General features: G+C 32.9%; 204 protein-coding genes, 3 tRNA genes and 1 pseudogene (2 of these 208 cut by a window edge). 96 read left to right on the forward strand and 112 right to left on the reverse strand.

Features of this window, described 5'->3' with window-relative positions; all coding sequences use genetic code 11:
- The 3 genes from M4I23_RS00990 to M4I23_RS01000 all read right to left on the reverse strand — a co-directional run.
- Positions 1-1,493, reverse strand: the 5' portion of a protein-coding gene (locus tag M4I23_RS00990) for a ribonucleoside-diphosphate reductase subunit alpha (protein ID WP_158845996.1). 301 nt of this gene lie to the left of the window's left edge; only the first 1,493 of its 1,794 coding nucleotides appear in the window; it begins with the start codon at positions 1,491-1,493; its stop codon lies off the left edge, out of view.
- A gap of 3 nt (positions 1,494-1,496) precedes the next feature.
- The gene (locus tag M4I23_RS00995) at positions 1,497-2,771 is read right to left on the reverse strand and encodes a ribonucleotide-diphosphate reductase subunit beta (protein WP_249753136.1); all 1,275 of its coding nucleotides are present in this window, start codon (positions 2,769-2,771) and stop codon (positions 1,497-1,499) included.
- 614 nt (positions 2,772-3,385) lie between these two features.
- Complete coding sequence (locus M4I23_RS01000; RefSeq protein ID WP_158846000.1) at positions 3,386-3,949, reverse strand: DUF3109 family protein; 564 nt, start codon at positions 3,947-3,949, stop codon at positions 3,386-3,388.
- Between the two features lie 164 nt (positions 3,950-4,113).
- Between M4I23_RS01000 and M4I23_RS01005 the strand changes: the two genes are divergently transcribed.
- The 3 genes from M4I23_RS01005 to M4I23_RS01015 are packed head-to-tail and all read left to right on the forward strand — an operon-like array spanning position 4,114 to position 5,523.
- On the forward strand, positions 4,114-4,701 hold the full coding sequence (locus tag M4I23_RS01005; RefSeq protein WP_158846002.1) for a MarC family protein: 588 nt from the start codon (positions 4,114-4,116) through the stop codon (positions 4,699-4,701).
- Between the two features lie 10 nt (positions 4,702-4,711).
- Positions 4,712-4,915, forward strand: coding sequence for a hypothetical protein (locus tag M4I23_RS01010; RefSeq protein ID WP_158846005.1), 204 nt, complete (start codon positions 4,712-4,714; stop codon positions 4,913-4,915).
- 2 nt (positions 4,916-4,917) lie between these two features.
- Entirely contained in the window at positions 4,918-5,523 is a 606-nt protein-coding gene (locus M4I23_RS01015; protein WP_158846007.1) for an NAD(P)/FAD-dependent oxidoreductase, read from the forward strand.
- Between the two features lie 68 nt (positions 5,524-5,591).
- Here the strand turns inward: M4I23_RS01015 and pckA are convergent, their stop codons facing one another.
- Both pckA and M4I23_RS01025 read right to left on the reverse strand, forming a co-directional pair.
- Positions 5,592-7,208 carry a phosphoenolpyruvate carboxykinase (ATP) gene (gene pckA / locus M4I23_RS01020; protein ID WP_249753137.1) on the reverse strand — a complete coding sequence of 539 codons (1,617 nt, stop codon included), beginning with the start codon at positions 7,206-7,208 and terminating at the stop codon, positions 5,592-5,594.
- Positions 7,209-7,281: 73 nt separating this feature from the next.
- Positions 7,282-7,668 carry a DUF423 domain-containing protein gene (locus M4I23_RS01025; protein ID WP_158846011.1) on the reverse strand — a complete coding sequence of 129 codons (387 nt, stop codon included), beginning with the start codon at positions 7,666-7,668 and terminating at the stop codon, positions 7,282-7,284.
- A gap of 99 nt (positions 7,669-7,767) precedes the next feature.
- On the opposite strand from M4I23_RS01025, the gene M4I23_RS01030 reads away from it, so the two are divergent.
- Positions 7,768-9,132: a saccharopine dehydrogenase family protein gene (locus M4I23_RS01030; protein WP_158846013.1), complete on the forward strand. Its 1,365-nt coding sequence runs from the start codon at positions 7,768-7,770 to the stop codon at positions 9,130-9,132.
- A gap of 22 nt (positions 9,133-9,154) precedes the next feature.
- Here M4I23_RS01030 and M4I23_RS01035 read toward each other — a convergent pair whose 3' ends face one another.
- Positions 9,155-9,604: a nucleoside deaminase gene (locus M4I23_RS01035; RefSeq protein WP_042497806.1), complete on the reverse strand. Its 450-nt coding sequence runs from the start codon at positions 9,602-9,604 to the stop codon at positions 9,155-9,157.
- A gap of 114 nt (positions 9,605-9,718) precedes the next feature.
- Here M4I23_RS01035 and M4I23_RS01040 point away from each other — a divergent pair, with 114 nt between their 5' ends.
- The 5 genes from M4I23_RS01040 (at position 9,719) to M4I23_RS01060 (ending at position 15,856) form a co-directional block, all read left to right on the forward strand.
- Positions 9,719-10,690 carry an energy transducer TonB gene (locus tag M4I23_RS01040; protein ID WP_249753138.1) on the forward strand — a complete coding sequence of 324 codons (972 nt, stop codon included), beginning with the start codon at positions 9,719-9,721 and terminating at the stop codon, positions 10,688-10,690.
- An 8-nt stretch (positions 10,691-10,698) separates the two neighbouring features.
- Entirely contained in the window at positions 10,699-12,471 is a 1,773-nt protein-coding gene (gene dxs / locus M4I23_RS01045; protein WP_249753139.1) for a 1-deoxy-D-xylulose-5-phosphate synthase, read from the forward strand.
- 590 nt (positions 12,472-13,061) lie between these two features.
- Positions 13,062-14,582: a PAS domain-containing sensor histidine kinase gene (locus tag M4I23_RS01050; RefSeq protein WP_249753140.1), complete on the forward strand. Its 1,521-nt coding sequence runs from the start codon at positions 13,062-13,064 to the stop codon at positions 14,580-14,582.
- Between the two features lie 121 nt (positions 14,583-14,703).
- A complete protein-coding gene (locus M4I23_RS01055) occupies positions 14,704-15,483 on the forward strand; it encodes a HipA family kinase (protein WP_249753141.1) in 780 nt (259 codons plus the stop codon).
- The gene (locus M4I23_RS01060; protein ID WP_249753142.1) at positions 15,473-15,856 is read left to right on the forward strand and encodes a DUF3037 domain-containing protein; all 384 of its coding nucleotides are present in this window, start codon (positions 15,473-15,475) and stop codon (positions 15,854-15,856) included. Before M4I23_RS01055 ends, M4I23_RS01060 begins: the two co-directional genes overlap by 11 nt.
- Positions 15,857-16,014: 158 nt before the next feature.
- On the opposite strand, the gene mgtE is transcribed toward M4I23_RS01060, so the two are convergent.
- Positions 16,015-17,388 carry a magnesium transporter gene (gene mgtE, locus M4I23_RS01065; protein ID WP_158846024.1) on the reverse strand — a complete coding sequence of 458 codons (1,374 nt, stop codon included), beginning with the start codon at positions 17,386-17,388 and terminating at the stop codon, positions 16,015-16,017.
- 20 nt (positions 17,389-17,408) lie between these two features.
- Positions 17,409-18,203, reverse strand: a complete 795-nt coding sequence (gene rsmA, locus M4I23_RS01070) for a 16S rRNA (adenine(1518)-N(6)/adenine(1519)-N(6))-dimethyltransferase RsmA (RefSeq protein WP_158846026.1) — start codon at positions 18,201-18,203, stop codon at positions 17,409-17,411.
- 147 nt (positions 18,204-18,350) lie between these two features.
- On the opposite strand from rsmA, the gene M4I23_RS01075 reads away from it, so the two are divergent.
- From M4I23_RS01075 to M4I23_RS01090, 4 genes are all read left to right on the forward strand, one after another.
- On the forward strand, positions 18,351-19,193 hold the full coding sequence (locus M4I23_RS01075; RefSeq protein ID WP_249753143.1) for an AraC family transcriptional regulator: 843 nt from the start codon (positions 18,351-18,353) through the stop codon (positions 19,191-19,193).
- Between the two features lie 91 nt (positions 19,194-19,284).
- Entirely contained in the window at positions 19,285-19,440 is a 156-nt protein-coding gene (locus tag M4I23_RS01080) for a hypothetical protein (protein WP_158846030.1), read from the forward strand.
- Positions 19,441-19,574: 134 nt separating this feature from the next.
- Positions 19,575-20,129 carry a carboxymuconolactone decarboxylase family protein gene (locus M4I23_RS01085; protein WP_158846032.1) on the forward strand — a complete coding sequence of 185 codons (555 nt, stop codon included), beginning with the start codon at positions 19,575-19,577 and terminating at the stop codon, positions 20,127-20,129.
- A 101-nt stretch (positions 20,130-20,230) separates the two neighbouring features.
- Positions 20,231-20,605: a cupredoxin domain-containing protein gene (locus M4I23_RS01090; RefSeq protein ID WP_158846034.1), complete on the forward strand. Its 375-nt coding sequence runs from the start codon at positions 20,231-20,233 to the stop codon at positions 20,603-20,605.
- Between the two features lie 158 nt (positions 20,606-20,763).
- On the opposite strand, the gene M4I23_RS01095 is transcribed toward M4I23_RS01090, so the two are convergent.
- Positions 20,764-22,086, reverse strand: coding sequence for an aspartate kinase (locus M4I23_RS01095; RefSeq protein ID WP_249753144.1), 1,323 nt, complete (start codon positions 22,084-22,086; stop codon positions 20,764-20,766).
- A gap of 113 nt (positions 22,087-22,199) precedes the next feature.
- Here M4I23_RS01095 and M4I23_RS01100 point away from each other — a divergent pair, with 113 nt between their 5' ends.
- The 3 genes from M4I23_RS01100 to M4I23_RS01110 are packed head-to-tail and all read left to right on the forward strand — an operon-like array spanning position 22,200 to position 24,000.
- Positions 22,200-22,856 carry a hypothetical protein gene (locus M4I23_RS01100; protein WP_158846038.1) on the forward strand — a complete coding sequence of 219 codons (657 nt, stop codon included), beginning with the start codon at positions 22,200-22,202 and terminating at the stop codon, positions 22,854-22,856.
- Positions 22,857-22,905: 49 nt separating this feature from the next.
- Entirely contained in the window at positions 22,906-23,685 is a 780-nt protein-coding gene (locus M4I23_RS01105) for an alpha/beta fold hydrolase (protein ID WP_249753145.1), read from the forward strand.
- A 57-nt stretch (positions 23,686-23,742) separates the two neighbouring features.
- Positions 23,743-24,000 (forward strand): hypothetical protein, encoded by a 258-nt coding sequence (locus M4I23_RS01110; RefSeq protein ID WP_158846041.1) that lies wholly within the window; start codon positions 23,743-23,745, stop codon positions 23,998-24,000.
- A gap of 140 nt (positions 24,001-24,140) precedes the next feature.
- Here the strand turns inward: M4I23_RS01110 and thiL are convergent, their stop codons facing one another.
- Positions 24,141-25,184 carry a thiamine-phosphate kinase gene (thiL, locus tag M4I23_RS01115; RefSeq protein ID WP_249753591.1) on the reverse strand — a complete coding sequence of 348 codons (1,044 nt, stop codon included), beginning with the start codon at positions 25,182-25,184 and terminating at the stop codon, positions 24,141-24,143.
- Positions 25,185-25,931: 747 nt separating this feature from the next.
- On the opposite strand from thiL, the gene M4I23_RS01120 reads away from it, so the two are divergent.
- The 11 genes from M4I23_RS01120 to M4I23_RS01170 all read left to right on the forward strand — a co-directional run bounded on the left by M4I23_RS01120 (position 25,932) and on the right by M4I23_RS01170 (position 34,732).
- Positions 25,932-26,261 (forward strand): iron-sulfur cluster assembly accessory protein, encoded by a 330-nt coding sequence (locus tag M4I23_RS01120; RefSeq protein ID WP_158846052.1) that lies wholly within the window; start codon positions 25,932-25,934, stop codon positions 26,259-26,261.
- An 18-nt stretch (positions 26,262-26,279) separates the two neighbouring features.
- The gene (sufB, locus tag M4I23_RS01125; RefSeq protein WP_158846054.1) at positions 26,280-27,728 is read left to right on the forward strand and encodes a Fe-S cluster assembly protein SufB; all 1,449 of its coding nucleotides are present in this window, start codon (positions 26,280-26,282) and stop codon (positions 27,726-27,728) included.
- Positions 27,729-27,747: 19 nt separating this feature from the next.
- Positions 27,748-28,131, forward strand: coding sequence for a hypothetical protein (locus M4I23_RS01130; RefSeq protein ID WP_249753146.1), 384 nt, complete (start codon positions 27,748-27,750; stop codon positions 28,129-28,131).
- A gap of 73 nt (positions 28,132-28,204) precedes the next feature.
- Positions 28,205-28,957 carry a Fe-S cluster assembly ATPase SufC gene (gene sufC, locus M4I23_RS01135; RefSeq protein ID WP_158846058.1) on the forward strand — a complete coding sequence of 251 codons (753 nt, stop codon included), beginning with the start codon at positions 28,205-28,207 and terminating at the stop codon, positions 28,955-28,957.
- Positions 28,958-29,053: 96 nt separating this feature from the next.
- Positions 29,054-30,367, forward strand: a complete 1,314-nt coding sequence (sufD, locus tag M4I23_RS01140; protein ID WP_158846060.1) for a Fe-S cluster assembly protein SufD — start codon at positions 29,054-29,056, stop codon at positions 30,365-30,367.
- 178 nt (positions 30,368-30,545) lie between these two features.
- Entirely contained in the window at positions 30,546-31,760 is a 1,215-nt protein-coding gene (locus M4I23_RS01145) for an aminotransferase class V-fold PLP-dependent enzyme (protein ID WP_158846062.1), read from the forward strand.
- 46 nt (positions 31,761-31,806) lie between these two features.
- Entirely contained in the window at positions 31,807-32,208 is a 402-nt protein-coding gene (locus tag M4I23_RS01150; protein ID WP_158846064.1) for an META domain-containing protein, read from the forward strand.
- Between the two features lie 105 nt (positions 32,209-32,313).
- Positions 32,314-32,739 (forward strand): SufE family protein, encoded by a 426-nt coding sequence (locus M4I23_RS01155; RefSeq protein WP_158846066.1) that lies wholly within the window; start codon positions 32,314-32,316, stop codon positions 32,737-32,739.
- Positions 32,740-32,776: 37 nt separating this feature from the next.
- Positions 32,777-33,103: a DUF59 domain-containing protein gene (locus M4I23_RS01160; RefSeq protein ID WP_158846076.1), complete on the forward strand. Its 327-nt coding sequence runs from the start codon at positions 32,777-32,779 to the stop codon at positions 33,101-33,103.
- 39 nt (positions 33,104-33,142) lie between these two features.
- The gene (locus M4I23_RS01165) at positions 33,143-33,649 is read left to right on the forward strand and encodes a DUF2480 family protein (RefSeq protein ID WP_249753147.1); all 507 of its coding nucleotides are present in this window, start codon (positions 33,143-33,145) and stop codon (positions 33,647-33,649) included.
- 156 nt (positions 33,650-33,805) lie between these two features.
- Positions 33,806-34,732: a DUF3078 domain-containing protein gene (locus M4I23_RS01170; protein ID WP_249753148.1), complete on the forward strand. Its 927-nt coding sequence runs from the start codon at positions 33,806-33,808 to the stop codon at positions 34,730-34,732.
- A 66-nt stretch (positions 34,733-34,798) separates the two neighbouring features.
- Here the strand turns inward: M4I23_RS01170 and M4I23_RS01175 are convergent, their stop codons facing one another.
- Together M4I23_RS01175 and hflX are read right to left on the reverse strand one after the other, a co-directional pair.
- The gene (locus M4I23_RS01175) at positions 34,799-37,054 is read right to left on the reverse strand and encodes a transglycosylase domain-containing protein (RefSeq protein WP_249753149.1); all 2,256 of its coding nucleotides are present in this window, start codon (positions 37,052-37,054) and stop codon (positions 34,799-34,801) included.
- Between the two features lie 12 nt (positions 37,055-37,066).
- Positions 37,067-38,284: a GTPase HflX gene (gene hflX / locus M4I23_RS01180; RefSeq protein ID WP_158846085.1), complete on the reverse strand. Its 1,218-nt coding sequence runs from the start codon at positions 38,282-38,284 to the stop codon at positions 37,067-37,069.
- Between the two features lie 62 nt (positions 38,285-38,346).
- On the opposite strand from hflX, the gene M4I23_RS01185 reads away from it, so the two are divergent.
- Positions 38,347-39,315, forward strand: coding sequence for an endonuclease (locus M4I23_RS01185; RefSeq protein WP_249753150.1), 969 nt, complete (start codon positions 38,347-38,349; stop codon positions 39,313-39,315).
- A 9-nt stretch (positions 39,316-39,324) separates the two neighbouring features.
- Here the strand turns inward: M4I23_RS01185 and M4I23_RS01190 are convergent, their stop codons facing one another.
- From M4I23_RS01190 to M4I23_RS01200, 3 genes are all read right to left on the reverse strand, one after another.
- Positions 39,325-39,702 carry a hypothetical protein gene (locus M4I23_RS01190; RefSeq protein WP_158846089.1) on the reverse strand — a complete coding sequence of 126 codons (378 nt, stop codon included), beginning with the start codon at positions 39,700-39,702 and terminating at the stop codon, positions 39,325-39,327.
- Positions 39,703-39,752: 50 nt separating this feature from the next.
- A complete protein-coding gene (locus M4I23_RS01195; protein ID WP_249753151.1) occupies positions 39,753-41,192 on the reverse strand; it encodes a DUF5689 domain-containing protein in 1,440 nt (479 codons plus the stop codon).
- An 86-nt stretch (positions 41,193-41,278) separates the two neighbouring features.
- The gene (locus M4I23_RS01200) at positions 41,279-44,080 is read right to left on the reverse strand and encodes a TonB-dependent receptor (RefSeq protein WP_249753152.1); all 2,802 of its coding nucleotides are present in this window, start codon (positions 44,078-44,080) and stop codon (positions 41,279-41,281) included.
- A 127-nt stretch (positions 44,081-44,207) separates the two neighbouring features.
- On the opposite strand from M4I23_RS01200, the gene M4I23_RS01205 reads away from it, so the two are divergent.
- Positions 44,208-45,254 (forward strand): endonuclease/exonuclease/phosphatase family protein, encoded by a 1,047-nt coding sequence (locus tag M4I23_RS01205; RefSeq protein ID WP_249753153.1) that lies wholly within the window; start codon positions 44,208-44,210, stop codon positions 45,252-45,254.
- Positions 45,255-45,316: 62 nt separating this feature from the next.
- On the opposite strand, the gene M4I23_RS01210 is transcribed toward M4I23_RS01205, so the two are convergent.
- The 8 genes from M4I23_RS01210 to M4I23_RS01245 form a co-directional block, all read right to left on the reverse strand.
- Positions 45,317-45,754, reverse strand: coding sequence for a hypothetical protein (locus M4I23_RS01210; RefSeq protein WP_249753154.1), 438 nt, complete (start codon positions 45,752-45,754; stop codon positions 45,317-45,319).
- Between the two features lie 102 nt (positions 45,755-45,856).
- Positions 45,857-47,209: an endonuclease gene (locus M4I23_RS01215; RefSeq protein ID WP_249753155.1), complete on the reverse strand. Its 1,353-nt coding sequence runs from the start codon at positions 47,207-47,209 to the stop codon at positions 45,857-45,859.
- Between the two features lie 83 nt (positions 47,210-47,292).
- Positions 47,293-48,441, reverse strand: a complete 1,149-nt coding sequence (locus M4I23_RS01220; protein WP_249753156.1) for a hypothetical protein — start codon at positions 48,439-48,441, stop codon at positions 47,293-47,295.
- An 11-nt stretch (positions 48,442-48,452) separates the two neighbouring features.
- Complete coding sequence (locus M4I23_RS01225; protein WP_249753157.1) at positions 48,453-50,996, reverse strand: TonB-dependent receptor; 2,544 nt, start codon at positions 50,994-50,996, stop codon at positions 48,453-48,455.
- Between the two features lie 172 nt (positions 50,997-51,168).
- On the reverse strand, positions 51,169-52,788 hold the full coding sequence (pgi, locus tag M4I23_RS01230) for a glucose-6-phosphate isomerase (RefSeq protein WP_249753158.1): 1,620 nt from the start codon (positions 52,786-52,788) through the stop codon (positions 51,169-51,171).
- A gap of 4 nt (positions 52,789-52,792) precedes the next feature.
- Positions 52,793-54,133: a peptidoglycan DD-metalloendopeptidase family protein gene (locus M4I23_RS01235; RefSeq protein ID WP_249753159.1), complete on the reverse strand. Its 1,341-nt coding sequence runs from the start codon at positions 54,131-54,133 to the stop codon at positions 52,793-52,795.
- On the reverse strand, positions 54,091-55,008 hold the full coding sequence (locus M4I23_RS01240; protein WP_249753160.1) for a tryptophan 2,3-dioxygenase family protein: 918 nt from the start codon (positions 55,006-55,008) through the stop codon (positions 54,091-54,093). The genes M4I23_RS01235 and M4I23_RS01240 overlap by 43 nt, the downstream gene beginning before the upstream one ends.
- 3 nt (positions 55,009-55,011) lie before the next feature.
- On the reverse strand, positions 55,012-55,797 hold the full coding sequence (locus tag M4I23_RS01245; protein ID WP_158851599.1) for a DUF3108 domain-containing protein: 786 nt from the start codon (positions 55,795-55,797) through the stop codon (positions 55,012-55,014).
- Between the two features lie 383 nt (positions 55,798-56,180).
- On the opposite strand from M4I23_RS01245, the gene M4I23_RS01250 reads away from it, so the two are divergent.
- Entirely contained in the window at positions 56,181-57,674 is a 1,494-nt protein-coding gene (locus M4I23_RS01250; RefSeq protein WP_158846111.1) for an ATP-binding protein, read from the forward strand.
- A gap of 53 nt (positions 57,675-57,727) precedes the next feature.
- Positions 57,728-58,510 carry an enoyl-CoA hydratase/isomerase family protein gene (locus M4I23_RS01255; protein ID WP_249753161.1) on the forward strand — a complete coding sequence of 261 codons (783 nt, stop codon included), beginning with the start codon at positions 57,728-57,730 and terminating at the stop codon, positions 58,508-58,510.
- Positions 58,511-58,619: 109 nt separating this feature from the next.
- Here the strand turns inward: M4I23_RS01255 and M4I23_RS01260 are convergent, their stop codons facing one another.
- The 5 genes from M4I23_RS01260 to M4I23_RS01280 form a co-directional block, all read right to left on the reverse strand.
- Positions 58,620-58,916: a hypothetical protein gene (locus M4I23_RS01260; RefSeq protein ID WP_249753162.1), complete on the reverse strand. Its 297-nt coding sequence runs from the start codon at positions 58,914-58,916 to the stop codon at positions 58,620-58,622.
- Between the two features lie 66 nt (positions 58,917-58,982).
- On the reverse strand, positions 58,983-59,594 hold the full coding sequence (locus tag M4I23_RS01265) for a hypothetical protein (RefSeq protein WP_158846117.1): 612 nt from the start codon (positions 59,592-59,594) through the stop codon (positions 58,983-58,985).
- Between the two features lie 400 nt (positions 59,595-59,994).
- Complete coding sequence (locus M4I23_RS01270) at positions 59,995-60,588, reverse strand: hypothetical protein (protein WP_249753163.1); 594 nt, start codon at positions 60,586-60,588, stop codon at positions 59,995-59,997.
- A gap of 366 nt (positions 60,589-60,954) precedes the next feature.
- Positions 60,955-61,548: a hypothetical protein gene (locus tag M4I23_RS01275; RefSeq protein WP_249753164.1), complete on the reverse strand. Its 594-nt coding sequence runs from the start codon at positions 61,546-61,548 to the stop codon at positions 60,955-60,957.
- 396 nt (positions 61,549-61,944) lie between these two features.
- Positions 61,945-62,538, reverse strand: a complete 594-nt coding sequence (locus M4I23_RS01280; protein WP_249753165.1) for a hypothetical protein — start codon at positions 62,536-62,538, stop codon at positions 61,945-61,947.
- A gap of 201 nt (positions 62,539-62,739) precedes the next feature.
- Between M4I23_RS01280 and M4I23_RS01285 the strand changes: the two genes are divergently transcribed.
- Positions 62,740-63,612 carry an AraC family transcriptional regulator gene (locus M4I23_RS01285; RefSeq protein WP_158846125.1) on the forward strand — a complete coding sequence of 291 codons (873 nt, stop codon included), beginning with the start codon at positions 62,740-62,742 and terminating at the stop codon, positions 63,610-63,612.
- A 74-nt stretch (positions 63,613-63,686) separates the two neighbouring features.
- Here M4I23_RS01285 and M4I23_RS01290 read toward each other — a convergent pair whose 3' ends face one another.
- From M4I23_RS01290 to M4I23_RS01320, 7 genes are all read right to left on the reverse strand, one after another.
- Positions 63,687-65,096: an SGNH/GDSL hydrolase family protein gene (locus M4I23_RS01290; RefSeq protein ID WP_249753166.1), complete on the reverse strand. Its 1,410-nt coding sequence runs from the start codon at positions 65,094-65,096 to the stop codon at positions 63,687-63,689.
- A gap of 73 nt (positions 65,097-65,169) precedes the next feature.
- Positions 65,170-65,826, reverse strand: a complete 657-nt coding sequence (locus M4I23_RS01295) for an HD domain-containing protein (RefSeq protein ID WP_249753167.1) — start codon at positions 65,824-65,826, stop codon at positions 65,170-65,172.
- A 76-nt stretch (positions 65,827-65,902) separates the two neighbouring features.
- Positions 65,903-66,820, reverse strand: coding sequence for a GyrI-like domain-containing protein (locus M4I23_RS01300; protein WP_249753168.1), 918 nt, complete (start codon positions 66,818-66,820; stop codon positions 65,903-65,905).
- Between the two features lie 3 nt (positions 66,821-66,823).
- Complete coding sequence (locus M4I23_RS01305) at positions 66,824-67,123, reverse strand: n-acetylglutamate synthase (RefSeq protein WP_249753169.1); 300 nt, start codon at positions 67,121-67,123, stop codon at positions 66,824-66,826.
- Positions 67,124-67,174: 51 nt separating this feature from the next.
- Entirely contained in the window at positions 67,175-68,173 is a 999-nt protein-coding gene (locus tag M4I23_RS01310) for an acyl-ACP desaturase (protein ID WP_158846137.1), read from the reverse strand.
- Between the two features lie 12 nt (positions 68,174-68,185).
- On the reverse strand, positions 68,186-68,923 hold the full coding sequence (locus tag M4I23_RS01315; protein ID WP_249753170.1) for a 1-acyl-sn-glycerol-3-phosphate acyltransferase: 738 nt from the start codon (positions 68,921-68,923) through the stop codon (positions 68,186-68,188).
- Between the two features lie 314 nt (positions 68,924-69,237).
- On the reverse strand, positions 69,238-69,648 hold the full coding sequence (locus tag M4I23_RS01320) for a BrxA/BrxB family bacilliredoxin (RefSeq protein ID WP_158846141.1): 411 nt from the start codon (positions 69,646-69,648) through the stop codon (positions 69,238-69,240).
- 404 nt (positions 69,649-70,052) lie between these two features.
- Between M4I23_RS01320 and M4I23_RS01325 the strand changes: the two genes are divergently transcribed.
- The gene (locus tag M4I23_RS01325) at positions 70,053-70,832 is read left to right on the forward strand and encodes a TerB family tellurite resistance protein (protein ID WP_158846143.1); all 780 of its coding nucleotides are present in this window, start codon (positions 70,053-70,055) and stop codon (positions 70,830-70,832) included.
- Between the two features lie 350 nt (positions 70,833-71,182).
- Here M4I23_RS01325 and M4I23_RS01330 read toward each other — a convergent pair whose 3' ends face one another.
- The 5 genes from M4I23_RS01330 to M4I23_RS01350 form a co-directional block, all read right to left on the reverse strand.
- Positions 71,183-72,373 (reverse strand): DUF1501 domain-containing protein, encoded by a 1,191-nt coding sequence (locus M4I23_RS01330; protein WP_249753171.1) that lies wholly within the window; start codon positions 72,371-72,373, stop codon positions 71,183-71,185.
- Between the two features lie 2 nt (positions 72,374-72,375).
- Positions 72,376-73,755 (reverse strand): DUF1800 family protein, encoded by a 1,380-nt coding sequence (locus M4I23_RS01335; protein WP_249753172.1) that lies wholly within the window; start codon positions 73,753-73,755, stop codon positions 72,376-72,378.
- 319 nt (positions 73,756-74,074) lie between these two features.
- The gene (locus M4I23_RS01340) at positions 74,075-74,677 is read right to left on the reverse strand and encodes a hypothetical protein (RefSeq protein WP_249753173.1); all 603 of its coding nucleotides are present in this window, start codon (positions 74,675-74,677) and stop codon (positions 74,075-74,077) included.
- Positions 74,678-74,689: 12 nt separating this feature from the next.
- Positions 74,690-75,625, reverse strand: a complete 936-nt coding sequence (locus M4I23_RS01345; RefSeq protein WP_249753174.1) for an OmpA family protein — start codon at positions 75,623-75,625, stop codon at positions 74,690-74,692.
- Positions 75,626-75,759: 134 nt separating this feature from the next.
- Positions 75,760-77,322 carry an aldehyde dehydrogenase family protein gene (locus M4I23_RS01350; protein WP_249753175.1) on the reverse strand — a complete coding sequence of 521 codons (1,563 nt, stop codon included), beginning with the start codon at positions 77,320-77,322 and terminating at the stop codon, positions 75,760-75,762.
- A 267-nt stretch (positions 77,323-77,589) separates the two neighbouring features.
- Between M4I23_RS01350 and M4I23_RS01355 the strand changes: the two genes are divergently transcribed.
- Positions 77,590-83,160 (forward strand): MG2 domain-containing protein, encoded by a 5,571-nt coding sequence (locus M4I23_RS01355; RefSeq protein ID WP_249753176.1) that lies wholly within the window; start codon positions 77,590-77,592, stop codon positions 83,158-83,160.
- A gap of 77 nt (positions 83,161-83,237) precedes the next feature.
- On the opposite strand, the gene M4I23_RS01360 is transcribed toward M4I23_RS01355, so the two are convergent.
- The 15 genes from M4I23_RS01360 to M4I23_RS01425 all read right to left on the reverse strand — a co-directional run bounded on the left by M4I23_RS01360 (position 83,238) and on the right by M4I23_RS01425 (position 98,959).
- Entirely contained in the window at positions 83,238-83,864 is a 627-nt protein-coding gene (locus tag M4I23_RS01360) for a carbonic anhydrase (RefSeq protein WP_158846158.1), read from the reverse strand.
- Positions 83,865-83,902: 38 nt separating this feature from the next.
- Positions 83,903-85,765, reverse strand: coding sequence for a SulP family inorganic anion transporter (locus tag M4I23_RS01365; protein WP_249753177.1), 1,863 nt, complete (start codon positions 85,763-85,765; stop codon positions 83,903-83,905).
- A 101-nt stretch (positions 85,766-85,866) separates the two neighbouring features.
- On the reverse strand, positions 85,867-85,998 hold the full coding sequence (locus M4I23_RS19780; RefSeq protein ID WP_262922202.1) for a hypothetical protein: 132 nt from the start codon (positions 85,996-85,998) through the stop codon (positions 85,867-85,869).
- Between the two features lie 148 nt (positions 85,999-86,146).
- Entirely contained in the window at positions 86,147-86,773 is a 627-nt protein-coding gene (locus tag M4I23_RS01370; RefSeq protein ID WP_249753178.1) for a carbonic anhydrase family protein, read from the reverse strand.
- A 21-nt stretch (positions 86,774-86,794) separates the two neighbouring features.
- Positions 86,795-87,616: a universal stress protein gene (locus tag M4I23_RS01375; RefSeq protein WP_158846164.1), complete on the reverse strand. Its 822-nt coding sequence runs from the start codon at positions 87,614-87,616 to the stop codon at positions 86,795-86,797.
- Positions 87,617-87,622: 6 nt separating this feature from the next.
- The gene (locus tag M4I23_RS01380) at positions 87,623-89,215 is read right to left on the reverse strand and encodes a SulP family inorganic anion transporter (RefSeq protein WP_158846166.1); all 1,593 of its coding nucleotides are present in this window, start codon (positions 89,213-89,215) and stop codon (positions 87,623-87,625) included.
- Positions 89,216-89,310: 95 nt separating this feature from the next.
- The gene (locus M4I23_RS01385; protein WP_158846168.1) at positions 89,311-89,607 is read right to left on the reverse strand and encodes a hypothetical protein; all 297 of its coding nucleotides are present in this window, start codon (positions 89,605-89,607) and stop codon (positions 89,311-89,313) included.
- 63 nt (positions 89,608-89,670) lie between these two features.
- The gene (locus M4I23_RS01390) at positions 89,671-90,429 is read right to left on the reverse strand and encodes a tetratricopeptide repeat protein (RefSeq protein WP_249753179.1); all 759 of its coding nucleotides are present in this window, start codon (positions 90,427-90,429) and stop codon (positions 89,671-89,673) included.
- 1 nt (position 90,430) lies between these two features.
- Positions 90,431-92,203 carry a BatD family protein gene (locus M4I23_RS01395; RefSeq protein ID WP_249753180.1) on the reverse strand — a complete coding sequence of 591 codons (1,773 nt, stop codon included), beginning with the start codon at positions 92,201-92,203 and terminating at the stop codon, positions 90,431-90,433.
- Between the two features lie 64 nt (positions 92,204-92,267).
- Positions 92,268-93,125: a tetratricopeptide repeat protein gene (locus M4I23_RS01400; RefSeq protein ID WP_249753181.1), complete on the reverse strand. Its 858-nt coding sequence runs from the start codon at positions 93,123-93,125 to the stop codon at positions 92,268-92,270.
- A 55-nt stretch (positions 93,126-93,180) separates the two neighbouring features.
- Positions 93,181-94,218 (reverse strand): VWA domain-containing protein, encoded by a 1,038-nt coding sequence (locus tag M4I23_RS01405; RefSeq protein WP_249753182.1) that lies wholly within the window; start codon positions 94,216-94,218, stop codon positions 93,181-93,183.
- Positions 94,219-94,280: 62 nt separating this feature from the next.
- The gene (locus tag M4I23_RS01410) at positions 94,281-95,288 is read right to left on the reverse strand and encodes a VWA domain-containing protein (protein ID WP_249753183.1); all 1,008 of its coding nucleotides are present in this window, start codon (positions 95,286-95,288) and stop codon (positions 94,281-94,283) included.
- The gene (locus M4I23_RS01415) at positions 95,288-96,958 is read right to left on the reverse strand and encodes a hypothetical protein (RefSeq protein WP_249753184.1); all 1,671 of its coding nucleotides are present in this window, start codon (positions 96,956-96,958) and stop codon (positions 95,288-95,290) included. The genes M4I23_RS01410 and M4I23_RS01415 overlap by 1 nt, the downstream gene beginning before the upstream one ends.
- A 31-nt stretch (positions 96,959-96,989) precedes the next feature.
- Positions 96,990-97,856, reverse strand: coding sequence for a DUF58 domain-containing protein (locus M4I23_RS01420; protein ID WP_158846179.1), 867 nt, complete (start codon positions 97,854-97,856; stop codon positions 96,990-96,992).
- Between the two features lie 101 nt (positions 97,857-97,957).
- A complete protein-coding gene (locus M4I23_RS01425) occupies positions 97,958-98,959 on the reverse strand; it encodes a MoxR family ATPase (RefSeq protein ID WP_158846180.1) in 1,002 nt (333 codons plus the stop codon).
- 276 nt (positions 98,960-99,235) lie between these two features.
- On the opposite strand from M4I23_RS01425, the gene M4I23_RS01430 reads away from it, so the two are divergent.
- From M4I23_RS01430 to M4I23_RS19890, 3 genes are all read left to right on the forward strand, one after another.
- The gene (locus tag M4I23_RS01430; protein ID WP_249753185.1) at positions 99,236-99,988 is read left to right on the forward strand and encodes an SDR family NAD(P)-dependent oxidoreductase; all 753 of its coding nucleotides are present in this window, start codon (positions 99,236-99,238) and stop codon (positions 99,986-99,988) included.
- Positions 99,985-101,118 (forward strand): ATP-binding protein, encoded by a 1,134-nt coding sequence (locus tag M4I23_RS01435; protein ID WP_249753186.1) that lies wholly within the window; start codon positions 99,985-99,987, stop codon positions 101,116-101,118. Before M4I23_RS01430 ends, M4I23_RS01435 begins: the two co-directional genes overlap by 4 nt.
- Before the next feature lie 413 nt (positions 101,119-101,531).
- Complete coding sequence (locus tag M4I23_RS19890; RefSeq protein ID WP_368736169.1) at positions 101,532-101,648, forward strand: PID-CTERM protein-sorting domain-containing protein; 117 nt, start codon at positions 101,532-101,534, stop codon at positions 101,646-101,648.
- Here M4I23_RS19890 and M4I23_RS01440 read toward each other — a convergent pair.
- Entirely contained in the window at positions 101,634-102,221 is a 588-nt protein-coding gene (locus tag M4I23_RS01440; RefSeq protein ID WP_158846184.1) for a riboflavin synthase, read from the reverse strand. The two genes, M4I23_RS19890 and M4I23_RS01440, sit on opposite strands and share 15 nt — an antisense overlap.
- Before the next feature lie 76 nt (positions 102,222-102,297).
- Here M4I23_RS01440 and pdxA point away from each other — a divergent pair, with 76 nt between their 5' ends.
- The 7 genes from pdxA (at position 102,298) to M4I23_RS01475 (ending at position 108,188) form a co-directional block, all read left to right on the forward strand.
- Positions 102,298-103,368: a 4-hydroxythreonine-4-phosphate dehydrogenase PdxA gene (gene pdxA / locus M4I23_RS01445; protein ID WP_249753187.1), complete on the forward strand. Its 1,071-nt coding sequence runs from the start codon at positions 102,298-102,300 to the stop codon at positions 103,366-103,368.
- 129 nt (positions 103,369-103,497) lie between these two features.
- Positions 103,498-104,040: a DUF177 domain-containing protein gene (locus M4I23_RS01450; protein WP_158846186.1), complete on the forward strand. Its 543-nt coding sequence runs from the start codon at positions 103,498-103,500 to the stop codon at positions 104,038-104,040.
- Positions 104,041-104,049: 9 nt separating this feature from the next.
- Positions 104,050-104,250, forward strand: coding sequence for a 50S ribosomal protein L32 (gene rpmF / locus M4I23_RS01455; protein ID WP_158846187.1), 201 nt, complete (start codon positions 104,050-104,052; stop codon positions 104,248-104,250).
- Between the two features lie 178 nt (positions 104,251-104,428).
- A complete protein-coding gene (locus tag M4I23_RS01460) occupies positions 104,429-105,427 on the forward strand; it encodes a beta-ketoacyl-ACP synthase III (RefSeq protein ID WP_158846188.1) in 999 nt (332 codons plus the stop codon).
- Between the two features lie 24 nt (positions 105,428-105,451).
- Positions 105,452-105,934, forward strand: coding sequence for an acetyl-CoA carboxylase biotin carboxyl carrier protein (gene accB, locus M4I23_RS01465; RefSeq protein WP_249753188.1), 483 nt, complete (start codon positions 105,452-105,454; stop codon positions 105,932-105,934).
- Between the two features lie 91 nt (positions 105,935-106,025).
- Entirely contained in the window at positions 106,026-107,378 is a 1,353-nt protein-coding gene (gene accC, locus M4I23_RS01470) for an acetyl-CoA carboxylase biotin carboxylase subunit (RefSeq protein WP_158846190.1), read from the forward strand.
- Positions 107,379-107,738: 360 nt separating this feature from the next.
- Positions 107,739-108,188 (forward strand): 3-oxoacyl-ACP synthase, encoded by a 450-nt coding sequence (locus M4I23_RS01475; protein WP_158851605.1) that lies wholly within the window; start codon positions 107,739-107,741, stop codon positions 108,186-108,188.
- Here the strand turns inward: M4I23_RS01475 and M4I23_RS01480 are convergent.
- Complete coding sequence (locus M4I23_RS01480; RefSeq protein WP_249753189.1) at positions 108,183-108,803, reverse strand: HAD family phosphatase; 621 nt, start codon at positions 108,801-108,803, stop codon at positions 108,183-108,185. The genes M4I23_RS01475 and M4I23_RS01480 overlap by 6 nt on opposite strands.
- A gap of 230 nt (positions 108,804-109,033) precedes the next feature.
- Here M4I23_RS01480 and M4I23_RS01485 point away from each other — a divergent pair, with 230 nt between their 5' ends.
- A complete protein-coding gene (locus M4I23_RS01485; protein ID WP_158846194.1) occupies positions 109,034-109,288 on the forward strand; it encodes a hypothetical protein in 255 nt (84 codons plus the stop codon).
- A gap of 107 nt (positions 109,289-109,395) precedes the next feature.
- Here M4I23_RS01485 and M4I23_RS01490 read toward each other — a convergent pair whose 3' ends face one another.
- Positions 109,396-110,301: an ABC transporter ATP-binding protein gene (locus tag M4I23_RS01490; RefSeq protein WP_158846196.1), complete on the reverse strand. Its 906-nt coding sequence runs from the start codon at positions 110,299-110,301 to the stop codon at positions 109,396-109,398.
- A gap of 87 nt (positions 110,302-110,388) precedes the next feature.
- Positions 110,389-111,492, reverse strand: coding sequence for a DNA-processing protein DprA (gene dprA, locus M4I23_RS01495; protein ID WP_158846198.1), 1,104 nt, complete (start codon positions 111,490-111,492; stop codon positions 110,389-110,391).
- Positions 111,493-111,596: 104 nt separating this feature from the next.
- Between dprA and M4I23_RS01500 the strand changes: the two genes are divergently transcribed.
- The 3 genes from M4I23_RS01500 to M4I23_RS01510 all read left to right on the forward strand — a co-directional run bounded on the left by M4I23_RS01500 (position 111,597) and on the right by M4I23_RS01510 (position 114,110).
- Complete coding sequence (locus M4I23_RS01500; RefSeq protein ID WP_158846200.1) at positions 111,597-112,532, forward strand: SPOR domain-containing protein; 936 nt, start codon at positions 111,597-111,599, stop codon at positions 112,530-112,532.
- 75 nt (positions 112,533-112,607) lie between these two features.
- Positions 112,608-113,117: an acyl-CoA thioesterase gene (locus tag M4I23_RS01505; RefSeq protein WP_249753592.1), complete on the forward strand. Its 510-nt coding sequence runs from the start codon at positions 112,608-112,610 to the stop codon at positions 113,115-113,117.
- A 222-nt stretch (positions 113,118-113,339) separates the two neighbouring features.
- The gene (locus M4I23_RS01510) at positions 113,340-114,110 is read left to right on the forward strand and encodes a UDP-2,3-diacylglucosamine diphosphatase (RefSeq protein ID WP_158846204.1); all 771 of its coding nucleotides are present in this window, start codon (positions 113,340-113,342) and stop codon (positions 114,108-114,110) included.
- A 12-nt stretch (positions 114,111-114,122) separates the two neighbouring features.
- On the opposite strand, the gene M4I23_RS01515 is transcribed toward M4I23_RS01510, so the two are convergent.
- Positions 114,123-115,922 (reverse strand): T9SS type B sorting domain-containing protein, encoded by a 1,800-nt coding sequence (locus M4I23_RS01515; protein WP_249753190.1) that lies wholly within the window; start codon positions 115,920-115,922, stop codon positions 114,123-114,125.
- Between the two features lie 154 nt (positions 115,923-116,076).
- Here M4I23_RS01515 and M4I23_RS01520 point away from each other — a divergent pair.
- The 3 genes and pseudogenes from M4I23_RS01520 to M4I23_RS01530 all read left to right on the forward strand — a co-directional run bounded on the left by M4I23_RS01520 (position 116,077) and on the right by M4I23_RS01530 (position 124,753).
- A pseudogene (locus M4I23_RS01520) lies at positions 116,077-116,378 on the forward strand (antibiotic biosynthesis monooxygenase).
- Between the two features lie 63 nt (positions 116,379-116,441).
- Positions 116,442-118,790, forward strand: coding sequence for a penicillin-binding protein 1C (pbpC, locus tag M4I23_RS01525; protein WP_249753191.1), 2,349 nt, complete (start codon positions 116,442-116,444; stop codon positions 118,788-118,790).
- Between the two features lie 248 nt (positions 118,791-119,038).
- On the forward strand, positions 119,039-124,753 hold the full coding sequence (locus M4I23_RS01530; RefSeq protein ID WP_249753192.1) for a LamG-like jellyroll fold domain-containing protein: 5,715 nt from the start codon (positions 119,039-119,041) through the stop codon (positions 124,751-124,753).
- 68 nt (positions 124,754-124,821) lie between these two features.
- Here M4I23_RS01530 and M4I23_RS19850 read toward each other — a convergent pair whose 3' ends face one another.
- From M4I23_RS19850 to M4I23_RS01550, 4 genes are all read right to left on the reverse strand, one after another.
- Positions 124,822-126,717 (reverse strand): T9SS type B sorting domain-containing protein, encoded by a 1,896-nt coding sequence (locus M4I23_RS19850; RefSeq protein WP_249753193.1) that lies wholly within the window; start codon positions 126,715-126,717, stop codon positions 124,822-124,824.
- Positions 126,718-127,725: 1,008 nt separating this feature from the next.
- Positions 127,726-128,997, reverse strand: coding sequence for a serine--tRNA ligase (gene serS, locus M4I23_RS01540; protein WP_158846223.1), 1,272 nt, complete (start codon positions 128,995-128,997; stop codon positions 127,726-127,728).
- Positions 128,998-129,119: 122 nt separating this feature from the next.
- Entirely contained in the window at positions 129,120-130,442 is a 1,323-nt protein-coding gene (locus M4I23_RS01545) for an HTTM domain-containing protein (RefSeq protein ID WP_249753194.1), read from the reverse strand.
- Positions 130,435-131,367, reverse strand: a complete 933-nt coding sequence (locus M4I23_RS01550; protein ID WP_158846227.1) for a bifunctional riboflavin kinase/FAD synthetase — start codon at positions 131,365-131,367, stop codon at positions 130,435-130,437. Before M4I23_RS01550 ends, M4I23_RS01545 begins: the two co-directional genes overlap by 8 nt.
- Positions 131,368-131,589: 222 nt before the next feature.
- On the opposite strand from M4I23_RS01550, the gene M4I23_RS01555 reads away from it, so the two are divergent.
- Positions 131,590-134,307 carry a reprolysin-like metallopeptidase gene (locus tag M4I23_RS01555; RefSeq protein WP_249753195.1) on the forward strand — a complete coding sequence of 906 codons (2,718 nt, stop codon included), beginning with the start codon at positions 131,590-131,592 and terminating at the stop codon, positions 134,305-134,307.
- A gap of 14 nt (positions 134,308-134,321) precedes the next feature.
- Here M4I23_RS01555 and pth read toward each other — a convergent pair whose 3' ends face one another.
- The 3 genes from pth to M4I23_RS01570 all read right to left on the reverse strand — a co-directional run bounded on the left by pth (position 134,322) and on the right by M4I23_RS01570 (position 136,815).
- Positions 134,322-134,948: an aminoacyl-tRNA hydrolase gene (gene pth / locus M4I23_RS01560; protein ID WP_249753196.1), complete on the reverse strand. Its 627-nt coding sequence runs from the start codon at positions 134,946-134,948 to the stop codon at positions 134,322-134,324.
- 248 nt (positions 134,949-135,196) lie between these two features.
- Positions 135,197-135,817 carry a 50S ribosomal protein L25/general stress protein Ctc gene (locus M4I23_RS01565; protein WP_158846233.1) on the reverse strand — a complete coding sequence of 207 codons (621 nt, stop codon included), beginning with the start codon at positions 135,815-135,817 and terminating at the stop codon, positions 135,197-135,199.
- Between the two features lie 56 nt (positions 135,818-135,873).
- Positions 135,874-136,815: a ribose-phosphate pyrophosphokinase gene (locus tag M4I23_RS01570; protein ID WP_158846235.1), complete on the reverse strand. Its 942-nt coding sequence runs from the start codon at positions 136,813-136,815 to the stop codon at positions 135,874-135,876.
- 146 nt (positions 136,816-136,961) lie between these two features.
- On the opposite strand from M4I23_RS01570, the gene M4I23_RS01575 reads away from it, so the two are divergent.
- The 5 genes from M4I23_RS01575 to M4I23_RS01595 all read left to right on the forward strand — a co-directional run bounded on the left by M4I23_RS01575 (position 136,962) and on the right by M4I23_RS01595 (position 142,464).
- Positions 136,962-137,041 (forward strand) — tRNA-Leu (locus M4I23_RS01575).
- A gap of 308 nt (positions 137,042-137,349) precedes the next feature.
- Positions 137,350-138,240 (forward strand): hypothetical protein, encoded by an 891-nt coding sequence (locus M4I23_RS01580; RefSeq protein WP_249753197.1) that lies wholly within the window; start codon positions 137,350-137,352, stop codon positions 138,238-138,240.
- Positions 138,241-138,450: 210 nt separating this feature from the next.
- Positions 138,451-140,070: a sulfatase gene (locus M4I23_RS01585; RefSeq protein ID WP_249753198.1), complete on the forward strand. Its 1,620-nt coding sequence runs from the start codon at positions 138,451-138,453 to the stop codon at positions 140,068-140,070.
- Positions 140,067-141,632, forward strand: a complete 1,566-nt coding sequence (locus tag M4I23_RS01590) for a sulfatase (protein WP_158846241.1) — start codon at positions 140,067-140,069, stop codon at positions 141,630-141,632. Before M4I23_RS01585 ends, M4I23_RS01590 begins: the two co-directional genes overlap by 4 nt.
- Before the next feature lie 10 nt (positions 141,633-141,642).
- On the forward strand, positions 141,643-142,464 hold the full coding sequence (locus M4I23_RS01595; protein ID WP_158846243.1) for an aspartate/glutamate racemase family protein: 822 nt from the start codon (positions 141,643-141,645) through the stop codon (positions 142,462-142,464).
- Positions 142,465-142,491: 27 nt separating this feature from the next.
- Here M4I23_RS01595 and M4I23_RS01600 read toward each other — a convergent pair whose 3' ends face one another.
- The 5 genes from M4I23_RS01600 to M4I23_RS01620 form a co-directional block, all read right to left on the reverse strand.
- Entirely contained in the window at positions 142,492-142,941 is a 450-nt protein-coding gene (locus M4I23_RS01600) for a DUF3157 family protein (RefSeq protein ID WP_158846245.1), read from the reverse strand.
- 72 nt (positions 142,942-143,013) lie between these two features.
- Positions 143,014-143,220, reverse strand: a complete 207-nt coding sequence (locus M4I23_RS01605; RefSeq protein ID WP_158846247.1) for a helix-turn-helix transcriptional regulator — start codon at positions 143,218-143,220, stop codon at positions 143,014-143,016.
- A gap of 3 nt (positions 143,221-143,223) precedes the next feature.
- The gene (locus M4I23_RS01610; protein WP_249753200.1) at positions 143,224-143,793 is read right to left on the reverse strand and encodes a DUF2975 domain-containing protein; all 570 of its coding nucleotides are present in this window, start codon (positions 143,791-143,793) and stop codon (positions 143,224-143,226) included.
- A 251-nt stretch (positions 143,794-144,044) separates the two neighbouring features.
- The gene (gene bioB / locus M4I23_RS01615) at positions 144,045-145,139 is read right to left on the reverse strand and encodes a biotin synthase BioB (protein WP_249753201.1); all 1,095 of its coding nucleotides are present in this window, start codon (positions 145,137-145,139) and stop codon (positions 144,045-144,047) included.
- 33 nt (positions 145,140-145,172) lie between these two features.
- Positions 145,173-146,993, reverse strand: coding sequence for a TonB-dependent siderophore receptor (locus M4I23_RS01620; RefSeq protein ID WP_249753202.1), 1,821 nt, complete (start codon positions 146,991-146,993; stop codon positions 145,173-145,175).
- Between the two features lie 71 nt (positions 146,994-147,064).
- Here M4I23_RS01620 and M4I23_RS01625 point away from each other — a divergent pair, with 71 nt between their 5' ends.
- Positions 147,065-148,573, forward strand: coding sequence for a PLP-dependent aminotransferase family protein (locus M4I23_RS01625; protein ID WP_249753203.1), 1,509 nt, complete (start codon positions 147,065-147,067; stop codon positions 148,571-148,573).
- On the opposite strand, the gene M4I23_RS01630 is transcribed toward M4I23_RS01625, so the two are convergent.
- The 5 genes from M4I23_RS01630 to M4I23_RS01650 all read right to left on the reverse strand — a co-directional run bounded on the left by M4I23_RS01630 (position 148,552) and on the right by M4I23_RS01650 (position 152,854).
- On the reverse strand, positions 148,552-149,010 hold the full coding sequence (locus M4I23_RS01630) for a DUF2007 domain-containing protein (protein ID WP_158846257.1): 459 nt from the start codon (positions 149,008-149,010) through the stop codon (positions 148,552-148,554). The genes M4I23_RS01625 and M4I23_RS01630 overlap by 22 nt on opposite strands.
- A gap of 21 nt (positions 149,011-149,031) precedes the next feature.
- Positions 149,032-149,514, reverse strand: a complete 483-nt coding sequence (locus M4I23_RS01635; protein ID WP_249753204.1) for a hypothetical protein — start codon at positions 149,512-149,514, stop codon at positions 149,032-149,034.
- Positions 149,507-150,745, reverse strand: a complete 1,239-nt coding sequence (locus M4I23_RS01640; protein ID WP_249753205.1) for a S41 family peptidase — start codon at positions 150,743-150,745, stop codon at positions 149,507-149,509. The genes M4I23_RS01635 and M4I23_RS01640 overlap by 8 nt, the downstream gene beginning before the upstream one ends.
- A 123-nt stretch (positions 150,746-150,868) precedes the next feature.
- Positions 150,869-152,281, reverse strand: a complete 1,413-nt coding sequence (locus tag M4I23_RS01645) for a flotillin family protein (RefSeq protein WP_158846263.1) — start codon at positions 152,279-152,281, stop codon at positions 150,869-150,871.
- Positions 152,282-152,284: 3 nt separating this feature from the next.
- A complete protein-coding gene (locus M4I23_RS01650) occupies positions 152,285-152,854 on the reverse strand; it encodes a hypothetical protein (RefSeq protein ID WP_158846264.1) in 570 nt (189 codons plus the stop codon).
- Between the two features lie 567 nt (positions 152,855-153,421).
- Between M4I23_RS01650 and pheS the strand changes: the two genes are divergently transcribed.
- Positions 153,422-154,441: a phenylalanine--tRNA ligase subunit alpha gene (gene pheS / locus M4I23_RS01655; RefSeq protein ID WP_249753206.1), complete on the forward strand. Its 1,020-nt coding sequence runs from the start codon at positions 153,422-153,424 to the stop codon at positions 154,439-154,441.
- A gap of 71 nt (positions 154,442-154,512) precedes the next feature.
- Here pheS and M4I23_RS01660 read toward each other — a convergent pair whose 3' ends face one another.
- The 6 genes from M4I23_RS01660 to M4I23_RS01685 form a co-directional block, all read right to left on the reverse strand.
- Positions 154,513-154,836, reverse strand: coding sequence for a DUF4286 family protein (locus tag M4I23_RS01660; RefSeq protein ID WP_158846268.1), 324 nt, complete (start codon positions 154,834-154,836; stop codon positions 154,513-154,515).
- Positions 154,837-154,914: 78 nt separating this feature from the next.
- Entirely contained in the window at positions 154,915-156,690 is a 1,776-nt protein-coding gene (locus M4I23_RS01665) for a tetratricopeptide repeat protein (protein WP_249753207.1), read from the reverse strand.
- 221 nt (positions 156,691-156,911) lie between these two features.
- A complete protein-coding gene (locus tag M4I23_RS01670; protein ID WP_158846282.1) occupies positions 156,912-157,343 on the reverse strand; it encodes a TerB family tellurite resistance protein in 432 nt (143 codons plus the stop codon).
- Between the two features lie 221 nt (positions 157,344-157,564).
- Complete coding sequence (locus M4I23_RS01675; protein ID WP_249753208.1) at positions 157,565-159,361, reverse strand: YfiR/HmsC family protein; 1,797 nt, start codon at positions 159,359-159,361, stop codon at positions 157,565-157,567.
- A gap of 4 nt (positions 159,362-159,365) precedes the next feature.
- The gene (locus M4I23_RS01680; protein WP_249753209.1) at positions 159,366-162,017 is read right to left on the reverse strand and encodes a TonB-dependent receptor; all 2,652 of its coding nucleotides are present in this window, start codon (positions 162,015-162,017) and stop codon (positions 159,366-159,368) included.
- Positions 162,018-162,070: 53 nt separating this feature from the next.
- Positions 162,071-162,472, reverse strand: coding sequence for a response regulator (locus tag M4I23_RS01685; protein ID WP_249753210.1), 402 nt, complete (start codon positions 162,470-162,472; stop codon positions 162,071-162,073).
- A gap of 167 nt (positions 162,473-162,639) precedes the next feature.
- Between M4I23_RS01685 and mfd the strand changes: the two genes are divergently transcribed.
- Both mfd and M4I23_RS19895 read left to right on the forward strand, forming a co-directional pair.
- Positions 162,640-165,990, forward strand: a complete 3,351-nt coding sequence (gene mfd, locus M4I23_RS01690; protein WP_249753211.1) for a transcription-repair coupling factor — start codon at positions 162,640-162,642, stop codon at positions 165,988-165,990.
- 70 nt (positions 165,991-166,060) lie between these two features.
- Entirely contained in the window at positions 166,061-167,404 is a 1,344-nt protein-coding gene (locus M4I23_RS19895) for a TlpA disulfide reductase family protein (protein ID WP_249753212.1), read from the forward strand.
- 6 nt (positions 167,405-167,410) lie between these two features.
- Here M4I23_RS19895 and M4I23_RS01700 read toward each other — a convergent pair whose 3' ends face one another.
- The 3 genes from M4I23_RS01700 to M4I23_RS01710 form a co-directional block, all read right to left on the reverse strand.
- Positions 167,411-167,770: a YraN family protein gene (locus tag M4I23_RS01700; protein ID WP_249753213.1), complete on the reverse strand. Its 360-nt coding sequence runs from the start codon at positions 167,768-167,770 to the stop codon at positions 167,411-167,413.
- A gap of 48 nt (positions 167,771-167,818) precedes the next feature.
- The gene (locus M4I23_RS01705; protein WP_158846296.1) at positions 167,819-168,793 is read right to left on the reverse strand and encodes a phosphotransferase; all 975 of its coding nucleotides are present in this window, start codon (positions 168,791-168,793) and stop codon (positions 167,819-167,821) included.
- A 267-nt stretch (positions 168,794-169,060) separates the two neighbouring features.
- Positions 169,061-171,307, reverse strand: a complete 2,247-nt coding sequence (locus tag M4I23_RS01710; RefSeq protein WP_249753214.1) for a TonB-dependent receptor — start codon at positions 171,305-171,307, stop codon at positions 169,061-169,063.
- A 102-nt stretch (positions 171,308-171,409) separates the two neighbouring features.
- On the opposite strand from M4I23_RS01710, the gene M4I23_RS01715 reads away from it, so the two are divergent.
- Together M4I23_RS01715 and M4I23_RS01720 are read left to right on the forward strand one after the other, a co-directional pair.
- Positions 171,410-172,072 (forward strand): metal-dependent transcriptional regulator, encoded by a 663-nt coding sequence (locus M4I23_RS01715; protein ID WP_249753215.1) that lies wholly within the window; start codon positions 171,410-171,412, stop codon positions 172,070-172,072.
- 147 nt (positions 172,073-172,219) lie between these two features.
- On the forward strand, positions 172,220-172,759 hold the full coding sequence (locus M4I23_RS01720) for a hypothetical protein (protein ID WP_249753216.1): 540 nt from the start codon (positions 172,220-172,222) through the stop codon (positions 172,757-172,759).
- Between the two features lies 1 nt (position 172,760).
- On the opposite strand, the gene M4I23_RS01725 is transcribed toward M4I23_RS01720, so the two are convergent.
- The 5 genes from M4I23_RS01725 to M4I23_RS01745 form a co-directional block, all read right to left on the reverse strand.
- Entirely contained in the window at positions 172,761-173,639 is an 879-nt protein-coding gene (locus M4I23_RS01725) for a DUF1080 domain-containing protein (RefSeq protein WP_158846302.1), read from the reverse strand.
- 76 nt (positions 173,640-173,715) lie between these two features.
- On the reverse strand, positions 173,716-173,853 hold the full coding sequence (locus tag M4I23_RS01730) for a FeoB-associated Cys-rich membrane protein (RefSeq protein WP_199269910.1): 138 nt from the start codon (positions 173,851-173,853) through the stop codon (positions 173,716-173,718).
- 12 nt (positions 173,854-173,865) lie between these two features.
- Positions 173,866-175,965, reverse strand: a complete 2,100-nt coding sequence (gene feoB, locus M4I23_RS01735; protein WP_249753217.1) for a ferrous iron transport protein B — start codon at positions 175,963-175,965, stop codon at positions 173,866-173,868.
- Positions 175,958-176,194, reverse strand: a complete 237-nt coding sequence (locus tag M4I23_RS01740; protein ID WP_158846306.1) for a FeoA family protein — start codon at positions 176,192-176,194, stop codon at positions 175,958-175,960. The genes feoB and M4I23_RS01740 overlap by 8 nt, the downstream gene beginning before the upstream one ends.
- A gap of 155 nt (positions 176,195-176,349) precedes the next feature.
- Positions 176,350-177,018, reverse strand: a complete 669-nt coding sequence (locus M4I23_RS01745) for an SCO family protein (protein WP_249753218.1) — start codon at positions 177,016-177,018, stop codon at positions 176,350-176,352.
- 161 nt (positions 177,019-177,179) lie between these two features.
- Between M4I23_RS01745 and rseP the strand changes: the two genes are divergently transcribed.
- Complete coding sequence (gene rseP / locus M4I23_RS01750; protein WP_158851610.1) at positions 177,180-178,526, forward strand: RIP metalloprotease RseP; 1,347 nt, start codon at positions 177,180-177,182, stop codon at positions 178,524-178,526.
- Positions 178,527-178,606: 80 nt separating this feature from the next.
- A tRNA-Asn gene (locus M4I23_RS01755) sits at positions 178,607-178,680 on the forward strand.
- A 179-nt stretch (positions 178,681-178,859) separates the two neighbouring features.
- Here the strand turns inward: M4I23_RS01755 and M4I23_RS01760 are convergent.
- Positions 178,860-180,473, reverse strand: a complete 1,614-nt coding sequence (locus M4I23_RS01760; RefSeq protein ID WP_249753219.1) for a hypothetical protein — start codon at positions 180,471-180,473, stop codon at positions 178,860-178,862.
- Positions 180,474-180,563: 90 nt separating this feature from the next.
- Between M4I23_RS01760 and M4I23_RS01765 the strand changes: the two genes are divergently transcribed.
- A complete protein-coding gene (locus M4I23_RS01765) occupies positions 180,564-181,757 on the forward strand; it encodes a site-specific integrase (RefSeq protein WP_249753220.1) in 1,194 nt (397 codons plus the stop codon).
- Here M4I23_RS01765 and M4I23_RS01770 read toward each other — a convergent pair whose 3' ends face one another.
- Positions 181,758-182,009 (reverse strand): helix-turn-helix transcriptional regulator, encoded by a 252-nt coding sequence (locus M4I23_RS01770; RefSeq protein ID WP_249753221.1) that lies wholly within the window; start codon positions 182,007-182,009, stop codon positions 181,758-181,760. It abuts the gene before it with no gap.
- A 110-nt stretch (positions 182,010-182,119) separates the two neighbouring features.
- On the opposite strand from M4I23_RS01770, the gene M4I23_RS01775 reads away from it, so the two are divergent.
- From M4I23_RS01775 to M4I23_RS01815, 9 genes are all read left to right on the forward strand, one after another.
- Complete coding sequence (locus M4I23_RS01775) at positions 182,120-182,536, forward strand: hypothetical protein (protein WP_249753222.1); 417 nt, start codon at positions 182,120-182,122, stop codon at positions 182,534-182,536.
- Positions 182,537-182,583: 47 nt separating this feature from the next.
- Complete coding sequence (locus M4I23_RS01780; protein ID WP_249753223.1) at positions 182,584-183,030, forward strand: hypothetical protein; 447 nt, start codon at positions 182,584-182,586, stop codon at positions 183,028-183,030.
- 15 nt (positions 183,031-183,045) lie between these two features.
- Complete coding sequence (locus tag M4I23_RS01785; RefSeq protein ID WP_249753224.1) at positions 183,046-183,252, forward strand: hypothetical protein; 207 nt, start codon at positions 183,046-183,048, stop codon at positions 183,250-183,252.
- A gap of 198 nt (positions 183,253-183,450) precedes the next feature.
- The gene (locus tag M4I23_RS01790; protein WP_249753225.1) at positions 183,451-183,864 is read left to right on the forward strand and encodes a hypothetical protein; all 414 of its coding nucleotides are present in this window, start codon (positions 183,451-183,453) and stop codon (positions 183,862-183,864) included.
- Positions 183,865-183,967: 103 nt separating this feature from the next.
- Entirely contained in the window at positions 183,968-184,870 is a 903-nt protein-coding gene (locus tag M4I23_RS01795) for an ATP-binding protein (RefSeq protein WP_249753226.1), read from the forward strand.
- Positions 184,839-185,825, forward strand: coding sequence for a DUF3871 family protein (locus M4I23_RS01800; protein WP_249753227.1), 987 nt, complete (start codon positions 184,839-184,841; stop codon positions 185,823-185,825). Before M4I23_RS01795 ends, M4I23_RS01800 begins: the two co-directional genes overlap by 32 nt.
- Positions 185,826-185,876: 51 nt before the next feature.
- Positions 185,877-186,131 (forward strand): hypothetical protein, encoded by a 255-nt coding sequence (locus tag M4I23_RS01805; protein ID WP_249753228.1) that lies wholly within the window; start codon positions 185,877-185,879, stop codon positions 186,129-186,131.
- A gap of 466 nt (positions 186,132-186,597) precedes the next feature.
- Positions 186,598-188,049: a hypothetical protein gene (locus M4I23_RS01810; RefSeq protein WP_249753229.1), complete on the forward strand. Its 1,452-nt coding sequence runs from the start codon at positions 186,598-186,600 to the stop codon at positions 188,047-188,049.
- A 20-nt stretch (positions 188,050-188,069) separates the two neighbouring features.
- Positions 188,070-188,723 carry an NUMOD1 domain-containing DNA-binding protein gene (locus M4I23_RS01815; RefSeq protein ID WP_249753230.1) on the forward strand — a complete coding sequence of 218 codons (654 nt, stop codon included), beginning with the start codon at positions 188,070-188,072 and terminating at the stop codon, positions 188,721-188,723.
- A gap of 16 nt (positions 188,724-188,739) precedes the next feature.
- On the opposite strand, the gene M4I23_RS01820 is transcribed toward M4I23_RS01815, so the two are convergent.
- Positions 188,740-188,919: a hypothetical protein gene (locus M4I23_RS01820; protein WP_249753231.1), complete on the reverse strand. Its 180-nt coding sequence runs from the start codon at positions 188,917-188,919 to the stop codon at positions 188,740-188,742.
- 147 nt (positions 188,920-189,066) lie between these two features.
- Between M4I23_RS01820 and dndC the strand changes: the two genes are divergently transcribed.
- From dndC to M4I23_RS01845, 5 genes are read left to right on the forward strand one after another with little or no spacing between them, the layout of a single operon-like run.
- Entirely contained in the window at positions 189,067-190,431 is a 1,365-nt protein-coding gene (dndC, locus tag M4I23_RS01825; RefSeq protein ID WP_249753232.1) for a DNA phosphorothioation system sulfurtransferase DndC, read from the forward strand.
- Complete coding sequence (dndD, locus tag M4I23_RS01830) at positions 190,428-192,515, forward strand: DNA sulfur modification protein DndD (RefSeq protein WP_249753233.1); 2,088 nt, start codon at positions 190,428-190,430, stop codon at positions 192,513-192,515. The genes dndC and dndD overlap by 4 nt, the downstream gene beginning before the upstream one ends.
- Positions 192,499-192,894, forward strand: a complete 396-nt coding sequence (locus tag M4I23_RS01835; protein ID WP_249753234.1) for a DndE family protein — start codon at positions 192,499-192,501, stop codon at positions 192,892-192,894. Before dndD ends, M4I23_RS01835 begins: the two co-directional genes overlap by 17 nt.
- Before the next feature lie 7 nt (positions 192,895-192,901).
- Positions 192,902-193,990 (forward strand): DUF262 domain-containing protein, encoded by a 1,089-nt coding sequence (locus M4I23_RS01840; protein WP_249753235.1) that lies wholly within the window; start codon positions 192,902-192,904, stop codon positions 193,988-193,990.
- Positions 193,990-194,610 carry a hypothetical protein gene (locus M4I23_RS01845; RefSeq protein WP_249753236.1) on the forward strand — a complete coding sequence of 207 codons (621 nt, stop codon included), beginning with the start codon at positions 193,990-193,992 and terminating at the stop codon, positions 194,608-194,610. Before M4I23_RS01840 ends, M4I23_RS01845 begins: the two co-directional genes overlap by 1 nt.
- Before the next feature lie 11 nt (positions 194,611-194,621).
- Here M4I23_RS01845 and M4I23_RS01850 read toward each other — a convergent pair whose 3' ends face one another.
- Genes M4I23_RS01850 through M4I23_RS01870 form a run of 5 tightly spaced genes read right to left on the reverse strand, consistent with a single transcriptional unit; the run spans position 194,622 to position 200,682 of the window.
- Entirely contained in the window at positions 194,622-195,572 is a 951-nt protein-coding gene (locus M4I23_RS01850; RefSeq protein WP_249753237.1) for a hypothetical protein, read from the reverse strand.
- Positions 195,573-195,574: 2 nt separating this feature from the next.
- Positions 195,575-196,054, reverse strand: a complete 480-nt coding sequence (locus tag M4I23_RS01855) for a hypothetical protein (RefSeq protein WP_249753238.1) — start codon at positions 196,052-196,054, stop codon at positions 195,575-195,577.
- Positions 196,054-198,246 carry an AAA family ATPase gene (locus M4I23_RS01860; protein WP_249753239.1) on the reverse strand — a complete coding sequence of 731 codons (2,193 nt, stop codon included), beginning with the start codon at positions 198,244-198,246 and terminating at the stop codon, positions 196,054-196,056. Before M4I23_RS01860 ends, M4I23_RS01855 begins: the two co-directional genes overlap by 1 nt.
- A 6-nt stretch (positions 198,247-198,252) precedes the next feature.
- Positions 198,253-198,471 carry a hypothetical protein gene (locus M4I23_RS01865; protein ID WP_249753240.1) on the reverse strand — a complete coding sequence of 73 codons (219 nt, stop codon included), beginning with the start codon at positions 198,469-198,471 and terminating at the stop codon, positions 198,253-198,255.
- 6 nt (positions 198,472-198,477) lie between these two features.
- The gene (locus M4I23_RS01870) at positions 198,478-200,682 is read right to left on the reverse strand and encodes a DEAD/DEAH box helicase family protein (RefSeq protein ID WP_249753241.1); all 2,205 of its coding nucleotides are present in this window, start codon (positions 200,680-200,682) and stop codon (positions 198,478-198,480) included.
- Positions 200,683-200,780: 98 nt separating this feature from the next.
- Between M4I23_RS01870 and M4I23_RS01875 the strand changes: the two genes are divergently transcribed.
- On the forward strand, positions 200,781-201,137 hold the full coding sequence (locus M4I23_RS01875; RefSeq protein WP_249753242.1) for a JAB domain-containing protein: 357 nt from the start codon (positions 200,781-200,783) through the stop codon (positions 201,135-201,137).
- Positions 201,138-201,726: 589 nt separating this feature from the next.
- Here M4I23_RS01875 and M4I23_RS01880 read toward each other — a convergent pair.
- A tRNA-Ile gene (locus M4I23_RS01880) sits at positions 201,727-201,800 on the reverse strand.
- Between the two features lie 51 nt (positions 201,801-201,851).
- Complete coding sequence (mce, locus tag M4I23_RS01885) at positions 201,852-202,253, reverse strand: methylmalonyl-CoA epimerase (RefSeq protein ID WP_249753243.1); 402 nt, start codon at positions 202,251-202,253, stop codon at positions 201,852-201,854.
- 261 nt (positions 202,254-202,514) lie between these two features.
- On the opposite strand from mce, the gene rbfA reads away from it, so the two are divergent.
- From rbfA to M4I23_RS01910, 5 genes are all read left to right on the forward strand, one after another.
- The gene (gene rbfA, locus M4I23_RS01890) at positions 202,515-202,952 is read left to right on the forward strand and encodes a 30S ribosome-binding factor RbfA (RefSeq protein ID WP_042502346.1); all 438 of its coding nucleotides are present in this window, start codon (positions 202,515-202,517) and stop codon (positions 202,950-202,952) included.
- A 1-nt stretch (position 202,953) separates the two neighbouring features.
- Positions 202,954-204,159 (forward strand): FtsX-like permease family protein, encoded by a 1,206-nt coding sequence (locus M4I23_RS01895; RefSeq protein ID WP_249753244.1) that lies wholly within the window; start codon positions 202,954-202,956, stop codon positions 204,157-204,159.
- Positions 204,160-204,606: 447 nt separating this feature from the next.
- Positions 204,607-205,209 (forward strand): TetR/AcrR family transcriptional regulator, encoded by a 603-nt coding sequence (locus M4I23_RS01900; protein WP_249753245.1) that lies wholly within the window; start codon positions 204,607-204,609, stop codon positions 205,207-205,209.
- A 54-nt stretch (positions 205,210-205,263) separates the two neighbouring features.
- Positions 205,264-206,064: a haloacid dehalogenase type II gene (locus M4I23_RS01905; protein WP_249753246.1), complete on the forward strand. Its 801-nt coding sequence runs from the start codon at positions 205,264-205,266 to the stop codon at positions 206,062-206,064.
- A 12-nt stretch (positions 206,065-206,076) separates the two neighbouring features.
- On the forward strand, positions 206,077-206,811 hold the full coding sequence (locus tag M4I23_RS01910; protein WP_158846318.1) for an SDR family oxidoreductase: 735 nt from the start codon (positions 206,077-206,079) through the stop codon (positions 206,809-206,811).
- Positions 206,812-207,059: 248 nt separating this feature from the next.
- On the opposite strand, the gene dusB is transcribed toward M4I23_RS01910, so the two are convergent.
- The 3 genes from dusB to M4I23_RS01925 all read right to left on the reverse strand — a co-directional run bounded on the left by dusB (position 207,060) and on the right by M4I23_RS01925 (position 211,370).
- Positions 207,060-208,055, reverse strand: a complete 996-nt coding sequence (gene dusB / locus M4I23_RS01915; RefSeq protein WP_158846320.1) for a tRNA dihydrouridine synthase DusB — start codon at positions 208,053-208,055, stop codon at positions 207,060-207,062.
- Between the two features lie 101 nt (positions 208,056-208,156).
- A complete protein-coding gene (locus tag M4I23_RS01920) occupies positions 208,157-208,810 on the reverse strand; it encodes a hypothetical protein (protein ID WP_158846322.1) in 654 nt (217 codons plus the stop codon).
- A 97-nt stretch (positions 208,811-208,907) separates the two neighbouring features.
- Positions 208,908-211,370, reverse strand: a complete 2,463-nt coding sequence (locus M4I23_RS01925) for a hypothetical protein (RefSeq protein WP_249753247.1) — start codon at positions 211,368-211,370, stop codon at positions 208,908-208,910.
- 197 nt (positions 211,371-211,567) lie between these two features.
- Here M4I23_RS01925 and M4I23_RS01930 point away from each other — a divergent pair, with 197 nt between their 5' ends.
- From M4I23_RS01930 to M4I23_RS01940, 3 genes are all read left to right on the forward strand, one after another.
- Entirely contained in the window at positions 211,568-212,317 is a 750-nt protein-coding gene (locus M4I23_RS01930; RefSeq protein ID WP_158846326.1) for a prolipoprotein diacylglyceryl transferase family protein, read from the forward strand.
- Positions 212,318-212,424: 107 nt separating this feature from the next.
- Entirely contained in the window at positions 212,425-213,819 is a 1,395-nt protein-coding gene (locus M4I23_RS01935; protein WP_158846328.1) for a radical SAM protein, read from the forward strand.
- On the forward strand, positions 213,816-214,013 hold the full coding sequence (locus M4I23_RS01940) for a hypothetical protein (RefSeq protein WP_233267609.1): 198 nt from the start codon (positions 213,816-213,818) through the stop codon (positions 214,011-214,013). Before M4I23_RS01935 ends, M4I23_RS01940 begins: the two co-directional genes overlap by 4 nt.
- A 12-nt stretch (positions 214,014-214,025) precedes the next feature.
- Here the strand turns inward: M4I23_RS01940 and M4I23_RS01945 are convergent, their stop codons facing one another.
- The 4 genes from M4I23_RS01945 to M4I23_RS01960 all read right to left on the reverse strand — a co-directional run bounded on the left by M4I23_RS01945 (position 214,026) and on the right by M4I23_RS01960 (position 217,695).
- Positions 214,026-214,256, reverse strand: coding sequence for a ferredoxin (locus M4I23_RS01945; protein WP_249753248.1), 231 nt, complete (start codon positions 214,254-214,256; stop codon positions 214,026-214,028).
- Positions 214,256-215,500 (reverse strand): peptidase U32 family protein, encoded by a 1,245-nt coding sequence (locus M4I23_RS01950; RefSeq protein ID WP_249753249.1) that lies wholly within the window; start codon positions 215,498-215,500, stop codon positions 214,256-214,258. The genes M4I23_RS01945 and M4I23_RS01950 overlap by 1 nt, the downstream gene beginning before the upstream one ends.
- Positions 215,501-215,510: 10 nt before the next feature.
- On the reverse strand, positions 215,511-216,584 hold the full coding sequence (locus M4I23_RS01955) for a rhodanese-related sulfurtransferase (RefSeq protein WP_249753250.1): 1,074 nt from the start codon (positions 216,582-216,584) through the stop codon (positions 215,511-215,513).
- A 118-nt stretch (positions 216,585-216,702) separates the two neighbouring features.
- On the reverse strand, positions 216,703-217,695 hold the full coding sequence (locus M4I23_RS01960) for a DUF2806 domain-containing protein (protein ID WP_249753251.1): 993 nt from the start codon (positions 217,693-217,695) through the stop codon (positions 216,703-216,705).
- A 344-nt stretch (positions 217,696-218,039) separates the two neighbouring features.
- On the opposite strand from M4I23_RS01960, the gene recA reads away from it, so the two are divergent.
- The 4 genes from recA (at position 218,040) to M4I23_RS01980 (ending at position 221,761) form a co-directional block, all read left to right on the forward strand.
- Positions 218,040-219,047, forward strand: a complete 1,008-nt coding sequence (gene recA / locus M4I23_RS01965; protein ID WP_158846336.1) for a recombinase RecA — start codon at positions 218,040-218,042, stop codon at positions 219,045-219,047.
- A gap of 162 nt (positions 219,048-219,209) precedes the next feature.
- Complete coding sequence (locus tag M4I23_RS01970; protein ID WP_249753252.1) at positions 219,210-219,623, forward strand: hypothetical protein; 414 nt, start codon at positions 219,210-219,212, stop codon at positions 219,621-219,623.
- A 21-nt stretch (positions 219,624-219,644) separates the two neighbouring features.
- Positions 219,645-220,187 (forward strand): RNA polymerase sigma factor, encoded by a 543-nt coding sequence (locus M4I23_RS01975; protein WP_249753253.1) that lies wholly within the window; start codon positions 219,645-219,647, stop codon positions 220,185-220,187.
- Positions 220,187-221,761, forward strand: a complete 1,575-nt coding sequence (locus M4I23_RS01980; RefSeq protein ID WP_249753254.1) for a PorT family protein — start codon at positions 220,187-220,189, stop codon at positions 221,759-221,761. Before M4I23_RS01975 ends, M4I23_RS01980 begins: the two co-directional genes overlap by 1 nt.
- An 82-nt stretch (positions 221,762-221,843) precedes the next feature.
- On the opposite strand, the gene M4I23_RS01985 is transcribed toward M4I23_RS01980, so the two are convergent.
- A complete protein-coding gene (locus M4I23_RS01985; protein ID WP_249753255.1) occupies positions 221,844-222,581 on the reverse strand; it encodes a 1-acyl-sn-glycerol-3-phosphate acyltransferase in 738 nt (245 codons plus the stop codon).
- A gap of 116 nt (positions 222,582-222,697) precedes the next feature.
- Between M4I23_RS01985 and trpS the strand changes: the two genes are divergently transcribed.
- Both trpS and M4I23_RS01995 read left to right on the forward strand, forming a co-directional pair.
- Positions 222,698-223,666, forward strand: a complete 969-nt coding sequence (gene trpS / locus M4I23_RS01990) for a tryptophan--tRNA ligase (protein ID WP_249753256.1) — start codon at positions 222,698-222,700, stop codon at positions 223,664-223,666.
- 68 nt (positions 223,667-223,734) lie between these two features.
- Positions 223,735-224,544, forward strand: a complete 810-nt coding sequence (locus M4I23_RS01995) for a DUF1853 family protein (RefSeq protein ID WP_249753257.1) — start codon at positions 223,735-223,737, stop codon at positions 224,542-224,544.
- Between the two features lie 11 nt (positions 224,545-224,555).
- On the opposite strand, the gene M4I23_RS02000 is transcribed toward M4I23_RS01995, so the two are convergent.
- Both M4I23_RS02000 and M4I23_RS02005 read right to left on the reverse strand, forming a co-directional pair.
- Positions 224,556-226,625 carry an HAD family hydrolase gene (locus M4I23_RS02000; protein WP_249753258.1) on the reverse strand — a complete coding sequence of 690 codons (2,070 nt, stop codon included), beginning with the start codon at positions 226,623-226,625 and terminating at the stop codon, positions 224,556-224,558.
- Positions 226,626-226,651: 26 nt separating this feature from the next.
- Positions 226,652-228,793 carry a prolyl oligopeptidase family protein gene (locus M4I23_RS02005; RefSeq protein ID WP_249753259.1) on the reverse strand — a complete coding sequence of 714 codons (2,142 nt, stop codon included), beginning with the start codon at positions 228,791-228,793 and terminating at the stop codon, positions 226,652-226,654.
- A 124-nt stretch (positions 228,794-228,917) separates the two neighbouring features.
- On the opposite strand from M4I23_RS02005, the gene M4I23_RS02010 reads away from it, so the two are divergent.
- Complete coding sequence (locus tag M4I23_RS02010) at positions 228,918-229,877, forward strand: M28 family metallopeptidase (protein ID WP_249753260.1); 960 nt, start codon at positions 228,918-228,920, stop codon at positions 229,875-229,877.
- 59 nt (positions 229,878-229,936) lie between these two features.
- Here the strand turns inward: M4I23_RS02010 and M4I23_RS02015 are convergent, their stop codons facing one another.
- A protein-coding gene (locus tag M4I23_RS02015) for an aspartate-semialdehyde dehydrogenase (protein WP_158846354.1) crosses the window boundary here: on the reverse strand, positions 229,937-230,686 show its 3' portion. The gene runs 240 nt beyond the window's last position; 750 of the gene's 990 nt are visible here — the last part of the coding sequence; the start codon falls outside the window, past its right edge; the stop codon is at positions 229,937-229,939.

A 230,686-nucleotide genomic window follows, 5' to 3' on the forward strand; every position in this document is an offset into this window, starting at 1 on the left:
CGAATAGACCTCCAAATTTCACTAGTATTAATTCCTTTTTCTTTTAAAAGATCTAATAAAAACGGGTTCTTAATAGTTGTTTTAATTTTAGCAATATCTTTTACATAACTGTTAGACCAAATTGGCTCGATACCTTGAGAAACTTGTCCTAAAATAAATGCTGAAGATGTTGTTGGAGCTACAGCGTTAAGCGTTGTATTACGTCTGCCATAACCTTTTAAAACTTCTGGCTCACCAAATAATACCGCTAATTCTTTTGATGCTTTAACAGATTTTTCTTTAATAGTTTTAAAGATTTCACTGTTTAAATCGAAAGCTTCTTGACTATCAAAACCTACCATTTTAGATTGTAATAATGAGTGCCATCCTAAAGCGCCCATACCTAAAGCTCTATTTTCTTTAGCGAAAGTATAAGCTTTTTCCATAAACATGAAAGTGTGTCTATCATCACGACTATCAGAATCTCTATAAACTTCTAATTTTGTAATAAACTCTTCTAATACCGCATCTAAAAAGTATACCATAGTTTCTACAGCATCGGTATCTTTCCATTTATCGTAATGTAATAAGTTTATAGAAGAAAGTACACATACAAAAGACCAACGATCGTTTGTAGGTAGCATAATTTCAGAACATAAGTTACTTGCGTAAATCTCATGGTTCTTATCTTTATAAACATCAGGAGCGTTATTATTTGCATTATCTCTAAAGAAAATATAAGGATATCCTATTTCTCCTCTACGTTGTAATACTTTTGCCCAAATAGCTCTTTTATCAGCATCACCATCAATCATTTCTTGCATCCACTCGTTACCAACTGTAACACCATGGGTTAATTCTTGAATTGGGTTTCCTTCTGTTCCTATTTCTAAAAACTCGTGAATATCTTGGTGCTCTATTGGTAAATAAGGTGAAAAACGACCGCGACGTACAGATCCCTGACTTACAACATCTACCATTTTTTCGAAAAGTTGCATGATGTGAACTGCACCAGAAGACTCTCCATTATTTTTTACAGGCGCACCTCTATGGCGCAATTTCCCGAAATAACCAGATGTACCACCACCAAGTTTAGACATCATTCCAACTTCCGATTGTGTATATAGAATATCTCCCATATCATCAGAAATATGCGAACCAAAGCAACTAATTGGTAAGCCACGACGCTTGCCAAAGTTAGACCATACTGGCGAAGCTAAAGAGTAATACCCTTCTGCCATGTACCCGTAAAATTTATCTGCAAAGCCATCGATTTTTAAAATCTCTTCGGCTCTTTCTGCTATTTCTCTAATTCTTTGTTCCGGTGTAGCATCATCGGTAAGGTATCCAGAGGCTAAAAACTGACGACTATTTTCGGTTAACCATTTTATTTCTGGCTGTTTTCCAATTTCTTTTCTAGCTTCTTTTCTTGCTTTCTTTAAATCATCATAATTAGATGATTTTGTGTTTTCATTTAAACTCGTGTCGGTTTGATTTTTTGTCTGATTGTTCATTTTTTAAAATAAGTCGTCGCTAGTTATACTTTTTGTTCTTTTACTGTAGTTTATTGAGCGTTTCACGAAGAAATCGCCGTGTTTAGTACCGATTATTTCATCGTCAAACCATTCGGTTTTTTGCACTAATTCTTCGTTAACTTCAAATACTTTTTCAATACCAATACTCTCTAAAGAGTTGTTGAAACGGTTTTTAATAAACTCGTTAACCACATCTTTTGGTAAGAAATCTAATTCACCGTCTTCAAAAATCCAGTCTACAATATCACTTTCAGAATCGAAAGCTTCAATACATAACTTTTTAATTAAGTCTGCATGCTCATCGTCAAACCACGTTGGGTTTTCTTCTTTAATAATTTTAATAATATCGATTCCAAAATCGCCGTGTATTTGCTCTTCTTTAGAAGTAGCCTCAACAACATTAGACACTCCTTTAAGCATGTTTTTATGCTTATTAAATGCCATAATTATTAAAAACTGAGAAAATAAAGACACGTGTTCTATAAATAAAGAGAACAACAAAATAGACTCTGCATAATCTCTATTGTTTTCACTTTTGGCATTTTTTAAGGCGGTTTCTAAATAATGAACCCGTCTCATTATTACTGGTTTTTTCTTTAAATCTTTAAACTCGTTGTTAAGTCCTAATATTTCCAATAAATGCGAATATGCATCATGGTGACGTACTTCACTTTCTGCAAATGTAGCACCTACAGAACCAATCTCTGGTTTAGGCATTTTGTTATAGATATCTCCCCAAAAACTTTTTACAGCAACTTCAATTTGAGAAATAGCCAACATAGTATTCTTAATGGCGTTTTGCTCAATTGGAGTTAGTCTTGTTTTAAAATCTTGTATATCACTTGTAAAATTAAATTCTGAATGAATCCAGTATGAGTGACGAATAGCATCTACATAATCATTTAATGCAGGATACTCATAAGGCTTTAAATTAATTCGTTTTTCGAAAATATTTGTTTTTCTACTTCTCGCTTGCTCATTCCTATATAATATATAAGCTTTTGCTACATCATGAAAAGAGCTCTCCATTAATTTATCCTCAACAAGATCTTGAACTTGTTCGACATTAGGTAAATAATTAATATCTTTTTCTTTTCTATCTAATAATGTTCTTAAAACTTCTATAGCGATAACTTCTGCATCCTCTTTACTTCCGTTTCCAACTGAAAGCATGGCTTTTTCAACTGCACTAGAAATTTTAGTTAAAATAAAAGGACTTGTTTCGTAATCTCTTTTTATTATTTGTGTAATCTCCATAATTATCTTTTGTTAATAGCTAGACACTCATTTGAATATTGATGTTAATCCAAAATTATGTTCGTTAATCGGTAAAATCGTGTTATATTTTTCTTTAAGAGAAATAAAAAGAGGCTTGTGTTGCATCACTTATCTAAAAAATAAAGTAGAAAAGTTTTGCTTTTTTTGCCGACAACAAAGATTGACATTTGTTCCTGAAAATGAAAGGGTATTTTATAAACATTGTCAACAAGTTTTTAACAATTATATAATCTCGCAAAAAACAGGTGCTTTTTTTATGACATTCTTACTTTATTGAATATCAAATTATTATAAATAAATAAAATCAAACTTCAGCCTATAAATTCACTGTACAAATTCATACTAGAACCCCTTATTTTACACTTGTTAATACGAGATTTTAGACATTGATTTACCTTCGAATTTCAATGAATTCTTAAAGTATAAATTTTAAATACCGGGTATTGAATTTTATTAAAATCAAAATATTTAGATAGCTTTTTTTATTTTTTTTCTGAAAAAATATTTTGAAAATGAAGTTTTATTTTAAATGAATTTGAAGTTTTTTAGATCTCGGTTTCATTTTTTTAAGAAGAAGAATATTCAAAATCTATTTACATAGTCTCGGCTACTTTTTCTAATTCGGCATACCAATCTTCGCCAAATTTTCGAATAAGCGCTTCCTTAACAAATTTATAAACTGGCACACCTAATTCTTCACCAAGCGTACAAGCATCATCACAAATTTGCCATTTATGATAATTTACAGCAGAAAACTCCGAGTAATCTTGAATTCTTACTGGATACAAATGGCAAGACACTGGTTTTTTCCAGTCTACCTCACCTTGATTATAAGCTTCTTCAATAGCACATAGCGCAACGTTCTTTTCATCGAAAATTACATAAGCACAATCGGCACCATTAATTAAGGGTGTTTCTAAGTCACCATCTTCCGAAGTTACATAAGTACCTTGCGCCTCTATAGCATCAATGCCTTCCTGTCGTAAAAACGGCTTTACCTTAGGGTAAATAGCCTCCATGATTTTAATTTCGTCTTCCTCTAAAGGAGCGCCTGCATCACCATCGATACAACAAGCACCTTTACACGCCGAAAGGTTACACAAAAAATCTTTTTTTATTACATCTTCTGAAATAATGGTCTTACCTAATTGAAACATATTGTATTTTACGTTAGAAAATGCAAAAATAGTTAATCTTAAATTGAAATTAATTAATTTAATAATCTACTTTTGCCGAAAAATTGAGATTTCTCAGTTTAAACAGATTTAACTAAGAAAAACGTAAACATTATTACGATTTATTAAAATTACAAAAAAAAGAAATGCAATTTAATTTAAAAGAAATATTCACAGCTTTTATGGTACTATTCGCAGTAATCGATATTATTGGCAATATTCCCATAGTAATCGATTTACGCAAAAAGGTAGGACACATACAAAGTGAAAAAGCTTCTATTTACGCAGGAGTGATATTAATCGTTTTCCTGTTTTTAGGAAAAAGTATTTTAACCCTTATTGGTATAGATGTAAATTCTTTTGCTGTAGCAGGTGCCTTTATTTTATTTTTTATTGCTTTAGAAATGATACTCGGTATTACACTATATAAGCAAGAGGAAGAGGCTTCTATGACTACAGCCGTATTCCCATTGGCATTTCCGCTTATTGCGGGACCAGGAAGTTTAACTACCTTACTATCATTAAGAGCAGAATTTAGAACAGAAAACATTATTGTTGCTGTTTTAATGAATGTTATTATTATTTTTATCGTTTTAAAAACATCTTCAAAAATCGAAAGTATAATTGGCCAAAATGGTATTAACATTATACGAAAAATATTTGGCGTTATTTTACTAGCTATTGCAGTAAAATTATTTGCACATAATATTAAAGCGCTATTTGAAGTAATATAAATATTATAATATGAAAATTTTAACCGTAGTTTTTAGCATCCTTGCCTTAGGACTTATTATTTTTAATTTCACTGAAATAAATTTAGACAACCCTTTTCAAGGTCAAAGCATGATTGCTATAATAACCATTGTAGCATTGCTATGTGTAATATTAATGATGTTGATTTTAAGAGTCTCTAAAAGAATTGAGCAAAAAGTAAAAGACATTAAATAAATATGTACGATGCTTTAATTATTGGTGGTGGTGCAGCAGGCTTATCATGTGCATTAGTTTTGGGTTCTGCCCAAAACAGAGCATTTACAAAAGATAAACGGATTGCTATTATTACACACCAAAAAACATCGCATCTACAAACCGCCTTGTTTAATAATGTTTTAGGTTTAGCTCCTGGTACAACTGGTGAATCTATTTTAGATGAAGGCAAAAATCAACTCGCTTCCCTATACCCACATGTTGAGCAAATAGATCATGAAAAAGTTTTAGAAATTGAAAAACAACATGATGGTTTTAAAGTTTCAACCAACAAAACGACATATAGCGCTAAAGCAGTAGTTATTGCCGTAGGTTACACCAATTTATTAAACATAAAAGGCTTAGAGCCATTTATAGAAGTACATCCAAGAGCTGCGATAGAAAAAGATAGAGTTTGGCTAAAAAACACAGACCATTTAATTGAAGAAAATCTATACGTTGCGGGCACTTTAGCAGGATGGCGCAGTCAATTTGCCATGGCTTCTGGAAGCGGCGCACATGTAGCTACAGATATTTTAACACTTTGGAATGGCGGTAAACATGTAAAAGTGCATGATAAAAAAATATAACAACATTACTGTTGTAAAATAAAAAAGCTCTGATAAATTATCAGAGCTTTTTTTTATGCCATATTATTTTAGAAAGCATAACGTTGTGGTCCACCTCGTCGAATTTCTTCACTACAATGTGCCTCGAACTTCTTAAAGTTTTCACGGAAAGCATTCGTGAGTTTAAAAGCTGTTTTATAATACGCTTCATCATCATTCCAAGTTGCTCTCGGACTTAAAACCTTAGTTGGTACTCCAGGACACTCTCTTGGTTGTGCCACACCAAATACCGAATGAATATGGTACTTATCATAAGAATACAGTCCTAAATCTCCATTTAAAACCGCATTAATCATAGCACGTGTATATTTAAGTTTCATACGGGTTCCAACACCATAAGGACCGCCAGTCCAGCCTGTGTTTACTAACCAAACATTTACATTAGCATCAATCATTTTTTCACTTAACATTTCGGCATATTTCGATGGATGTAAAGGCATAAACGGTGCTCCAAAACAAGCGGAAAATGAAGGCGTAGGCTCTACAACACCTGCTTCTGTTCCTGCAACTTTAGCCGTATATCCAGAAATAAAGTGATATGCCGCCTGACTTGGCGTTAACTTAGAAATAGGAGGCAAAACTCCAAAAGCATCAGCCGTTAAAAAGAAAATATTTTTCGGGTTCTTTCCAATAGATGGTTTTCTAATATTTTCAATATGATCTATTGGATAACTTACCCGTGTATTTTGAGTTATTGATGTGTCAGCAAAATTAACATGTCCGTTTTCATCTAAAATAACATTTTCTAAAATCGCTCCTTTTTTAATAGCTGCGAATATCTCAGGTTCATGGTCCTTATCTAAATTAATCACTTTAGCATAACAACCACCTTCAAAATTAAATACCGAGTTTTCTTCGGTCCAACCATGCTCATCATCTCCAATTAAACTTCTATTCGGATCGGTAGAAAGCGTTGTTTTCCCCGTTCCGGAAAGTCCAAAGAAAATAGCCGTATCCCCATCTTTACCAACATTGGCACTACAGTGCATTGGTAACGTATTTTTAAACACCGGCAAAATGAAGTTTAATGCAGAAAATATACCTTTCTTAATTTCCCCAGTATAACCGGTACCACCAATTAAGGCAATTTTTTTAGTGAAATTTAAAATAGCAAAATTATGTTGTCGCGTGCCGTCTTCATCCGGAACTGCCATAAAACTTGGTGCATTTACAATAGTCCATTCTGGAGTAAAATTTTCTAACTCCGCTTCGGTTGGACGTAAAAACATATTATAAGCAAATTGATTGCTCCACGGAAATTCATTGATAACTCTAATATTCAGCTTATAATTTTCATCTGCACAAGCATAACTATCACGAACAAAAAGTGTTTTTCCCGAAAGGTAGTCTACAACCTTATTATATAGTTTATCAAATTTATCCGCATCGAACGGGATATTGACATCGCCCCACCATATTCTATCTTTTGTAATATCATCTTTAACGATAAATCGATCTTTTGGAGAACGGCCTGTAAATTCTCCTGTATTAACCGCTAAAGCTCCTGAAGAAGCCTCTACGGCTTGCCCATTTTCAATAGCAATATTATGCAACTCTTCTGGTGATAATTGATAATGAACTTTGGCGTTTTTTATGCCGTAAGTTTCTAACTCAAACGTTTTCGTAAATTGTGCGTAATTACCCATATTTTGATGTTAAATTAATTATCCCGTAAATTTAAAACAAATAAATTGAATTTTCTTTAAATTAAATTCAAAATTAGTTTTGTTTTTTTAAGAAATCAATAAACAAGAGCACCCAAGCCACTATTAAAAGTAGCCCACCAATTGGTGTAATTACACCAATAGTTTTAAAATCGAAACTGGTTAATACATTAGTTGATAAGCCATATATTGACCCCGAAAAAAAGAGCAACCCAACAACTACTAAATAAAATATTTTGGTTTTAGATCTTACAGAAACATAAGTCGTACTTCCAACAAATAAAAGAAACAAAGCATGATACATTTGGTAACGCACACCCGTTTCAAAAGTTTGTACAGATTCTGGAGAAATTAAAGCCTTTAAACCATGTGCACCAAAAGCCCCTAAAATAATACTTGTAACACCTAAAATGGCTGCTGTTAATAAAATAGTTCTGTTCATATCCTTATAAATCGTTTAAATATTCATTAAATTAGTGAAGTCGAAACCATGTTCTACTTACAATCGACCACTAAACAAAACTACTCAACTAAACTCAATATGCGAAAAATTTTAATCATTGGTTCAGGAAAATCCACTTCTTATCTTCTAAAATATTTATTAGAAAAATCTGAAGAGGAAAACTTATTTATCACCATAGGCGATTTACATATTGAACATGCTCAAAAACTAACAAGCGGACATAAAAATGTAAAAGTGATAAAGCTCGATGTTTTTGATGAAAGCTCAAGAAAAACAGCCATTCAAAATGCCGGCATTGTGATATCTATGCTTCCTGCACGCTTCCATATTGAAGTGGCGAAAGACTGCGTTTTCTATGGTAAACACATGGTAACAGCTTCTTACATAAGCCCGAAAATGCAAGACTTAAACCAAGAAGCTATAGAAAAAGGTGTGGTTTTAATGAATGAAATTGGTGTAGACCCCGGGATAGACCACATGAGCGCCATGCATGTTATTGATAAAATCAGGGACGATGGCGGGGAAATTATACTTTTTGAATCTTTTACAGGCGGACTTGTAGCACCAGAAAGTGATAACAACTTATGGAATTACAAATTTACCTGGAACCCAAGAAATGTAGTAACAGCAGGCCAAGGTGGTCCCGCAAAGTTTTTACAAGAAGGTACATATAAATACATTCCTTATAATCGATTATTTAGAAGAACTGAATTTTTAGATATAGAAAATTTTGGACGTTTTGAAGTTTATGCCAACCGAGACTCCTTAAAATACCAAACCATCTATGGCCTTCAAAATATAAAAACGCTTTACCGCGGTACTATGCGTCGCGTTGGGTTTAGTAAAGCATGGCACATATTTGTAACGCTAGGCATGACCGATGACAGCTATACTATAGATGATAGTGAAAACATGAGTTATCGTGATTTTGTAAACGCCTTTTTACCATACAGTCCAACAGATTCCGTAGAACTTAAACTGCGCTATCAACTAAAAATTGATCAAGACGATATTGTTTGGAACAAACTTATTGAACTCGATATTTTTAACCCAAACAAAAAGGTTGACCTAAAAAAAGCAACACCCGCACAAATACTTCAAAAAATACTTATGGACAGCTGGACACTATCTCAAAAGGATAAAGACATGATTGTTATGTATCATAAATTTGGTTATGAAAAAGCTGGAAAAAACTATCAAATAGAATCTAACATGGTTACTATTGGCCAAGATCAAACCTATACCGCCATGGCAAAAACAGTTGGCCTACCAGTTGCTATTGCCACAATTGCTATTTTGAATAAGGCTATTACAACACCCGGAGTACAATTGCCTATTAATAAAGAAGTTTACACTCCAATTTTAAAAGAGTTACAAAATTTCGGAATTACCTTTAAAGAAAAACAAGTACCATATTTAGGCTACAATCCTTTAAACCATTAAACTTTTCAAGTATATAAAATGCTTAGTTTAAGTTTCTTCTTTCTATAAAAAACTGTTTCATAAGCGCCGAAGCTTCTTCTGCTAAAACACCTCCTTTTATAGTTGTTTTGGGGTGAAGCTTAGTGTTTAAGTTAATACAACCACGCTCCATATCTCGAGCACCATACACAATATTAGAAATCTGACTCCAATACAAAGCACCGCCACACATTTGGCAAGGCTCTAGCGTAACATACAAAGTACACTTTTGTAAATACTTACCTCCTAAAAAATTTGCAGCTGCAGTAATGGCCTGCATTTCCGCATGCGCTGTAACATCGTTCAGAGTCTCAGTTAAATTATGTCCGCGAGCAATAATTTTATTATCAATAACAATTACAGCTCCAACAGGAATTTCACCACTTTTATAAGCAGCCTCAGCTTCCTGAAGTGCTTTTTTCATAAAATATGTATCATCAAAAGGTTGTATCATAAAAGCAAAAATACAATTTGAAATCATTTATTTAAGCTTCGGCAAGAAAATTGATAACAATAATTAACACACAAAGTTCATCTAGATTTATTAAAATTCAAAATCTGTTTTAATATGAAAAAATTCTACTCCATTTCTATCCCTAAACCTTGCCATGAGAATTGGAACACCATGATTCCTGAAGAAAAAGGTCGATTTTGCAACTCTTGCTCTAAAACCGTTATCGATTTTACTAAAATGGATACTATGGAAATTCAGGATTTTATTGATCAAAACAAAGAGAATAATATCTGCGGGCATTTTAAACAAACACAACTAGATAGTATTAATCTGCATATTCCATCACATGTTTTAACACAAAGACAAAGCTTTAACCACATATTTTTATGGACGCTATTCATTGTTATGGGAACCACTTTAATGAATTGTACCAATAAAAACGGTGCCAAACAAAAAATTGACAGTATTGAAATTGTAGACTCTATATCCAGTAAAACTATCAATATTTTAGAAGCGTTACCAAAAACAACTAAAAAAGATAGCGTCGCAAAAAAATCATGCAGTACTATTTCAAAAGAAATAAAAATTACAGATGGATTAATAATTACTGACACTCTTGGCGAGCCAACAATATTAGAAACTCCACCACCGGTATTAGAACCGATAATTATTCCAGATATAAAAGTAATAGAGCCTATTATCATGGGTGATCTTATAACAGAAGCTCCAATAACAATCGGTTTTCTTACAATAGAATCTCCACCAGAATTCGAAAACACACCAAAAAGCCTCACAATTAAAGAAAAAAGAGACTATTTTTCTGAGCGCATCTCAAAAATAGTTACTAAAAATTTCGACACTTCAATTTGCCTAGAATTAACAGGTAAACAAAAAGTTTTTGTCCAATTTATAATAAACGAACACGGTAAGGTCGCTAACATTAAAACAAGAGCACCGCACCCTAACTTAGAGAAAGAAGCAGAAAGGGTTATTAATCTTTTACCACAATTTACTCCAGCAAAGCAAGCAAATAAGCCTACAAGTATAGTTTACTACTTACCAATTGTTTTCACTGTAGAAGAATAATAAAAATCATGTACTTTTGCCACGTGAAAAGCAAACTTTTAAACCACATAAACTCCCCCAAAGAACTTCGTCTTTTAAACCAAAAAGACTTACCTCAACTTGCTCGAGAATTACGTGAGTTTATTATTGATATTGTTGCAACCAAAGAAGGACATCTAGGTGCGAGCTTAGGCGTAGTTGAATTGACTATTGCATTACACTATGTTTTTAACACACCAGACGATCAACTTATTTGGGATGTTGGCCACCAAGCGTACGGTCATAAAATATTAACCGAACGTCGTGAAAACTTCCACACCAACAGACAGTTAAATGGCATTAGCGGTTTTCCAAAACGCAGCGAAAGTGTTTACGATACTTTTGGAGTTGGGCATGCTTCTACATCTATTTCGGCCGCTTTAGGCATGGCAATTGCCTCAAAACTAAATGGCGATTTTAAAAAACAACATATTGCCGTAATTGGAGACGCAAGTATTGCGGGCGGCATGGCATTCGAAGGATTGAATCACGCTGGTGTTACCGATGCTAATTTACTGGTTATTTTAAATGACAACGCTATTGGAATCGACCCAAGCGTCGGCGCCCTAAAGCAATACTTAACCAATGTTAAAAAAGGTACTCAAAAACAAGATAATATTTTTGAAGCTTTAAACTTTAACTACTCCGGACCTATAGACGGACACAATTTACCAAAGCTAATTGCAGAGTTAGAACGTTTAAAAACCGTTAAAGGCCCTAAGTTTTTACACGTAATAACAACTAAAGGCAAAGGCTTAAAACAAGCTGAAGAAGACCAAGTAAAATACCACGCACCAGGAAAATTTAATGCCAAAACTGGCGATTTAAATATAAAAACACCCATCGTTGAGCCTCCAAAATATCAAGATGTTTTTGGACACACTATTGTAGAATTAGCTAAAACAAACAAAAATATAGTAGGCATTACACCTGCCATGCCAACAGGAAGTTCATTAAAATACATGATGAACGAAATGCCCGACCGTGCTTTCGATGTCGGTATTGCCGAACAACATGCTGTTACCTTAGCCGCCGGTATGGCAACACAAGGCTTAGTGGTATTCTGTAATATTTACTCAACGTTTTTACAACGCGCTTACGATCAAATAATTCACGATGTAGCCATACAAAAACTACCTGTTATTTTCTGTCTAGATCGATCTGGTTTGGTTGGTGAAGATGGCGCTACACATCATGGTGTTTTCGATTTATCATATTTAAGATGCATTCCTAATTTAATAATTTTTGCACCAAGAAATGAAATCGAATTACGCAACATCATGTACACCGCACAATTAGGTTTAGAGTTTCCTATTGCCATAAGGTACCCGCGAGGGCGAGGTGTAACTATAGATTGGAAACAACCATTTTCTAAAATTGAAATTGGTAAGGCCACACAATTAAAAAAAGGAAAAAACTTAGCGGTTTTAAGTATTGGTAGTATTTCAAAAAATGTAAGTGAAGCGATTGAAGACCTCGATGTTTCTCATTTTGACATGCGTTTTGTAAAACCTTTAGATGCTAAATTACTACACAGTATCTTTAAAGAAAATGCAACAATTATTACTATTGAAGACAACTCAATTACTGGTGGTTTTGGATCTACTATTTTAGAGTTTGCTGCGCAACACAACTACAAAAACACCATTAAAATTCTAGGTGTTCCTGATCAATTTATGGATCACGGTAAAGTTGATGAATTATTCAAATTAATCAACTTAGATGTTGATGGATTAAAGCAATACTTCAATCAATTCACTTAATATTCCCTTCCTATTTTATACATATTGATACCTATCAATTAAAAAATGAACTGTTTCGATTTCTAGAAGATTAGTGATCTTAAAAAAATCTATTTTTTTAAACCTATCACATTAAACATCATGTAAACTGGATAAAAAGCACTAATAAACAAAGAATTACCTAAACACTACCTTACAAAAAAAAGTTTTGTACATTTACATTAGACCTAAATATTGCCTTACAAAATCAATAAAATATAGAAAAACTTAAGAACCTTTGCCTTTTACATTAAATATATCATGAAAGCCTAGCATAATAACTAGATGGTATTTAAATTATAATTTACATTAAATGAGACACCCGCATGTTTCCAATTGATATTCGAACCCTTTATTTATGCTTCACTCTAATTAATATTATTAATATAGTGTTGATTAGTTCCTTACATTTTCAGGTAAAAAAGAGGTTCTCTGGCACTTTTATAATACTCATAAGCTTCTACTTTAGTGCCATAGGAAATGTTTTAATATTTTTTCGTGGTTTTGTTCCCGATTGGGCTTCTATACCTTTAGGCAACGTTCTACTTATTTCGTCGCTAATTGCATTATTAATGGGCTTAGAACAATTTATTGATAAAAAAGGAAGCCATATTCACAACTACATTCTAACCGCTATTTTTCTTCTTGTACATTCTTATTACACCTTTATTGAGCCTAATTTAAATGCTAGAAATATAAATATTGCCCTAGCCTATGTTATTATTAGTTATCAAATTGCTTTTTTAGTGTTTAAAAAAACACCAAAACCTATGCGCAGAATAACGCGCTCTATTGGGTATCTTTTTTGTGCTGTTTTTATTATACAATGCATTCACATTATTTACAACTTACAAAAAAAAGAAGCTATATCAGATTATTTTAAATCTACATCTATAGAATCCCTATTTCTTTTATCTTGGATTATTATTACCATTCTTATGCCATATATTATAACCTTAATGTATAATAAGCGCTTAGTTATAAATATAAACAAACAAGAAGAAAAGTTCTCCAAAGCCTTCCATGCCGCTCCCTTTGTTATTACGTTATCAAAATTTAGCGATGGTAAAATTTTTGAAGTAAATAAAAGTGTAGAAACCATTTCGGACTACAAAACAGAAGATTTAATAGGCATGAATTCTGCCGAACTAAATTTATGGGGACAGAAGAGTGATCGTCAAAAATTCTTATCAAGCTTAAGCTCTAAAGGTTTTGTTAAAGAAAACGAATATATATTTCGAAAAAAATCTGGAGAGCTGTTCCCTGGATTAATGACAGCACAAGTGATTAACATTAATAATGAAGATTGTATTATTTCCGTAATAAATGATATTAGTAATAGAAAAAAAGCAGAGTTAAATCTAAGAAATAGTGAAGCCACTTTAAGAGAATTAAACTCCACAAAAGATAAGTTTTTCTCGATAATTGCACACGATTTGCGAACACCTTTTAATGGTATTATAGGCTTTAGTCAAATATTAAGCGACCAAATTAAAGAGAAAAACTACGAAGATATTGATGAGTATGCCGAAATTATCCAAACCTCATCAGAGCACGCCATGGCTTTACTATCCAACCTCATGGAGTGGTCGAGATCTCAATCTGGACAAATGAAATTTAACCCAGAGTATATCGATTTAATCACTTTGATACAAAAGACCTTAGAATTACTAAAAACCTCTTCGGAACAAAAACAAATAAGCATTAACCTTGACGCACCCACTAACATTATTGTGTATGCCGATAAAAAGATGATAGAAACAATACTACGAAACCTTATCTCTAACGCCATAAAGTTTACTCCTCAAAATGGAGTTATTAGCATAAATGCTGAAGAAAACGAAACCGAGCACCTCATATCTATAATAGATAGTGGTGTTGGTATTGCGAATGCTAACCTTGAAAAACTTTTTCAAATAGATAGATCGCACTCAACCTCTGGTACAAACGATGAAAGTGGAACAGGACTAGGACTAATACTATGTAAAGATTTTATTGATTACCATAAAGGAAAAATTTGGGCAGAAAGCGAAGTTGGCGTAGGCACCAACATGCAATTTTGCCTACCAAAAATAAATCCTTCAACGAATTAAGGATCGGTAAATATCATGCTTACAAACTTATATAAGTTATAATAAATCACTCTTATATTTCAAGAAAATAATAGAAGTCTATTATCGTTTTACAAATTACATTTTTAGTATTTTAGTCTTTATGAATAAAATTGATATTCGCACTGTAGATGTTACACAATATGTGCATCCGTTAAGAGAAGGAGGCTCACTCCCGGCCATAGTTAAAGCCGATGATGGTTTTCTATATGTATTAAAATTTAGAGGTGCCGGACAAGGCAAAAAAGCATTAATTGCTGAGTTTATTGGCGGAGAAATGGCACGCGCCATTGGTTTAAAGGTTCCTGAATTGGTCTTTATGAATTTAGACGACTCGTTTAGTAAAACCGAACCAGATGAAGAAATTCAAGACTTACTTAAATTTAGTGTAGGGTTGAATTTAGGCTTACATTTTTTATCAAGCGCGATTACTTACGACCCGTTGGTTAGCACAACAGACAGCTTAACAGCATCTAAAGTGGTGCTTTTAGACAGTATTATTAGTAATATTGACAGAACCGCAAAGAACACCAATTTATTACAATGGAATAAAGAACTTTGGGTGATAGATAATGGCGCTAGTTTTTATTTTCATCACGACTGGAAAAATTGGGAGAACCATTTAACAAGAACATTTCCGTTAATAAAAGACCATGTACTTTTACAAAAAGCCACACGTTTAAAAGAAGCTTCGATAGAAATTAAAGACCTGCTAAGTGACGTTAAAATTGCAGAAATAATATCTAATATACCAGAAGATTGGCTTATAAGCGAATCGGACACTATGAGTAGTGATGACATGAGAGCAGCTTATATTGAGTTTATAAATTCGAGATATTCTAAGATTGATTTACTAGTTAAAGAAGCTGAAGATGCAAGATAAATATACATTTGAGTACGCCGTTATTAGAATTGTACCTAAGGTAGAACGCGAAGAATTTTTTAATGTTGGAGTTATTCTTTTTTCGAAGCGTAAAAAATTTCTTGGTATAAAATATTATATAAACCCACATAAACTAAAAGTGTTTTCTCCGGAAGTAGAATTGGAGTTATTTAATGATTATTTAAAAGCTTGGGAACTGGTTTGCGCCGGAAACCCAAATGGAGGTAGAATAGAAAGGATGGAACTATCGGATAGGTTTAGATGGTTAACAGCTTGCAGAAGCACCATTATACAAAGCTCTAAAACACATTCTGGATTGTGCGATAATCCTGAAAAAATGCTAGAAGATATTTTTAATAGCCATGTGCTATAAATAAGCAAACTCACAAAAATTCATTGAGAAAAACTAACCTTAGCTAATGAGCGCGTTAGGGATTGAACGGCCTGTTTGAAATCCTTTTTGTTTTTGCGAAAAAACAAAAAGATTGAGTAGTAAAAGCCCGACCCTTTTCGGGTAACGCCCAAAAAAAATTAAAATCCTAGTATAGCTTTCGCTATAAGGAAATAGATAAGTATTCCAAAAATATCATTACTTGTAGTGATAAACGGCCCTGTGGCAATAGCAGGATCAACACCACGTTTATCTAAAATAATAGGCACAAACGTACCGATTAATGCAGCCATAATGATAACGGTAATTAGTGCGATACCAATAGTCATAGACACAAGATACGAGGTTTTAAAGCCAAAGTGACTGATAAGCAAAACGATGAGCGCAATGGCAACACCATTTACTAAACCAAGCGAAAATTCTTTAAGTAAACGTTTTAACAATTTACCCTTTATAGTATTGTTTGCTAGACCTTGAACTACAATAGCTGAAGATTGTACGCCAACGTTTCCGGCAGTTGCCTGGATAAGCGGAATGAATAGCAGTAACTCTGTATATTTAAGCATCGCTCCCGTAAAACCACTAATAATACTTGCGGCTCCAAGCCCTCCAAACATACCAATAAGTAACCACGGTAGGCGGGCTTTGGTGAGTTCCCAAATACTATCATCGGCTTCTACATCTTGCGAGATACCGGCAGCTAATTGGTAATCTTTTTCAGCTTCTTCTTTTATGATATCTACAATATCATCGATGGTAATACGGCCTAAAAGAATTTGTTTTCCATCGACTACAGGAATAGCTTCTAAATCGTATTTAACCATAACTTGAGCGACAACTTCAACGCTATCGTGCACATTTACAGAATCGACACTTGAGATATAAATATCAGCAATTTTTTGTTCGTTTTTAGCAACAATAAGATCTTTTAATGATAGACGACCTACGAGTTTGCCTTGTTTATTTACAACATAAACGGAGTGTACACGAGTAACCTCTTCGGCTTGGCCACGAATACGACGTAAACAACCGGCAACCGTCCAGGTATCATAAACTTTCACAAGCTCTTTTGCCATGAGTCCACCTGCGGTATCTTCATCATAGGCTAAAAGTTCAGTAATTTCAGCTCTATGTTCTTCATCTATTATTTGAGCAATAACTTCTTGCTGGCGTTCTTCTGGGAGTTCGGCAATAATATCGGCAGCATCATCGGTGTCAAGCTCCTCAATTTCATCGGCGATTTCTTTGGCTGAAAGATTTTTTAATACTTTTTCTCGATTATCTTCATCGAGTTCCATTAAAATATCTGCCGTAGTTTCAGAATCGAGCAGTTTTATAACATACATCGCCTCTTCTAGATTTAATTCATCTAAAATTTCGGCAATATCAGCGTGGTGAAACTCGTCTAAAAGTTCCTTAAGTTCATTTTCGGCTTTAGCCTCAATGAGTTGCTCTACTTGCTCAATGAGCGCCTTGGTTAATTCGAATTGTATGTTTTCCGTTTCTTCAGACAAATGAAAAAATTTAAAAGGTTCTACTTGTCGTTTTCTAACAATTGCGTAAGCTCCAAAAACGAGGCTACACTTAATTGTTCGGGACGTTGGCCAAAGATACTATTTGCTTTTAAATTATCGGACAAATCGAATGTTTTTAAACTGTTACGAAGTGTTTTTCTACGTTGCTGAAAAGCTGTTTTTACCACTTTAAAAAACATTTTTTCGTCGCATGGCAATGAATAATCTTCTTTACGGATAAGCCTTAACACTCCAGATTCTACTTTTGGAGGCGGATTAAACACATGTGGAGGCACAGTAAACAAATATTCGGCATGATAAAAAGCTTGCACCAAAACAGAAAGAATACCGTAAACTTTAGAGCCTTCTTTAGAACAAATACGCGCAGCGACTTCTTTTTGAAACATACCTGAAAACTCAGGGATTTGATCTCGCATTTCTAAAGTTTTAAACACAATTTGTGTTGAAATATTATATGGAAAGTTCCCAATGATTGCAAAGGGTTCGCCGTTTAAAGATTCATTTAAATCGTATTTTAAAAAATCTTTTTCTATAATTCTAGGCGCCAAATTTAAGTAATTAGCCTGTAAATATTCTACCGATTCGGTATCAATTTCTACAACGTAAGTGGTTACCGGTTTTTTAAGTAAATACTTGGTAAGCATGCCTGTACCCGGACCAATTTCTAGAATGGTTTTGTAATTATTTAGCGTTAAGGTATCGGCTATTCGTTCTGCAACGGACTCATCATTTAAAAAATGTTGACCCAGATGCTTTTTTGCTCTTACTTGATTATTATTTGGTTTATATGCCACGAAGTAGAATGTTTTAAGGAAATCACGAAGATATGAAACTTAAAAACAATACCCCTGCCATGCTACAAGTATTGTCTTTTTCCTTATAATATTGAATCGCAATGGTAGCAAGTGTAATGTTTCTAAAAATGATAAGACTAAACGTGTATGCAACAAACTTTTACAGAATTTTCGACTAATGCGATTTTAAAAATTGGTAATGAGTCTCTATTAAGCAGCTATAAAGAATCTACCCAAGCAGCACTGTATACTTTTATTATAACGCAAGATACTAAAGCCGAAATTGTTGTAGACAGCATACCTTACACCATTGAAGCCAGGAGCTTACTGGTATTAACACCTGTACAATACATTAAGTTTAGTAAAGGTGAAAATTTAGTAGTGTATCAATTTAATCAGGAGTTTTACTGCATTAAGGATCACGATCAAGAAGTAAGCTGTGCCGGATTATTGTTTTTTGGAAATGTCCATGTACCTTTAATTGGATTAAGTGAAGATGAGGCTCATAAATTCTCAATTCTTCATGAGGTTTTTAGAGATGAATTTGAAACTAAAGATAGTATACAAGCTGAAATGTTGCGCATGCTTATGGCCCGCTTTATTATAATAAGCACGCGTTTACTTAAAGCAAAAGAAGGTTTTGTAGAAACTACTAAAAACACCAAAATAGAATTATTACGTGAGTTTAATATATTGGTAGAAGCAGAATTTAAAAAAGAGCATAGCGTATCTTATTATGCAGATAAACTTTTTAAATCTCCAAAAACATTATCCAACACGTTTTCTAAACTTAATACAAGTCCGTTACAAATTATTCACGACCGTATTATTCTTGAAGCAAAACGCTTATTAATCTACACCGATAAAACGGCCAAGGAAATAGCATACGAAGTTGGCTTTGAAGACGCCTCTCATTTAAGTCGATTATTCAAAAAAAACACCTCTTTTTCTCCTTCAGACTTTAAAAAACAACTCAAAACTACGGTTTAGGGAAAAATTGACAACTCTTCGGGTAATCTATCCATTCTATAGCATCTGTTTACTCTTCATCTTTGCACTGTATAATTAAAACAACAAAGTCATGAAAACTAAAAACATATCCATTTTCAATTTAATTGAAATATTCAGAAGCAACAAGAAAGTAGTATTAAACACTATTAGTCCTAAAACACATTGCGAGCAAAATCATTTATACGATTTTTATTGCGATGCTGAAAAACCACACATTACCCAATAATTTATCCTAAAAAAAACAAAAGGGAAAAATTGACAATCTAAAAGGAAAAACCTACATGGTATAACCTTTAAAACCGTCGCACCTTTGTACCAAGAAATTAAAACATAAAAATTAACAATAAAAAATTTAAAAATATGAGCACATTTAATGTACTAACAAGAGAAGAAGTAAGTGAAAACAATCAAGCTATTTTTGATAACTTAAAAAAAGCCGTTGGTTTTGTACCAAATTTATACGCAGCATACGCATACAGTGATACTGCATTAGAAAACTATTTAGGTTTTGCCAATGCCAAAACTTCTTTATCTGCTAAAGAAAAAGAAGTTGTAAACTTAGCAGTAAGCGAAGTAAACAACTGTATTTATTGCCTATCTGCACATACTGCCATTAGTAAAATGAACGGTTTTACAGATAAACAAATTTTAGAATTAAGAGCGGGACATTCTTCTGTAAACGATAAATTTAATGCTTTAGCAGCACTAGCTAAAAACATTACAGAAAACCGTGGAAGAACAGATGCTGCAGTTCTAGAAAACTATTTTAATGCTGGTTACACAAAAGCAAATTTAATAGATACCATATCACTAGTTGGAGACAAAACAATATCTAACTATGTACATAGCACAACACAAGTACCTGTAGATTTTCCAGTAGCTCAACCACTTAAAGACGCCGAAGTTGTAGCATAAATAAAACTTCTAACTACAAGGTTTAAACACCTTGTAGTTTTTAAAACAAATAATTATTAATAAAGCTTCTCAAAAAACACGAAGCACAATCAAATTTAAAGATGAAAAAAGTAGTAGCAATTTTAGTATTAGCCTTAGCATTCGCATTTAATTCTAACGCACAAGATCAAGCAGTAAAAACAGTTTCTTTAGAACAAACTAAAGGAGAATTTACACAAAAGAATTTAACAATAAGCGAAGGTTCTTATATTTTTGAAATAGCAAACAACCACTCTGGAGTAGATGTTGGTTTTGTATTAATCCAAAAAGGAAAAGATGCATCTAACCCCGAAAACCACATAAAAACAGCTTACGTAACAAAGGTTGTTGCCGAAGGTGAAACAGAAAAATCTAACGTAACAACTTTAGAAAAAGGCGAGTACACTTATTTTTGTCCGCTTAACAAAACACCTCAGTATACATTAACTGTGGAGTAATTAATAGTGTTTTATTTGTAATTAAAGGCAGTCTGAAAATGACTGTCTTTTTTTGTATTAATGTTTGCGTAAAAAAACCAATAATAAATCAAAGAAAATCGTTTAAATATTTCTATCTAAACGACCTCTTATTGCTAAAAAACTAATATTATCTTGATCTAAAGAGTGACTAATTCAAATAAATAACTGTTTAGTTTTTGTAGCGTACTAATTTTATCGCTAGAGTCAATTAAAAGCGAAATATTGTTATTACTTCCACCGTAAGAAATCATTCTAATTTTTACATCTTGTAAAATTTGAAACAGCTTAAAAGTATCTTGATGATTAACAACCGAATGACCTACCAAACAAACAATACTTTGGTTTTTATCGACCTCAATCGATGCTATTTTCTTCAGATCAACTAAAATTTTATCTAAATTCTTATCATCATCAATAGTTAAAGATACGGCAACTTCAGAAGTTGTAATCATATCAATTGACGTTTTATAAGTCTCAAAAATTTCGAATACTTTTTTCAAAAAACCATAAGCCTGTAACATGTGAGCCGATTTAATTTTAATGGCCGTAATATTATCCTTTGCAGCGATGGCTTTAATTCCTGTTTCCGAAGTTTTACTAGAAATTAAAGTCCCATGAGCTTCTGGGTTCATAGTGTTTTTCAATCGTACCGGAATACAATCTTTTCGAACTGGAGTTACGGTTTGTGGATGTAAAATTTTAGCTCCAAAATAAGCTAACTCAGCAGCTTCATCGAAAGATAAATCGGAAATTGGATTTGTGTTTTCAACATATCTTGGGTCGTTATTATGCATCCCATCAATATCTGTCCAAATTTGAACCTCTTCTGCTTTTATTGCTGCACCAATAATAGTTGCAGTATAATCACTACCGCCACGTTGTAAGTTAGAAATCTCACCAGCTTCATCTAAACAAATAAATCCTTGAGTAATATAAATATTAGCAGGTTCAGCTTGATTTAAAACTATTTGAAAATTTTCTTTTATATAATTAATATCTGGCTCCTTAAAACTATCTATTTTCATAAAATCTAAAGCAGGAAGCAAAGCAGAACTCACGCCTTCTTGTTTTAAAAAACTATTAAACATATAGGTCGACATTAATTCACCTTGCGCAACAACTTGGTTTTCAACAGACTCTTCTGTCCATTTAGAAGTACACCCCAATAAAAAATTAAAAACACCAGAAACGTATGTTTTAGTTTTAGCATTTAACGCCTGGTCTTGCAATAAAACATCGATAACCTCATTATAAGTTTCGTGCAAAGCAGCCACCTTCTCTGCTGCTGCATCACTTCTGTGTTCTGTAATATCTTTTGCGATAGCTACTAATTGGTTTGTAGTTCCGGACATTGCCGAAAGCACTACTACCTTTTTAGTACCATCGTTAATAATACTTTTAACGTTAAGCATATTCTCAACCGATCCTACCGAAGTCCCACCAAATTTTAAAACTTTCATACGTCAATACTTTTATTTTGTTTATTTCTTCCGCGAAATTAAAACTCTTGAAACCATTAATAGCATTTTTTAAAAAATATGTTTATTTTTGCACAAATTGTTAAATAATTAACATGAAGACTGTATCTAACTGTGTAGAAGACATTTTAATTTCGCAGCCTTATTTAGAAGAAGCGCTATCGAGAAACATTATAAATTTTAGTGCATTAGCATTAGAACTTACCGAACCCATTAGCCAAATGCTAAAAAAAGAGGTGAAAGCTGGAGCAATCATGATGGCCTTACGCCGTTACAACCCTCCGATTACTTTAACAAATTCGGTTAAAATGAAACGCGTTATTCAAAACTTAGGAGATATCACCGTACGATCTAACTTAACAGATTTCACCGTTAAAAACTCAGGAACCCTTATTAACAACCACGCCAAGATTCTAGCACGTATTAATCAAGAATCGAAATTGTTTTACACCTTTACTAGAGGTATACATGAAAGTAACATTATTATTTCAAGTAGTTTAAACGATTTTATTAAAGACGCATTAAAACTTGAGTCTTTTATTGCTGTACAAGAAGGACTTTCTGCCATTAGCATTAATTTACCTCAAGACAACTCTAAAATCGCCGGACTTTATTATCATTTTTTTAAACGATTAGCTTGGGAAGGTATTGTTCTTTATGAAGTTATCTCGACCACAAACGAATTTACTATTTTAGTTGAAGATGAATATGTAGATCAAGCTTTCGCTGCCATAAAACGAGTGAAGTCTTAATTTTTAAATAATATAATGATAGAGTATCTTTGCCCAAGATATTGAAATCATGATTTTACAACATAAAGGCATCAACATATTTTATACCGATGAAGGTAAAGGCAGCGCAATTGTTTTACTTCACGGTTTTTTAGAAAACGTATCCATGTGGAACGGCATCACACCAACACTTTCTAAAAAAAACAGAGTAATTTGTATTGACTTATTAGGACACGGAAAAACAGATTGTTTAGGCTACGTGCATAGTATGGAACTTATGGCAGAAGTTGTAGATGCCGTTTTAAAACATTTAAAAATCCGTCGCTCTATATTTGTTGGTCATTCTATGGGTGGCTATGTAGCACTCGCTTTCGCGGAAGAGCATCCAGACGCTTTAAAAGGTTTATGCCTAATGAATTCTACAGCTAGTGCCGACACTCCAGAGAAAAAACTAAATAGGGACCGAGCCATTTTAGCAGTAAAACAAAATCATAAAAGTTTTATAAGAATGGCCATTGTTAATTTGTTCCGGCCAAAAAACCGTAAGCTATTTTCTGATAAAATAAAACAAATTAGAAAAGAAGCTCAACAAACACCACTTCAAGGTATTGTAGCCGCATTGGAAGGCATGAAAATTAGAAACGACCGCGAAGCTCTACTACACTTTACACCGTTCAAAAAAATGGTAATTGCCGGAAAAAAAGACCCTGTTTTACATTACGATTTACTAGTAGAACAAACCAAAAACACAGAGGCTAAACTAGTTACACTTCCAGACGGACACATGTCTCATATTGAAAATAAAGACGAACTACTAATAAATTTAATGCATTTCATCGAAAAAATATAGCTTTTTATCGTGTTTATTTCTTTTTTCATTATATTCACAGTGTAAAAATCAACCCCAATGGAAAACACACCTAACAAAACAGCACTTTTACCTAAAATTTATTGCAGTCTTTTTGGCCATAGTTATAAGGTTTCTAAAAAAGTAACTTACCACGTAAGCGAATATACTTGCTCGCATTGCAAAAAACAATTAACAACCAGTAGCAATGGCGCATTAGTTGAACTTACCCCAAAATTTAAAGAGATAAACACCATTTTAGCACGTATACATAACAGTAGAATAAAGCGTACTAGAAACAATAAAGCTCTTATTTAAAACCTACAACACCAAAAACATGTTCTATTATAAACTCCCTGCAAAATTGATACGTCCGCATCATAAAGAAGTACTGCATTTAATACAACTTATTGTTATGGATTACGCTAGAAAAAGCAGATAACTCAATATATTAAATATTAATCAAAATTTTTCCAGCCTTGTGCTATTAAAGGTATTCTAGAATTTGACCGTGTTACTAAATGAACACCTTCATTTTCATCTTTTATGTGTCCGATAATACTTAAATGCGGATTCGCTTTAATTTTAGTAAAATCGTCTTGAGAAATCGTAAAAAGCAATTCATAATCCTCACCTCCGTTTAATGCTACTGTTGTGCTATCAATATCAAATTCTTCACAAACAGTAATCACGGTAGGATCTAGTGGAATTTTTTCTTCATATAAATCACATCCAACTTTACTACTCTTACAGATATGTAAAATTTCTGAAGATAAACCATCACTAACATCAATCATAGCTGTCGGTTTAACATCTAAATCCTTCAATAATTTAGCAACATCTTTTCTTGCTTCAGGTTTTAATTGGCGCTCAACAATATAAGTATAAGCCTCCAAATCTGGCTGACTGTTTGGATTAACTTTATAAACCTCCTTCTCCCGTTCTAGAACTTGCAAGCCCATATAGGCAGCACCTAAATCACCTGTTACAACTAATAAATCGCCAGGTTTTGCCGTACTTCTAGACACTTCATCCCCTTTAGCAATTTGACCAATAGCAGTTACAGAAATTAACAAGCCTGTTGTAGACGATGTTGTATCTCCTCCAACCACATCAATATTATAAATTTTAGCAGCTGTTTCAATTCCAGCATACAACTCCTCAACAGCTTCCAAAGGAAAACGATTAGATACTGCAATAGATACCGTAATTTGAGTTGCCTCGGCGTTCATGGCATAAACATCGGATAAATTAACAATAACAGCCTTATATCCAAGGTGTTTTAAAGGCATATAACTTAAATCGAAATGTACATTTTCAACTAATAGATCCGTAGTAACAACCACGTTTTTATCTTCAAAATTCAAAACAGCAGCATCATCTCCAATACCTTTAATGGTGGATGTATGTGAAATTTCGAAATTTTTAGTTAAATGTTCAATAAGTGCAAATTCACCTAAGACACTTAAAGGTGTACGTTGTTGATTTTTATCTTCTATCATGATGCAAAAATAAGAAGCTAATTTCATTTTTAATAGAAAATTAGCAGCAAACCTAATAGAATTATAAATATTATCGAAAGCATCACATTAAAATTGAATAACTCTTTCTCTACTAGGCAATAACAAGATTAAGGACAAATACAGTTATATCATATTTCAAATGAACTTCACAAAACAGCATTTCATCGTCTAAAAAGCAACAACGGACTACTGAGCGGTGTGTTTCGTCGATTAATAGTATTATTTCATCGGTTATTTGGTCGATTTCCTTAACTTTGTAGTCCCATAAACTATTAACCTATGAATCGGAATTTACCTATAAATTTGTTTTGCTCTTCTTTTGGCCACAATTATTTTCTAATAGAACGAACAAGTTTCGAAATGCCCCAACTTATTTGCAAATCTTGTGGTACGCAATTTAATTACAATACCAACGGCGATATTATAAAAGCTAAAACCAATTACACCAATTTAGATGAGATTATAAGGATTCTACGTCCTAACTAGGCAATCAATCTTCTCTTTTAATCATTACTAAATTAAACTTGCATATTCCCCTGAATTAGATGAATTAAACAATAATTCTGCAATAAATTCATTGAAAGACTCAACTAATATGTAACCAAAAGCTACTTCATAAAGAAAACCTATCAAGCTATATGCTAATATAATGTTAGGTTCTATGGAAATCCATGACTTATATTGTATATTTGTCCTCTATTTAGAGCAAATCTAAATTCAAAATATATGATAAAAGTTTCTGAAACAGCTAAAAAGAAAGTTATCGAACTAATGACAGACGATGGCTATAATCCTACCGAAGATTTTGTTCGTGTTGGGGTAAAAAGTGGTGGTTGTTCCGGTCTATCTTACGATTTAAAGTTTGATAAAGAAAATCAAGAAGACGATAAAGTTTTTGTAGATAATGGTGTAAAAATTATTGTTGACAAAAAAAGTTTCTTGTATTTAATAGGGACTACCCTTGAATATTCAGGAGGATTAAACGGCACAGGCTTCGTTTTTAATAATCCTAACGCAAACCGTACTTGCGGTTGTGGCGAATCGTTTTCATTATAAAAAAATAAGAAAAGAATTATGTCGAAGTATACCGAGGATGATTTACGCGAAGAGCTTAAAACCAAAGAATACGAATACGGATTTTTTACCGATATAGAATCTGAAACATTTCCTATTGGTTTAAATGAAGATATTGTGCGCGCTATTTCTAAGAAGAAAGAAGAGCCGCAATGGATGACCGATTGGAGATTAGAAGCATTTAAAGTTTGGAAAGGAATGACAGAGCCAGAATGGGCGAATGTTAGATATAAAAAACCAGATTTTCAATCTATAGCCTATTATTCGGCACCAACTTCTGTAGATCCAAATAAAACATTAGATGATGTAGACCCTGATTTACTTGCCATGTACAAGAAGTTAGGAATTTCTGTTGATGAACAGAAAAAGATGAACAATGTTGCTATGGATATTGTTGTGGATTCCGTTTCGGTAGCTACAACATTCAAGAAAACTTTAGGAGAAAAAGGAATTATTTTTATGAGTATTTCTGAAGCTATTAAAGAGCATCCAGAACTTGTAAAAAAATATTTAGGAACCATTGTACCAACAAAAGACAACTTTTATGCTGCTTTAAATTCTGCAGTGTTTAGTGATGGATCGTTTTGTTATATCCCAAAAGGAGTAAGATGTCCAATGGAATTATCTACTTATTTCAGAATAAATCAAGGTGGAACGGGGCAATTTGAGCGTACTTTACTTATTGCCGATGAAGGTAGTTATGTAAGTTACCTAGAAGGTTGTACTGCTCCTAGTCGTGATGAAAACCAATTACACGCAGCTGTTGTAGAGCTTATTGCTTTAGACGATGCTGAAATAAAATACTCAACCGTACAAAACTGGTACCCTGGTAATGCTGAAGGTAAAGGTGGCGTTTACAATTTTGTAACCAAAAGAGGTTTATGCGAGAAAAACGCTAAAATTTCTTGGACACAAGTTGAAACAGGTTCGGCTGTAACATGGAAATACCCTTCTTGTATTTTAAAAGGAGATAATTCTGTAGGTGAATTTTATTCTATTGCGGTTACTAATAATTATCAACAAGCCGATACAGGTACAAAGATGATTCATATTGGTAAAAACACAAAATCTACTATTATTTCTAAAGGAATATCGGCAGGAAAATCGCAAAATAGTTACCGCGGCTTGGTACAAATAGGTTCTAGAGCTGATAATGCACGTAACTTTTCGCAATGTGATAGTTTGTTAATGGGTAACGAATGTGGCGCACACACCTTTCCTTATATTGAAGCTAAAAACAAGACTGCTAAAGTAGAACACGAAGCTACAACAAGTAAAATTGGTGAAGATCAAATTTTCTATTGCAACCAACGTGGTATTGATACTGAGAAAGCGATTGCATTAATTGTAAACGGTTTTAGTAAAGAGGTATTAAACAAGTTACCAATGGAGTTTGCTGTTGAAGCTCAAAAATTATTAGAAATTAGTTTAGAAGGTTCTGTAGGATAACATCTATAAATCGATATAAATGAAAAAATTAGGCGTTTTAATTCTTTGTATTTCACTATTTGTAAGTTGTAAAAACGACAACAAATCGAATGAAATCATATATCAAGATGATGATTTAACACTTTTAAAAGGTGAGTTTGTTTATTATGATGGTGCAGCTGTTTTACAAACAAGCACAGAGATTTACGGTGTATTTCTTACTGACAAACTAGAAGAATTAAATAAACAAGCCGAAGCCTTTAAAAATCATAAAACCGATATGGTGACTATTGAAATACGAGGTAAAGTAACGCAAGAAAAAGACGAAAAGATTCTTTGGGAAAACAAAGTTGAAATTTTAAAAATTATAAGCGTAAAACCAGCAAACAACCAAAACGAAGGCCTTATAAAATTGGGCAGTTAAAATAATAACAATTAAACACCGAATTCTAATTTGAAAAGAACATTCTAATCAAACAGGATTTAAAATATAAAGTATGTTAAAAATAAATAATTTACACGCAAGCGTAGAAGATAAAGGCATTCTAAAAGGTATTAACCTAGAAGTAAAAGCAGGAGAAGTTCACGCTATTATGGGGCCAAATGGTTCAGGTAAAAGTACACTAGCTTCAGTTATTGCAGGAAAAGATGAATATGAAGTTACGGAAGGTAACATTATGTTCGAAGGAGAAGATATTGAAGAATTAGCAGCCGAAGAGCGCGCACATAAAGGTGTGTTTTTATCGTTTCAATACCCAGTTGAAATCCCTGGAGTATCGGTAACTAACTTTATAAAAACAGCTATTAACGAATCGCGTAAAGCAAAAGGTTTAGGAGATATGCCTGCTAAAGACATGCTGAAACTTATTCGTGAAAAAGCAGATTTATTAGAAATGGATCGTAAATTTTTATCCCGTTCGTTAAACGAAGGTTTTTCTGGTGGTGAGAAAAAACGTAACGAAATTTTCCAAATGGCAATGCTAGAGCCAAAATTGGCTATTCTTGATGAAACCGATTCTGGTTTAGATATCGATGCATTACGCATTGTTGCAAATGGTGTTAACAAACTTAAAAGTAAAGACAACGCTGTAGTTGTAATAACGCACTACCAACGTCTTTTAGATTATATCGTTCCAGATTTTGTACACGTTTTATACAACGGAAAAATTGTAAAATCGGGAGGGAAAGAACTTGCTCACGAGCTTGAAGAAAAAGGATACGATTGGATTAAAGAAGAAGTGAACGCATAATTTAGTTAATAGTTATTAAGTAAGTAATTTACGGTCTAATTATATGACTTAAAAGCCTACTAAAACTGAAGACTAAGAACTGAAGACTCAAAAGAAATGGATTTAAAAGAAAAATTAGTATCATCTTTTCTTGCATTTGAGAACAACGTAGATGTTGACACTCAAATACACGATATTAGAAACGAGGCTATAAAAACATTTGAAGAAAAAGGCTTTCCTACCAAAAAAGAAGAGGCTTGGAAATATACATCTTTAAATAAAATTTTAAAAGAAGATTATAGCGTTTTCCCTAAACATGAAAACTCAATCGATTATAAAGATGTAAAAAAATACTTTATTCACGATATAGATTCTTATAAAATAATTTTTATAGACGGAAAATATTCTTCTTACCTATCTGAAACAACACACGATGGTATAGACGTTTGTTTAATGTCTGCAGCCTTAACAAAGCCAAAATACCGCTTAGTTATTGAAAATTACTTTAACAAAGCAGCCACTAAAGATAGTTTAGCATCTTTAAATACGGCATTTTCACAAGAAGGTGCGTATATCCATATTCCAAAGAATAAACTGGTTGCAAAACCAATTCAAATTATACATTTATCAACAGGAAGTGAGTCGGCAACTTTAGCGCAACCACGTAATTTAATTGTGGTAGATGAGAACAGCCATGTTCAAATTATTGAGCGTCACCAGAGTTTAACCGATAATTCTGTACTTACAAACAGTGTTACCGAAATTTTCGCCAACAAGCGCGCTATTGTAGATTATTATAAAATTCAAAATGATAATTCTAACGCATCACTTATAGATAACACCTTCATCTCACAAAAACGTGAAAGCGTAGCATCTGTACACACTTTTACATTTGGAGGGAAATTAATACGTAATAATCTTAACTTTTATCAAAACGGAGAGCGTATTAATTCTATATTAAAAGGTGTTACTATTATTGGAGAAAAACAACACGTAGATCATAACACATTAGTACACCATATAGAACCAAATTGCGAAAGTCACCAAGATTACAAAGGTATTTTCGGAGATAATTCTACCGGGGTTTTTAATGGTAAAATTATTGTAGATAAAGAAGCGCAAAAAACAAACGCATTTCAATCCAACAATAATATATTAATAAGTGATAAAGCAACAATAAACAGTAAACCACAATTAGAAATTTTTGCAGACGATGTAAAATGTTCTCACGGTTGTACTATTGGGCAATTAGACGAAAGCGCCATGTTCTACATGCAATCTCGCGGAATTCCTAAAAAGGAAGCTAAAGCACTTTTAATGTATGCGTTTAGCAACAATGTATTAAGCTCGGTTAAAATACCAGAGATGAAACAACGTATTACTAAAATTATAGCAAAAAAATTAGGCGTAAATATCGGATTCGATTTATAATCAATATTTCACCCTTATAATTTAAAAGTAATATTAAAAAAGTTCATCTTTTGTAATATTACTTTTTTTATTTAAAACCAACTCGTAGCCAATTTAAAGAGTGCCGTTTTAAGAAAAAAAAATAATAACCTATGTACTAAAAATTATTAGTTAGTACTTTTATTTAAAAACAAAACACATGCTTGACGTATCCAAAATAAGAGCCGATTTCCCTATTCTTTCTCGACAAGTAAACAACAAACCATTGGTGTATTTTGATAATGCAGCAACATCGCAAACACCACAAGCAGTTATAGATGTTATTGTAGATTATTACAGCAATTATAATGCAAACATTCACAGAGGTGTGCATACCTTAAGTCAAGAAGCTACCGACAAATACGAATTAGCGCGTCAAAAAATACAAGCACATTTTAACGCAAAATTTTCTCATGAAATCATATTTACTTCCGGTACAACCCATAGTATTAACTTGGTTGCTAACGGATTTTCGGCACTTTTAAAAGCAGGTGATGAAATTATTGTTTCGGCCTTAGAACACCATAGTAATATAGTACCATGGCAAATGCTTTGCGAACGCACAGGTACCATTTTAAAAGTGATCCCCATGAACTTGGAAGGCGAACTTATTATGGAAGCTTATGATAAGTTACTATCCAATAAAACAAAACTGGTTTTTGTAAATCATATTTCAAATGCCCTAGGCACCATAAACCCTATTGAATATATTATTGAAAAAGCACACGCCGTAGGCGCTGCTGTCTTAATAGATGGTGCTCAATCTTGCCCACATATAAAACCCGATGTACAAGCTTTAGATGTAGATTTTTATGTTGCATCGGCTCACAAAGTTTGTGGACCAACAGGTGTTGGTATGCTTTACGGTAAAGAAGAGTGGTTAAAAAAACTACCTCCTTATCAAGGTGGTGGAGAAATGATTGCTGAAGTTACTTTTGAAAAAACAACTTATGCCGATTTGCCCCATAAATTTGAAGCCGGAACACCTAATATTTGTGGGGGTATTGCCTTTGGAGCAGCTTTAGATTACATGAACAACATTGGTTTTGATAATATTGCGAGTTACGAAAATGAATTACTAGCCTATGCTACAGAACAATTATCGACTATAGAAGGCTTAAAATTTTACGGTACGGCTAAACACAAAACATCTGTAATTTCATTTAATTTAGAAGGTATTCACCCGTATGATGTGGGAACTATTCTTGATAAATTAGGCATCGCCGTAAGAACTGGCCATCATTGCGCGCAACCAATCATGGATTTTTACTGTATTCCCGGAACTATACGCGCATCATTTGCTTTTTACAATACAAAAGAAGAAATTGATGTTTTAGTTGAAGGTGTAAAAAAAGCAAAAATGATGCTTTCCTAAAATAATTTGGCTTCATTTTTGAAAACCAAGTTATAAAAAATAAAACATGAAAATATTTAGTATTCTTTTAGTCGTTATACTTTCTGTTAAGTCTTGTGGAGATTCATCAAATTCAAACAATTCTGAAAAACTTTCGGGCGAATTTCATATCGTATCTTTAGAGAAAAATTCGAGTTTACCAGACAATTTAACCATCTATTTTCATTCAGAAACTAAAAAAATTTCAGGATTTTCTGGATGTAATAATTACTTTGGAAATTTCATTTTAGAGGAGGACGTTTTAAGCTTTGGGGCTATGGGATCAACTCGAAAAATGTGCTTTAGCGATGCGAATAACATTGAAACCGAAATACTCCAATTTCTTTCAAAGATTAATGGGTTCTCATTTAAAAACAATACTTTACAGTTAAAATCAAACGACAACATTCTTATAACCGCAAAAAAATAGTTTAACAGAAACAGTCTTTTCAGCTAAAAAAAGAGCTTCTTATCTTTTTATAAAACATTGAAAAGCATCATCTATTATTGTATTTTTGTATAAAAATTTATTACTGTGACTATTGAAGACATTCAAAACGAAATAATTGACGAATTCTCCATGTTTGAAGACTGGGAAGAACGTTATCAATATATGATTGATTTAGGGAAAGATTTACCCCTAATTAACGACCAATACAAAACCGACAGCAACATCATAAAAGGTTGCCAAAGTAAAGTTTGGGTACATGCCGAATTAAACGACGATAAAATAGAGTTTACCGCAGATAGTGATGCTATAATCACTAAAGGTATTATTGCTATTTTAATTCGTGTGTTTAACGATCAGCATCCAAAAGATATTATTAATGCCAACACCGATTTTATTGATAAAATTGGTTTAAAAGAACATTTGTCTCCCACACGAGCAAATGGTTTAGTAAGCATGATAAAGCAATTAAAATTGTATGCTATTGCTTACCAAACACAAATAAAACAATAAGATTTCCGCCTTCGCGGAAATAAAAAAAATCTAAAAAATGAGCGAAACACCTATAGATACTGCCGAATTAGGCGAAAAAATAGTTAATGTATTAAAAACTATTTACGATCCAGAAATCCCTGTTGATATATACGAACTTGGCTTAATTTACGATGTATTTGTAAATGAAGATTACGACGTAAAAATATTAATGACCTTAACAACGCCAAACTGCCCAGTAGCAGAAACATTGCCATTAGAGGTTGAAGAAAAAGTAAAATCTCTAAACGAAGTAAAAGGTGCCGAAGTTGAAATTACTTTCGATCCACCATGGACGCAAGATTTAATGAGCGAAGAAGCAAAATTAGAACTTGGAATGCTTTAAAAATAGTATTAAGTTTTTATTACATTTTCTAAAATAATTATGCCAGACGAAATAATAAATCGCGTTGCGAATAGTAAATTAATCACGGTTAATCTTGAAGATTATTATCCTCAAGGCAACCGTGTGCTTTTTGACATCAAAGATTGGCTTTTTGAAGGCTTTGTTTTGCGTGAAAAAGATTTTAGAACCCATGCATCAGAATTTAATTGGGAGCAATGTCAAGGCGCATATATAGCCTTAACTTGCAGTACAGATGCCATAGTACCCGGTTGGGCTTACATGCTTTTAAGTATTCACTTAGAACCTTTTGCTAAAAAAACTATTATTGGCAACCTCGATAATCTAGAAACATCTATCTATCAAGATGTTATTAACGCTCTAGATGTCAGCGAGTTTAAAGACAAACCCATCATTATAAAAGGTTGTTCTAAAAAACCCGTACCACAAAACGCCTACATTATGTTGGCTAATAAATTGCAACCTTTTGCAAAATCTATTATGTACGGAGAAGCTTGTTCTTCAGTGCCACTTTATAAAAAGAAATAATTTTCAAATTTATTGTGACGTCCATACAAATATGGCGTCTAATGTATGGATACATTTATAAAAGCCTCATATTTTATTTTGAGTATTTTGTAACGTGTCCTTTTAAAAAATTTGTGAAATAACTTATATTTGCACGCAATTTAAAACAAACTAAAAATGAAAAAAACGTTATTATTACTTGCATTATGTATCGGAATGTTTTCGGTAAATGCACAGACTAAAGAAGAATTACACACTCAAAAAGCAGAAAAACAAGCTATTGCAGATGCTGCTCAAGCTGAAGCTAATGCTTTACAAGCTAAAATTGATGCGCTTCCAGGATGGAGAAAAGGTGCTTTTGGTACTATTGGCGGTAGTCTATCTAACTTTAACAACTGGTATTCTCAAGGAACACCAAACAATGCATCTGGTAACATTGGTTTTACTGTAAATGCTTTTGCTAATTTAATTGAAGATAAATTCTTTTGGAGAAACTCTTTAAACACAAATTTAAACTGGGTGAAATTAGATAATAAAGATGATGCTACTGATGATGATAGCTTTAGCCCAACAACTGATGTTTTTAGTATTTCATCTTTATACGGTAGAAATATAACTAAAACATTAGCTGCTTCTGGTTTAGCTGAATACAGAACTACTTTACTTGATAATTTTAACGACCCTGGATATTTAGATTTAGGTATTGGTGCGACATGGACACCTATTGAAAACTTAATCGTGGTTATCCACCCTTTAAACTACAACTTTGTATTTGCTGATGGTGATTCAGTTTTCGATTCATCTTTAGGCGCTAAAATAGTTGCAGATTACACAAGACAAATTGGAGCTATTAACTTCAAAACAAACTTTTCTACATTCCAAAGCTACAAATCTGGAGATTTATCGAACTTTACATGGTCGAACTCTTTTAGCTATACATTATGGAAAATGATTGGTGTTGGTTTCGATTTTGGTTTAAGAAGCAACAAACAAGAAGCGCTTAACTACTCTATTGCAACGTTAGGTAATACTACTGAAACTTTTGATTCTGTAGATAATAAATTACAATCTTACTACACTGTTGGTTTAAGTTATAAATTCTAATAACTTTTTCCTTAACGGAAGAAACAAAAAACGCACATCGATTGATGTGCGTTTTTTTTGTTTCAACTATTTTTTATTGCCTTTAAATTTTCGTTGTTTCTTTTTACTACTGAATATTCTTTTTAGTAACCCATCTCGTTTTTCTTCATTACAATCGAGATCGGAAACCACTTGATCGGTAGGTGTTTCAAAATGATTTTTTGTTATGCCATTATATTTAGAATCCTTATTCAATTTAGAGTAAAACTTCGCGAATATAGGAAGAGCAGAATTTGCACCTTGCCCTAATCCTGTTGTTTTAAAACCAATAGCTTGGTTATCGTTTCCAACCCAAGTTACGGTTACTAATTTTGGAGTAATTCCAACAAACCAACCATCTTTATTATCTTGTGTTGTTCCGGTTTTTCCAGCAATATCATTATTTAAACCATACACTGATCTTAATCTAGACGCTGTACCTTTATTAACTGTAGATTGCATTATTTCTAACATAACCTGCCGTGTATAGTCCTTAAAAGCAGGCTCCGCTAATTCTGGCTTAAACTCCGCTAGAACTCTACCATTTCTATCCGTAACTTTAGTAATAGCATAAGGCGTTACCGGTTTGCTATCGTTTACATAACTAGCATAAGCTCCCGTAAGTTCCTTTAAGTTAATTTCCGCAACACCAAGCGCTATAGAAGGTAAATTTGGTAACTCTTTTTTAATACCTATTCGTTTTGCTTGCTCTAATACCTTCGGAATTCCAACTTCATTTAAAACCTTTACAGCAATGGTATTAACAGAATTACTCAATGCCATTTCAAGATTATAGTTAATGTAGGGATCTTCATTTTCACCTCCAGAATTTGAAGGCGTCCAATTATTAAAATTGCTGTAAGTAACTTCAGCTAAAGAAAAATATGTGCAAGGTTTCATACCATTCTCGATAGCAGCTGTGTAAACAAAAGGCTTAAAAGTAGAACCTACTTGACGTTCACTTTGCGATACATGATCGTATTTAAAATAACGATAATCAATACCTCCAATATAGCTCCTTATCGCACCTGTTTGAGGTTCGATACTTAACATACCTGTATTTAAAAACTTTAAATAATGCTGTAAACTATCAATCACGCTCGCTTTCATGATACTATCACCTTTCCATTGAAACAATTCTGTATCTTGCTTTATAGAGAGCGAATCTCTAATTTGAGCTTCAGTTAAACCTGCTTCTTTATATACTTTATATTGTGGTAGTTTTTTTAAAGCAGCATTTATTAATTGCATATTCTTTACCCATGGCGCATTACTTCCATAGGAACGTTCAAAACTATTCTGCAACGCTGTAAGGTGCTCTTTCATGGCTTCTTCTGCCATTTTTTGCATACCCATATCCAAAGTGGTGTGTACTATAAGTCCGTCGCGATATAAATCGTAAGCCTCTCCATTTGGCTTTTTAATACTATCTAAAATAACCGCCAATTCCTTTTTAACCTGCGCTCTAAAATAAGGCGCAATACCCACATCGTGATTAAAAGATTTATAATCTAGACCTAATGCTTTTTCTGCATAAAAATTAGCGGAATCTTGAGGCATATTCCCGTATTTAACCATTTGATTAAGTACAACATTACGCCTATCTAAACTTCGTTCTGGGTGCAATCTCGGGTTGTAATAATTATTCGCTTTTAAGGAGCCAACCAAAGTAGCCGCTTCATCTATAGAAAGTTCAAACGCTGGTTTATTAAAAAATTTACGTGCGGCACTTTCAATTCCATAAGTATTATCAGAGAAAGGCACCGTATTGAAATACATGGTAAGAATCTCATGTTTTGAATATATGGTTTCAATACGTTTCGCTATAATAGATTCGCGAAACTTATTAATCACCATACTAAAAAATCGATAATTACTTCTACCGTATAGATTTTTTGCTAACTGTAAAGTAATAGTACTTCCACCTCCTGCAGATTTATCTTGAAGTAAAATGCTTTTTACAAAAACCCGCATTAAACTCACGTTATCGATACCGTCATGTTCAAAAAAGCGAACATCTTCGGTATTAACTAAAGCTTCAATAAGATGTTTTGGTAAATCTTCAAAATGCAGCGGTTGCCTATCATAAACATAATATTTACCGATAAGTTTTCCTTCTTGATCTAAAACCTGAGTAGCTTCTTCCTGCTTAATAAAACTTAATTCTGCAGATGTTGGCATTTTACCAAAAGCCCCTAAATAAATACTGATGTAAAGCCCTATAAAAAATATTAAAACGGAAATGAAACCAACAAGCGCTAGTTTCACCCATTTATTTCTAAATAAACTTTTTAGTAATGCCATATGTGGTTTTATCTATTCCATATCTTCATAATTGTAATCCGGATATAAAAATTGATTGTAAGGAAAACGAGTTACATGGATTTCACGAACCTCATCGTAAACACGCTTTTTAAAATCTTCTAAGTTCTTTTTGTTCAGTGCAGAAATAAAGAGTGCATTGTTACCCACTTTACTCATCCAGGTACTCTTCCATTCATCTAAACTATAATGTCTTGCACCACGTTCTGTTTCTAAATCATCATCATCTAAATGTTCGGCTGTATAGGCATCAATTTTGTTGAACACCATAATAGTTGGTTTATCACCACTTTTAATTTCACCTAAAATTTTCTCTACAGAAGCAATGTGCTCTTCGAAATTTGGATGAGAAATATCTACAACATGCAACAGTAAATCGGCTTCACGAACCTCATCTAGTGTACTTTTAAAACTATCTACAAGTTGTGTTGGTAATTTTCTAATAAACCCTACGGTATCAGATAAAAGAAATGGTAAATTTTGAATAACCACTTTACGCACCGTAGTATCAAGAGTTGCAAAAAGTTTATTTTCAGCAAAAACATCACTTTTACTAATCACGTTCATTAAAGTAGATTTACCAACGTTGGTATACCCCACAAGTGCAACACGAACCATTTTACCACGGTTACCACGTTGCACGGCCATTTGCTTATCTATAATTTTAATACGATCTTTTAGCAATGCAATTTTATCGCGTACAATACGTCTATCCGTTTCTATTTCTGTTTCACCAGGTCCACGCATACCAATACCCCCTTTTTGGCGTTCAAGGTGCGTCCACATACCACGTAAACGCGGTAATAAATATTGACATTGCGCCAATTCTACTTGCGTACGAGCATAACTCGTTTGTGCACGTTGTGCAAAAATATCAAGTATTAAATTCGTTCTATCTAAAACTTTTACGTTTAAGATTTTACTAATATTTCGCTCTTGAGCTGACGATAATTCGTCATCAAAAATAGCGGTGGTTATATCGTTTGCTTCTATAAATACACGTACATCTTCTATTTTACCGGTACCAATAAAGGTTTTTGGGTTAGGCATATCCATTTTTTGCGTAAAACGCTTAATGGCATATCCGCCTGCGGTATAGGTTAAAAACTCCAACTCATCTAAATATTCTTTAGATTTTTCTTCGTTTTGGTCTTTAGTAATCACGCCTATTAATACTGCGCGCTCTAAAGAAATATCTTTCTCTTCTATCATAATACAAAGTTACACAATTGCGTTGATTTTATTTTTAATATTTTTAAGCCTATTTTTGAGATATGATAGAACCTTTTGATGACATTCCCGTTCGTAACGATTTACAAACTATTGCCTTTTATAATACTGAAAACTTGTTTGATACTTTTAATGATAAACTAAAGTACGACAATGATTTCACACCTAAATCCATTAAAAAATGGACACCAAAACGATACGATAATAAACTTAGAAAATTAGGTTATGTAATTTCTAACATAGGAAGACGAGAAACGGGTAGACAACCCGCTATTATAGGTCTTGCCGAGATTGAAAACGCAAAAGTGATCAAAGATTTAATTGCATCGAAACATTTAGAACCCTACAATTACGGTTATGTTCATTATGATTCTCCGGACGAGCGCGGTATTGATGTCGCTTTAATTTATGATAAAGATGTTTTTGAGGTTTTACACTCAGAACCATTTCTAGTTGAATTAAAAAACGATAAAGGTCTCCCAGATTATACGCGCGATGTGCTATTGGTTTCTGGTATTTTAGATGGTGAAAAAATTCATATTATTGTAAACCATTGGTCTTCTAGACGCGAAGGAGAAAAAGAAACGGAACACAAACGCATTGCATCATCTGATAAAGTAGGCGAAATTATTTCTAACATCACCTTAGAAGATCCCGAAGCTAAAATTATTACAATCGGCGATTTTAATGACGATCCGCACAATAACAGCATTAAACGTTTGGTTGATAATTATAATCTTTTCAACCCTATGGAAACGCTACGCTCTTTTAATCGTGGTACCACCAAACATAATAGGCAATGGAATTTATTCGATCAAATTTTGATTTCAACTAACTTTTTCAAAACTTCGGATAACTTATATGAATACAGCCTATCTAATATTTTTGATGAAGACTTTTTAAAAATATTTGAAGGCAGATACAAAGGAGCGCCGTACAGAACTTACGTTGGCAAACGCTACAAAGGTGGTTATAGCGACCATTTCCCGGTTTACGCTATTTTTAAGAAGTAATTATACTTTTTAAACCGCCTGCAACAGTACCATTGTTAATGCTAAAATAACAACAGGCAAAAACCAAAGCATATAGATATTATAATTAAGCTTTTTGTTTTTAATTATTTTAGCATTTAATACTTTACGTTTTCGGCCACCGTAGTACATCCAGTTTCTAAAGTAAATAAATATAACAACAAGTACAAAAAGTGTCCATGCTTTACCAGACGACATAGTATCCATGTGCATTTTTCTAAAAAACTTAGCAAAAAACACACCTAAAAGTAATAGTAAACTGCATTGTAAAAAAGAAACGTAAAAAGTAGCAATGCTATTGGCATTTTTGTTTTTCTTTAATTTGAAGTGATTAAAAAAATGATAGAATAGAATATCGAATGTAGTCATGCGACGAAATTAGACTTTTTATTTAAAACTTGTTAAGTCTAAATAACAAATTATTCTTCCACAAAATCCACACTAATTTCATCTAACTCATAAATACCATCGAAGGTATCTTGGCCACTTCCTGTAAATTTAAACGCGATGTACATAGTTCCACTTTCACAAGATAAATCTACTGCTCCCGAATTAAACCACGGCACAAAAGAGTCTGTATCTTTCACCACATAAGCATCGGATAAAGCACCCCAAGTTGCTGTATCAATATTAGCTTCGGTACCATCCCAATCTAAGGAATATAAGATTTCTAAAAAACTACTATCTGCCAAACTATTTGATGTTTTAAAACGAAGTGTTTCCCCCTCTTGCTCGTCCAAATTAATTGCAGGTGTAATTAACCAACCAATATTAGAATCGTCTCCCGAGCTAGAACATTGAAACCGTGCCGAACGCCCTAAAGACTCGTTCGAAGATGTAGAAGAATACCCTTCCCAAGCTTCCGTTCCTGCTTCAATATAATTTGTCCAACCATCAATTACTATGGGTTTATTATTTTTTTGAGGTTCAAAATCTTCATAAAACAAATTCCCTGTACCTAAGACTGAAGCAATACCACAACTTAATTCCATCGGGTCGCAACGTTCAATGTCATCAAAATTAATATCAGCCGAACTATTTACAACAAGTACATTAAAATCGTCGCTATAATCACGACCAAAAACCCCCGTTATCGTTCCTTTTCCTTGCGGAACAATTAAAGATTTAAAATCGGAAAACGTACTTGTTTGCATGCGTATTGAAACTCCTGTATGGCAACTTTCTAGAATTCTAATACCGTCGTATTCATCTATAGTTTCACTCGCAAATGTTGCTCCTAATTCAAACCGGTTTAATTGCATGTTTTCTAATTTAATCAAGGTATTATAATCCCAACTTGTTAAATTAGCTATACTTGATATTTTAGGTTGAATCTCGGCAATTTCATTACTTCTAATAATAATGCTTTTGTATTCTGCAGGTTGAATTTGTTCTACTCGGGCACCATCCCCTTTTCCTATGGCAATGATACCGCTGCTTTCTCCAATGGTTAATCCCGCCATTTTTACATATACTTTTTGTCCAAATTGATACGTATCGGATAAACTGGACACATTGATAACCACTTGAAAACCTAATCTCGGGTCGTTATCTGGGCTAGAATCATCTATTTTATTCTGAATAATTAATTCCTCAAAAAAGTTTCCCGATTTATCGGAAGACACCACATAACCTTCAATATATAATTCTGAATCTTCATCAATTCTAGCCGTTGAATTGCCACTATTTACCGCCTGGTCGTAAAGTGATTTTATAGTTTTAAAGGTTGTTATTTTATCCTGAGGAATTATGGGCTCCGTAAATGATATATCAGGAATGCCGTAATCGTCGTCTTTTACACAAGAAGTTATTAATGTATGCATCAGAAAAATGACAATTAGTATTTTAAAATTTTTCATGATTAATGTTTTTATATTATTTGTTGCTTCAACAAGCTCTGCATGGTATTAGCTGTCTTTTTAACTTAGTATTTTTTCATTTTCATTTAAAATCTCACATTCAAATTCAAGAAATATGTAGTTCCACGACCATACCAATATTTCGATCCAAAAACAGGTGTATCTAAAGCTTTATCATCTCTAAGTTCACGGTAATTTGCATTTCTGCCTTGCTCGAAACCTCCAGATTTATAAACTTGATCTAATAAATTATTTATGCTTGCAAAAAAACCGATGTAATATTCCCCAACCTTCCACGATTTCCCGCCAATTAAATTCACCACCATATAATTATCAAACCGTTCTTGCTTTAGAAGTTCTCTAGCCAAAACCTCATCATAATCATTAAAAACATTACCATCAAAATCTGTTGAAAAATTTGAAGAACGCGTTAACGGGCTCACATCTATATAAGTGTTTGCGAAAAAGTTCGCCGTAGCTCCAAACCACCAATAATCTGGATCGCTATACTCAAAACCTATTGAATATGCATTTTGTGGCCCAGAGGCAATTTTATAATTTTTTAGTTTGGATTGTCCAAAATCTTTAAAACCATCTATAAAACCAGCAGCTAATGCTTCATCATCAGGTTCGGTAGACAGAAACAGGTTTGGATTATTATTGTATATAAACTGCCCGATAGCGGCAGCCCCTTTCAATTTTATGGTTGGTGTTACTTGGGCTTCAACACCAAATTCGGCACCGATATGTTGTTTTTCAATGCCTTGAAGAATTTCTTGTACAAAGGCCAAATTATCGCCACCAATACCATCGGCAAAAAAGAATGAAATTTCGCTAGCATCAGTCACTTTTGTGTAATACCCTGTGAGTCTCGCTTTAATCATGGACGAACGAAAGACATAACTTACATCGGCAGATGTTATTTTTTCTTCAGTAATATCTGGAACAATATTATGATTTTCTCTAGAGTTTGAAAACGTATTTTGTAATGTTGGTGCCCTAGTAATGTAACCTGCGTTAAAATTAAACACATGTTTACCCGATAGCTTATAAGTAAAACCTGCTTTTGCACCAAAACCCATAAAACTTAATTTCTCGCCTTTCCCTAATGAGTTATCTGGAAATCCTCCATTTTGATAAATACCTTCTCGTTGATATTCGGTATTTTTGATACTGGCAGCTACATAAAAATCTGCATTACTATATGAAAATTGAGTTTGAGCATATCCTCCAATTTCGTTCGCAAAAATATTATAATCATATTTAAATTTCTCCCCCACACCAACAATACGGTTTGGATTTAATAAATCATTTTGAGCTTCGTTAATATTTGTTGCAAATCCATCGATATCTAAATAAGTTTCTGCTCCTAAAAGATCTAAAACCTCAGCAAAGTTCTCGGAATTTAAAATTTTAAAATTTACACCTGCATTAATATTAATGTGGTCGTTTATTTCTTTATTCAAAATCGAATTTATGGTGAGTTGCCGATCATCTACACGATCTTCATACAAAGCATACGTGGCATTCCCTCCATTTTGAGTATTTGCTATATTAGTGCTATACATGGCTTCCCAATCTATCTGCCCGCTGTCCTGAAATGTTTGTAATGCTTGATAAGCAAAACCTAACTCATCTGGAAAATTACGTTCAAAATAACTTGGTAATTTTTGATAATATGCCGCACTAGGGTTAGCACCACCGCCTTGCGGAAAACCATCAATTAAATCTTTACCGTTATAGTCCAAACGGCTATTTCCCATTTTCCCGAATTGATAACCAATGTTTGTATTTAACTTAGTTTTATTATTCAAATTCCAGTAATGGTTAAGCATTACAATGGGTTCGTTTACTTCTTTTATTCTAGAATTTCGTTTTTCACCATCTTGCCATCCCCAATATTCATTGTATTTTATATCTTTTAAATCGAAAATCTCTTGTGTATTTGGAGACGATTTACCTCTGCGATTTGGTGTGTAAATTGCAGAAAAGCTTAAACTATGGTCTTTGTTTATTATTTTTTCCACGGAAGTGAAAAAGGAATTTGAATTATAACTCGTCGCATCTTGATAGCCTTCATTTCCCCATCGACGACCTAACGTTAATGTATATGCCCAATTATTTTTTAACAAACCAGAAGCATAACTCGCCATAAGCCGATTACTGTAACTTCGATTAGAAGAAGAATAGGTTAACCGCCCACCTGCTCTAGTTTGAGATGCCCGAATATTAATATTATTTGTCCCCAAAACACCTCCAAAATTATAATTTGATGGTGTTAAGCCTGTGGTTAATTCTTGATTACGCAATACATCGTTTATACCGCCCCAATTGCTCCATTGTGGTCTACCGTTGTAGGTTTTATTCATTTCGATACCATTGATTAAAACGGTACTGTTTTTTGAATCTAATCCGCGAAGACGAAAAAAAGACTGACTAAACTCGAATGCTGCTGTACGTTGAAAGATATCGAGAGACGAGGCTAATAATCCCGAAATATTATCGGCACCGCTAGAATCGTCGTTCAATTCATCATCGGTTAATGTAATGGTAAATAAATCACTGGTCGCGCTAGCATCAATATCTAATGTGATATCGGAAATATTTACAGTTTCACCTTCATTTATAATAATTGGAAATCGTTTTGAGATATAACCCTTTTTAGAAACCCTTAGCATTTGCTCGCCTAACGGCAGGTTTTTATCAAACAAGAATTCACCTAAAGCATTAGAATATGTTGATAAATCACTGTCTTCAATGGCAACAAAAACATTTTTTATAGGTTCAAAAGTGAGTGCGTCGAGTAGGCTACCTTTCACAAAAGTTTGCTGCGAATGGAGGGATATTGAAAAAATTCCGAATAAAAAAATAAGGGTTATTTTATTCATACGTATCTTTATTACTTCAATTATAACAAAAAACAATCAATTGACAGTTAAATACTTAAAAGAATTTCAAGAAATTAGATGTAATCTTTGCAATAATAGACCTGTAGTTTCATTCTTATATGAAAGAATGAATTGTTTAAAAATCGCTTTTATCGGTTTATTTTTCATGGTCTTTTTAAACACAAATGCACAGGATAAAAAGTTTAAAATTCATACGGTTGCCTTCTACAATTTAGAGAATTTATTCGATACTATAAATGATACGTCAAAACTAGATGAATATAGCCCCATGATGGAATTGAAAACGGATAAAGGTCCCGTTTACAAGAAAAAAATAAGGAATATGGCACGTGTTATTGCCGATATCGGTAAAGATGTTTCTGAAAACTCACCAAGTATTATTGGTGTTTGCGAGGTTGAAAATAAAGCCGTTTTAGAAGATCTAGTAAACGATTCACTTCTCGTGGATAAAGATTATGGTATTGTGCATTATAACTCCACAGACGTACGTGGAATTGATGTTGCCTTGTTATATCAAAAAAAAGCTTTTACACCTATAAGCACAAGCTCTCATGAATTAAAAATTTACAATGCAGATACTAACAAACGCGTTTATACTCGTGAACAATTACTAGTAAGTGGAAAATTGGAAGACGAAACCATTCATCTTATTGTGAATCATTGGCCATCGCGACGTGGTGGCGAGGCTAAAAGCAGACCAAAACGTGTGGCTGCAGCCAAATTAAGCAACCATCTTTTAGATTCTTTACAGATGATAGATCCGTATGCCAAAGTGTTTATTATGGGGGATTTAAATGATAATCCAAATAATGCGAGCGTTAAAAAAATTTTAAAGGCTAAACCCTCTAAAAAATTGGGTTTAAAAGGCATTTACAATCCTTATATTAATTTCTATAAAAACGGTATTGGCACAACAGCTTATCGAGATGCTTGGAGTTTATTCGATCAAATTATGATTACGAAACCTTTACTTGAAAAAGATTACTCGTCATTTCAGTTTTACAAAGCTGGTATTTACAACAAAAACTATATTATCACTAAAAATGGAGCATATAAGGGTTATCCTTTAAGAAGTTTTGGGTATCACGGGTTTAACAATGGCTTTAGTGATCACTTTCCTGTTTATATTTATTTGATTAAAGAAGTGCCTTAAAAACAAAAAATCCTTCAAGCTAAAAACCTGAAGGATCTGAATATTACAATACTTTTTATTTTCTAGCCTATCCAAGTACTCCAAGGAATTCTTGATAAAAACAATACTAAAGCAATACTGTAAAAAATTGCAATGGTTTTCAACTTGTTTTTTGAAGTTAATTTCTTTTTGTGTTTAGAATAACCAATTGTAATTAATGCAATTGCTATAATATTGACAAATGGATGTTCTACCAAGTATAATCTTGCAATAGAGTTACTCATCACTTTTCCTCCTAGCTGTCCCCATAATGCTAAACGAGGCGATACAAAATACAATATTAAACCAATAGTTAATTGAATGTGCGATACTATTAAGGTGAATAAAGATATTCTAAAATCGTTGTTTTCGTATTCTTTATCTCCTATAGTTTTTATCACAGCATTTACCGCTGCAATTATTAAAACTATTAATACTAAATACGCCCAATAGGAATGGAGTGATAATACAATGTTGTACATGAATGTTTTGTTTTAATTATTGATGCAAAAATAGTAATTATAATTTATAAAAAAACCGCTTCGATTGAAGCGGTTTAATTTATTTCTAAATTAGAATAATTCTTATTCCCATTTATTTTCTGCAGCCGTACCGCCCCATATTAAAGTAGCTATGTATGGATTATCAATAAAAGGGTTTCTATTGCCTTGTGCGGCATAAATTACGTTGTTACGTTGTTCTTCAAAGGCTGATACTGGATCGGCAACGTTCCATGCTTTAAAAAGCTCTAAACCACCAACTTTATCAAAATCCTCTCCGTAACGAATGTTTAAATACATTACCATTCTAGCAACATCACCACGCCAGTCATCACCAGGATACCAAGCTTCTCCAATTAATTTATTAGTTCCGCTTCCATCGATATATGGATAGTTACTTCTATCACTGTTAACTGTTGCATCAGCAGATCTTAGATGATGTAAATCTGAAACTGCTATATCCGAACTTAACCTAGATTGTGGAAAAATATGTTCTGTGTTATAAGTTTGTGTTGCATATGGATTATTTCCTGAAGTATACTCCTCCCAATATCTACTTTCGCCAGTATACATTAAAATTACATTATCTTGATTTGATAAATCGGCATCGGCATTATATAAATAATCATGACGTTGTGTATAACTTAATATTACCGTGTGCATATCTTGCGTATGTGCAGAAATTTGATTGAACATTAAATCGGCATCTTCTGTAAAAATAACACCATCGTAATAATCCCCTAAACTAGAAGAGATATTAAAGCTTATTGGTTTTACAACTGATACTGTAACGGTTGCTGTTGAGCATTGTGCAGTTGGAACATCGTTATCACAAATAGTATAGGTAAATGTATCAGTGCCTTCAAAACCAGATTGAGCTGTATAAGTTACCGTACCATCTGTATTTAATGTTACTGCTCCTAATGTTCCAGTGTTATCTACAGAAGTAATAACAGCACCATCAATAGCCGAATCGTTTTCTAATAAATCGGCAAGAATTTTAGTGCTGTTTTCCGCAACATTAACGGCATCATTTTCAGCAATAGGGTTACCTTCATCTGTTACGGTTACGGTAACTATTGCTGTAGAACAATCTGCCGGCGTATCCCTATCACAAATAGTATAGGTAAACGTATCTTCTCCAATAAAACCAGTCAAAGGCGTATACGTATAGGTGCTATTTCTATTATCTTCGATAGTACCACCATTTATACTCGCCGTATCAAACGATGTAATTCTTGCATTATCTAATACAGTATCGTTCCCTAAAAGGTTCTCAATAATTACAGCTGTATCTTCAGTCGTAATTGCTATATCATTAACAGCTATTGAAACACCATTATCATCTGTACCAGGATCGACTGGAGAATCATCACCACCAGAACTACTACAACCAAAAAGCGCTATAATTGATAAATAAATAATACCTTTTTTCATATCACATATAATTTTATTAAAATTTAAGAAGAAAAAAACCACCTCTTACAAGGTGGTTTATAATTATATTAATTAGAAAATTATTATTCTAAATCAGTATTAATTACCCAAACTCCACCTTCTCTAATGAAATTTTTCTCATAGTTTCCTTCTCCGTTATCATAAACAACATAAGTTAAAACATATTTTTGACCATCTTCAGCACTAGGATCTAAATAATCCATAAATATTGTTAAGGCTTCTACTATTTGGTTATCAGTCCAGTTATAATCAAAATCTCCATAATCAGCTAAGTTTCCAATTAAAGTAGCATATTCATCTCCTGTTAATTGAGAAGCCATATACGCATAATCAGCATTTCTTACTAAAGTATACTTAATAGTATTATCTGGAACCCAAGTTTCACCATCGTGACCAAATTGAATTGTTTGATTTATAGTATTGTTATATTCTACCCAGTTTACACCATCATAAATATAAAAAACAACATAGCTATATTCTGTTCTTTCACTTACATCTTCATCTCCATCAATATCTTCCGTATCCGTAACATATAAATTATACATTACACCATAAATATCATTATATTCTGGAGCCTCGTATGCCAACTTATTTTTTAAGAATACAGGTATTTTTACTAAAGCTTCATCTTCATTAGAAAATTGAGCTCTAGACTCTCCCATTGATGCATATTCATCTTCTGTAATCCCTGTTGATTTTTCCCAGGCTCCATTAGAATAGATAAAACCATCCTTTACAGTAGAAACAATTCCACTATCATATTTAGCATAAGTTAAAGAAACTAAAACTCTATCTTCCGGTGTAGGGTAAAGATAATCTAACAATTGAGACATTTGAGAATCACTAGAAATTGTTGTATAAGATAATCCTGAATCTGTATAATCTGAATCTTGAGCCGTATAAACAATTAAACTCTTCTCATCATTTTTCTTGTTATATAACTTATAAGTAACTGCAGCCGAAGATTGTTTTCCCCAAACTGGATATTTACCACTTAATAATTCAGGAATCAATGCTTTTGCATCATCTTCAGAATCAAAACTGCCATAAGATAATTCTAACGCATCATAATCATCATCAGACATTTCAAAAGCAACATCTCCAACAATACTTGCTTGATTTGCTTCAATATTTTCGGTAATATCTTCTAATGGATCACAAGAAGTGAATACCATTGAAAAAACGGTTAATAATAAAAATATTTTTTTCATGATTTCTTTTTTTAAAATTTAAGTTTTGCACCAATACTAAATGTTCTACCTGTACCAAAATACACTAATGCTGTATCAGCAGTACCATCGAAAGCATCTGTTACATACTCTGTATCAAACACATTATTTATACGACCTGTTAAAGTCGCATCAAATGGACCAAATTTAAAACCGTGACTAACTACGGCATCAAACAATCCGTAATCTGGTAATTTCCAAGCATCATCACCAGGTTCTCCTCTATCACTAGGGTCGTAATCAGCATAAAGATCTCCAAAATAATTGTAATCTAAAACTACTCTTGTATCTGGAGTTAACTTGTAGTTTAAACCTAAAGCTAATGTTGTTTGAGCAGCATCACCAACATGTAAATCTTCTATGAAAAGATCTACTGTAGATATTAGGTTTTGATCTTCATCAAGAATTTGAACATCGGTTACGTTGTTATCCCATCTCCAGTCTCCTAAAGACATCATCCCTGTAACATTTAATTTATCGGTAGCTTTATAAATAAAATCTACCTCAACACCTTGATGAATAGCATTTACACCTAAAATATTAGCAAATGCATTTGTACCATCTGGTTGTTGAAAAGAAGCTGTTTCTGTTCTATCTTTCCAAGTTGTTCTATATAAATTTACGTTAGCAGTAAGTTTATCACTTCTAAACCCGTACCCTAATTCAAAACTAAATATTTTTTGATTCTCAGCATTTTCATTAATATGCTCATTATCAAACTCTTGAAAAACAGCATCAAAATCAGCTGCTTTTTCAAAATAACCAATATTCATAAATACGTTATGGTTATTATCTAATCTATAGTTAGCACCACCTTTTGTACTGAACCCTAAGAAATTATAACGATCTGTTTCTTGTAATGAATCGCTATCTAAATAACCAAAATAATCAACTCTTTTGTAAGATGTATTAGATATTGCTGCAGATAAAAATGTATTAAAGTTTTCGTTTACATCATATTCCAACTGTCCAAAAACACCTAACCAACCTACTAAACCATCGTTATAGTAACTTCTTTTATCTCCAACTTTAAGTGCTTGATTTGGGTTGTTTACAACATCGTCATCTTCCAATAAGAACTGACCACCTAATAAATCGGTTACTTCAGAAAAGTGGATTCCTTTATAGTTTCTGTAATCAAGTCCTGTTAATAATACTAAATCATCAGATAGATCTGTTTTTAAAGTTGATAAGAGTCCATACCAGTTATGATCGTTTCTAGAAGCTCTTAAAGCAGTAGTAGAACCGTTTGCTCCGTTAGCAATATTTTCGTCAACGATTTTATCAAAATCAATAGTTCCATAAAGACCATCTCTATAGTCACTATATCCTGTATTATCAAATCCGAATTTATTATCACCAGCAGTTCCTCCGCCACCACCTGAACCAAAAGAGGCATAAGCTACGGTTGAAACAGATGTTTTATCACTTAAAGTCCAGTAATGATTTAAAGACATTTGTGGTTTGTTATAAAAGTTATCTTCTTGATGCGTTACTTGACCATTTTTATAACCCCAATCTGCATTAAATTTTCTCCCTCTTTCACTATTTTCAAAAGTAGAAATCAACTGTCTATTTTGTCTTTGACCATGACGTTGCTTAGAACCAAATGCAGTAAACGAAATTTTATGAAAATCGTTTATTTCTTTAGAAAGGTTGATAAAGTATGAAACACCTGTAAACTCTGTTCCATCTACGTAACCGTTACCACTAGTTTGAGCAGCAGAAACTGTTGCAGCAAAACCTTTATCATTTACTCCTGTAGAGTATGTAAGACCATATTTTTCGTAACCATCGTTTGCGATAGATGTAAACACACTTCCACCTTCTTCAACATCTGTTGTTTTTGTGATCACATTAATTGTTCCACCTATAGAAGGTACAGCTACTTTAGAAGCACCTAAACCTCTTTGAACTTGCATAGTTGAAGTAACATCACCTAAACCAGCCCAGTTAGACCAGTAAACAGCTCCATTTTCCATATCGTTAACAGGAATACCGTTAATCATTACAGCAACGTTTTCTGATTGAAAACCTCTAATTCTAGTTTTAGCATCACCATATCCACCACCTGTTTTCGTTGTATAAATACCTGGTGTAGATTTTAAAATTTCAGGAAATTCTTGTGTTCCTAATTTAAGCTCAATATCTGCCGATTTAATTGTAGATACAGCAACTGGCGTTTTTCTATCAACCGCCACAGATGCAATAATTTGTACAGTTTCTAAACCTACTTGGCTAGGCGCTAACATAACTCTCCCTAAAGAAGCACTCCCTGAAAAAGGAATTGTTTTAGATGTGTAACCAACATAAGTAATTACAATCTCACCTGAGTCCGATTTTGTTTTAAGAGTAAAGTTTCCGTCGAAATCTGTTACAACTCCATTAGTTGTTCCCTTCTCTAATACATTAGCACCAGGAAGAGGCATATCAATACCTTGTTCCACTAAAGTACCTGTAATAGTACTTTGTGCCATAATTACTGTGCTGAATAACAGTGCCACAGTTAGTAATAAATAATTTGCTGTTTTTTTCATAATTTTAATTATGTAATTAATTATTTGAAATTAGTCGGTGCAAAAATACGGATAAATTGCGGGCCAATATTAAGTAAATGTTAACAAATTTAACAATTTCTATAAAAAAGAAGGCCTTAATATTAAAAATATCAAGGCCTTTTTGCTTTTTGTATAAGAATATTCTATCAATTTACTTAAATCGCTTATAATAATTCAATAAATTTTGAGTTGAAGAATCATGTTCATTATTAACATCACCACTAAATTCCTTTAAAATTTTAGACGCTAACTGTTTTCCTAGCTCTACACCAAATTGATCGTAACTAAAGATATTCCATATAATACCTTGAACAAATATTTTATGCTCGTACATCGCGATTAGTTTACCTAAACTCTCTGGCGATAATTTATCTATAAAAATGGTATTTGTTGGCTTGTTACCTTTAAATACTTTAAAAGGTGTTATTGTCTCACTTGTACCTTCGGCAACAACTTCGGCTTGTGTTTTACCATTTAATAACGCTTCAGTTTGCGCTAAAAAATTAGACATTAATTTATCTTGATGATCCTGGTTACCATATAACGACTTAGTGAACCCAATAAAATCGGCTGGAATTAACTTTGTTCCTTGATGTATTAATTGAAAAAAGGCATGTTGAGAATTTGTTCCTGGTTCTCCCCAAATAATAGTTCCTGTTTGGTAATCTATAGGATTGCCATTTCTATCTACACTTTTACCATTGCTTTCCATGATACCTTGTTGTAAATAGGTAGCAAATTGGTTTAAATATTGTGAATATGGAATTACCACTTCACTTTCTACTTTAAAAAAGTTATTATACCAAACCGTTAATAATGCTAAAACAACTGGAATATTAGACTCAAAATCTTCATTTTTAAAATGCTCGTCCATTTTGTTAGCCCCTTTTAACATGCTATCGAAGTTCTTATAACCAACAGCTAAACTTACGGTTAACCCAACAGCACTCCAAAGTGAAAAACGACCACCAACCCAATCCCACATAGGGAAAATATTATCTCCATCAATTCCGAAACCTTTTACTTTTTCAATATTAGTAGAAACTGCAACAAAATGTTTTGCAATAGCATCACTGCTTGCTGACTTTAAAAACCAATCCTTTAACGTATTTGCATTAGAAAGTGTTTCTTGTGTAGTAAATGTTTTAGAAACAATAACAAACAATGTAGTTTCTGGATCTAATTTTTTAATAACCTCATTAACATGATCGCCATCTACATTACTCACAAAATGAGTTGTTAGTTGGTTTTTATAATATTGAAGTGAATCTACCACCATAGCAGGTCCAAGATCCGATCCTCCAATACCTATATTTACAACATCGGTAAATGCTTTTCCTGTATACCCCTTTCTTGCGCCACTTACAACTTCATTTGTAAAACCTTCAATTTTTTGTTTTACTTGATATATTTCCGGCATCACATTAACACCATCTACTTTAAAATCGGCATCTTCTGGTGCTCTTAAGGCTGTATGTAAAACGGCTCTTCCTTCGGTTTCATTTATTATCTCTCCAGCAAACTGACTTTTAATGGCGTCTTTAAGCTTCACATCATCAGCTAATTCTAATAAATACTTAAGTGTTTCTTCAGTAATTCTATTCTTAGAAAAATCTACATAAAAATCATCCCATTTAATAGTGAAATTATTTGCTCTCGATTTATCTTGAGCAAATAAATCTTTCATATGTACATCTTTTACAGATTCAAAATGCGCTTGCAGTTTTTTCCAAGATGCTGTTGTTGTCGGATTTACGTTTGGTAATGCCATAAGATTAATTATTAAATGATATTGTGTTAGTATTTTGTTTTATTGTAGGTTCTATTTGCTTTTGATCGTCGAAAACATCTTCCAAGAAATCAACAGCGTCCAGTTGTTTTTTTATAGGCTCAATAAATTCTAAATATTTTATTTTTAATGAATCTGAAATCCCTTTTGCTTCGGGTAATTTTTGCTTAAATGGATCTACTTGTTTACCATTTTTCCAAAAACGATAGCATACATGTGGCCCTCCAGTATTCCCTGTCATGCCAACCCAACCAATAACATCGCCTTGTTTTACAAACTGCCCCGGTTTTACATTACGTTTTTTCATATGTAAATATTGGGTTTCGTAAGTGGCATTGTGCCTAATTTTTACATAATTACCGTTACCACCAGAGTAGGTCGATTTAGAAACTGTTCCATTTGCCGTCGCCATAATAGGCGTGCCAATTGGTGCAGCAAAATCGGTTCCTTTATGTGGTCTTAATTTAAAACCGTAAACAGCAATACGTCTTTTTAAATTATATCTCGAAGATATTCTGCTAAACTTAACTGGTGCTTTTAAAAAGGCACGTCGTAAATTTTTAGCTTCATCACTAAAATAATCTACAATACCTTTAGTAGAATCTGTTACATATTCGAAAGCATAAAATGGTTCACTATTATGCTCAAAATACGCGGCTTTTACATCTTGAACTCCAGCATAAATAGTATCATCGATATATTTATCGGTATAGATAACTTTAAACCGATCACCTTTTTGTAAACGTCTAAAATCTATAGTCCAAGCATAAATCTCATCTGCCATTTTATAGGCCAAACGCTGACTTAACCCTTGCTCTTCTAAAGTTTGCGAAATATTATTAGTAATAACACCTGTTGCCGTTTTTTCAATATATTTTATTGGTTTTTTACTTGTATAAGCATGGATAGAATCTTGAAAATTAACAACTACATACTCCTCTACATTTGGTTGATAAACAAAACATTTAGGTGTTTGTAAAGAATCTTTAGCACACAGCAACGTATAAGGTTTGCCCGGCCGTAAACTTCTAACATTAAAACTATCTTTTGCCTTTTCAACTATATTGAATATCTCAGGATAACTTAAATGATTCCTATCTAGGATTTTACCAAAAGTATCACCACTTTTAATAGTGTCCCGTTTCACGATAAAATCGTCTAAATTAAAACCAAATTCAAAATTCTCTTCTGGCATTTCAACTAAAGCCAATTCTGGCTCTACTACTTTATCTTGTTTTTCATCGTCCTTACAACTTATAAAAAACACTGCGCATGCTAATAGAATTATATATTTGTTCCCCACGTTTCTTTTTCTTGCTCTGTCCATAAATCTGGAAAAAATATTCTTTTTTGGTATTTGGGGTGCATATACTTCACCCATTCACTTCCTCCGGTTGCCTCGGCTGTTTTTCCGTTAATATTTAAATAATGATTTGCGGTATTATAATGGGCCATAACCCATTTTATATTCACCGTATAATCGTAATGCCTCATGGCATCAATCAATTCTTTATTTTCTTGCGATGCTTTAGGAAGCTCCTTAAATTTGCTCCACAAGTTGCTGTTTTTATAAAACTTTATAAATCTAATAAATTCGTCTTTATATCGACCTTCAAAATCAGACAATGTATACGTTTTTTTTCCTGTTTTATAATCTTTACCAGCAGCTTGCCAATACAAATGCTCAAAAGCATTTTCGTAAGATGAGTTTTTATCAAACGTATCCCTAAAACGCTTATCGATTAAATTAATTAGCTCCGTAGAAGCAAATTCAATTTTACGATATTGTGCGCTTTGAAACCCACTTGCAGGCGTTAAAGTTGTCCTAAATTTATTGTATTGCTCCACGTCCATTCCATCCTTCATAATAGTAAATGAAGATGTTAACACATCAAAATAGCGACTAATGCGCATTAATTTAGATGTAAACGTCTCGGTATCAATAGTATCATTTTTTGCAATTTGATCCATTTCCGAAAGCACCATTTTAAACAGCAACTCGTTAACCTGGTGGTACATGATAAAAACCAACTCATCTGGAAAAACAGTACGTTGTACTTGCAAACTCAACAACGCATCGGTTTGTATATAATCCCAATAATTAATAGGCTTACTATGCAGTAAGCCTTCTAAATGTGCATCAACATCTTGATCAATAGCATCAAATTTATCTTTAATTTGGTCGGTAAGTTTAGAGTTCAAAGTTTATTGGTTTTTAACAACAATATTAAAAGGATGTTTCAACCCTCTAAAAGCGTCTAAATCTGCTCTAAGCGAACCCACAGCCAAATCTGCCTTTATACGCAAAGGTAATTTATTTTTATCTTTCGAAACCCATAGCGTTAAACTTTCTTCCTCTTTAAAAACGCGCCCTGCCATAACATACGGTCTAAATTTCAAGGCTCTAACCTTACCAAAATCGGTATCAATAGTTTCTTCACCTAGATACTGTAATTTAAAACCATAATTTTCTTCATCAAAAAACATATCAATCTTTACCTCGTTACCAACCTCTAAATTATCGGTATCTAAATGATTACGTAAATAATAAAAAGTCGATACCATATCTTGGATATTAGGCTTTGTATCAACAATTATCTTTTTTTTATGTTTTTTATCATTAACATGTGCCTTATTATTTTTTTGATCAAAATCAATTTCTAAATCCTTAGTATGTCCACCTTCGTCAATATTTCTAACAAACTTGTAAGGCAAAATAGTCGTTTTATCAAAATAACTCTCGTATCTATCCTTCACTTTAAAAAACCATTTAATCATGCCAGTGGTCCACCCTTTACCTACAACATGGTAAACAGGTCTTCCATCTAAAACTTCATCATGCACGGCCAACGTAGCATTTCCTGCTTTAAGCCAATTACTATAACTCATCCTAAATTTAAACCATTCGCCATCTTCAAAAGCCGATTCGGGCTGCGAAAACCCAGTTTGCGCAACAAAAACCAACGATAATATAAGTAGTATTCTCTTCATTTGTATGTGGGTCATATCTTGTAACTTTTTAAATGTACAATTATTGTAACAAGCAAGAAATTACAATTACTATTCCAAAAATAGAAAAATTCTCATTATTGCCATTACTTATTAGAAGCTCTTAACGATAATTTGTTACATCTGTACAAAATTTAACGATTTAGTGCAGTTTTTTAAATTATTTGAGCGTTACCCGAAAAGGGTCGGGCTTTCCGCAGTCGCTTTTTTGTGTTGCATAGGCGCAACAACACAAAAAGAGCTCCAACAATGCTCCAATCCCTAACGCAGGCCTCCGCTAAATTAAAGACTAAAAAAACTTTTAAGTTTACCGCTGCGAGCTTTGGTGCGATTATTGTTATATTTAGACCACTACAATTTTATTAATGAAAATAAAAAAACCATCACTTCGTACCCGAATATTTCTGTCCATGATCCTTTTGGTTCTACTGGCATCCGTTCTAATTACAGGCATAGCCATTTACCAATATAAGGAAGAAACGCAAGATTACCATACCGAACGCTTAGAACGGAAGGAGCTTAACACAAAAACACACATAAAACGTGTTTTAAATGGACGCCAAAACACTTGGGAAGTAAAAACCGAAAATATCCCCATAATATTTAAAGAAGAAATCTATAGTATTGCCGACATACATAAACTTCAAATTATACTTTACGATTTAGATGGCGGCTTACTTATTGCTTCTAGCGCAGGTTTACAAAAATCGGCCGTAGAAAAATGCTTAAGTGCCAATGTTTTGAACGCTATATCTAACACGCCAGATCATCGCTATGTGGATAAACATATGGAAAACGGACAAACCTTCCAGTCTTCTTTTACTTATGTTACCGATATTAAATCGAAACCCATAGCCATATTAAACATTCCTTATCTAGAAAATGATGATTTTCTTGCCAAAGAATTAGACGAGTTTTTATCTCGTATTATTTACGCCTATTTATTTGTGCTCCTTATGGCCATCGGAATTGCTTTTTTATTATCAAAATACATCACAAAATCCCTGAAAACAATTAGTGATAAAATAAACACCACGCGTTTAGAAAAAAGAAACGAACGTATTGAAATAAGTGATACCAGCGAAGAAATTTCAACCCTGGTAACATCATACAATAGCATGATTGACGAGCTTGAGGAAAGTGCTGTGCAATTAGCAAAAAGCGAACGTGAACAAGCTTGGCGCGAAATGGCAAAACAGGTAGCTCACGAAATTAAAAACCCATTAACACCTATGCGTTTAACGGTGCAAAGCTTCCAACGAAAGTTTAACCCTGAAGACGAAAATATACACTCAAAATTAGACGAATACAGTAAAACTCTTATTCAGCAAATAGATACCATGAGTTCTATTGCCTCTGCTTTTTCTAATTTTGCAAAAATGCCCGCACAACAAAACGAAACTCTAAACGTAGTTGAAATTGTAAAACTAGCTTTAGATATTTTTAATGAACACTACATTTATTTCACCTCCGAAAAAGAAGAAATTATTGCCGTTTTCGATAGAACACAACTTATACGTGTAGTTACCAATTTAGTAAAAAACGCCACACAAGCTATGCCTATAAAAGATGACCCTAAAATAGACGTCTATGTTGGCACAAATAACGGCAACGTAATTTTAACGGTTTCCGATAACGGCACAGGTGTACTAGAAGAAAACAAGAAAAAACTTTTTGAACCAAAGTTTACAACAAAAACAAGTGGCATGGGGCTTGGTTTAGCTATGGTAAAAAATATTGTAGAAACCTATAACGGAAGTATTTCATTTGAATCTGAAAAAGACAAAGGCGCCGTTTTTAAAGTTGTTTTCCCTCAAAAATTCGAACATTCTAAAAACTTCAGAGATGGTGTTTCTTAGAAAGAATAAAGAAAATAATTAAATTAACATCAGTTTAAAAAACATCAAACATTATGAGTTACCAAAATATATTAAGCGAAACCAATAACGGGATCACAAAAATCACAATTAACCGCCCAACAAAGCTTAACGCACTTAATAAAGACACCATAGAAGAATTACACAAGGCTTTTAAAACTGCAAACAAGGATAAAAACACCAAAGTAATTATTTTAACAGGGAGCGGAGAAAAGGCTTTTGTTGCCGGTGCAGATATTAGTGAGTTCGCTAATTTCTCGGAGGAAAAGGGCGGGAAACTTGCCGCTAAAGGACAAAAAATATTATTCGATTTTGTAGAAAATTTATCGACTCCTATTATTGCTGCAGTAAATGGTTTTGCGCTTGGTGGTGGATTAGAATTAGCAATGGCTTGCCATATTAGAATTGCTAGCGATAATGCGAAAATGGGACTTCCAGAAGTTTCGCTTGGTGTAATTCCTGGATATGGAGGCACACAACGTTTACCACAATTAGTAGGGAAAGGTCGCGCTCTAGAAATGATTATGACCGCTGGAATGATAGATACCGAGACTGCGAAAAGTTACGGCTTAGTAAACCATGTGGTTACTCAAGCAGAATTAATTCCATTAGCAGAAAAAATAGCGAATAAAATGATGAGAAATTCGTCTGTAGCTATTGCCAAAGCAATAAAAGCCGTAAACGCAGGTCTTGAAGACGGCAAAAATGGTTATAAAACAGAAATAAAACAATTCGGAAAAAGTTTTGGGACGGCAGATTTTAAAGAAGGCACTACCGCTTTTTTAGAAAAACGTCCTGCTCAATTTCCAGGAGAGTAACACTTACTTAAAACAACTTATTTGGGAGTGGCTTTTTATTTAAATAAGCTACTCCTTTTTTATAACCAATTATTCAATAAGAACTCAATATCAAATAGTTAAAGAAATTTTACACTTCCCACCTCTTAAGGTTATCAATTTCATCTCCAATTAGTTTGTCGAATATTTTGGTAGCAATAATCCAATATAGTACGCAATAGAGAACACCAATTGATATAAATAAATATTCCCAACGTGTATTAGCAATTAATCTCGAAAAATAAATTAATCCCACTATATTTAAAACACCCCAAACTATGTGTAAAATAACACGTTTCAATATCCAATTGGATTGTGTGCTATTTTTCCCTAAACCATTATTGGTTTTGTTATTTTTATAATTCTTAAGTAAATTAAGTATTTTCATAGCCTAGTTTTTGAAGAAAAAAAAAGGTGAACCTTTACGGTTCACCTTTATCAAATTAAGTTAGAATTAATTAATTGATTTTGTAAAAGTTCTACCATCTGTACGGCAAACTACTTCAAACTTACCTAGACTTAAGCCTTCTAGCTTGTAAATACGTTCGATAACTTTAGAGTTTTCAACTTTTTCTGAGTGAATAGTTTCTAAAACACCATTGCTTGAATCAGATTCAAAAAAGATCTCGATGTTCAAAGGTGCTTCATCTAAAGAAAGTTTAGTTACATAAAGTAAATCTCCAACTACTCTGGTAACAGGCTTATAAATTATTTTCTCTTCGCCTTTAGCGAAAGTAACAACATCAGCATCAACTGTAAACGGTATTGTATTAATTTCTACATCTTTATCAATTTCAAATAAATATGAACCATTTGGAAGTTCAGTTAAATCGAAACCTTTAGTATAGCTTCCAGATTTTTGAATGAATTCTTTATATAGTACAATGCCATTTTCATCTTTAATAGATAATAGGTTCCCCTGTTTAACATCTGTTAAAGTAAGTGAGGTTTTGTCAGCATCATTTTTTATTGTAATAAATGAAACTTCATTTGCGAAACTTAAAGTGGTAGTAAAAATTGTTACCATTAAGATTCCTTTTCTAAGGTGTTTAACTAGGTTTTTCATGATTTGGATTTTTTAACGTTCAACATGTCAAAAATACAACCGATCCGCCAAACCTAAAACATTGATTTTGACACATTTGTTTGCTATTTTAACCGTTATTATTACATTAACTATATGTTAATTAAAATACCATATATCGAGGTTAAAAATGCATATAAACACCTAATATCAAAATAAGGTAAACTTAATAAATAGAAATTTTAGATTAGCAATTGATAATATTTTTAATAAAAAAATACAGTCAATTCTACTAAAAATATTTACAACCTAATAACATAGATCAAAAAATAAAAACCTCACGAGTTAGATTTGTTTATGTTCCCAGGAAAGTTTAAAGCAAAAAAAAGTGGGCTACCACGGCCCACTTTATCAACTAAACTAAACTAAATAAGACATTAAACTAATTGTTAATGAATTTCGTGTACTCGTTATTATCAGAGTTTAATACTATTTTATAACTTCCGGTTTCAAGTTTGTACGCCTTTTCAATAGTTTGTAGGTTTTCAAACTTATCAGAATAAAGTAATTGATAATCATTATTATAATTGCCATAGATACTAATTTTTAAACTAGCATAATTTGGAGCAAGCTTTGAGATGTAAACAAATCCATCTTTTTCTCTTACAAATGGTTTAAAAACTGTTACTTCTTCGTCTTTTTTAAACACGACCTTATTAGACTTTACAGTAAAAGGAATCGTTTTAATCTCAATATCCTTATCAACTTCAAAGAAATAATCACCATCTGGCAAAGCTGTTAAATCGAATCCTTTTCTATAAGTTCCAGATTCTACAATAAGCTCCTTATATAAGGTGAGACCATTCTGATCTTTTATTGATAGTAAATTACCTTCTTTAACATTATCAATTGTCAATGCTGTTTTTATAAGTCCTTTCTTTAAGGCTGAAGATTTGTCTTTTGCATTACCTACTAATACAGTTAACATAGCTACTGCAAATAGGATTTTTTTGGAATGTTTAATTACGTTTTTCATAATTTTGGTTTTTTTAACGTTCAACATGTCAAAAATACAACAGACGAACCAAACTCAAATCATTGATTTTGATGTATTTATGTGTTATTTTAACCGTTATCATTACATTAAATATATGTTAATTAAAATACCATACAACACGGTTAAAAACACATATAATGCCATAGAAATGAAATTAAGCAAACTCAGTAAATTTAAAATAAGACATCATGGGTTTTTCTGAAGAAAGACTAAAACCCTACTAAGAATATACTATGCGCAAAACTTAGAAACTTACACCATTTGATTTACTGTAAGTTTTAAACAAAAAAAGTGGGCTACCACGGCCCACTTTGTCAACTAAACTAAACTAAATAAGACATTAAACTAATTGTTAATGAATTTTGTGTACTCGTTATTATCCGAGTTTAATACTATTTTATAACTTCCTTTTTCAAGTTTGTATGCTTTTTGAATGGTTTGTAAGTTTTCAAACTTATCAGAGTGAATTAATTCAAACGCACCATTATAATTACCATAGATACTAATTTTTAAACTAGCATAATCTGGAGCAAGCTTTGAGATGTAAACAACACCATCATTTTCTCTAACAAATGGTTTAAAAACTGTTACTTCTTCGTCTTTTTTAAACACCACCTTATTTGACTCTACAGTAAAAGGAATTGTTTTAATTTCAACATCTTTATCAACTTCAAAGAAATAATCACCATTTGGTAAAGCTGTTAAATCAAATCCTTTTTTATAAGTTCCCGATTCTAAAATAAGCTCCTTATATAAAGTAATACCGTTCTGATCTTTGATTGATAATAAATTACCTTCTTTAACATTATCTACTGTTAAAGCTGTTTTTATAAGTCCTTTCTTTAAGGCTGAAGATTTATCTTTTGCATTACCTATTAATACAGTTAACATAGCTGCTGCTAATAGGATTTTTTTGGAATGTTTAATTACGTTTTTCATAATTTTGGTTTTAGTAACGTTCAACAGGTCAAAAATACAACAGACGAACCAAAATCAAATCATTGATTTTGATGGATTTATATACTATTTTAACCGTTAACATTAGATTAACTCAATGTTTATTAAAATAACATATAACGCAGTTAAAAATGCATATAAATAGAAAATCGAACTATTTATAAATTGAATATTTTTAATTAAAAATTGTAATTTGAAATAAATGAATAGATAAGATTGTTTTAATTACTGAAGAATAAAAAGGAATTGATCTTCCTGGAGAATAACATCTTTTATTACTAGAAAAGATAAAAATAACTGAGGTTAAATTTAGCGCATAAAAAAGTGGGCCACCACAGCCCACTTTACCAACTAAACTAAACTAAATAAGACATTAAACTAATTAATGAATTCTGTATACTCTTTTTCATCAGAGCTTAATAATATTTTATAACTTCCTTTTTCAAGTTTGTATGCTTTTTCAATAACTATAGAATTTTCGATACTATCTGTATGTAGCAATTCGAACTCTCCATTATGGTTAGCATATATTTCAATTTTTAAAGTTGAAAGATTTGGTGCTAATTTCGTAATATAAACCACATCATTTTGTTTTCTAACAAATGGTTTAAAAACAGTAACCTCTTCTTCTTTATTAAAAAAAACCTCATTACTATTTACTGTAAAGGGAATCGTTTTTATTTCAACATCTTTATCAACTTCAAAAAAATAATTTCCGTTTGGTAAAGCTGTTAAATCAAATCCTTTTCTATAAATCCCAGACTCTTCAATGAACTCTTTATATAATGTTATACCGTTTTCATCTTTAATAGATAATAAATTCCCAGCTTTTACATTGTTAATCGTTAATGCTGTTTTAATTATATCCTTTTTCTCTAGAGTAGTATAACTTGTTTTCGCGTTACTTAAAAGCGTAGCACAAAATGCGGTTAACAATACAATTTTCTTTGAGATGATAATAGCGTTTTTCATGATTTGGGGTTAATTATGACTAACGGTACAAAGATACACGAGTAACAAAGCTTAAAAAACATCAATTTTAGCCTATTTATGTGCTAAATTATCTATTAATAGAGTGTTAACAGAATGTTAAGTTAATTAAACACATATTAAAGGTAATTAAATATACAATGTGTGCATAATATGTCGTAATTTTGCAACAAATATTCCCCTATGATTATTAAAAAACCTACATTAGAAAAAATTAGCCCCAGTTTTGGCAGTTCTATTTTAGTTAGGCAACATGGCGAAAAGGCTGATAAAAACAACGCTTTTTGGCACTTTCACCCGGAACTAGAGTTGGTATACGTAAATAAAGGACAAGGTAAAACACATATTGGAAACCATTTATCCTACTTCAATAATAGTCAACTTATATTAATAGGTGCTAATTTACCTCATAATGGTTTTAGTGATCGACTTACTGCTAATGGCACAGAGACTACGGTGCAATTTAAATCGAACTTTTTAGGAGATGATTTTTTGACTGTTCCAGAAATGGCAAGTATTGTTGCCTTATTTGAAAGAGCAAAAAAAGGAATCCGTTTTCAAATTGATACTAAAAAGAAAATTGGTCTTAAAATTGAAAAACTTTTAGAGCATGATGGTTTAAAACGTATGCTGAAGTTTTTAGAGATTTTAAATCACTTATCCAAAACGGATGATTATACTTTATTAAATGCCGACGGAATTGCCTTAGAAACCAACCCACAAGACAGCGATAAGATTAATACCATTTATAAGTACATCAATACTAATTTTAATGAGCATATTGCGCTAGACGATATTGCAAACGAAGTAAGCATGACCGTGCCTGCCTTTTGTCGTTACTTTAAAAAAACTACAGGAAAAACATTTACACAATTAGTGAATGAATATAGAGTGGTACATGCTACCAAACTTTTAAATGAAAGTAAAATGAGTATTGCTGATGTTTGTTTTGAGTGTGGCTTTAACAATTTCTCGCATTTTAACAAACAGTTTAATGAAATTACAGGTAAAACAGCTTCGCAATACCGAAAAGAAATTAAGCATATTATTCAGTAATACACTTGAGGTTTTATTATAAAGTTTAATGGCAAGCTTAAAGTTTTAAGACTGCCATTAATACATATTAAATTTTATTTTACAAATAGCGTATAACTTTTTGTAACCGCGGTTTCTCTATTAAATTTAAAATCGAATATGCAATAAAACACCTTAGGCTTTGCATGCCTTAATCTTACTTTAAATTTATTGCTTCCTTCCTTAAATCTATAAAACCCTTTTTTAGTAATAATTTTTCGTCCTAGTTTATTATATAGCCTTACTTGTACCTCTCCAACATTAAAACTATAGAAATTAATATTAAATTTATCTCCTACTAATTTAGAACGCCTTTTAATCGACATTTTTTTTACACCATCCTTGTTTTCAATATCTGTACCACGCAAACAGGTTAAATAATCAATATTTTCACCCAAAACACGATCTAACAATATATTATGGCCTGCATCATTAACATGCGTACCATCTCCGCTGTCTAAATAAGATAAAATAGTACCATTAGCATTCGAGATACCCGTCCAAAAATCAATAGTTCTATCGGTATACCTTCCTAAAATAGCTTTTTTAACATCTCTTTGAGTTTTAACATCAAGAGGGTTAGAAAAATACCTTGGCTGTGTTGTTGTTATCCAAATTGGAACAGAACGCTTTTCTGCTTCTACATTAATTTCGGCAAAATTAGTAAGTTGTGTTTGTTTTGAATAACCATTATAAGTATCATTTGATGGTAGATTTAAAATAATAGCTATAGGATTATACGATAGAGCTTTTGTAATATTTCTATTTACATCAATAGTCACTCCTGCAGGTAATAACGTAGGCGAATCTGTTGGCAGCAAATTAAATGTTGTAAGCCCTCCCAAACCAAAATTAAATACAACAAGACTTGTGTTTTTTTGAAATAGTTCGTTCTTATATTTATACACCCACGATTTCTCTATTGAAGAAGCTCCTAATCCTTCGGCAGTAGAAGACCCAATAACAACAATGGCACACACTGAGGTATTGTTAGATATTTCAAAAACATCATCACTACTATCTATTAAACTTCCAGAAGTTAATCTCACCAAACAATTTCTAGAAACCTTATTAGGTATCACCCATCGGTAACTCTCCGTAGTACTAGGAACTGTTGCTATAACATTCCATGACCTTCCATTATTTGCTGAGTATTCGATAGCAATATCACTAACTAAATTATTGCTTTCCCAAATAATATTTGGATTCTTACCTACTTGCCAGAACTCATTACCATTGGGAGAAACTAAATTTAAATTTGAGTCGATGCTATAATCAACCGTTTTATCATTTAAACCACAAGTATCATCAACAAACCCAAAAGAGTTATAACTGATGCTGGGGAATAGGTTATCATCTAAAGAGGAAGAAGCACTATCAAAATTCAAAAATTCAGATTCTACCTGGCCGTATACTTGCAACCCTAGCACTAAAATAAAAACAGTAAGAATTAAGTTTCTTTTCATAAAAGGCCTGATTAAACCAAATTAGATAGAACGAAATAAAATCTATAAAACAAAAAAAGCAACAGTAACTTAATTACAAAACACCTGCCCACTCTTTATCAAATTGATTTAAAAACTGAAGCATAAACTCATGTCTCTCTCCAGCAATCAACTTTCCTGTTTTAGTATTCATTCTATCTTTTAAAAGCAATAATTTTTCGTGAAAATGATTAATTGTTGGTGCAGTCGATTTTTTATATGCTTCCTTACTCATATTGAGGTCAGGTTTTATTTCCGGATTGTAAAGCGCCCTGTTTTTAAAACCACCATAATTAAAGCAACGTGCAATACCAATGGCTCCAATAGCATCTAAACGATCGGCATCTTGAACCACGTTTAATTCGGGAGAAGTAAAATTCTGTTCCTCATTTCCGCCTTTAAAAGATATATTTTCGATAATATTTACTACATGCTTAATCGTTGAATTATCAACATTTTGTTCCAACAGAAAATCACGTGCCACTTTAGGACCAACGGTTTCATCACCATCATGAAATTTACTATCGGCAATATCATGAAGCAATGCCCCAAGCACCACAACAAATGCATCCACTTTTTCTGTTTTTGAAATTAAAAGGGCATTTTTATAAACACGTTCTATATGAAACCAATCGTGCCCACCTTCGGCATCTTTAAGTGTTTCTTTTACAAAAGTGATGGTTTTAGATATTATACTTTCTTGGTTTATCATGGGTTAAAAATAGAAAGATTATCAAGTAAATAACACTATTTTTTAAAAGAATTTGGTTTCCATAAAATTTAACAACCTACTTAACCGGTATATAAAAATCAACAATAGCCTTGCCTTCCGGATGTTCTCGCATGTCATTTTGATAGATTTCAAAAGGATTAGCATCTGCTTTTTTATAACCATTATCATGCATCCAAACAAAAAGGCTACTCCACGATTTTTCAAATTCTAGAGAAGTGACCTCAAAACTGCCTACAATATACTTTCCAGCCTTTGTAATTGTTTTATGGATATCATCTTCAACTAAAACTTCATTTTTAGTTAATACTGAAACACTCATACGGACCTTATCGGCATCCGTAATTTTAAAACTATCGTGAAATATTCTCGCTAATCGCGTTTCGGGTTGTTGCATAAATCCCTTTGGTATCGCCCATTTTATAATACGCTCAAAAGCTTTATCTATATTCTCGACACCAATATGAGTTACACTCGCAAAATGTAATTCTGGCAACTCTTTAATTTCAATTTTTGCATTCATTTTAATCCAATCTAAATGGTTATTAATGTTGCAAAAATAAGCTTCAAGCATAAAGTCTTCTTGTCCTTTCTTGCTTTCAACTATACCAATCTTGCTAAATTTATGGGGATGCTTTTTTCTAAATTCTGAAGGACTAACGCTATAAAATTTCTTAAAGGCTCGAGTAAAAGTAGAATTACTACTAAAACCACTTTGTAAAGCTAACTCGTTAATACTACAATTCTTTTTATGAATTAATCCTGCCGAGGCTTTTTCCAAACGCTTTCTATTAATATAAGCATTTAGAGTTTCTCCAATTATAATTTTAAAAATACGATGAAAATGAAAAGGAGAAAATAAAGCAATTCTAGAAACATTTTCTAAAGATAGCTTATCGGAAGCTAAATGCAAATCAATATACTTTAAAGCCGTGTTAACGCGTTTTATGTAATCTTTATCATGATTTTGTAGCATCGCTTAAATTTCTTCTAAAACAGAAGTACCTTTAGATAGATCACCCGAAGTCCATTGCCATTTTTCATGCAATCTAATTTTTCCATTTGACATTATTTCGGGAGTGGAGTTGCAAATTCCAGTCATTAACTCTCCATTTGCATTAATTTGATGATAGCGCATATTGATACTTCCATCATTTTCAACCAAACCAATTAAGTGTCCAGAAATAATAGAACTATCGCGATAAGCACAAGTTATAATGGAGCCCTCTTGTTTATATCCAAAAACAGCTGAAGATGAAACTTCACTGTTTTTGGACATTGAAACAGGTTTAAATTTTTTATTGTTGTAGTTAATCAACTAAAAAGAAGATTATTTTATAATTGCAGGTTGAACCCATTTAAATTCAAAAGAATTTTCAGGTACTTTCATACGCTCAGCAACACGCGTCATTCTAGACGGTAATTTCATAAGGTAATCTCTCGCCTTCTCAGCCTCGTCATTAAGGTTGGTTATTTTATCAATTTCCCAACGCTTAGTTAGTTTCTCTAAAATATCGATATAATCTAGTGAAGTATAAACCCCAATACGTTGTGCTGTATTAGAAAACTCTTCGAAAGCCGAACCAATTTTCCCGCCAGTTTCACGTAAAAAGTGAGCAGGCATGGTTATTTTTTGCTTCATCATGTAGTGAAAAGCCATCATCATTTGGTTTGGATCCACTTCAAAAATACGTTCTACAAATTCAGAATAAGCATGGTGATGTCTCATCTCGTCACCAGCAATAATCTTACACATTTTAGATAAACGCTTGTTACCAAAATCCTTAGCTATTTTAGCCACACGGTTATGCGAAACATAAGTCGCTAACTCTTGGAAACTTGTATAAACAAAGTTTTTATACGGATCTCTATCGGTTCCAATATCAAAACCATCTGCAATTAAATGCTGCGTTGTTACTTCAATTTCGCGCATATTTACACGACCAGAAAGGTATAAGTATTTGTTAAGCACATCACCATGGCGATTTTCTTCACCCGTCCATTGGCTCACCCATTTAGACCAGCCATTTTTACCATTAACTTGATCTACACCTTCAACGTCCATTAACCAAGACTCGTAAGTTGGTAACGCTTCTTCAGTAATCATATCACCTACTAAAACTACCCAAAAATCGTAAGGTAACTCTTTGGCCAATTCTCTAATTTCTCTAACTTCTTCAAAAAATTCTTCATCCTTACCTTCTGTATTTGGTAAAAAGTCGGTAGGTTGCCAAATTTTTTCAATGGGAATTAAATACTTTTCCACTAAGGCATCAATATCCTTTTCCAAAAAGTTCATTACTTCAATTCGCTTGTTTTTTAACGCCATCAGGATGTGTTTTTAAAGTTTTATATGTTCTATAATAGTGGTTTCCACACTATTTATCAAATCTCGCTTATTAGCAAAGGTATTAATTTTTATAGGCTTATGCACGGTAAATTTTATATGCGTGCCCAAACCCATAGGGAATTTGCCATATCGCAACGTTTTCCAAGAGTTATTTATGGTGATTGGCACCACTAATGCCGAAGGGATTTTTTTTAATAAAATTTCCAAACCTTTTGTTTGAAATGGTTTTGGGTTCCCATCAACACTACGCGTACCTTCTGGAAAAATCACGGCTGCACGATTCGTTTTTTCAATATATTCACCAAATTTCATAATAGCAGGCAACGATTGTCTCGGGTTTTTACGGTCTATTAAACAAGAACCACCATGACGTAAATTATAAGATACACTTGGTATACCTCTACCTAACTCAATTTTACTAATAAATTTAGGATGATGTTTACGCATATACCACATAAGCGGCGATATATCGTACATGCTTTGGTGATTAGAAACAATAATTATAGGTTGATCTGTAGGAATATCATAAGGATTATCGAATGTAAACCGCGTACCCAATATATTTAAACAACGCATTAAACAAAACTGCAAGGCGTCCACACTTTTTTTAAGCGCTTCATACCCAAAAACCCGATAGCAAAAAGCTTGGATAGGATGGAATATAACAATGGTTAGCAAAAACGCAAAGGCATATATAATAGTTAACGGATAAGATATTAGTTTTACCATGCTTCAAAAATAAGTAAAAACTTAGTTTTAAAAAACAGCCACGCACTTGTTATTTTCGCAAATAATATGAGTTGGCGGATTTATCACTGAACAATCTGAAATAACATTCCATTTCTTATTAAAATCAGCTTCAGCTTCATTATGTTTTTTTAATAGATGTAAAAGCATCCAAAGGAGTTGCGTGAATAAAAAAAACCTACGATAAATCGTAGGTTTTTTTTATAATATAAATCGCATCACTTTATTACAATCAAGTCTTAATTCTTGTTTCTTTCAGTGCAGCGGTCTTAAATGTTTTATCGAAAAAAACTCGACTAACAATTTGCGTTGTAAGCATCTGAAAGGTTTTCAGCAATTAACTCAGCTGGACGACCTTCAATATGGTGACGTTCTAACATATGTACTAATTCGCCATCTTTAAATAAAGCCATACAAGGTGAACTTGGAGGAAACGGAACCATAAATCCACGCGCCGCATCTACAGCCTCTTTATCAACACCTGCAAAAACCGTAGTAATATGGTCTGGGCGTTTTGCGTTTTGTAAACTCATTCTCGCACCTGGACGCGCATTAGCTGCTGCACAACCACAAACCGAATTTACAACCACAAGCGTAGTTCCCGGTTTTGCAATAGCCGCCTTAACCGCCTCGGCAGTGTGTAATTCCTCAAAACCAACTTTGGTTAAATCCTCACGCATTGGTTTTACTAATTCTGCTGGATACATATCTTTTATTTTTTTATTTTATAATTAATCTCGATACAAAGTTAATCAAAAATCGTGCGATTAAAGACAACTGTCAGGTTTAAGTCGTTCATAACCATCAAAACCTGACAAATTTTCCCGTTTATTTATTTGGGCGTTCCCCTCCGGGTCAGGCTATCCGCTATATCTTTTTTAGTGCAAAATGATTTCCGCTTCATACTAGAACACAGTAAGAATCAAAAGTTTTAGCTAGAATTTAAACTATAGTAAAAGCACAAAAAAAGGATGCCGCTTCTATCCTTAACGCACATATCAGCAAAGTGATAGTATAAGTTAAAAGCATCACAAATTTGCCGATGCTGTAACAAAACCACAAAAAACTCAACTAACAATAGTATATTTGAAAATTAAAATAAATACAATACATGAATTTCTCAAAATGGATAGGCGCCTCTTTAGGTTGGTCGTTTGGCGGACCAATAGGCGCCATAATAGGCTTAGCATTAGGTAGCGTTATAGATGCCATGTCTGATGGAAAAGGAAGTCCTTTTTTAAAACAAGGACAACCTCAACAAGGTCAAAGAACCACATACAGCACACGAACGCAACAACGCCCACAAACCCAATCGGGCGATTTTGAAGTCAGTCTACTTATTTTAGCATCCATAGTAATAAAAGCCGATGGCAAGCAAGACCAACGCGAACTCGATTTCGTGCGTCAGCAATTTGTTAATATGTACGGAAAAGAAAGAGCAAACTCTGCTTTTGCGCTTTTTAAAAACATTAACAAACAAAATAATATTTCTACACGCCAAGTGTGTTTACAAATAAAACAAATGATGGATCATCCATCGCGTTTGCAACTTATGCATTTCCTTTTCGGAATAGCTAAAGCCGATGGTACTGTAACCGAAGACGAGGTAAAACAAATTTACACCATAGCCGGTTATTTAGGTATTAGCTCTCGCGATTACGAGAGTATAAAAGCCATGTTCTACAACAGCAGTGAAAATGCTTATAAAGTTTTAGAAATTACTAAAAGTGCTAGTGTAGACGAAATTAAAAAAGCCTACCGAAGCATGGCTAAAAAGTATCACCCAGATAAAGTAATCCATTTAGGAAAAGAACATCAAAAAGGTGCTGAAGAAAAGTTTAGGCAAGTGCAAGCGGCTTATGAGCAGATACAGAAAGAGCGCAGATTTTAATTAAATTTGTCTGATTTATACATATCATATTATTCAGGACTTATAATAATAACTATTTTGAAACTTTAATACATATTCATACTTAAAAACAAGTACTAGCAAGGAATATTTTATCCCAAACCCTTTTAAAACTTAAAATAAAACAAACCGTTAAATCCCAAAAAAAACTAGCTACTCAGCTTGGTTTTTACTAGTTTATTTTATTCAACCTAGGATCTCTAGTATTAATATCGAGCTGCCCATCCACTAACTTCCTTTTTAATAAAGAATTCCGTATAATTTTAATAACAGAAAGTAAAGCCATAAATAAAACTTAAAACACCTTCAGAATTGAAATAAGCAATAATAAACTAAATAAACTCTAATTGATTAAACGATTTACCAAGAATCTTTTCATCATTAACATCGAGCCATTTATTCAAAACAGTGGCATAAATAGTACGGAAATCGATTTCAAATTTCAAATCACCATTATCATCCAAATTGCTTAAACTCGCCATATTATTATACAAACCTTGTTTTTTTAATTGACCACCGATAACAAATACATTGTTAGATGTACCATGGTCGGTACCCACATTTGCATTTTGTTTTACACGACGACCAAATTCCGAAAAGGTTAAAATCAAAGTATCGTTAAAGGTGTTATTCATTTTTAAATCGTTTACAAAGGCTTCAACACTTTCAGCATAAATATTTAACAATTTACTTTGTGCTCCCAACTGGTTTACGTGCGTATCAAAACCCCCCAAAGCACTATAAAATACTTTAGTATCCAGCCCAGAATTAATAAACTTTGCAGTAGTTTTTAACTGATTTGCAAAGTGATTTTGTGGGTATTCAGTTTTAGAAGAAAATGTTTTACTGGTTTCGTAAATATATTTTGCAGACGATTCTGCCGAAATCATTGACTTGTACAAATAACCCAAATTATGCTCACTTAAATGTGCATCATCTTGATGTTTTATTACGTTTTTAATATACGGGTCTTTAGATAAATTATACAGCGTTTTAGCATCTTGAGTCGCAATGGCATTCACATCCTCTCCTTTCATGGCAAGCGATAAGCTATCATTTATTTCAATAGCACTGTACGGATGTTTACCATACTGATCTAGATAGCGACCAAGCCAACCACTTTGCGAGTATTTATCGGAGTCGGAGGCTGTTTGCCAAATATCCATTGATCTAAAATGCGAACGAATTGGATTTGGATATCCCACATTGTTTATAATACACAAATTACCATTATCGTAAAGTTTTTTTAACGGCTTTAAACTTTTATGTAAACCAACCTCATCATTTAATTCTAAAATCGCTCCCTTTTTTATCCCTAAACTTGGACGTGCTTTATAATACAAATCGTTTTGATATGGAATTACCGTGTTTAATCCATCATTTCCTCCAGAAAGTTGAATAATTACCAAGCGCCTATACCCCAATTGGCTTTGCGCTACTTTCTCGAATGCTTTTACAAAACTTGGCACAAAAAACAGACTACTTGCAAGCGACGATTGTTTTAAAAATTTTCTTCTATCCATGATTAACACATTTGATATTCGGGTAACGACATAAGTTGAATGCAATATTCTTGCTTTGAAACTTTGCTTAACGATTTTAGATATGTATTAGCATTTTCGTTAATTGTACATGCTAATAGGTAATTCTCTAAATCGGAAATTTCTACATTACTAAAATGTCTATTGAAAATAGACCAATCAGCTTCCGTTTTAAAACGCTTTCCATGTTTCTTTTTAAAATTTTCTTTAGTTTCAACCATAGCATCGTCAGTTCTACCAACCTTGGCTTTAGAAATATAAGCATCATTTAATATAAGCGAAGGCAGTTTTAACCGCAGTGTAATAGTGTTAGAATCTATCCAAGTTCGCCCACCTTTCCAACCAGCGACATTAGGCGGATTCAATAATATTTGTCCCAATAATTTCTGAAGAACGAATAGCTGTTTCGATGATTTAAAATTAACAGGAACAACAGTTTTTAAACCAACCAAAAGCTCTATAGGCGATTTAATTTTTGTACCCATATTTTCCTCGTCATAAAACCAACTAGAAAGCATTAGATACCGCATTAGATTTTCGATGTCGTAATCTTTATAAAACACATCGGCAAGCTCCTCTACATGATTTTTATTGATAGTATCATTAACAAAATAACTATAAATTTTACCACAAATAAATGTGGCGCATTCCTTTTTTTCGAGGATTAAATCGACAATATCATCACCAGTAAAATTCCCTATTTCCCCAAAAAATGTTTTATCAGTTTCATCGTGTGTACGATTTTTAAAAAGAAAGTCTCCTTTTAAGTTATGGCCATAACCAGTAAAGGCTTTAGCACTTTCTTGAATATCGTATTCGGTGTAATTCCCAACTCCTAATGTGAACAACTCCATGAGTTCTCGAGCAAAGTTCTCGTTAGGTTTTTGTTTTTTGTTTTGCTTGGTATTCAAGTATTTTGTCATGGCGGCTTCCTTAGAAATCGCTTTTACAAAATCTTTAAAATTTCCAAGAGCATGTTCGCGAAGTCGATTATGAAAGTTTTGAGTATAAACGTAATTATTATCTTCACATACAAAATGATTCGCCCAAAAGAGTGTCATTTTTTCTCGTAGCATTTCATTAGAATTCACCAACCTTTCAACCCAAGCAACATTAAGTTCTTTTGTTTTCTGCCGACTTAACTTCTGAAATTTTTTAATATTTGCTTTCGTCTTTTCGTGTGTACCATTTAACAACTCATCGAGCTCAACTGTATCAACTTTCAAAGGTGTTACTTTTTTTGATGCTTCGATGATGCCATCAACTATCTTTTTTTTATTCTTTTTTGAAAGCTTTTCGAGTTTCTTTGGAAGAATACCAAAACCAACACGCCAATACAAATGCTGAATATGATTACTTTTCATATAACTCAATTTAAATTATTGTTTTAAAATAGAAAACAACGAATTTGTTATTACTTTGACTTGGATGAATTAAAAAAGTTTAAACATTTACATATTAAGATAATACAAGTCGTATATAAATGGTTCCGAAATCATTTATTAAAACACAAAACAAACCACTTTATTATAGTATTTAAAAATAAAACATATTATTAAGCATTGTATGCAAGTCTTAACCGAGAAATATACGTGCGTGAAAATTTCTTCTAAAAAAAAACGTTTATTCCGATAGCTATCGGAATAAACGTTTTTTTAACATTATAGTTTTAGACTTAAAGTATTACTTACCGCCATCTAATTCATCTTGCCATTTTAAAAGCTCAGCCCATTTACCTTCAGAAGCTAACCCTGCTTGTTTTGGCCATGTACCTGGTTTATGAATTTTATAACGTTCGCCTCCTGAATCTAAGACGCTTTGGCATTTTTCAATACTACATTCTGATAATGCTTTCCATGTTTTAACATCGTGATCATGAAATAATCCTTGAATTTTTGGTCCAATACCTTCAACAACCGTTAAATCGTTTTCTTTTATTTTTTTTCCAAAAACTGCTTTTGCTGCCGCGCCATCAAACACACTTAGAACAACAGGAGCTATTGCTGCTGCAGATAATGATGAAGCTAACGACGCCTTAGTCGATTCTAAAGATGCCTTAGCAGAAGCTTCTGCAGAAACAGATGATGTTAATGAAGCTTTTGTTGTTTTTAAATCACCTTCTAAAGACACTTTACTCAATTTACAAGCATTTAAGTCTGCTTCAAGTTTCGCAATTCTTGTATTGCACTCGTCATGGTTTCCTCCGCCTAAAAGTTTACCTAATAAGTAACCTAATATTGCGCAAATAGCACCTACTAATAATGGGATTAATATACACCAATTCATAATTTTATTTTTTTAGTTAATTGTAATTACTGTTCTTCTGTTTTCTGCTCTACCTTCCTCAGTAGCATTATCTGTAATAGGAACTTGTGGTCCTTTAGATGATGTCTCTATGTTACTTTCTAAAATACCATTTTTAGTTAAATAGTCTTTAGCAAAATCGGCACGTTGTTGTCCTAAAACAACATTTTTTGCAGCATTTCCTGTATTATCGGTATGCCCTACAACTTGCATTTTTACACCCAATTTATCTACACAATGTGATATATCGGCAATTTTTTGACGTTGATCCGCAGTTAAAGCAATAGAAGCTTGGCCCGTTTGAAAATGTAATACTAATGGATTTTCTCTAATAGCATCACATGCCGTTTTTAAAGCTTCCATAGAGGATGTATCTGATGCATCTGCCGTTAACACTCCAAATGATAATGGACCAAATAACGTACTATTTTCATCTGGATTAATAGCATCATTTAATTTTCCGTTTGTATCTATTTGTTTAGAAGAAACACCATGTAATACCAAGTAATTTTTAACTTCATTAGCTCTTGCTATTCCAAGATTTGGATATGCAGAATTATTAGTTTCATCACTTTTATAAAAACCTGTAATATCAACAGTTTTTAATGGGTTTGTTAAAAGATAGTCTTTCAACTTTAATACACCATCTCCAATATTACTAGAAACGGGTTGTAAAATTGAAAAATTTGATGTTTTAAAATTAAAGTTGTCATTCAAATTTAAGTTAAAATCACCGTTAGCATCACTAATTGCGAATGCGTTTTTGGTTACTTCTTTAATTTCTGGAGTTACAACACTTTTAGTCTCATTTTGTTTTTGTTTACACGTTTCCTTGCCACAGCATACGCTACAACATAGAAAATAATACAAAATTGTACCGAGAATAATAGTGAGTATAATTCCTAAAAGATAGGATGTTTTTTTACTCATTAGACTTTGTTTATTAGTTAGTAAAATATAAGTGTTTACAATATAACACTTTAGCTCATACATTAAGAAACAATAAAACAAAAAAAGTCACATTTATAGAAATGCAACTTTTTAAATAAGTAATTTTTTAGATGTTATAAATCAAACTTTATACCTTGTGACAAAGGTAATTCTGTTGTATAATTAATCGTGTTTGTTTGTCGTCGCATATATACTTTCCAAGCATCCGAACCAGATTCTCGACCACCACCTGTATCTTTTTCTCCACCAAAAGCGCCACCAATTTCAGCACCAGAAGTTCCAATATTTACATTAGCAATTCCACAATCTGACCCTAAAACAGACAGAAAACGTTCAGCTTCCCGTAAATTGTTCGTCATAATAGCCGATGATAAACCTTGAGCCACTTCGTTCTGAATATCAATGGCATTTTCAACATCGCCCGAATATTTCAACACATATAAAACAGGAGCAAATGTTTCATGCTGTACAATTTTAAAATCGGGTTTAGCCTCTGCAATCGCCGGTATTACATAACAACCACTTTCGTAACCTTCTCCCGAAAGCACACCTCCTTCAACTATAATTTTCCCACCTTCTTCAACTACTTTTTGCAAAGCATTTTTATACATATTCACAGCATCGACGTCAATTAACGGACCAACATGATTGTTTTCGTCTAGTGGATTTCCAATACGCAATTGTTTATAAGCATCTACAATGGCTGTTTTTACTTTATCGTAAATAGCTTCGTGAATTATTAATCTTCTAGTCGATGTGCAACGTTGCCCACAAGTACCAACCGCACCAAAAACAGCACCAATAACCGTCATTTTTATATCGGCATCTGGTGTTACAATTATGGCGTTGTTTCCACCAAGTTCTAGTAAGCTTTTACCCAATCGTCCTGCAACTTCTTGAGCAACAACTTTCCCCATTCTAGTAGATCCAGTTGCAGAGATTAAAGGAATTCGAGTATCCTTGGTCATAAATTCACCAACTTTATAATCGCCATTTATTAAACAAGAAATACCTTCTGGTAAATTGTTTGCAGCAAAGACTTCGGCTGCAATATTTTGGCAAGCGATACCACAAAGGGGTGTTTTTTCACTAGGTTTCCAAACACAAACATCTCCGCAAATCCATGATAAAGCGGTGTTCCAAGCCCAAACAGCGACAGGAAAATTAAAAGCCGAAATAATACCAACCACACCCAAAGCATGGTATTGTTCGTACATGCGATGCCCAGGACGTTCGGAGTGCATGGTTAATCCGTGAAGTTGGCGCGATAAACCTACGGCAAAATCACAGATATCAATCATTTCTTGAACCTCTCCAAGACCTTCTTGGTAACTCTTTCCCATTTCATAAGAAACCAGTTTACCTAAAGCTTCTTTTTTTTCTCGTAATTTATCTCCAAATTGGCGTACAATTTCTCCACGTTGCGGTGCAGGCATAGTTCGCCATGTTTTAAATGCAGAAGTTGCCGTTTGCATAACCAAATCAAAATCGGCTTGAGATGTTGTTTTAACCTTACCAATTAATTGCCCATCTACAGGCGAAAAACTCTCAATAACGGCACCATCATCGCTATGCGAAAACTGGTTAGAACCTGTTGATGTTCCTTCATTTATAGTTTGAACACCTAAGGTTTTTATTGCGTCGTGTATTCCAAATTCACTTGCTATAGCTTCCATCTATTACAGATTTATAGTTTTTGTTTAATTTCTTTTACGAATATACTATTAAAAAGCCGTATTTACTGATATTTACTCTTAAATTCGACTAAGAATAATGTTGCTTTTTTCATCATAAAATCAATCAAAATCATCAAAAACGTTTAACTTTATAAACAATTTAACAAAACCAAAAAACCTAAATATTAAAAAGCGAAGGTGTTTTATTAACAGACCTCACTGTTACCCTCATAAAACAGCGCTCATTTTCATTTAACTCGTCTATTTATGTCTTTTAAAAAACTTTTAATCTTCGTCATTCTTGTCGCTATTGTTGCTTCTTGTAAAAAGAAAGTAGTCGAAACCGATAACATTTTCAAATTTAGAGACTACATCAGTTACACAACTTCAGGAAAAACTTCGGTTGCCAATCCTATTCAAATTAATTTAACTAAACCTGTTGAAGGTTGGGAAATGAATCAGGAAATAACCGACAATATTGTAATCACAAAACCACACATTGAAGGTAAACTTACTGTTGGGAACAACCATACATTACTATTTACTCCAGACGAACATTTAGAACCCGACACAGAATATGCCGTTACCATAAAACTTGGAGACATATACAAAAACATGCCAGCTGGCTTTAAGGATTATACGTTTCAGTTTAAAACTATTGCACCAAATTTTAATATTGAAACCAATAATTTGCAATCTTACAGCAAAAAATGGCAATACCTTGAAGGCGTTATCAAATCGGCCGATATTATTTCTATTAATGATGCTAAAACTTTAGTTGAAGCCACGCAAAGCGGAAAAAAATTAAATATTGTTTTTAATGAAGCGAGCGAAACTGCAAAATATTTCGAATTTAAAATTGATAGCATCAATAGAAAGATAGAAGACGATAACATTCTAGTTAAATGGAATGGAAAAGCCATAAAAGCTTCTAATGAAGGTGAAAATATAATTACCATTCCTGGTGTTAATAACTTTACAATTATTGAAGTAGACGTGATTCAATCGCCCGAACAGCATTTATCAATTAACTTTTCCGATCCCTTAAAAAAGCAACAAAATTTTGATGGTTTAGTGACTATTCAAAAAAGTAAAAACTCAAAATATATTGTTGACGGAAATGTTTTAAAAGTGTATCCCTCAAGCAAATTAGTGGGTAACATTCAGGTTGATATTTTCCAAGGTATAAAAAACACCGATGGCTATAAATTGAAAAAAATGTTTTCGGAAACTATAGCTTTCGAAGAACTAAAACCTCAAGTACGACTAATTAGTAATGGTACCATTTTACCAAATTCCGAGGAATTAAAATTCAATTTTGAAGCCGTTAATTTAAGCGCAGTAGATGTACGTATTATCAAAATTTTTGAAGATAATGTGCTTCAGTTTCTTCAAGATAACAACCTAAACTCTAATAATAAATACGATATAAAAAAGGTTGGTCGCCGTATTGCGAAACAAACCATTCAGTTACAATCTGTAGCCGAAAACACGGGGAAATGGAAAGCTTATAGCATCGATTTATCTCAGTTTTTTAAAGCTGATGCAGGTGCTATTTATCGCGTTGAATTAAGTTATAATAAAAGTTATTCTTTGTACGATTGTGAAGCTAACCCAACAACGTCAAACTCCGAAGATGATGACTACAATGATTATTACGAAGAAGAATATTATGAAGGTGATTATTCCGAGGTTGATTCTGAAGATGAGGAATTACGAGAGGAAGCCTATTGGGACAATATAACATACCGTTATAAAGATTACAGCTATAATTGGCGTGAAGAAAACAACCCATGTCACGAAGCTTACTATAACGAAAACAAAATTGTATCACAAAATTTATTAGCTTCAAACCTTGGTGTTATAGTAAAACAAGGTGCAAACAACTCTTATTATTTTGCAGTAACTAATATTTTAAATACAGAGCCAGAAGCGAATGCTAAAGTTTCTATTTATAATTTTCAGCAACAAGAATTAGCTAGCCGAAATACGGATGAAGAAGGCTTAACTTTAATAGATTCTGATAAAAAAGCAGCCTTCGCTATTATTTCCAAAGGAAAAAACACTACTTATATAAAGCTTCACGACGCAAACTCGTTGTCGTTAAGTAAATTTGATGTTTCCGGAAATCGATTACAACGCGGACTTAAAGGTTACATTTATGGTGAGCGAGGCGTTTGGCGACCAGGTGACACGTTACATTTAACGTTTATGCTGAATGATAATGCTAATAAATTACCAAGCGGTCATCCTGTAAAACTAGAAATTACCGATCCTAACGGAAAATTAGTTTATAAAAAAGTTACAACAGATAACTTAAACAATGTTTTTAAATTTACTGTACCAACCGCCCAAGAGGATAAAACAGGCCAATACAACGCAAAAGTTTCGGTTGGTGGTGCTACATTTTATAAAGGATTGAAAATTGAAACGGTAAAACCAAACCGGCTAAAAATTAAAGTCAATTTTGAAGATGATATTTTAACAAATAACAATCCTCTAAAAGGAACATTAGATGTAAAGTGGCTACATGGTGCCGTTGGAAAAAACCTAAAAGCAGAAATTAAAGCCAAGTTTAGCACGGCATCTACTGCTTTCGAGAACTATAAGCAATACACTTTTAACGATCCTACACGTAATTTTCAAACGGAAGAAACCATTATTTTTGATGGTAAAGTAGATGAAAATGGTTTAGCACAAATTGATAATAAATTAACCATTGGGAAAAATGCACCAGGTATGCTTAATGTACAGTTTTTGGTACGTGCCTTTGAAAATGGAGGCGATTTCTCTATGGATGCCTTTACCAAACAATATGCACCTTATGAGTCTTTTGTGGGTTTACGCTCACCTAAAGGCAATGCTTATGGATCATTTTTTACAGATGAAAATCAAACTTTTGATGTTGTTGTAGTCGATGCCCATGGTAAACCCGTTAAACGAAATAACCTTGAGGTTAAAGTCTATAAAATCGAATGGCGTTGGTGGTGGAATTCATCATACGATGATTTATCGAGCTACGTTTCTAGTAGTTACCATAAGCCATATTCTAATTCAAAAATAAGTACAGATTCAAAAGGCAAAGGTACTTTCAACTTAAAAATCCCAAATAACGAGCGCGGACGTTATTTAATAAGAATTTCCGACCCTATTAGTGGTCATGCTACAGGCCGTACCGTTTATTTCTATAAAAACTGGTGGCAAAATTCGGGATCAAAAGATAAAGAAGCTGCAAAAATGCTTGTTTTTTCTGCTGATAAAGAAAAATATAATGTTGGAGAAACAGCGAAAATAACCTTTGCTTCAGGTAGTGAAGGTCGAGCTTTAGTAAGTATTGAAAACGGTACCGAAGTTTTAGATCGCAAGTGGGTAAAAACTCAAAAAGGAGAAACCGTTGTAAATATTGGCATTACACCAGATATGGCTCCAAATGTGTTTGTAAACATATCTCTTTTACAGCCACATGCTATTTCGGCTAACGATTTACCAATACGTTTATATGGTATAATCCCTATTATGGTAGAAGATCCAGAAACCAAACTAGAGCCACAATTAGCTATGCCAGACGCGCTACGTCCAGAGCAAATATTTGATGTAAAAATTTCAGAAAAAAACAATAAACCTATGACATATACCATTGCTATGGTAGAAGAGGGTTTATTAGATCTAACCCGGTTTAAAACACCAAACGCATGGAACGAATTCTATAAACGTGAAGCTTTGGGTGTAAAAACTTGGGATGTTTTCGATGATGTTATTGGTGCATATTCTGGTAGTATCGATCAAGTTTTTGCAATTGGTGGCGATGGCAGCGCAGCTGGCGGAAAGAATAAAAAAGCCAACCGTTTTAAGCCTGTTGTTACTTTTTTAGGCCCTTTTAAATTAGAAGCAGGACAAAAGAAAACCCACAGCATAAAACTACCAAATTATATTGGAGCCGTGCGTACCATGGTGGTTGCAGGCGATAATAAAAATGAAGCTTACGGTAGTACCGACAAATCTGTTGAAGTTAAAAAGCCTTTAATGGTTTTAGCAACGCTTCCGCGGAAGTTGAGCCCAGGCGAGAAAGTAACGCTTCCGGTAACGGTTTTTGCTATGGAGCCAAAAGTAAAAAACGTAAGTATTAGCTTAAAACTAAGCAACGGAATTTCGGTTGTTGGCGAACAGAAGAAAGTATTAACTTTTGCGAAGCCCGATGAACAAATGACGTATTTTGAACTCGATGTTAGTAAAGCAAAAGGGATAAATACTGTAGAAGTTATTGCAACTGGAAATGGTGAGAAATCCACCTATAAAGTAGAATTAGATGTTGTAAACCCTAACCCAATAACATCTAAAGTTATCGATAAAACTCTAGAAGCGCATGCAAGTGAAACTCTCAATTTATCAACCTTTGGTGTTGCTGGAACAAATGCAGCAACAATAGAGTTTTCAACCTTGCCTCCAATGGACTTTTCACGTCGTTTGCAGTATCTTATCCAATATCCGCATGGTTGTGTAGAACAAACCACATCGAGCGTGTTTCCTCAATTGTTTTTAGGCAATATTTTCGATCTTACTTTTGATAAGAAAAAAGATATTCAAACTAATATTGAAAAAGGTATTAAACGTTTAGGTCATTTTCAAAGACCAAATGGAGGTTTAAGTTATTGGATTGGTGAAAACTCAGCCAATGATTGGGGAACAAGTTATGCGGGTCATTTTATGATTGAAGCCGAAAAGAAAGGTTTTGTATTACCACTAACTTTTAAAAGTAATTGGATAAAATATCAAACACAATCGGCTCGAGATTGGCGACCAAGTTACCGCAGTTATAATTCCGATTTAGCACAAGCTTATCGTCTATACACTTTAGCCCTGGCTGGAAGTCCAGATTTATCGAGTATGAACCGTTTACGTGAATTTAGCGAAATCTCTAACGAAGCTAAATGGCGCCTAGCTGCTGCTTATGCGTTAGCAGGACAAAAGGAGGCAAGTGATAATATTTCACAATCGGCAAATATCAACTTCAAACCTTTAAAAAACAACTATTACACTTACGGATCGGTAGATAGAAATCGTGCCATGGCTTTAGAAACTATGGTACTTACCAAAAACACCCAAATGCGTGATCTCGCAGAAACGATTGCTAAAGATTTATCGAGCGATAACTGGATGAGCACACAAACCACAGCCTTCAGCTTATTAGCTATGGCTAAAATGGTAAACGCTAACGGTGGAAAAGCACTTAATTTAAGTTACTCTATTAATGGAAAAGAAGAAACCATAACTTCTAAAAGCGCTATTGCACAACGTGAGTTACAAGTAAACAATGGCGCCAACACCATAACGTTTACTAACCAAAAAGAGAACTTGGTTTATGTACGTGTTTTAAACTCCGGAAAATTACCACTGGGTAACGAATTAGTGGAACAACGTGGTTTAAGTGTTTCTATTATCTATAAAGATTTAGACGGAAATAAAATGGATATTTCAAAACTACAACAAGGTCAAGATTTTGTGGCAACCGTTCAGGTTAGTAATTTGAAAGATTCTAGCGTAAACGATATTGCATTAACACAAATATTTCCATCGGGATGGGAAATTGTAAATACACGATTTACAGCTTTTGGCAGTAGTACAACAAGCCAAGCTCGTTTTACTGATATTCGTGATGATCGTGTAAACTTCTATTTTGATTTATCTGAAAAAGGAAAATATAGCACCAAAACGTTTAATGTAATGCTGAATGCATCGTATTTAGGAACTTACTATTTATACGGAATTCAAGCGGAAGCTATGTATGACAATGACTTTTTAGTAAGAACTAAAGGGCAATGGGTTGAAGTTGAAAAGTAAACTTTAAAGACTAAAAAAGACCCGATAGATTTTAAAATCTATCGGGTCTTTTTTTATATAACTAATTAAAGATTATACTAATCTAAATGATAAATTTCCATAATATCATGTAAATACTTTTCAAAATTGATTTTTAAATCAATTAATTTACCAGTATGTAAATCGAATACCCAACCATGCACTTGTAAACCTCTATCTCTATAAGCCTTTTGTACAGCTGCCGTTTTAATAAGATTAACACACTGTTCTTTTACGTTAAGCTCCACCAAACGATCGTATTTTTTCTCTTCATCTTCAATGCTATTTAATTCTAATTTATGAATTCTATAAACATCACGAATATTACGTAACCAAGGGTTCAAAATACCTAAATCTGCCGATTGCATTGCAGCTTTAACCCCTCCACATCCGTAATGACCACAAACAACAACATGATCAACTTTTAAATGATCTACAGCATAGTTTACTACAGACATAACATTTAAATCTATACTAATAACCATATTAGCAATGTTACGATGTACAAAAACTTCTCCAGGACCTAAACCCATTAAATCCTCGGCTGTTACACGACTATCACTGCAGCCGATATATAATAATTCTGGATTTTGCCCTTTCCCTAAGTCTTCAAAATAATTTTCTGAAATAGCTAATTGCTTCTTAATCCAATCTTCATTACTTTTAAATACTTTATCTAAATCCATATTTTATATTTTTTCCTCTCTAAGAAAGTAAGATTAGGTTAATTAATATCTGTTATATTACTTTTCACCCATTGTAAACAAGATTTAAAATCTTTAAAAATATGTTCATTTGGAATAAAATCTGGAATAATATCAATACGTTCCATCATGTATTGCGGCTGTCTTAGTAAACCAACAAAAAGAACTTCAACATTATTCTTTTTAAGCTCCTGAAGCATATCTTCCATAGCATATAAACCCGATTGATCCATATACTGCATACGACCTAACCTTAAAATAACGGTTTTAGCTGTATTCGGAATTTGTAATGTCAAGGCCTGAAAATCGCTTGTAGAACCAAAGAATAATGGTCCTTTAAGGTGTTTGATAAAAACCTCTTCTTTCAAGTTTTCGGGAAAACCAACTTCATCTGCCCAAGTTTCTTCTTTTAAAGATTTCACATCCGATCGTTCGGCTGTTAAGTCTCCAATTTTCTTCATAAACATTAATGAGGCAATAATTAAACCAATACCTACAGCATAAATTAAATCCCAAAAGGTTGACAACACTAATACAATAAGCATAATTAACACTTCGGAACTTAGTTTTAAAGGCCCTATTTTAATATCTCTCGGCAAACTAGGAATGGCTTTTAAACCTTTATAATCCATAACCCCAATACCAACAGTTATTAAAATACCCGCTAAAACAGCAGCAGGAATTTTTGATGCTATCGGTCCAAGAGCCAACATAATTACTAATAACATAATACCGGCAATCATTCCGGATAACTTGGTTTTCCCCCCTGCATTAATATTTACAACCGTACGAATGGTAGCACCTGCTCCAGGAATACCTCCAAAAAGTGCAGCAATACTATTACCTATTCCTTGACCAATTAATTCTTTATTTGGTTTGTGTTTAGTTTTTGTCATATTATCTGCAACCACACTTGTTAAAAGTGAATCTATAGCACCTAATAAGGCTAAAGTAAGTGCAGTAAACACATAAGGCGTTACACTACCTAAACTAAAGCTTGTAAACATTTCGAGTTTAGGGACTGGAATGCCACCAGGGATTTCAGAAATACGTCGATAACCTAAATTAAACCCATAGGCAATACCCGAGACCACAACCAATGCAACTAATGTACTTGGCACCGCTTTGGTAATACGTTTAAAACCATAAATTATAAATATGGTTGCTAATGCCAAAGCCAATTCTAGCCAATCAATATTTTGCAATGCACGCGGCAAAACTTTAATAGCACCAACCGTTCCGGAGGCTTCTTTAGCAGCCAAGGTTTGCGACTCGATTAGTATTTGCTCTGGAGTAATACTTTCGGCCTGACTAATAGTTTCTTTAAAATTTTCGAGTACTAATATACCTTCACCGGCTTCTTCTTTAAGAATATTTTCAAGCATCACCTCTTCTGCCTGTGGCTTAAATTGTGCTACAAACTCAACATCTTCCTTTGGGTAATAACCTATAGATGGTAAAATTTGAGTTAAAAGAATTATAACACCAATAGCCGTCATAAACCCAGATACTACTGGATAAGGAATATACCTAATGTATTTACCAAGCCCCAAAAGACCTAAACCTACCTGCATTAGCCCAGCTAACATAAAAACAGTTAAAATAGCCGGCAGTGCTTTTTCTACGCTACCATCGTTTGCTGCAACAATACCAGCAATAACAACCATACTTACCGCCGTCATTGGAGCTGTTGGTCCAGAAATTTGTGTATTAGTACCTCCCAATAATGCTGCAAAAAAACTAATAAATATAGCTCCATAAAGACCTGCTTCCGGCCCTAAACCAGACGAAACTCCAAAAGCTAATGCTAATGGTAACGCCACAATACCTGCGGTAATTCCACCAAAGGCATCTCCTTTAATATTTGAGAACAGGTTCTTCATATCCTTATTTTAACTTTTTCTCTAAGTTAACTTAAATTTTTAATGATTTAAAAATTGCAGACCTTCTTTTATCAGAAATTAACAAAAGCAATCTAATTGATTTAATCACTGTTAGGAGTTTCAAAAAACAAATTCACATGCCCCAACTCTAATCGTAAGTGTTCCGAAAAGGCATAACCTAAACCGCTTACAACATCATAATTTCTGTGTTGTAATTTGCAAAGGATGCCCATTGCTTTTTAGTTTTTGTTTCCAACATCTATAACCCAATTTACTAAATCACTTTCTTCAGCATATATAAATATAGGTAACATTAACATCACTGCTAATGCTACCACAACTTATTTTTTTTTAATAAAGGAATTAACTATTTACGCTTATTTAATAAAAACTTACAGCTCCTGTATTAACATCATACATAGCCCCAATAATTTTTATTTCTCCATTTTTTTCCATTTCGGTAAGTATTGGACTTTCCGCATGAATTCTATCAATCATTAATTCCACATTTATGTGTGATACTTCATCAACAAATTCTAAATTTTTCGAAGTTCTTAAGCTTTCATCTTTAGGCTCTGAAACAGCCTTAACTGCAGGCGTTATTTTTTTAACTAATTTAGTTAAATTACCCATTTCGGCATGGTCGCAAGCACCTTTTACAGCACCACAACTAGTATGACCTAAAACTACAATAAGCTCTGTGCCTGCCAACTTACATGCAAACTCCATACTACCTAAAATATCTTCGTTTACAATATTACCTGCAATACGAATACTAAAAATATCTCCTAACCCTTGGTCAAAAACCAACTCAGCAGAAACTCTAGAATCTATACAACTTAAAATAGTGGCAAATGGAAATTGTCCAGAACTGGTATCGTTTACTTGTTCTAAAAGGTTTCTATTTGCTTTTAAATTATTTTGAAATCTTTGATTTCCTTCTTTTAAATATTGTAATGACTTTTCAGGAGTCATTGTCGATTGTGTTTCTTTTGTATGTGCTTTCATAATATTTTATTTATTTAATTTTTAAACAGCTAATTTTTGTGTGCTACCCGTAATAAAGAGCGACACGTTAACGCTGTTAATTACACCTTTAACTTCCGCCTTATTGTTAGCGCTTGCATCAGTGTTATCTGCACGGTTTATAAACAATAGATTTACATGACTTTTCTCTAAGTAATTCGCCAAATTCTTAATAGTATTATCATTTTTTTCAAACACATAATCTACGCCTTTATTGATAGAAGAATCAATGTTTTCTTCTGCTTTATTCGAGCTATCTACAATATTGAACGATTTTAAAGGCTTACTAGTTTTAGCTAGTAAATCTTCCGTAAAGGCTTGATTAAAATCTTGAGATTTTCCATTTAGCAAACCAATATGCAAATCGGTTTCAGGCGATATCCAATTTTTGTTAGAAACTATCATTACTGGACCTTCATAGGTTTTTAAAACAAAATCGGTAATATTATCACCAACTAATTTTATAACCTTAGAATTTCTTTTTCCTAAAACAATAATATCTGGTTTTGTTGCTTTTATGTAAGCTTCAATTTCAGATTTCACATTACCAATACTCAAATTAGAAGTAATATTAACGCCATAAGTTTGGCTTAATGGGTTTATAGTTTCTTTAATTTTATTTCGCGATTGGTTTTGCTCATGATTTAAAGCACGTATCGCCGATAACTGACTATCGGTACCTATAACATCGGTTGGTTTTTTTACATGAAATAAATCGACCTCTGCATCTATCATTTTAGACAAACTAACAGCGCTTGTTATTGTGCTATTAGTGTGTTTCTTTAAATCTGAAAGCACTAAAATTTTAAATTTCTTATTTTTCATAGTGATTTAGCTTAAACTCAAATTAGACTTCTCTCTTTCGTTAAAAAACTTAATAAAACTCGATGGATTTTCGACAATACCGCGTTTAGAAACAAGCTTAATGTCAATATTTCTTTCTTCAGCTTTAAATAGAAAATCTTCAAGAATCTCGATAATATCATTATCTAAATACCGCGTTTTAATAAGATTAATTTCCAAAATTGTATCGATCGGCAAACTATCTAACTCTTTTAAAATAGCACCTTTATTGAAAAATGTAACCTCTTCAGCTAAAGTCATTTTAATTTTATGTTTACCATTGCTATTATCTTCAATATGAAGAAAATGCGAATTCTGGTAACTTTTTAAAAGTATAACTACAATACCTACAGTTAAGCCTAAACCAATACCCCAAAGTAAGTCGATAAATACAATACCTAAAACTGTTACTGTAAAAGGAATAGATTGTTTCCAACCCATTTTATACATTTTAAGAAACAAACTTGGCTTCGCTAATTTATATCCTACAACTAATAAAATAGCTGCTAAAACTGATAACGGAATCATGTTTAATAACTTAGGAATAACCACTACCGATATTAATAATAATAATCCGTGAATTATAGCCGACATTTTTGACATACCACCCGATTGAATATTTGCAGAACTACGCACAATTACCTGAGTGATAGGCAAACCACCTATTAAACCAACAATAATATTACCTGTACCCTGTGCTAATAATTCGCGATTAGTTGGTGTTACATTTTTATGTGGATCTAACTTATCGGTAGCCTCAACACTTAATAAAGTTTCTAAACTGGCTACTAAAGCAATGGTGAAAGCAACAATCCAAACATCAGGATTTGTAATTTCCGAAAAATTAGGAAAACTAAACTGCCCTATGAATGAAGAAAAATCTTCTGGAATTGGTACGCTTACAAGGTGAGATGAAGCAATGCTTAATGTATCACTATCTTGCGTTACAACAAAATAAATAATACCAGAGACAACCGCTACAAAAGGCCCCTGTATAACTTGAAATATTTTAGCTTTTTTTGCTAAAACCTTATCCCAAAATAGTATAATTCCCAGACCTATTAGGCCAATAACAAGCGAACCTAAAATAAGATGATCGGTAATATTTAGTAAAGCAGAAAAAGTATTCTCACCAGAACTTTCAACAAAACTATCGGCTCCTTCCACCTCAGCATCATAACCAAAAAAATGTGGAATTTGTTTTAAGATGATAATAATTCCGATACCGGTTAACATCCCTTTAATAACTGAAGACGGAAAATAATACCCGATAACTCCAGCTTTTAAAATACCAAAAAGTATTTGGATAACACCACCTAAAACAACAGCTACTAAAAAGTTTTCGAAACCTCCTAACGTGCCAATAGCAGTTAAAACAATAGCTGCTAACCCAGCAGCCGGTCCACTAACACCAAGGTTAGAACCACTTAAACTACCAACAACAACACCGCCAATTACGCCTGCAATTACTCCTGAAAATAGTGGCGCACCACTAGCTAATGCAATACCTAAACATAATGGTAATGCAACAAAAAATACAACTATACTCGCTGGCAAGTCACTCTTAATATTTTTAAACATAGATAAATTCACTTTAGCCGAAGCATTATACTTCAGCAGTTTTAATAATTTTTAATAATTGAATTGAACAAAAATGTTCAATGACTGAAAAATTATTAAGAGAATTTGGGTGGTGGAGAAATTAAATTAAGATATGGTTTCGAGTACTTTTTAACATAAAAATTTAAATGATTTTTTTCTTGCTTTAAGCTTACAAAATCCTCGTTATCTAGATTTTCTAAAATAATGTCTTTTATGTTTTTAATTTTTGGGTTACCGTTTTCTTCTTCTTCTGCCATAGAGAAAAACAAAGAAATATCAACCGAATCATTAACAATAGCAATTACGGTTGGCGCTGATAGAAACACCAAAAAAGCAAATAAAAAGAATATAGAAACTAAGTTTCTCGACATTTATTTTAAATTTTATCAACCGCTAATATACTATTAAAATTTTACGGGGATATTAATAGCATATTAAAATGCTGTTAATATTTTAATATCTTCGGAAGCTAACCATCCCATTTTGCCATCGGATAGTTTTATTTTTTTCCAATTATCAACAGAATCTACAACCTGAACCTTTGTTCCTTCATGAAGTCTAAAAGATTCCTCACTACGTAAATTAGGTTCGCTTTTAACCTGAGTTTCTTGAGCAAAAACGATAGCTGGTTTATCTTTTTTATCCAATGCGTATTTCTGAAAAGCGAATGCTAAAGTCACGCATAATAATATAAGTGATAAAATACTTCCAATAAAAGTTAAACGTTTTCGGCCAGTAGAATAAGCAAAGTAATAGATTAAAAATAATATCACGAACACAAACACAAGTACTACAGTTGCTTTTGCCCAAGCATCAAACGACATACTATTAGTGATGTTTTTAAATAATTTAGAAAAGCCAACATTTGGAACCACACCAATAGCATCTACCGTCATATTTTGCGCAAATGCCAAATTGTTTTTAATGTCTTTATCATTTGGAGCCAACTGCAATGCTTTTTCATAATAAAAAATACTTGGCGCAATATTGTTAAGCTTGTAATGTGCATTAGCCATATTGAAATACAAATCGGCCGAATGTTTTTTAGTGCTTAAAATATCATCGTATTTTTGAATAGCTTCGGCATATTTACCTTCATTATAAAGTGCATTACCCTGCTTAAAAAGAGCATCGTTTTGAGCAAATAATCCAAAACTAAACAAAAACGAAAGTATGTATAATAAATTTTTCATATTAACGTGCTTGTTTATCAATTAACGAAATAGTTTTAGCGGCTTTATCATAATCCTCCTGCATGGTTACAATATCTATTGGCGTGTAACGCGCTAACTCACAGCTTTCTAAAATACCTTCAAAATCCTTTATTACTTGAGCATCTACTTCTTTTTTCAAAAGTAAAACAGTTATTTTATCTTTACTCAATTCGTTGGTTTCAATATGTAATTTTGCCTTTAAATAATTATGCAATGCTTTTTCTAAAGCGATATAAAACGCTTCTTTTTGACCTAAAGATTTCTTAGCGCTACTTAAATATTTCTTAGCTAATTTATCTGCTTTTCGAATACGGTTTCCGTAAACATCGGCATCTCTACTTGCTTTCTTATTACGAAAAACAATAGCAATCGGTATCACTAAAAACGGTAATAATAACAAGCTCCAAAACAAATTAGTTTTAAAGAAATCATTAGGTTTTATACTCGTGAAATTAGTTTTAGTTTTTATAAAAGCAAACTGGTCGTTGTTTAAAACTACTGCCTGTTTATTACTATTAGCATTAGTATTCTCAGTATTTGCGTTAGCATTGTTTAATGGACCGTTTTGTACATCGATAATAATTTCATCAGAATTTAATCGCTTATAAGTTTTAGTATTTAAATCGAAATATGAAAATGAAATACTAGGAATTGGATATTTACCTTTATACTGTGGTACTACTGTATAACTATCTAAAATATCACCTTGCATACCCGCAGAATTCGTTTTCACGTTTTCTGTATGTTCCGGTTCATAAACCTCTAATGAGCTTGGTAATGATAGTCTAGGAAGTTTAAAAAGCTTTAAATTACCATTTCCTTTAACTCCTACTTTTATTTGAAGTGATTCCGAAGCATCTAACACTTGTTTTGAGCTCGTGACATCGAAACTAAAACTACCAACAGCACCTGTAAAATCGGCAGGTTTACCTTGCTCTGGCAAAGGCTTAACTGTTATAGTTTGATTACCTGCTGATACCGTTCTACTTACTCGCGTCATTAATGACCCGCCAAAAATATCACGACGGTTTGTTGGAACACGCATAGAGAGATTTAAACTCAATGGCTCAATGTTCAATTTCCCTGTTTTTTGCGGATATAATACTGTTTTACGCAATATTAAATAGCGATAATCTTCTCCTTTAAATGTACCGTTTTGAACTTTTTGACCTTTCGTATCTATATTCTGACTCCAAAAATCATTATATCTCGGGCTATCAATTTCATTCCAGTTATCCACTGCAATATTTGGCGACACATAAAGCTTATAAACTATCGAAATAGCCTCATTTAAATACGGATTGGTTTTCGAAATTTCGGCAACCAAATGAATGTTTTCTGAAGCAATAAAGTTAGGATCATTAGGATCTTTAGGTTTATCTACTGCTGCGGTAACTACAACTTTCACAGGAACTGTTTTATAAACTGTGCCATCGATAACAATAGTAGCTTGAGAAATTGTGAAATCGCCTCGTTTCTTTGGTGTTAAAAAATAGGTGTATGTTTTTTTATAAGTACGCACACCATTAATCCAAGAGTTACTCACAGATTGGTTTGGCCCACTAACATTAAAGTTTGAAAAATCTGGCGGATTAAAATTATCGCCATCTTTATTCATTTCAAAATCGACACGTAAACGCTCGTTTACACCTAATGTTTTCTTACTTACCTTGGCTTCAAATTTAACCTGAGCAGAAGCCATACTTGAAATAAGAACGAAAAATAATATGGATATATGTTTTACTACTTTCATGTTTTAAATTTAAAAAACTTTAAGAATTTTAAAATCTTTTGGATACTGAAAACTGACTGCTAAACTACCAATCCTTTTCGGCTTTAACCTTAACTCCTTGTGCTTTTTCAGCATTCATTTTTTCTTGAACCTTTTGTTCTTGGTTATTCATGGCTTCAAGCAAGTTTTTCATTTGCTGAGCAGACATTTGTCCTGGTTGTGGTTTAGGTTGTTGTTGCTCTTTTTTATCCTTATCGCCATCTTTACCTTGATCTTCCTTTTCATCTTTAGGCTTACCTTCATCATCTTTTTTATCGTCGCCTTCCTTCTTTTCTTTATCGCCCTCGTCTTTTTTGTCTTCTTTATTATCGCCTTCCTTGTCTTTGTTATCTTTATTTTCCTTATCGTCTTTTTTATCCTTGTTATCCTTCTGGTCTTCGTTTTTGTCTTTCTTATCGTCTTTATTTTGGTCTTCTTTATCTTGCTGCTCCTTCGCACATTCTTTCGCTAGACCTAAATTATAACGTGTTTCATCATCTGCAGGGTTATTTCTTAACGCACTTTTAAAAGCTTCAACGGCTTCTTTGCATTTTTTACCTTTCATTAAAATAGTTCCAATGTTATGGAATGCCTTATGTTTTTCAGATTTTGAAGTTGCTTTTTTTGCGGCTTCTTGCAACCTGTAAACAGCCTCATCAAAACTACCTTTAGTATAATAAGCATTCCCTAAATTGTATGCACCAGCAATACTATTAGGGTTTTCTGAAATGGCTTTTCTGTATTCCATTTCCGCAGAAACATAATCATCTTCATTTACCAAATTATTGCCCTCGTAAACATAATCATTGGCTTTTTTGAGTGCTTGTAACTGTGCTTTTTCTTCATCTTGCGAAAAAGAAAAAAGGGTTACAAATAAAACTATAAGTGTTGCTAAGTATTTCATTTTTAAATTGTTCTATCTAAGATAAAAAACTTAGATTTTTTTGTTGTTAATGAAATTATAAATTCTCATTAAATAAATTCAATTTCTTCAACCAGCCTGTTTTTCGTTCTAATAAGAAGATATCTATCAATAAAAAGAAAACTCCCAAACCCAAAAACCATTGAAACTGATCTTTAAAATCGGCAAATTGCTTGGCTTCAAACTCCGTTTTGTCCATACCGTTTAATATTTCACGAATCTTTTCAACCACATCATTAGTGTTTTTTCCGTTAATATATACACCATCCGCTTCGTCGGCTATCTTTTTTAAAGTATCTTCATTTAAACGTGTAATTACCGTTTCACCTTGATTGTCTTTCTTATAATTTAAAACAATCCCATTTTTTTTAAGAGGAATTGGCCCACCTTTTACATCGCCAACACCAATGGTAAATATCCGAATACCTTCATCATGCGCTTGTTCAGCATAAGCTAAGGCATCTTCACTATGATCTTCACCGTCTGAAATAATAATTAAAACACGATTGGTTTGTTCCTCGTTATCAAAATAAGTGGTTGCTAATTTAATAGCTTCATTGATTGCTGTTCCTTGTGATGACAACATATCGGTATTCATGTTATTTAAAAACATTTTAGCCGAAGCATAATCTGTGGTTATCGGTAACTGCGGAAATGCTTTTCCAGCGTAAGCGATAATACCAACACGATCACTAGCCAAATTGTTAATGATTTGCGTTACTAGTTGTTTCGATTTTTCTAATCGATTTGGCGCAATATCTTCGGCAAGCATACTTTTAGAAACATCGACAGCAAACACAATATCGACACCTTCACGCTTTACCGTTTCTAGTTTTGTACCAATTTTAGGGTTCACTAACGCAATAGTTAAGCACAAGAATGCTAAACTTAAAACCACCACTTTTAAAATCGATTTAAACAGCGATTTATTCGGGCTTAAACGTTTTAATAACTCTTTATCGGCAAACTTTTTTTGTGTTCGGTATCTCCAAAATTGAAGCAACAAAAACAGCACGATTATTACAGGAATAATCGCTAAGGTCCAAAACCATATTTTTTCTTCTAATTGAAACATGTATCAGTATTCAGTTTTTCAGTATTCAGTTGGCAGTCAATCTTAATACTGTCTACTTCTTTTTAAATAAAACTTTTAAACAATGTATTACGCAATAGTAATTCTAACAACAATAAAAAGCCTGCTAAAAGCACTAATGGTCTATATTTTTCTTCGTAATTATAAAATTTAAACTCTTCAACATCTGTTTTTTCGAGCTTATTGATTTCGCTATAAATTTCTTCTAATTTCTTATTATTTGTGGCTCTAAAATATTTTCCACCTGTTACGGTTGCAATTTCTTTTAATAAAGTTTCGTCTATTTCAACTTTAATTCTACCGTATTGAAATTGGCCCGTTCTAGGATCGATAGCTACCGGAGATAATGCCATACCATTGGTTCCCAAACCAATGGTATAGGTTTTAATACCATATTCAACAGCTAGTTCACTCGCAATTTTAGGATCTATAAAACCAGAATTATTAACACCATCTGTTAATAAAATAATAACTTTACTTTTAGCTTTACTATCTTTTAATCGGTTTACAGATGTTGCTAAACCCATACCAATAGCAGTTCCGCCTTCAATAATATTATTGTACTCAATACTTTTTAAAGAACGTAAAACAATCGCTTTATCACTGGTTATTGGTGTTTTTGTATAGCTTTCTCCAGCATATTCTACCAAACCTATTCTATCATTTGGTCGACCTTTAATAAACTCTGCGGCAACTTCTTTTAAAGCGTCTAAACGATTTGGGCGTAAATCTTTCGCCAACATACTCGCCGAAACATCAATAGCCATAACAATATCGATACCTCGTGTGGTTTTTGTTTTAGATGAAACATCTACCGTTTGCGGTCTTGCCAAAGCCATAATTAATAAAGCTAAAGCCAATAAACGTAAAGCAAACATGATGGGTTTCAATTTTGTTAACCAAGAACTAGTTACTTTAAACCCTTTTAAACTCGATATTTTTAATTCTGCCGTTTGCTTGTTTCTCTTAAAGATATACCACAAAATAGCTAGTGGTAGCAAAAGAAACAACCAGAAAAATTCTTTATTTACAAATTCGATGCCTTCAAACATTATTCTTCTGCTTTTTTAAGTTCAACGGAATTTATAATACGTTCTACAATTTTATCGGCATAATCATCGCTTTTATTCCAAACAATAGAAATACGCTGTAAAATATTTTTAGTTGAAAATTGTAAAATCACATACTCACCTTCATAAAACTCCTTAGAGTTTAAAATCGGGAAACTTGCAGTTCCATGAGTTTTTAATCCTTCAGCTCCATTTGGAGTCGTAAACTTATCGCTTAACACAACAATATCTGTAACTCCAGCTTGCTCTAGCTGTTTTATAGCGCCGTCTTGAGCTTGTTTTAAATCGATATCTTCTTCCGGATTAGCTTGCTTTAAAACAATGGTAGACACATCGACACTAAAGAAGTTTAATAAACTTCCATAGCTAAAACTTGTAGCACTCATTTGGGCTTTTGCTTCCTCTGGAAGCTCTACCGAATTACGTTTTAAAACCTTTGGTGTTGTAATAGTTATTGGCGGAACACCATACGCACTAGTTACCCAATCACCTTCTAAAAGCTCAATACTATCATGCCCAATAATGGTATCTTTCACATAACTAAATCCATATTTTAAAGAGAAGCCTACAAAAGTTGCGATCATTAAAAACACCGCAATCACTACGGTTAAAATAATTTTATTACGCTTCTTTTTACGCGCTTGCTCTTCACGATATTTTTCATCTAAAAGTTTTTCTTCCTCAGTTGGTTCTGGTAAAGCTTCTTTTACGTTGTCTATTTCAATATCTATTGTACTTCTATCTATTTTTGCTAACTCAACATCTGGAGCAGATTTCGCGAATTTCACTAAATCGGCACGTTTTAAAATACTTTCTAAGTTTTTAATATCTTCTTTACTCAAATCAACTTGATTGCCTTCTTTCAGTATATTTAAACGCTTTATCAACTCATCGGTTGTGCTTTCTAATGCGCGATCATAAACTTTTTCGTCTAAATATTTTCTGATAATAAACGTTAATTCAGAATAATAATCTTTTAAATTTTCTTGTTCTAAATAGGTGCTTTCATCTAACTTCACCAAGGCTAATTTTGCACGATCGTATGGTGGCAATAAAGCAATTTTTTCTTCTTCGGAAAGCGGCTTTTTACGCCAAATAAACCAATATAACAGAAAACCAACGGCAGCAATAATTAACAATACTATTAATACTGTTTTCCACCAATCGCTAGAAGATTCTTGAACCTCGATAATAGGTTTAATATCATAAAGCCCTTGTTTTGTTGTATCTATTACTACATTATTAACCTCAACCTTTAAGGAATCGGTAAAAAATGTTTTAGTACCAATAATTATTTTTTGACGGGGAATGGTGTACGAACCCGAATCGAATTGTGTTAATCCGTATTTTTTAACAAGATTGTATTTGTCTTTATTCTTTAAGGTATCTACGGCATAAGATTCTATCATTTCTAAAGGAGAAAAAGATTGCCCCTCTGGAAAAACGACTAAACTCGTAGTATCGGTTTCAACTTGAATATGATAGGTAATTTGCTCACCAATTTTTATTGAAGTAGAATCGATTGCCGATGTAACTTGAGAAAATGAGAAAAAAGAAAACAAAGAAAAGAAGATAGCCAGCATAACGGAACATTTTCCGATGGCCGACACTTTGTTTGATTTATTTATATTTTCTATAATATGTTGTTTCACTTTCAATATTTTTTTAATTCTTATTTTAGAATTATGCGCGGTGTTTAAAATAACCTAATAGCTTTTTAACGTAACTTTCGTCCACTCTACAATCTATTGCGCCTGCTCCAGATTTGGTAAAACTTTCTTTATAGTATTTTGCCTTTTCGTGATAAAATTTACTGTAGTTTTTACGTACCGTTTTTGATGATGTATTTACTAACATAAATTCACCTGTTTCTTCATCCTGCATTTGCACCATCCCTAAATTAGGAATATCTTCTTCACGCTTATCGTAAACTCGAATTCCAGTAACATCGTGTTTTCTAGCAACAATTTTCATGGTTTGAAAATAATCGTCTGCAATAAAATCTGACAGAACAAAAGCAATCACTTTTTTCTTCATCACGTTTTGCATAAACTTTAAAGCTTCGGCCAAATTAGTCTGTTTACTTTCTGGTTGAAATTCTATTAATTCTCGAATAATACGAAGTACATGCGAACGTCCTTTTTTAGGCGGGATGTATAATTCTACCTTATCGGAAAATAAAATAAGTCCTATTTTATCGTTATTCTGTGTTGCAGAAAAAGCTAAAGTTGCAGCAATTTCTGTAACTACTTCATTCTTAAATTGACTTTCGGTACCAAATAGTTCCGATCCCGAAACATCAACCACAAGCATCATGGTAAGTTCACGTTCTTCTTCAAAAACTTTCACGTAAGGCTCGCTATAGCGCGCGGTAACATTCCAATCTATATTTCGAACATCATCGCCAAAATTGTATTGGCGCACTTCACTAAACGTCATACCACGCCCCTTGAAAGTGGAATGATATTCACCTCCAAAAATATGATCAGACAGTCGTCGTGTCTTAATCTCAATTTTACGTACTTTTTTTAGTAATTCTTTAGTATCCATGTTTTCAGTATGCAGTGTGCAGTCTTCAGTTAGCAGTCATAACAAAATAGTACTCAAATAAGCCATTACCTACCTCAATACCGTTTTACTGTTAACTCATTCTATGGTACTTCAATCTCGTTAACGATTTTATTAATAATATCTACAGACGTTACATTTTCAGCTTCAGCTTCGTATGTAATACCAATTCTATGGCGCAACACATCGTAAACTACAGCACGAACATCTTCTGGAATAACATAACCACGACGTTTTATAAAAGCGTAACATTTTGCTGCAGTAGCTAAATTGATACTACCACGAGGCGATGCTCCAAATGAAATTAATGGTTTTAAATCGCTAAGTTTATATTTTTCCGGATAACGCGTTGCGAAAATAATATCCAGTATGTATTTTTCAATTTTCTCGTCCATGTAAACTTCACGAACCGCTTCTTGCGCTCTTAATATTTGAGCTACAGAAACTACAGGATTTACTTTTTCCCAAGATCCTTTTAAATTAGAACGCATGATAAGTTGTTCTTCATCTAATTTAGGATAATCTATCACAGTTTTTAGCATAAAACGATCGACCTGTGCTTCCGGTAAAGAATAAGTTCCTTCCTGTTCTACAGGATTCATCGTTGCCATTACTAAAAAGGGTTTATCTAACTTATAAGTCTCATCACCAATAGTCACCTGCTTTTCTTGCATGGCTTCTAATAATGCCGATTGCACTTTTGCTGGCGCACGGTTTATCTCATCTGCTAATACAAAATTTGCAAAAATAGGTCCTTTTTTAATCGAAAAATCATTAAGCTTCATGTTGTAGATTAATGTTCCAGTAACATCGGCCGGTAATAAATCTGGCGTAAACTGAATACGGCTAAAACTACCATCTACAGCTTGTGCCAACGTATTAATCGCTAATGTTTTTGCTAATCCAGGAACACCTTCTAATAAAATATGTCCTTGTCCTAATAAACCAATTAGTAAACGCTCCACCATATGTTTTTGGCCTACGATCACTTTGTTCATTTCAAGCATTAGTAAATCAACAAAAGCACTTTCCTTTTCAATTTTCTCGTTTATCGACTTAATATCAATTGTACCTGTTTCTTCCATTATTTTCTAGTAATTTAAAAGCCGAATATACAGCTCTTATTTTGAGTAGTGCAAATTGTTAAAATTTTTCGGTTGAGGCTGTTAAAAATTGGTTAAAAATTAAAGCAAATTCAATGATTTCGCACTTTAACCTATTATTATGATAAGTTTTTCTTAATTATTTTTTTATTTATTTTAGGAAAAAGGCTTTTAATTATAATTAATTATTAAACTAAGTAAACTGCAATATGTTTTTAAGTATTTTTATAGATGAATTAAATTGAATAAAAAAACAGCATGACAAGAACAGCCTTAATTACAGGAGCAACAAGTGGTATTGGCAAAGCAACCGCCTATGAATTTGCTAAAAACGGAATTAGATTAATACTGTGTGGCCGACGACTAGAACGCCTAAACATCATACAAAAGGAACTAAAACTCCTAACTGATGTACATATTCTAAATTTTGATGTACGCAACAAGCAAGCCACCCTTGCTGCTATTGATAATTTGCCTGACAATTTTAAAACGATTGATATTTTAATAAATAACGCAGGAAATGCACATGGCCTAGACGCTATTAATGAAGGTAATATCGATGATTGGGATGCTATGATAGATATAAATGTAAAAGGATTACTTTATGTTAGCAAAGCCGTTATCCCCAAAATGACAGAACGAAAATCGGGACATATTATTAATATTGGATCCTCGGCAGGAAAAGAAGTTTACCCAAAAGGGAATGTGTATTGCGCCAGCAAACATGCCGTTTTAGCGATCACGGAAGGTATGCGCATTGACTTAAACCCATACGGTATTAAAGTTGGAGCCGTAAATCCTGGTATGGTGGAAACCGAATTTTCAGAAGTACGATTTAAAGGAGATACTAGTGCTAATAATGTTTACAAAGGTTTTAAAGCTCTAGAAGCCAAAGATGTTGCCGATGTTATATATTTTGCAATTTCCCGACCGCCACATGTTAACCTTGCCGATATTTTAATGTTTTGCACAGCACAGGCTAGCTCTACTATTATTAAAAAAGAAGCATGATTAATAAACGCCTTCTCATAAAACACCTTTTAGCTCACAATGACGAGAACAGTTTTTATGACAAAAAGCGGAAAATTGATATTGGTCACAAGGAAGGAAAAGCTAAATTTTTAAAACACGTTTGTGCCTTATCAAATAGCAACCCCAAGAACAACTCGTATATTGTAATTGGTGTTGAAGATGAAGATAATAATATTGTTGGTGTCGATTTTTTTGATGATAGTAAAATTCAAAATTTAATAAATGCATATTTAACCAATCCACCAATTGTTCAATATGAAAACATTCCGTTTCCTCATTTACCAGATAATAAAGTAGTTGGCTTAGTAACTATTAGACCAACAGGAAAACTAACATCACTCAAGAAAAATGTTTGGAAATATTATGGAGGCTCTGTGTTTTTTAGAGACGGAAGCATAAGTATGCCAAAGGTTTTCGATGTTGAAATTGAAGATGTAAACTCTGAAATTGTTGAAGCCATAGAAAAAAACGCCCAAAACAATATAGAACACACGCTCGACGGGGTTTTCGACTTCATGAAAAACCGAGTAGATTACAATCCGCAATATAAAGTGTTTAAAGAATATTTTGTAATCTGTTGGGCCGGACAAAAAAAGATAACGAAAGATCAAGTTTATTTTTCAAGAGTAGATATTAAACTAATAAACGAACAGGTACTTCTCTTTTTTTCAGCACTTGACGAAGTATCCATAATAATAGACGATGATACTTTTAAAATTATTGAATATGTTAATTTAGGGTTTCAAAACTCAAATAAATATTATCCATTAGAAGAAACCGTTATTAAATTTGAAAATAATGTCAGCTACACTATTGAAACTAAACTTCTATTTCAGCCTCCACAGTATGATAAAAAACTTTTATACCACATTTACAATACCAATAACGCTATTTTAGAAAAACTAAAAAAAGGACTAACAATAACCAAAGAAGAAGACAACGATTTAAAAAACCTACCAGTCACCTATTTAATTTGTTACCTTAACTTATTTCATGAAGCTATAGATAAACTTAACGAAGCCAAACCTTATTTAAAATTATACAACGGAGAAGTTTACACCTTATACAAAGAAACCGTCAGGGTTTTAAGAAAAATAAAATATAGTTAACCATAAATTAACATAAAAAATAGCTATTAAATAAAATTAAGATTAAATTTGTCATGCTATTAATCTTTTTAAGATATAAACCTTGATGCTAGTTTTTAATTATATTAAAAACAGTTCAAGGTTTTTTTTGTTAAAAAACCACAGAACGATTTAAGTGAATACAAATATTTCTTAAATGAAACACACTATTCAACAAATAAAAACGTTAAAGCACATGATAACAAGCTCAAAAAACAACCTTTTATCGATACTTTTAGTCGTTTCACAGGTATTTATACGTAAATAGTAGATTTAATCCTTTGTTAGTTGAGTTTTTTTAATATTTTTACCAGATAATGACAATACAAAACAAAAGAATATTTGCCTCAATCTTATTTGTATTAATAAGTTTTGTATGTACCGCTCAAGGTAACATGCCGCCCCCGCCATTACCTCCATCATTCCCTGGCTTACCAATAGACGGCGGAGTGATTATAGGAGCTTGCGTCGGTGTATTTTATGGTGCTAAAAAACTATTAAAACGAAGCTAGTTTAGCCACATATTTCCCTAAAACATCAAATTCGAGATTAACAACACTACCTTTCTTAAAGGTTTTGAAGTTCGTATGCTCATAAGTATAAGGTATAATAGCGACACTAAAACTATCCTTTTTAGAGTTCACAACAGTTAAACTTGTTCCGTTTACAGTTATGGATCCTTTTTCAATAGTTAAATTATTGTTTACATCAAAATTGTAACTAAAAGTAAACACCCAACTTCCATTTGCTTCTTCAACATTTGTACAAATTGCGGTTTGATCCACATGCCCTTGAACAATATGCCCATCAAGACGATCACCTAATTTCATGGCGCGTTCTAAGTTGACCTTATCATTAATTTTTAAGGTATTTAAATTAGTTTTATCTAGTGTTTCTTTAATAGCGGTAACGGTATACTCATCATTATCTACAGCTACAACCGTTAAACAAACCCCATTGTGAGCTACACTTTGATCTATTTTTAATTCCGAAGTTATTCCGCTTTTAACGGTAATATGCAGATTATCTAATTCTTTTTTTAGGCTTGAAACTTCTCCTATATCTTCAATTATTCCGGTAAACATAGTATTATCTGTTTATTTAGTTAAATTTGCAACAGCAATTGAATTTCAAAATTACAAACAAAAGTTGTCTTTTTTAATGAAGCAAGCAGAAAATATAATAGTAGGAATATCTATAGGAGACCTAAATGGTATAGGTGGAGAAATTATTTTAAAAACTTTTGAAGACGAAAGAATTTTAGATTTCTGTACACCAGTTATTTTTGCATCTATAAAAGTAATGAGTTTTTTAAAAACCCATTTTAACTCGGGCATAAACTTTCATAGCATAAATAGCGTGAATCAAATAACCACAGGGAAAGTAAATGTATTTAATACATGGAAAGAACCTGTAAAAATTAATTTTGGCCAAGAAGATTTAAAAATTGGTGAATATGCAGTAAAATCTTTAGCATCGGCAACCAAAGCTTTAAAAGATGGAGATGTTGATGTATTGGTAACCGCTCCAATTAACAAACATAATATACAGTCTGAAGGTTTTAAATTCCCAGGGCATACCGATTATTTAGCACAAGAATTAGAAGGAGAAAGCCTCATGTTCATGGTAACCGATACTCTAAGAGTAGGCTTATTAACAGACCATGTGCCCGTAAAAGATATATCAACACATATTACAGCCGAATTAATTCAGCAAAAAATAGCAACGGTATACAAATCCTTAGTAACAGATTTCAACATACAAAAACCAAAAATTGCTGTTTTAGGTATTAATCCGCACACAGGAGATAATGGTGTTATTGGTAGTGAAGATGATGATATATTAAGACCAACACTTAAAAAAATAAAAGAATCTGGCAAACTAGTTTACGGTCCTTATGCCGCAGATAGTTTCTTTGGATCGGATAATTATAAAAATTTCGATGCTATAATTGCATCATATCACGACCAAGGCCTTATTCCCTTTAAAACCTTATCATTTGGTCAAGGCGTTAATTTTACAGCAGGACTAAATAAAATACGCACCTCGCCAGATCATGGCACAGCTTACGAAATAGCAGGAAAAGGAGATGCTAACGAAAATTCATTTAAGGAAGCTTTATTTACTGCTTTAAAAATATACAAGAACAGAACTGAATTCGAAGAGTTAACTTCAAACCCATTAAAAAAAGCCCCTCGAAACGAACGCAGTAAAAACTATAAAGACAGGTAGTAATAGGTGTTTTCTGCCATAAACACGATATATCTTTCTTTAAAAGAAAGATATAAACAAAAAAAAGTTCATAAGTAACGCCACGTAAATAAAAATTTATATATTTGCAGGCTCAAATTAGAAGTGATAATGAAGCCATTAAAAGAGTTTACAATTCCATTTGTAGGGTTAAAGATCGGCAAACATCAATTTAAGTTTGATATTAAACAAGCGTTCTTTGAACATTTTGAGTATGAAGATTTTAACAATGTAAACGTTAAAGCAGATGTGATCTTAGAAAAAAAGGCCACATTGCTAGAGTTAGATTTTAAAATCTCAGGTTCTGTTAACGTAAATTGCGATTTAACAAACGAACCTTACGACCAATCGATTGAAAACGATTTTCATTTGGTGGTTAATTTCGGTGATGAATATAACGATGAAAACGTTGATATTCTAATACTACCTCACGGTACTTACGAAGTTAGCATTGATCAATACATTTATGAACTAATTGTATTATCTGTTCCAATAAAACGTATTCATCCAGGTGTAGAAGATGGAACATTAGATTCCGACATACTTGATAAATTAGAACAATTAAGCCCTGGGCTTAAAGAAAAAAACGAACAAAACGAGGATGATATAGATCCTCGCTGGAATACATTAAAGAAATTATTAACGGATAAATAAACATATAAAATGGCACATCCTAAAAGAAAAATCTCGAAAACAAGAAGAGATAAAAGAAGAACACATTACAAAGCAACTGCGCCACAGATTGCTACTTGCCCAACAACAGGTGAGCCGCATTTATACCACAGAGCACATTGGCATGAAGGTAAATTATACTATAGAGGTCAAATATTAATTGACAACTCAGAAGTAGAAAACGTAGCATAACATTATGCATGCATATAATAAAACACTCATTTATGAGTGTTTTTTTTATGAAATTACTTTTCGAATAGCAAAAAAACGTAAATTGCGTAAAATTCCGCTCGGTTTAGTGGTTTTTAAAACAATTTTGATCGTTTTTGTTCAATTTTAATGATTTTTCAGTCAAACCAACTAAAAAGTTATGAGTAAAATCTCTGCAGCAATTACAGCTGTTGGTGCTTATGTACCGGAATACGTATTAACCAATCAGATCCTTGAAACGATGGTTGATACAAATGATGAATGGATTACTTCTAGAACAGGAATTAAAGAACGCCGTATTCTTAAAGACGATGGTAAGGGTACATCGTACCTAGCAATAAAAGCCGCTCAAGACCTAATAAACAAAAAAGGTATTGACCCAAAAGATATAGAACTTGTTATTGTTGCTACAGCAACTCCAGATATGAAAGCTGCTTCAACAGCATCATTTACAGCATCAGAAATTGGTGCTATAAATGCTTTTTCTTTTGATATGGACGCGGCATGTTCTAGTTTTTTATTCGGAATGTCTGTTGCTGCTAGTTATATTGAATCTGGCCGTTATAAAAATGTATTGTTGATTGGAGCGGATAAAATGTCTTCAATTATTAATTATAAAGATAGAGCCACTTGCATTATTTTTGGAGATGGAGCCGGAGCAGTTCTTTTCGAACCTAATGAAGAAAATCTAGGCTTACAAGATGAATATTTAAGAAGTGACGGAACAGGTCGTGATTTTTTACAAGCCACTTACGGTGGATCATCTCATGCCTTAACTCACGAAATATTAGATCAAGGTGGGCAATATGCTTTTCAAGAAGGTAGAACCGTCTTTAAAAATGCTGTTTTTAATATGGCCGATGCTGCTGAAAAAATATTAAAACGTAACAACTTAACTAAAGACACTGTAGATTGGTTAGCTGCGCACCAAGCAAACAAACGTATTATTGATGCAACAGCAAACCGTATGGATTTACCAACAGAAAAGGTAATGATAAACATAGAAAAATACGGAAACACAACATCTGCAACACTCCCTTTACTTATAAACGATTACGAATCCCAACTTAAAAAAGGAGATAACGTTATTTTCGCTGCCTTTGGAGGTGGATTTAACTGGGGATCTATTTATTTAAAATGGGCTTATAACACAAAGTAACTACCAACCTAAAAAACCAAAATTATGGATATAAAAGAGATTCAAAACTTAATTAAATTTGTTGCAAAATCTGGAGCAAGCGAGGTTAAATTAGAAATGGACGATATTAAAATCACCATTAGAACAGGCTCAGAGTCCGATACAACTATCGTACACCAAGTCCCTGCAGCTCACCAAATGCCACAAATAGCGCAACAAGCAGCAGTACCCGTAAATACAGAAGCAGTAGCACCAGTAGCTGCAGCACCTGCCGACGAAGATTCAAAATATATTACTATTAAATCACCAATTATTGGTACGTTCTATAGAAAACCATCACCAGATAAACCTTTATTTGTTGAAGTAGGTCAAACTATTGCAGAAGGTGACGTACTTTGTATTATAGAAGCCATGAAACTTTTCAACGAAATCGAATCTGAAATTTCAGGAAAAGTCGTAAAAATATTAGTGGACGATTCTTCACCAGTAGAATTCGACCAACCTTTATTCTTGGTAGATCCATCTTAATTTGAAGTTTAAAGTTTAAAGTCTAAAGTTTAACACTAAGTGATAAACTTATATTCTCATAAACCATAAACTCTTAAACTCTTAAAAAGATATGTTTAAAAAAATATTAATAGCCAATAGAGGTGAAATAGCACTACGTGTTATTAGAACCTGTAAAGAAATGGGCATAAAAACGGTTGCGGTTTACTCAACTGCCGATGCCGAAAGTTTGCACGTAAAATTTGCCGACGAAGCCGTATGTATTGGCCCAGCAGCAAGTAGCGAATCTTACTTAAAAATGTCGAATATAATATCTGCGGCAGAAATTACAAACGCAGATGCCATTCACCCAGGATATGGTTTTTTATCAGAAAACGCTAAGTTTTCTAAAATCTGTGAAGAACATGGTATCAAATTTATTGGTGCATCTCCAGAGATGATCGACCGTATGGGAGATAAAGCAAACGCTAAAGAAACCATGAAAGCTGCCGGAGTACCTTGTGTACCTGGAAGTGATGGGGTTATAGAAACCTTTGAAGATTGCATACGTATTGCCGATGAAACCGGTTACCCTGTAATGCTTAAAGCCTCTGCCGGTGGTGGTGGTAAAGGTATGAGAGGTGTTTTTAAACCAGAAGATTTAAAAGACGCATGGGATTCTGCAAGACAAGAATCTAAAGCTGCTTTTGGAGACGACGATATGTACATGGAAAAACTTATCTTAGAGCCGCGCCATATTGAAATTCAAATCGTAGGTGACTCGAACGGTAAAGCATGTCATTTATCAGAAAGAGATTGCTCAATCCAACGTCGTCACCAAAAATTAACAGAAGAAGTACCGTCCCCATTCATGACGACTGCTCTACGTAAAAAAATGGGAGATGCCGCTGTAAAAGCAGCCGAATATATTAAATACGAAGGCGCTGGAACCATTGAATTCTTAGTTGATAAGAATCGTAACTTCTACTTCATGGAAATGAATACTCGTATCCAAGTAGAACACCCAATTACAGAACAAGTAATAGATTTCGACTTAATACGCGAGCAAATTTTAGTAGCTGCAGGTGTGCCAATTTCAGGTAAAAACTACACGCCAAAATTACACTCTATAGAATGCCGTATTAATGCCGAGGATCCATTTAACAACTTTAGACCATCTCCAGGACTAATAACTACATTACATGCGCCAGGAGGTCACGGCGTTCGTTTAGACACTCACGTATACGCAGGTTACTCTATACCTCCAAACTACGATTCTATGATTGCAAAGTTAATAACAACTGCGCAAACTAGGGAAGAAGCCATTAGTAAAATGAAACGTGCGCTAGATGAATTCGTTATCGAAGGCATCAAAACAACTATTCCGTTCCATAGACAATTAATGGATCATCCAGATTATTTGGCAGGTAATTATACCACCAAATTCATGGAAGATTTTGTATTAAAAAAACAAGTTGAAGAATAAATAATTAAAAACTCCGGAAATCATTTTCGGAGTTTTTTTGGTTTAAACCCATTCTATAAAAATAATTTGGGCGTTACCACAAGGGTCGGGCTTTCCGCTATATCTTTATTTGCGCAAAACCTGTCTCAGCTCCCAAAAAAGAATTATTCAAGTTGCGAAGTTCTAAACACCAATATTTTATTTCTTATAAAGCACAAAAAAGTATGCCGCATCAATCCCTAACGCGAACTCGGCTTTAAAACAAAACACCGTAAATTAAGAAAATCAATCTTCTTCATTAATCAATACAATCCTAATCACCCCAATTAAAAATACACTATTTTAGTCGCCTTGAACACAAAACAACAAATGAAACAATCTATAGAAATTAAGCAAAAACTATTCAAGATATGTTTAGAATCTATAGATTCTAGGTTCCAGACCATACAAAATACTATAAACGAAATTCAGGAATCTTTAACTTCAGAAACCAAAAGTAGTGCTGGAGACAAACACGAAACAGGTCGCGCAATGTTGCAATTAGAACGTGAAAAAGCAGGTAATCAACTCGCTGAAATAAACAAAATAAAAATAGCTCTTTCCAAAATTGATGTATCAAAAACATCACAAACTATAGGTTTAGGTAGTATTATTTATACTTCGCAAGCCAATTACTATATTGCTATTAGCTCTGGTGAATTAACATACAACAACCAAAAATTCTATGCCATTTCACCAAACACACCTATTGGGCAGTTGCTAATGGGAAAAACAGTTGAGGACTCTATTAAGTTTAGAAATCAAAATTTTAAAATTAAATCTGTCTTATAGTATTTGAGTGGCAAAACCAGATAACAAATTATAATCTTTTATATAAAATGTTTGTATTCCTAAGCTTTCCGCAGCCTTTATATTATCAATAGAATCATCAATAAATATAGATTCTTCAGCATTTAATTTACTATCATTTAAAACAAAACTAAAAATATTTTCATCGGGTTTTCTAATCCCTACTTCATGAGAATAATAGGCTTTTTTAAATAAATCATTAAACTTAGAACCGTTTGCCGCTTCATATTCATCTAAAAACTTTTTCTGATGAATGGCATTCGTATTACTTAAAAGATAAACATTGTATTTACTTCTCAAGCTTTCTATATATGCAATGCGCTCTTTTGGTATATCTAAAATCATGGCATTCCAAGCCGTTCTAATCTGCTCGTAACTTGGTGTTTCATTAGATAAATTGAATAAAGCTTCAAGATACTCGTCTTCAGAAATTTTTCCTATTTCAAAATCATAAAAAAAAGAATACTCATAATGATGTCCTGTTTTATTAACAATATCAGTTATCCCGATAGTTTCCAATTCGGCTATGGCTTTAGGAACGTTTAAATTCAGAATAACACCACCTAAATCGAAAATAATATTTTTTATAGTTTTCATTTCTAAAGTTTCTTCGTAATGAACAATGTAACAATAACAGCCCTTATCTAGGCGAACCCAAAAATAAATAAATTGAATTAAAGTTGTAACCTCTTCATCATTTACTTTGTTTTTTTATTTTTTCTTTAAAATCAGGAAAATCACCCTTTCATTATGGGGTAATCTCCTTACTTAATAGGTATAGAATTAATATAATTTTACAATATTATTAATCCATTAAACTAAAAGTTATGCCACATTATGCACAAGGAACCACAGGTTGGACAAAATTAAAAGGTTACCAAGCTCTTTGGGATCCAAAAATTGACCTCGGTAAATTCTATTTTACAACATTCAAAGGAAAAAGAGAAGAAACACCATACATGACATCTTCTAATTTCGCTAGAGTTTTAGATATTTTAAGAAATGAAACACCTGTTTACGGTAATTCAAGTACAGGTTCTGTAACTACCCAAGGCGAAGAAGTTGGGGAAGAAGAAAGTTGAAATTAACACAAATCTATTATGTAACCTCCTCTGAGTTTAAACCTATTTACTATAAAAAGGAGTGAAGATTGCCCCCATAATCTTCATTCTTTTTTTGTTTAAATTTTTTAATAATAAAGACAAACTTCTGAATCAATTTTAAGAAGGCTTTCGTGTTCAAAAAACACTAATTCTCCGTTCAAATCTGCTTCAATTAAATAATAATGTCCTTTAAAATACACTCGTTTAATAATAGCTTTTAATTTAGAATCTTGCACTACATTAAGTTGATGTGCATAAATAATCTGATTATCAATCTCATTAAACTCACCAAAAAACGAAGCAATTAAAGGGGTTTCAGGATTTTTAAAAAGATCTTCTGGTGTGCCTTCAACTTCAACTTCATGATTATTTAAAATGAGCATTCTATCTGCAAAACCCAACACATCTTCTTTATCGTGTGTAGCCACAATACATGCAATGTTTTTCAATTTTAAATACTTAAAAACATTACGGCGTAAGGATTGTTTTTTAAAATTATCAATATGGCTAAAAGGTTCATCAAGCAACATAATTTCGGGTTCCTTTGCCAAAGCTCGTGCCAGTGCTACCCGCTGTTTTTGTCCACCACTTAATGTTTTTACTTTTACATTAGCAAACTCAGTAAGCTCTACAACTTCAAGTAATTCTTTGGTGCGTTCTTGTTTTTCTTCGGGATAAAAATTAGAAAGAAACGCACCAATATTTTCAGCAACCGATGTAAAAGGCATTAAATCGAATTCTTGAGCAACGTATTTCATAAAATCATACCCCACAACAAGATTATATTTTGGTCCAAGTATTTCTGTATCTCCCCAAAAAATATGACCAGCGTTTAAATCGAACTCCCCATAAAGCAATTTTAAAAGGGTGCTTTTTCCGGAGCCGCTTTCACCTATAATAGAAAGCTGCTCTCCTGCTCTTACAGAAAAAGAAATGTTTTTTAAAATCTCGGTTTTATTATATGAAAAAGAAATATTATTAACTTGAAGCATTTGTGTTTTTTAATGAAATAAGATGCACTCGATCTTGATTTAGAAATTATTATTAAGCCTGAGGTAATTAAATCAAGATTTTATACTTTAAAGAATCTCAAACAACTTACCTGGTAATGGTCGTACAACACCTTTTAACTCCATGGTTAATAAAATGCTAGCTACTTTAAAAATAGGCAAATTACAACTAATAGCAATAATATCTAGCTGCTGTTTTTCGTTTTCTTTTAAATAATTGTAAATCACCTTTTCGGTGGCGTCCAACTCTACAAATAATTGTTTTTGTATAGCAGGCTTTTGAGCATCTTCCAATTGCCAATTTAAAATATAAGGCACATCTAAAGGCGTGGTGAGCATATGTGCACGTTGTTGCTTTATTAAATTATTACAACCTACACTTTGGCTATCAGTGGTGCGGCCTGGTACAGCAAATATATCACGATTATAAGAATTTGCAATATCAGCAGTTACCAAACTCCCACCTTTTTCAGCCGATTCTATAACAATTGTAGCTTCGCTTAAACCCGCAATTACTCTGTTTCGTTTTAAAAAATTGTTTCTATCAAAATTATCGGTGCTCCAAAAGTCGGTAAAAAACCCACCATTTTTCTCCATATCTACCATATACTTTTTATGCACTTTTGGATAAATTTGATTGAGCCCATGCGCCAAACAAGCTACAGTTTGCAAACCATGTTTCATAGCTGCTTTATGTGCTGTAATATCTGCGCCGTAAGCAAAGCCAGAAATAATTACAGGATTATAAGGTTTAAGCGTTTCTACTAATTTTTCACAAAAGGCAATACCACTTGTGGTAATTTTTCGAGCGCCAACAATACTAATAAGCCTCTGCTTTTTTAAGTTAACATGCCCAGATTGAAACAATAAAATAGGTCCATCAATACAATGTTTTAGCTTTTCAGGATAATCTTCATCTTCAAAATAAGACACCTTAATATTATTTTCTTCAATAAAACGCATCTCTTTTTCTGCTTCTTTTAAATGATGAGGTTTAAACAAACCCTCTAAAATAACGTTACCAACACCATCAATTTTAAGTAAATTTTGTCTTTTCTCTTTTAAAACTGCTTCGGGAGAGCCACAATGAGAAATTAATCGTTTTGCTGTAATATCTCCAATATTGGGTACATGTTGTAAGGCTAAAGCGTAAAGTAAATTATTTTCTATCATTGTAAAATGCTTAATTTCAACCTACAATAAAAGAATTTTTAATCTGTTAATAAAAACATCGCGATAAATTTTATCGAAAACTATAATTTTCTAACTTTGTGTTTATGCAACTAGATACTTACATAAGCGACTTACTATATAGATATGAATGTGTTACCATCCCTGAGTTGGGTTCGTTTTTAACACAATCTGTATCTGCGACTATAAACGAAAATACAAACGCGTTTTTTCCTCCTAAAAAAGTTTTGTCTTTTAACGAGCAAATTCAAAAAAACGATGGTTTATTGGCGCATTATATTGCCGACGTAGAAAAAATATCTTTCGAAGTTGCTAATAAAAAAATTGCAACACACGTTAAAACTTTAAAAGAGAGTTTAACAGAAGGCCAAATATTAACCTTTAAAAATATAGGTGATATTGTTTTTAGCAACGAGGGCAAAATTATATTCGAGCCATCTTACCAATTAAACTATTTAACCGATGCTTTTGGATTATCTCAATTCGAGTCTCCAGCAGTAACACGTGAGGTTTACAAAGTAGAAGCCGAACGTATAGAAAAAGTAATACCAATTGCGGTTACAGCAGAAAAACGTAAAAGCAGATCCTATTTAAAATACGCAGCCATAGCAGTTGTAGCCTTGACACTTGGCGGTTTAGTGGCCTCTAATTTTTATGTGAATCAAATAGAAACACATAACCAATTGGCACAACAAGAAGCCGAAAAACAGTTAGATACTAAAATACAACAAGCTACCTTTAATCTAAACCCATTACCAGCAATTACCCTTAATATTACTAAACAAACCGGTAATTTCCATATTGTAGCAGGTGCTTTTAGAGTAGAAGAAAATTGCGACAAAACAGTAGCACAACTCAAAGCCGATGGTTTTAGCGCTCGAAAAATTGGTACAAATAAATACGGATTACACCAAGTTGTCTATGCTAGTTATGAAACCCGCTTAGAAGCTCGCAAAGCTTTAAACACTATAAAAGCTTCGCATAATAAGGACGCTTGGTTACTTGTTAAAAAACTCGATTAGTAGTTTTCACAAAACCCCCGTTCTATTACTGCCATAATTGTTAACTTCGCCACATCTTAAACCTAATTATTTTTGATGCAAGCAAAAACACCCGAACAATCTAGAACCATAATGACAGATTTGGTTTTACCTAGTGAAACCAATCCTCTAAATAATTTATTTGGAGGCGAATTATTAGCACGAATGGATCGTGCAGCCAGTATTGCAGCTCGCCGCCACTCGCGTCGCATTGTGGTTACCGCCACTGTAAACAATGTAGCTTTTAACCGTGCCGTGCCACTTGGCAGTGTAGTAACTGTAGAGGCTAAGGTATCTCGTGCCTTTAAAACCTCAATGGAAGTTTTTCTAGATGTTTGGATCGAAGATCGCGAATCTGGCGACCGTGCCAAAGCCAACGAAGCTATTTACACTTTTGTAGCCGTAGATGAAACTGGTCGTCCAATTCCTGTGCCAGAAATACACCCAGAAACCGAACTCGAAATAGAACGTTATGATGCCGCATTACGCCGTAAACAATTAAGTTTACTACTAGCTGGAAAAATAAAACCTAGCGAAGCCTCGGAACTAAGAGCTCTTTTTGACTAAAATCATGAAAAATAATTTGAGAGTTACCACAAGTGGTCTAGCTTTATTCGTTAGTTCCTGTTTTAAATTAAGCAACTTATGAGTATAAATATTCACTATGCGCTTCCTTCTTTATTAAGGGACTTAAATACACCGTTCAAGATCTAACATACTAGTTTACAAAGACCAATTCCAAAAACGCAAACATCGGTTTTTTTCGCCTAAAAAAGTTATATTTACAGCATGCAAATTCCAAAAGGAAAAAAAATATATTTCGCCTCAGATAACCATTTAGGAGCACCAACAAAAGACGCTTCCTTTCCGCGCGAAAAAAAATTCGTAGCTTGGTTAGACGAAATAAAACAAGACGCCGCAGTTATATTTCTAGTTGGTGATTTATTCGATTTTTGGTTCGAATACAAAACCGTAGTACCAAAAGGTTTCACTAGAACATTAGGAAAACTTGCCGAAATATCGGATTCTGGAATACCAATTCATTATTTTGTGGGTAACCACGATCTTTGGATGAATGGTTATTTTGAAGAAGAACTTAACATACCCGTTTACCACAAACCAAAAGAATTCACGTTCAATAATAAAATATTTTTTATTGGTCATGGCGACGGTCTAGGCCCGTACGACAAAGGCTATAAGCGCATGAAAAAAGTTTTTACCAATCCTGTTTTTAAGTGGTTGTTTCGCTGGGTACATCCAGATATTGGAGTAAGCATAGCGCAATACTTATCAGTAAAAAACAAACTTATTTCGGGCGACGACGATGCCAAATTTTTAGGAGAAGAAAACGAATGGCTCGTGCAATATGCAAAAAAAAAGCTAGTTAATAAACATCGTGATTATTTTGTTTTTGGACACCGCCACTTACCAATGGAAATCAATCTTGGCCAAAATTCAGATTATCTAAATCTTGGCGATTGGATTCAATATTTCACCTACGGCGTTTTTGATGGTGAACAACTTGAGTTAAAAACTTACGAGATTGAAGACCCTAAATAATTAGAATGTTTTTTAACGCTTTAAAGTAAAGTGTCCTGTAAACTGCTGACCGTTAATGATAATAACATACCAATAATCGTCTGTTTCTAAAAGTTCTCCAGCAAATAATCCATCCCATAAAAACGGTGCATTTTCAGAAAACTTCAAAAGCTTTCCATAACGATTAAAAATAGAAACTTGCGTAGATTGATAATATTCTATTCCTTTTAAAGCAAAGCTATCATTTGCGCCATCTCCATTTGGTGTAAAAAACTTAGGAATAAAAAAATGAATGAATTGCATGGAAACGATCTCGTCGCAATTCTGTTGTTTCATATAAATAGTATAATTACCGCCTTCAATATTTGTAAAAATATTATTTGGCTGAAATATATTTCCGGTAATAGAATATAAAAAATCACCTTTGTTCTCCGTAGTAATTACAATACTTTTACCAACAGACTCGACAGATGCAATAATTGGTAAATCTATCTGCGAAAGCGTTATTATTTTTGTTACAGCACAACTTTCATTTGCAACTTCTACAGTATAAATTCCGGCTTGATCTACATTTATAACCTCAGTGGTTTCACCAGTACTCCATAAATAAGTTGCAGTAAAAATATTGGTGTCGGCATGAAGTTCTATACTTTCATTTTCGCAAAACTCCAATGTTTCATCTTCAACTTCAGGAATTTCAAAAAATGTAATACTCACTTCAGTTCGCGTATTAGAAATACAATTTCCGTTTACAGTTTCCGCTTCAGCGTAATACAACCCATTTGTTGTGGCATTATAAGTTGTGCTATTCGCTTGGAGTAAAGTTCCGCCAATTGCAGCACTATACCAATTTACAACAACTCCCGAAGGCACCGTTACGCTTAACGGCGTAGTATCGTTCTCGCAAACCAAAACATCTCCATTACTCGCTGGTGCATTGGGTTGTGGAATAACTCGCACTTCAAAAATATCGGAAGTAGAATTACAAGAATTATTGGTTAAATTAACAACGTCTTCAGCAACTTTAACTCTATAAAATGTAGTGTTATTAAGCGGTGGTGTAGTATATTTTTCAGCATTCTCACCAATAATATCTATCCAGTTTACACCATCATTACTTTCTTGCCATTGATAAAAATGACTTGAGAAAATAACAAAATCAGGTGTCACGGTTAATTCGGTTGAAAACGGCAAGTTATCTTCACAAACATCAATATGTATTTCGTTTAAAACATCTTCAATAATAACGGTATCTCCGCAGGTTTTAAAAACAATATCGTCTATCGCTAAATCATTTCCACAACCACCAATACCATTATTCAACATTTTTAAAATAATAGATGTTTGCCCAGGCTCCGATTGAAAAACCAACGCATATTGCCTCCAATCTGCGCTTGAAGTACCATAAATGTCTCCAGTATTACCACTTGCTAATAATTGCGTATCGGTATTATCCCAAATTTCAAACTTCACATTAATTGGAATGCCTATACCGCAACTATGGTTGGCGGGTAATAAATTTACCATCCAAGACGAAAACTCATAAGTTGTGTTTTCACACAAACCACTAATAGCCGTTCTATAAAATTCGCCAGAAGTATAATCGGCATTAACCACTAAACTTCGCCCGTTGGTATCGCCCGCAGTATGATCGGGTATATCGTGCCAACCAAACCAATTTGTTCTATTAGAAATGGTATAAAACCCATCAAACGGCTTTACACTAGCAAAACTGTATGTTGTTGTTCCTGCTGGTAATGGCACATTATTTGTACCTACCCCAAACGTTTCAGTAAAAATAGGATCGCCAGAATTACCGCTACAAAACCCCAATTGTGCTTGGGCTTTTACAACGAGTAAAAAAATAAATAATATTAGAGTTTCTTTTTTAATGACTTTACTATTTTTCTTTATGCTTCGTATTTTAAATAATACGAATAGCTATATTAGTAAAAAAAAGCGCTCCAATTAACTAAATCTTCCTATAATGAACCATTTACCTTATTATTCGGTTATTTTTACATCAACTTTAAACGAAGACACCGAAGGCTACAACGCTATGGCCGAAAAAATGGAAGCCTTAGCTAAAAAACAAGATGGCTTTTTAGGTATCGAAAGTGCTAGAAACCAAATTGGTATTACCGTAAGTTACTGGAAAAGCCTAGAAGCTATAAAAAATTGGAAAGCACAAACCGACCGTATAGAAGCCCAACAAAAAGGAAAAAAAATTGGTATAGCTGGTACAATGTAAAAATTTGCAAGGTAGAACGTGAATACAGCTTTCATTAATTCATCCTAAAATTATGCGAATTCACATCTAAACAAGAAGGCTTAGAGTATATAATTTAAGTGATGACCCTAATAAACTACATAAAAAAGAATAAAGTAAAATCGGCAATTGCTACATTACTTTTAGTTTCCTATTATTTTTGCTTACCAAAGCCCTTATTTAAAGATCCAACAGCCACGGTAATCACAAGTTCTAATAACGAATTACTTGGCGCACAAATTGCAAAAGACGGACAATGGCGATTCCCGCATAACGATTCTATTCCCGATAAATTCAAAACTTGTATTGTTCAGTTTGAAGATGAATATTTTTATAAACATCCTGGTTTTAATCCCTTTTCAATATTTAAAGCTTTAAAAGAAAATTTAAAATCTGGCGGTATAAGACGTGGCGGAAGTACCATTACACAACAAGTTATTCGCTTAGCGCGGAAAGGACAAAAAAGGACTTATTTCGAGAAATTTATTGAAATTATTCTAGCAACACGGTTAGAACTTTCGGCTTCTAAAAATAAAATTTTAACGCATTATGTGAGTAATGCCCCTTTCGGGGGAAATGTAGTTGGTCTCGATGCGGCATCATGGCGTTATTTTAATAGAAACTCCAACAACCTCTCTTGGGCAGAAAGTGCAACCTTGGCTGTTTTGCCGAACGCACCAAGCTTAATTTACCCAGGAAAAAACCAAGAGCGGCTATTAATAAAGCGCGATAGATTACTAAAAAAACTTTTAGAAAGCGCTAAAATAGACACCCTTACTTACGAGTTATCTGTTGCCGAAGGCTTACCACAAAAACCCTATAGATTACCGCAAACAGCACCTCATCTATTACAAAAAGTAGCGTTAAAACAATCTGGACAGCGCGTACAAACTACAATTGATATTAAATTACAAAACCATGTAAACTACATTGTAAAAAACCATTATAATAAATTAAGTCAGAATGAGATTTACAACGCAGCTGTTTTAGTTTTAGATGTTAAAACCAGAAAAGTTTTAGCCTATGTTGGTAATACACCAACCGATAAAGCCCATCAAAAAGATGTTGACATTATTGATAAACCACGTAGTACAGGCAGTATTTTAAAACCCTTTTTATATGCTGCCATGTTGGATGCTGGCGATTTATTACCCAATACCTTGGTTGCAGATGTACCTACACAATACGGCAGTTATAACCCTGAAAATTACAATAAAACTTACGATGGTGCCGTGCCTGCAAGTCGAGCATTATCTAGATCTTTAAATGTACCAGCCGTGAGAATGTTACAGGAATTTGGTCTAGACAGGTTTTATCAATATTTAAAATTTCTAAAACTTAAAGATTTAAAATACAATGCCAACCATTACGGTTTATCACTTATTCTTGGTGGTGCCGAAAGTAACCTTTGGGATTTATGTAAAAATTACGCCGCTCTATCTTCTACTTTAAATCATTTCTCTGAAAATTCGAGCACCTATTTTTCAAATGAATTTTGCGAACCCTCTTTTTTAGCATCATATAAAGTAAACTTTGGAAAGAAAACAACGGATAAAACCCTATTTGATGCCGCTTCCACTTACTTAACATACAAAAGTTTAAAGGAAGTTAATCGTCCAGAAAGCGATGAAAGTTGGGAGTTTTTTGATGGGTCTAAACAAATTGCTTGGAAAACAGGTACCAGTTTCGGTTTTCGAGATGCTTGGGCTATTGGCTCTACTAAAGATTATGTTGTGGGTGTTTGGGTTGGCAATGCAGATGGCGAAGGCCGGCCAGGACTGGTTGGTGTGCAAACAGCAGCGCCAATAATGTTCGATGTTTTCGAAACTTTACCAAATAGCAATTGGTTCTCAGAACCTTTTGATGAAATGAAAAAAGTAACCATTTGCAAACAAAGCGGTCACCGCACCTCACAAAATTGCGATGACACGGAAGAAAAATTTATTCAACTATCGGGTTTAAAAACTAAACCTTGCCCTTATCATGTTTTAATTCATTTGGATAAAACGGAAAACTTTCAAGTGAATTCCTCCTGCGAAGATTTGAGTAACATTATCCATAAATCGTGGTTTGTATTACCACCATTAATGGGTTATTATTACAAAACTAAAAATCCATTTTACAAACCATTACCCAAATTTAAGCCCGATTGTTTAGGCAAACAAGCAGCTTCTATCGAGTTTATTTACCCTAAAGAAAACAATACTATTTTTCTTCCTAAAGATTTTGACGGAAAAACTAACGAGCTTATCCTAAAAATAGCACACTCAAAACCGGAACGAATTGTCTATTGGTCGATAGACGAACGGTTTATTGGCTCTACAAAAAACATCCATGAAATGGCTATTATTCCTACCGTTGGTAAGCATATTATTACTGTTATAGATGAGCTTGGAAACGAGCAAAAATGTAGCATTACCGTTAACCTATAACCTTTTGACTTATGTTTTAATCACTACAACGGATTAATTCTCAATTTAAGTCCTTATAGCCTATTCTTGCTTAAAATATTTTAAAGACAAATACCATTCACCGAAAACTTATTAACAGAGTTATCAATTAAAGTAAATTTGTACAAGAATTAAGATAATCAAAAAATGTGTTTTGTGGACACAGATAAAAATAACTCCACAAGCCCCTAAAAATCAACATATTTTTCTCTCAACAAAATCACCTACTTATGAACAAAATATACTCTTACCTACGAAGTGTATTAAAAAACATATTAGCAACCTTATTGTGTTTGTTTGCTTTTAATGCTGTTGATGCTCAGTGCTCTTATGATATTAACAATCTAGGAGGCAACGACCTAGTTGACTGGAACGGACATTATATTTCAAAGGTTACTATAGAAGGTGATAATTCCTCTACAGAAATTAACAACTCTAACATAAATACGAGTTATACGGATTACACGAGCCAATCTGCTGATGTTACTGTGGGTAATACCTATGATTTTTCTGTAAATAGTAATATCCCATGGGACAATAGCGCTATTAGTATTTGGATAGATTACGATAACAATGGCACATACACAGAAGTCTACTTTGAAGATTTTAATACATCAAATCCAAAAACCGGTTCTTTTACAATAGACCCAACTGCTAATTCTGGAACTTCTAAAGTACGAATCCAAGTTTCCTATTGTTCAAACTGTGGCGGGGGTTCAGATGGAGCTATCATTTCCCTAGATGGTTGCGATTTTACAAATACTTATAGAGGAGATGTTGAAGATTATACTTTAAATATTAATCAAGTATCAATAACACCAGTCGTAGCTGATGATAATTTGGATGTTTTAGTGGGTAGTGCCGCTGGAACGGCTAATCAAGTTAATGTAGCTAGTAATGATTATATTGGAACAGCAGGAGGTGATACTGATAATTATAGCTTGTCTACAGTTGCTTCTAATGGAATTGTAACTGAAGAATCAGATGGCGTGTTTCAATACATACCAAATAGTGATTTTGTAGGATCAGATAGTTTTACATATGATTTGTGTAATCAATTTTCACAGTGCGAAACGGGTATAGTTAGTGTTTTTGTCGGTTTTAATGCTTGTGTTCCAACAAGTAATTCTAATGGGACGCATTATATAACTAATGTGTATTTACCGGGAGAAACTACAATGATTAATAATTCTTCTGGAGATGATGGTGGTTATGGGAATTATATTGAAACGCAAAGTGCAGATTTAACGAGAGGATCAACTTATCCAATAGAGCTTTCTGTTTCAAACCAAATGGCTTCAGAGAACAGATCTGGTTGGACAGTATATATTGATTTAAATAGAGATGGAAATATTACAATAGCAGAAGAAGTTTGGAGTTCTGCAAGTGCAAATCCCTCATCTAGTGGTGAAGACCAATCCTTATCAAGTACAGATAACACATTTAATCTAGGCTCTATAACTATTCCATCCACAGCAGGTTTAGGAAAAACATTGATGCGTATTGGTGCAAGACGTTATTGGGATGCATCTAAACCGTGTGGAAATACAGATGGGCAACCTGAAGAGTTTGAAGATTATATAGTAGATATTAAAAGTGACGCTACAGCGCAAGAGATTGATGTGTATGGTAACGGTTTAGGTATAGTTTCTGGGGCAACAATGACAAGTACAGATAATTATACAGATTTTGGTATTTATGATGTTAATTCTGGCGCAGTAACAAGAACATATGTTATAGAAAATACAGGTATCGCAGATTTAGTATTACAAGCACCTTATGTTAGTGTATCTGGTTCTACTGCTTTTACAGTAGCTACACAACCAGTATTAACAACATTAACATCAGGGGAATCTACAACATTTACAATTGATTTTGATCCAGATGTAATAGGGGCGTATATAGGAGTTGTTTCTATTCTTTCTAATGATGTAGATGAAAACCCATTTAATTTCACCCTAGAAGGCGAAGGTGCGCAAACCTTCCCAGATACTGATGGTGACGGTGTACCGGATAACATTGATATAGATGATGATAACGATGGATTAACAGATAGTTATGAGAGTTCTATTTGTAATAGTAATTCTAATGCCTCAACAACAGGAGTTGTCTTTTTAAATGAAACTTTTGGAGCAGGAAACGATAGAATTCAAATTAATGGCAATTATGCAGGAGCAACAACCACCTATTGCTGGGAAGATGGTAATGGCTCATGTCCAGCAACCTATAATCCAACAAGTGTAAATGACGGAGATTATACAGTATATCATTCGGTTACTAATAATAACGGAGTAACAGAAGGTATAAATGTGGATCTTTCTGATTGGGCAGAAGATTATTGGTATTCAGGAGGTGACCATACAACAGGAGATACAAATGGTAGAATGGCTATTTTTAATGCAGCAACAGACCCTGGTACTTTTTATAGTCAAGATATAACAGGAGTTACCACAGGTGTGCCAATTCAGTTTGGGTTTTATGCTATTAATTTAGATCGCGATAACGCACCTGGTGTAGGTGGTCGAGAAAAACCAGAAGTAGTTATAACTATTTATGACAACCTTGGTAATGTAATTGCCACAGATACATCAGGAGAGATTCCTCCAACAAGTGCCTCAAACCCTGATGGAGATTGGGTAAAAGTATCTGCAAGTTTTGTTAGTACCGTTTCTCAATTTACTGTAGTATTAAGTAATGCTAATCTAGGAGGTAACGGAAACGACTTGGCAATTGATGATATTTTTGTAACGCAAACACTTTGCGATTTAGATAGAGATGGTGTTGCGGATATTATAGATTTAGATAATGATAATGATGGTATACCAAACGTTGTAGAGCTAGGTTTAATAGATGACAACTTTGATTCCACTGTTTATAATGACACAACAAACCCTTGGGTAGATGCTAACGGGAACGGAATGCATGATGCATACGAAACTATAACAATTTTAGATTCCGATGGTGATGGTGTACCAGATTACCTTGATCTAGATAGTGATAATGACGGTGTTTTTGATGCTGTTGAATATAATGGTTTTGGTGATATAGATGTCAATGGTAATGGTACCGGTGATGGCTCAGATTATCAAGATGCTATATCTGGTATTGATACCGATGATCAAGATGGTGATGGTATTTTATCAATAGCAGATGATAATGACAATGATTCGGATGGCACAGATCACGGAACGCTTACTTATAACACTCCTTTAGATTCGGATGGTGATGGTGTACCAAACTATTTAGATATAGATAGTAACGATGCTCCAAATAATACTACTAACGGTAGTGATATAGATACCACACAAATTTATGCATATCTAGATGCAGATAACGATGGTGTTATTGATGGATCTGATGATTATGATAACGACGGAATCCTAGATGCTTTCGATACAGATAATAACGTCTTTGGTTCACCAAGAGACTTAAGCGATAGCCACACTCTTTTCTTTGATGGACGTAATGATTATGTAGAAGATGCTAACGTAATAAATGGTTGGGCAAATGCTACCCTTATGGCATGGATTAAAATTGAACCAGGAGCAACCGGTGATCGCGTTGTTGTTGGCCAAAATAGTTTTAATATTATGATAACCAATGGTGGTCGTATTAAAGTTGAGGCTAACAGTGATACTAGAGAAGGTAGTACTGCTTTACCCGAAGGTATTTGGGTTCATGTTGGAGCAACTTATAGTAGTACGGATGGAGAGTTCATAGTTTATGTTAATGGCGATCCTCTTCCTGTAGTCTCTGTTGCGAATAGTTTATTTACAGATACCTCTAACTTTACCATAGGAAGAACACCAAATACAGACACCCGCTATTTTGAAGGAGAAATAGATGAAGTACGTTTATTCAACGAAGCTTTAAGTGAAACTTCATTCCAAAGAATGGTTTATCAAGAATTGAGTGATACTAATTTTAATCAAGGCGCCATAGTTCCTTTAGATATTGATGCCGCAAACACATTTAACACATCTCTAGTTAGGTATTTTAAAATGGATACTTTTAAAGATGATATTGTGGATGATGCCACAACATTAACTATCGATGTTGGCACGGGTGCAAGGCTACATAACATCAAAAACATTTACTTTCAAACCGCTCCATTACCTTATGAAACTAAAGCTGTAGGATCTTGGAGTTCAACAAATACATGGTTACACGGTGATGTTTGGGATATTGACGCTGAAGCAACCAATCAAGATTGGTCTATAGTACATGTTAAACACAGTCTAACAACCGCAACTAGACATGCAACAGCTGGTTTAATAGTTGATGCTGGTGTTGAATTATCAATACAAAGTGATGTTGAACTTAACAACTCTTGGTACTTAAACCTAGCTGGACTTATCGATTTAGAAGGTGAATCTCAGCTAATTCAAACAGAAAATAGTGTTTTGGTTGCAACTGGATCTATAGAAAAAGACCAACAAGGCACAGAAAATTTATATACTTATAATGCTTGGTCATCCCCTATACATACTACTAATCCAGATGTTGATATAAATGGTAACGAAACATATACCGTAGCAACCGTTTTAAAAGATGGTGAAGATCCTCTAACTCCAAAACCTATTTCATTCGTTTCTGGTTATAATGGTAATAATACATCTAGCCCAATAGAAATTGCAAACTATTGGATTTGGAAATTTGCAAATAGCCCAAGTGATAGTTATGCTCATTGGCAACAGGTAAAAAGTACTGGAGAAATAAAAGTTGGAGAAGGGTATACAATGAAAGGACCAGGAACAGGATCTATTTCTACAGATAAGAACTACGTGTTTCAAGGCACTCCAAATAATGGAGAAATACTTTTAAAAACAGATGCAGGAAACGATTACTTAGTTGGAAACCCATATCCATCTGCTATTGATGGTATAAAATTTTTAAATGATAATCCTCATTTAGATGGTACTCTATATTTTTGGGAACATTACGGAGGCGGTTCACATATACTAAGAGAATACGAAGGCGGCTATGGTACATACAACTACTCTGGTGGAGTTCCTGCAATAGCAACAAAAGCTACTCCAAACGCAGATGTTAGTCAAACTGGTATATCAACAAAAGTTCCTACTCGATATATCGCCGTGGGCCAAGGATTCTTTGTAACTGCTACTGCATCGGGAAACACAAGTTTTAATAATGATCAACGTGTTTTTGTTACCGAAGCTAGTGCCACCAATTCTTTATTTATGAAAGGAACAGCTGGAAAAGCTAAAATAGTAGCAATAGATACTAGCCTAGATGATTTACGAACCAAATTACGCTTAAACTATAATTCGCCTAACGGGTATACACGCCAAATATTAACAACCATAGACGAGAATGCAACTATGGAAATCGATAGAGGTTATGACGCTCCTTTAACTGAGGACAATGTGGAAGATATGTATTGGGAAATTGACGATAATAACTTTGTTATCCAAGGTATTGATGAACCAAATACAGAAACTAAATTACCTCTTTCTATAAAAGCAAAAACCGCAGGTGAAATTGAAATTACTTTAGCCGAATTAAATTATCCAACCGAAGATTTTGAATTATACATAAAAGATAATTTAACAGATACCTATCACGATTTAATTGAAAACACTAGCTTCACGACAACTGTAGAAAAAGGAGTAACTTCAAATCGGTTCGAAATTGTTTTTGCTAAACCATCAAGTACTTTAAGTATTTCTGATAATAATTTATTAGAAAATGTTGTTGGTGTATATTATAATACTTCTAATGCCGCTATACAGATTACTAATCCTGATAATTTTTCAATTGAAAACATAATAGGAACTAATATTTTAGGACAAAAGGTATTGAATGAAGCGATTAATTCTTCTGATAAAAATATAACTTTACCTGCTAATCTAGCTTTAGGTATTTATATTTTTACAATTGAAACAGATCATTCAAAAATTATCAAAAAAATGATAATTAAATAATTAAAAAAACTTACACCAATAGATTAAATAGGAAAACCTCAATACCGATTAGTATTGAGGTTTTTTAACTAACGTTTTAAAGTGAAATGCCCCGTAAGTTTTTGCCCATCTATTATTACCACATACCAATAATCTCCGGTAGGAACATGTCTATTTTTAAAAGTACCGTCCCAATCAAAAGAGCCATTTCTACTGAATTTCAATAATTTACCGTAACGATCAAAAATAGATACTTGCGATTTACCATACGCTTCAATACCAGATAAACGGAAGCTATCATTAACAGCATCATTATTAGGGGTGAAAAATTTAGGAATATAAAAATGCAGGTATTCCTGACTAACAATATCCGAACAGTTTTGAGATTTTACATAAATGGTATAACGTCCGCCTTCAATATTATAAAACATAGAATTAGGTTGAAAAATATTCCCATTAATAGAATATAAAAAATTACCAGAGTTTTCAGTTGAAATAACAATATCATTTCCATCAGATGTTACAGAATCAATGATTGGTATTTCCGCAACTGACACATTAAATATTCTTGTCTCATAATTACAAGTACTTCCCGTAATTTCAACAGAATAACTTCCTGATAAAGTAATCGAAATGGTTTCTGTTGTTTCACCCGTATTCCAAAGATATAATGGATTAGCAATGCCTGTTTCGGGTTCTAAAATTAAAGTTTCCGAATCGCATAATTCAAGTTCATTCTCAAAAGTTAATCCGGGTTGATCACCCGAAAGATCCCAAGAACAAGTTGCTGTATTAAAAGTAGCAGTTTCCCAACAGTTTAAAACAGGCTGAATAGGTTGTGTACCAGTAATATCCCAAACACAGGTTACATTATTAAACGTTGCTGTTTCGTAACAAGCTGTCGTTGGTACTATGGCTTGCGCACCTATCACATCCCAAGAACATGTGGTTGTATTAAAAGCAGCAGTTTCCCAACAGTCTATCGTAGGTTGAGCTGGCTGTGTTCCCGTGATATCCCAAACACAAGTTGTATTATTAAATGTTGCAGTTTCGTAACAAGCTGTTATTGGTAATGTCGCTTGAGTTCCTATAACATCCCAAGAACATGTGGTTGTATTAAAGGTAGCTGTTTCCCAACAGTCTATCGCAGGCTGAGTAGGTTGTGTACCCGTAATATCCCAAACGCAGGTTACATTATTAAATGTTGCGGTTTCGAAACAAGCTGTTGTTGGCGCTATGGCTTGAGTTCCTGTCACATCCCAAGAACATGTGGTTGTATTAAAAGTAGCAATTTCCCAACAGTCTATCGTAGGCTGAGTTGGCTGTGTTCCTGTTATATCCCAACTACAAGTAGAAGTATTTACAGTTGCCGTTTGCCAACATTCTAAACTAGGCGCAGCAGCTATAGTTGTTACCGTAGCTTGATATTCAGTAGAAAACGAAACACATTGTGGATTATTTAAATTAATAGCGACCTGTGCTATTTTTGCGCGATAAACACTAGTCATTGAAATAGAAACAGAAAGAGATGCATTTGTTTCTCCAGCAATATCATTCCAAATAACACCATCAAAGCTTACTTGCCATTGATAAAAATGAGTCTTGTAAACTGAAAAATCTGGTGTGGCTGTTAATGTTGTATTATAAGGTGTTTCCGTGCTACATAAACTTACAGAATTACTTGTTGATGTTCCTGTGGTTATAACGTTATCACCACAAGATTTAAATTCAATATCATCAATAGCTAAATCATTTCCGCAGCCACCAACTCCATTATTTATTATTTTTAAAATAACCGTATTTTGCGAAGAAAGCGTTTCAAAAACTAATCCATATTCCTCCCATTTTGGACTGGATGTTTCCGTTATAGCACCTGTAACACCACTAGCTAACAAATTAGTATCTGTAGCATCCCATATTTCAAAACTCACATTAATTGGTATGGTTCCTCCTGTTTGGGTTGAGCAAAAACTATTAGCCTTCACCAAATTTATTAACCATGCAGAAAACTCATATGTTGTATTTTCACAAAGCCCTGTAATAGTGGTTTTATAAAATTCACCTGGATCGGTCGCGGCATTTACAATTAAACATTTCCCATTGGAATCTGATAGGGTATGATCTTCTATTTGATGCCAATCGAAACCATTACCAATGGTACCATTACGTACGGTATAAAAACCATCACCAGGAAAACCATTAGCATAATTATATGTTGTTACACCAGAAGGTAGTGAATTATTAGAAGTTCCCGTGCCAAAAGATTCTACAAAAATAGGATCGCCAGAATTACCGTTACAAAAGCCAAGTTGGGCCTGCGATTTAGTAATAACAAAACATGATAGAATTAGCCCTAATATGAGGTTTTTAGTTATAATGATAGCTTTAGTTTTAGTTGTTGTCTTTCTTATTTTAAAAACAATGGTTCGGCTATATTATAAAAATGATTTGATAAAAGATATATTTATCAGATAAACAGACCTATACAAAAACCATACAAATATGTAAAAGCTAGTATATAAAAGGAGTTTAAGATTAGAGCAATGAAAATGCCCGAATAAAATTCGGGCATAACCAACCAAAAATAAAGTTCTATATTAACGTATCGCTAAGTCAAAAACTAGATCATATTTAATTGGGGACAAGTTCAACATGATCCACATGCTGTTTGGTGTGATTAATTTTAATAGTGGAAAAATTAAAGATCTACTTATTTAGTATTACTGCAATTTTGTTTTCCGGTTTTATTATTTCAAAATCTGAAAACAAAACCTGACTAGCAATAAAAACTAGCACTGCAAGTAATAAGACGCGTTTAAAATTTTTCATGGAAATAGGTTTTGGTAGATTGGTTATGCTAAATTCAAGAATATTCCTGAAAAAGCAAAGAAAACCACCAAATATCTACACGAAAACATAAATTTTATGTATTTCGTCGATAAAATAAATTAAAAAAGCAAGAAAAAACTTATAAAAAAGAAATTAAAACTATTTTAATTAATAATTTTAAACCCTGTATAAGATTGAAGTACTTCTGGGATTACAATACCTTCTTCCGTTTGATAGTTTTCTAAAATACCAGCAAGAACTCTCGGCAAAGCTAAAGAACTCCCGTTCAATGTATGGGCTAATTCATTTTTACCTTCAGCATTTTTAAATCGAAGTTTTAATCGGTTCGCCTGAAAAGTTTCAAAATTAGATACAGAACTAATTTCTAACCAACGGTCTTGAGCTGTAGAAAACAATTCGAAATCGAAAGTTAAAGCTGAAGTAAACCCTAAATCACCACCACAAAGTCTTAAAATTCTGTATGGTAATTTTAATTCTTGAAGAATACCTTTTACATGTTCCACCATACCATCTAACGCCTTGTAAGATTGTGTTGGGTGTTCTACACGTAAAATTTCAACTTTATCAAATTGATGTAAACGATTTAAACCACGAACATGGGCGCCGTAACTACCCGCTTCGCGTCTAAAACATGGTGTATAACCGGTAATACCAATTGGTAATTCACTTTCATCAACAATAGTATCTCTAAAAATATTAGTTCCAGGAACTTCAGCCGTAGGAATCAAATATAAATTATCCTCACCTACGTGATACATTTGTCCCTCTTTATCTGGCAATTGACCAGTTCCAAAACCAGATGCTTCATTTACTAAAAGTGGTAATTGGTATTCGGTATAGCCTGCAGCTGTATTTTTATCTAAAAAATAAGCGATTAAAGCACGTTGTAATCGTGCACCTTTACCTTTATAAACAGGAAATCCTGCGCCTGTAATTTTATTACCAAGCTCAAAATCTATAATATCGTATTTTTTAGCAAGCTCCCAATGTGGCAGAGCACCATCGTGTAATACAGGAATATCGCCTTCTTTAAAAATCTCTTCGTTATCATCCTCTGTACTTCCTTTAGGTACGGTTTCATTCGGTACATTAGGAATTTTATATAATAATTGATTTAAAGATTCCACTGTAGCATTTAGCGCATCATTAAATTCTTTTGAAGCTTCTTTTAACTCACTTGTTTTTTCTTTTAAAACATTCGCTTTTTGAGCTTGTCCTGTTTTATACAAGTTTCCTATTTCTTTAGAAAGTGCGTTCGATTCGGCTAGCGTGTTATCTAACTCCGTTTGTAAGCGTTTACGATCTTCATCTAGCTCAATAACGTCGTTAATCATGCTTGTGGCGTCGATGTTTCTTTTTTCCAAACGACTAATAACCAAATCTTTGTTTTCTCTAATAAAAGGTACTTGTAACATGTGCTAAAAATTTAAGCAACAAATTTAGGGAATTGGTAATTATTTTAAGCTGTTAGTAGCAACCAATTTCATTAATTAGTATGAATCGCTAATTGGAAACAATTAAAAGTAAACAGAGCCACTTACTTAGCTTCTAAATCTGAGGTTAAAATCCAATCACTATGCTTAAAAACGCTCCATTCTACACTGGCTAAATCTATATTTCTATCTATAAACTGTTTATATTTTCTCCCATTAACACTCACTTTAGAATTTACGTAAACCGCAATATCTTGCCCACTCGCTTTATATTCGGCTTTTAATCGTTGTGCAAACTGCCACATTACGTCTGGTTTTGTACTTACCGATCGTTTCTGTTTCGCAGTTAAGTAGTCATTTTGCTTAACAATAAACCTTTTTCCCGTTTTTTTGTTTTCTACAGTATAAGATGTACTTCCGCTTTTAATTCTAAGCATCATACGCCATGATAATCGATGCCCCTCTTCCGTCCATAATACATTATCCTTAATAAAATGATGACGTAGCGGTAAACCAATCTGGATTACAAAATAGATTAAAAATAAAACTATTAAAGATTTTTTTTTCTTCGGAAGAATTACAGCTTCAGCATTATAAAACGGCTTCTTTTTTAAAAATATATTCCGAATAGTTTCAGGTTCAAAAAAGAAAAGAGAAAAAGCTAATGATAAAAAAGGGAAAATACCAATTTGAAAAACCACAGCATTAAACAGATGAAAGAATACTGAAATGAAAAACATATACTTTCTGGTTGGTTTAAAAAGTAACAATGGAATAATTAATCCATCGAACAAAATACCGCCATAAGCCAGAAAATAATGTACTACTTTTTGTTGCAGTAATTCATCAACTAAAAAGTAGCTTCTTTTATTTCGCATAAGCAGTTCAACAACTGTAGTATCAAGCCAATCGGGATAAAACTTAGCAACCGATGCATAGGTATACACAATAAATAATTGCAGAACAAAAACCCACTTACACCATTGCGGCATAGAGAAATTTTTAATACTAGGTTTTTGGTATACATCTACTGAAGCATAGCGATTTGCTGGCATAAAAACCATAATACTACTAAGTAGCATAAGTAAATAATAATGGTTGTTGTACGACGATTTTTGCATTAAATAAGTCACAGCCCACATTAATGTAAAACCAATAATACTAAACCTGTATTTATAACCCAGCATAACACAGAACGCAAAAGCGCCCATTATAGCGTAATAAAAATACATACCGTTTCCGGGAAGTGGTTGTAACCACTCGAAACCAATAAAAGAAAATGTAAATTTTGGCTCAACTAAAGTTTTTCTAACCCAACCTGTGAAAATAGCGCCAACCGATTCTAAAAAACATAACAATCCAAAAATAATTCGGAATACAATAAGTGCCGAATTATCAATATGTTTAAACAGAAGTTTATTACCCATTCAATTTTTGGATATAATCGCGTGTAAAAATTTCATCTTTTGAAAGTTGTACTTTTAAAGCTTCTACCGACTCGAATTTTTCTTCATCACGAATACGCTCTAATAAATTTATCTGAAGATTTTCATCATAAATATCCTTATCAAAATCTAGAAAATTAACTTCAATAGTTTGTTTACTTCCGTTAACGGTTGGATTCATACCAATATTCATCATACCGTAAACTAATTCGCCGTTAATGACAGCGTTCACAATGTATGCACCCTGTTTTGGAATGAGTTTGTAATCTTCCTGAATTTTAATATTTGCTGTTGGATAATCGAGTTGCTTACCTAAGCCTTTGCCTTTTACAACACTTCCGTTTAGCATAAATTGATAACCTAAATAACTATTAGCTTTGGCAATATCACCATCTAACAATGCTGTTCTAATTTTTGTAGAACTCACCGAAACATCATCTATATCTTGCGCCGAAATTTCTTCAACTTGAAAACCAAAACGTTCACCAAAGGCTTTTAAATCGTTAATATCAGCGTTTCTATTTCTGCCAAATCGATGATCGTAACCAATAATTACTTTTTTAGCATGTAGCTTATCGACTAATATTTGTTTCACAAAATCTTCTGCCGAAAGGCGCGAAAATTCTGTTGTAAATTTTTTAACTAGTAAATAATCTAAACCTAAAGCCTCTAAAATATCATGACGTTCATCGATGGTATTTATAAGTTTAATATTGGAATCTTTTTGTAAAACCATACGCGGATGTGGAAAAAAAGTAAGAACCACGGATTTTAATCCTTGTAGATTTCCAGCATTAATTAATCGCTTAACTATTTTTTGATGTCCAATATGCACGCCATCAAAGGTACCAATGGTTACAATAGTGTCTTGGTTTTCTATAGCGTTTGTAGAATTACTTAATTTCAACGTATCAATTTTGAACAAATTTACTTATTAAGTCTGTATTAAACCATGAATAAAAGCGACTATTTTAAAATGAAAAATGATGTTACAGTATAAAAAAACAGGTCGAAAGGTAAGATTTACTCATATAAACGTACTTATTTAAGGATGATTGAGTATTTTTTTTGCTATTCATAACTTAACAACCTATTTTTATTGACTATGCTTTTTTTTAAAACTATAATAATGAAACATTTATACCCTAAATCAATATTTTTTTTATTAACAACTTTTTTGTTTTCTACCTATGGGAACAGCCAAAACGGAAGAGATTTATGGGGACAAACAGCTCAAAGTAAATCGGCTAACTCCAAAAAGCTTGCAAGAAAATCTACTCCTAAAAAAGCATTAGAATACAGTTTAAATATTGAAGGGTTAAAAACGTATTTAAAAAACGCGCCAAAACGCGAAGCTCAAACAACATCGGATGTTATTTTAAACTTCCCGGTTTCTAACGGAAATTTTGAGGAGTTTAAAATACAAGAAGCTTCTGTTTTACACCCAGATCTTCAGGCAAAAATGCCAGATTCTAGAAGTTATATTGGGAAAAGTATTGAAAATCCAGAAAACACCATTCGTTTTAGTATAACTCCACAAGGTTTACACACGATGCTTATGTCTGCCGATCAAAGTACGCAATTTATAGACCCAATAAGTTTTGGTGAAAATGATTATTTGGTTTACAGTAAAACCGATTTACCGCAATTAGAAGATCACTTTTCTTGTGAAGTTATAAGTAAAGAAATTTCAGGAAAATCTGCAGGAACCAAAGCAACCGCGGTGGCTTTAAACGATGGATTTCTTAGAACCTATAGATTAGCAATAGCTAGTACTATTGAATATTCTGAATTTCATTGGGGCGCTGCAGGTTTAACATCTAGCGATACAGAGGCTGATAAAAAGAACGCTGTTATGAACGCCATGATTGTAACCATGACTAGAGTTAATGGTGTTTATGAAAGAGAACTATCTGTTACCATGCAGTTTGTAGCAGACAATGAGAATCTTATTTTTATAGATTCCGATTCTTTCACTAATAATGATGACGATCTATTAATAAACGAAAGCCAAACTCAAATCGATAATATTATTGGAAACGGCAATTACGATATTGGGCACACATTCAGCACAGGAGCAGGAGGTTTAGCAGAGTTAGGGTCTGTATGCCGTACAACATCAAAAGCGAGAGGTGTTACAGGTTCGTCATCACCCGTAGGAGATGCCTATGACATTGATTATGTAGCACATGAGTTGGGGCACCAGTTTGGGGCGCCTCACACATTTAATAGTGTTCTTCCTGCTGACAGCAATTGTTCTAATCTCACTCGTAGCACTACCAGCGCATACGAACCAGGAGGCGGAACAACTATAATGGCCTATGCTGGAATTTGTTCTCCAGACAACATTCAAGCAAATAGTGATGACTATTTTCACATTAATAGCTTACAACTTATTTGGAATCATATAAACAGTACTAATGGTTCGTGTGCAACAGAAACCACAAGCGGAAACGCCGAGCCAGAAGCTATTGTAGATGGAACAAGTTACACGATACCACAATCTACACCATATAAACTTTCTGGATCATCAACAGATGCAGATGGCATAGCTTCACACACCTACACTTGGGAACAATATGACTTAGGAAACTCAGGCTTACCATACTCAACTAATACTACAGGCCCTTTAGTTCGCTCATATCAAGGTACAACAAACTCTACGCGATACATTCCTAACTTAAAAGATTTATCTTATTTTAACGGTTCTACAACTTGGGAAAAATTAGCTTCCGTAGACCGCGATATAAATTTTAAATTAATAGTAAGAGATAACGAAGAATATGGCCGAATAGCAACCGCAGACATGACGGTAACAACCGTTACTGCTGCTGGACCTTTTGTTGTTACATCACAAAACACCTCTGGTATAAGCTGGACAGAAGGCAGTACACAAACCATCACTTGGGATGTAGCTGGAACAACTGGCAACGGTGTAAACACCGCAAAAGTAAACATCCTTTTATCTACCGATGGAGGATTAACATACCCAACTACATTAGCATCTAGCGTGGATAACGATGGATCGGAAGATATAACGGTACCAAACGTAACAGCACAAAACTGTAGAATAATGATTGAGGCAGACGGCAACATCTTTTTTGCGATAAACATCGAAGATTTTGCTATTGGCTATACAGTAACTAAAACTTGTACGCAGTATAGCGCATCGCCAAACGCGAGCATTCCTGATAATGCAACAGCTTTTGAATATAGCACTATTAATGTAAGTCCATCTACAACTATAACAGATATTAATGTAGGTGTCGACATTACACACACTTATAAAGGAGATCTACAACTTGGTTTAATAAGCCCTACAAATCAATTTATCGATTTAATGAAACCACTGTTTTGTGCTACAGGAAGCTTAATTATTCAGTTTGATGATAACGCAACTGCTATGGATTGTAATAATACAGTAGGTAACGAAAGCTATCTGCCTTTAGAAAGCCTTTCTGATTTTAATGGTGAAGACTCTTCTGGAAATTGGACACTGGCTTATGCCGATTTAGGAGCTAATGATACCGGAGTTTTAAATTCTTGGTATATTGAAATTTGTACGACTACCACAGAGCCGCTAAGCGTGACTTCTTTCACGCTCGATGAACTTAAAGTATTCCCTAATCCAAATAATGGTGAATTCACGCTTAAGTTAGCTGCAGCATCACAAGAGGTTAATGTTGAAGTCTATGATATTCGCGGACGTAGAATTTACGAACAAGCCTTTGAAGGCAACGGTAGCGTTAATGAGAACATTAACTTAAACCATGCGCAATCGGGTATGTATATTTTAAATGTAACCGATGGGTTTAAACAAGCCACCAGGAAAATTATTATTGAATAATTAAAACTGTAAACTTATTTACCGTTAAAGCTATTCATGGTGTTGCTCATTCCTGCTAAACCGAAAGATTTAATAAGTTCTACAGACTTGGTTAAACGCTCTTTTAGAGTTTTGTTTTCCTCGTCGCTCCATTCGCCAAGTACGTAATCTATTTGTTTGCCTTTACTGAAGGCGTCGCTAATACCAAAGCGGAAACGGTTATATTTTGTGGTGTTTAGTGTGCTTTGGATATCTTTTAATCCGTTGTGGCCACCATCGCTACCTTTTGTTTTTACTCGAATACTACCAAAGGGTAAATTAAGATCGTCTGTAATTACGAGCAGGTTTTCTAAAGGAATTTTTTCTTTGGTAAGCCAATATTGCACGGCTTTACCACTTAAATTCATGTAGGTACTTGGTTTTAGCAAAATAAAGGTACGCCCTTTTATTTTATAGGTTGTAAGATCGCCTAATTTCTGTGTAGTAAAGGTTAGGTCTTCTTGACTTGCTAAGTAATCTAAGACTTTAAAACCGATATTATGGCGAGTGTTAGCATAATCTGCTCCAATGTTTCCTAAACCGACTATTAAATATTTTTTCATAGGATTTTGCACTTCTATGTTATTTTCTTTTCTAAATATTTTTAATAAAAACTGCCACATTTTATTGTTTTCTTTTAAACAAACATAACCAATACACCTCTAATTTATTGTGTTTACCTATTGTTGATAAACTTGGCTTTGCGTTAGGGATTGCAGTGAAAAGCCCACAGCCTGACGAAGGAAGTGCGAGGACTTGCAGCGTAAAGCCCGACCCTTTTCGGGTAACGCCCAAATTATTAATTTTTTGTAAAAATAAAAAAGCATCCTGAATTAACAGAATGCTTTTTGTATTTTGATGTGAATATGTTCTATTCTTGAGCTTCTGCCGCTGGAGCTTCTGCTGCTGCTTCACCTTCTTCACCTTCTTCATCTTCAGCAACTGCTGTTCTAGAAGTTTTAATTTGGCATACAACTGTATTATCAGTATGTAAGAATGTGTATTTTTCGCTTGCTAATTCACCAACAGCTACTTTATCACCAATTTTTAATGGAGAAATGTCTACTTCGATAAAATCTGGAAGGTTTGCTGGAAGTGCTTTAACACGTAATTTACGGTTGTTTCTACGTAAAATACCACCATTTTTAACACCTTTTGAGTTTCCTACTAAATGTACAGGAATATCTAATGCTATTTCTTTGTCTTCGAATAACTGATAGAAATCTACGTGTAAAATTCTGTCTGTTACTGGGTGAAACTGGATGTCTTGTAAAACGGCTCCAAAAGTTTCGCCACCTTCTAAATTAATCACAACTGTATGCGCATTAGGCGTGTATACTAGTTTTGAGAAGGCTAATTCTGCTGCTGCAAAATGTACTGGTTTGTCTCCTCCGTATAATACGCAAGGAACCTGACCAGCATTACGTAAGGCTTTTGCTGCTTTTTTGCCTACGCTTTCTCTTTGAGATCCGTTGATTGTAATTGATTTCATTTTTAATATATATATTTAATTAATACTCTAGTTTGTGTTTTCCCTTTCGGGAAAAATTACATTATAAAACTTGAACTGATAGACGTATTGTTGTGTACCTTATCCATAACTTGAGCAAATAAATCTGCGCAACTTAATACACGAATTTTATCGCTTAATAGTTTTACCGGAATAGAGTCGGTTACAATAAGTTCTTCTAATTTTGAGTTTTCTAATTTCTTATACGCATCACCAGATAAAATAGGGTGAGTACAAATAGCTCTAACGCTTAATGCACCACGCTCCATCATTAAATCAGCTGCTTTTGCTAGTGTTCCGGCGGTATCAACCATATCATCTACTAATACTACGTTTTTACCTGTTACATCACCAATAAGTTCCATGTGTGAAATTACATTGGCTTTTGCTCGTTGTTTATAACAAATTACTACATCGCTTTTTAATGCTTTAGAATAGGCATAAGCTCTTTTAGAACCTCCCATATCTGGCGATGCAATAGTTAAGTTTGGCAAGTTTAAACTGCGTAAGTATGGTAAAAATATAGTGGATGCAAATAGATGATCTACTGGCTTCTCGAAAAAACCTTGTATTTGATCGGCATGCAAATCCATAGTGATTATACGTGTTGCGCCTGCTACTTCTAGCATTTTCGCTACCAATTTTGCCGCAATTGGCACTCTTGGTTTGTCTTTTCTATCTTGTCTTGCCCATCCAAAATATGGTAAAACCGCTGTTATGTGTCTTGCCGATGCGCGTTTTGCAGCATCAATCATTAACAACATTTCCATTAAGTTTTCTGGCCCCGGATTAGTTGAACCAATAATAAAGATACGCGCTCCTCGTATAGACTCCTCATAAGATGGTTGAAATTCTCCATCACTATAGGTTGAGGTAATTACTTTACCTAAGTCTGTACCATATGCTTTTGCGATTTTTTCGCCTAAGACTTTACTTTGGGTACACGCAAAAATTTTGGCTTCGGTTACTACTATAGGCATGGCTAATATGTTGTTTTATAGCGATAAAAACATCACTTGTTTGAAACAGGGTGCAAATTTATGGATTTATTTTTACCTAAAATGTATATTGGTGCGTATTTTTTGAGTTATATATCGAAAAAATCTATATTTTTGCGTCTCCAAATGCTCAAGTGGTGGAATTGGTAGACACGTCGGATTCAAAATCCGATTCTTCGGAGTGCGGGTTCGATTCCCGCCTTGAGTACTTAAAACCCTTTAAAAACGTTGTTTTTAAAGGGTTTTTTAATTTTAGGGCTACCAAATTCATGTTTATTTTTAAGTTATTCTTTTCTAGCATAAGAAATAGTGAAACCTTTTAAAAAACAAATTCAAATTGCATATCTACAACCAAAACTATTGGCCAACCTTAATTAAGGTTGAATAAAAAGAGTATTACTCTATTTTTTAGATGAAAAATAATCAAAAAACCACTCATAAATCAATTAAAAACATCAGCATTTACATTAGGTTTGTATAATCGAGCTTCGTTTAAACACAAGATTTTTAAAAAATATGAAATTTTACCCAACCCTAAGTATCGTCTTTTTGCTTTTTTATAATTTAGCTTTCACTCAGGCTAAAAAGGGGTTTCCCGAAGAATACACCGTTCTAAATATTGAACCTTCTAAAACAGACTCTAGAATTAAAGAAGCTAACTCGTCTCATTTAGTTGCTTACAACCCAAATACTAAACAAGGTAAACTCTTTTTTTTTATGCCAGGAACCGGAGGAATAGCATTAAAAGGTCCTCGGAAATTATTTTCGACTGCAATTAACCAAGGATATCACGTTATTAATATTTCTTACATAAATCAGCCTGCAGTTGCCCAGATATGTAAAGGAAAAATATTAGAAGAAAACTCTAACTGCACCGAAGAATTTAGAACTAAACGTATTTATGGCAATAATGCCTTTTCATTAATTAACGACAAACCACAAGATGCCATTGTAAATAGGTTAACCAAATTATTAATCTACCTTACTGAACATGACAAAAAAGGAAATTGGAGCATCTATTTGGAAAACGGTACTCCAAAATGGAGCAAAATTGTTGTTTCTGGACAATCGCAAGGTGGAGGCATGGCCGCTTTTATAGCCAAACAGCACCTAGTTAATAGAGTGATTGACTTTTCTGGAGGTTGGGATTATTCAGCTAAACCAAAAATAGCAAAATGGTATTATTCTACAAGTGTAACACCATTAAATCGTTGGTATGGCACATACCATACTACAGAACCTCTTGCTAACATAATAAAAGAGAGCTATGATGCTATGGGTATTCCCGAAAACCACATTTATGCTTTTGATCTACCTGTTCCAGAAGGAAAAAAAGGACATTCTAATGGCGTAAGAAATATTGGTTACACTAAAGAATGGATTGAATTACTTGGTAAAGGAAATTAAAACCATATAATTTGATTTTTCATGTTTTTTATACCCTAAAAATACGGAATCTGTAATTTTTTCCTAAAGCTATATTTTCGTTTAGAAAGTCGGTATTTTTACTTGCTAGTAGACTCTACACACTAGAAAACACTATTTCTATCTTTTTGTGCTTATGAGATATTATGTTATGCTCTTTTTAAAATAGCAACCAAAAAATTAACCAACCTTATGAAAATTTCACTAGCCTACCTTTCTTTATTTTTCATTTTTACAGCATGTAACAAAGAGAAAAAAATGGCATCTGTTAAACAGCAAAAACCCAATATCATATTCTTATCGATAGACGATTTAAGAGCCGATCTTGGAAGCTATGGGAATAGCGAAATAAAAACACCAAATATAGATGCCTTAGCAGGAACCTCCATGGTAATGCTAAACACCCATTGCCAAGCCGCAGTTTGTGCCCCTTCGAGAGCAAGTACCATGCTTGGCTACAGACCAGATTCTACCAAAGTATGGCACCTTGGTGATGAATTTAGAAAAATAAATCCCAATGCTGTAACCATGCCCCAATATTTCAACAAGGCAGGATATTACACGGTTAATATTGGTAAAATTTTTCATAATTACATGCCGGATTCTATTTCTTGGAACGAACCAGACTTAAAACCTTTTCCATACAATACAAAAGAATATGCTAAAAGAGATGCTGAAACTTATTATTACACCGAAGCTGCTCTAAAAGATCAAAAAAGAAAACGAGACCTGCTATTAGAAAAAAGAAAAGATCAAAAAGTATATGGCGATGGTTGGAATCGTGGCCCTGCCATAGAAGGCGCGGATGTTCCAGACTCGTTATATTTTGATGCTATGCAAACACAATTAGCTTTAGAAACCATAGATAGAATTAAAGATAAGAAAGAACCTTTTTTTATGGGACTTGGGCTTTACAGACCACACCTTCCCTTTGTAGTACCAAAAAAGTATTGGGATCTTTACCCTGTTGGGTCTGTTTCACCTGCAGCAAACCCCAAATTACCTAAAAACGCACCGGTAATGTCGGCTAATTCTAATTACGAGTTAAGAGCCTATACTAACCCTCATAAAATTGGACGACCAGAAGATGCACCATTACCAGAAGCATATGCAGATTCTTTAAAGAGAGGCTACTATGCTAGTGTGAGTTATATTGATGCTTGCGTAGGAAAACTAATAGCAGGACTAAAAGAAAGAGGTCTTTATGAAAATACCGTTATTGTATTATGGGGCGATCACGGATGGAAACTTGGCGACCATAATGGGTGGGGTAAAATGACAAACTTTTATATAGATACTCATGTTCCTCTAATAATAAAAGAAGCCTACCAAAAAGAAGGAAAACGCATTGAAGCCCTATCTGAATTGGTTGATATTTTCCCAACATTATGTGATTTAACCGGTGTAGATAAAGCCGATTACTTACAAGGTACAAGTTTAACTCCAGTGTTCAAAAACCCAGAACTTGAATGGAAAGATGCTGTTTTTACGCAATTTAGAAGGCGCGCACGTGTTTCTAAAGACGGAAACGAATATATGGGTTATTCGATGCAAACCGAGCAATATCATTTTATAGAATGGTACCAATGGGATAATGATAAAAAAGAAAAAGGAGATTATGCCGCTACAGAATTATACGATCATTATGTAGATAGTGATGAAACAGTAAATATTGCTGAAAACCCAGATAAAAAAGAAATAGTTAAGCAATTGTCTAAACAATTATCTGCAGGTTGGAGAGGCGCCTTACCAAAAAAACAAGTCGTAATCAACGAGTCTGAAAATATTAGGTTTTCAAAAATAAAATCATGACGAAAAAAATAAAACTGCTCAATACACTATTCTTTTTAGCTATACTTATCTTAAACTCATGCCAAAATGCAAGTGAAAAGAAAGCAGAAACTCAAAAACCAAGTAGGCCAAATATTCTATTTATCCCTGTAGATGATCTTAGACCAGATTTAGGCGCTTATGGCAACACCATTATAAAATCGCCAAACATCGATAAACTTGCAAGTAACGGCATGGTTTTTAACCGTGCCTATTGCCAACAAGCCGTATGTACAGCTTCTAGAACAAGTTTATTAACCGGTTTAAGACCAGATTCTACCCAAATTTGGGACTTAAAAACACACTTTAGAGATGCTATGCCCGATATCGTGTCCTTACCTCAGTTTTTTAAAAACAATGGCTATTATACGGTTGGCTTAGGAAAAACATTTCATAATACATTACAAGATTCCATAGCTTGGAATGAATACTTACATGTTGATGGTTTCCCTTTCGATCCAGATGCCGTTTATGTCAACCAAGAGAATTTAATTATTCAAAAGGAAAAAGAGCTTAATAAAATAAAATCCGGAAATTATAAGTTTGATAAATACGGGTTTATCTATACTAAGGCGAAATCTATTGAAATGGCTGATGTAAGCGACGACGATTATTATGATGGCGCACAAACCACCATGGCCATAAAAAAGATGCGTGAACTTAAAAAAACAGGCGAACCCTTCTTTTTATCGGTAGGTTTTTACAAACCCCATTTACCTTTTACGGCTCCAAAAAAATACTGGGACATGTATAATCCGGAAGATATTCCATTAGCGACAAACCAATTCCCCCCAAAAGGCAGTCCAGAATTTGCCGTACATGGAGATACTGAACTTAGAGGTTACACGGAGCGTCACGACTTACCGAAACCTAATGAAGGTTCATTATCCGATGCTGAACAAAAAGAACTCATACGTGCTTACTACGCTTGTATCACTTATATAGATACTCAAATTGGTCGTTTAATTGACGAGCTAGAACGCTCTGGACTTGCTGAAAACACTATAGTTGTTTTATGGGGAGATCATGGCTGGAAATTAGGAGAACACAACGGTTGGGCAAAACAAACCAATTATGAAATTGATACGAGAGCACCACTTATTATAAGTGGACTAGGCGTAAAAGAAAAAGGAAAAACAAGCCAATCCTTAACCGAATTTATCGACATTTACCCAACACTTTGCGATATGACAGGCTTTGAAGTACCAACATATTTACAAGGAACAAGTTTAAAACCAATTTTAGAAAACCCGGAAACCACAGTAAAAGAGGCAGCCTATAGCCAGTTTTTATTAGGTAGATATGGACCTAAAGAACTACGAAAAATGGAACGGATGGGCTATACGGTTAGAACAGACCGGTACCGTTATGTAGAATGGTATGAGTGGAATGCAGAACAAAAAACGAAAGGTGACTTTATAGCGCGCGAACTTTTTGACCATGAAACTGATCCACAAGAAAACATTAATATTGCCAATAAAGCAGAAAACAAAAAACTAATAGCACAAATGTCCAAATCATTAGGCAAAGGTTTTACGCTATAAAAGAATACTTATGAAAATTTCTATATATTGTTTAATAATTTCAGCTTTTTTGTCTTGCAATAAATCAGTGAATAATAGCGAGCCATTAATAAATAATAATTCAGAAGTAAATCTTGTAAAAACAACGCATAAAAACATGAATACATTAGGCCTTATAGGCGGTACATCCTGGCACTCAACAGTAGAATATTATGCTGCTATTAACCAATCTATCAATGATTATTATGGAAATAACACCAATCCGCCTTTACTGGTTTACACACTAAACCAAGCAGAAATACATCGATTTCAAAAGGAAGATAAATGGGATTCTATAGCAACCATGTTAACCGAAGGCGCTATAAGTTTGCGTAAAGCAGGTGCACAATCTGTTATGTTTTGTGCAAACACGCCACATAAAATGTATAATGACGTACAAGCACAATTAGATTTCCCCATAATACATATTGCGGATGCTACAGCAAAAGCCATCCATAATAAAGGCGTTAAAAGCGTTGGCTTCTTAGGAACTATTTACACCATGGAAGCCAATTTTATTACAAAACGCATAGCCGATAATGGTATTGAAGTTTTAGTTCCCGTAGAAAAAACGGTTCTTATTGAATTACAAAGAATTATTGAAGAAGAACTAACTTATGGAGTTATAAAACCAAGATCAAAAACGTATGTATTAAAAGTGATTCAGGATTTAGTTGATAAAGGCGCTGAAGGTATTGTTTTAGGCTGTACAGAATTCCCTTTAATGGTTTTTGACAAAGATCTAAATATCCCTGTTTTCAATACAACTGAAATTCATTCAATGGCAGGAGTTGATTTTATTTTAAATGATTAATACTATAAAAAGAACTTTCACCTCACATTAAAACAATGTCGATGCTTTTATAATAGAATTCCCTAATCGCTTATAAGTTACCTTGGTTCCATTTACACAAAAACGATAAACTGCTTTTTGTTTCTGTTCAGAAAAAGATAACAACAAAACATCGTCTACCGCACAATTATAATCCTTGGCAACTTTCTTTTTTACATATTCAATAGTAGAATGGCCACGTTTTAATTTCGATTGAATTTTGCTATCCAATTTTGGTTCCTTATAATCATGCTCAAGTTTACAAGCATTTTTATCGATAGGTTTTAGTAATTCCTGAGCTCTCGTATAATCCGCAGAATCTTCGCTGTCAATATATTCCCAGGTATAATCACTTTTAAGAAAAACGCGACGTCCATCTTCGGTTTTAATAATTTCACCTTTTTGAGCGAAACTCATAGATGTTATAAAAATGAATATAAAGAGAAAGCACGTTTTCATAATAGAATCTTTGTGTTGTAATATTTATCAAAAATACATTTTTAAACTAGTAACATCAATTGGTAAACAATATTAATCTTCAACATATTCCAAAATATCTGCTGGTTGGCAATCTAGAGCTTTACAAATGGCCTCTAATGTAGAGAAACGAACAGCTTTGGCTTTTCCAGATTTTAGTATCGATAAATTAGCTGTAGTGATCCCAATAATTCCGGCTAAGTCTTTACTTTTCATATTGCGTTTGGCAAGTACGACATCTAAGTTTACAATAATCGGCATCCGTTATATAGTTAAGTCATTTTCTTGTTTTAAGGCATACCCTTCTTTAAACATCTCACCCATAATAAATGCTAATAAAATTAAAAACAAAGGCGTTAATGAAATTCCAAAGCCATGAAAATACCCTTTATTAAAATTCATTATTTGGAAACTGGTTAGCAAAGCATAAATAAAAATAAATTTACCAATGCGCCTAAAAGATTTTATATTGTCCTCTTCAAAAGACTTCACTTTTTTTACTGATTCTAAAATCTTTTGAAACTCTTTTATACTTAAAAATAAAACCAATAATATTCCTGATAGTTGAAAATAGCATAAATATAAAGAAAAGGTCTTTATGTTATCTAAAGTATAAATATTAGTATCCGTACTTTCAGATTTCAATATAGAGCGGGATGATATAAAAAAATCTGTACTACCAGCATTAATCGTCACCTCCTTGCCCTTATAATAATCTCTATCCATCTGTACATGAACAAAAACAAAGGTTAAACCTATAAAAAATACAATGTAACCAAGTTTTATAAATTTACAAAGCACAATCGAAATGTTTAAAAGTCTATTTTTAGTCATGATAAAATTATTGTTATTCGATAACAAATATATAAAAATTATTGATTAACAATAATTTTTTATTAAAAAATAAATTATAAATCTTTGGGCGTTACCCGAAAAGGGTCGGGCTTTCCACTAAAAGTTTTGGCTCGATGCGCGCCTCGCCAAAAGCTACCGCTGCAATCCCTAACGCAAAAAAGCCCACCAATAACACCTTTTAACTTGCTATCAACAAACTTTCTTATAAATTCATCCTCTAAAAAAAAGCGCTATTTAATCAATTTCCCTTTCTCCTTAGCCAACTCGTTACGTTCAATTTTATGTTCTGGGCGTGTCCATTTTGGTTTTTCACCTAAAGATTCAAATTCAGAATCATTAGCCTCAACCGTTTGTGGTTGCACTTTTTTAGTAAAAGGTTTTTGCGGATTCAATCCTAATAACTCGAACATTTTCATGTCTTCATTAACATCAGGATTTGGCGTGGTTAATAATTTATCGCCAGCAAAAATAGAGTTTGCACCAGCAAAAAAGCACATAGCTTGTCCTTCTCTACTCATTAGCGTTCTACCTGCACTTAAACGCACTTGGGTTTCTGGCATAACAATTCTAGTGGTTGCTATCATTCTAATCATTTCCCAAATAGAAACTGGTTTCTCATCTTCAAGCGGCGTACCTTCAACAGCAACAAGCGCATTAATTGGTGTAGATTCTGGTTGCGGATTTAAGGTAGAAAGTGCAACAAGCATACCGGCTCTATCTTCAATATTTTCGCCCATACCAATAATGCCGCCACTACAAACCGTTACATTTGTTTTTCGCACATTATCAATAGTATCTAAACGATCTTGGTAACCACGGGTAGATATTACTTCTTTATAATATTCCTCAGAAGAATCTAAATTATGGTTATAGGCATACAAACCAGCTTCTGCTAAACGCTGTGCTTGGTTTTCGGTAATCATACCTAAAGTACAGCAAACCTCCATGTCGAGTTTATTAATGGTACGCACCATTTCTAAAACGTCGTCAAATTCTTCACCATCTTTTACATTTCGCCATGCGGCACCCATACAAACACGAGAACTTCCACTTGCCTTTGCGCGTAACGCTTGCGCTTTAACTTGTGGCACCGTCATTAAATCGTTTCCTTCAATATCAGTATGGTAGCGTGCTGCTTGCGGACAATAGCCACAATCTTCACTACAACCACCTGTTTTAATAGAGAGCAACGTACTAACCTGAACCGTGTTTGGATCGTGATTTAAACGATGTACAGTAGCCGCTTCGTATAGCAATTCCATTAACGGTTTATTGTAGATTTCTAGAATTTCTTCTTTGGTCCAATTGTGCTTTGTATCGCTCATAGGTTTCAGTTTTTATTCTAATAAAAAGTTGAATTAATTTAAACTATATCGCATACCAAACAACAAATTACTTGGTGGCATAGGCACAAAACCAGCTTCAATATAATCCGCATCGAATATATTGCTCGCTGTTATAGTAAACTCTAACTGCTTTACATTAACCACTAACGAAGCATCCCAAACATTATAGCTATCACCAGTGGTACGCTGTGCATGTTTGTAAATAATATTCTGACTTACATTTTTAAACAACTGTGTGCTTAAACGTGTTGTAAAATGATGCTTTAATGTGTTTAAAGAGTAGCGTGATAATTCTTTATTCTGGTTTAAAATATCATCTTCTAAAAAATTATAACCAACAGCTAATGTTTGGTTAAAGGTGTTTAGCCTAAAATTATAAGCAGCATCAACCTCTAAACCTTTAGTATTAACCTCTGTAATATTTGTTGCTACATAACTCGTTTCTGTAGTATTTAAACGAACAAAATCAATTAAGTTTTTTGCATCTCTATTGTAAACAGCAACAGAACCAGAGAATTGAGGTGAAAAATATTTAATTCCAATTTCTTGAGAAAAAGCTTCTTCTACTTCCAAATCTGGATTTCCAGTAGTACTTGGGTCATTATAATACAAATCAGTATACGTAGGTATTCTATAAGTATAGCCAATATTTCCATATGCTTTTAAAGCATCACTTATTTTGTAGCCAACATCTAAACCGGGAAAGGAATAAAAATCAAAATCAGAAAAATAAGTCACCGCAACGCCAGGCGTAATATCTAATTTATTATCCAATGCTTTAAACTTGTGTTCTAAAAACAATGTCGTCATAAATCTATCGCGATCGCCTAAATTATTACTAGTAATAAAATCTTCCGAAATATCGATACCAAAACCAGTAACACCTACTTCAGATCTGTACGACCCGTTAACCTCAGCTCCTATTTTATTAGAGATATGTAAATTTCTATAAACTGTTGGGTCATTACGTAAATACACATATTCGTCTTGGTTTCGTTTCCAATAAATACGCGGTTTAATGGTTAATTTTTCTGTTTGAAACTTCGTAGAAAATGCAATTAGACTATTTTGAGTTTCTTCATACTGTTCCGTTGCACTTTCTCTTGCATAAAAACCGTTTGCACCAAACTTACGTTCTTGGAACGTTGCTACCATTTCAATAGCTTTTTTGTTTTTATTGAAAATACTTTTTATAAAATAATTACTATTATCATAATCTGTATTGTGTCGGTAACCAGCCGAAGACATTTTATCCACATGCACAATATGTGATGAATTCTCCAAATCTGTAGCAATAGTAACACCACCGTTTAACTGACCGAACGAACCTGTTTCTGCCTTAACAGAAACCGTATTGTTTAATTCTTTTTTAGTAACAATATTAATAGCACCATTAAAAGCATTTTGCCCAAACACGCGTGCAGCGGGTCCTTTAATAATTTCAATACGCTCAATAACCTCAATTGGCAATGCTGCATTCATGGTGTGATGCCCTGTTTGTACATCGTTCATTTTAACACCATCTATAAGTAACAGTGTTTGATCGAAACTTCCGCCTCTAATATATAAATCGGCCTGACTTCCTGCTGTTCCACGACGTCTTACGTCTATACCAGCCACTTGTTGCAGTAAATCTGCTATATTATTGGCAGCACTATTTTTAATAGCTTCCGAAGAAATAATATTTATAGTTCTTGAGTTTTCTTTAAACGGAAGGCTTATCCTTGTCGATGAAATAACGATAGTATCTAAATCTTGTTTTTGCTCCTCTTTTTGCGCATGTGACATGAATGCACATAAAATAAAAGTCGTTAAAGCGAATGTAGTCTTCATAAAATGATTTGTTTATAACGTTGCAAAAGTCGTAACTTTCCGGACGAGTAACATAGTCCAGTTTTAAAACAATGAATAGTCCGGTTAATAATTTATTAAAACAATTAATACATTTTAGCAAATGTACTTCACAACCCGTGTATATTCAAATAGCACAGCAAATTATAAATGCTATTCAACGTGGCTATTTATCTATAGGTTCCGTATTACCAGGAAGCCGTGTTTTAAGTCAGACATTAAAAATCCATAGAAATACCGTTGTCGCTGTTTACGATGAGTTAGCCTCTCAGGGTTGGGTAGAGATAATCCCCAATAAAGGGACATTTGTTTTGGTTCCAGAGCAAACTACGGCAACCATTAAAGCTACATCTCACCAAATAGATCAGGTGTATCAATATCCAAAAACCACTGGTTTCCCTTTTCAACCTTCGTTTAATCTGGCATCTACATTACAAACAACAAAGGCTAAATATAGTATAAACGAAGGTAATCCGGATTTAAGACTACACCCTGTTCATGAATTCTCTAGATGGTATAGTGCCGCAATGAAACGAAAATCATTAATTTCAAAATGGAATAGAACCACTCCATTATTAGATTCAAAATTTGAAACCCAACTGGGTAATTATTTAAATGCTACCAGAGGATTTCATATAAAACCAAGTAACCTTATAAGTACACGAAGTACAGAAATGAGTTTATATATTGTTTCTCAGCTTTTAATAAAACCAGATGATATTGTTTTGGTTGGGCATTTAAGCAACTATGCAGCTAACATGATTTTTCAGCAAGCTGGTGCTAATATTAAAACAATTCCTGTTGATGCCAATGGTTTAGATGTTGATTATATAAGAACTCATTTTGTAAAAGGTAGTATTCGCTGCGTGTATGTTTGTGCCCATAGGCATTACCCAACCACAGCAACACTAAGTGCAGAACGGCGCCTAAAACTTTTAGAACTAGCTAAAACATATAAGTTTGCCATTATTGAAGATGATTACGATTACGATTTTCAATATAAAGGATCTGCTATGTTACCCATGGCAAGTGCAGACGGTCATGGAGTGGTGGTTTATTTAGGAAAACTGGGACAATCGTTATTCCCAAGTTTTCAAACTGGGTTTGTTATTGCACCCGAAAGTTTAATTTCTGAAGCAAAAAACTATTTACAGTTATTAGATAAACAAGGCGACATGATACAAGAACAGATACTTGCCGAATTAATTCATGAAGGTGAAATATACCGCCTCATGAAAAAAAACATCATAGTTTACAAGCAAAGACGCGATAGTTTATGCAGGTATTTAAAAACCTATTTTGAAGATATTATGACTTGGGAAAAACCATCTGGCGGATTAGCAATATGGTTACAGTTTAAACACAAGATTTCATTGGTTAAATTAGCTGAAGAAGCAGAAAATTACGACTTATTCATTCCAAAAACAATACTCTACCAAGACAGAGATACTTGTGCTATTCGTTTTGGTTTTGGGCAGCTAAATGAAGAAGAAATAGAGTCGGTAATTAAAAGTTTAAAAACCGCTTATGATATTGTAGCTCAAGGTTCTGTTACAACATAAATAGGGGCTACTTCTTTTAAATCGAATTCCGTTTTACAATCTTCACATCTATATTTATGCTTTGTGTAAATTGGCAAAGCAGACATGATAATATTAGTTAGGAAAGCAAAAATAAAGGCAAAAAGCGCTTTGAAATCCTTTATTGTGGAATAAAGTTCAATTTTTTCACTTTTGCAATTCGGGCATTTTATGGCATTGCCTTGGTTATCTAAAGAGAATTTGTTTATCGAATTTAAAATCTGTTCCGCTTCTTCAGCTTGATTCGATAATACTTTCAATTTCACACCCCCAATAGCATTGCTAACCAAGGGATCTGTATCTATAGTAAGATTATCGAATAAAAACACCTGAATACCATCGGCCTCTAAACGTCCTTTTATAATTTGTGCCTCGGTAGAATACTGAAACCTCGCAATGGTTTTAAAAGTGTCTCTCATGCGTCTTTATTTTAGTCAAACCTATAACCATTTAGATACTCTTTCAGTCGCATCTAAAACATCAATATTTAATACGTCCGCTATATATTTTGCCTTTTCAAAAGCATCACTTATATCTTCTGCAAGATAAACCTCTATTTTATTATTTCTATTATAAAACAAATTTAATTTATAAACTTCATTAGAAAAATTAGCTGAAGCTCCCATACCTTGAACCCGTTTATTTTCTTTAGTTTTAAAAACTGAAACATATTCTATATAAGGCAAATCTTTCCAGACTCCAAATTTTATACCCATTATGGAATATATTTCTCTATATTTTTTAGAAGCCAAATCGATCTCTGATCCTTCTCGAAGCATTAGAAAAACACCAATTCCAGATAACACTAAATTAAATACATTATTTGTTATTGCTCCAAAAATACCTACGCAAAACAAGACAACCCCAAAAACAAGTTTCATGGTTGATATTTTTCTCAAATGATGTAAAATATTATTATTCATTGTTTATTAATTTAATCCCTTTCTCCAATACCTCATCTTTCATAGCAGAAGTTTGACTTATAAAATGTGTTGGCACATACAACTCTCTAGCTATACCATTAATATGAAAAAGTCTTTCTGTAGAAATTCTATAGCCATACGTTTGGTTTTTAAACGAAAAACTACTGACACCTCCTGCTAATTTTTCCATTTCGGAACCTACAATTTCACCACGCCGCATGCCCTCGAAACCAATAGCTAAACCTTCCCCCATACTTCCAGTCCATCGCCCAACTAAAACTACAACTGGTTTTTTATATGTTTCTCCACGTGGTTCTACGTATTCTATCCAACTACGTGTTATTACCGGATTTACATTCGGGTTATCTTTAGATTTTTCTAAAAACAAATGTTTTTGGTATGGTTTTGATTCTTCTATAAATCTACCCATAATACCTCGAGCAACATAAGAGTTTCCACCATCAACCGTATTCCTTAAATCAATAATTAAGCCTTCGGTATCCATTAAACTATCGAGCGCTCTATCAAATTCCGTTACTAAAACATCTTTTCCTAAAGCATTATTAATTCTAATAACTCCAATGTTATCAAATCTTTTAGAAGTTAAATAATAAGGTTCGACCCTAATTTGTATTTTATCCAAATCTAATGTTGTCGTTTTTCCACTTTTCAACTTTAAAGTTAAAACCCGAGGCTCATTATACTGGCCAGCTAAAACTTTATTTGCAATCCATTCGCGTACAACTTCATTATTTTTATCACTACAATGCGTTGGGAATTTCTCAATGGCTTCGCTAAAATCGACAGTATTTATCTTGAGAATTTCTGCTTCGATAATTTGGGGAACCAATCCTAATATTTGTGTTTTCCATACACTTGAAACCAAAATTTTTCCGTTTTTAACAGAAGCATAAATTGGAGCACTTAAGCGGTAAGATGATGATCGGTTTGTATTTAAAATAAGATGACTATCGTAAAACTCATTTAATAAATACTCAAACAAAAGCACAGTTTCCTCTTCTGTTTTCACATATTTTATTTGGCTCTCGTAATAATCTCGAATGCAATTTAAGTCAACTTCTTTGTCATCCAAATACACATAATTAGTCTCTAAGTCGCCAATTATTTTATTTAAATCTTCTTTAATTTTAGAATGATTTATATAGTTTTCCTGCGAATTGATACAAGAAAAATTAAATACAACTAAAAAAACTAAAAGGAATTGCTTCATTTGAATTTATATAAAAGATTAATAATACTAAAAGCAGCCGAAGCTTATAAATAAAAACTCTGCACTAAAAATAATAAAAATCATCATTTTTAGGCAGAGTTTATAAAATAGAATCTTTAATGTTTATTCTTCTACTACAGTAGTATCATCTTCAACATCCTTAACAACATCTTTTCCTTTTAAATACTCTGGTAATTGCATACCAGCCATATCGAACATTTCTTGTAAAGGTGGTACAGATTTGTACATACCTGAAAGGAAATTAGCAGTTGACGATTTCCCGTCTTTTCCGCCACCATTTTCCCAAACAGTAACTTTATCGATTTTAATATTTTTAATCGCTTCAGATTGCATTCTTACTAACTCTGGTAATTTATCAGCAACTAAAAGTAACACGGCATCTTTAGAGTTATTTCCGGCAGCTTTTACAATTTGATCTAAACCAGCAGCTTGTTTCGTTAATACTTCATATAAACCTTGTGCTTCTGCTTGTGCTTTAAATAAAATACCATCGGCCTCACCTTTAGCAAGACGTCTAGTTCTTTCTGCATCTGCTTCAGCATTAATTTCCACTTTCTTTTTATCAATTTCAGCAGGCACAATAATATCTGCCATTTGAGAAGAACGTTCACGATCTGCTCTCGCGGTTTCTGCTAATTGCTCTGCAGCATAAGACTCCTCTAATGCTTTTGCACTTTGCACTTTTTCTGACGCATTAGCCACACGTTCTGCTTCTGCTTCACGTTGACGACGTAAAGAATCTGAATTTGCAACAGCAATTTTAGCGGTATTCTCACCCTCAACAGCTTGTGCATTTGCAGCAGCAACTTGAGTTCTTTCATCTTGCACAGCATTCGCCTCACCAATAGATCCATCTCTATTCTTTTCTGCCACAGATTTACGTGCCGCATTAATAGCGTGAGCCGCAGCTTCTTTACCAAGTGCTTCAATATATCCAGACTCATCAACGATATCCGTAATGTTTACGTTAATCAATTTTAATCCTACTTTCTTTAACTCCATTTCTACACTTTGAGAAATATTAGTTAAAAACTTATCACGATCATTGTTAATCTCTTCAATATCCATAGAAGCCACAACTAAACGTAACTGACCGAAAATAATTTCCTGAGCCAATTCTTGAATTTCGTTTTGACCTAAACCTAAAAGACGTTCGGCTGCATTTTGCATAATACCCGGTTCTGTAGACACACCAATTGTAAAACGAGATGGCACGTTTACACGAATATTTTGTTTAGAAAGTGCATTTACTAAGTTTACCTCTATAGAAATAGGAGTTAATTCTAGAAATTCGTAATCCTGAATTACTGGTAAAATAAAAGCGGCACCACCATGGATACATCTGGCAGATTGCCCGCCACCAACTTTACCATATACTACTAGAATACGGTCTGAAGGACAACGTTTATAGCGCCTAACTAATACTATAAAAAATAAAAAGACAAATAGAATAGCTGCAATAACAGCAATTGGAAGACCTAATTGAAGATCTCCTTGTACAAGTAATGATAACATAGATTATTGGTTTAATTGTTCTACTATTAAAATGCCGTTTTTGGTTACATCTTTTACAGAAATTACGGCACCAGATTTTAAATCGGTTTCGGAGTCGGTTAACGCTTCTAATTCACGTAAAGCCCCTTGAATTCTTACATGAGCCTTACCTATTGTGGAGCGTTTTGCGCCAATGGTTAAATATACTTCGCCAACACCACCAATGGCATTTTTAAATTCTAATGTTCCGCTGTCGTTAAGTTTTTGCATAAAATAAAACATGGCAGCCATAATAGCCATCATAATTAAACCACATACAAAAGAAACAACTATGGTTATTGGTTTAGAGAATCCTGCATCCATACATGCTATACCGCTCCAACCAAAAAGAGTAAAAAAGCCAACTAAGTTTTTAAAGGTGATAAACTGAAATCCAACACCAGCATCTGCATCCAAATCCGTTTCACTTTCAAAATCACCAGAATCCCCACCTAGAAAAGTTGTGATAATAGTTATTAAAAAAATAAAAGATCCAATTAACGAAAGTCCCCAATAAAATTGTTCGAAAAACGCTAAACTTGAAAACCATTCCATAGCTTGAGATTTAAAAAATTAATAAATAATTTTGATTTAAATGTAAGACCTTTTTTATAACCGAACAATTAATTTTAAGAGTATAGCAAAAACTACATCCTTTCTAAACATTACATCGATAATAAAAATGTTTCTCACCTAATTAAGGTATTTTTATTTCCTACAAACATCATACTAATGCTTAAGCATTAAATAAGCAAATAACACCTTACTGGCTCAAAAGTCTAGATCCAACTTCATTATATTAGTAGCTTGAGCCCACTATTTGTTACAAAAAAAATTTCGATAAGTTATATTTCTGTAATAATTCTTACTATATCAACAAAAAAATCGATGAGAACACTATATCTCTCACCAAAGTTTACACACTCAAAAACCATTTTATTTATTATTTAAAAACATAAAAACTCGATTAATTTGGGCGTTACCCAAAAAGGGTCGGGCTTTCCGCAGTCGCTTTTTTGTGTTGCATAGGTGCAACAACACAAAAAGAGCTTCAACAAATGCTTCAATCCCTAACGCAAATTTGGATAAAATCATTAAATTTGTGCACACTTTGAACAAGTCATGATAGATAAAATAAAAGAACTTATTGCAGAAGCCGAAGCTTTTAAAGCACAATCTAAAGAAGAGGTAGAAGTATTTAGAATAAAATATTTAGGTAAAAAAGGTTTACTAAACGACTATTTTTCTGAGTTTAAAAATGTGGCGAACGACCAGAAAAAAGAATTTGGCCAAACCATAAATAAGCTTAAAAAAACAGCCGAAGATAAAGTTAATGCTTTAAAAGCAGAACTAGAAAGCACTGAAGAAGTAAAAGGTGTTTACGGCGATTTATCTCGCCCAGGCCAACCTGTTCAAATTGGAGCACGTCACCCTATTTCTATAGTTAAAAATCAAATTATAGATATCTTTTCACGTATTGGTTTCAATGTAAGTGAAGGTCCAGAAATAGAAGATGATTGGCACAACTTTACCGCATTAAACCTACCAGAATACCATCCGGCGCGAGATATGCAGGATACGTTTTTTATTCAAACAGATCCCGATATTTTATTACGTACACATACCAGTTCGGTACAAGTACGCTATATGGAAAACAACCAACCGCCTATTAGAACTATTTCTCCAGGGCGTGTGTATAGAAACGAAGCAATTTCTGCTCGTTCTCACTGTTTTTTCCATCAATTAGAAGGTTTGTATATTGATAAAGATGTAAGTTTTGCCGATTTAAAACAAACACTACAACATTTTACAAGTGAAATGTTTGGGAAAAGCGAAATCCGTTTACGTCCATCATACTTTCCGTTTACAGAACCAAGTGCAGAAATAGATGTGTATTGGGGCTTAGAAACCGAAACCGACTATAAAATAACTAAAGGTACAGGTTGGTTAGAAATTGGTGGTTGTGGTATGGTAGACCCAAACGTTTTGGAAAACTGCAAAATAGACTCTACCGAATATTCTGGTTTTGCTTTTGGAGTTGGAATAGATAGAATTGCAATGTTATTACACCAAATTGGAGATATTCGCTTACTAAGTGAAAACGATGTCCGTTTTTTAGAGCAATTTAAAAGTGCATTATAAATAATAGATATTATAAACAAAAAAAAGCCTTTAAAATTTAATTTTAAAGGCTTTTTTTTGTTTAGGTTTTACTATTTAAAATTAACCGTATACTCATCTACTATTTCTAGCTCGGTATGGAATGAAAGCAATTTATCTGCAAATTTCTTAACACCTTCTGCTCTAAACTTATCAGCATCATCACGAATATAAGCATCTAAAGCTTCGCGGGAATACGAACGATATTGCACCGAGTAACTTACGCCTCCCATATCTTCTTCTACCAAAATTTTGCTCAGTATTGCTTTTTCAAATTTCCCAGTTCCTAAAACTTTCGGAATATGCTCTTTTATCCAAGTTAACCATTCGACTTCTATAGATTCGTCGATGTTTGAAGTTACGTTATATATTATCATAGTTTCTAATTAAAGTCCAAAATTAAAGCTCCAAACTGCAATACCCAAATAACAACGCGCTTAATTTAATATTAGCAATTAGTTTATGGCATCACCACGTAAAGCTCTAAATTTCTTTCGAGCTTCAATAAAATATATACTATCAGAATGATTGAAGACAATCTCTTCATAAAGTGGTTTTGCTTTATCAGGTTGTTCTAAATACTTTACGTATAATTCAGCTAACTTAAATAATGCATTATCAATCAAAATGCCTTCCCTGTAATTTTCTATAATTGCTTTATAATTGCTCGCAGCCTTTTCAAACTGTTGTTTTCCTTCAAATAATTCGGCTTGCTTATACAAGGCTTGAGGAATAATAGGCTCGGTTTTATGTTCGTTTAATACTTGATCTAACAAATTAATAGCCTCATCATTTCTATTCTGAAAAGCCAACAAATCTGCCTTTGCGTATAGTTTTAAAGCTGTTTGCAGTGAATCTTCATATTTATTATCCGATATTAATAATTTCAAATCAAGCGCATCATTAGCTGTTAATTGCGAAGTCGATGCTTTTAAAATTTTAAGTTGGGATTCCGCCCATTTAAAATCACCTTTATAATAGCTTGTTTTAGCAACTTTATAACGAGCTTCTTGAGAAATAGAACTGTTTTTTAAATTCCGCTGAATTTGTGTATAATAAATTAAAGCTTGGTTAAATTTTTCTTGAAGCACCAAAATATCGCCCAATTCTAATTTCACCTCAGCCTTTTGAAACTTGGTTAATCTAAGCTCCAAAGTGTTTTCTAAAAAAGAAGTCGCTTTTCCTGTTTCATTCTTATAAAATGCTAAAAAATGAGCATAAGCTATTTGAAGTTTTAAAGTTTGCGAAACCGAGCCAAAAGCATCAAACAACTTTAAATATTTAGCTTCTATCTCACTGTAATTCTCTTTATTATTTACATTAGTTTCTAGCTGAAGTAAATGATAATTTGCACTAACTTGAGTTTCTATATCTTGTGATTTTTCAATAATAAATTCGTAAATTTCTTTAGCTGTTTCCTTTTGCTTTTCACTAGTTGCAATGGTGGCTAAATCGGCTATTCTATCTAAACTCTCGGGTGCTCGATTAAAAATTGCCTTTTCTTGAACAAATGCTTTCTTGATATCTTTTTGCTGAACAAACAACCAACTCAACAACTCGTTCCATAATAAATTAGGTGCTTGCTGCGCTTTCTTTAACAAAATCTTTCGGAATAATATATTGTTTTCACTTTGAGAATCTTCACTTATAAAATCATTAATTGATCGCTTTATATTGTTCACGGCAAACGGATTAACTTCAACATAATCAATATAACTCACAAACATTTTTTCAATTTTACCTTGCTCACCAAACAACCGAGCCAATTGTAAATTAAAATTATACTCTGGGTTTAACGCCATACCTTTTTCATAAGCCACTATAGCTTCATCTAACAAATTATATTTTTGAAAAACTTTAGCTACCGCAAATGCATTACTAGTTTGTAAATCGATCGTTTCTAAAGCTTTATTATATTGAAGTCTTGCATTTACAGTATCTTTTTGTAATTGAAAATTATATCCCAACTCCACAATAAAACCAGCATATTTTACACGATTACTAACTTCTATCAAAAATGCTTCGGCCTCGTCATATTGTTCTAATTGCTGATAAGTTTCAACAATAGCATCAATATTAGCAATACTTGTAGATGGTTGAGCATATATTTTTTTATACTCTACCAAGGCTTTGTTAAAATCACCGTTTTTAAAGTACTCTTTCGCCAAAATATCCGATTGCGAAAAGGTACTTACACTTATAAACAGGCATAGTATTAAAAAAATTCTCATGTTGTAAATATAACAAATGCGTTTTTGTAGTGTTGCAATCTTAGATGTTTTTTATAAACCACTCCAAATCTATCAAGGTCAATCAAATTATTATTTTACATCTGGAATTCTCATCCATAGACTTACCAAACAACTTAAAATATGCCGAATACGAAAGTTTATAACACAAAAAAAGCACCCTAAAAGGGCGCTAATATTATAAAGTAGATTCTTAAAATATATTATTTATTCATATTTTTTATAGCATCCTTAAACACCTCTAAACTCACATCATCATTAACTAATACTAACGCCTTATCCACAATATACTTTACGTTTTCAGTATGAAACCCTATACCTAAAGCTATTTTTCTAAGTAAAACCTCTTCGCGGTCGTGTTTTATTTTATCTACATAAACCATACGCGTTAAATCATACAAACGCTCTAAACGACGTTCATAAGACGTTGGTGGATTAATAGGGTGTTTTTTATAATTCTCCAATATAAGATTATAATCGGCCTCACCAATATCTAAACGGCGTGCTAAACGCTGTAAAAATGCTTTCTCATCATCAGAAATAACTCCGTCACCCATTGCTATTTTTACAATTGCAGCAAAATGATCTTCATTACGCTTTTTAAAACCACTATCAAATAAATCTGAAAACGACATATATTTCTCTTTTTTTTAGTGATGCAAACCTACATATTTTTTTTAATATTTTAATCCGAAATTTCAAATATTTGGGCGTTACCACAAGGGTCGGGCTTTCGGTAGTCGCTCTCTTCGAGGAGCTTCAACAAATACCTCAATCCCTAACGCGGAAAGAATTACTGTAAATTTGTTATTCAACTATATAAATTAACCCCCTTCTTAGTTGCTAAATGATGGCTTTATTTGGGTATAGTAAAGAAAAATGTTGTGCCCTTATTTAATTCAGATTCAAACCAAATTTCTCCACCTAAAGATTCTACTATTTTTTTACAAAAGGAAAGACCAATACCTGTGCCCTCGTATTCTTCGCGAGAATGTAACCGTTGAAAAATAGAGAAAATTTTATGTTTATGTTTTTCTGCAATACCAATTCCATTATCCGTTACCTCAAATTGCCAAAAAGCTTTATTCTGCTCTTCTAGAATAAAGGTTGTATAATTAATTGTTACTTGCGGGCTTACTCCAACTTTTTTAAATTTGATAGCATTATTTATTAAGTTTTGAAAAACACCTCTAAGTTCTACTTTGCTACCAGATACGGTAGGCAAATCTTGATATATTATTTTGGCATTAAAGCGCGTAATAGCATTTGCTATATCAGATGTGATTTCATTTAATAAATCATTACAATCAACATTAGTCTTATCTTTAGATTTACCTAATTTAGAATATTCGAGCAAGTCGTCTATTTGCGTTCTCATGCGCTCACTAGATTTATCTATAAAATCCATACTAGTCATAGCATCCTCGTCGAGCTTGTCTTTATAATCATCCTTTAAGAGGTCTATAAGTCCAGAAATAGTCGCTAATGGCTCTTTTAAATCATGACTTGTAATATATGCAAATTCTTCTAATTCCTTGTTTTTAGAAGCCAACGTAAAAGATTGGTTATAAATGGTATCGTTCTTTTGTTTTAAAACATTATTTAATCGCTTTGTACTGTAATAATTTTTAAAAAGCACCCATCCAAATATTAGAGCAAACAATATCAATATTAACAATAAATAGTTAACAGTACGCTGTGTATTTAGTTTTTCACTAATAGCCCTAGCCTTTACTTCTTCATTTAGAATATCTTCTTTTTGTTTCGCTAGAGTTGTTTGTTGTATCTCAATTTCACTATTACTTAACACAATTTGCTCTTTCTGTTTATTAAGAGAATCTATTTGTTTAAGAATACGATGTTCTAATTCTTTTTCTATAATTAATTTATCGGAGTATTTTTTCTTTTGAAATTCTGAAATCGAGATAAGCTCTTTGATTTCAGTTTTTTGATTAACCAAAGATTGGTCTTTGGCTTTTAGTTTATTTTCATTAATGCTAATAATCTGCTTTTGAGATTGTATTTCTTCATCTTTAAGCTTAACACTATCTTCCGCTTTAGATAATTGATCTTTGGTTTTGGCTAATGTGTTTTCTGAGTTTTGGAAAAACTGTTTCCATTTTTCTATAGATGAAATGGCGTTTTTCCGAAGATTAAAAAGAGCTGAAATATTATTGCGCTGCATAAGATTTTCATTGATTTCATACTGAAAATCATTTCCCACATTAACAATGTTTATCATAGAAGAATTATAAGGATAATTCTCAGTGATTAGTAATGTATTATTCCCTGATATTTTATTTAAAATATAATCAACATCAAAATTCTTATTGTAATTAGTATAAATAATATCAACATTTTCAATATCCTTTACACTGCTAAAACCAACCACCTTAACGGGTTTGTTTTTAATTTGTCTTTTTTCTGCTAGACTTTTTAAATCTATAATAGTTCGGTCTTTTCCTAAAACTCCAATAATAAATTCAGAGCTTATATTAGTATCACCGTAACTTGTTTGCTCTGCAATATTGAAAATAAAAATAGCGCGTTTAACACGCTTTACCTGCTCAATACTCGTGTTTTGAGAATAAACTTGCACAGAAGTTATATAGAATACTATAAAAACACATTTTATTAAAAAATTAGATTTCATAACATTATAAGCGTAATAAAATTTTAGCAAAGTAATTTGCGCCATTTACACCAAATTGCTGTACACGTCTGCTATAAGTTAAACTACCATTTACAGTGTTTGCAGAGTGTGTATGCTTATTTGGATATATATTAAAAACATTATTGCACCCAACAGTTGCTTGAAACCAATTCTGGTAGTTGTATGTTAAATATAGATCGGTAATAAACTTTGGATCGAATTTTTGGTCACGAGTCTCAATATTACCCGAAAACTCATTTAGTACCCAATTACTAGAATCACCATCGTCTGGATGGATATATTTTACGCTTCCAAAATAAGTACCTACTATATTAAACTTGAAATCATTAATTTCATAATTTAAATAAGAGTTTACTTTAAAGTTTGGCTGAGCAGACTCTATTCTCGAACGCTCCTCTCGATTAAACAAAGATTCAACATCGTTATTTACCATATTAACTTTAGTAACTTCCGTTTTAGTGAAATTTGCAGATAGCTTCCCGTTTAATTTACCTGCCCCTATTTTATTTTTATAATTAAAAGACATTTCTACACCATTAGTTCTAGAGTTTATGGCGTTAGTAAAAAACTGAGCAGCAGTAACATTAAAAGGAGATAATAATTCCTCATAACCTTCATCAAATTGTCCAGATAACACAATACGATCCTTAATATTTATATTATAATAATCAAAAGAGAGGGTATATTTATTTTCTATTTTAGTGCTTAAACCAAAGCTAAAGTGTTTCGATAATTCTGGTTTTAATTTGCTTACATCAAAAGCATCGGAAACCAAAGTACTTTCATGATTAAAAGTACCGACCTGGCTAATATCTCCATCAAAAAATTGTGTACTAATTTTTTGAAAAAACACTTGATGCATAGATGGCGCTCTAAAACCTGTGGAATAACTTGATCGTAAAGATGTCTTTTTACCTAACTTATATCTAGCAGAAAGTTTCCAAAGCGAATTTTCTCCAAAGTCATTATTAGACTCATAACGAAAAGCCGCTTTAATTAAAACAGGTTCAATAGGTTTTAATTCTACATCTACATACCCAGAGGCGTTAGATCTATAACGAATAAGCTCATCCTGAGGTTGGATTCCTGGAAATACTTGGGCTCCAATAATTTTAGGTTTTGAAATGCCATTTTCATCAGTATAAATTTCACCACCATCGATATAAGAATCTTCTTCACCAGAAATTATTTCATAACGCTCTACACGTATTTCTCCTCCAAAGGCTAAGTTAAGCCCATGCATGATATCGAAAGGTCTACTAAAATCTAAATTAGTCGTGTTAAGCTGGTATTGATAGCCACCAGATTTAAACGTTCTAGGCGAAATAAGTCCAAGTGAAGCATTGTTAGAGTTGTTAACAGTAAAATCTATACTGTTAGAACCCATAGAGTGACTAAAATCTAAATCCCAATCGTTCTTTTTTCCTCTAATCCCAACCGTCATGGCATCGTCCTGTATGTTTGTAAGTATTTCTGGTGAAAAGCCATCTGGATGAAGCTCCTCAACCACGCGATCAACCTCTCTAGGAAATCGATAAAATCCTTTAGATGTGCCTTCTCTAGAATTACGCCCACCAAAAAAATACAAATTGGCTTTATCAAAGAGTAATAATTCACCATTAAAAGCTAACGCAGAATTTCGGGTAGCCGCACTACCAACTTCCATGACTTGTTTATCGTCATAACCTGTTTGACCGAAAAAATCATTTTGCGATATTAATTGATTATCAAGCACATCGTCATCATCCACATAAATATTCCCTGTATAATCTCCTGCTCTATTAGTTGCACTTCTATCTCTAAATTCTCCAGTTATATTTATAAACCCCGTATTACCAATTTTTAAACCGAAATTACCACTAAAGTAATGGTTAACACCGTCTTTCTCTTGGTTAATTTTAGTTCCTGTATCAATATCTATAACATCGGTTTGTTTTTTAAGTATAATATTTATAACACCAGCAATAGCATCAGATCCATACTGCGAAGTTGCTCCATCTTTTAAGATTTCAATACGATCTACAGAAGCTACAGGTATAGCATTAAAATCTGTACCAACGCTTCCTCTACCAATGGTATTGTTAACATTTAGCATTGAAGATGTGTGACGTCGTTTCCCATTAATTAAAACCAAAACTTGATCTGTCCCTAAACCTCGTAAAGTTGCAGGATCTATATGGTCTGTACCATCAGAAACGGTTTGTTGTGTAGAATGGAACGACGGTACTAAATAATGTAACAATTGTCCTAATTCAAAATGAGAAGAATTGCTTATTTCTTCGGGAGTTATAATCTCAATAGGCACTGTTGTCTCCAACGCAGACTGTGGTTTAGAGCGTGTACCCAAAGACACGGGTTCATCTGCCGAAAACCCAGTTTCCAAATGGAAATCAACACGAACCTCATCTCCTACTTTAAGAGATATAGCCTTACTTTTACTGTTATACATTATAAAAGAGGCTGTTATAACATAATCTCCTTCTTCAAGATCAAGTTTAAAATCTCCGTTTATATTAGTTGTTGTTTGAGTTTCATAGCCCTCAACACTTACTAAAGCTCCAGGCAATACACCAAACGTATCAGATATGTTTCCTTTTACAGATGCTCTATTTTGAGCATAAATAGTCGTATTCACAAAAAAACAAATGAATAAACATATTAATAGAAACCTCCTTTTTTCCATGTGGATTACTTAACAAAGTTTAAAGCCTCATCTAAAAGAGTTGTAGACAATGGCTTATTAATATAGCTATTTATAAAACTTGAGCTATTTGCTTTTTCTTGATCCTGCGGGTTAGATGAGGTTGTTAGCATAATAATTTTAATGCTAGAAGTAAATATTTTATCCAATTTACTATATTCCTCAATAAACTCCCAGCCATTCATTGCTGGCATATTAATATCTAGAAAAATAACATCCGGTTTTTTAACTAAACCATCCATCGCTTTTTGTAAATAAACTAAAGCATCAGCGCCACTGTTTACAGATGTAATAGAGTTAAATGTATTGTGCTTTTTTACTATTTTTTCGTTATAAAAGTTCGTGAATTTATCATCATCGATGAGCAGGGTAGACTGAAGGGATTCCATTGGGAGATTTTTGCTATTTTTTTAAATTCTCATCTAAAATTTAGATAAAAAATGCAAAGTACTCAATAAGGATTAAATTTTGTACAATTTTCTTAAAAAAAACACAAAAGAGTCTAATTTTAAAAAAATATTAAAGCCTATATTTGTAACCGTAAAACCATAATTAGGTGAGTAAATCTATCCTCTCGCAAACGTATTTACAGACTTTGCAAAAGCAAAATCTGCAAACTGCTGTTGCCAAAAACGAAAATAAAATACATTTAACTGGCCTTGTAGGCTCATCGTTATCCTTTATAATATCAAGTATTTTTAAGGAAGCCGACAAGCCTTTTCTTATGGTTTTTGACGACAAAGAAGAAGCCGCCTTTTATCTCAACGATTTAGAGCAACTTTGCAATGATAAAGATGTGCTTTTTTACCCAGGAAGCTACCGTAGACCATACGAAATAGAAGAAACAGACAACGCTAATGTATTATTACGCGCAGAAGTTTTAAACCGCATAAACTCACAGAAAAAACCAGCCATAATTGTTACTTATCCCGATGCCCTTTTTGAGCAAGTTGTTACTAGAAAAGAACTAGAACGTAACACACTAAAAGTAGCAGTAAACGATAATTTATCAATAGATTTTGTAAACGAAGTCCTTTTTGAATACCAATTTAAGCGTGTCGATTTTGTTACCGAACCTGGTGAGTTTTCAGTACGTGGTGGTATTGTAGATGTATTTTCATTCTCTAATGATGAACCTTACCGAATAGAATTTTTTGGAGATGAGGTTGACAGTATCCGTACTTTCGATGTAGAAACTCAGCTTTCCATTGATCAAATAAAAAAAATAAACGTTATTCCAAACGTTGCCAATAAATTATTAGACGAAAAACGACAAAGTTTTCTAAAATACATCGCCGATAAAACAGTTATCTGTTTAAAAAATGCCGATTTACTTTTTTCTAGAATCGACGATTTTTACAATAAAGCAGAAATCGCTTTCAGAAATTTATCTTCGGAAATAAAACAAGCCGAACCAAAGGAGCTTTTCTGCAATTCAACCTTATTAAAAAAACAATTACTAGATTTTTCAATTATCGAATTTGGAAGCTCGTCTATAATGACGAAAATTGGTAGCGTAGTGCAAAAAATAGAGTTTAAAACCACTCCGCAACCATCTTTCAATAAAAAATTCGATTTATTAATTGAAGACCTAAACAGCAATCATAACAAAGGCTACACCAATTATATTGCCTGCGTAAGTGAACAACAAGCCAAACGCTTTCATGATATTTTTGATGATGTTGAAGGTGAAGTCTCCTACCAAACCATCGTGCTTTCTCTATACCAAGGTTTTGTGGATCACGATACAAAAATAGTATGTTATACCGATCATCAAATTTTTGAACGTTACCATAAATTCAATGTTAAAAACGGCTATGCAAAAAAGCAAGCCATTACCTTAAAAGAACTTACAAACCTAGATATTGGCGATTATGTAACACACATCGATCATGGTGTTGGTCGTTTCGGCGGACTTCAAAAAATAGATGTTGAAGGCAAAAAACAAGAAGCTATTAAGTTGGTTTACGGCGAGCGTGATGTACTATATTTAAGTATTCATTCCCTTCATAAAATCACTAAATTTAATGGTAAAGATGGCAAACCTCCCAAAATTTACAAACTTGGCAGCACCGCTTGGAAAACTTTAAAACAAAAAACCAAAGCCCGTGTTAAGCATGTGGCATTTAATTTAATAAAACTTTACGCTAAGCGGAAAACAGAAAAAGGCTATCAATATAATCCCGATAGCTACATGCAACATGAATTGGAAGCATCTTTTATTTACGAAGACACACCCGACCAAAGTAGCGCAACTGCCGATATTAAAGTCGACATGGAAAGCGAACGCCCTATGGATCGTTTAATCTGTGGTGATGTAGGGTTCGGTAAAACCGAAGTAGCAATTCGAGCCGCTTTTAAAGCCGTAGATAATGGTAAACAAGTCGCTATTTTAGTACCAACTACCATTTTAGCCTATCAGCATGCAAAAACATTTCGTGAGCGTTTAAAAGATTTCCCTGTAACGGTAGATTATGTTAATCGTTTTAGAACTGCAAAAGAAAAACGCACCACTTTAGAAGGATTAGAAAAAGGAAGTGTTGATATTATAATCGGCACACACCAACTTGTAAATAAAAATGTAAAATTTAAGGACCTCGGGCTTTTAATTGTAGATGAAGAACAAAAGTTTGGTGTTGCAGTAAAGGAAAAATTAAAAACACTAAAAGATAATGTTGATGTCTTAACGCTAACCGCAACGCCTATTCCGCGAACGTTACAATTTAGCTTAATGGCAGCCCGAGATTTATCTGTTATTACTACGCCGCCTCCAAACCGATATCCAATAGAAAGTAATGTTATTCGTTTTAACGAGGAAGATATTCGTGATGCCGTGAGTTATGAAATTCAACGTGGCGGACAAATTTTCTTCATCCATAATAGAATTGAAAACATAAAAGAAGTTGCTGGTTTAATTCAACGTTTAGTCCCAGATGCTAAAATTGGTATTGGCCATGGTCAATTAGATGGTAAAAAACTAGAACAACTCATGCTATCCTTTATGGATGGCGAATTTGATGTTTTGGTAAGTACAACTATTATTGAAAGTGGTTTAGACGTACCAAATGCCAATACTATTTTTATAAATAACGCTAATAATTTTGGTTTAAGTGATTTACACCAAATGCGTGGTCGTGTTGGGCGAAGTAACAAGAAGGCTTTTTGCTATTTTATTACGCCAGAATACTCGGCTATGACGGACGATGCCAGAAAACGTATAACCGCATTAGAACAATTTACAGAGTTAGGAAGTGGTTTTAATATCGCTATGAAAGATTTAGAAATTCGTGGTGCTGGCGATTTACTTGGTGGAGAACAAAGTGGGTTTATTAATGAAATTGGATTCGATACCTATCAAAAAATATTAAGCGAAGCTATTGATGAGCTTAAAGAAAATGAGTTTAAAGACTTATATGATGAGCCTGAAGAAGATCGCGTTTACGTAAAAGACGTGACCATCGATACCGATTTCGAACTTCTTTTCCCTGATGACTATGTAAATAATATCGCCGAAAGATTAAGCTTATATACACAGCTAAATAATTTAAAAACTGATGCTGAATTGCTTACATTTGAAACAGAATTGATTGATCGTTTTGGAGAATTACCAATACAAGTGACCGATTTATTAAATAGTGTCCAAATAAAGTGGTTAGCTACCAAAATTGGTTTCGAAAAAGTGATTATGAAACAAGGTAAACTTATTGGTTATTTTATTAATGACCAACAAAGCAACTTTTATCAAAGCCCTGGTTTCACCAAAGTATTACAGTTTGTCCAGAAAAATCCTGGAGCCTGTAAAATGAAGGAAAAACAAACTCGAAATGGTTTAAGATTAATGCTAACTTTCGAAAAAATAAAAACAGTAAAACAAGCACTAAGCGCCTTACAACCTATTGTGGCTTAATTCTTGTTTCATTTTAAAATAAAAATAGTCCATTTCTTTAATTAGAAGAACAATTAATACATTCAAAACCGTGAAACGCTTATTATTTTTTATTTACCTCTTACCAATTATTTTATTAGCACAACACAGCATTAAAGGAAAATTCTCTCCCGCGAAAGAATACAATTTTGCTTTACTTTACAAGGTAACTCCAACTTTGTCAGAATATATTTCTAATACAGAAATTGATAAAGAAACTGGTTGTTTTGAGTTTCAATTAGATTCTACAAAAACAAAAGGAATGTATCGTGTGGTATATGCTATACCTCAAGAAGATTATAATTTTGATATTATTTACAACGGTAAAGAAGATATTGAATTAACTTTTAATTCTGAAACCGGCGTTACTTTCAAAAAATCTGACGAAAACAAATTATTAGCATCATACACCAATAGCATGTCTATGGTTACGCAAAGCATTGGAAATTATTTTAGAGAAGAAAGCAAAAACTCCAAAGCTTTAAAATCGATATTTAAAACACAACAAGAAACACAAGAAAATTTTGAAAAAGCAGCAGAAGGCATGATGGCTTTAGATTTTATTAAAGCCAACCAACCTTATGTCCCAACTGAATTTGAAGACTTAAAAACCTATATAAATAACTTAAGAATACACTATTTCGATCATATAAACTTCAATAGCAAAACTCTACAGAGCTCTAATTTTTTAGAAGAAAAAATGCTGAATTATGTTTTCGGAATGTCTTCTGAAATTGAAGATGAAGCTACAGTTTACAAGAATAATATCGATGTTTTTCATGAAATTTTAAAAACAACGCCACAAGGTGTAAAACGTATTTTATTAGTAGATTTATGGCAACAAATGGCAGATTTAGGTTTTGAGTCGGTTGCTAACTACATTTCAGACAAGTATTTAATGCCAGTTGCAAAATCGTTAAATGATAAAGATTTAATCGATGGTTTAACCTTATTTAAAAACACATCTATTGGTAGAAAAGCACCAGATTTCACATTAGAAATCAAGAAAGATAAGAAGCTAGTTAAAACACAATTAAGCGCGCTAGATATAGCTCAAACTTATGTGGTTGTTTTTTGGAGCAGCACATGTTCTCATTGTTTAGATGAAATTCCACAGTTACAATCTTTTGTACAATCTTTAGATAAAGGTTTAGTTCAAGTTGTAGCAGTTGGTCTAGAAGATGATCCTTATAAATGGAAAGATTTAACCTATTCTTACCCAAGTTTTATACACGTTTATGGCGAAGGAAAATGGGATAACAAAATAGGAAACGATTACGGCGTTACTGCAACGCCAACATATTTTATTCTAGATAAAGACAAAAAAATTATTTCTAAACCTGAAGATTTTAAAGTATTGCAAGCCTTTTTTGGACAAGAAACTGATGAAGAATAATATCTATTAAAAATGATAAAAAGCGTTCTCTAAATGCTCAATTTTAAAACCTTTGCCTTCTTTTACAATCGCAACAATATCAAAACGCACCTCAACATCTAGGCTGTTAGAAATCACGTATTCATCTACCGCTTTTACTAAGCGCTGAATTTGTTTGGGTTTTACAAACTCTTCTGGGTTTCCAAAATCGCTGGTCGATCTTGTTTTAACTTCAACAACGGCAAGAACATCAATTTTTTTAGCAATAATATCAATTTCCGATTTCTGATAACGGTAATTACGTTCCACAATATCATAACCATTTTTCAATAGAAAATCGACTGCCAATTGTTCTCCTTTTTTACCAAGCTCGTTATGTTTTGCCATAAACCAAAGGTATACTTAATTTTACAACTAACCTGAACAGCTATGCTTTTACAGGTTTTCAATTTGATAATATTTTGCCCAAGATTTAAATCTACCAACAAACATTTTAAGGTAATTTTCCGAGAGAAAAATATTAGACCAATCCCATCTTTGAGCTTGCACACCAAGATAAAACACAAAAACCACAAGTCCCGCCATAGGAATGAGTTTTAATTCTTTTTCAGATAATTTAGTGATGCTTTCGTAGCCTTTTAAAAAGCTTTCTTTTTTTATTTCATATTCATTTTTATCTGCCTCGATATAGAAAAGTTGTTTACAAAAATAGCCAACATCCAAAATTTGCGAACCATTGCCACAAAAATCAAAGTCGAAAATTGTAATATCCGTTTTATTAGCAATACTCATATTATCATACCAAATATCCATATGAACAACACCTTGTTTTGTATGCTCGAAATGCGAATCTTGATACGATGTTTCAATGGCTTTAATAAATTCCATTTCGGGTAATGCCTCTGAAAAGTACGGCTTCAATTTTTTATAAGAAGTTTCTAAAAGCGATTTTTTATTATAAATACTGCGCTTAAGCTTTTTGTTTTCGGTGACTTTATGAATTTTCGCCATAAGTTCGCCTACTGCAAAACAAGAGCTGCTATCCATAAACCTTACTTTTTCTCCTTTTGCATATGTAAAAAGCACGGCATACCTAAGTCCTTCTGGAGCTTTTATATCTTGTATGTACTTTGTGTTTTTATCCCGAATAGGAAAAGAAACGCTTAAACCATTTTCTTTTAATACATTTAACAAGCTAATTTCTTCTTGAATTTCAGTTTTAGATCTCCAATTATAACAATATAATCTTAAAACATATTTTATTTTCCCAGAGGAAAGCATGTAGGTATGATTCATTCCTGTTCGGAAAAGTTTGCATTCTAGGTTAGAATCTAAATTGTATTTTTCTTTAATATAATCGCCTAATTCTTGTGCGGAAATAGTTGAAGTTATAACTGGAAATGTTTTCATTTTTTACACTTTACAAAAAAATATTTCACTTTTAATTTTAAACTAAATTCGCTGATAACCTAGCCCTGATAGCAGCGACATCCTTTTTGTGAAGCTTAAATCTTAACTGCACTAAATTAATAAGTCGAATTTTTCCATAAAGATACTAAACCCTTTAATTAAGATCGAAATTGCTTCTCAAAAAGATATAGCGTATAGCAGGATTAGCTCCTAAAAATTATTTTTAAGAAGCTTTAAACACGGTATTCAAGACTGTTTTGAAATTATTTACTTAAACGAATACCTTAATCCTAAAAAAGCTCTTATTCCTTGGTTTGGCGCGTAAACATAAGACGGATCGAAGGTTAATGCGTACGGATTATCTGGAGAAACCTGGGGGGTGCCTTCATTATCGAAAGTAACATCTTTATCGAAAGGATCGTTTGCTCGTGCGATAATAAACGGGTTGCCTTTATTCGGTGTCCAGTTTAAAAGGTTTTTGACTCCTCCGTAAATTTCTAAATTATCGATACCATCATAAGTAAATTGTATGTTTTGAATACTCCAAGTAGGCGAGTATTCGCTTCTTGGATCCAAATCACTTAATAGCGGTAATCGCATTGGCCCGTAAATATTACCCGTATAATCTACTGTTACATTGTATTTGTAGTTTTTATATGAAGCCGCCCAGGTTCCCGTAAAACGTTCGGTAAGTATTTGACGTGATTTTATACCGTTTTCAGTTTGTGTAACATCTTGAACCGTACCACCAACAAGAAGCTTTATGCCACTAGCTACGGTAGCATCTAGATTTAAACTCATGCCTTTTGTTATAGCCTTACCATCGAGGTTATCGTATATTATTTGGGTAGAATTTGTATCATAATCGGGTGTAATTAAGTTTGAAAAATGCGTGTACCATGCCGAGGCATCTAACCCAATAATCATCCCAGATTTTGTATACATTTTTTTAAGATAGTTAACATTTATGTTAAAAGAACGCTCTGGCTTTAGCTCTTCTGCAATAATAACATCTCTTGCTCCAGTAAGTGCGGCGTGCTCTTCGGTAAAAATATTAACTACTCGAAAACCGGTTCCTGCGTTTACTCTAAAAATATCGTCGGCTGTTGGTTTAAATTTATAAGCAATTCTTGGTGTAAATATGTTCCCGTGTCTTTCGTCATAATCGTAACGTGCGCCCAGTAATACGGTTTGCTTTTCGCTTAGTCTTATTTCATCCTGAACAAAAAGAGAAGGAATCACCACTTCATCTGCTGCTGCGGTCGCTGGTGTATTATCGTTATAATAATTATACCGTGCCGCTGCTCCAAAAAGTAAATCGTGATTTTTAAGAGATTTATCCCAAGTAAATTGTCCGAAACCAATTTTTTGCTGCGCTAAATACTTAACGTCTCCATAAACCGAATTTTGATCGTGATCTGTATACGAAAATTGAAACATAACCTTTTCTTTAATAGGAAGTTGGTATTTACCTATAAACTCACCTCTTTTTGTATAAATACTTTCGCCATAAATTTCATTGCCTCCTCTAAAAGAAGAATCCCATTGCATTTCTCCTCCCCATCGATCTTCGTAAAACACGCGACCAACCAAAGAGAGTACTCTATTTTCTTTACGTTTAAAATTCCATTTTTGAAAAACAGATATCCTATTCTGAAGTGTTAAATCTGTAAAATTATCACCATTATTATCAATAGGGTTGTTGTAATTAAAGTAATTAACACCAAACAGCAGGTTGGCTTTTTCTCCAACTTTAGTATTAAAACCTAAATCTAAATTAAGTTCTCCCCAACCTGTTGCGTAACTATCTGCAAAAAAACGTGGTGCATTTTCGGGAAGTTTAGTTATAATATTAATAAGGCCACCAACGGCTTCACTTCCATAAAGTGATGAGGCTGGACCTTTTACAATTTCAATTTGTTCTATTAAAGAATTCGGAATTCCCGATAAACCGTAAACAGTAGATAAACCACTAACAATTGGCATGCCATCTATTAAAATTAAAGTATACGGCCCTTCCAGGCCATTAATATGAATATCTCCTGTATTACAAACATTACAATTAATTTGTGGGCGAACTCCATTTACATTCTGTAAGGCTTCAAAAATATTTGGAGTGGGGTTCTTTTTTAAAAACGTAGATGAATAAACCTCCACTGGTACCGGGCTCTCTAGACGAGAAACCGCTTTTAATGTTCCAGTGACAACAACTTCTGATAATATTTCGGATTCTGGTAAATCGAAATTTATAGTAATATCTTCTGTAGAGACTGTTATGCTTTTTCTTTGTGTTTGGTATCCTGTAAAAGAAGCTATAACAGTATACTTTCCTGGGCTTATATTATTTATACTAAATGAACCATTATCTCCTGAAACCGCTCCTTTTTGAGTCCCTTTTAAATAAATATTTACATAAGCTAGCGCATCGCCATCTGTTGTTGTTTTTCCTTTTATAGTTTGGGCATTAAACGTAAAACTGAACAAACTTAACATTCCAAATATTAGACCTCTCATGATATTATTTTTATGCAAATATAAAATAATATTTAGATTAGTCTAAAATTAATTTTAATATTATATTTATTATATATTTGCGCCATATCTAAAAAACCAATCATGATTACCCTTACGGAAGAAAATTACCTTAAAGCCATATACCATTTAGGCAAACAAGGCGAAAACAACGTAAGCACCAATGCTATTGCTCAAGAAATGGAAACCAAGGCTTCTTCGGTTACAGATATGATTAAGAAACTTTCGGAAAAAGAATATGCCGATTATAAAAAATATCAAGGTGTTACCTTAACCGTAAAAGGAAAGAAAATAGCCGTTAATGTGGTTAGAAAACACCGTTTATGGGAAGTTTTTTTAGCTGAAAAATTAAATTTTTCTTGGGATGAAATTCATGAAGTTGCAGAACAACTAGAGCATATTAAATCTGAAAAACTGATAAGACAATTAGATGTTTTTTTAGGGCATCCAACTCACGATCCGCATGGAGACCCTATTCCTGATGAAACAGGACAAATAAAAAATATTGATAAAATATTACTAGCCCAAGCAGACGTTAACGATGTTTGTATTTGTGTTGGCGTTAAAGATTCTTCATCCGAATTTTTAAAATATTTAGATAAACACGATATTGCACTGGGAACAGAATTAAAGATAACTCACAAAGAGCCGTTTGATAATTCGGTAACTATAACTATTAATAACTTAGAGTTTATAACTTCTAATATAATTGCAAATAATATTTTTGTAAAGGTTAGTAAAACCTAGCAATTCTCCATTTCTTTTCTTTTTCTCAAAAGCCCGTTATAAGTTAGTCTCAATAAAATGTACAAATCTTCAGCTTTATTCTGAAAAAGAAAAAAAACAACTATAGGCACGAAGTTTGTTGCTTACTTTTACTTAAAACAAAAAAACATGAAGTTGCTATCTCTTATTTTTATAACTGTATTTTGTTTTTCCTGTATTCCAGTGCGTATTGCTCCAACCATCAAAACGGACAAAGTTATGGTAGCAAAAAAGTTTAAACGAAAGCTTCCAAAACGTCAGGCTTTTATTTTTGAAGATCCAAAAAACTCCAACGAGTTTTATAATTACGTAAACACAAAATACGAGTTACAACACCAAGACGTGGAATTTAATGTGCCTTTTAAAGTAGATGGTCAATTACTTTACTTCTCGTTTCATGAAGTAGAAATACCAAACAAGACTTTTAACCTTATTCCTGTTATACTAGATGCTAAGTTAGACCATGAAGGGTACGATCCGCTATTTAAAGACAGTTACACATCGAGACAGGGTAACTGGTATATTGTCATTACCGTAAACGATGAAGCCATGAATGATTGCTTAAAACCTAATAACGTATATAAAGCATCTGTTTTAAAATATTTAAAACAGATGCGATTAGAATACTTAAATACAAGTAATTACTTAGAAGCTTTATTAAGACGATAAATTAGTTCTTTTTAAACTTAACTATTTTTCTAATACTTTTTGGGAATTTCTTTATTGAAGTTAAAGTCAAATCTTTATAATAACACTCAGCTGCTTCCGATTGGATTTGGATTTGCCCTTTATTTAAAATTTCACCTTTATCATTTTTAGCATTTTCAACCACCATAACGACATGGCCGTTTACTAAATGTACTGCATTATTTCCTACCACATAAATCTCTAAATGATTCCACTCACCGTGCGGTGCATCGTGCTCTGATCCCGCATTAATATATCCGTTTGCTTCAAAATACGCATCGGAATTTGGGTTGTATTTTTTAGACTCACCTCTAACATCTGCAGTAGGCTTCCCTCTTTTAGGTTCTGCCGTTCCTCCTCCTAAAGGAATAAAATCGCCTAAATCTGTTTCTTGTACTTGATATTCTAACGAGGTTTTCCATGTTTTCCAAAAAGCGCCGTGCTCACCATAGCAATGGTAAAGGATTCCACTATCACTCTTAGCGTCTAATCTTGGCTCCCATTTTTTATCACCCCATTTAAACATGGTGCTTAAATGATAATTTTCGTAATCTTTTTTTGTACTTATACAGCCTAAAATTTCTCCACTAATATGTAAAATCAATTCATCATTTTCCTTAGAAACTGTAAAAACATCTTTAATATCATTATTTAAACCTAATGCAGTTCCTTTATGCACGTTATCCGATTGATAAGTACCATCCGGCAACCCCGTAACAGTTACATGCGGAACACCAAGCCATTTATCAAATTGGCTTAAGTTTTCGTCTAATAAATGAATAGTTTTAGATTTTTTTTGCGCTACTGAAATTAAACTTGTAAAAATTAGTAGCAGAAAAATGTACTTTAATTTAGAATTCATGGATTGGCTTATTTAGTTTAGCCAAATATAGAGATTTTCTTAAAAAAAGCGGTGATATTTATATTATGAATATCTACTAATGACATCCACAGCCATCATCGCCACCGCAGGCTTTTTTAGAATTCGGTTTTTTCCAGAAGTATTTTTTCACCAAAAAGAAAACAGCAAAAGCCATGGCTGCAAAAACAAGTATATTTTGAATAATTGTATTCATTTTCTTAATTTATTATTTCAGTAATTGAAAAGCAATTAAAGCAGTAATATACGCAATTGCTGTCATAATTACTAATTGCCAAACCGGCCATTTCCAGCTATTCGTTTCACGTTTTACAACAGCCAAAGTACTCATGCACTGCATAGCAAACGCATAAAACAGTAATAATGAAATCCCTGATGCCAAAGTAAATAACGGACCGCCCAAAATAGGGTTGGTTTCTTTAGCCATTCGGTTTTTAATAGTATCTACGTCATCATTTCCAACACTATAAATAGTTGCTAGCGTACCAACAAAAACTTCACGAGCAGCAAAACTACTTACAATAGCAATACCTATTTTCCAATCGTAACCCAAAGGTCTAATTGCAGGCTCAATAGCATGGCCAGCAATACCTATAAAAGAATGTTCTAACTTATACGACGCTATTTTTTGTTGCAATTCATCATCAGATAAATTATTAGAAACATTTGCTGTTGTAACAATTTCTTCTGCCTTATTAAAATTATCTCCAGGGCCATAAGATGCTAAAAACCAAAGCACAATAGAAATAGCTAAGATAATTTTACCAGCTCCAAATACGAAAGACTTTGTTTTCTCTATAACTGTTAATACTACATTTTTAAAAAGTGGCAATTTGTAATTCGGCATTTCAACTACAAAAAAGGATTTACTTTTTATTTTAAGAATCTTATTTAAAATATACGCTGAAACTACTGCAGAACCAAAACCTAGTAAATAAAGTAACATTAAGGTAAGTGCTTGATAGCTTAAACCTAAAAATCGACCTTCGGGAATTACAAGCGAAATAATAATTAAATAAACTGGTAACCGTGCCGAACAGGTTGTAAAAGGCGTAACTAGAATGGTGATTAAACGTTCTTTCCAACTTTCAATATTTCGAGTAGCCATAATAGCAGGAATAGCACAAGCAGTACCAGAAATAAGCGGCACAACGCTTTTTCCGCTAAGGCCAAAACGCTTCATAATATTATCCATTAAAAACACCACACGACTCATGTACCCACTTTCTTCTAAAACAGAAATAAAGAGAAACAGAAAAGCTATTTGTGGAATAAAAATTACGATTCCTCCAAGACCAGAAATAATACCTTCAGCTAATAAATTGGTAAAAGCACCAGCTGGCAAAGTGACTTTAACCCATTCGCTTAATGATGCAAAAGCACCATCTATTAAATCCATTGGTACGCTAGACCAATCGTAAATAGCCTGAAAAATAGTAAGTAAAATAAAAAAGAAAATAAGATAACCCCACACTTTATGAGTTAAAACTTTATCAAGTTTAGAACGTAAATCCTTAGCTTGAGAAGCATCTACCGTTTTTCCTTTTTTAAGAACATTATTTATAAACTGATAGCGTTTTATAGTTTCACGCTGTTGTAAACGTTTTAAATCGCCACTGGTTTTAGTTTTAAAACTTGCAATGGCATCAACTTCTTTCCGGTCCGTTTTTCCGAAGTTAACATCTTGAGTAATTACCAACCAAAGCTTATATATTAACTGGTTAGGAAATGCTTTTCTTAAAGCATCAAAATACGGCTTATCAATCTCCGACGGATCTAAACAAGGCGCTGCTGAAACATCACGGTAATTTGTAATAAGTTCCTTTAAGCGATCTATACCATCTTTTTTACGTGTACTTACTAGTGCTATTTTGGTTTGAAGTTGTTCTTCTAAATAATCGATATCCAACGAAATCCCTTTATACTTCATCCTATCGGACATGTTAATCACAAGAATCGTTGGGATTTCTAAATCTTTAATTTGAGTAAAGATTAAAAGATTCCGTTTTAAGTTCTCAACATCACTAACAACAACAGCAACATCTGGATAATCTTTATCGTTTTTATTTAAAAGTAACTCAATAACCACATTTTCATCAAGCGAAGATGCATTTAAACTATAAGTACCGGGCAAATCGATAATATGAGCTTTTACACCACGTGGCAGCTTACAAACACCTTCTTTTTTCTCCACCGTAATACCTGGATAGTTTCCAACTTTTTGATTTAAACCCGTTAAGGCATTAAAAACAGAGGTTTTTCCGGTATTTGGATTCCCGATTAAGGCGACATTTATTTGCTTACTCATGCGTTACTTTTTCAATTAAAATATGCGAAGCCGTTTCTTTTCTAATAGCAACATGCGACCCGTTTATGTTTAAATACATAGGGTCTTTAAAAGGCGCAAGCTGAATGAGCTCTACAAAATTCCCCGGCAAACAACCCATTTCTAATAATTTCAATGGAATGTTTTTCGATGAAACATCGGTAATAACTGCGCGTTCGCCTCTTTTTAAATGTGCTATAGTGTCTTGCAAGCTTATTTAGATTGATTTTAAAGAAGCAAAAGTAATGTAAATGTTTAGAAGTTAAAAAGTTTATCTAGAAAATAGTTTACAGTTGCCTTGTTTTTATTAAAATTCACATTGCTAGTTTTCGTCGTAACAACCAATATTTAATAACAAATCGACTATTACTTTTCTTGTTTTAAGATTGAAATATCACTTAATAACCTGTCGATATCTTCTTCTTTTGTACCATCATAAAAACCACGAATCTGTCGTTTTTTATCAATAAGCATAAAGTTTTCAGTATGTACCATATCATAGGGGCCACCAAATTCCGCATCCTTTACAGCGAGATAACTTTTTCTGGCCAAATCGTAAATCTCCTTTTTTTCACCTGTAACTAAGTTCCATTTTTTATCGTTTACTCCTTTCTCAATTGCATAGCGTTTTAATTGTGCTACCGTATCAATTTCGGGCGTTACGGAATGTGAAAGCAACATAACCTCATCATCATTTATTATTTCCTTTTGAATTTTCACCATATGATCTGTCATAATCGGGCAGATGGTTTGGCAGGTAGTAAAAAAGAAATCGGCTACATAAATTTTATTTTTATAATCATCTTGAGTAATAGTTTTTCCGTTTTGATTCAACAATGAAAAATCGGCTATTTTATGATATTTTTTTTGATAATGAAGCGTACTATCTACCAACTCAGCACTTACCGAAGCGGGTTGATAAATGGGTAATGGTTGGTAAACATTTAAAGTATTATAAATTAAAGTAATAATAACCAAGGAGATAACCCCAAAAACAATGAAGAAAATCTTGTATTCTTTAAAAATAGAGCCCATTATTCATAAATTTTCAACAAAAATACGAGATAAATTAGAGAAGCAGACTGTGATTGAACCCTAAATTCCTGTTAAAACCATTTGCTTTGTGTGATAGACTTTTTTAAAGTTGGTTTAAAAGCTTACTTTTGTGCGATTATAAAAAATTGATTGAAGAATATATGGAGTTTGTTATTAAAATATCGCAGTTTTTGCTAAGTCTTTCGCTGTTAATTGTTTTACACGAATTAGGGCATTTTATCCCTGCAAAGCTTTTTAAAACGCGAGTAGAAAAATTTTACTTATTTTTTGATGTAAAGTTTTCTTTATTCAAAAAGAAAATAGGCGATACCGTTTATGGAATTGGCTGGTTACCTCTTGGTGGCTATGTTAAAATTGCCGGTATGATAGATGAAAGTATGGATACCGAACAAATGGAAAAAGACCCCCAACCATGGGAATTTCGCTCCAAACCTGCTTGGCAACGTTTAATTATTATGCTAGGTGGTGTTACTGTAAACTTTGTTTTAGCAGTGGTTATCTATATTGGAATGAGTTATTTTTATGGTGACAAATTTCTTCCTATTCAAAATATTCAAGATGGTTTATTAGTACAAAGTAGCGTAGCTAATAACGCTGGACTTCTAACTGGTGATAATGTTGTTGCCGTTGATGGGACTAAAATTGAAAATTTTTCTCAAGTATCTGAAAAAGTTCTTTTTGGAAAAGACATTACCATTGAGCGCAACGGACAAGAAAAGACCATTACATTTCCTGAAGATTTTTTAGCACAATTAATAGAATCTAAAGAAAAAGGCTTTATAAGTTTAAGAATGCCTTTCGCTGTAGTTGAAGTACCAGACTCCTCTGCAAACAAAAGTAGCGGACTTAAAAAAGGAGATATTATTGTTGGCTTAAATGATTATAAAACTAAATATGTAGATCAAGTTGTTACTGGCTTAGATAAATTTAAAGGTCAAAAAGTTTCGGCTACCGTATTAAGAGATGGTAAAGAAACGACCTTACCTTTAAGCATTAGTAGCGATGGTAAATTAGGTATAGTCTACGCACCACAATCTACATTTTCAACACTAGAAGCTTTAAATTACTATAAATTTGAAACTAAAGAATATGGCTTTTTTGAAGCCGTTCCTGTTGGGTTAGAAAAAACTGGCGATAAAATATCGTCTTACATCACACAGTTTAAGGCTATTTTCACACCAAGTACAGGCGCATACAAAGGCGTAGGAGGCTTTAAAGCTATTTACGATATATTTCCTAGCTTTTGGAGCTGGCAAGTATTCTGGGGTATTACAGCGTTTTTATCTATTATGCTAGGTGTTTTAAACTTATTACCTATTCCTGCTTTAGATGGTGGGCATGTTATGTTTTTGCTATACGAAATGATATCTGGAAGAAAGCCAGGCGATAAATTTATGGAGTATGCACAAATGGTTGGATTCTTTCTTTTAATAGCATTAGTACTGTTTGCAAATGGAAATGATATTTACAAAGCAATTTTTGATTAATTTTTTAAAAAAAATTAAAAAAATGTTTGCGGCATTTAAATAAAGTTCTATATTTGCAACCGCTAAGCAAAATAGCACAGTCCTTCTTAGCTCAGTTGGTTAGAGCATCTGACTGTTAATCAGAGGGTCCTAGGTTCGAGCCCTAGAGAAGGAGCAAAATTAAGTCTAACAGAAATGTTAGACTTTTTTGTTTTTAATAGGTTCCTGTTAGCAATGGGTTTTATTATGATTACTGAATTCATGTAAAATAGCAATGTGTCAACTTGTTTAATAAAAAAGGCAGACTAAAAGGTAGCAATTGAAAATAAAAAGGTAGCAATTTTAAAAGTGTCATTATTCATTTGTTTTGCTAGACCCTATAATATCTTCAAGGTTAATTTTAGTAGACAAGTTTAGATTAAAGATTGGATTAGTGATATAGTTAAAATAGTGCCTTATTTCTCCCCCTAATCTTATTCCTAAACCTTTTTTGCTTGCTACAACAAAATAGGCTTGAAAGGCTCCAAAATAACTTAATTTAGTATGCTTTTCACTGCTTATATTTAAGCCAGGGTTACCGAAACCAATTATAGGGTTAAGAAAGAATTCCAAATCGCTAGTAGGATTATAATATTGCATTGGTAAACTAAGTCCAAAATAACTATCAATATATTTTCTAGTAAAAGTTTTTGGGGTGGTTAATCCTAATTGCAATTCTGTGTTGTTTGATAAAGAATCCAATGATATGGTGGTGTTTTTTAATGTTATTAAATCAAAATTATCGAATGAATAAGTGTCACTTCTTTGTGTGGCTTCTATATGGGCTGCAGCAAATAGTTTGAAGTTTTTATTTTCTGATTCGATTATGTTGTACAACAACTCAAAATATATGCCCAAGTTTTCTTTGCTAACAGATGGTGTTTTATTAGCTCTTTTTGTTGAGTAACTTATTGAATCAGAGCTGGTATTAGTGATTTCGAATAACATGTCGGATCTGCTATCTTCCTCTAATGAATTAGTACTGTTATTTTTATAAGCACCAAAACGAAGGCCTGCACGTTTCCAAATAAGATTTGGAGCAAATACATCAAATTCAGAATAAAAGCTGTTAGCCTCAAATTTATCTTTTAAATCAAAATTAGTTCCGATATAAAAATTATAACGGACCTCTTGCTTGTTAGATGTTTTTAAAAAATATTTAAGTGTATTGTTTGAGTGCTTAAATACTTTTTTAGATTTTCCTTCTACTTCTATAATTTGAAGTTCAATTTTATCTAAGCTATCTATTTCCTTTAAGACCCTACTAAACACTTTTGAGTCTTCTATCTTTTTAATTTCAAAATTATGCTCAGCTGTTTTGCTTATAGACTTAAAAGAAATTGTGTCTTTAAACGCCTCTAAATTTTTAATTCTTAATTTAATTTTCAAGGAATCCTCTGTTAAAGGTATATATCCTTTAGCATCTATTTTAAAAGGAAGTATTATTTCTTGGTCTTTTGAAAAGTCTACGTTTACAATATCACTACCGTTATGACTAAGGCTTAAATTAGATTCAATCTCTTCCTTTTTAATAAGTACAACTACATGGGTATCATTCAAAATGGTAAAAGCGTCATTCAAGCCTGTTTTTTTAATTTTAAATGTAAAACTATTGACTTTAGCAATATTTTTTTGTGAAATAGGCACTTTAATAATAAGTTTCTGAATTAGTTGATTTGGAAGAACTACCTTCTGAATAGTTTTGGTTTCAGTTATACCAATTATTTTGTCATCTTTTAAATCGCTTGAGATTTCAAAAATTATCGGATAGGTCGATACGTAATTTTCAACTTTATTCATTTTCACTTCTAAGCTAATGCTGTCCTTAGAAAAATCAAATTCTTGTTTAGCGTTAACAAATTGTAATGAAGTTTGAGAATTTACAAAGAAACTCGCAAAAAATAAGATTATTCCGATTTTAAATTTCATGAAAGAAAGATTTAATTAGACAAATGCCTACTAAATACTTCTTAGGGAGGGATATAAATATAATATTTTTTTTACAAAAACACTAAAATTATGGAAAAACTAAATATTAGATTAATAATAACAAAGAATAAATCAAGACAAGATGGTAAGTGCCCTTTAATGTGTAGGATTACTTATTTAAAAGTAAGAAAACAGTTTTCCGTAGGGCAATTTGTAAATCCTAAAAATTGGAACAGCAAACAACAACTAGTGAAGCCACTAGAGCCCGAAGCAGACTACATAAATTCACAACTAAGCCTTATTAAGACAAAAATTAATAAGGCTTTTTTATTGCTTCAAATTAAAGAAGAAAGCTTTACTGTTGATGATGTTTACAGCCTGTATAAGGGTGAGAAAACACAAAAACAATATAATATAGTTGAATTTTTTGAACGTTACTTAAAGAAGCTGAAAACCCTTGTTGGTATAGATATTAAGTTAGTTACGTGGAATAAGTTTAATTACATTAAAAATGATGTAAGTTCCTTTGTTAAACATCATTTTAAAACAAATGATTATCAACTAAAAAAAATAGAAATACAATTTATAAATGATTTTGAGTACTATTTAAAAGTAGAAAAGAAGCAAAAGCAGATAACCATTAATAAATCCCTACAAAGGTTTAAAAAGGTTGTTAGAATAGCTGTTTCGGAGGGGTATTTGGATAAAGATCCTTTTATAGTTCATAAAACAAAAACAGTTAGAACTAAAGTTGTTTTTTTGTCTCCAGAAGAATTGGAATCATTAGAACAGCATAGCTTTTCCCAGCCTAGACTACAGTTTGTTAAAGATTTATTTGTGTTTTCTTGTTATACAGGGTTGCCGTATAGAGAGTTAATGAATTTAAAACAAGCTAATATTATTAAAGGATTTGATGGGAATTTATGGATTAGTATGAATCGAGAGAAAACATCTAAGCCGTTATCAATTCCATTGCTACCTAAAGCATTAAAAATTTTAGAAAAATATAAAGAGGGAGGTGTTTCCGTGTTTGCCAGAATAAGTAATCAACGGTATAATTCCTATCTAAAAGAAGTAGCTACTATAGTTGGTATAAACAAGAATCTAACAACGCATATCGCTAGAAAAACATTTGCCAGTACGGTATTACTATATAATGATGTGCCAATGGAAATTGTTAGTGAGCTATTGGGGCATTCTAGTATGAAAATTACACAGGATAGCTATGGTAAGGTAGTTCAGAAGAAAATTGGTTTGGAAATGGAGAGGTTGAAAAGAAAATAATTATATTTCAATATCAAAAAAATCTTTTAAAGGTACCTCAAGTGTTAAGGCTAAAATAGATATAGTTACAACATTTGGGGTAACCACTCCTTTTTCGATTTTATATAGGTACTGCCTATCTTTACCAACTAGCTGAGCTAATTGAGTTTGAGTGATTCCTCTTTTTTTTCTAAAAAACCGAACTCTATTTCCAACTTCTTTGGGTATAGAAGTTTTTAGTTGTTCAAGCTGTTCGTCTGATAATTCTACCATACGGTAAAATTCCAATTTGAAAAAAATATTATTGTAACCTTAAAATACTACATTATAATTATATTTGATAGATACAAGACTCTATCTATGAATTTAAAAGCTTTAAATAAATGAAAAATCTACTATTAATAATAACCTTGTTTGTAAGTGTTAATTTCTGCAATTCACAAACAGGGAAATCCGTAAAGCAGATTTTACAGGAAAATGAAAATACAACCAATCAGGAATCGAGCGTTAAATCTTATTTAGAGCGATTTGAAGCTAAATCAGATTATGACGCAGCATTTAGTAAAATGGTTGATGATATTACAGATAGGGAGAGTAAAAATACATTTCAAGGAAGTAAAAAAAACAATAGCTACTTAACAGGTTATATATCTGAGTTGGTGCCTGTGGATTTAAAGGAAGTAAAAAACCAACGTAAAAAATCTGAGGTAATAAAAATAGGATTAAAGGTGTTTTTGATAGTTTTATTTATAGTTTCAATTGGTTTTGTTATTATGCGTTTGGAAGGTAGAAATAGATAAATGAAATTTATCAGAATTAATACAAATAATATAACCCTTATAAGAGAATGAAATCCTTTTTATGTTTACTAATATTGTCCCCAATAATCGTATTATGTCAATCTTTTAGTGTTGGTTCAGGTTATTTCAATGGAGAGTATGAGAGCTATAAAACAAGTTATAAAGATGAGCTACATAGCCAGAATAACTTTATAGAAGAAACAAGATTTAATATAGCTATTCATATTAAAAGCAGTCCTGTGAGCGGAGGGGTGGTAATTCAAGATCTAAGAATACCTGATAAACTATTAATATATAAGATTGTTCAACTAGACACAGTTGTGTCTTCAAATAATGGCGATTTAAAAATTTATGATGTTTTATCACAACATCTAGAAAGAAATCAATCTGAGAAAATAATATTCTATAATAGCGAAAATAAGCAAATGAATCTTATGGTTTCAGACGGAAATTCAAGCCAGGTATTTTTTAATATTAATAAAAAACTAGAATAGTTTAAAAAGATTAACATGGAAGAAGATAAAGAAAAAAATGGGTGTTTTGTCTATGGAGTTTTAGGCGGCATTGTGTTGATAGGGTGGTTTATTTCTGGTGCTATTTCAAAAGGAGGAATAGAAGGAGGGTTCGAGGAAATATCTACAGAAATTTTTGGCTGGATAATATTTGGGGTTATTGCTCTAATAATTTATGGCATTTATGATTTTATGAAGCGTTAATTCTTATCAAAAAAAAATTTTTGACTCAAAATTTAATTCACTTTTTATTTTCCAATAAGCGCATTTAATTTATTACCCCCCCTCCCGTTAAATTTTAAGATTTAATGAGTGTGCGATTATATCTATCATTCAGCCCCCACTCTTTTTTGGTTTTGAGGGTGCCCCCGAAGGGTTCCTATAATTTTAAAATTCAAAATCATGATCAGAACAGAATTAAAAAACTATGAATCCAGTAACGGTGAAGTTGTGCAAACTAAAGTACTTATTATTCCTGCGCTTATAAAATCTATAGGTAGAAACATCCGTAAGAATAAAAATGGTACAAAATGGCGATTGTGTCAGGCTAGAATAACTATGCCAAATAAAACAGTAACTACTGTGCCAGCTCAATTATTTGAAAGAAGCTACGAAATGTTTCCAGAAAACTTTATTGAAGGAGAAGAAGTTGAGCTAGAAGTTCAAACAGAAGGAGACGGCAAGGGTTTAGCTAAAATGCAATTACCGAGCTTGAATCCTATTGATGTTGATGCGTTTATGTTTAGTCAACTAGGAGAAAATCAAGAGGTAAATAGTGTTAAAGATAATATTGTGGACGAAGAGCTAGTAGTGTAATATCATCACAAAAAAAATAGAAAAAAAAGATTCCAGAAATGGGGTCTTTTTTTTTGTCTTAAAAATTATAGGCACTAATAATATTAATTATACACCATATATTATGAAATTAAGAATATCAGAACGTAAAAAAGCAAAGATTAAAATAGCTCTACAAGGAAGTTCGGGAAGTGGAAAAACATATTCCTCTCTTTTGGTAGCCAAAGGATTAACGGAAGGAGAATTTAGTAAAGTAGCAATAATAGATACAGAAAATGGAAGTGCAGATTTGTATGCTCACTTAGGAGATTATAAAGTCCTGTCTATGAAAGGTCCATATTCACCTGAAAAATACATTGAAGCCATTTCAATTTGTGAAGAAGCAGGGATAGAGGTTATAATAATTGATAGTATATCTCACTGCTGGGATTTTCTATTGGATGTTCACAGTAACATGCCAGGAAACAGTTTTACAAATTGGGGAAAAATAACGCCTAGACAGAATGCTTTTATCAACAAAATCTTGCAATCTAACACTCATGTAATCGCTACTATGCGTGTAAAACAAGACTATGTATTAAACCAGAAGAATGGCAAGTTTGTTCCTGAGAAAGTAGGATTAAAAGCAATACAAAGGAATGATCTTGACTATGAATTTACTATTGTGTTAGATGTTGATATTAATCACAGCGTAAAAGCATCTAAAGACCGTACAGGATTGTTTATAGATAAGCCTGAGTTTATTGTAAACGCATCTACAGGGACTAAAATTTTAAAATGGTGTAACCATGGCAACTTAAAGGTTGACAAGGTTATTTTAAGTGAAATTGAAAACTGTAAAACGATTGAACAATTGAGGTGTGTTTATTTTAAATACCCAGACTTACAGTCCTTAATTAAGCCATTAATATTAAAAAAGCAACAACAACTTGTGGTTTTACAGTCTCAAGTTGTGTCAAATCCGGAAATTATTAATCAATCTAATACTCAGAAACATGGAGTTGATAACAGTAAACAATTCAAGTAATCAAATAATAGAACCTCATAGCATTGTAGAAACCGTAAACAGGAATTTTATAGAAGCTAACACCAAAGCGGTAACATTACAACATCTAAAAGAGGATTGTACAATTCCTGTATACGCAAAAGATAATGAATCTACAATTAGTCATTTTGAGTTTATTGATAAAACTATAGAAATAGTAAATCAGTTATTTCCAGAAGTACAAGCAAAACAACCAGCTATAAGGGTTAGTCACATAATAAAAGGCAGAATTCCTTCAGCTATTGGAAAACCTGCTAAAGAATTATTGGAGCATGAAAAGACCTTGTATTATGAAAGGTGTGCTTTTGTTATTGAGATTCCTTCTGTAAATAAAAAAGTAAATGGTAATGAGTTATCATTATCTATAGGAGGAGTAAGAGCTTATAATCAGGAGAATTTGTATTCTCGAAAGAATCTAGAGAAATTTAAGCTTTTCATAGGTTTTCAGAATAAGGTTTGTACCAATATGTGTATTAGTACCGATGGGTTTTCAAATGAAATTAGAATTGCTTCAATTGAGGCATTAACTAATAAAGCAGGAGAGTTGTTTAGTGCTTATAATATGCAGAAACAATTAGATGTTATGGAAAGTATGGCAAACTTCAGTCTAAATGAGGAGCAATTTGCACATTTTATTGGTAAAATAAAAATGTATCAACATCTTAACAAAAATGAACAAAAATGGTTGTTCCCAATTGGAATAAGTGATAGTCAATTAAGTCATGTAGTAAAGGATTATTATAGATGTCCAAACTTTGGTAAAAATGAAGATGGTTCTATTAATCTTTGGAATTTGTATAATCTTTTTACGGAAGCGAATAAGTCAAGTTATATCGATTCAAACCTAGAGCGCAATGTAAAAGCGTATGAGCTTATTAATAATCTTACTAATTCCATTAAAAATCAGGAATCTAATTATCTATTACCATCAATATAATATAGCTATTTCGTTAAAATTATAAAGTTCAACTAATAATATAAAAATATAATGAACAAGAAAATATTAGCTGAAATATTGAAATATAGCAACCCCAAAATCATGTATATAGTTACTTATAATAATCTTTTAAAGGCATTATTTTGTCCTTTTAAGGTAAGGGTAATCCATGGCGTTGGAGAACTTAAATGGCGTCAGGTAGTTTGGGTGGAAGAGGTAAAGGTGACTACGGATTTAAAAACGGTTTATGTAATTAATGGAGTCTCTTATTTTTACTATCATTTTGAAATATTAATTGAGAATTAAGAGAAAGAGTTTTATGCTGAATTTTGATAACCAACTTTTGAGACGGTTTTTACTCTATAAACAAACAAAACCCCTGAAAATGTAATTGCAATTTGATAATAGACAACTTAGGAGTGATTTTCTTAGTTGTCTATCTTTTTTTCTTATAGGATAGGATATTTCCTCTATATAGTTAGTTTTTAAATCACTACTAAATAGCATTATCACAAATAATAATTTAAAATAAATTTGGAATTCTCATTTTTTTTTCGTATTATACGGTGTTTTTGGATTAAATGAAGAAGGAATAATGATAGTGAAAAATCTAAAAAAACTCTCGTATTGTTATTTGAACACATACCTATTTCTTCTCGCGTTTTAAATAACTATCCCAAAATTAGTTTTAATATGAATTTTCAGCTTGATAGTTGGCTGAATAAGAAAATGAAAAAATGAATTTATTCATTTATGATAGAAAGAAGTATGTATGCGAGAAAAAAAATCAAGAGAATTAATAACTAATAAATTAACAACAACTAATATAATTAAAGTAAATACTATTAATTATGTTACTGATGATACTTTAGATAGTGAATCTTTGTCAATGCCAGTAAAAACAAATGATTTCAGAGGTTTTTATGAGAATAACACAGGGTTAAACAATGTCATTTTTCCGACGTTTTTAACTAGTTGTGAAACTATAACATTACCAAGAGGTGTAGTAAGAAAGGTGGGTAGATTGCCAAAATATATATTAAAAAAGATTGATACGGATATTAGCGTTGCAAAAGAAAAATGTCTGTTGTGTGCTTCCAATTTGACTCCTACCCTGTTCTGGGACAAAAGTGACTATTGGAAAAGTTTATCTTCTACAAGGCTCCAGAAGCAGTTACAAACAAATGGAGATAACACTTATATTTATACAAAAGCACTTTATGCTTTGCGGTATACAACTCCTAAATCTCCAGCTATAATTGAAAGCAAAAAAAATGATCTAGGAAAAGAATCGTATCAAGTTAATGTGGTTTCTAAGCAGTTTCGTTTTACAAGCTCGTATTACAACAAAGAGGTTGTTAACTATTTATTGAAAAATCAGAAATTGGTAGATAATAGGAGAAAATTTTATTACAATAAATTATCAGATGCCATTTCCAATCCTATTGGTAGTAATTTGATTAAACTTTACGAGTATATAGAGTTGCCTACAATTGACGAAATTATTAAACAAGGGATTTTTCTGGTAAAAAATAAGCATAGGACAAATAAGAATAAGCTTTTAACAAGACTTAACAAGAAGGCGAAAAGTTCTTTTGAAGATGTAGATAATAGAAGTTTTATTGAAGATAATATAAAACAATTTGAATATTTAACTTTAAACGGTTATTTGATTCCCAATATTGGTGATGAAAAATCTGGAGGGAGAGTTGTAGATAGTTTTAATTTAATGCCTTCTTGGATTAGGGAATTATGTAAGATTGATGGAGAAAATATTGTTGAGCTGGATTATACAGCATTACATCCTAATATTTGCATGACAATATTTAATGGCGATAAGAAGTTTTTAACGCATGAATATATTGCTGACCAATTGGGGGTAAATCTAAAAGAAGTAAAGATTGAACATTTATCGTTTTTTAATAGACACCCAAAGGACATGGAAAGAAGTGAGCTTTATAGTTATTATAAGCAGCACGAACCGTTAATGTTGAAAAACTTATTAGCAGATAAAAATAAATTTGATTATAAAAATACATCAAGATTATTGTTTAAATATGAAGTAGATATTTTGACAGATTGTATAATAAGGTTAAATGAAAATGATGTTTTTGTAATGTATGTTTATGATGCATTGTATTGCAAAGAGTCTGATGTTGTATTAGTAAAAAAAATAATGAATGAAGTGGTAGTAGAAAAAGGGGTGTATACTACCGTGAAATAATAATGAAGATGATAGAGAAGATGAAGAAAAAAAAGGTTATTTATAAAGTTACAAATGAATTTGATAACAGTGTTTATGTTGGAGTGACAACGTGTAGCTTGCATCAAAGGAAGTTAGATCACCTAGAGAGGGCAGGTAGAGGGGAATCAAGCAAGTTCCATGATGCTATAGGTACTTATGGTTCGGAAGCTTTTAAATGGGAGCAAATAGATACTGCAAGCACCATAGATGAGTTAGCCAAAAAAGAAAAGGAATATATCAAAAAGTTAAATTCTAAAGAACAAGGGTATAACGCAGATGCAGGAGGCGGCATTAAAAAAACCGTTTACCAATACAGTATTAAAGACGGAAGCTTAGTAGATAACTATGATTCTTTAGAAAGCGCAGCTAATGCGGTTAGTGCGTACAAAACTAGTGTTGGTAATGCATGTTTAGGTCAAAACAAAACGTGTAAAGACTATTATTGGAGTTATAATTATAGTGAGCCTTTTAGTCCAGAAAAGGATTTACGCAAAAAACAAGTGGTACAATATTCACTTTCTGGTGAACAGTTAACCATTTATGAATCTGTAGCTGAAGCATCAAGACAAACGGGTGTTTCTAAAACATGTATTGCAAGGGTGTGCAGAGGGGAAAGGAAAAGCTCCAGAGGATTTAAATGGAGTTATAAATAGTTTAATTAAAGCCCAATTACTTTTTAGTGTTGGGCTTTTTTACTTTTTCAATACTTTCTTCAGAATAAAAATAGGCATTACCACATTTTTTAAATTCAAGTTTACCTTCAATTCTATAGTGCATTAAATCGCAACTTTTTATCTTTGCAGTCTCTTGTGCTTCTTTACTTGAAAGCCATTTAGGTTTATTTTCCATTAAAATATATTTATGTTGTGCTGTAATTGAATAGGTAAATGTGTTATAAATAAAGAACAAGAAAGTTTTCAAGTTAATTATTAATAAATAAAAGTTATATTGACTTTTGATGTCAATATAGCTAATTTTGAAAGATCACAGAATATTATGATAAAAATTAGAAGTAAAAAAGTTGAGGGTATAATTTCTGAAATTATAGACCAATATACTTACGCAGATACATCAGATAGACCTTGGATTATTGGGTTTAGTGGAGGAAAGGATTCTACTGTTTTATTAACTTTAGTTTGGATTGCTTTACAACGAATAAAAGAGACTCTACCTTATCCTTTTCAATTAAAAAGACCAGTTTATGTTGTTTGTAATGATACTATGGTGGAAAATCCAATCATATCTAGTTACATTGATGACGTCTTGGTAAAAGTTGAAGAAGGAGCTAGAGATCAAGGAATACCTATTATAGTTAAAAAGACAGTACCTAAGTTAGAAGAGTCTTTTTGGATTAATGTAATTGGTAAAGGTTATCCTGTGCCAAATAACACGTTTAGATGGTGTACAGACAAACTCAAAATCAGACCAACATCTAATTTCCTTTTAGAGCAGATTGATGAAAAAGGAGAAGCTATTGTTTTACTTGGCACTAGATATGAAGAAAGTGCTACTCGTGAAAGATCTATGAGGAAGCATGAAGTGGAAGGAAAAAGACTCTCTAAGCATAACACAAATGCTAATACATATGTTTATGCTCCAATAAAAGAACTTCAATTAGAAGAAATCTGGTATATTATTAACACAGTTAAATCTCCATGGGGATTTGATAATTCCATTTTATTCCAGATTTATGCTGATGCTAGTGCTGATGATTATGAGTGTCCAACTGTAGTGACAAATAAAACACATTCATCTTGTGGTCAAAGTAGATTTGGATGTTGGACTTGTACCGTTGTAAAACAAGATAAGTCAATGACAGCTTTAATTGAAAATGGTCAACATTGGATGCAACCTCTTTTAGAGTTTAGAAATAACCTTGTAGAAAACAGAAATATTAGTGAGAACAGGTCAACCACAAGAAGAAACGGGATGCCTGCTGTTGATGAGGATGGTCATAGATCTGGAAACTATGAAATACATTATAGAGCAACAATTTTAAGAGAGTTGTTAGAAATACAAAAAGAGGTTCAAATAGAGAGACCTCATGTAACGCTGATAACTAATCAAGAGTTAATTGCTATTCAAGTAATGTGGAATAGGGATTTAGAGTTTGATTATACTGTTGGTGATATTTATAAAAAAATATATAATAAAGATATTAGTACTAATAATATCAAATCATTAGATGATACTGAAAGAAGAATCTTAAAAGAGGTTTGTAAAGAAGATGCTTCATATTATCATTTAATAGATAATTTAATAACACTTCAAGAAACAAAGACTCTTATGATTTCTAAATATGGATTGCATAATGATGTTGAAAATAGAATTGAGTCTTTTGTTAATGAAAATGAATTATGAAAATAAGTAAAATAAAACTAAATAACTTTAGGATATATAAGGGACAAAATGAATTGGACCTATTATCCAGAGGAGATAAAAACATAACTGTTATAGCAGGTAAAAATGGGTTTGGTAAAACAACTTTTTTAACCTCATTAATATGGTGTTTTTATGGGAAACTTATGACTCAAGTTGAGGATAAGTATAAAAAGGATATCAAGAATATAGGAGGATATGATAATTATTTACTGTCATTAATAAACAGAGATAGTAAGGATGAATCTTCAGAATCTACATTTACAGTAGAAGTTGAATTACAAGATTTATTAATTCCTTCTATACCATGTAGAACCGTAAATATAAAGAGAACTTACAGCTTAAAAACCAAACAAGAAACGTTACAAATCCTTATAGATGGAGATGAAAATGAGTTAACTAAAGATGTAGGTTTTGAGGTTTTTATTAATGACTTTATCTTGCCTAGAGAAATAGCAAAGTTCTTCTTTTTTGATGCTGAAAAAATAGTGTCACTTGCGGAAGCAAAGTCTAAAGCTGAATTAAGAAGTTTAAGTAAAGCATATTCTGAGGTTTTAGGGATCAAGAAGTATGAAGAACTTAAAAACAACTTAGAATCACTTTTAACAAAACTTCGAAGAAGAGGGGTTTCTGAACTAGAGGAATATAAGTTAAAGGAATTGTTATCTGAAGAAGAAGAGCTTGAGAAGATGATTAATCACAATCAAGATAAACAAGATGAAATAGATAAGCATCTTGTTATTTTGAAATCTGAAAGTGATTCATTGCAAGAAAAGCTAATTCGTGAAGGTAATTCTATAACTCTAGAAGATTTAAAGGAATTAAAGTCTAGACGCGATAGCTTAAAGGAGGAGTCTGTAAAAATAAAGCAAGACTTAAGAAAGCTATTAGACCTTACTCCTCTTGTAATAGCAGGTAAACATCTCGGTAAGTTTTATAATCAACTTGTGTTAGAGAATGATGATTTATATGGTGCTTTAACAGAAAAGCTTTTAAAGAAGGAATTAGAATCTTTTTCAACAAGCATTCTGGCTAATCAAGACTTACTAAGTTTAGATGCTTCAATTAAGGATAAAATTGAAAAAGCTATAAGTAATTCAATAAAATCTAAGTTCAAGAAAAAGGATTCAAAATCTAAGGTAGGTAAGGTTTATCTAGAGTTTAGTGAAGAGTCTTTTAGAGAGTTTGAGGCTATTTACAACAACATTAAAACAACGTTTTTAAGTCAATTTAATGCTATTGTTAAAGAAGAGAAAATCAACAGAGCTTTACTTAGTAGAACCAATAATAAAATTAAGCAAGGAGAGGCTAGAAAAGATAATCATTTAGCTAAGCAGTTTAGAGATGAAAAGACTAGTGCTGATACTAAAATTGAAAATCTTTTAAAGGAAAAGAATGATCTTTTAGAAGAAGTTGGTGGATTAAGATTGAAGCTAACTTCACATAAAAAAGTGAGATCTGAATATGAGAAAAACTTTAATTTAGTTGAAACGGATAAAAAGAAGTATGATGTTACCCAAAAACTTTTGGTTAAGATTAATGAGTTAATTAAAAGAATCAAGGAAGATAAAAAGTACTCTTTACAGAAATCTGTTTCTTTAGGTTTAAAGAAGCTAATGCATAAAAAAGATTTCATTTCTAATGTTAGAGTTAACATTATAGATGATGTTATGGATATTGACTTACTAGACAAAAAAGGACAAGTTATAGACAAGGACTCTTTATCTAAAGGAGAGCAACAGCTTTATGCAACAGCTTTGTTAAAAGCTTTGGTTGATGAGTCTGGAATTAAGTTTCCTGTTTTTATTGATAGTCCTTTACAGAAGTTTGATAAGTATCACTCTAAAAATATAATTAAAGAGTTTTATCCATCTATTTCAGAACAGGTGGTATTGTTCCCTTTATTAGAAAAAGAGCTGTCTGAAGCGGAGTATGAGCTTTTAAAACCTAACTTGAATAAAGCATTCTTAATACATAATACTGAAAATGGGTCTGAGATCATCTCTACTCGTGTAAATAATTTATTTAAAGAATTTAAAAAAGAAAAAGATGTTTACACATATTAGAACCAGTAAAGAAAATAAAGAGGTTGTATCTAAACTAACACGCAGACTTAATCTTGGGACAGAAAATATAATTTCTAGAATTGCATTAGCACATTCTCTGTCCCAAAATAGAGTTTTAAAATTAGAAGATATACAAAACTCTGGTGGTAAAGATTACTCTAAAGCTGTGCTTTTTGGTGATTACTTAGATTATTATTTAGGTATGGTTGCTTTACATTATGGAATACACATAACAGATAAAGATCTACCTAAATATATTAAAATGCATATTGATGATGGTCTTCAATTGCTAAATGAAGAGTTAACCCAAAGGTCTAATATTGATGGTTTTGATTTTTTGGTTGAGAAGATTAATGACGGTTTAATTAATATAAATTAATAGAGGTATGAGTTATAATATTCAAAGAACAACTTTTAAAGTAGCAGATTTCATCTCTTGGTATAAGACTGAAGGATTAGTTTTAAACCCTAATTTCCAAAGAAGATCCGTTTGGAATGAAAAATCAAAATCTTATCTAATTGATACTATTTTAAGAGGTCTTCCAATACCTGTAATCATACTTAGAGATGTTAAAACTAATCTTGATTCTTTTATACCAATTAAAGAGGTCGTAGATGGACAGCAGAGATTAAGAACAGTAATTTCATATGTACTCGGTGAATTTGATAAAGATCATAAGACTTTTAAATTGAGTAAAACTCATAATGAAGCATATGGAGGTAAATCTTACAGTGAACTTCCTAGTGAAGCTAAGCAAGAAATACTAGATTATGAATTTTTTGTTCATGTTTTGCCTTCAACTGTTTCTAATAGAGAAATTCTTGAAATTTTTTCAAGGATGAATAGTACAGGAGTAAAGTTGAATGATCAAGAGTTGAGGAATGCATCATTTTATGGTGAATTCAAAAGTTTAGCTTTTAAAATTGGAAATAAGTACTATGATTATTGGATAAAATGGGGTGTTTTTACAGACTCAAAAATTTCTAGAATGGATGAAATTGAATTTGTGAATGATTTATTGATGCTTTCAATTGATGGGACGCTTAGAAGAACTCCAGAAAGTATAAATGGATATTATAAAAAATATGATGACGAAGGTTCTATTCCTGAATTGGAGATAAAAAAACAAAGGATAGAGAATATATTTGTTTTTTTAGATGATGTCTATGGTAAAAAAATTAAGGATAGTTCTTTTAAGAAGACGCCATTACTTTACTCTTTGTTTTCTGTAATTTATCAGGAGCAATTTGGTTATAAAACGTCTAAAAATGTGAAAATTAATATTAATAAAAATAGTTTAAAAAGCAACTTAGATAGTCTTTCGGAAAAAATAAAAAAAGCACAAGCAGAATGGAAGAAAGATAAAAAAGTGATTTCTATTCCTGAAAAAGTTTACGATGCTTTTACACGAGGAACTAATTCGAAAGAGAACAGAGAAGTGGTTTTTAATTATTTAAATAAACATTTATATTAATGCATTCAGATATTTTATCTTTAAGATTAAAAAAGGAATATGATCGGGTTTTTTCATCCAGAAAAAGGATGGAAAAAGCAAACGCGTCTAATAATGCTTATATTTTAGATAAAGATTTGAATCTTTTTTATGATGGAATGTTTCTTAAATCTGTAACTTTATTTGAATCTTTTGTTGAGGAGTTTTTTATTGGTCTCTTATATGATAAATATCAATTGAGTACAAAAAAGAAAATCCAAAAGCATATATTTAAAGATAGAAAGCTAGTTTTAAACTTTATTTTAAATGGGAAGCCTTTTCTGGATTTATTACCTTTACATAAATTAGAGAAAAACACAAAAGTATTTTATAAAGATGATAATCCATTTTCAAATATTCCTTCTGCTTCAAAGACTGTTTTAAATCATATTTTTATAATTAGAAATGCAATTGCTCATAGTAGTGTTTCTTCCGATACAAAGTTTAAAAAATTTATAGAAAATAATCATAATACATTACCTGATAATCAACGTTCACCATCTAAGTTTTTGCAATCACTAAAAACTTCAAACCAGACAATGTTTGAGACATATATACTTGAAATGAATTTTCTAGCTCAAACAATGACTCGATTCAATTAAAGTTTTGGACTTTATAAGTTATTTCTTTTTATTTTCTTTTCAGAACAATATTCTTCAATTTCAGTATCAGTTGTAAGATATTTATCGCAGAAGCTATCAAGTTCTTTTTCGGATGCTTTAACATACTTTTCATCCGCTGTAAGTAATAATTCAACTTGCTCAATGAACTTTTCAAACTCATTGTTAATTCTACATAATTTATCAATAGTTTTGAAGTCTAGATCCTTGTATTTTGCGTGATATAATATTTTGCTTTCAAAAGGATTAGCACTAAGTTGTATTATTCCAATACCAAAAGATTGATTTAACCTTTCCATTTCTTCTGATAAAGTGTCGCTAATTTCAAAAGCAACTAGATACCCATAATTTGCCCAACTTGAATTTGAAACAGCTTGGAAATAATGTTTTTTTAATTCATAGTCAGAGTTTATTTCTTTCTTTATTTCATAAGAAGATATTCTAAAAGATTCAAGTCTGTTTATGGCTTTTAAAAAGACTTGATTAATTTTTGATTTCAGGCTGGTAAACTGAATTGCAATAGTGTCTGGGTGCACCCATTTTTGATGATTGTCTTTAGAGTTTCTAGATTGTTCATGAAAAATTGTTTTGCAATATGTATTTGAGTTTTTCAGGTATGTTGCTAGTAAAATATGTAGGTCTCTTTCTTTAAAATCATTCTTTGTGTTAGTTTTAGGGATATTTAATTCAACCTTATCAATATTTATATCACCCTCAAACTTTTTTAAAAAATATTTGTAATTCTTTCCTGAAAATTTTATTCTTTTTATTCTGGTATCCCCTTTAATTCGTAAATCTCTAATTTCACTGTAAATAACATGAGCAGGATTTTTTGCTCCAAACTCATAATATTTTTTTTTATTAATATGGTCTAATATTTCAGTAGTGGTGAGCATTGATTTAGTATCTTCTAGGCTCTTTAATATTGATTCTTTAATTGTCATAACTAATTATTATATAAATCAATAAACATATAGTGAGAGTTTTCTAACTCCCCTTTTTCATAAAGGTTTTCAAGATACTCAAGACCACCATTGGCATATTCTTCAATAAGTGTAACCACATCTGAGATCACTTTATTTAATTGATCTTCTTCTAGATCTTCTAACTCATTCCAGTTAATGTTTAAATCATCGGTTTGGGTAAAAATTACCATTAATAAAAAATCTACTAAAGATGAATCTCTTTTCCATTTACCAATTTCTAGAAAATCAGAAGTTAAGTTTCTTGGTGGTAATGGTAAACGTCTTTTCTTTTTTATACCAGTCATCATAGCATAAATATAAAGCTCGTATATAGGTCCAAATTGGCTGTATTCTGATGATCTTGCACCTTTGTTAGCTAATGCTTCAAGTAAAGGTATTCTACTGTTAGCATAACGAGGTCTTTTTGAGACTAAATTTGATTTGAATTCTTGACTATTCATTATTTTCTTCTTTCAATTTTAGTAGTTCTTTCTATTTGTGAAGATTCTTCATCAACTTCATTTAAGTAAAATGTTTTTATAACATCACTTTTTAAAAGTTGTTGACCTAAATCTGTTAATTTGTCTTCGGAATCTTGATCGTAAAGATCTTTAACCAAAATAATACTCTGAGGAAATACATCTGGAATTGCTTCAAAGAATCCTTTATTAAAAGCTTTACCAAATGCAGATAAAGGTGCATCAGCTAATAAAGGGTAATTGTATTGAGAAGTATTAGCAGATATGATAGACATAACTACAGCAAATTTCTTCATTCTTTGGAAACCTTCAGAAGCTCCTGAGACCTCATTTCCTAGGTCATCAATATAATCTAAAGATATTCCACCAGAAGGTGATTTTTGAAATCTTAAAACACCACCTTTAATGTCATTGTACTTAATTAAGCTTTGGAAATGTTTATTAGCGTGGTCTTCTAAAAGACTAACCATTTTATCAAAAACACGTTCTTTAGCCTGTAAAGTTGCTTCAACTAAATCTTTACTTATTTCGTAATTAATAGTAAAGCCTTCAGGTATATCTTTCGGGCGTAAATTTGTAATTTCTTTTTCAGTAGTACTAATTTGTGTTTTTAAGCTTTTTATGGTGTCTTGTAATCTTTCTATTCTTGAAGAAGCTTGCTCCATTCTTCTTATAGACCCTTTATACTGGTTTATAATAGTTGTAGCATTGTCTACACCTTCACCTTCTGTTCCTGCAATTAAAATGTCTTTTCTTTGTGATTTTAAAGCTTTTAATTCACTACTGTATTTTTCTACTTTATTTTTAAGTTCAACTTCTTTTTCTCTAGTTCTTAAAATACTATTATGAATTGAATCAAACTTATTTAAAAATGGTGCTGCATTTAACTGAAGATTTCCAAAGAAGTCTTCCAGATCATTTTTAACAAACTCTTTTTTAGTGTTATTTTCATTAGGTCTGTTTTTTAGCTTCAATAAGTAGTTGTATGCGTCTGAGCCTACTTCAGCATCTCTATCACATACATAGCACTTCTTATCCTCAATCATCTGATCTAATGTAACAGCATCAGGAGAGTTAACAGGTAGCATTGTAAAGTAATCGTTAGGATTTTCAGCTGCATTTTGTAGAGCTCTTTTCTCGTATCTTTTTTGTCTGAATTCTTTAATGCTATTTTTAAAATCATTTATGGAGTCTTCAAACCCTAAGGTGATCCATGAAAAATTACCATCAAAGAACCTGTTGTTAATACCATCAAGAAAAGAGTCGTAGTCATCTTTTACGCGTTTTAAGACTTTATTTTTCTCAGAGATTTTATCATCTAATTCTTTTCTTTTTTCAGCATTAGCAAAGTTTTGTTCTAATTCATTTTTTTCTTGCTCAGCAGACTCATATAAGGTGTTAAATTCAACTAGCTTTTCAGATTCTTGAATTAGTTTTTCTTGTAGTTCATCTTTAAATACAATAGCTTTATCAAGTCTTGTATTATGTTCACTAGTAGCATTGGTTTGTTTATTTAAATCTTTTTCAGCCCTTACAGCAATGTCTTTAACAATGTTAGCAATGTCTTCATATTTGCTAATGTTAGTTAATGTTCTTACAGCATCTTCAATACTTGATTTTTTACTAAAATCAATCATCTTATCTACTTCTTCCCCTTGAAAGAAAGAGTACTGTCTTAGGGTAGGTAGTATAAGTTGGCTTATTACTTTTTGTTTTTCTTCAGCATCATAAACAGGTTTGTATTTAGGTAAAACATGGTCTGTTTTATCAACTTCAATATCATCTATTGTTATTTGCCAGCTATCAAAATCCGTGAGTTTTTCACTTATTCTTGTGGCAGTAAATGATTTTATGATTTGATATTTATACCTTCCAGTAGAATACTCTATTTTAATTCCTGTTTGTACTTGCTCTCCAATTGAAGTCTCATTTTTTGCCTTGTCAGAGATAATTTTAACAGCAAAATCCTTTACATTTTTTTTCTTTTTATCATCTGAATCTAAAACTTGGTCATAGAATAGCCATAAAAAAGCATTGAAAAATTTAGACTTCCCTGCTCCATTATCTGCTACTACAATGTTTACACCATCTTCAAATTCGTATCTTGTTGTATCATAATCTCCATAGTAATTAAAAAAATTCTTGAAGGATATACTATTTATTATTGATGCCATGTAAATTTATATATTATGTACGTTTTTTAGTTTCTTGTATATCATAGAATTATTAAGGTGATTGTCATTTTCGTTTATTATCACTGATAGTACTTCCACTATTTTTTTACTATACGGTCCAGAAGGTGTAGTGGTTAACGTATCCAGTTCTTCTTTCTTTATTTTATACTTCTCCATTAATTCGGAGTCAGAAAGTATTTCTTTTAAAATTCGATCTCTTTCCATATGTTTTTATAATTCATTTATTATTGTATCTAAATCTAGGTCATATTTTTGACAAACATCTTCTAAAGCTTCTTTGGAGTCGTAAAAATTCATTGCTAAACTAGCAAAGTAGGCAACCCTATTTAATTCGTTCTTAACTAGGTTCTTTTCAATGTTAAAAAGTTCTCCCAAATGATTGTTAAGCCTAGGGATAACTACCATATCATATATAGTCGCAAAAGCTTTGTCTTTATGTTTTCTGAGCAATCTACCTCTTCTTTGAATAAATTGACGAGGGTTTCCCGTACTACTAGCAAAAATTCCCACTTCAGCTCTAGGTATGTCAACACCTTCATCAAGCATTTTCATAGCAAATAAAACTTCTATTTTACCATCTTCAAAACCTCTTAACACTTCGCCTAAGTTTTGATCTTCGGAGGTGTAAGAGTTAATTTTTAAATTTGGATAGTCTTTATTTATTTGTGTTAAATATTGATTTAATATTTTAATAGTATCTCCTTCATCACTTAAGGTGTTTCCTTCAGGTATATAGGCAAATACATATTTATCTTTCTTTATCTTGATTAGATCTTTAATAATAGAGCTAAATGTGTCTAATTTATTATGTGCTTTGTGTATTATACTTTTTCTTTTAAGTAATAAAATTTCTACAATAGGGTCGTCTTTAAATTTACCATTTTTAAAGTCAAAAAACTTTAGTAATTTTTTTGATATTTCTGTATATTCTTCAAATTCTGAATCAGTCAATTCAACAATTAAAGGGTAATATTTATAACCTGTTAAAAAACCATAGTCTAAAGCTCTTTCCATACCAAAACTATAAGTATAAGGAGGGGAATCATTGAAAAACGAGTCAATAGCTATAGTTCCTTGAGGATCATATATTCTTTTAGGTGTTGCAGATAGACCAATCTTTTTATTAACTTTTACATCTTTGAGTTTACTTTGTATGTTGTTAGCTCCCATGTTATGAGCTTCATCAGCAATTAATAAAAAGTCTTCTTGTATTTTTTGGAATAATTTTTGAAATCTGTCTAATACAAAGCTTCCATATGTGGATATGATTACTAAATCACTTTTTAAACCCCAAGAGTAATTACTAGAATAATTTGCTAAATCCTTCTCCCAATTGTTTCCTCCTCCTACTTTTAAAATATTTTTAAAGTTAAAAGATTTCACCTCTTCTTCCCATTGGTTTAGTAAAGCAATTGATGGAACTAAAATAATAGCTCTATAACTCCCACTATCAGTATATAGATTTAGTAGGCAATTAAGTGATGTAATTGTTTTACCTGTACCTGTAGCCATAGCAAAAACCCCTGAATAATCTTTTTTTACCCATTCATCAAAAGCTTCCTTTTGATATTCTCTAGGTCCTTGAGGGAAAGGAAACTTGGGAGTATTATGTATTATTTCTAATTTATCTTTAAATCGTTCTTTCTTCTTTTCAATTATTCTTTTTACTTTTTCACTATAACCATGCCCTTTTAATTCTAATGAATCATCAAGCAAGTCTGATATATCTTTATCTCTACCTAGAGAATTAACTATTACTTCAATATCTTCTTTATCTATATAGTTATAATTCGAATGTGTATGATTAAATATTTTTTCAAAATTATTTTTTTCATCCTCAATTCTTCTAATACTAACACTTCCATTCCAAGGCGTTTCTACCTGAAAGCTTTCAGAATTTTTAAGTAAAGCTGGTAGGGTGAAATTAATACTACCTTCCGTTAGAATATAATCTTCACCATCATACAATATCATTTTTTTACAATGTGCTAAATCAACATTATTAAATTTCACAGGGATTAACTCAAGCTTACCATGTTTTAGCAGGTATTTTAAACAATCAAAAAAGTGTTTTCCTTCAGAACTTAGACCTTTTTCTATTTCGGATAGATCACTAAATATGTTAATAATCTTATCCTCATCATCCAACTTAGGATCATCTAATAGGTTTTCATAATCAGAAAGACTGTAAACATGGTTTGTTATAAGCCGCATTTTACCGCCATTATAGATGAATTCAGCAAAACTTCTTGATAATACTTTAATAGCATTTGAACTAAAGTAACCTAAAAGCAGGTCTATATTTTTTGATATAGGGAAAACTTCCTCATAAAATTCCAGTGGTATATACTCAGAATCAGAACTATACTTATAAGTTGGAGGGAAACTTAACTTTTTAAAACTTAAATGGCTCATTTATGTATTTAATACAGTTAAAATTTCCTACTAATATATGAAAAACACGAAAAAGTTTCGTACAACTTTACAATAAACATTTTTAAATTTTTAAGCAAATGAAAATCGAGAATAATAAAACAAGAATTAATTCAGTCCATGATGCTCTTTTATTTTATAAGAAGCATAATAAATTTGAAAAGAAGTTTAGCTTACTGATTTTAGATTTAAATAATAATGTAATTGAAATTAAAGAACTAAATAATAGATATTTCAATAGTGAATGTTTTAATGTAAAATATTTAATATCTTTAGTTTTAAATTTAGAAGGGTGTTCATTATATATTTTTGAATATTTTAATGATAACGAATTATTTTCAATTAAAAAGAGAGAACATACCTTAGCTAAAATCATTAATCTTGGAAATTCATTTAATATTAAGGTGTTTGATTATTTAGTAATATTCAAAATCTAATTATAAAAAAACACTAATTCGAAGATAAAAGGAGTAGAATTCGGATTCCTTAATACTGATACACTTTATAAACATATGAAATACAGCTAATTACAGTCCTAGGTTCGAGCCCTAGAGAAGGAGCAAAATTAAGTCTAACAGAAATGTTAGACTTTTTTGTTTTTAATAGGTTTTGGTTTTTCTGAGAATTCAATAGGGCCTCATAATATTACAGCTCTATAAACAGAAAACGTGAACTAACACTCAAGGCTTCTAAACCATCTAAGATACTTAAACAAATTACCAAGGTATAGAACGCTTTTAAGCTGTTTAACACAATACTTAAACGATCTTACAAACGAAGTGAATAAAGCCGGAGGTAAACGCTTAAAATATTTATTTAAAACGAGCTCTACATCAAATCGAAATCATTACTTCATGTTTTTTTTGGTAAAGAACAAATAAGATGTTCCTAGAAAACAACTTCTATTTCTAAAAAAACAGAATAGCAACACATATATTCTATCAATAAAGTCCCTCGTTTCGATCATATCTAACTTTAAAGCACTAAAAAAGCTTCACATTGCTGTGAAGCTTTACAATCTCTATGTGGTCCCACTTGGGCTCGAACCAAGGACCACCTGATTATGAGTCAGGTGCTCTAACCAACTGAGCTATGGGACCGAAATTGGAGTGCAATATTACTATTTATTTTAGATGTAACCAAAAAAAATATCACTTTATCTCTTGGCAAAGTTCAATTAGTACACCATTTGTAGATTTTGGATGCAAAAAAACGACTAATTTATTGTCGGCTCCACGCTTTGGAACCTCGTTTATAATTCTAAAACCTTCATTTTTTAAACGGATAATTTCAGTTTCAATATCTTCAACATCAAACGCGATGTGATGGATACCTTCTCCCTTTTTATTAATAAAACGGGCTATTGCGCTATCTTCCGAGGTTGCCTCTAGTAATTCAATTTTATTATCGCCAACCATAAAAAACGATGTATTTACATGTTCGCTTTCTACCGTTTCGGTTTTATAAGGTAGCTCTCCAAAAAGTTTTGAATATAAATTATTAGAAGCCTCTAAATTTTTTACTGCAATGCCAATATGTTCTATTTTTTTCATCTAAAAACCTGTTTTTTTTCATTTCTGTGAATGCGAAAATCTTAATTTTATTCTAACAATACATGCAAAAGAAAATATCAAATCTGTTTCGACGCACTTCTTTTACATCCTCTTGGCAAGAATATCATTAAATAATCTGCACAAGACGAAAAGAATAAACGAGCCTGTATTCCTTCCGCGAAAGCGTTAATTTGTTAATTATTATCTAAATTAATCTGAAAATATTAAAATACACCTCGAAAAACAAGATAATCTTTAAATATGCTTTATTTTTGCAATCTAAAAGCATTTTATAAAGTGGAAGAAGCAGAAAGTCAAAGACAAAAAAAAATAGGTGGGGTTTTACAGCAAGATTTAGTAGAAGTTCTACAAGGAGCTGCCACACAGGGCGGAATGCGCGGTGTTTTAATATCGGTATCTAAAGTAAAGGTTACTGTAGATTTATCGGTTGCGAAGGTCTATTTAAGCATTTTTCCTAACGATAAAGCACCTGCACTTATGGAGGGCATAAAATCGAATACACCATTAATTCGTCATGAATTAGCACAACGTACCAAACACCAATTGCGCCGTATGCCTAATTTAGAGTTTTTTATAGACGATTCTTTAGAGTACATCGACCAGATTGAAAAATCTTTAAAAGGCGAAGAAAACCCTATCAAAGATCCTAATATTTTAGACAAAAGAAAAAAATCGTAGATTGAGTTTCCCACTATATATAGCAAAACGTTATTTGCGTTCCAAAAGCAGCAATAACGCTATTAATTTTATAACCAACATTGCTATTATTGGTGTTATTCTCGGGGCTGCATCTTTATTTATTGTGCTCTCTGGTTTTGCCGGATTAAAAGATTTTACACTACAGTTTTCTACAGAAATAGATCCAGATTTAAAGGCCGAAACCACCATTGGTAAAACCTTTATGCTTACTAAAGATATCGCAGAAAAACTCGATAATTTAGAAGCCGTTGCCGAGTATTCTAAAATTATTGAAGAGCGCATTTTTATAACTAGCAATAACAAAACTACTATTGCTAAAATAAAAGGTGTAGACGGCAATTTTCAAAACATTGTAAATATAGATTCTGCCATGGATACAGGCAGTTGGTTAGACCAAAACACAAACGAAATTGTTGTGGGTTGGGGCATTTCTAAAAACTTATCTTTAGGTATTTTAGATTTTACAAAATCTATAAACATTTATGTTCCCAAGCCTGGAAAAGGACAAATAACATCTACAAAAGATGCCTTTAATACCGTTCGCGCAGTAAATGTTGGTATATTTTACATAAACGAAACCCTAAACGATGGCTACATTTATGCTCCCATAGATTTAGCAAAACGATTACTTAATTACCAAGACAACCAAATATCGTCTATAGAGTTTAAGCTTAACCCAAACGCAGACGAAACCCAAGCTAAACAAAGCATACAAGCCATTTTAGGTGATAATGTTACCGTAAAAAATCGCGCACAATTAAACGATGCACTTTACAAAATGTTAAACACCGAAAACCTGGCCGTTTACCTCATTTTTACCCTAGTACTCATCATTGCATTTTTCAACGTTATCGGCTCATTAATTATGATGATGCTCGATAAAAAGAAAAGTTTAAGCACATTATTTAACATAGGCGCCACAGTAAAAGATATTCGTAAAATATTTTTCTACCAAGGTAGTTTAATGAGTATTATTGGCGGCCTTATCGGACTCGCTATCGCACTTATTATTACCTTTTTACAACAGCAATTCAGCCTCGTCATGATCACGCCATCGCTGCCATATCCCGTCGCTATACGTGTAGAAAACTTTTTTATCGTATTCCTTACCATTTCCGTTTTAGGAATTATTGCATCAAAAATCGCATCGGTTCGTATTACAAAAAACATGGTAAAAACCGTTTAATACCATATCTGGTTTGAAATTACTGTAAAATAAAATGATGCTTTTTTTCTTTATATAAAAAATAAAGCATAGCCTTAGTTACGGTTTCTTTTTATGTTGAAGTAGAAAGGAAAAAAGGGCGTTTTATTGCTGTTATGTTAAATAAGAAACCGTCTAAATTATTTGGGCGAGTTGCCCTGAAAAATGTCAAACAGGCTTTCCGCTATATCTTTTTTTATACAGAACTTGTTTGAATATTTCATCCATTAAATATAATCTCTGCCAAATCCCAATATCTAAACTTTCTATTTAAAAGCATAAAAAAAGGATGCCGCATCAATCCTTCTCGCGGGTTTATCTGCCAACCAAAAGCATAACACCACAAAGTATTTGTATCAGTACAAAGTATAATTTAACAGAAAAAGTTAAAAAACATACCTACTAGTATTTTTTATATACATTTGTAATATGTTACAGGAGCAAAAATCGGAATTCACCAAACAAACCATTCTTAACGAGTCGTTTAAACTGTTTTATAAAAACGGATTTAAAACTACAAGTGTAGATACTATAATGAAAACCACCAAGCTAACAAAAGGTGCATTCTATCATCATTACAAAAACAAAAAAGAATTAGGTCTTGCCGTAATAAGTTCTAAACTACAAGAGCGAGTATTTAAAGGCATGATAGAACCCTTGCAACAACCCGGAAACGTTGTAGATATTCTAGAAAACACATTTTCCGAAAGGTTAAAATCTTTCTCTCTGCACGATAAAAAACACGGTTGCCCAACAAACAATTTTATAAACGAAATTGGCGATTTTGAAACCGCATACCAAATGGCTCTCAAACAAATAATAGATAATTGGCGCGATGCCTTAATCCAATTATTAGAACGCGGAAAATTGGAAAACACCATTAAAAAAAACATCGCAAGCGCATCGGTTGCTGTATATTTAATAAGTGCTTTTGAAGGCGTACGTGGTATTCGAAAACTATATGACACAGATATTATTTTAGACCAATACATGGCTGGCTTATCTATTTATTTACAACAAATTAAGAGTTAATATTTTTTTACATAAAAAACATACCTGTTAGTATGTTTTAAAAACAATTACAATATGAAAAACGAAAAAAACAAAAGAAGAGATTTTCTAAAAAAATCGGCAATGGTAGGTTTAGCAGCTCCACATTTAGTATTTTCATCATCAGAAGCAAACAACTCAATGAATTCAACATCTAGCAATCGACCAAAAGTATTGTTTTTTGATGTAAACGAAACACTGCTCGATTTAACAGCCATGAAAGAGAGTGTTGGTAAAGTACTTGGCAATCGCCCAGATTTATTACCGCTTTGGTTTACTACCATGCTGCAATACTCTTTAGTAACTACAGTAGGACGACAGTATAACGATTTTGGAATTATAGGCTCTGCGGCACTACAAATGGTTGCAGCCAACCATAACATTTCGATTACCGAAGAAGAAGGTAGAGAGGCTATTTTAGGTCCTTTACGTTCTATACCCACACATGCAGAAGTAAAACAAGCGTTACAGAGTTTAAAAGATGCCGGATACACTTTAGTATCATTTACAAACTCGTCTAACAAAGGTGTGGAAACACAATTTAAAAATGCTGGATTAACGCAATATTTCGAACAACGTTTAAGTATTGAAGATATGGGTAAATTTAAACCACATGCCGATGCTTACGACTGGGCCGCAAGAAAAATGGGTGTTAAACCTAGCGAGTGCATGTTGGTAGCGGCTCATGGTTGGGATATTGCTGGCGCGCTTTGGGCCAATTGGCGTGGTGCTTTTATTAGTCGTCCGGGAGCACAATTATACCCTTTGGCACCATTACCTGAATTATCGGAGTCTAATTTAAAAGACATAGCAGATCAATTAATTGCAATGAAATAAATAATATACATTATGAATCTAGAAAACAAAGTTATTATAGTAACCGGATCGTCTAAGGGTATAGGAAAAGAAATTGCTATACAGTTAGCCAAAAATGGCGCAAAAGTAATTGTTAATTATTCTAACAGCGAAACAGAAGCAACAGAAACCGTCGATGCTATTGTTAATAATGGTGGTGCAGCAATTTCTGTAAAAGCTGATGTAAGCCAAAAAGCAGATGTTGTAAACCTTTTTGATAAAGCCATAGAAAAGTATGGTAAAGTTGATGTTTTGGTTAACAATGCTGGTATAATGAACAATAAACTTATAAAAGATAACACTCAAGAAGATTTTACAAGTCAGTTTGATGTTAATGTGCGCGGTGTTTTTAATACGCTACAAGAAGCAGACAGCAAACTAGCAGATAATGGAAATATTATTAATATCTCATCGAGTACTGCAAAATTAATGTTTCCTACTTATGGCATATACTCAGCCACCAAAGCGGCTGTTGAGCAAATGACGCGTGTATTTTCTAAAGAAATCGGACGTGGTATTTCGGTTAACGCTCTTGCTCCTGGCGCCACAGAAACAGAGTTGTTTTTAAAAGGAAAATCGCAGGAGTTTATTGATAAACTTAGCGGTATGAATGCCTTTAATAGATTAGCAAAACCAATTGATATAGCCAACGTTGTTGTGTTTTTAGCCAGCGATGAATCTAAATGGGTTTCCGGACAAGTTATTGGCGCTAATGGTGCATTGGTTTAAAAGAAATTTCAATTATCGACAACGGGAGGTATCGCAGCTATAGTCGGGTATAGTTCATTCTCTTTGTGATTTCTCCTAACGTCGTTAAGCAGTAAAAATAGTCTTCAATAAAATTACCTTCGCAGATTATTGCAAAAGCGATAGTAATGGTTAGGTTTTGGCGAGGCGCGCATCGAGCCAAAACTAGTAATGGATAGCGCGGTGGCTTGCCATTTGCCCTAATTTTTATAATTAAACTATTTTAAGGTTTATTCTGTGAATTGATATCCTGAAAATTTTTCTAGAACCTCATCGAAAGCCGCAAAAACATCTCCAGATTGATCGGATGTTACCATTTTCATGCGGTGTTCCTTAAAGTGAGGAATGCCTTTAAAATAGTTGGTATAATGACGGCGAGTTTCGAAAACACCTAACGTTTCTCCTTTCCAATCTATAGCCATTTGTAAATGACGACGAGCAGCTTCTACACGCTCCTCTAGACTTATTGGTGCCAAATGCTCACCAGTTGTAAAAAAGTGTTTTACTTGTTTAAAAAACCATGGATTCCCAATACTCGCACGGCCAATCATGCAGCCATCTAATCCGTAATCGTCACGCATTTCCATGGCGCGTTCTGGTGTGGTAACATCTCCGTTTCCGAAGATAGGAATATGCATACGTGGATTATTTTTTACTTGTGCAATAGGTTTCCAATCGGCATCGCCTTTATACATTTGAGCACGTGTTCGACCGTGAATTGCAATGGCTTTACAGCCCACATCTTGCAAACGCTCGGCAACCTCAACAATACGAATAGAATCTTGATCCCAACCTAAACGCGTTTTTACCGTAATAGGAATACTGGTGCGTTTTACCATTTCGGCGGTAAGTTGCTCCATTAAACATACATCTTTTAAAATGCCTGCTCCTGCGCCTTTACTTACCACTTTTTTTACTGGGCAACCAAAATTAATATCTATAATATCTGGTTTAGATTCGGCTACAATATCTATGGTTTGTAGCATGCTATCTAAGTTTGCTCCAAAAATTTGAATACCTACTGGGCGTTCTTTTTCGTAAATATCGAGTTTCATCACGCTTTTTGCAGCGTTACGGATTAAGCCTTCGCTCGATACAAATTCGGTATAAACCACATCTGCGCCTTGTTCTTTGCAAAGTGCGCGAAATGGCGGGTCGCTAACATCTTCCATTGGTGCTAAAAGCAATGGGAAATCGGGCAATTCTATGTGATCTATTTTTACCAAGAGGTTTTATTTTTGGGCAAAATTAAGGTTTTTTGATTAAAAAAGACCTGACTGGTTTTTAAATCCGGTCAGGTCTAGAAATAATATTAGAATCAAGCTTATTAATCTTCGCCTAATTCTGTGATTTTTTTCTCGTATAGTTTTTTACTTTCTACTACAGCTACGTTAAGTTCTTGCATAATCCCATCTACGCGATCTTCTATACTTTTCATTTGTCCGTTAATAGAATCGAAAGAGTTTAATGCAGCCGCAACTTCCAAGGCTTTAACAACCTCAACAGCATCGTTATGCAAAAGTTTTAGTTTATCGATGGCTTTAGAGGTATTAGCAAGTGTTCCATTATATTTTGTTTTAGCTTTATTAATGGCCGATAACAATGTATTTTTACTCTTTTGATCGCTTAAACTATTGGTTTGCGTTTCCATGGCGGTGAATAAATTTGCCGCTTTAGTTTTTAAATCTTCGTATTCTTTGTTTAGATTTTTTACGCGTTTATCAACTTTTTCCCAATCGCCATAAACTTTTGCAAATTCTTTGTCTTCGTTTTTAGCATCTTCTAAAGCTAATTTTAATGCGCCTAAAGATTCTAATCCTCTATTTACATTTTTATTAGCGACTTCTTTTTTACTTTCAAAAGTGGATACTTGAGATTTGAATTTATCTTTTAATCGAATTAAATCTTCTGGGCTTTTATCTTTCCAACAAGAGGTTAAAACGAAAAACAGAGATAATATGGCTAATGATTTTTTAAACATAAACTTTGGTGTTGTTAATTTTGGTGCGAAATTAATGTTTTTTGATTAAATCGTTAAATTGATAGAAAAACAAAAATACGTTAAACACAAAAACAACCTATTTCTCAACAACATATGTTGTTTTCACCACCACAGGAATACCACTTACAGTAATACCTTCTAAAGTTAACTTCACATTAGTTTCAACTCGAGTATTATAATAATTAACCTCGGAAACACCTGTTTTATCTGGATGAACATAAGGATTCCAATACAATGTGTTACGAATAGACGCATTCTTATCTTTGCTATCCACTATATTTTCCAAATCTGGTGAATAAAAAACACGACCTTCATTATACCCTTCTATTTGTTGTTTTATAGTTTGTAAGGCATCTTTAGGGTTTTCATTACCAAAATTAGAATTCGAATTATGTTTTGTGTAAATTTTAATAGAACCATTACGTCCTTGGTTTCCATACATCATTGTAGAAACGGCACTATTATCCGATTCTATTTTTAGAACATCTTCAGGTTGAATATCTGTTAACATTGAAATGATCAAATCTGACCCCTCTTGCTGTGGATCTAATAAACGATTTTGATCTATTAATATTAATGCGCCTCCTGGATTTCTGCTAAATTTAATAGTTTCACGATTACCAACTTCGAGTGTTGGAATGGCGTATTCTAATAATTCAAAAATGCTTGCAAATTTTGGCGATTTTTCATCTACAACATACCCCGTAAACATTTTGCTATTAATATTAATGTCTTCGCTAGCATCTAGTTTTTTTCCCGAAACTTCAATTTCATTTAAAACATTCTCTGGCATAACATTAAACTCAATATATTTTTTATAAATATTTTGTTTCACGCTCTTTATCTCTTTAGAAAAGCTAATGTTGTTAGCTTTAGGAATGGGATCGACATGCATGGGAGATCTAAAAATGGAATCTAAAACAAACATGCCGCTATTCTTCCCGTTTTTATTTTTTGTTGTTAATGTAATACGAGATTTTCCAGTAATATTTAAGTCTTTAAATTTAAACTCACCTAAATCATCCGTAATTGCACTTATTCCATCTACGGCTTTACTAAATATGGATAAAGAGACTGTATTTCCAACCACTGGTTTAGATCCAAACAGACGTTTTACTTTACCCGTTATCTCAATGCCTTTTTCAACTTTATACAAAGGGTTATCATCAACTTTTAGATCTTTTTTCCATAAAAAATCTCGCCAACCTTGAGTTAAAAGCAATAAGTCTAAATGTTGAAATCTAGCTGGATTACTAGCATCGAAATAATACCCAGGGTTATGCACTTTCCCTCTAATATCAGATTCCATTAAAAAATAAGAACTAATATTTGTTCCGTTATTATTTAAGTCTTTCGAACCATTAAGATCTGTGGCAGCTATTGAAAAGCTAGCAGGAGCAGCTTCTCCTAAACTATTTTTTGAAATTATATTTAGGGTTACTTTTTCGTTTGGCTTGTATCTTGTTTTATTCGTTATTACTTCAACCTTTACATTTTTGTCTTTTTGAACATAAACCAAGCGTTCGCTTTGTGGTTTTAAATCCCCATCGAATAACGTGATTTCAGTAATACCCTCTGGTAATTCCGCTTTAGGCAATTCTAATAATACCTTAGTACTAGAAAGCACTTGTGTTTCTTCGAAATATAAAAGACCTCGCGATTTATAATGAATAATAATTGGTTTTTTAGAATGCTCTAATAACGTCTCTTCATTGGTTTTAATAGTCATTATAGACCGACCTTTAATTTCATTATAACTTAATAAAAACCCTTTTTGGTGAGCATCAGGAATTGGCGCTTCCATATCGGAATAATTTGTAGCCGTTATTTTTGCATAATACTTTTTATCTGCCGCAGGATTTAACTGAAATTGCCCCATGCCATCGTGAGCACTCATAAAAAAAGTAACTAACTCATTATTAGAATCAAACACCTTTCCTTGAACCTTTATTGGATTTCCAAAAGCATCAATAGCTTTAAAAGCTACAACACTAGCAACATTTTGAATAAGAGATCCTCCCTCGGGGAAAAACTGGATTTTTATTTTTTGGTTTTGAATTGCAGATGAATTGGCTTCCTCTTTTTCAGAATTCACACTAGATGGCTTACTGCTAGTTTCTGTAACATCATTAAAAACATCTAAAACCTCAATTTCCTTTTGGAACACAAAATCCTTTCCGAAATTTCGAGTCCAATTTGTGTATGCCCTTAGTTGGTATTTCCCTGGTTTTATACCTGCAGAATCGGTTAATTTGAAATCACCATGCCCTAAACCTCCTAATAATTTTGTTTTATTTCTTGAAACTATTTTAGAGTCTGAAGAAATTAACTCTACATAAAGAATCTTACTATTATTAAATAAGAAATTATTGTAAGCATAAACATTATAAGCCTTATACCATAAAGATTCTCCGGCTACATAACGTGTTCTATCGGTATGAATATATTTTTTTTCAATGTCCGGAATCGTCTTTTTTTCTTGAGAAAATAATGATGTTGTTACTATTATTAAAAAAAAACAGCTTAGTAATTTTTTCATATTATTCAATGTGGCTTAGTTTAGTTTAAAAAAAATATAATATAAGGGTTTTTCTGTAATTAAACTTGTAACCCTTAAAGAAATAAGACTTCAAAATCATGCAAAGGTTTAATTTATAAAGCAACATAAATAACACAGACCTCTTTAGGAAAACGCAGATTAAAAAATTGGGTTATATTTATAAAAAAAACACCCTTTTGCAAATTCCATTTACACCCGAAATTTTCGGTTACACTATTAATGTTCACTTAGTTTTAGAATACTTAGCATTCTTTATTGGTTTTCGGTATTACTTGTTTTTACGGCGTAATAGTAAAGATGTAATTTCTACCACCAACCGCTTATCAATAATTCTTGGTGCTGCTTTGGGTGCACTTATTGGTTCGCGCTTGGTTGGTTTTTTAGAAAACCCCTTAGTGGAATTCTCAAGAGAAAACCTGGTAGAATTGCTAAACGCCAAAACCATAATGGGCGGTTTATTTGGTGGATTACTTGGTGTAGAACTCGCTAAAAAAATAGTTGGAGAAACGCAACGCTCTGGCGATTTGTTTGTGTTTCCGATAATTATCGGCATTTTTATTGGAAGAGTGGGCTGTTTTTTATCAGGAATTAATGAGTTTACTTACGGTAAAGCAACATCATCAATTTTTGGAATGGATTTAGGTGACGGTGTTTTACGCCACCCAACATCACTTTACGAATTGGTGTTTTTAATATTACTTTTTATAGGTTTAAAAAAGCTTAAAACATCTGCAACTCTAGAAAACGGCACGCTTTTTAAATGGTTTATGGTTCTGTATTTCACTTTCCGGTTTTTTATAGAATTTTTAAAGCCTAATGTGTTTTATATTTTTGGTTTAAGCTCAATTCAAATATTATGTTTAATTTGTTTGCTGTATTACAGAACCACTATTTTTAGCCTAAAAGTGAACAAAAAGGCGCGTTAGGGATTGCAACGGAAAGCCCACAGCCTGACGAAGGAAGTGCGAGGACTTACAGAGAAAAGCTCGACCCTTTTCGGGTAACGCCCAAATATTTATTTAAAAACAAAAAAATGCCTGTTAGAAATTATACTTATTACGATTTTACTTTAAGCTTATGCCCAGAATGTTTAAAGCGTGTGGATGCTAAAATTGTATTCGAAAACGGTAACGTTTATATGCTAAAACGCTGCAAGGAGCATGGGAATTCTAAGGTGTTAATTGCCGACGATATTGAGTATTACAAAAACATACGGAATTACAATAAACCTAGCGAAACGCCTTATGTTTTTAACACCAAAACCGATTATGGTTGCCCGTACGATTGTGGGTTGTGCCCAGACCATGAGCAGCACAGTTGCTTAACAGTTGTGGAAGTTACCGACCGTTGTAATTTAACGTGCCCAACTTGTTATGCAGGGTCATCGCCTACTTACGGCAGGCACCGCACTTTAGACGAGGTAAAGGCCATGCTGGACACTATTGTGCGCAATGAAAAGGAGCCTGATGTGGTGCAAATTTCGGGTGGAGAACCCACTATACATCCACAGTTTTGGGAGATTATGGATTATGCAAAATCGCTACCAATTAGGCATTTAATGCTGAATACCAATGGTATAAAAATCGCTAAGGATATCGCTTTCGCGGAACGGTTAAAAACCTATGCACCCGATTTTGAGATTTATTTACAATTCGACTCTTTCGAGAATAGCGTTTTGCAGGAATTACGTGGCGCCGATTTAAACCATATTAGAGCGCAGGCTATTGCTAATTTAAACACCGTAAACCTATCGACAACATTGGTTGTTACCTTACAAAAAGGCTTAAACGACCATGAAATTGGTAAAATTATAGAGTATGCTTTAAAACAAAAATGTATTCGTGGGGTGACATTGCAACCTACACAAATTGCTGGCCGATTAGATAATTTTAATCCGGAAACGGATAGACTGACTTTAACGGAAGTGAGAAGAAAAATAATGGAACAAACCGATATTTTTAATCCGGACGATTTATTGCCTGTGCCCTGCAATCCAGATGCTTTAGTGATGGGTTATGCTTTAAAATTGGGCGAAGAGGTTTTTCCGTTAACCCGATATATAAATCCAAACGATTTATTGGACAATAGTAAAAACACCATTATTTACGAGCAAGACAGCCAATTGCAAGATAAAATGATTGAGTTGTTTAGCACTGGAAATTCGGTTGAAGTGGCTCAAGAAAACTTAAAAAGCATTATGTGTTGCTTACCAGATATTGATGCGCCAAATTTGGGTTATGATAATTTGTTTCGGGTAATAATTATGCAATTTATTGATGCTTATAATTTTGATGTACGTGCCATAAAAAAATCGTGCGTGCATATTGTGGATAAAGACAATAAAATTATACCTTTTGAAACCATGAACTTATTTTATCGTGATGATAAAAAGGCTAGATTAGAAGAACTTAGAAAAGAAATATTATGATGTTTTTAGAAGTAGGAAATTTAGATGGTTTAATATATCTTATTCTAGCCATTATGTTTGGCCCAGCAATTTTTCTGGCTATTATTGGCTTTATAGTGTTTAAAAAACATAAAAAAGCAGCTAAAATTCTTTTCATTTTAGCCGCCGTTTATTGTATTGTTAGTTTGGGTATTTGCGGGAGTATGATGGCTTAAACTAGAATAATTTTAAACCTGCTTTACCGAAATAATTTTAACCGGACAAGCATTGGCTGCGTTGTCCGAAGCTTCAAAAATGAGCTCATCATTAGATTTTAATGTAAAAAATCCTTTTTTATCTTGACCGTGGAGTAATACCGTTTTTCCATCTTTTTTCGACATCTGGAATTGATCGGGAGCCAGCTCAACGCAGTAGTTACAACCAATACATTTTTTTCTTTGTAAAGTAATAATAACCATTAGGCTTCTACTTTATTTTCAACCATTTTATAAAGCTTATCCGATTGGCGAATTCTAAACGGTAATTTTATAGTCACCATATCACCCTTAGTTCCTTCGGTCGATTTTTTATCGTTTACCAAAAACTCTTCAACCACCAATTCCTGCGCCCCTGTAGTTGGGCCAGTAATTAAAATAGTATCGCCAGCATTAATATTATAAGCCTCAATCTTAAATTCACCCACATTTGCTTTCGGAAAAAAGTGTGTGCCTTTACCAATATAAACTTTCTTTTGTGTAGCATGAGATCCAGAACCTTTACTCCATTCTCCAAGTTTTTGCCCTAAATAATACCCACTCCAAAAACCACGATTGTAAACTGTTTCTAGGGTTTGCATCCAAGTTATCACCTCTTCTTTACTGTAAGTTCCGTTTTCAATACTATCAATAGCTTCACGATAGCATTTAATAACTTTAGCAACATATTCTGGTGCACGACCACGGCCTTCAATTTTTAAAACTTTTATACCAGCATCGACCACTTCATCTAAAAAATCTATAGTACACAAATCTTTAGGCGACATAATATACTCGTTATCCAGCTCCATTTCAAAACCAGTTTCTTGATCAATTACGATATATTTTTTTCGGCAATTTTGTTTACAAGCACCTCTATTTGCAGATGAATTTTGAGAATGCAAACTCATATAGCATTTACCAGAAACAGCCATACATAAAGCACCATGACCAAAAATTTCAATCTCAACAAGTTTTCCCGACGGACCTTTTATTTGCTCTTTTTCAATGTGCTCGGTAATTTTTTTAACCTGGCGCAAACTCAACTCACGGCTTAAAACCATAGTATCTGCAAACAATGCATAAAACTTTACCGTTTCAATATTGGTTACATTTATTTGGGTAGAAATATGTACCTCCATTTGCTTTTCTCTAGCCATAGCAATTACGGCCTGATCCATAGCAATAACAGCAGTTATGTTCGCTGCTTTAGCTTGGGTAATTAAGGTTTTTACGATAGATAAATCGTGATCGTAAATAATCGTGTTTAAGGTTAAATAACTTCTTACGCCTTTAGCTTCGCATCGTTTTGCTATTTCAGGCAAATCATCTAACGTGAAATTTACCGAAGCTCTTGCTCGCATGTTTAATTGTTCTACCCCAAAATAAACCGAATCTGCGCCATTATCTAAAGCCGCCTGCAGCGATTCAAAATTACCAGCAGGTGCCATTAATTCTATCTTTTGCATAACTGTGGATTTAAATTTTATCGACTTTTAAAACATCAAAAATATTGCGTAAATCCTTTTTATAAGGTAAGTGATCGGCACGGCCTTTCTTAAAAATATCGTTACTATTACCTTGTCCTTTACGCAATTCTTTTTGTTCCTCGAAAGGCAAAGCATGTATTTCTTTACAAGCTGTAGAACAACAATTATCCATTTCTGTTTTACAACTATCGCATTGAATAAACAGTAAATGGCAGGCCTCGTTTGCGCAATTAGTATGCACATCAAACGGTGTTCCGCATTGGTGGCAATTCGCAATAACATCATCACTAATACGCTCAGCACGACGCTCATCGAACACAAAATTCTGTCCTAAAAACTTATTCTCAAGCTTATCTTCTTTCACCTGTCTCGTGTATTCAATAATACCACCTTCCAACTGAAACACATTTTTAAAACCTTTATGTTTAAAATACGCACTCGCCTTTTCGCAACGTATTCCACCTGTGCAATACATCACTAAATTTTTATCCTCTTTATGTGCTTTTAAATCGTCTTCAATAATATCTAAAGATTCTCTAAACGTATCCACATCTGGAGTTACAGCATTTTTAAAATGCCCAATTTCACTCTCATAATGGTTTCGCATATCCACCAAAACAGTGTTTTCATCTTCAATTAATTCATTGAATTTGTCAGCATCCACATGCACACCTATGTTCCGTACATCAAACGTATCATCGTTTAAACCATCGGCAACAATTTTGTTCCGCACCTTTACTTTTAACTTCAAAAACGATTTATTATCCTGCTCTACAGCAACATTTAACCGAATATCTTTTAAAAAATCTATGGTATCCAAATGCGCTTTAAATTCGTTAAAGCGATCTGCAGGTAAAGATAATTGTCCGTTAATACCCTCGTGGGCCACGTAAATTCTACCTAAAACCTCCATCGGGTCCCAAGCTAAATACAAATGATCTCTAAAAATTTGTGGATTGCCAATTTTGGCATACTGATAAAAAGAAAGTGTTAATCGACTTTTTCCTGCGTTGTCGATTAATTCAGCTCTTTCTTCGGCGCTTAATTTGTTGTACAGTTGCATGCTATACTAAGTTTTTAAGGTTAAGAAATATTTTAAGCCGCAAAGATAATATTTTCAAAACAACTGAACCGTAGAATGAAAATGTTTTGGAGCGTCCCGAAAAAAATTGTTTTTTATTTCAATAGGTCACATTTTTCCAAGATATAATTTCTGATTTTTTAAATTTACAGCTTTCATGGTTATAATCAGTAAGTTTTCCAAATTCAATCATAAGTCGAAGAGGTCTAGTATTAGCTTTTCGATGGTTAAATACCGTTTGAGTTAATATTGTATTTAAATAGTCTTTCATATCATGATTAGGCACAACTAATTGAGCTAACTCTTTCCCAATATGCGTAAAGACTAAACCATATATCATAAAATACTTAACGCCTTTTTCTTCCCAAGTTATCTTAATCTTATAATCAAAATAAGGTATATGTACACCACCTAAATTTTCTTCATCATTGAACAATAATCCTAAAGATTGTCCTATTCCGTCATTAAGAAGATTTAATGTTTGCAATATTTTAACATTATTTCTTATTTCTATACTTTTTTTATAACTTGGAAAAAACCTTGTGTTTTGTCTAGGATAAACGACCTCGCCTTTTTCATTTTTAAAGGAACAAATAGCTATTTCATAAAAAGCCTTTGCTTCTTGAGAAGACATTGATGCCAGAGTTGCCATAGCTCTTTTTGAAAACGAATTTGGCTTTTGTACTTCTTCTGACAACAACTTAGCCCATAATAACTGCATTTCTTCATTGGAAGTCTGTTCTGCGTAAGCAACAAATTGGACGATCCAATCCTTATCTACTTTTTCTTCATTCACAGTTTTACCATCTAACTCTTCAGCGGCCATAATTATTACATTATCCCTATTATTCTTTTTTTGAAATTCCTGTAAAAGTTTTTCCCGCTCAAGAGCTAAGTAATAATTCTTTATGGTGCTATCTTCAAGTGCTAAAACCTCAACCTTAGCTCTTGCAATTACTTTTATTGCTTCTGCATCAGCCTTCGCTTTTCGCCTAATCCTTGTTGGTTCATATAAAGCCCCTATACCACTACTAATTGTTTCAATAAGTTTTGTTATAGGTTCAGTTAGCTTATCTAATGGATAATCAGACATATAAATTATTTTAAAATAAAGTTAAGAAATAATCTCAAATAAAAGATGAATGTCATACCTATTAATAAAAAAAGCACCTAAATAATACATATTTAAGTGCTTTAAAAATAGTTTGAGCTAGTCGTTATCAAGTGCTCGTTTGTTAAATTTCACAGCAAACAATTTTCCCTTTTTCATATAGTAGATGCAAAACAAACTAAAAGGTTGCGTAAATAGTTTCAGTTTCTTCCAAAAATCAGTAAATCAATCATTTTGCCAAGTAAAATTATGTTGAAAACTATTATTGTGTTCTCCCAAAAGATGTAGTAATTTAGCAGACAAATCTTCAGAAAAAAAATCATATAATGAGCAGCGAAAAAGAAGCGAAATTAAAAGCACTAAAACTTACTTTAGATAAATTAGATAAAGCCTACGGAAAAGGGACAGTAATGAAAATGAGCGATGCCGCTATTCAAGATGTCGAAGCTATTCCGTCGGGATCATTAGGATTAGATATAGCCTTAGGCGTTGGTGGTTATCCACGTGGCCGTGTTATTGAAATATACGGACCAGAATCGTCGGGTAAAACCACATTAACTTTACATGCTATTGCAGAAGCTCAAAAAGCTGGCGGAATTGCTGCTTTTATTGATGCAGAGCATGCTTTCGATCGTTTTTACGCTGAAAACTTAGGTATAGACATCGATAATTTAATTATTTCTCAACCAGATAATGGTGAGCAAGCTTTAGAAATTGCCGATAATTTAATTCGTTCTGGCGCTATCGATATTGTTGTTATCGATTCTGTTGCCGCATTAACACCTAAAAGTGAAATTGAAGGTGAGATGGGAGATTCTAAAATGGGCTTACACGCACGTTTAATGTCTCAAGCCTTACGTAAACTTACAGGTTCTATTAGTAAAACAAACTGTACCGTGATATTTATTAACCAATTACGTGAAAAAATTGGTGTTATGTTCGGTAATCCAGAAACAACAACAGGTGGTAACGCATTAAAATTTTACGCATCTGTACGTTTAGATATTCGTCGTTCTACCCAAATTAAAAATAGTAATGGCGATGTTTTAGGTAATAAAACCAGAGTAAAAGTTGTGAAAAACAAAGTTGCTCCACCATTTAAAATGGCCGAATTCGACATTATGTACGGAGAAGGTGTTAGTAAAGTAGGTGAAATTCTTGATGTTGCTGTAGAATACGAAATTGTAAAGAAAAGTGGTTCTTGGTTTAGTTACGAAGATACTAAACTTGGGCAAGGTCGTGATGCTGTAAAAGCAATAATCAAAGACAATCCAGAGCTTTTTGATGAGTTAGAACAAAAAATAAAAGCAGCTATAAAAGAAGGTCTTAAGTAAAACAACCTTTTCTTTTAAATATATAAAATCCCGATACATTCGGGATTTTTTTTGCTCTAAACTTAAGGGCTTACTAAACTAAAATCAATTACCTACGCAACCATTCAGCAAAAATGGCATCTATAAAACAAAACCCAAATTTTAACTAAAAAAAGGATTGAAATGAAAAAATTGCTTGTAATTTGTTTAACGCTAATTTTGGCATCTTGTAGTGTGGATGATGATAGCGTTAATTATAGTTTTGAGATTTTACCTGTAGAAAGTGTTGATATTCCAACGGAGTTTGTAATAGGCGAAACTTATCCAATAACAATATCATACCTTAAACCATCTAGCTGCCACTCTTTTAGAGAATTTTATTATCTTAAAAACAATAACGAACGTACCGTTGCTCCAATTAATTATGTGTTTGAAGAAGATAACTGCGAAACACTAGAAAACGAATTGGTTGAAAACACATTTAATTTTATTGTAACCGGTAATGGATCTTATATTTTTAGATTTTGGCAAGGCGAAGATGCCGATGGTGAAGATCAATATTTAATTATAGAAGTACCTGTTGTAGAAGAAGAATAACTAATTAACACGCTTATTATTTTGAGTTTAAATCAACTCATAGAAAATTGTAAAACTAACAACACTAAGGCACAGGGCGAACTGTACAAACTCTTTTCGAGTAAACTTTTCGCTCTGTGCTTAAAGTATTCTAGAAACTATGCCGAAGCAGAAGATAATTTGCAAGACGCATTTTTAACTATATTTAAAAAAATTGAACAATTTAAAAACAAAGGCTCTTTTGAAGGTTGGCTAAAACGTATTACCATTAACACCGTAATGCAGCGCTACCGAAACGAAAAGGTTTTTGATATTATTAATGAAGATGCCATTGAAGATGTTGAAGTTGATATAGACGATGATCAACTTTCTATTGATTATTTATTACAAATAATTCAAGAATTACCGGATAGATATAGGTTGGTTTTTAACCTCTATGTACTAGACGATTATTCGCATAAAGAAATAGCTGAAATGCTTAAAATAAAAATAGGAACTTCAAAATCCAATTTAGCGCGAGCTCGACAGATTTTGAAGCAAACGATAGAAACACATAAATCCGCAACTAGTTTGCAATCATTATAATGCGTGATAAAAAACACATAGACAGACTCTTCCAGGAAGGCTTAAAAGATTTTGAAGCCACTCCCAGCGATGCTGTATGGAAAAACATAGAAGCCGAACTTAATAAAGACAAGAAAAAACGTAGAGTTATTCCAATTTGGTGGCGTTATGCAGGCGTTGCTGCGTTGTTATTAGTCTTTTTAACTTTAGGAATTAATACTTTTTATAATACTTCGGAAAATGTAGAGCAACCAGAAGTGGTTGATACTAATTCTACAAAATCTTCGGAAACTGAAAACGAATCCATTTCTGGTGAAAACCATTCGAATTCTAATATTAATTCGGCTATTTCTGATAATGCAAATCAGGAAAATGATATCAATCAAAATTCCGAAAAGGAAAACATTAATAACATCAATCAAAACACGAACAAAAACAATCAGACCCCTTCAACAGCTTCAGTAATTGCAAATACAAAACCTGTAACACACCAAAATAATAATCACGGACAATCGGCTCAAAATCCAAATAAAACATCTAAAACAGTCGCTTCTTCTTCATATAAAAAGAAAAAAAGAAAGACACTTTATACAGATGCTAATAATAGTGTAGCACATCAAACTTCCGAAGAAAACAATACAATTTCAATTGAAACTAAAAATAAAAACAATTTAACTTCAACAAAAGAAAACGCTATTGCGGGTACAGAAACCAATGACAAAGGAATAAATACAGAGGAACCCAACGAAACTATAGCAGACAATAATACTAAAGAAAAAAGCCCAACCATAGAAGAGGTTTTAAACAAAACGGATGATATTATTGATCAAGAAAGCGAAATAAATCGCTGGAGTTTAGCGGCCAATGCAGCTCCTGTTTATTTTAATACAACAGGGAAAGGCTCGTCTATAGACCCGCAATTTAATAGCAACTCCAAAACCGGAGAAGTTAATATGAGTTATGGTGTTACAGCTAGTTATGCCTTAAATAAAAGACTGCGCGTTCGCTCGGGTATTAACAAAGTAAACCTTGGCTATAACACGAACGATGTTGTGAGTTATCAATCTATTGCAACAAACTCTGCAGCTAGTTCATTACAAAATGTTAACTATAACAGTAATGCATCAACCAATAATGACTTTAGTAGCAGCCCAGCATCAACCGTACAAACATCTTTAATTAGCGCCGATAATTTAAGTCAGAAAAACGCAGCTAGTTTATTAAAAACGTCCAACACCTCTATTAACCAAAGTTTAGGTTATATCGAAGTTCCTTTAGAATTACAATACGCCGTTTTAAATAACAAATTTGGTGTTAATGTTATTGGTGGTTTTAGTTCGTTATTTTTAAATAATAACGAAGTGTTTTCGGAAGCTCAAGATGGAAATCGCACATATTTAGGTGAAGCAAGTAATATTAACAAGGTAAGTTATAGTGCCAATTTTGGGTTAGGTTTAAGCTATCAGGTCAGTAAAAAAATAGATCTAAATTTAGAACCAATGCTTAAATATCAAATAAATACTTTCAACAATACTTCTGGTGATTTCCAACCTTTCTTTGTTGGCGTATACACCGGGTTAGCTATTAAATTTTAGATTTTTGGTTAAATCTAGGTATCGATTTCCTTTAAGCTCAGAAATCAATATCAAACAAAACTGCTCTACTTAGGGCAGTTTTTTATTTTTTAAATTCTTGTAGTTGATTAAATATAATCTCTCGAGCATCATCATTCAATGCTCTAGTTTCTTTTGCTGTTAAACCTTCAGTTGGTAGAAATTTATGAATTTTAACGCGCATTCTTCCTGGACCTCCACTAAAAAAAGTATATGAAAACCGCTTTTTATTATCCGCAAAAGTTATTGGCACAATCGGTATTTGATGATTTATAGCTAACCGGAAAGCCCCATCTTTAAATTCATCTAAATCAATATGTTCTTCCGGCACGCCACCTTCAGGAAAAATACAAATACTAACACCGGTTTTTAATCGGCGTTGCGCTCTTAAAAATACGGCTTGCCTGCTTTTAGCTGAACTTCTATCGACTAAAATACAGGTGCGTTTATAGAAAAACCCGAATAGTGGGATTTTAGATAATTCTGCTTTTCCAACAAAAACAAACGGATTTCTAACAGAAACTAACATGAGCATAATATCTACCATAGATGTATGGTTTGCTACAAACATGTAACTTTTTGAGCGATCTGGCTTTTGTTCGCAATCAATTTTATAAGCGAAGCCCATGCCTATTAAAATAATCTTCGCCCAAAAACGCGCTAATCTAAAAAATAATGGATACCAAGCTTCTTTAGCTATAGAAACTAAAAGAATTGGAAACAAGATAATTATAGGTAAACCCACCAATATATAAAACCAAATACGGTAGAATACCCAGAAAATGTATTTAAAAAATTTCATCGTCTTCAAAAATACATAATTGTATTGAGCAATTCTATTAAAAAAATTACCTTTGCTAGCATATCAAAAATTGAGTTTAATTTTAACAAGATTCCCGTATTCTGGGAAGCGCACACATGGCAAGAATACTTACAGGCATACAAAGCACAGGAACACCGCATTTAGGGAATATTTTAGGAGCAATTATTCCAGCAATTAAAATGGCTGATAACCCTGAAAACAATTCGTTTTTATTTATCGCAAACCTGCATACTTTAACACAAATTAAAGATGCTAAAACCTTACGGGAAAACACGTATTCTACTGCTGCAACCTGGCTTGCTTTTGGTTTAGATGTTGAAAAAACGGTGTTTTACCGCCAAAGTGATATTCCACAAACCACGGAATTATCTTGGTATTTAAGCTGCTTTTTCCCTTACCAACGTTTAACACTAGCACATAGTTTTAAAGATAAAGCCGACCGTTTAGATGATGTAAATGCGGGATTGTTTACATACCCAATGCTTATGGCTGCCGATATTTTATTATACGACGCCAATATTATCCCTGTCGGAAAAGACCAATTACAACATATAGAAATGACGCGTGATGTAGCATCGCGTTTTCATGCTAAAATGGGTGAAACATTTGTATTACCAGAAGGAAAAATACAAGAAAACACCATGCTTATTCCTGGAACCAACGGTGGGAAAATGAGTAAGAGCGCTAATAATACGATTAATTTATTCTTAACAGATAAAAAATTACGCAAGCAAATTATGTCTATCGAAACAGATAGTACAGCGCTTGAAGACCCAAAAGATTGGAGTACTTGTAACTGTTTTGCTATTTACAGCTTACTAGCAGACGATGCTCAAATTAGCGCTATGAAAGCCAATTACGAAAATGGTAATTATGGTTACGGTCATGCTAAACAAGCGTTATTTGAATTAATAGTTGAAAAATTTGCAACGCAGCGTGAACGCTACAATTATTATATGAGTAACCTAAACGAAATTGATGCTGCTTTAGCCATTGGTGCTGAAAAAGCACGATTGGTTGCTGATGATGTATTAAGCAGAGTTCGTGAAAAGGTTGGCTATTAAAATACTAGAACCCTAAAAGACTTGCTAAATTTTAAATATTTCGGCAAGTCTATAATTATTTTGAGTTTGTGACAAAACACACCAAAGACGTACAGAATAGATACGACGGCTTTCTAAAAACACCTAGTTTATGGAAAAAGGATGTGATTTTCAACATGAAGCAGTTTGAAATACATTCTAAATCTGATAAAATAGATTTAGATATTGATGACAAACTTAGACTCGGAAAATATATAGAACGTTTAGTTTCTTTCGAATTAAGCCAAAATCTAGCGATTAAAATACTCTCGGAAAATCTTCAAATACAAGATGGGAAAATCACTTTAGGAGAAATTGATTGTTTACTTCTAAAGGATGAAAAACCAATTCATCTGGAAGTTATTTACAAATTTTATGTTTATGATGCTTCCGTAGGAACTTCAGAAATAGATCATTTTATTGGCCCTAATAGAAAAGATGCTTTAATTGAAAAGTTGAAAAAACTTAGCGAAAAGCAATTGCCATTACTTTATTCTAAAAGCTGTGAACCTTACTTAGAAAACTTAGAATTAAAAGCTACAGAAATTGATCAACAAGTTTATTTTAAAGCGCAATTATTTATTCCTTTTGGAGAAAAAATAAACTTATCTATTCTAAATCCAGAATGTGTTGTTGGGTATTATATAAAAAAAGAAAATCTATCTCAATTTTTAGATTACAAATTTTACATTCCCCAAAAAATAGACTGGATTATTGAGCCGCATACGCAAGTAGATTGGTTAAATTATTCTGCCTTTACCGAAGTTGTAAACCCCATTTTAGAACGGAAATTTTCACCCATTTTCTGGTTAAAACATCCAAATGGTATACTAAACAAGTCCTTTTTAGTTTGGTGGTAAAACACCAAACTTTATTTAAAATATATAAACTTTAACAAAGCCCTATTTGTTAAAATATTAAATCGAACAAACCTATTAAAAACAATGTATTTATAAATAAAATAAGCCGGAAACAATCTCGCTAACAACCTATTCTTTTTAAAAATTACAGGTTCAATTTTTGTAACATATCGAAAAACAAGTTCTGGGGTTAACAGGAAATTTTTAAACAATTTTTTAAAACTAATACCATCATTTATTTTGTATGCAATACCCACATTATTCGTTCCAATATTCTGATAAAAACCAGAATTCAAAATCTGTATAAATTTTAGTTTTCTGTTACTATAAAATAACCCACTATATAAGGCCTTTTTTGAAATTAAACCCTGCACCATATCTTGGTTATAACAGATGCTTTCTAATTGTTTCAATAAAAATAAATGAACTTTAAACATCTCGTTCTGATGTTCTAAAATATATTTTTCATACAGAGACTTTTCGTTTTGATTATAGTATTCAATAGCATAATTTGGCAAATCTTTAGAGTAACCAACAACACTACCGTGGTTAGCTGATGCAAATTGCTCATAATATTGGCTATTTGCCTTTAAAATATTATCATCATAATTACTATACGGTAAAATAGAAAACAATAATCCGTACCGCTTAGTACTTTCCGTTATACCGTAATTTTCCTTAACACCTAAATAATACCCTATTACAGGTATTTCTTCTTGAAAAAATTGATAAAGTGCGTCTTGCATTGTACCTCCCCAACCAATATCAACAATATGCATCCCTGCTTTTTCAATTTGAACATCAAAAGATTCTACATAAGTTTTAAAGGCAGAAATATTAGACTTCCGGTGCTTATCATAAAAATTTTTAAAAGATACATTTAACTTTAACTTATTAAAATCATCGGACTCAAAAAAGCTTTTAAATCCCATGTTAAGATCTAAATTCAACTCATTAACAACTTTCAGTTTAATATTTTGAGGGCAGTTTAAAAAGGTAAAAAAGTCACTTAAAGGCATTTCGGGGTAGTTCTCTAAAAGGTAACTAAAACCTTCAGAATCTAGCTCTTTAAGACTAATTTGCATCGCAGCTTGCCTTGATATCTTTAAATAATGGGAGTTTATTTTAAACGTTTCGCTTAAGCCATGATGTTTTTGATATGAATCAAATATTCTTTTCAAGAATTGACCTTCTCTTGATAAAAAAAACAAATTTTTAACTCCATCTTTTTTACACTTATTATACAATCTTTCCGCAAAAAAATGATAAAAAAGGATATACTCCGTAAATGGCATCGCGTCTTTTTTATTACAATTTTTATAGACCTTTTTTATTATCTTTTTTAGTTTTTTATTATCATTACCAATTTTGTTGAATTGGTTTTTTCTTAAATATTTTTGATGAGGTAAAAGGCAGGCATTAAGTCCGGATTTTATAGCGCTATCATAATCGCTTACTTTATTATCACCAACCATTAAAGCCTTACTTGAATCTAATAAAAGTTTAGATGTTAGAGTACCATAAATAGTTCCTTTATGCTTGCTTTCTCCCAATGAAGATGAGCTAAAAACAGCCTTAAACAAATCTAAAACACCATGATACTTCAACATCTTTTTAAATAAAGATATAGAGCCATAAAAATCTGAAACTAAATATATGGTACCTCCATTTTTATTAAAATCTCTCAAAAAATCAATCATCTGACTATTAAGATACTGAACTCCCGTTTCGGATTTTAAATCGGCTTTTTCAAAATAGTCAAAAAATTGTTTTTTATCTACATCACAAATAATATCGTTATTAACTAACCTATTGTAGACTTCTCCCTTTAAAACATCATACTCAATTTCTAAGCTATTTTTATTTAGTTTACCAGATAAATAACTTATAGCCTCTTGCCTAATAAAGTAAAGCGTTTCAATAGAAATATTTAAACCAAACTCTCTTATCATGTGCTTTGCCCATATTTTAATCACATAATTAGGGTGAACATCTCGATGAACTAAAGTGTCGAAATAATCAGTAAAAAGAATTTTTATCTCCTTTTTTTGAATTTCAAGCTTTAATTTACTGACAGGCATAAGTTTTATTTTTAACTCTAATTAACTTACAAAGATAGCTCTTTAAACCCCATATTATAAAAAGTAAAACCATAAATATCAGCATATTGCTCAATAGTTTTACTTATTGGAGTTCCTGCACCGTGGCCTGCATCGGTTTCAATACGAATTAATATTGGGTTGCGTCCTGCTTGTTTGCTTTGCAATTCGGCAGCAAATTTAAAACTGTGAGCTGGCACCACACGATCATCATGATCTCCAGTAGTAATTAAAGTTGCTGGGTATTCTACACCAAATTTCACATTATGCACGGGAGAATAGCCTTTTAAATACTCAAACATAGCTTTATCATCTTCAGCCGTTCCATAATCGTATGCCCAACCAGCTCCTGCGGTAAACGTATGATAACGTAACATATCTAAAACACCAACGGCAGGCAAAGCTACTTTTGCCAAATCTGGACGCTGCGTCATAGTTGCTCCAACAAGTAAACCTCCGTTAGAACCGCCTCTAATTGCTAAATAATTTGTAGATGTATATTTTTGAGCCTTTAAATATTCCGCTGCAGCGATAAAATCATCAAATACATTTTGCTTTTTTTGTTGTGTTCCGGCATCGTGCCAAGCTTTTCCGTACTCACCACCACCACGAAGATTGGCTACCGCGTAGATACCTCCTTGCTCCATCCAAACAGCATTTGGTGTGCTAAACGATGGCGTTAAGCTCACATTAAACCCTCCATAACCATATAAAATAGTTGGATTTTTACCGTTCAATTCCAATCCTTTTTTATGCGTAATCATCATTGGTATTTTTGTTCCATCTTTAGATGTGTAAAATACTTGATGGCTTTCAAAATCAGCACTATTAAATGCAATAGCAGATTTTCGGTACAACTTAACCACTCCAGAGTCCGCATTTAATGTATAAGTTGTCACCGGTGTATTGTAATTGGTAAACGAGAAGTAATTCGTTTTTTCTTCTTTTTTACCACCAAAACCACTTGCTGTTCCTAAACCTGGTAATTCTATATCTCTAATAAATTTACCGCTATAATCGTATTGTTTTACTTTAGAAATCGCATCGACCATATAAGTTGCGTAAAAGTAACCACCCCCTTTAGAAATGGATAACACGTGCTCGGCTTCTGGAATAAAATCTACCCAATGTTCTGGGGTTGGATTTGCAGCATCTACCGTTACTATTTTTTCGTTCGGGGCATTTAAATTAGTTACCAAATACAACATACTTCCTACGTTTTCTAAAACTCCAGTATCACTATCTGTATGATCTAAAATAGAAACAAACTTACTATTTGGCACTGATAAATCTTTTATTAAAAGCTTGTTTCCAGAGGTTGAAACACGCGGAGCTATAAACAGATATTTATTATCTTCGGAAACGTTAGCGTAGATATAGCGGTGTTTTTCTTCGGGTGTTCCACCAAAAATTAATTCGTCTGTACTTTGTGCTGTTCCTAAGTTATGATAGTATACTTTATGTTGATCGGTTTTAGCCGAAAGCTCACTTCCTTTGGGCTTATCGTAACTAGAATAATAAAAACCTTCATCTTTGTACCATGATAACTGTGTGAATTTCACATCAATTAGCGTGTCTTCTATGATGTCTTTAGACTCTACATCCATAATTAGAATTTTTCGCCAATCGCTTCCACCTTCAGAAATAGTATAGGCTAAAATTTTTCCGTTTTTAGAAAAACTTGTTGCTCCTAAAGATACTGTTCCATCTTCTTTAAACGTATTCGGGTCTAAAAAAACCGCTGCCGTTTTAGAATCGCCCCCTTTTTTAAAACGATAAAGAACACTTTGGTTTTGTAAACCATCATTTTTATAAAAATACGTGTAATCGCCCTCATTAAAAGGAGCGCTTACTTTTTCGTAATTCCATAATTTGGACAAGCGATTTTTTAACGCTTCTCTAAAAGGGATTTTATCCAAATATGCTTTTGTAGCCACGTTTTCGGCCTTTACCCAAGCCTCGGTTTCTTCACTTCTATCATCTTCTAACCAACGGTATGGGTCTTTTACTTCAACATCAAAATAAGTATCAATAGTATCTACAGTTTTTGTTTCTGGGTAACTCACAACAATATCTTTTTTTTCTGTTTTATCATTTCCACAAGCAACGAGCAAGCTTAATGAGAAAAACGTTAACGCTATTTTTTTCATGATTTATTATATTAATCATTCAAAAATACGCAAAAAACACAAGCTAAAGTTCTAGATTTATTCAATAATTATGGAATTAAAATGTGGTATAATTATATATTTGACAATGTTATTCAAAACCCTAATGATGAAAAAAACAGTGCTACTCGTATTATCCATCGCATCGTATTTCAGTATGTTTTCTCAAGCTGAAATAACCGAAAATGAAATAAAAGACCATATAGAATTTTTAATATTAGATAAAAACGGGGGAAGATTTCCAGGAGAAAAAGGCGCTAAACGTGTTGTGAAATATATTAAAAAAGAGTTTAAAACTATAGGCTTAAAATCTTTAAGTAAAAATTACGAACAGCGTTTTAAAGCCAAATTACGAGTTGATAAAGGTATAGACGAAAAACCAGAAGTAACCACCTGTAATGTTGTTGGTTTTATTGAAGGGAATGATCCCGAATTAAAAAACGAATTCATTGTTTTAGGAGCGCATTACGACCATTTGGGACTTGGTGGACCATCGTCCAAATCGGATAAAAGAGGCGTGGTGTATCATGGTGCTGATGATAACGCTAGCGGAACTGCCGCTTTATTAGAAATTTCAGAAAAATTAATTTCAAAACAAGACCAACTAAAACGAAGTGTTTTATTTATTGCTTTTGGAGCCGAAGAACAAGGCTTGCTAGGAAGTAAATATTTTACAGAAAACCCGCTAATTCCACTTTCTCAAATAAAATTAATGATTAACATGGATATGGTTGGTCGATTAAACGAGAAAAAACATGTATATGCTGGGGGCGCAGGCACATTTACTGATGGTGTGGATTTTATGAAGAATCTCGGAAAATCTTTAGGCTTAAACCCTATAGTTCATGCAGGGTCTGTTGGCGGTTCCGATCATGTTTCTTTCTATAAGAAAAACATATCGGTTTTAGGTGTACATACTGGCGGGCATCCGCAATACCACACACCCGAAGACACTTTAGAACTTATAAATTTAGAAGGTGAAAAACTGGTTTGCGAATATATTTTTCAAACTATTTTAAACAAAGCTTCAACACCTGATAATATTGAATTTATAAACCAAGATTAACACCAAAAAAAAGCTCCTGTAAAATTTACAGGAGCTTAAAATATTTAAAAAAGTGTAAATTACACTAAGTTATTTGCTACTAAATATTCAGCAATTTGTACGGTGTTTGTTGCAGCACCTTTACGTAAGTTATCGGCAACAATCCACATATTTAATGTATTTGGTTGTGTTTCATCTCTTCTTAATCTTCCAACAAAAACCTCATCTTTATCGTGTGCAAAAATTGGCATAGGATAAACGTTTTTAGAAGTATCATCCTGAAGTACAACTCCTGGCATTTCGCTTAATAATTTACGAACATCGGCTAAATCGAAATCATTCTCAAATTCTACATTTACAGATTCAGAATGTCCTCCAGCTGTAGGAATACGTACCGCTGTAGCAGATACAGAAAATGAACGATCGTTAAATATTTTTTGAGGCTCATTAGCCAATTTCATTTCTTCTTTGGTGTATCCATTTTCTAAAAACACATCGCAATGTGGCAATGCATTTCTACCAATTGGATAAGGATAAGCCATTTCGCCTTCAATACCAGCAATTTCGTTTTCTAGTTGCTTTACAGCTTTTACACCAGTCCCGGAAACAGATTGGTATGTAGAAACAACAACACGCTTCATTTTATATTTTGAATGTAGCGGCGCCAAAGCCATCACCATTTGGATGGTAGAGCAGTTTGGGTTTGCTATAATTTTATCCTCTTTTGTTAATTCGCTTGCATTAATTTCTGGAACCACTAATTTTTTAGTTGGATCCATTCTCCATGCAGAAGAATTATCGACTACCGTTGTACCAACTGCAGCAAATTT

The organism is Algibacter sp. L4_22 (assembly GCF_023473045.1).
GTDB lineage: Bacteria > Bacteroidota > Bacteroidia > Flavobacteriales > Flavobacteriaceae > Algibacter.

Bases quoted from the DNA above. Each gene is read 5' to 3' on its own strand.
- M4I23_RS01345 (WP_249753174.1), bottom strand. From the start codon at position 75,625: ATGAGTAAAAAAACATCCTATCTTTTAGGAATTATACTCACTATTATT.
- M4I23_RS01420 (WP_158846179.1), bottom strand. From the start codon at position 97,856: ATGGATACTAAAGAATTACTAAAAAAAGTACGTAAAATTGAGATTAAG.
- M4I23_RS01270 (WP_249753163.1), bottom strand. From the start codon at position 60,588: ATGAAAAACGTAATTAAACATTCCAAAAAAATCCTATTTGCAGTAGCT.
- M4I23_RS01570 (WP_158846235.1), bottom strand. From the start codon at position 136,815: ATGCCTATAGTAGTAACCGAAGCCAAAATTTTTGCGTGTACCCAAAGT.
- pbpC (WP_249753191.1), top strand. From the start codon at position 116,442: ATGACCCTAATAAACTACATAAAAAAGAATAAAGTAAAATCGGCAATT.
- M4I23_RS01400 (WP_249753181.1), bottom strand. From the start codon at position 93,125: ATGAAATACTTAGCAACACTTATAGTTTTATTTGTAACCCTTTTTTCT.
- M4I23_RS01100 (WP_158846038.1), top strand. From the start codon at position 22,200: ATGAAGACTGTATCTAACTGTGTAGAAGACATTTTAATTTCGCAGCCT.
- M4I23_RS01060 (WP_249753142.1), top strand. From the start codon at position 15,473: ATGCAAGATAAATATACATTTGAGTACGCCGTTATTAGAATTGTACCT.
- M4I23_RS01940 (WP_233267609.1), top strand. From the start codon at position 213,816: ATGATGTTTTTAGAAGTAGGAAATTTAGATGGTTTAATATATCTTATT.
- M4I23_RS01215 (WP_249753155.1), bottom strand. From the start codon at position 47,209: ATGAAAAAAGGTATTATTTATTTATCAATTATAGCGCTTTTTGGTTGT.
- M4I23_RS01195 (WP_249753151.1), bottom strand. From the start codon at position 41,192: ATGAAAAATTTTAAAATACTAATTGTCATTTTTCTGATGCATACATTA.
- M4I23_RS01850 (WP_249753237.1), bottom strand. From the start codon at position 195,572: ATGACAATTAAAGAATCAATATTAAAGAGCCTAGAAGATACTAAATCA.
- M4I23_RS01760 (WP_249753219.1), bottom strand. From the start codon at position 180,473: ATGAAATTTAAAATCGGAATAATCTTATTTTTTGCGAGTTTCTTTGTA.
- M4I23_RS01025 (WP_158846011.1), bottom strand. From the start codon at position 7,668: ATGAACAGAACTATTTTATTAACAGCAGCCATTTTAGGTGTTACAAGT.
- M4I23_RS01350 (WP_249753175.1), bottom strand. From the start codon at position 77,322: ATGGAAGCTATAGCAAGTGAATTTGGAATACACGACGCAATAAAAACC.
- M4I23_RS01815 (WP_249753230.1), top strand. From the start codon at position 188,070: ATGAAGAAAAAAAAGGTTATTTATAAAGTTACAAATGAATTTGATAAC.
- M4I23_RS01050 (WP_249753140.1), top strand. From the start codon at position 13,062: ATGGGCTTAGAACAATTTATTGATAAAAAAGGAAGCCATATTCACAAC.
- M4I23_RS01120 (WP_158846052.1), top strand. From the start codon at position 25,932: ATGATAAAAGTTTCTGAAACAGCTAAAAAGAAAGTTATCGAACTAATG.
- M4I23_RS01620 (WP_249753202.1), bottom strand. From the start codon at position 146,993: ATGAAGACTACATTCGCTTTAACGACTTTTATTTTATGTGCATTCATG.
- M4I23_RS01665 (WP_249753207.1), bottom strand. From the start codon at position 156,690: ATGAGAATTTTTTTAATACTATGCCTGTTTATAAGTGTAAGTACCTTT.
- M4I23_RS01555 (WP_249753195.1), top strand. From the start codon at position 131,590: ATGAAACATTTATACCCTAAATCAATATTTTTTTTATTAACAACTTTT.
- M4I23_RS01365 (WP_249753177.1), bottom strand. From the start codon at position 85,765: ATGAAGAACCTGTTCTCAAATATTAAAGGAGATGCCTTTGGTGGAATT.
- M4I23_RS01670 (WP_158846282.1), bottom strand. From the start codon at position 157,343: ATGTCGTTTTCAGATTTATTTGATAGTGGTTTTAAAAAGCGTAATGAA.
- feoB (WP_249753217.1), bottom strand. From the start codon at position 175,965: ATGAGTAAGCAAATAAATGTCGCCTTAATCGGGAATCCAAATACCGGA.
- M4I23_RS01565 (WP_158846233.1), bottom strand. From the start codon at position 135,817: ATGAAATCAATTACAATCAACGGATCTCAAAGAGAAAGCGTAGGCAAA.
- M4I23_RS01080 (WP_158846030.1), top strand. From the start codon at position 19,285: ATGAAAACTAAAAACATATCCATTTTCAATTTAATTGAAATATTCAGA.
- hflX (WP_158846085.1), bottom strand. From the start codon at position 38,284: ATGATAGAAGAGAAAGATATTTCTTTAGAGCGCGCAGTATTAATAGGC.
- M4I23_RS01770 (WP_249753221.1), bottom strand. From the start codon at position 182,009: ATGGTAGAATTATCAGACGAACAGCTTGAACAACTAAAAACTTCTATA.
- sufB (WP_158846054.1), top strand. From the start codon at position 26,280: ATGTCGAAGTATACCGAGGATGATTTACGCGAAGAGCTTAAAACCAAA.
- M4I23_RS01725 (WP_158846302.1), bottom strand. From the start codon at position 173,639: ATGAATTCTAAATTAAAGTACATTTTTCTGCTACTAATTTTTACAAGT.
- serS (WP_158846223.1), bottom strand. From the start codon at position 128,997: ATGTTACAAGTACCTTTTATTAGAGAAAACAAAGATTTGGTTATTAGT.
- M4I23_RS01805 (WP_249753228.1), top strand. From the start codon at position 185,877: ATGAACAAGAAAATATTAGCTGAAATATTGAAATATAGCAACCCCAAA.
- M4I23_RS19780 (WP_262922202.1), bottom strand. From the start codon at position 85,998: ATGGGCATCCTTTGCAAATTACAACACAGAAATTATGATGTTGTAAGC.
- pth (WP_249753196.1), bottom strand. From the start codon at position 134,948: ATGTGGCAGTTTTTATTAAAAATATTTAGAAAAGAAAATAACATAGAA.
- M4I23_RS01085 (WP_158846032.1), top strand. From the start codon at position 19,575: ATGAGCACATTTAATGTACTAACAAGAGAAGAAGTAAGTGAAAACAAT.
- M4I23_RS01645 (WP_158846263.1), bottom strand. From the start codon at position 152,281: ATGTTATCATTACTTGTACAAGGAGATCTTCAATTAGGTCTTCCAATT.
- M4I23_RS01330 (WP_249753171.1), bottom strand. From the start codon at position 72,373: ATGGATAGAAGAAAATTTTTAAAACAATCGTCGCTTGCAAGTAGTCTG.
- M4I23_RS01600 (WP_158846245.1), bottom strand. From the start codon at position 142,941: ATGAAAACGTGCTTTCTCTTTATATTCATTTTTATAACATCTATGAGT.
- M4I23_RS01865 (WP_249753240.1), bottom strand. From the start codon at position 198,471: ATGGAAAGAGATCGAATTTTAAAAGAAATACTTTCTGACTCCGAATTA.
- M4I23_RS01635 (WP_249753204.1), bottom strand. From the start codon at position 149,514: ATGAATAATAATATTTTACATCATTTGAGAAAAATATCAACCATGAAA.
- M4I23_RS01810 (WP_249753229.1), top strand. From the start codon at position 186,598: ATGCGAGAAAAAAAATCAAGAGAATTAATAACTAATAAATTAACAACA.
- M4I23_RS01860 (WP_249753239.1), bottom strand. From the start codon at position 198,246: ATGGCATCAATAATAAATAGTATATCCTTCAAGAATTTTTTTAATTAC.
- M4I23_RS01960 (WP_249753251.1), bottom strand. From the start codon at position 217,695: ATGTCTGATTATCCATTAGATAAGCTAACTGAACCTATAACAAAACTT.
- M4I23_RS01340 (WP_249753173.1), bottom strand. From the start codon at position 74,677: ATGAATTGGTGTATATTAATCCCATTATTAGTAGGTGCTATTTGCGCA.
- mce (WP_249753243.1), bottom strand. From the start codon at position 202,253: ATGAAAAAAATAGAACATATTGGCATTGCAGTAAAAAATTTAGAGGCT.
- M4I23_RS02010 (WP_249753260.1), top strand. From the start codon at position 228,918: ATGATGAAAAAAACAGTGCTACTCGTATTATCCATCGCATCGTATTTC.
- M4I23_RS01505 (WP_249753592.1), top strand. From the start codon at position 112,608: ATGCAAGCAAAAACACCCGAACAATCTAGAACCATAATGACAGATTTG.
- M4I23_RS01235 (WP_249753159.1), bottom strand. From the start codon at position 54,133: ATGGACAGAGCAAGAAAAAGAAACGTGGGGAACAAATATATAATTCTA.
- M4I23_RS01160 (WP_158846076.1), top strand. From the start codon at position 32,777: ATGAGCGAAACACCTATAGATACTGCCGAATTAGGCGAAAAAATAGTT.
- M4I23_RS01035 (WP_042497806.1), bottom strand. From the start codon at position 9,604: ATGATACAACCTTTTGATGATACATATTTTATGAAAAAAGCACTTCAG.
- M4I23_RS01440 (WP_158846184.1), bottom strand. From the start codon at position 102,221: ATGTTTACCGGAATAATTGAAGATATAGGAGAAGTTTCAAGCCTAAAA.
- M4I23_RS01105 (WP_249753145.1), top strand. From the start codon at position 22,906: ATGATTTTACAACATAAAGGCATCAACATATTTTATACCGATGAAGGT.
- accC (WP_158846190.1), top strand. From the start codon at position 106,026: ATGTTTAAAAAAATATTAATAGCCAATAGAGGTGAAATAGCACTACGT.
- M4I23_RS01920 (WP_158846322.1), bottom strand. From the start codon at position 208,810: ATGTTTAAAAAATCATTAGCCATATTATCTCTGTTTTTCGTTTTAACC.
- M4I23_RS01265 (WP_158846117.1), bottom strand. From the start codon at position 59,594: ATGAAAAACCTAGTTAAACACCTTAGAAAAGGAATCTTAATGGTAACA.
- pdxA (WP_249753187.1), top strand. From the start codon at position 102,298: ATGAAGCAAGCAGAAAATATAATAGTAGGAATATCTATAGGAGACCTA.
- M4I23_RS01910 (WP_158846318.1), top strand. From the start codon at position 206,077: ATGAATCTAGAAAACAAAGTTATTATAGTAACCGGATCGTCTAAGGGT.
- M4I23_RS01275 (WP_249753164.1), bottom strand. From the start codon at position 61,548: ATGAAAAACGTAATTAAACATTCCAAAAAAATCCTATTAGCAGCAGCT.
- M4I23_RS01980 (WP_249753254.1), top strand. From the start codon at position 220,187: ATGCGTGATAAAAAACACATAGACAGACTCTTCCAGGAAGGCTTAAAA.
- M4I23_RS01320 (WP_158846141.1), bottom strand. From the start codon at position 69,648: ATGTATCCAGCAGAATTAGTAAAACCAATGCGTGAGGATTTAACCAAA.
- M4I23_RS01875 (WP_249753242.1), top strand. From the start codon at position 200,781: ATGAAAATCGAGAATAATAAAACAAGAATTAATTCAGTCCATGATGCT.
- M4I23_RS01260 (WP_249753162.1), bottom strand. From the start codon at position 58,916: ATGAAAATACTTAATTTACTTAAGAATTATAAAAATAACAAAACCAAT.
- M4I23_RS01110 (WP_158846041.1), top strand. From the start codon at position 23,743: ATGGAAAACACACCTAACAAAACAGCACTTTTACCTAAAATTTATTGC.
- M4I23_RS01310 (WP_158846137.1), bottom strand. From the start codon at position 68,173: ATGGCGTTAAAAAACAAGCGAATTGAAGTAATGAACTTTTTGGAAAAG.
- M4I23_RS01485 (WP_158846194.1), top strand. From the start codon at position 109,034: ATGCCACATTATGCACAAGGAACCACAGGTTGGACAAAATTAAAAGGT.
- M4I23_RS01590 (WP_158846241.1), top strand. From the start codon at position 140,067: ATGACGAAAAAAATAAAACTGCTCAATACACTATTCTTTTTAGCTATA.
- M4I23_RS01185 (WP_249753150.1), top strand. From the start codon at position 38,347: ATGATAGAACCTTTTGATGACATTCCCGTTCGTAACGATTTACAAACT.
- M4I23_RS01095 (WP_249753144.1), bottom strand. From the start codon at position 22,086: ATGAAAGTTTTAAAATTTGGTGGGACTTCGGTAGGATCGGTTGAGAAT.
- M4I23_RS01170 (WP_249753148.1), top strand. From the start codon at position 33,806: ATGAAAAAAACGTTATTATTACTTGCATTATGTATCGGAATGTTTTCG.
- M4I23_RS01405 (WP_249753182.1), bottom strand. From the start codon at position 94,218: ATGTTTCAATTAGAAGAAAAAATATGGTTTTGGACCTTAGCGATTATT.
- M4I23_RS00995 (WP_249753136.1), bottom strand. From the start codon at position 2,771: ATGGAGATTACACAAATAATAAAAAGAGATTACGAAACAAGTCCTTTT.
- M4I23_RS01315 (WP_249753170.1), bottom strand. From the start codon at position 68,923: ATGGTAAAACTAATATCTTATCCGTTAACTATTATATATGCCTTTGCG.
- M4I23_RS01970 (WP_249753252.1), top strand. From the start codon at position 219,210: ATGAAAAAATTGCTTGTAATTTGTTTAACGCTAATTTTGGCATCTTGT.
- M4I23_RS01380 (WP_158846166.1), bottom strand. From the start codon at position 89,215: ATGTTTAAAAATATTAAGAGTGACTTGCCAGCGAGTATAGTTGTATTT.
- M4I23_RS01650 (WP_158846264.1), bottom strand. From the start codon at position 152,854: ATGGAATGGTTTTCAAGTTTAGCGTTTTTCGAACAATTTTATTGGGGA.
- M4I23_RS01905 (WP_249753246.1), top strand. From the start codon at position 205,264: ATGAAAAACGAAAAAAACAAAAGAAGAGATTTTCTAAAAAAATCGGCA.
- M4I23_RS01205 (WP_249753153.1), top strand. From the start codon at position 44,208: ATGAATTGTTTAAAAATCGCTTTTATCGGTTTATTTTTCATGGTCTTT.
- M4I23_RS01985 (WP_249753255.1), bottom strand. From the start codon at position 222,581: ATGAAATTTTTTAAATACATTTTCTGGGTATTCTACCGTATTTGGTTT.
- dndD (WP_249753233.1), top strand. From the start codon at position 190,428: ATGAAAATAAGTAAAATAAAACTAAATAACTTTAGGATATATAAGGGA.
- M4I23_RS01450 (WP_158846186.1), top strand. From the start codon at position 103,498: ATGAAGCCATTAAAAGAGTTTACAATTCCATTTGTAGGGTTAAAGATC.
- dprA (WP_158846198.1), bottom strand. From the start codon at position 111,492: ATGATAGAAAATAATTTACTTTACGCTTTAGCCTTACAACATGTACCC.
- M4I23_RS01290 (WP_249753166.1), bottom strand. From the start codon at position 65,096: ATGAAAAGAAACTTAATTCTTACTGTTTTTATTTTAGTGCTAGGGTTG.
- M4I23_RS01390 (WP_249753179.1), bottom strand. From the start codon at position 90,429: ATGAAAAATTTATTATACATACTTTCGTTTTTGTTTAGTTTTGGATTA.
- M4I23_RS01675 (WP_249753208.1), bottom strand. From the start codon at position 159,361: ATGAAATCTAATTTTTTAATAAAATGTGTTTTTATAGTATTCTATATA.
- M4I23_RS01000 (WP_158846000.1), bottom strand. From the start codon at position 3,949: ATGTTTCAATTAGGTAAGACCATTATTTCAGAAGATGTAATAAAAAAA.
- M4I23_RS01220 (WP_249753156.1), bottom strand. From the start codon at position 48,441: ATGAAAAAAATATTTTTATTATTAACCGTTTTTTCAATGGTATTCACT.
- M4I23_RS01305 (WP_249753169.1), bottom strand. From the start codon at position 67,123: ATGTCCAAAAACAGTGAAGTTTCATCTTCAGCTGTTTTTGGATATAAA.
- M4I23_RS01780 (WP_249753223.1), top strand. From the start codon at position 182,584: ATGAAATCCTTTTTATGTTTACTAATATTGTCCCCAATAATCGTATTA.
- M4I23_RS01955 (WP_249753250.1), bottom strand. From the start codon at position 216,584: ATGCAACTGTACAACAAATTAAGCGCCGAAGAAAGAGCTGAATTAATC.
- M4I23_RS01055 (WP_249753141.1), top strand. From the start codon at position 14,704: ATGAATAAAATTGATATTCGCACTGTAGATGTTACACAATATGTGCAT.
- M4I23_RS01285 (WP_158846125.1), top strand. From the start codon at position 62,740: ATGATTATTAAAAAACCTACATTAGAAAAAATTAGCCCCAGTTTTGGC.
- bioB (WP_249753201.1), bottom strand. From the start codon at position 145,139: ATGAGCGATACAAAGCACAATTGGACCAAAGAAGAAATTCTAGAAATC.
- M4I23_RS01250 (WP_158846111.1), top strand. From the start codon at position 56,181: ATGAAAATAAAAAAACCATCACTTCGTACCCGAATATTTCTGTCCATG.
- M4I23_RS01745 (WP_249753218.1), bottom strand. From the start codon at position 177,018: ATGGGCTCTATTTTTAAAGAATACAAGATTTTCTTCATTGTTTTTGGG.
- M4I23_RS01640 (WP_249753205.1), bottom strand. From the start codon at position 150,745: ATGAAGCAATTCCTTTTAGTTTTTTTAGTTGTATTTAATTTTTCTTGT.
- M4I23_RS19890 (WP_368736169.1), top strand. From the start codon at position 101,532: ATGCCGCCCCCGCCATTACCTCCATCATTCCCTGGCTTACCAATAGAC.
- M4I23_RS01710 (WP_249753214.1), bottom strand. From the start codon at position 171,307: ATGAGAGGTCTAATATTTGGAATGTTAAGTTTGTTCAGTTTTACGTTT.
- M4I23_RS01460 (WP_158846188.1), top strand. From the start codon at position 104,429: ATGAGTAAAATCTCTGCAGCAATTACAGCTGTTGGTGCTTATGTACCG.
- M4I23_RS01580 (WP_249753197.1), top strand. From the start codon at position 137,350: ATGAAATTTTACCCAACCCTAAGTATCGTCTTTTTGCTTTTTTATAAT.
- M4I23_RS01150 (WP_158846064.1), top strand. From the start codon at position 31,807: ATGAAAATATTTAGTATTCTTTTAGTCGTTATACTTTCTGTTAAGTCT.
- M4I23_RS01225 (WP_249753157.1), bottom strand. From the start codon at position 50,996: ATGAAAAAAACAGCAAATTATTTATTACTAACTGTGGCACTGTTATTC.
- accB (WP_249753188.1), top strand. From the start codon at position 105,452: ATGGATATAAAAGAGATTCAAAACTTAATTAAATTTGTTGCAAAATCT.
- rbfA (WP_042502346.1), top strand. From the start codon at position 202,515: ATGCTTTATTTTTGCAATCTAAAAGCATTTTATAAAGTGGAAGAAGCA.
- M4I23_RS01280 (WP_249753165.1), bottom strand. From the start codon at position 62,538: ATGAAAAACGCTATTATCATCTCAAAGAAAATTGTATTGTTAACCGCA.
- dxs (WP_249753139.1), top strand. From the start codon at position 10,699: ATGTACTTTTGCCACGTGAAAAGCAAACTTTTAAACCACATAAACTCC.
- M4I23_RS01845 (WP_249753236.1), top strand. From the start codon at position 193,990: ATGCATTCAGATATTTTATCTTTAAGATTAAAAAAGGAATATGATCGG.
- M4I23_RS01585 (WP_249753198.1), top strand. From the start codon at position 138,451: ATGAAAATTTCACTAGCCTACCTTTCTTTATTTTTCATTTTTACAGCA.
- M4I23_RS01870 (WP_249753241.1), bottom strand. From the start codon at position 200,682: ATGAGCCATTTAAGTTTTAAAAAGTTAAGTTTCCCTCCAACTTATAAG.
- M4I23_RS01300 (WP_249753168.1), bottom strand. From the start codon at position 66,820: ATGCTACAAAATCATGATAAAGATTACATAAAACGCGTTAACACGGCT.
- M4I23_RS01855 (WP_249753238.1), bottom strand. From the start codon at position 196,054: ATGAATAGTCAAGAATTCAAATCAAATTTAGTCTCAAAAAGACCTCGT.
- M4I23_RS01490 (WP_158846196.1), bottom strand. From the start codon at position 110,301: ATGCTTCAAGTTAATAATATTTCTTTTTCATATAATAAAACCGAGATT.
- M4I23_RS01900 (WP_249753245.1), top strand. From the start codon at position 204,607: ATGTTACAGGAGCAAAAATCGGAATTCACCAAACAAACCATTCTTAAC.
- M4I23_RS01700 (WP_249753213.1), bottom strand. From the start codon at position 167,770: ATGGCAAAACATAACGAGCTTGGTAAAAAAGGAGAACAATTGGCAGTC.
- M4I23_RS01795 (WP_249753226.1), top strand. From the start codon at position 183,968: ATGAAATTAAGAATATCAGAACGTAAAAAAGCAAAGATTAAAATAGCT.
- M4I23_RS01945 (WP_249753248.1), bottom strand. From the start codon at position 214,256: ATGGTTATTATTACTTTACAAAGAAAAAAATGTATTGGTTGTAACTAC.
- M4I23_RS01410 (WP_249753183.1), bottom strand. From the start codon at position 95,288: ATGTTTGAAGGCATCGAATTTGTAAATAAAGAATTTTTCTGGTTGTTT.
- M4I23_RS01840 (WP_249753235.1), top strand. From the start codon at position 192,902: ATGAGTTATAATATTCAAAGAACAACTTTTAAAGTAGCAGATTTCATC.
- M4I23_RS01395 (WP_249753180.1), bottom strand. From the start codon at position 92,203: ATGAAAGTAGTAAAACATATATCCATATTATTTTTCGTTCTTATTTCA.
- M4I23_RS01295 (WP_249753167.1), bottom strand. From the start codon at position 65,826: ATGATAAACCAAGAAAGTATAATATCTAAAACCATCACTTTTGTAAAA.
- thiL (WP_249753591.1), bottom strand. From the start codon at position 25,184: ATGATAGAAGATAAAAATCAACAACGTACACCTTTAAGTGTCTTAGGT.
- dndC (WP_249753232.1), top strand. From the start codon at position 189,067: ATGATAAAAATTAGAAGTAAAAAAGTTGAGGGTATAATTTCTGAAATT.
- M4I23_RS01075 (WP_249753143.1), top strand. From the start codon at position 18,351: ATGCAACAAACTTTTACAGAATTTTCGACTAATGCGATTTTAAAAATT.
- M4I23_RS01210 (WP_249753154.1), bottom strand. From the start codon at position 45,754: ATGTACAACATTGTATTATCACTCCATTCCTATTGGGCGTATTTAGTA.
- M4I23_RS01040 (WP_249753138.1), top strand. From the start codon at position 9,719: ATGAAAAAATTCTACTCCATTTCTATCCCTAAACCTTGCCATGAGAAT.
- M4I23_RS02000 (WP_249753258.1), bottom strand. From the start codon at position 226,625: ATGCCTGTCAGTAAATTAAAGCTTGAAATTCAAAAAAAGGAGATAAAA.
- M4I23_RS01660 (WP_158846268.1), bottom strand. From the start codon at position 154,836: ATGATAATATATAACGTAACTTCAAACATCGACGAATCTATAGAAGTC.
- M4I23_RS01625 (WP_249753203.1), top strand. From the start codon at position 147,065: ATGAATAGTCCGGTTAATAATTTATTAAAACAATTAATACATTTTAGC.
- M4I23_RS01430 (WP_249753185.1), top strand. From the start codon at position 99,236: ATGACAAGAACAGCCTTAATTACAGGAGCAACAAGTGGTATTGGCAAA.
- pckA (WP_249753137.1), bottom strand. From the start codon at position 7,208: ATGGGTAATTACGCACAATTTACGAAAACGTTTGAGTTAGAAACTTAC.
- M4I23_RS01200 (WP_249753152.1), bottom strand. From the start codon at position 44,080: ATGAATAAAATAACCCTTATTTTTTTATTCGGAATTTTTTCAATATCC.
- pgi (WP_249753158.1), bottom strand. From the start codon at position 52,788: ATGGCATTACCAAACGTAAATCCGACAACAACAGCATCTTGGAAAAAA.
- M4I23_RS01765 (WP_249753220.1), top strand. From the start codon at position 180,564: ATGGAAAAACTAAATATTAGATTAATAATAACAAAGAATAAATCAAGA.
- M4I23_RS01245 (WP_158851599.1), bottom strand. From the start codon at position 55,797: ATGAAGAGAATACTACTTATATTATCGTTGGTTTTTGTTGCGCAAACT.
- M4I23_RS01790 (WP_249753225.1), top strand. From the start codon at position 183,451: ATGATCAGAACAGAATTAAAAAACTATGAATCCAGTAACGGTGAAGTT.
- M4I23_RS01545 (WP_249753194.1), bottom strand. From the start codon at position 130,442: ATGGGTAATAAACTTCTGTTTAAACATATTGATAATTCGGCACTTATT.
- M4I23_RS01385 (WP_158846168.1), bottom strand. From the start codon at position 89,607: ATGTCGAGAAACTTAGTTTCTATATTCTTTTTATTTGCTTTTTTGGTG.
- M4I23_RS01730 (WP_199269910.1), bottom strand. From the start codon at position 173,853: ATGAATACAATTATTCAAAATATACTTGTTTTTGCAGCCATGGCTTTT.
- recA (WP_158846336.1), top strand. From the start codon at position 218,040: ATGAGCAGCGAAAAAGAAGCGAAATTAAAAGCACTAAAACTTACTTTA.
- M4I23_RS01435 (WP_249753186.1), top strand. From the start codon at position 99,985: ATGATTAATAAACGCCTTCTCATAAAACACCTTTTAGCTCACAATGAC.
- M4I23_RS01595 (WP_158846243.1), top strand. From the start codon at position 141,643: ATGAAAATTTCTATATATTGTTTAATAATTTCAGCTTTTTTGTCTTGC.
- M4I23_RS02005 (WP_249753259.1), bottom strand. From the start codon at position 228,793: ATGAAAAAAATAGCGTTAACGTTTTTCTCATTAAGCTTGCTCGTTGCT.
- M4I23_RS01530 (WP_249753192.1), top strand. From the start codon at position 119,039: ATGAACAAAATATACTCTTACCTACGAAGTGTATTAAAAAACATATTA.
- trpS (WP_249753256.1), top strand. From the start codon at position 222,698: ATGGCAAGAATACTTACAGGCATACAAAGCACAGGAACACCGCATTTA.
- M4I23_RS01130 (WP_249753146.1), top strand. From the start codon at position 27,748: ATGAAAAAATTAGGCGTTTTAATTCTTTGTATTTCACTATTTGTAAGT.
- M4I23_RS01605 (WP_158846247.1), bottom strand. From the start codon at position 143,220: ATGCCGATTATTGTAAACTTAGATGTCGTACTTGCCAAACGCAATATG.
- M4I23_RS01355 (WP_249753176.1), top strand. From the start codon at position 77,590: ATGTCTTTTAAAAAACTTTTAATCTTCGTCATTCTTGTCGCTATTGTT.
- M4I23_RS01835 (WP_249753234.1), top strand. From the start codon at position 192,499: ATGTTTACACATATTAGAACCAGTAAAGAAAATAAAGAGGTTGTATCT.
- M4I23_RS01010 (WP_158846005.1), top strand. From the start codon at position 4,712: ATGAAAATTTTAACCGTAGTTTTTAGCATCCTTGCCTTAGGACTTATT.
- M4I23_RS01630 (WP_158846257.1), bottom strand. From the start codon at position 149,010: ATGAGAGACACTTTTAAAACCATTGCGAGGTTTCAGTATTCTACCGAG.
- M4I23_RS01090 (WP_158846034.1), top strand. From the start codon at position 20,231: ATGAAAAAAGTAGTAGCAATTTTAGTATTAGCCTTAGCATTCGCATTT.
- sufD (WP_158846060.1), top strand. From the start codon at position 29,054: ATGGATTTAAAAGAAAAATTAGTATCATCTTTTCTTGCATTTGAGAAC.
- M4I23_RS01005 (WP_158846002.1), top strand. From the start codon at position 4,114: ATGCAATTTAATTTAAAAGAAATATTCACAGCTTTTATGGTACTATTC.
- M4I23_RS01370 (WP_249753178.1), bottom strand. From the start codon at position 86,773: ATGAAAGCACATACAAAAGAAACACAATCGACAATGACTCCTGAAAAG.
- M4I23_RS01190 (WP_158846089.1), bottom strand. From the start codon at position 39,702: ATGACTACATTCGATATTCTATTCTATCATTTTTTTAATCACTTCAAA.
- M4I23_RS01500 (WP_158846200.1), top strand. From the start codon at position 111,597: ATGCAACTAGATACTTACATAAGCGACTTACTATATAGATATGAATGT.
- M4I23_RS01705 (WP_158846296.1), bottom strand. From the start codon at position 168,793: ATGAAAACATTTCCAGTTATAACTTCAACTATTTCCGCACAAGAATTA.
- M4I23_RS01935 (WP_158846328.1), top strand. From the start codon at position 212,425: ATGCCTGTTAGAAATTATACTTATTACGATTTTACTTTAAGCTTATGC.
- M4I23_RS01820 (WP_249753231.1), bottom strand. From the start codon at position 188,919: ATGGAAAATAAACCTAAATGGCTTTCAAGTAAAGAAGCACAAGAGACT.
- M4I23_RS01425 (WP_158846180.1), bottom strand. From the start codon at position 98,959: ATGGAAGAAACAGGTACAATTGATATTAAGTCGATAAACGAGAAAATT.
- M4I23_RS01800 (WP_249753227.1), top strand. From the start codon at position 184,839: ATGGAGTTGATAACAGTAAACAATTCAAGTAATCAAATAATAGAACCT.
- M4I23_RS01950 (WP_249753249.1), bottom strand. From the start codon at position 215,500: ATGCAAAAGATAGAATTAATGGCACCTGCTGGTAATTTTGAATCGCTG.
- M4I23_RS01165 (WP_249753147.1), top strand. From the start codon at position 33,143: ATGCCAGACGAAATAATAAATCGCGTTGCGAATAGTAAATTAATCACG.
- M4I23_RS01015 (WP_158846007.1), top strand. From the start codon at position 4,918: ATGTACGATGCTTTAATTATTGGTGGTGGTGCAGCAGGCTTATCATGT.
- M4I23_RS01715 (WP_249753215.1), top strand. From the start codon at position 171,410: ATGATTACCCTTACGGAAGAAAATTACCTTAAAGCCATATACCATTTA.
- M4I23_RS01255 (WP_249753161.1), top strand. From the start codon at position 57,728: ATGAGTTACCAAAATATATTAAGCGAAACCAATAACGGGATCACAAAA.
- M4I23_RS01785 (WP_249753224.1), top strand. From the start codon at position 183,046: ATGGAAGAAGATAAAGAAAAAAATGGGTGTTTTGTCTATGGAGTTTTA.
- M4I23_RS01175 (WP_249753149.1), bottom strand. From the start codon at position 37,054: ATGGCATTACTAAAAAGTTTATTTAGAAATAAATGGGTGAAACTAGCG.
- sufC (WP_158846058.1), top strand. From the start codon at position 28,205: ATGTTAAAAATAAATAATTTACACGCAAGCGTAGAAGATAAAGGCATT.
- M4I23_RS01030 (WP_158846013.1), top strand. From the start codon at position 7,768: ATGCGAAAAATTTTAATCATTGGTTCAGGAAAATCCACTTCTTATCTT.
- M4I23_RS01720 (WP_249753216.1), top strand. From the start codon at position 172,220: ATGAAGTTGCTATCTCTTATTTTTATAACTGTATTTTGTTTTTCCTGT.
- M4I23_RS01925 (WP_249753247.1), bottom strand. From the start codon at position 211,370: ATGAAAAAATTACTAAGCTGTTTTTTTTTAATAATAGTAACAACATCA.
- M4I23_RS01145 (WP_158846062.1), top strand. From the start codon at position 30,546: ATGCTTGACGTATCCAAAATAAGAGCCGATTTCCCTATTCTTTCTCGA.
- rpmF (WP_158846187.1), top strand. From the start codon at position 104,050: ATGGCACATCCTAAAAGAAAAATCTCGAAAACAAGAAGAGATAAAAGA.
- M4I23_RS01610 (WP_249753200.1), bottom strand. From the start codon at position 143,793: ATGACTAAAAATAGACTTTTAAACATTTCGATTGTGCTTTGTAAATTT.
- M4I23_RS01375 (WP_158846164.1), bottom strand. From the start codon at position 87,616: ATGAAAAATAAGAAATTTAAAATTTTAGTGCTTTCAGATTTAAAGAAA.
- M4I23_RS01325 (WP_158846143.1), top strand. From the start codon at position 70,053: ATGAATTTCTCAAAATGGATAGGCGCCTCTTTAGGTTGGTCGTTTGGC.
- M4I23_RS01685 (WP_249753210.1), bottom strand. From the start codon at position 162,472: ATGGAATCCCTTCAGTCTACCCTGCTCATCGATGATGATAAATTCACG.
- rseP (WP_158851610.1), top strand. From the start codon at position 177,180: ATGGAGTTTGTTATTAAAATATCGCAGTTTTTGCTAAGTCTTTCGCTG.
- M4I23_RS01510 (WP_158846204.1), top strand. From the start codon at position 113,340: ATGCAAATTCCAAAAGGAAAAAAAATATATTTCGCCTCAGATAACCAT.
- M4I23_RS01775 (WP_249753222.1), top strand. From the start codon at position 182,120: ATGAAAAATCTACTATTAATAATAACCTTGTTTGTAAGTGTTAATTTC.
- M4I23_RS01360 (WP_158846158.1), bottom strand. From the start codon at position 83,864: ATGGATTTAGATAAAGTATTTAAAAGTAATGAAGATTGGATTAAGAAG.
- M4I23_RS01480 (WP_249753189.1), bottom strand. From the start codon at position 108,803: ATGAAAACTATAAAAAATATTATTTTCGATTTAGGTGGTGTTATTCTG.
- M4I23_RS01335 (WP_249753172.1), bottom strand. From the start codon at position 73,755: ATGAAAAGTAATCATATTCAGCATTTGTATTGGCGTGTTGGTTTTGGT.
- pheS (WP_249753206.1), top strand. From the start codon at position 153,422: ATGATAGATAAAATAAAAGAACTTATTGCAGAAGCCGAAGCTTTTAAA.